The sequence below is a fragment of the Agrobacterium pusense genome (genome assembly GCF_013285525.1).
In the GTDB taxonomy this organism is placed as follows: Bacteria; Pseudomonadota; Alphaproteobacteria; order Rhizobiales; family Rhizobiaceae; genus Agrobacterium; species Agrobacterium pusense.
In genome coordinates this window covers 173,015-400,110 of sequence record NZ_CP053858.1, presented here as the reverse complement: position 1 = coordinate 400,110, position 227,096 = coordinate 173,015, and the positions used below count along the sequence as shown (strand labels likewise).

Genomic DNA, 227,096 nt, shown 5'->3' with positions numbered 1-227,096 from the left:
GATCACCAAGAAGCTGGGCTTTGCCGGTTATCGCGATTTCCGAACGGCCGTCAGCCAGTATAACCGCCAGCCGACTGCGGAAATGCACCAGGAACTCTCGGTAGATGATACGTCGCTGGAGATCGTGCAAAAGGTTTTTCGCACATCGATCCATGCCCTGGAAGAAACCCTCTCGATCCTCGACATGGTCGCGTTCGACAAGGCCGCAGACCTCATCCATGGGGCAAAAAATCGGGATTTCTATGGCGTCGGCGGTTCGGCGCAGATCGCACGCGACGTCGCCCATAAATTCCTGAGAATCGGCGTGCGCGCCGGCGTGTTTGACGATGTGCACATGATGCTGATGTCGGCAGCCCTGTTGTCCGAAGGCGATATCGCCATCGGCTTTTCCCATTCAGGCAATACCACGGCCATCATCGAAGCGCTTCAAGTCGCCAAGCGCAATGGCGCGCAGACAATCGCGGTAACCAATTACAACTCCTCTGCCCTGGCACAAGCCGCAGATGTTGTCCTCTGTTCCACTGCGCAGGGCTCGCCTCTCATGGGCGAAAACGCCGCGGCTCGCATCGCGCAGCTGAATATCCTCGACGCCGTCTTCATGGCAGTCGCGCAACGCGACTATCAATCGGCCGAACGAAACCTTGACCGGACCATGTCTGCCGTCAAATCCAAACGGAAAGATAAACCTTCATGAGATCCTCGCCTCTCGTCACCGTTTTCGGCAGTCTGCATTATGATATTGCCGTCATGGGCCCATCACGGCCACGCAAGGGCGAGACGGTGACTGGCACGTCATGGCACCCCAAAAGCGGCGGCAAGGGCGGAAATCAGGCGGTTTCGGCAGCTCGTACCGGCGTGGCGACATCGATGGTCGGCGCCGTCGCAGATGATGATTTTGGGCGGTTCCTGCTCGCCAATTTGGAACGCAAAAGCGTCGATCATACCTTCGTTCGGCGCGACGCATCCCAATCCACCGGCATGAGCGTTGCCATATTTGATGACGAGGGCGATTACGGCGCCGTTATTGTGTCGGGGAGCAACCTGACACTCGGCGATCAAGATGTCGTGGCGGCGCGCGAACTGCTCGATAGGACAACAATTCTGGTTTTGCAAAACGAGATTCCGGATGCGGCCAATATCGCTGCAGCAAAAGTTGTAAAACTAGCTGGCGGTCATGTGTTGATTAATGCCGCACCCGCGCGTGCCCTGTCGAACGAGCTACAGCAACTTATCGATATCATCGTCGTGAATGCCGTCGAGGCCGAAACACTCGCAGGAGTCCCCGTGGTTGAGACGCTCAATGGCGCACTTGAGGCTGCGCGCGCACTTGCACAGACCTTCCCAGAGGTCGTGGTCACCGCTGGTGGTGCGGGTGTGGCCTATGCCAACGGCGCGGGAGGCGAGATTGTGATTGAGGGTCTGAAGATCAAGGTAGAAAGCACACACGGTGCGGGTGACGAATTTATCGGTGCTTTTGCATCCGAACTGGCCGTGGGAACAGCCATGAGGGACGCCTTGGTTAGAGCTAATGAGGCAGCTGCGAAACTGGTTGCAACAAAGGAAATTGATCGCGATTGACCAAATAGAGTCTCTCTAACCCCAGAGATCTAGACGCCTTTTTCCCTAGTTTGAGGAAGGAAGAGCATTATGAGCAAATCGAATGCGCAAGCACGTCAGAAGCGGAATGCTGTCGCTCGTCGAGTTCATGAATCAGCAGAAAATCTAACCCGAGGGTGTCTATGAACCTCGGGGCCATTCACTGCGTGGAAATGCTTTGCTGATCAAAGGCTGGCAGAAGCATTGCTTTTTTTGTAGGTTGGATCGCGTTGTCATGTAAGCCCCGATTTGCGTTCGAGCGTTCCCCTCCCAGAAAAGACTGGAAGGGGAAGGACGAACCGATACGATATTCTGTCGCATCGAGGGCCAGGAATTACTGCTCAGCGGGCTTTATGCCGCATTGAATCGAGAAACTAATTCCTTTTGGACGCTGTCTAGTGCGTAATAGACATTCTGTTATCGGGGCGTCTGTCCTAATTCGTTGATAAGCAAAATTTGTGCTGCCTCTCGATTTGCCTCGACAATTCGAGGATCTGGTAGCGATTGCGCCATTACAAACGAGCCCTGGATAAGTGATAAGATCTGGATCACAGCGCGTTCATGGTCCGACAACCGCAATGGCTCAATGAGTGACGAAACAAAGTCATGCAATTGCTTGAAATACTCGGCAATAGTCGCTTGCACTTCCGGGGTATTAGCTTCGGGTCCAAACTCAGCCAGTCCTCTTGTAAAAGAACATCCGCGGAACGAAAGCGCGCGAAGGGGCTTGTCCAGCGCATCAAAAATAGCGAGCACCCTTTCTACCGGCGAGAGACCAGGCTCTTCCGTCGCACTCGCAAGCATCTGAAACCAAATGATGCTCTTGTAGCGCAGATACGCGGATATCAGCGCCGCCTTGGAAGGGAAGTGCTTGTAGAAGGTCATCTTGGCCACGCCGCTTTCGGCGATGATCCGATCGATCCCGACCGAATTGATACTGAGTCGGTAGAAGAGGTCCGACGCCGTCTTTAAAATTCGTTCCCGCGGGGCGAGCGCATCGAGCGATTGATCGTCCACGTTCACAAACGCGACCACACCTTTCCTTTGCATCTTCTGAGCCTCAAGTCTTTTTCTGGATCTAGACAGACTAGTCTGTAAAATTTTTGATTGCAAGTACATACAGGTCTGTCTATATCGGTAGTGCAGCTTCAAATTTTACAAAGGAAAATGAGATGAGCGGAAAAGTCATTGTAGTCACCGGCGCGAGCAGCGGTTTTGGAAACCTAACCGTATTGGAACTCGCACGCCGGGGTCATACGGTCGTTGCGACCATGCGGGACGTCGAAGGACGAAACGCAAAGGTGCGAACCGATCTCATCGAGGCGGCTATGAGCGAAGGACATGGGCTGGAAGTCCTTGAAATGGACGTCGCAGACGAAGCTTCTGTGGATGCTGCGATCGAAAAGGTCGTGAAGCGGAACGACAAGATTGACGTCTTGATCAATAACGCCGGACTGATGCCGGTCGGGATCACGGAAGCCTACACTATCGCAGATGTTGAACGGCTTTTTTCTGTCAATTTCTTCGGCGCCGTACGCACGGATCGTGCCGTTCTACCGCATATGCGCGCCTCTGGCAGCGGTCTTCTTGTTCATGTAACATCGCTGATGGGACGCGTGGTATTTCCATTCTTCGGGACGTACTCCGCAAGCAAGTTCGCGCTAGAAGCGCTTGCCGAAGCCTATCGCTACGAACTGAAGGGTTTTGGTGTCGACTCTGTTATCGTTGAGCCTGGCCCATTCCCGAGCAACCTCATCTCTTCGAGCCCCGAGCCATCGGACCAGGCCGTGCTTACAGCGTACGGCGACGTCGCCGCTGTTCCAGGTCAGATCAAGGCTCACGCCAACGATGGGCAGGACGAAGCCAATCCCCCTCGACCCCAGCTTGTGGCAGACGCCATCGCGAAACTGGTCGAAACTACAGAGCGCCGTCCGTTGCGGACGGTCGTCATGCCTGAAGGTTTGGACTTCGGTGTTCATTCGCTGAACGAAGCGGTACGCCCAATTCAGAACCAAATGCTGACTTCGTTCGGCATGTCGGAAATGCTCTGATGGGTGCTAATCGATGAGCCCACTTTACAGCACAAGGGTCACTGCTATCGGTGGTCGCGGTGGCAACGTCAGGAGCGAAGACGGCTTGCTTGACCTCCCGCTGGCCCTGCCAGTGACGATGGGTGGCAAGGGCGGAGCGACCAATCCGGAGCAGTTGTTCGCGGCCGGCTATGCGGCCTGCTTCGAAACCGCAGTGATCTACGTCACTCGCAACATTGCGAACAGGGTTTCGGACGATGACATCGTGGTGGCGGCAGAGGTCGGGCTTTCGCCCAATGGAAGCGGTGGTTTCGTACTTTCTGTAGCGCTCAACGTTGCGATCACAGGTCTCGATCAGGTTTCGGCTGAAGAGATTGTACGAGAGGCGCATGCGACGTGTCCGTATTCGAACGCGGTGAGGGGCAACATCGACGTAGTCATCAACGTGACGACGAACTGACATCGGTGGGGGAGGCGGATTGGATATGGCACCAACCAAGTTGCACTTGATCCGAGATCCGGCTCCCATTTTCCGGTTTAATGGATGGAGTATGTCGGACGGCCATAAATCGGGAGTGTCTTCGATTTCAGCAGGGTACACCGTATCTCGACCAGTCCATCTATCAACTCTAATTCATCAGGCGAGGTCGTCATCCGCGATCGGCCAAGCCTCAGTTCCAAGGAGATTTCAGCGTGACAGCTTATGCAATTTTCATCCAGGACCGAACCCGTAACGCTGCGGAAATGCAGACATACGCTGAAATGTTAAGACCACTGCTGGCTGTATCAGGAGGAACTGTTCTTGCCGCGCACGGTCCTCAAGATATCCTTGAAGGTGCCGCTCCCGAAGGCGTGGTAATGGTCAGCTTTCCCACTATGGAGGCCGCGCGCACCTTCTACGACAGTTCCGACTACCAGGCTGCGGTACGCCATCGCTTTCTCGGTGGGGACTATAGGTCATTTATAATTGAAGGGATCAATTAAGTCGCATCATACCGTTGTGATGCTCGTCGACGATAGGTGCCGCCGTCTCGGGCGTATCCTTATCCATCAAGTAAAACGCTTCACCGAAGAACGGCAACCACCAAAAGTTCCATAATATATGTTATGCGATCGCCGACTCACACGCCCATTTAGTAATGCGACACTTGGGCCAGATAGAAATGCGACACTCTCCTCGCACGACACTGGTCAATGTCAACGTTGGGAGCAAGGATGCGACGATGTTCAGCCTGACTGCGGTCAGGAGCGTTCGGAGTTGCCATGTCCTTTTTGATCACCATGTCGCAGAAAGAATTGCATCGCCTCGAAGTTATCCAGAAGATTCATGACCAACGCCTGAGCGTTGTCCAAGCAGCCAGTGTTTTGAGCATCAGCCGAAGCCAGATGCACCAGTTATTGAAGGCATACGAGAATGACGGCATGCCCGGCCTCGTCTCGAAGAAGCGCCAGCAACCAAGCAACCGGCGTCACAGCGAGAATATTCGCAACGCTGTACTCGACCTGGTCAGAGAACGATATGTCGATTTCGGTCCGACATTAGCTCGCGAGAAGCTGATTGAGCAGCACCAACTGGCGATAGGCAAGGAAACGCTACGCCAATGGATGACCGAGGCAGGTATTTGGATCTCACGGAAAGAACGCAAGAAGCGCGTCTTCCAACCACGCGGACGTCGCGACTGCTTTGGCGAGCTGGTGCAGATCGACGGATCGCATCATTGGTGGTTCGAGAACCGCGGACCAAAATGTGCCCTGCTCGTCTACATCGATGACGCCACCGGAAAGCTGCTACATCTGCGTTTTGCTGGATCTGAGAACACATTCGATTATCTGCATGCGACAAAAGCCTATCTGCAGCAATGGGGTAAACCGCTGGCTTTCTACAGCGACAAGCATGGCGTATTTCGTTCTACGCACGCCTCACAGAAAGATCGCACAAGTGGCCTGACGCAATTCGGACGCGCACTCTATGAGCTAAACATCGACATCATCTGCGCCAACACCCCACAGGCCAAGGGTCGAGTTGAACGGGCCAACCAGATCCTGCAGGATCGACTGGTCAAAGAATTAAGGCTCCGCGGTATCGACACGATAGACGCTGCCAACCATTACGCTCCGGAGTTCATTGACGACTTCAACGCCCGTTTCGGCAAACCACCCCGCAATCCGAAGGATATGCATCGCCCCCTCGCCGCCCACGAGAATCTTGACAGCGCCATGTGCCGTAAGGAAGTTCGCACCCTGTCGCAGTCACTGACGTTGCGCTACGACAAGGTGATATTCATTCTCGATCCGACGGAACGGGCAACATCACTGGCGGGTCAAAAAGTCATCGTATGCGATTATCCAGACGGCCGCCTGGAGATCATGCACGAGAGTTTCATCCTGTCCTACAGAACCTTCGACACGCTTCGCTCGGTTCACCGGTCGCCTGTGGTTGAGAACAAACGACTGGACGATATGCTGTCGCTGGTTGCTCAGATGCAGGAAGGCCGCGATTTAAAGCGCAGCAAACATGGCCCGCGACGAACCGGACAGACCAACAGCATGTTTGAGATCCCGGACGGGAGCCAGAGCAATGGGTATCAAAAACGCGGACGAAAGCCCGGACGACGGACAGATTTCATGAATGATCCGGAGGTGATTGCGAGAAGGCAGAAAGCGCTTGCGCGAATGGAGGCGGCTGAATAAGGCCGCTATCGGCCCGAAGCGGACGAATTTTGTTCCGGTGTCCTGCCACTCTGGCTACAGTCGAAAACGGCAAAATAGAGGGAGCATTATGGATACTGCTGATAAAGCCCGGTTTGAAGCTTCCGTGCTGGAGAACCCCTCCATCCGCACTGTCTGGAATGCATGGGAGCGCCTGAATCTACCTGACTGTTGGTTGGTTGCGGGCTGCCTTGCGCAGACGATCTGGAACGCGCGTTTTGGGTTCAGTCCGGAACATGGGGTATCGGATATGGATCTAATCTACTTCGATCCAGATGATCTGACGGAGGAAAGTGAGCAGGAGCAGGCAAAGCGTATTCGAGAACTATTTCCGGATCTTCCGATCTGGATTGACGTGAAAAATGAAGCGCGGGTCCACCTCTGGTATGAGACAAAGTTCGGCCATCCGATAGCGCCTTACTCCTCTGTAATAGATGCCATAGACACTTTTCCAACGACCTCAACGGCAATAGGTATGCGACCGGCAGGACGTGAGACCGAGATATACGCGGCTTTTGGGTTCGTTGATCTTCTGGCTGGTGTCGTCAGAGCCAACAAGAGGCAAATCACGCGTGAGATCTATGTTGCAAAGGTATCGAAGTGGCTTTCTCGCTGGCCTGATCTAAGGGTTGTTTCTTGGGATCAATCACGAGGCTGGTCCACGGACACACGTCCGCTTGTAGCGCAAAGCAGTCACCACAACTGAGGAAGCTAAAGCCGAAGAGGGGGTTCCATCATCCGCCCCCTCCCTACCCTTGCAACCCCGGCCAGCCGGTCCGGTCGGGGGCTGATTGTCGGAGCCAGTGTCGCGTTTCTAACGGGCCAGCGGCGTCGCATCTCTAATCAGCTTTGACACCGACTCACACGGTTACTTCATGTCAATTTTGTCCCGGAAGTTGACTTGTGATGCCAGATCGCGTCGCCGTCGATATCGGATGCGCCGGAGTCCAGCTCCTCAATTGACGAAAATCCTGCTTGCTTGCCTCTATGTCTGCTGCTGATCCGACTACATTGCGGGCATCACTTATAATCCAGGAAGATATTGGCTTTGCAACGCAACGTCGTTTTGGCACCAGTTTGAGGGGTGGTAGCGACCGGCAGCATGGACGGCTTGGGATCTTTTCAGGATCGCTGCTGAGGCTTGTCGGGCAGAGCTTCCGATAAGACATGAAGGGCTGGTCAAAGGTGTACCGTTTCTTTGAAGACGCTGGCGATCGTCGGGACAGCAGCAATGTTGTGGGTAGGCGGAAGCATTATCGTACACAGCCTCGCGGGGACGGGATGGCATCAGCCTGAACAATTGATCGAGACAGTCACATCAAGGATAGAACAAACCCTGACTTTTGTCCCCTCCGTGACGAATTGGCTGGCCACCGCGTTTATTCAGGCACTAATCGGTATAGCGACCGGCGGCGTCACGATCTTATTGCTGTCGATCTGGACGAAATTCACGCGGCGTGCCGCACGAAACGGCCGAGTTTAGTCGCGACGGCGTCTCCCGAACTTCTCGATCTATCCATGACGCTCGCCGCGCCACCTCCTCTCGGTGATCGTCGCACGCGTTCTCGCCCTTTGCCTGTCGATAATCGTGCAAAGCGAGCGCTTCACAAAAACTCGCGGGCAAGTTTTGACCTGAGACACGTTTAGCGCTCGGTGGTTTGATAGGTCGAAGTCAATATGCGCCGGTTCTCATTTAACCGCGCGCTAACTCTGGGATCGGGTTTTCTCAAGCAGGGTGAACCAATCCCCGGCCGTACGTTTTGTTAGGTAGATGTCGAGGAGGAAACATGAAGCTCATAAAGATCGGATTCGGTCTGTTGCTGATCTGCGGTGCTCTTTATGTGGTGCTTGGGGAGCAGCTTAGCGGCGCGAGTGCAAATGCGTTCATAAATGCCCGTTTGACGACGATACGCGCTCCCATCGCTGGCAAAATTGAATTGATTTCCAGGCCGCTGGGCGCCCAGGTTGCGCAAGGCGATCCACTGGGCTCTCTTGAGGATCCTCTTGTTGACGGCATCCGTCTCCTTGATCTCGAACTTCAACAGGCCGATGCTCAGACCGAAATAAAAAGGCTCGAGACCGTCGTCGCGTCTTTCGATGAATCGATTGATGAGTTGCAGACCCGCGCGGCCATCTATCGTGAGGAAAGAAAACGCCAGCTCGCGGCTCAGGCTCAGTCCGCCGACGCCTCGCGTGCTGCGTCGGAGGCACGTCTGAAATACGCGGAACTCAGCCGCGAGCGATCATCACGGCTAAGCGGTCAGGGCATTTCTACCGCACAGTCCCTTGAACAGGCCCAGTCACTTTCCGAGGTTTCCGCGCTGGAGGTCGCAAATGCAAAGGCTCAGGCCGCCGAAATCGTTGTGGCACAGAAGGCGGCCGAGCGGGGAGTCTTCCTCGGGGACGGATTTAACGACGCCCCCTACTCCGAACAGAGGATTTCCGAGATCGACGTGCAGCGTCTGGAATTAAAAGCGCAACTTGAGGCGAAGAAACTGGCATTGACTGCAATTTCAGATCGGCTGGCAAACGAGCGTCTTCGTGTAAACAGACTTTCTTCCTCAGATCTGGTGGCGAATGTGAATGGTGCGCTGTGGGAGTACCTCTCCGCTTCGGGCGAAACGGTCCAGCGCGGTCAGGACCTCATGCGCCTGATAGACTGCGACTCCGCAATTGTGACCTTATCCGTGTCGGAAAGCGTCTACAATTCCCTCAGGGTCGGCGCACCCGCGACCTTTCGCCTTAACCGAAGCCGTCAGGTTCTTCAGGGATCGGTAATCCGCCTTGCAGGTTCCGGCGCGGCTACGATCTATGAAAATATGGCAATAGCACCGAGTCAGCGCCACCTCCAAAGGTACGACGTGGCACTTGATGTGCCGGCTCTGCGGGACGACCCCGACCTTCGGTGCCTTGCAGGACGCACGGGCAGGGTGTTTTTCGAAACGCGCGCTTTTGACTGGCTGCGAGGACTATGGAGATAGGACTTGGACAGTTTTCTCTATCTTAGCGAACTCCAGTCGAGCTTCGCTCATCTGGCTCTGGCCTTCGGGTGCGCACTCGTCCTGCCGTACCTCCTGAACAATCGTAACTGGACCCACAGGACGTTCCTTTTCGCAATCGGAATGGCTTTAGCGGTGCGATATATCTGGTGGCGAGGAACCCAGACCCTGGCCCCGCCCGGCTTCACGCTGGACTGTCTGTTCAGTTGGTCATTCTTTGCTCTGGAAGCATTATCTGTTCTCTCGTCGCTGAGCGCGTTCACAATCCTGACCAGAACCACCGATCGGTCCGCTGAAGTCGAGGAGAACAAATCCTGGTGGAAACCGGATCCGCCTCCAAAAGTCGCGATTCTGATCGCCACATACAACGAGGAGCAAGCCGTTCTGGAACGGACGATCGTCGGGGCAAAGGCCAGCGATCATCCGGACGTCCAGGTTCTTGTGCTGGATGACGGGCGCCGTGACTGGCTGCTTGACTTCTGCGAGGAGCACGACGTTCGATACCTTCGCAGGCCAGATAACAAGGGCTCGAAAGCCGGCAACATCAATCATGCCCTGGGCGTTCTTGCGCAAGACGATCAACCGCCAGACTTCATAGCCGTGCTGGACGCGGACTTCGTTCCTCACACGGATTTTGTCTCGCGCGCACTTGCGCTTTTCCACGACCAGGAGGTCGGACTGGTTCAAACACCCCAGCACTTCTTCAATCCGGATCCTATCCAGCATAATCTCGGGCTCAGCCGATCGTATCCCGACGAGCAGCGCTTTTTCTTTGACCATTTACAACCAAGCCGCGACGGGTGGGGCATCGCATTCTGCTGCGGCACGTCGTCGGTGATCAGATGGAGGGCAGTGCAGGCCTCCGGTGGGTTCCCGACAGACAGCATCACGGAAGATTTCATGCTGACGCTTCAGTTGCAGGAGCACGGCTATCGGACGGTCTATCTGAACGAAGCGTTGACCGAGGGCCTTGCTCCGGAGGGGTTGAAGGAATACGTCACTCAGCGAGCTCGATGGTGCCTGGGGCTCATGCAGATTGCCCGGGGAAGGCTGGGTCCCTTCTCGCGGAACAATTTGCGGCTGCGCGATCGCTGGAGCGTCGTTGACTCGGTGTTTTTCTGGCTCACCACCTTCACATTCCGCATCGCCTCCATGACCTTTCCTCTCTTTTACTGGTTTTTCAACATCACGGTGGTCAACGCATCTGTTCCCGATGTCATCAGCTATTTCGGGACGTATATGGTCTGGATCCTGTTCGTGTTGAATTTTATCTCGTCGGGAATGGTGATCCCCATCGTCAATGACGTCAGCCAGTTGCTTGGTGCGCTCCCCATATCGAGAGCCGCGATTGTGGGGCTTGTGAAGCCGAAAGGTCACCCTTTCAGTGTTACGGCAAAGGGAGGAGACCGAACCAAAGTCGTTGTGCAATGGCGTCTGATGCGCCCCTTCCTCCTTTTGACCTTTCTGACGGTTGCGGGGGTCCTGATAGGTCTTGTCTCTGACCGTTTCGCATTCAATGACGCAGGAGACGGGAAGGTCGTTATCCTGTTCTGGACTGTTTACAATCTGGTGATCCTCGCCGTGACGCTGCTGGTCTGCGTCGAACTGCCAAGACTGGAAAAACACTATGCTGATCGTCCCGAGCGGGTTGTAATATCCATCGGCGGTGCGCTGAAGCGTGTCTGGATGACCGACCTGACGCAGGAAACTGCCCGTCTCAGAGGGGTAGACGCGCCTATAGCTACCCACATCACCATGAAACTCAAAGAAATTGGAGATTTCACCGCCACGGTGCTGGATCGGACCGACGACGGTCTGGTCGTTGCGCTGGGTCTGGATGAAACACAGTACCAACTCTTGCTGAAAAGACTTTACGCTGGAGGGAGCGTCCCAAGTGTCACGTCAACACGGCTATCGGCGATCATCAAGGATGCCACCACCCGTTTTGCCCGCCAGTAGACGGTCCGGCTTGCCTACCTGTCGTCATGTCGGTCTGCATTTGCCTGCAAGCGGGAAATTGCCGAGCCGATTGTAGCCAGTTCAGAGGTTCTTTTGCTCTCGTAGGGATATACGTTCTGTCCATCAGCAACGGCTTTGGCATTCACGGCGAGGTGATGGAAGGGCCGAATAAACGAGACAATGAACAATGACATGAGGAGCAGCAGCGCCACGGTCAGGAGAGACAAACTGAGAAGTAGCCCACTGGAGAAGCTATTGGCCGGATTCCTGAATGCATTCGCATCGATCCTCGCGACAATAGACCATCCAAATCTTGGAAGGCTTTGGTAGCTGGCCTCGGGAAGCGTGGCTACGAAGTAATTCTTCCCATCCGGCCATAACTCGAGGCTCACGCCGGTGGCACCTGTCCTTGCTCTTCGAAAGCTTGGCAGGTCCAGGTTGGAAGGGCTCTCATTCGAGGACGATATAACAGCCCTGCCCTCGGGATTGACTATAAGCACGTCGACGTCCAGGGCACCACTCAACTCACGAATGTAGGCTTTTGCCCACTCCAGATTAAGATGAAGCCCAAGAACTCCTGTTACTGACTGACCAACACCGGTTACAGGGGCTGCCAAATCGAGAAACCGTAACGGCTCTCCACTTTCGGGAGCAGGAAGTTTAGCCGCAAGAAGAACCGCTTCGTGCGCATCCCCGGCGAAGTTGCCCTGAAGCCCCCTCTGGAACCATGGACGCGATGACACGTCCGCCCCGACCAATAGACCATTTGACGCGACACGAACTTTGCCGTCATTTCCGGCATAACCTGCCCATGACACAACTCGTCCGCTTCCCACGAGCGTTGAGAGATCGTCCTGGATCTCTTCAGGCTGGCTCACCGCAAGCGAGCTTCCCAGCGTTTCAAGGTTTATCCATTCCCGATAAAGGGAAGCGGCGAAAGCTGTTTGGACGCCCCGCGCCCTGGTTTCCACGGCAGTTCGCAGGCTTGCCTCCTGAAAACCGACCATTCGATCGTCTACCACCTTGAACACAATCGCGGCACCGACGAGGGTACAGGCAAACATGAAACCCGCTGTGACAGCAGTCAGCGAAGGCAGCCGGCTCTTTGGTTCTTTGGTCATGGACACCTTCGCGTTTTGTCGTGTCAACGTCGACGGAAACTAGATAACGACGGACGGGCCAGCAATCTGCCTATTATCAGGGGTTGTTTTTTCGGGCGTGAGGTCGCGAATTCGGATCTGCCAAAAAACGCGATCCACCCCGTTCCCAGGGACGGAGCCCACGCGACGGGATGGGAGGCTAGTACCCATTGGCGACGAGGTGAGCAGAACCTTTCGCCGCAAGCAGACCGTGTCTTGCGATATCGTGTGAGAAGCACGTGGGGAGAAGACTCGTCTGGTTCCGCCGGTGCGAAGTGAGCGGCGAGGAATTGTACGGCACGCCACGCCCCCCCGGCAATGTTATATTTTTCACGATCAGCGCCTTACCGTATACCGCTGGCGGTCAGGCCAAACCCCGCGTGACCGGGCAGCGTTGAGGCGGTATCGGGCGCCGAAAGCAGCGCGCGAGCAGCATCCGGCGCCAAAGGCCGTGAGAGCAGAAAGCCCTGCAGATGATGGCAACCGAGGCTCTCCAAAGCGTCGCGTTGCTCCGTTGTCTCAACACCCTCAGCTGTAATCTTCAACCCTTTGGCCCGCGCGACATCGATCATGGCACTGACGAGGGCCCTGTTGTCGCTTCTGTGGATTTCCTCGATGAATGATCTGTCTATTTTGATGCGATCCACCTCGATCTTCTGAACCCGGGAGAATGAAGAGTATCCTGTCCCGAAATCGTCGATCGCAAATCTCACGCCGGCTGCGCGCAGGGCCGCAATACTTTGTTCCGATCGGCCGTCATCGCCGGTCGCTGCACTTTCCGTTATCTCGATCTCCAGGCGGTTAGCCGCAACCTGCCATTTTTCGAGCGCGGCAATTACGTTCAGCGGGTAGGCCGGCGAGCACAGTTCCAGCGAGGAGGCGTTGAGCGCAATATCGATGTCGGGGAACTGCGCCAGCATCGAACAGGCGTCTTCCAGCACAATGGCACCAATTTCGTGGATCAGACCGCATTCCTCGGCGAGCGGAATAAACTCTTCGGGACTTACGTATCCGAGTCCGGGGTGGTTCCAGCGGGACAGAGCCTCGAGCGAACAGAGCTTCCCCTCCCGTGCTGAGAAGACTGGCTGATAGTATATCTCTATCTCGGCGTGGCCGTTGACCGCCTTCCGCAGGTCGGATTCCATAGCCCTTCTCTTGCGAAGCAAGTCGTCCATGTGGTCGCCGAATATTGCGTAAGTATTCCTGCCAGCTGCTTTGGCGTGATACAGTGCGATGTCGGCCTGACGTATAGCCTCGTTTGCATCAAACGCACCATTCTTTACCGACACTCCGACGCTGGCACCAATTGTGACTTGCGTCTCCACGATCTCGAAAGGCAATCGAAGGTCGTCCACAATGATTTTTGCAACATGTTCCGGCTGCAGCAACTCGTTCAATGTGACAAGAACGGTGAACTCATCCCCACCGATCCGCGCAACAACACTGTCAGGCAAAAGGCTCGTGAGCCGCGCCCCAACAAGCGATATCAATTTGTCGCCTGCAGGATGGCCGAGGGAGTCGTTCACCTCCTTGAACCTGTCGAGATCGATGAACAGAACGGCATGCGCCTCGTCTTCCCTTGCATCCTGCGCGACCGCCGCAACTCTCGCGTTGAATTCGGAGCGATTGGCAAGGCCGGTGAGGGTGTCGTGTGCCGCCTGGTATTGCAACTGCTCCTGGTTCGCCTTCAATCGGCTCGACCGCCTCCAGAGTGCGTTTCCACCGACGCTCGCTGCACCGAATATGGCGAAAAATGCTAATGCGATCGCGGGAATGGTAGCCTCGAGAACTTTTTGGCCGGGCCTGAACGGCTGCCATTCAAAGTAGCCAACGACCTGGCCGGATTTCGAACGCAAGGCAAGATAAGAAAAACGCGGGTCCGTTGGCTGATGAAGGGCAAATCGAAGATTTTCGAACTGGTATTCCTGACCCACTGTTGCTGCGAGATCTCCATCCAGAAAACGGACCGCAACATGCAGATTTTCCTGCCCCGGTTGCTGCTCGATATCTCCTGTATCGGAAACGATTGGTTTGATGCTGACGATCGCCGGACGTGATCCAACGTAGACGATGTCCGCTTCGCCTATGGAGAGCACCTTGCTACTCGTTCCCTCCTGATCGCCTGCGATAAGGCGTTCCTTCAGTTTCGTCGCTAACGGTAGATAGGCGGTCCGCAAACCATCGGCGGTGGACGCGTCATTGTGATCGACAAGAAATTGATAGATCGGATCAAGGTCCGCTGTCAGCACGATTGCAGCATCGTGTCCGAAATAGGTATTCATCCATACGCCGAGATTGGTTTCCATCCAGTACGGATTACGGGCAAGGGAGTTCGTGACGGCGTCATCCCAGACAGTGGCGCTTTCCTGATCATGAGCAATCGACGACTTGAGTTTCGATACCGTCAGGGCGACCACGTCACGCTGTCTTGCAACCGCGACAGAATCGCTTGTGATCGATGCCCAGTAGAGTGACAAGAGAAGCAGCCCGCATATAGCGATAGACGCGATAAAGGGCGGGCCAAATCGCCAAAACCATTTCGACTGCAGAAGTGTTCGCATAGTTATGTCCGCCTGTGTTTCGTCCACACTACGTGAATGAAGCTTAAAGCGGCTGGAACCAACATGGTTAAGCCGGGTAAAAAACCGCCTTCGTACGGTGCCGCACAAAGGTCCGGAAGATTATGCTGTGGGCGCATTCAAGTATTGGGCTTCTTGTGTACTCGTGATGACTTGCCGGACACGAGATTGATCATCAGCAACTCGCCGACGCCTTCAGGGTCGCCGCCCAAACATGCAGACGGTCGACTAGTTCGGCGGAATACCGTCGCTTTGTGGGTTGTCGAGCTGCTCCACAGGCTTGATCCTGGTGCATCCCCAAGCCTTTGAGGACTATGCAGATCAACACTACAACACCGAGTCCCATGGACAGGTTGTACACGCTCATGAAGCCCTTCCCGGTTCTGCTTCAGCACATTTTGGGCGTTTCCAGCCATTCTGGCAAGCCGATCTTATTATCGGCAAGTTCAAAAGGTTACAAACTCAGTCTCTGTAGACGTCGTGCTCGTGTCGCGAAGGCCACCAACCCCTCGGTCACGAGCTACAATCGGTGTCGCCGGCCGTTTCTCACCCTCAGCTCTCAGGTGGCAATTTTCCCTGGTGAATTCGTCTCGTCGTGCACGACCAGGACCTCAACCGTGCGGAACGGGACAGGCGTGCAAGCGAGGCACTGAAAGAAGTGGGCCTCGATCCCGCCGACCGCAACCGCTACCCCCACGAATTTTCCGGGGGACAACGCCAACGCATTGCCATTGCCCGCGCCATCATTCTCAAACCCGAGGTCATCATTCTTGATGAACCCTCGTCGGCGCTGGACCGGTCCGTTCAGGGCCAGGTGATCGATCTGCTACGTGGTCTTCAGAAAACCCACGGCCTTTCCTACATCTTCATCAGCCACGACCTGTCCGTCATCAAGGCCATTTCAGATTACGTCATCGTCATGAGAAACGGAAAGATCGTCGAGGAGGGAGAGACAAACGCCATCTTCAACCGGCCGTCGGCTGAATATACGAAAACACTGATCAAATCCGCGTTTTCAGCGGCGGTGGTGGGATGACTAAAAATTCGGCCACTAGTAACTCGCAGTGCGGTTAACTCGACTATGCAAAGCCAGGAGACATTAAACAGGCCCCTCCTCAGTCGATGTCGCATCCGTTCCGAACTTCGGGCAGTCGAACTGCGACGAGGTCGCCATGTCAACCGCGCAGCATTCCACCCTGACTGACAGCAGAATGGAAAAACCTCGGCGGAACCGATTGATTTCTTGGTGAAAGTTTCGTGTGGTCGATTCCGCTTTCGCAGAAACCTATGCCGCGAAGATTCGGGGCTGGACGACTGATGCGCATATTGGAGGAGTGGACGCCGCCCCTGACGCCTTGGCAATTTATTATTCCGGGAGAAACAGCCCACCGGCCGCCTTCACTGCGTTCATCCAGACGCCCGCGAATTTGCGGAAGAATACTCGCGCTGGCATTTGGCCGGTCAGGCTCCACATCGTTTCCCAGGGAGCACCAAACAGGGGGCGCCCTCTGGGCGCCCCCCTTCTATCAAAAGTCCATTCCCGCTCCGACGGGTGCAGGCGCGGCATCCTTCTTCGGCTTTTCGGCTATCATCGCTTCGGTCGTCACCAGAAGGCCTGCCACAGAGGCGGCATCCTCAAGCGCAGTACGAACGACCTTGGCCGGGTCGATGACGCCCTGCGCGTAGAGATCACCGTATTCGCCTGTCTGTGCGTTCCAGCCGAAGGAGAAGTCCGTCTTCTCGCGCAGCTTGCCGACGATAACAGACCCTTCAGCGCCGGCGTTTTCGGCAATCTGACGGACGGGCGCCTCGATTGCACGGCGGACGATCTCGACGCCGACCTTCTGATCCTGGTTGGCCGTACCGAGATTGTCGAGTGCCTTGACAGCGCGCAGCAGCGCGACGCCACCGCCAGGCAGGATGCCTTCCTCTACCGCCGCACGAGTGGCGTGCAGCGCGTCATCGACGCGGTCCTTCTTCTCCTTCACCTCGACTTCTGTCGAACCGCCGACCCGAATGACGGCAACACCGCCGGCGAGCTTCGCCAAGCGTTCCTGCAGTTTTTCACGGTCGTAGTCGGAGGTGGTTTCTTCGATCTGTGCCCGGATCTGTGCGACGCGCCCGTCGATCTCCGCCTTGGAGCCAACGCCGTCGATGATGGTGGTGTTCTCCTTCTCGATCGCCACCTTCCTGGCGCGGCCGAGCATGTTGAGCGTGACGTTTTCAAGCTTGATGCCGAGGTCTTCGGAGATAACAGTGCCGCCGGTCAGGATGGCGATATCTTCCAGCATGGCCTTGCGGCGGTCGCCGAAGCCCGGAGCCTTGACCGCAGCGATCTTGAGGCCGCCACGCAGCTTGTTGACGACGAGCGTTGCAAGAGCTTCGCCTTCGACGTCTTCAGCGATGATCAGGAGAGGTTTGCCCGACTGGACCACAGCTTCGAGAACCGGAAGCATCGCCTGAAGGTTCGAAAGTTTTTTTTCGTGGACAAGGATATAGGGATCCTCCAGTTCGACCCTCATCTTGTCCTGATTGGTGACGAAGTAGGGGGACAGGTAGCCGCGGTCGAACTGCATGCCTTCGACGACTTCGAGTTCGGTTTCAGCGGTTTTGGCTTCTTCAACGGTGATGACGCCTTCGTTGCCGACCTTCTCCATCGCCTCGGCAAGATGGCGGCCGATCTCCGTATCCCCGTTCGCAGAGATTGTGCCAACCTGGGCGATTTCGGAATTGCTGGTTATCTTACGGGCGTTGGTCTTCAGCTCCTTGACGACAGCTTCGACCGCAAGATCGATGCCGCGCTTCAGGTCCATCGGGTTCATTCCGGAGGCTACCGCCTTAGCACCTTCCTTGACGATTGCCTGGGCGAGGACAGTTGCGGTCGTGGTGCCGTCGCCGGCCAGATCGTTGGTCTTCGAAGCGACTTCGCGCAGCATCTGCGCGCCCATATTCTCGAACTTGTCTTCAAGCTCGACTTCCTTCGCGACCGACACGCCGTCCTTCGTAATACGCGGTGCGCCGAAGGACTTGTCGATAACGACGTTACGACCTTTGGGGCCAAGGGTGACTTTCACGGCATTAGCGAGCACATCGACCCCTCGCAGCATGCGTTCACGGGCATCGGTGTGGAACTTGACTTCTTTGGCAGCCATTTTTCTAACTCCTCAATAGGCAGCTATCTGACTGATGGGTGTAGGGTGGGATGCTCAGGCGGCTTTCTTCTGCTCAGCCTGGGCCCCGATGATGCCCATGACATCGCTTTCCTTCATGATCAGCAGGTCTTCGCCATTGATCTTGATCTCGGTGCCTGACCATTTGCCGAACAGGATGCGGTCGCCCACCTTGACGTCGAGCACCTGGATCTGTCCGGCATCGTTGCGCGCACCGGGCCCAACGGCGATGACCTCGCCCTCCTGGGGTTTTTCCTTGGCAGTGTCGGGAATGATAATACCGCCTTTGGTCTTTTCTTCGGATTCGACCCGGCGGACGAGAATGCGGTCATGAAGCGGTCGGAACGACATATTTTCCTCCGTAAGACAAAAAAGATGACGTCTATTCTTTCCGGGCCGGGGGTGGCCGGTCCGGAAGTGCGAACCTCGTCCGAGCGTTCGCGCGCAAAAATCTGGTTTGGCGATTTTTGAATTTCAAGAGGTCGGCACAAAAAAATCAGCACTCAGGATGGTCTGCTGCTAATGCGCTGTAAAGGAACGAGATTCTGACGGTTCGCGTTGAGAAGACCGTTGATGCCTGGAAAATTTTGCGCCACACTTTGCCGTGTCACGAAAGGAGATGAAGCATGCAGTTTTCATCCGATCTCGAACGCCAGCTCAATGGCTATGGCCTCACAACTGCCCACATCCTATATCGGATTCCGGATTTCGAGGCCGTGCTCCAGACCTTTGTCTGGCAGGATTATGACCTGGCCCCCGACTTCCCCGAAATGCACAAGTTCCTCGACTTTTGGCAAACGAGGCTCGACGGCCCCCTTCACTCCGTGCGCTTTACACACCAGCGTTTGATTGGGCCGAATGAATGGCGGCGCATTGACGGCGAGTTCCGTCTGCAGTGACAGGTAACCGACACAACACTCGGGCGGCGGGGGATTATAGACGCAAAAGCAACAGGCATGCGCCGGGGAGCATCCACCCGTCGAGGGACTGCTTTTCATCCGGTCGCACCGGCGGGGCTTAACCTCTTCCGTTTTGGGACTGGATCACGGCCTCCGGCGTGTGTGGTCGTCGCCAGTATTCTCCAGTGCAGCCATGATCGCGTTCTTGATCTCGTCCTCGATCGCCTTCCGCTCGTCGGGCGACATTGCGGCAAGATCGCTTTCCGTTAATCCGCGCGCCTCCAGATACTGCGCCCTGATTTTTTCGCCGAGGCTCATACGCGCCCATTTGCTCAGTTCTTCCTCTGGGCTTGGCCCGCCGTCCTGCAGAGGCGCCTCATCAATGTGTCCGGCCGGTTCTCCCTGGAGCGACCAGAGTACATTTGCTAGATTGGAGGAAAGGGGCGCGGGGGCGCCTCCAAAAGAAGCCGCAACTGGCCGCTCGGCAGCCTGGCCGGGGACTGTGTGAGTGACCTGCTGCGGCCGCAAACGTGTGTAAATCGCGGCGGTTGAGCCAATCCGGTCGATTGCAGACATTCGATTCTCCTTTACTTGCAACTTGGAGCAGCTCGCTTGCGTCTGGCTTGTCATTAGACGCGGCCGAAGTCATTGATCCGGGATGACCCTGTGCCGACCGTCAGTTACCTGAGGCCTGTTCACTTGAAAGCTAACGTCCCAAAGCACTCTCACCCGATCTGTCGCTTACCGCGCGTGGTCCTTGGAACGGCTTGACCTTTCGTTGTGGAAGCCCCCGATCATTCGCGCCGTTACGAATACGTGTTGTACAAAGCACTTCCGCGACCCAAGTCAGCCGCTAGCCGCTCCGAGTTTTGATCCTCGCGATTGCCTCTTGATACATAAGCAGCCGCAGTTCCAAAGCCCCGTGCGACCGGCTCATGCAACTACGGACACTCCGGAACATTGGCCCGTTCCTGAGGTTGGAATGGCAATGGAGTGGAGGGAAATCAATGACAGACGCAGGAGCTGAAACAAGCCTCCGGCCCTTTTCCGGAGAGTTTCGATGGGCCGGTTATATGCTGGGCTTTGGACTCGGCGGGTTCTTCGACGGCATTTTGTTGCACCAGTTGTTGCAATGGCATCATCTTTTAAGTGGTCTTGAGCAGGCACGCCTGGATATTCGCCTTCTCATTCTCTGGGATGGTATTTTTCATGCGCTGATGTACCTCGTTGCTATCGTTGGGCTTTGCTTGCTCTGGCGAGCCCGTAATGAATTCCCTGCTCAAGGAGCGGATCGGTTTCTGTTTGCCAATGCCGTCGTCGGCTTCGGTGGATGGCATGTCCTTGACAGTATTGTGTCACACTGGCTGCTGGGAATTCACCGGGTCCGTATGGACGTGGATAACCCGCTTTTTTGGGATTTGCTCTGGTTTGCCATGTTTGGACTTTTCCCTTTGACCATTGGCTGGATACTGCGCCGGAGCAGGTCAAGAAGGGGAGGTGGTGTACCCAGATCGCCGTTTTTGCTCGTCGTGGCGGCACTGACTGCGGGCCCGCTTGCTTTGCTGCCGCCGTCCGGTCAATCACAGGTGACGGTACTTTTCTCACCCGGCACAAGCGAGCTGGATGCCTTTGCTGCCATTGCCGCGGTAAACGGCAGGATAATTGCCTCTGACGCGTCGGGCCAATTGTGGGCAGTGGATATGCCGGCGGATGGAAATCCCTTGGAACTCTATCGCCACGGTGCACTGTTGGTAAGCAACGCCGCTCTGCCCCTCGGCTGTTTCAACTGGACCAGAGCCTAGCAAAGAGAGTGATCCGGCCGGAACAAAACCAACGACGGTGCCCCCGGATTTTGCTGTGCGACAGTCTCACTCGTAACCCCGTATAGACCTCGCAAAGGCAATGATTGCGCCCAACATCGCGGGCTTTTTCCGCGGCGCCAATGTCCACAGTGTGGTATTACGTAGCTCCTCGTCAGGTCGGGAACGAGTTTCGTCATTTTGTCGATGATTTGCCGCGGGCCGGGCATACTCAGGCGAGGGTCCGCTCTCCCACGATATAAACAGCCGCAAGGCCAGCGTATAAACCGTGGAGCGAGCGTCACAGGTACCGGGTCACATCGAGGTTGCCATAGTAGTTCAAGCCGCCACTGAAGCTGGTTCGTTCGAAGACATCAACGTGACGTGCGAACTCCATACTCACTGAACCATTGGATGGCGACACAACAAGCCGGTCTCGCATCGAACGCTTTTCAATGCTATTGCTATCGCCACAGAGGGGAGTGAGACAATCATGGATTCGATAATTCCCGGCGCGGCCAATCTCAGCCTGTTCGTCAGCGCCACTCTTGTTCTGCTTCTCGTGCCTGGGCCGGCGGTTCTTTACATCTTCGCCCGATCGGTCGAGCAGGGCCGTTCTGCTGGCCTCGTCTCGATTCTGGGCATTCACGCGGCCACACTCGTGCATGTCGCCGCGGCTGCTGCGGGGCTGTCGGCGCTCCTGGCGTCTTCCGCGATCGCCTTCAGCGTGGTGAAATATGCCGGCGCGGCCTACCTGATTTGGTTGGGCTTCAAGAAGCTTTTCGGTCCCGCGAGCATTCCCGACGTTAACGGCGCAGACCAGCCGCGCAGTCGCGGACGCATTTTCCGCGAGGGTTTCCTGGTCAACCTCCTCAATCCGAAAACCGCGTTGTTCTTCCTCGCCTTTCTGCCGCAGTTTGTTGAGCCCCAGCGTGGCCATGTGGCAATGCAGGTTGCGTTCCTCGGGGTTCTTTACACAGTGATCGGAGTGCTCACGGACGGCGCCTATGCACTCGCTGCCGGGACGGCGGGTAACTGGCTGAAGCGCAGCCCGGTCTACCTTAAAGCTGAACGCTGGGTCAGCGGGTCCATTTACATCGGCCTCGGATTGACGGCCGCATTTTCGGGAAACCACAGAAAGTAGGTTATAATAATACATGCAGGCGACGAGGGCCGGAAGCTAACGTCGCGCCGGAGTGATGGTAGAGGCTTGCGGTCGCAAACGCGGCCGGTCAGTGGGGTCCCTCACTTCGCAAACACAAAGAGACCCAAGGGAATTGCATGGCTTCATATACGCTCTGTGTCGGTTCGATGCCTGATGGATCCTCAAAACAGCCGAGGGCAATCGCGACGAGGTTTGGCCGGAATTCCGGGAGCCAATATACCGTAGATCCGCAGCAAGGACAAAAGCGGAACTCCAACTTCTTTCCGCTTTCGCCCCGGCGTAGAAATGCCTTATGGTTGCCGGTTGCGGTCACCTGGCCGGCCCCGTAAAACACGGCTACGCCGAACGCGGAGCCGGTACGGCGCTGGCATTCCCGGCAGTGGCAAATTGATACCTTCACCGGTTCGCCATTCGCCGTTAGTGTCAGCTGTCGACATGAGCAATAAGCCAGACGCATTATGTGGTTGTCCCGGGTTGCGCTTCTTTCCGCCCTGAATCACGTTCCAAAAAGTAAGCGTCACGCGTAAAAGTGACCAGCCATTTGTTTTCTGAACAGCGCTGCAATCGTTGACCGCTGCGAGGTGTACGCGTGATCTGTTGCGACCTCGCTAGAGTCAGTTTTCATCTCGATCATCTTGCCGCAATGTCACTTTTAACCTTCTTGCCCGACCGTGCTACCGCCATTCCTCGAGCGGCAGCAAGACCAGTCTCCCTTCCTTCAATCTCGGGCCGCCAGGGCGGTTTGATCGGTGCAGGTCGACGCGCCAGCCATCAGGCCCGGGTGCAACCGTAACAGCAAAAGCAGCGCAACGACGCCCATCGACACCTTCACGTCCGCCGTAATTCGGTTCGATCCATCACGCTCGCCCACAACATCAAAGGTGCACGGATGAAGGCGGTCAGTGTAGTGCGGCGCTTGCCGCTCGCCGCTCATCCTTGTCGTGCAGCGCGAAGCGGTCAACCATATCAGCACTCGCTTCGTTGAATCCGAGAACCTCGACCTCCTCGCCCGCCTGACGGAGCTTCAGTACGACCTTGTCCAACGCGCCAATTGCGGTGATGTCCCAGAGATGGGCCTTTGTGAGATCGATGATGATCCGTTTGCCCTTATGGGTGAAGTCGAAAGCGTGGATAAAGGCTTCTGCCGACGCAAAAAAGACCTGCCCAACTACCGCATAGGTGACACTGTTCTGTTCGGGGTCCTCCAGGCGCTTAACACTGAACAGGCGGGCTACCTTGCCAGCGAAAAAGATGCCGGACAGCAGGACGCCAACGATCACGCCTTTCGCCAGATCATGTGTTGCAACGACCGTTACGACGGTCGCCAGCATGACGAAGGACGACGGAAGCGGGTGACGTCTCAGATCGACGATCGACCTCCAGGAGAAAGTGCCGATTGAAACCATAATCATAACCGCAACAAGCGCTGCCATGGGGATAATCCGGACGAGATCGTTGAGGACGACGATCAGAAACAGCAGGAAAGAACCAGCCACGAAGGTTGAAAGACGTCCTCGACCACCAGATGTTACGTTGATGACCGATTGTCCGATCATGGCGCATCCGCCCATGCCGCCGATCAGTGCCGAGGAGATATTTCCCGCGCCCTGTCCAACGCATTCCTGGCTCTTGTTGCTGGGCGTGTCCGTCATATCATCGACGATCTGCGCGGTAAGCAGCGATTCCAGCAGGCCGACAGCAGCAAGTGTTACCGAGTATGGCAAGATGATCTGCAGCGTCTCCCAGGTCAACGGAACCTGAGGAAGCATCATGAATGGGATCGAAGAGGGAAGTTCGCCAAGGTCGCCGACGGTGCGCAGGTCCATGCCGAACCACCATGCCATGGCCGTGAGAACCACGATGGCCACAAGCGGCGATGGGATCGCCTTGGTCACGTATGGAAAGAGGTAGATGATGGCAAGACCGCCTGCAATCATCATGTAGGTGAGCGTCGGGACCCCAAGGAGTTCGGGTAACTGGGCCATGAAGATCAGGATCGCAAGCGCATTGACGAAGCCTGTGATGACAGAACGGGAAACGAAGCGCATCACGCGGCCCAGCCTCAGCCATCCCGCAGCGATCTGGATGATGCCCATCAGGATGGTGGCGGCGAAGAGATACTGAAGACCATGGTCCTTGACCAGCGAGATCATGACGACAGCGGTCGCCGCCGTGGCAGCAGAGATCATGCCCGGCCGGCCGCCCACAAAGGCCGTCACGCAGGCGATTGCGAAGGAAGCGTAGAGGCCGACCTTGGGATCGACACCCGCAATCACCGAGAAGCCTATCGCTTCCGGGATAAGCGCGAGAGCGACGACGATACCCGAAAGTACGTCGCCACGGATGTTGGAGAACCACTCCTGACGGTAGTTTGAAAGAGTTTTCATCGGAATATTTTTCACAGTTGAGGCAACGGGCCGAGCGAAACTCGGTCCTCGAATATGGCATAGGTTGCGTTGCTGTGTTGTCTGGCGGATCGGCGGCCAGAAGAGCCACCCGGAGTTTCACCGGGTCCTTGTGGATGACGTTAACTAGCTCACGCAGGATCGGTTTGCAATGATCGACCCGGTCCGGGCCTGCCAAAAAGTGAGACGTCGTGGTCAAGGTTGCGGATGCGAGGCCGCACCTCCGAAGAAGATAATCTGTCCGCTGATGCGCCCCTCTTGTGATCCCAAAGAGGGGCCATGGGTCGCCATCTTTTCTCGGACGTGGGTCTGCTTCGAAAGGAGTTCCAACGCAGGACTGACAGGGATTGGAAAGTGTTAGTCGAAACACGCGTGACGCTCGCCGGGCGCCGTTGAAGGGAACGTTCCTGCCGTTCGCGCGCACCGCCTGGAGCAGTTGCTCTAGCGACCGGCGGAATCGATGAAGATAACGCGTATTGTTTCAGATAGCCGAGAAAATGGGATATGCGATGCGACGACTTGGAGTGTCCGAGAGCGTAACGCTTCTGAAAGACAGCCCGGTCACATTTGACCGCTTCGGCCAGGGGCTGATCTCCGGCTATCGGCCCTAAGTGGCCGAAACCACGAACGAGATTTCCATTGTCGCCGATCGTTATCGAGAGCTTACGCATGTTAGCAGCAGCCAACCGATTATCAGGTATTCACGGCAAACGGGTCGCCTATATGACATCGCCGGATCAAGCTCGCGGCGGGCAACTTGATCCGGCGATAGTGCCGGTCATTACTCCGGCAATTAAATGAGGTCGACCGACACCAAACTCCCAAGGCGCAGGACAGAAAACTTGCAGCCGCGTAGGTGAGTTCCTGATCGCAGACGAAGGCAGGTCCACGCGTGCCACTCCTTTACGGCTGTCTCTCAGTTTCCATCTTTTTGTTCGAGAGCGTCGCGAACCTCTGCGATTTTCCCTGTATCTGTTCCAGCGCCCAAAATGCTCTTCGCTTCGGCAAGCTCCACGTCGGTGACCGGCCTGTTTGCCAACTGTTCCAGCGCCGAGACAAGGGCAGCTTCGCTAAGCGCGGGATCTGTGGGCACGGCCCCCACCCCGTACTGAATTTCGAATTCCGCATATGCCTTCACGTAGGCTGCAAGCGCCGCCATCTTGGGGTCCTGGGAATTCAGATAGGCATGGTAGTTTCTCTTCATCGAGCTGAGGCTGCCAGTGCCGGGCTTTGCGCTTTGCGTTTTGGATTTCTCGGCGTGAGATTTTGAAGTTTTGTCGGGGTGATGCGATTTCAATGATACCGAAGAGCCCTTGTGCGCGGATGAATTCAAGGACGCCCGGCTTTCGCCGGCGCCAGATTTCCCTCCGCCATGGCCTCCTCCGTTGCCACCGCCGTTTCCTCCTCCATTACCACCGCCATTGCCGCCGCCGTTCCCGTCCTTCGCAAATGCTGCGTGCGTGAAGCCGGGAGTATCTCCCGCCATGGGGGCAAGGGCCAGGACGAGCCCAAGGCTTGCGGTACCGATCAGCGAGGAGATTTTCATGAGCAGGTCCTTTTCATAGTCGGTCACCGCTTGCGCAGAGCCGCGGTGCCAGCAAATCGTTACCCACTACAATATTGCCGAAATCTCGGGTTTCTACTCCACTCCGACCTATGCCCTGGGCATTCGGACCATAGTCCGATTGATCGCGACCGATGGTCGCTGATTGTATGGACCGGACGACGAGCTCACATCGGGGAAACCGGTGCCTCCCGCGGGCATGGTGGACACCTTGCGTTGACGGGTAGCTATGAAGGATTGGGAGATGAGTGCTGATAATGCGCATTCTGCGGACAGGCCCTGACCAGGAGGCGCCGATAACGAGCCCGGTGGCACGCTGGAATTCCCAGTCACTCGCACGCCAGTTCCTGCTTGCGGGCGGTTTTGTCGCGATCTGCGCAATGGTGGTCGTGGGTTATTTCGTTGCCAGCCTGATCGAAAACGCCGTGACACGTAACTCCGCGGCAACGACCGCGCTTTACGTCGACAGCGTGATTGCTCCTCTATTGCCTGACATGCAAACCACCCAGAGCCTGGACGATTCGATAACACGGGCCCTGGATGAGACCCTTGGGCAGGGCGCACTTGGAAAACGACTGTTTTCGTTTCGGCTCTGGCGCAGCGACGGTACTATTCTCTATTCCAGCGAAAAAAGCCTTTCCGGCAAGCAGTTCCCACTGTCCGGCGACCTCAAAACGGCCTTTACCGGCCAGATGACAGCGAGGTTCAATCGGATCGACGGCGTCGAGAGCGATGCCGAACGCAATAGCGAAAAGCCACTTCTGCAAATCTACAATCCGGTCTTGCAGCCGTGGTCGGGCAAGGTCGTCGCCGTCTCTGAATTTTTTGAGGTCGCTGATGAATTCGAATGGAGTCTTAATCAGGCCCGCCTCCTGAGCTGGCTCGCGGTCGCGGCGTTCACGACCATATTTTTTGGCCTCTTGTCGATTATGGTCCTGCGTGGAAGCCGAACCATCGACAGCCAGCGCAGGGCCCTCAATGACCGCATCGATGAACTCTCCACCCTGCTGCGGCAGAACGAGGCCCTACGCGCGCGTGTTCAGCGTGCGACACAAAGGGCCACGTCCCTCAACGAGAGTTACTTGCGCCGCATCGGTGCCGACCTGCACGACGGTCCCGCACAATTGGTCGCCTATGCATCCTTGCGCCTTGACAGTCCGAAGCTCGCCGATCCTCGTACTCCTGCCGAGGAGCGGGAAGCATCCTTGACGAACATCAAGACAAGCCTCGATGACGCCATGGCAGAAATCAGGGGCATTTGCAGCGGGCTGATGTTACCGCACATAGAAACGGACAGTCTTGCCGCGCTTCTGAAGCGCGCGATTGTTGCCCACGAGCAGCGCACGGGCGTCACTGTCGACCTCTTACTCAACGAAACACCTGCGTATCTTTCCAGAGCTGCAAAGATCTGTATCTATCGTTTTGTTCAGGAGGCCCTGAACAATGGCTATCGCCATGCGGGCGGCATTGGACAAAAAGTTACGCAATCATCCGAAGGCAGCCAGGTGACCGTCGAAGTAGCGGACGAAGGGCACGGATTCAGAATGAGCGACGTTTCACCCGAGAAACTCGGCCTCGCGGGTCTTAGGGACCGCGTTGAAAGCCTGGGCGGAGTCTTCCATCTCTTTTCATCCGATCGTGGGACCATCGTGCGGATGTCGCTTAACATCGAGGAAATGGAACAGGCATGACCGCGGAGCAGATCAGTCTGGCAGTTGTGGACGATCACCCTCTGTTCAGAGAAGGTGTTATCCGAAGCCTGACCGAAATGGACGAATTCAAGATCGTTGGCGAGGGTAGCAACAGGGACGATGCGCTGCGCATAGCCGCGGAGCACCGACCGGACATCCTGCTGCTCGATATCTCCATGCCTGGAGGCGGGCTGGAAGCTGTGCCGCTCATACTTGAACAGGTCCCGGCCCAAAAGATCGTGATGCTGACGGTTTCCGAGGCAGGCGATGACGTCATGACAGCTCTAAAGACTGGGGCAAAGGGTTACGTCCTGAAAGGAGTCGGGTCCCGTGCACTGGCTGATATCATTCGAACCGTCGCGGCAGGTGACAGCTACGTCGCTCCGACGCTGTCGGCACGTCTGATTTCCCAAACCGGGTCAGGCGCCCGGGCCAATCCCTTTGTCGCACTCACGGAGCGCGAACGGGAGGTGCTGGAGCTGGCATCTGCAGGGTTAAGCAACAAGCATATTGGGCTGAAACTGGATTTGCACGAAAAGACGATAAAACATCACATGACACAGATCTTTACCAAGCTCGGCGTGAGCAACCGGACGGAAGCCGCGATGGCATTTCGTGACGAGATTGACCGGCGCCGTTAGCGGAGGAAGGCCCTGAGCCGCTGCTCGTCAGAGACTGTTGCATCGCGATTGACGATTGTTCTGCCCTTTGCATCCTTCATCACGTATCGGCCGCGCTGAACGCTTTCGCTGATGCCATCCTTGTGGCGGACAGTCAAAGTACCGCGACCTGCATTCGCCGCGTCGTCGACATCGGCCTCGGTTTTCGCAGCGTTTCCGGTGCCTGACGACTGGCTGTTATTGTTTCCCTTGCCGCCCGAATTACCATTACCATTACCATTACCATTGCCGCCACTGTTACCGTTGCTGCCTCCGTTTCCGCTACCCCCTCCATTGCCGCCGCCACCTCCCCCGCTGCCTCCACCGCCGCCATTTCCGTTGCCAGCACCATTACCGTTTCCGGCCTCAGCCATCTGCTCGTGAAATGCAGCGGAGAAACCGTGAATTTTAATCGTATAGGGAAGAGCCGTGTTAAAGAGGGTCAACAGCAGACACGGGAAAACGGCGATCAGTTTGCGGCGTGGTAACACCTCCAGCCTCCTTCGGGTTCGATCTGTATGCCAAGGATGCGGAAATCTGACCGCACCGATGGGCAAAACTCTGAGCCCGTACAAGTCGTCACTACACCTTGGAGGGTCAAGTCCAAATATGTGACAAAAGGTTTGACGGGACTTCAGCAGACACGAGAAAAAACTTTTGTCGCCCTTCGATCAGACCAAGGTCTGACGTGAAGCTGTCCAAGGTCGGGTAGCATACGAGGCGCGCAGAACTGGTTATGGCGTTGACACCATATCAATGCCGAACCACTTGATACTGACAGACTTTAAAGTCCCATCTTGCTTCATCGCCAGGATTGCTCGGTTAAAGAGGCTTATTAGATTGCTGTCGTTTTTGCGAAGGCCGATACCGACACCTGGGCCAAAGACGCCACCCGAAATCCGGGGACCATAGAGCGATGCGACCTTCCCTCCGTCAGCGTCCAGAAATGCTTTCCACACTGAATAATCCGCCAGTCCGCCATCAATCCGCCCGGCAAGCAGATCCAGGTTCAGATTATCCTGTTTGTCATAGGTCCTGATCTCCACGTCCTCCCCCAGCACCTCCCTCACAAATGCCTCAGCATTCGTTGCCCCCTGCACACCCAGTATTCGGCCCTTCAAGTTCGACCTCAGAGTCTCGAGAAGCAGTCTGGTTGCGGAATTATCCGAGGAGAGATCGACTGCGGCGGCCGGGTCCATCGCGGGGAGGCCAGTTGAGTTCGCGACGACGAAATAGTTGGAGGTCAGAGCGTATGGTTCGGAGAAAGCTATGACTTTCTTTCTTTTTTCAGTGATCGACATTCCGGCCATGACCGCATCATATTTGCCGACCGTCAATCCCGGAATGATCCCGTCCCAGGCCTGAGCGACAAACCGGCAAGAGATCTTCGCCCGCTCGCACAACGCCTTTCCCACGTCCACGTCAAAGCCTTCAACCTCTCCAGAGGAGTTGATGGAATTCCAGGGAGGGAAAGCCCCCTCTGTAGCAATAGTAATCGTCTTCGATTCCTGGGCATTTGCGTGACCAACGAGTGCTATAACAATCGGCAAGAGGCACAGCAGTTGCGAGACTTTCATATTTATTCCCCTTCTTTGCTTTTCGGATTAGATGTAGAGGCGTGGGATGTGGTCACGAAGGTCCCCATAAATCCCGATCGCGTCGGTGCCTCTGGTGCTCGCGAACTCCTCAATGCTGATCTGTTCGGCGCCCTGGCGTCCTAGCAGGACGACCTGATCCCCAAAGCGGGCCTCCGGGATATGGCTAAGGTCGATGCGGATATGCTCAAGATGGGACGGCGGAAGAAGTCTTGCGCGTTTGCCGCGTACCAGCCCCACTGCCCTCTCCGGCAGAGCTCTGGGAAGGCCATCACCCCATCCCATTCCAATCACTCCGAGAACCATGTCGGGGCGTATCCACGAAATGCTGTCGGGTGGATCGAGAGATTGATCGAGACGTTTAACGGAAATGAGTGTTGTCGAGATCGCCGTCAACGCCGGTCGCAGGCGCACGTCACGCACGGGTTTCTCGACGTCAGAAATACCGACAAACAGTGCTCCGGGATCGACTGCATCGAAGTCCATGTCCGGGTAGTTCAAAACACCTTCGGTGCTTGACATCATGACGACCGGAACGCTGATGCCCAACGAACGGATTTGTCTTAGAATGCCGTTCATCTTCGCTCGTTGACTGTGAGCGAGTTCCGGACCGGAGCCGGGCAGTTCACTCAAGTGAGCGTAGATGCCTTCAACCCGAACGGTTCGGTCCTGAGCGGCCTCAGCGAGCAAATCGACCAACTGCGCCGGCGTTGCCCCAGCGCGAAAGAAACCCAGATCAACTTTGAGGAATATCCGCAGATTTGACACGCTCGTGCGCCATTGCCTTAACTCGGCGATGCTTGATACGGTAACGATCAGGTCAAGCGCTTCTATCGTGGCAGCTGCGACAGGCAGAGCGCCCGGGTAAAGGAGTACCGGATTCGAGATCCCTTCGCGACGGATGGCAATCGCGTCAAGCAAAGACGCGACGGCGAATCCGTATACATTTTCGGCAGCCAAGGCCTTTGCAACAGGACCTGCTCCGCAGCCATAGGCATTGCGTTTCAGGCATGCGTAGACCGCCACATGTTCGTGAAGATGCGCCCGAATTTGCCGGTAATTGTGACGAATGGCCTGTAGATCGATCTCATACCAATTCCCGCGTAGTTCTGCCGACGAGACGCTGACAGGCCGAGGTGGGAAAGCAGTGATACTCATTATGCCAACTCCCTTGACAGCCGCGCCGGCTCGGCGGCCTTCCTCTCATTGTCGATACGGCGATGATGTTTCGACAAGCGAAGCTCGATGAGGCTAAATGCACTTGTGAAGAGAAAGGTCACGGTGAGATAGAGAAGAGCGGCGGCTACGAAGACTTCGTAGGGCGCGAATGTCTGAGCAACGATCTTTCTGGCGGTCCCTGTCAACTCCATAATGGTGATGGTGCTTGCCAGCGAGCTGGCTTTCAGCATGAGAATGACCTCGTTCCCATAGGCCGGCAGCGAAAGCCGGAGAGCGATCGGCAGTATGATTCGTCGGATACGAAGGAGAAGCGGCATTCCCAACGCCTTGGCTGCTTCAATTTCGCCTGGTGGTACGGCGCGAAGGCCGCCGCGCACAATCTCTGTCGTGTAGGCGGAATTGTTCAGCGAGAATGCAACGAGCGCGCACCAGAACGGATCCCGGAGTAAGGGCCAAGCCACACTTGCCCGCACCCATTCCAACTGGCCGAGGCCGTAGTAGACCAGAAATAGTTGCACCAGTAGTGGCGTGCCGCGAAACACGAATGTGTACGCCCGAACGGGCAGGGAAATTACTCTGCTACCTGATGCACCGGCGAGAGCCAAGGGGATCGCAATGCATGACCCTGCGACAACGGACGCTATGGTCAGGAGAACAGTGAGAGCTAGGCCATTCAAAAGCTGCGGTAGTGTCTGCACAATCAACGCCACTTCCATCAGAAACCTCCTTTGGGGGAGATGCGCAGCCCGCGGTCAGTTCGACGCTCCAAGGCAGCAAGTGCCGCGAGCGAAATCGAGGTGAACAGGAGATAAAGGCACGCAGCCACAGAATAGAACTTCAGCGGATCGTGTGTGGCGCCAGCGGCGATGTTCGCCTTCCGCATCAGGTCTTCGAGCCCGACAACCGAAATCAGCGCCGAATCTTTCAATAACGTCAGCCATAGATTTCCAAGACCGGGCAGAGCATGCCGCCACATCTGCGGCATGATCACAAGACGCCACACGGACAGATTTGAGAACCCCAGTGCGCGAGCTGCCTCAATTTGACCCGCGGGCACTGCCTGAATAGCCGCCCGGAATACCTCGGTTGCATAAGCACCGAACACGACCGTCAGAGCGAGAACACCGGCCGAGAACGCATCAATTTCAACGTATCGACCAAACAACGTCGTAAGCGCGACAGTGCCTCCATAATACAACATGAGAATGAGAAGCAGCTCCGGAACACCCCTGATAACAGTGGTGTAACCATTCGCCACCCACCGGACGCCCCTGCTTTGGCTGCGCTTCGCCAAGGCGCCGCACCATCCAACGACGATGCCGAAAGCCAGACTTGCGAATGCAACTTGAAGGGTTGTGATGGCCCCGGCCAGCATCTGTTCACCGAATCCGTGGACGGACAGCATCTCATCGCCCTCCAATGTGGGAGGATAAAAACCGTCTCAGCGAAGATGAAGAAGGGCTGCCAAAGACAACGTCCGGTGGGCCTTCTTCCTCGATCAAACCCTGTTGCAAGAAAATTGTACGGGTCGACACTTGCCGTGCGAAGGCAAGCTCGTGCGTCACGATCAACATCGTTCGACCCTCACCAGCAAGAGACTGAATGACCTTCAGCACCTCGCCCACAAGCTCCGGATCCAATGCGGATGTCGGCTCGTCAAAGAGAAGGATCTCGGGCTCCATAGCCAAGGCGCGGGCAATCGCCACGCGTTGCTGCTGCCCGCCGGACAGATGGGCGGGATAGGAATTCCGCTTGTCTGCAAGCCCAACCTTTGCAAGTAGTTCCTCCGCCCTTTGACGAGCATCTGCCTTGGTCAAGCCCCTGACGTGGATCGGAGCCTCCGTGATGTTTTCCAAAACCGTTTTGTGGGACCAGAGATTGAAGTTCTGAAATACCATTCCAAGCCTTGCCCGCAGCGCGTTGATCGCTTTTCGACCAGCCATGCCTGGGCGCATCTCGACACGATGCCCCGACAGCCAAACCTGGCCGTCTGTCGGCTCTTCCAAAAAGTTCAGGCATCTCAGGAAGGTGCTTTTTCCCGAGCCGCTTGCCCCAAGAATTGAAATAACGTCGCCGGCGTTGGCGGTCAGGGAAATCCCTTTGAGAATTTCGAAATGCCCGTAGCTCTTCTTGAGGTCCACAACCTTCAGAGCGGCTGATTTCTGAATACAGATAGGCGAGTGTTGCGCTGGGAGCTGGTATGAATGCAATGGCTTGTCCTCGGCTGCTTACAAAACCGAGAATGTCGAGGTGTACCGAGCAAAACTTGCAGAATGTTGATAATCGTGCGCGATTTTATCGCAAATTCAACCAAAAGCCTTGTTCGACCAGGCCGCCCTGTACATTTGCGGAGTCGTACCGACCTGCCGGCGAAAACTGTTTGCGAAATGGCTCGATGTCGAAAAGCCGCATGCCAGGGCAATTTCCGTGATGGTCATTTCGGAATCACGAAGATGTTCCTTGGCACGCTCGATCCGCCGTCTGATGATAAATTCATAGGGCGGGCAGCCGAAGCTTCGTTTGAACGCACGACAAAAGTGCGGAACACTTATGCCTGCGACTGCCGCAAGCTGGCTCAGGGTCACATTTTCAGCCAGCCCCTCCTCGATTTTTTGAACCACGCGGCTCAGATCCGCCGCAGCCAGTCCGCCTTTGAAGAAATTTTGAAAGCGCTCCTGCCGACGCATCATTTGTACGAAAATCGTTGCCACGTAAGCTTCGACCAACATCCCGCTCAAGGAGTTCCGTTCGCAGATTTCAGCGCCTATCCCGCGGGCAGCATTCATGATGACCTGGTCTTCGAAGCCAAGATCCGGCGACATCGTCGGCAAAGTGATCGGCGAGGTCGTCAGACTGGTCAGTTGGGCCGGATGAACCATGATAGACAGGTAAGCCGCCGTGGACGCTCCAATTTCCCAGCCATGCCAACGGCAACCTGCTGGAATGAACAGGATCGCGCCAGGTTTTCGCGCAACGAAACCGGCCCTCCTGTTATCGAGAAAATAGTCGCCCCGCTCTGAATTGCCACGTAGGTTAAGAAGCAACAGATGGTGGTCAGAGACGATCGCCGTCTCTTCCTTGTCAAGCCCTGTTCGTCGGACCAAGTCGACCCGGGCAGTGCGCCAGGTTCTCTGCTGATGAGACGTTACCCGGCATTGCCCCTGTTTAAAAACATGGGATTGAAGTTTCAACGGCCAGTCTCCGGAATGAGTTACCGCGGTACGTCCCCGCGAATGACTCACTAAACCTCCGAATGATCGGGGAGTTGGAAACTGTACGAGACAGCCCTGCGGCCTTTAGTTCCGGGGAACCTGGACATACGCCACAGGCTCCCCGACCCGAAAAGGTCAGAGAGTGCGATGTTGAATCGACCAACACCAGTCGCTCGTAGGGGTTTCCACGCCCCAAGGCAGTACGTGCTGCCTCACCGCTCAGGATAAAGGATATGACGCGCGCTCGCTAGTTTTTTGTACCGCGTCGAAGATAAAAACTCTTGTCCAGATGCTCGATAATTGGCGTGGTTGGGTCACGCCGGAACACCCAATGAACCGATAGCCAAAGTATCGTCACTGCCAAGATGTTCTTTTCTTCGGGGAACGGACTACCTGCTTGAGGCACCCAACGTAAAATGTCGGGCGTGCACGCCCGGGGTCATCCAGACTTTGACAGAACGAACACGTTAGATAGCTTGCCGTACATCGTCGCCGGAGATTAAGATCTTCTCTGAGCCTGTAAGATTGATTACTGGCACGTGCGATTTCTCAGAGGGGGGGAACCGCTACCAGCTCCGTCACTACGCTCTTCAGCTCGCGCGAGCGCGTGAATGAGCGCCGCTACCCGTTCGCGCAGGCGCGGCGACAACCGCATCAGGTGGCCCAGCAGGAATCGCACTTCGCCCGGCGGATCTGTTATTTCTTCTTTAGCGAAAAGCGATCCGAGATCTTTTGTCGGAGGAAGACCATCGAACAGTTGGCCAACCGTTACGTTCAAGGCGCCGGCAATCGCGTAAAGTGTCGAGGCTCGCACACAGTTTCGACCCGTTTCATAGTTTTGAATTTGCTGGCGACTGACACCGACGGCCGCCGCCAGTTCGGTTCGCGACTTTCTGGCCAATATTCTCCAAACGCGGATTTGCCTGCCCACATGCGCGTCAACGTGAGAATAAGCTGGTGGAACATTCAGTTCTGTCGCCTTTAGCGGGATAGACGCCGCCATATGAACTCCCCAGATAAGAGTTCAAGCGGTGCGCCCCCGCTTGAAGAACTCACTTAACCCGTGGCGGGGAGTTGATAACCGTACGTGACGGCCCTATGGCCTTTAGTTCGGGCGAACCTGGACATACGCCACAGGCTCCCCGACCAAAGGTCAAGGAGTGTGATGCTGTCTCGGCCAGCATCAACCGCACGTAGGGGTTATCAAGCCCCGAGGCAGCGCGTACTGCCTCAAAATCTAACTAGTACCGCTGCCACAATTTATCAAGATCGAGAACGCACAAGATGTACCACCTGTCCGCTGGCGAGCGGCTCTCACAAGATAGACTTGTGTGGGTAAGGCTCACATGTTTACGACCTACGGCGTCGTTACCTAACAAGCAGCAGATCGCGCCGAAAGCACGCCCAGAATACAACTCCGGTAAACAGCACCACTAATCCAAACCAACCGAAAATGACGGATGGCGCCAAAGCATTTCCGATAAGCGCTACGACGCCGTACACAGAGAGAGACAGTGCCATGCACACCGTATGAACCTGACTCCTGGCCCGACCAAGCTGACTTATGGGAAACGACCGCTGAATTTCAACATCGATAAGAATCCGGGCAATGTTGTAGGTTAGCCCAAGTCCCATCATCTGAAGCAGCACTGCAAAAAGATTCTGGAACACCAGGAAATTCGTGAGGATCACGCCTGTCGCAAGAAGGTGCCATAAAAGGGCATCTGATTTCTCTGACCGAAACAGCAGCCACAGACATCCGAGGACGGACCCAGCAGCCCACCCGGCCTCCACAAAGCCAAACGCCAAGGCGCTTCTCCTAAGTTCTCCCATCACAAGAGCCGAACCAAGAACGCTTACCATCATTCCGGCCGCATAAATGAAGGCGTAAACGACGGAGGGAAGCACAAGACTTCGCTGCGGCAACCCGGGAAACAATTCGCGCCGCAGGAACGTGACCGGCTCGGCATTCCCACGCCGATCACAATATCCCTCTCTTCTGGCAATGGATGAGCCGAACGACAACAAAAAGCATGACAGCGGCGCCACGAGGCTCAGGTAATCCGGTGTGAAGGCCAGCAGCAAGCCTCCGGCGACGGCGGCGCAGAAATTACCGATCTGCATCCACACATATGCCGTAGAATTGAACGATAGGAGGCGCGCCGCATCCACCATTCCGGGTATCATGGCCTGGAGCGCAGTGAGATACGTTCGGTCCAATACAGCATATAACACCCAGGACGCGACGAGCGACTGGACCGGGTAACCCGACATCATTCCGGCAGTCGCCGCTGCCATGGTTAGGATACGGAGACCGTCACAGACTAGACAGGTCAGTTGCGGCCGATAGCGGTCAGTGACTACCCCGCCAAGGTTCGTTGTCAAGAACTCGGCGCAACTCCCGGCCGCGAGCAACATCGCGATGGCAGACGGATCCGCAGTGTATTTCATCATCAGCCAGGCGACAACGATGAAGTATATGTTGCGTCCGACCGCCGAAGCCGTCACGCATAAAAGATAATGACAATGTGACGCACGCGGTGTCGTCATGCTCATGGACTTACCTCGAGTCTGCCTTAACCGCAGTATCGAGATTCTAAGGCTCCAAAGGCATCCAGGCTTTCATGTTTTTGATATTTTTATTCGGCCCAAAGAGCGCGGTACGCGATCGGAGTGATACCAAAAGCCTTGTGAAAGCTCGATGAGAGATGACTGCCGCTCGAGTAACCGCACGAATGTGCGATCTCGGTCACCGATTTACTTGTTGTACGAAGCAACTCGCTCGCCCGGTCGAGGCGCACCTTGTTGAAATGAGCTTGTGGAGAAAGACCGGTCGACTGCTTGAACGCTCGGGACAGGTGCGCCGCACTATACCCGAACTCTTGTGCGATCGCGCCCAAGCTGACTTTCTCCTCCAGCGCCGCGTCAATACGCTGAGTGATGCGTTTAAGCACGGCAGGCGCGAGGCCGCCTTTGCGGTGCTTGTCGAAGAGCCTTGAACGTCGCAACAAGTGCCCGAAGATTGTGGTGAGCTGCCCTTCCACTATGAGTCCACTTGCGGAATCCAGCTGCGCAAGCTCCAAGTAAATTTTTCGGGCCGCATGCTCAATCCCTACGTCCTGAAACGACATATTCGGGACGAACCGTGCGGGCACGAAGTCATCGCCAAAAACTTTGTCAGCAAATCGTTCTTCGGCGGAAATCAGGAGATAGGCCGCGTTTTGGTCGCCTTCATCCCATCCATGCCACATGACGCCTGGCGGAATGTAGACCAATGATCCTTGCGGCCGAGCTGCGAATGCATGCCGACGACCGTCGAGAAATGTCTCTCCGGATCTCGCCGCCCCTTCCAGGTTAAGAAAAAGCGAATGCGTATGGCTTTTGAAATCGATCTGCTGACGTCTGACACCTTTTCTTCGCACGAGCCCGACACAGAATTCATCCCATTGCGCTTGCTTTTGTGAGACGACCGCACTTTCGGAATTTTCCGGCAAAATGCGTCGGTGGCTAAGTAATGGCAACCCATTATCTCCCGCACAAACTTTTTACTCAGCTAAAAGATTAAGGCACCCAAAGAGGTCAGGCAAACACATGTAATCGCAACCAGAAAAATGCATCATATTCTTGAAAACATATCAAATTTCTGAATGAACGTTTGCGCCTAGCCCCGCACGATAGCTGAGCCCAGCAGTCAGGTTTGCGGCTCACGGTTCCGTGGAATCGTCAACCGACCGGATCCTGCAGAACTGGAAATTGGCAATGCTATCGAGAGGCATTAGATGCAAGACTTCACGCAGTTTCACGAAGAGTGCGAGCGGGGAGCCCGCTTAAACGAATTGGCCGATTTCTTTTCGTCCACTGCAGCAGGGCGGGCGGGAGTGCCTATTCGCCGCCCCTCTCTTGATTACCGGCTTTTGGAACGCAACCCCGAGACTGAGCGGTTTGCGGCGCTACACGCAGTCAGACAAGGGCCGTTCGATCAGCATTATCTGAGTAGCATTCCTTACCGATATGAAGAGGAAATAAGACTAGGGACGGCCATACTCCGATATTCGTCCGCAGGTCAGCCTCCACTAACCCTCTATAGCTTGGGAACGGCGGAAGGAACGATGGCGCGAACCATCAGCGAGCTTGCCGACGGCCGAGTCCTGTCGCTGTCCTGCAGCCCAACCATCGAAAACAAGGAAAGCTTCTACGCTTGGGGCGTCCCAAAGCATGCCCAATTCTTCCTCGGCCCCTTTAATCACCTGTCACCGGAATCGCTCAGCCAAACACCTGGACTTCAGGACTTTGCGTCAGGTTTTGATATTATCTTCGAAGATACAACATTTCAAATGTACTCGCCGAACCGCCAGCAGCAGATCGCTTTTGTCCGACGTAATCTGAAGGCAAAAGGACTGATAATTTTTCTTGAGAAGTTCCGCAGCCAAGATGTCGAAGAGTATCGAAGGAGAGAACTTCAAAAGGATCACGGGTTTAAGATCCGGTATTTCAGCGAGGCCGAAATAAACCGAAAAAAGACAAATGTTTTGGAAACCATGAACCTCAATGAAGTCACTCTCGACGAAATGCGCTCCGTTTTGAGAGAAGTATTCTCATACGCATATATCATCTGGAACAGCGGAAACTTCTACTCGATTGCGGCAAGCAACAGCCTAAGAAATCTGGATCTGTTTGTCTCCTGCCTCGGACCTGCGGCTATTCCGTCTGAATATACGTATGACGAAGTGCCCGCGCCCTTTTTTCCCGTTCCCTAAAATTAACTTCCTCACCGAACACTCGCGCATGGTCTGAACAGCCACATCTGTTCCGCTCGTGTATATTGGAGGGTCGCAATCAACTGGTCAGAAATGTGACTCTTCGGACACTCATATTTTTGAGTAGCGAACGTGTCCCAGCTTGGATCGTCTTCCGATGGCTACCATTGAGTGCACATTCCGAAAAATCGGTTCGAGAGGCCTCGTCATTTTCGAGAGAGATGGCATCCTTTTGCGACGATCTGTCCCTCCCAGAGATTTCACGCTGGGAGACGTCAACGCCATCTTTGTCCAGATGCTCCAGCAACTTCGTCAAAATGACGTCCGCTTCGGCTTCATCTCCGACACCAGAGGCATGACGGTCGGCACCCAGGGCACGCCAGAATTTCTCGCTCTAACCTGTATCCTCGACGATCTATTGAAGGTTCGGGAGGTCGTCCCGGACTTCTGGATGGCATGGGGCACCTTCCGTCAAGCTCAGGACGATCGGTCGGGAGTGGCAGATGCGGATACGGTATTTCGAGCGATCGAGTGGTATGGCGTTGAAAAGAAGGAAGCCATGTTGGTCTGCAGCACCGCTGAAGGACGGCGTGCAGCAGTCGGGGCGGGCATCACCTACATCCACTATCCCCCCATGGAAGGCGGTCACCGCGACCATATAATTCCAGATGAATTCTCCACTTCTCTTCCTTCCGAAAATCGTGGCGCCAGATTGTTTGACACCGAGATCGAAAGAATACTGAGACTGAGCCTGCCAGCACGGATCGTGGACAAAAAAGAGTTCAACGACTGCGATCTCTACCATTCTCCCGGAACGGACGAAGCTTGATCGATTTCGTCATTTCGCGATCGCGCTGCTGGCCTTTGTCACGCTGGCGGTTGGGCCGGTCATTGTCCGTCTGATCACGCTCAACATTGGAACGGGCGATGCGCGCGGCATCGACTGAGCGGTCGTTCGACGTCTTCTTGATGATCCCCTGCTCTGCCACATGATCGCGCCCTGCGACCGACTTCGTTTCGAGGCTGTCGTAGCTGCCCTTGTCTTTGCCCTCCTCGGCGCGACTGCGGTTTTTCGCGACACGCGCGTCGAGCTGCAATCCGACGACTTTTCCGATTACCTTGGACGCTTGCTCGAAGATCAGGCGGTCGGAAGGGTTGGCGATCCTCGCTGCAATGGCCGAGGCGGTGTTCGCAAGAGTTTGTTTCGCCGTCTTGGCCTGGGCGGCGCTAATGGGGGTCGATCGCAACATATGCTCTTCTCCTTTTTCCCTGGAGGGATCGCGGCCATCGTGGACAGCCGTTTCGAGCCGCCGGTACTCACGTTGCAGCCCGGTTAAGAGGTCCTGGCTCAATTCGCGCGCCGTGCTCGGCGCATTTCGGTCCTTCGCAACCCCGTCCAGCATCGTGACGACACGTCCGACCGAGCGCCGACTCTGGTCCAGCCGCCTTCTGGCTTCCGCAAGCTTCGGCGCCGCTGGAGTGTCGCGAACCTTGGCTATCACCTTCTCGATCACGTTTGGCGGCGCCGTCGCTCCCATGCGCTGGAACATTTCCCACTCCCAACGCTTGACGGGTGGCGGAGCGGCGCGTTCGATCCGTTTGTGTCGTTCAACTGGGATTCCACGCTCCCTCGCTTTTTCGGCGAAGCGCATCCGCCACTCCGTGAAGTTGCGAATGTTGGGATTGAGCATCTTTCCGCTGCCATCGCGCAACGCGACAATCACATGCAGATGTGGATGCTTGGCAAGATCGTTGCGATTGTGGATCGCATAGGAATAGCGATGCCCAGCGAATTGCGCTCTGAGGAAGTCGCGGCCAGCAAGGAGGAGCTTGTCTCGATCGACGTTCGCCGGTCCCGATAGCAACAAATGCATAAAATCTCGTGGCTGTCGGGTCTGCATAAGCGCGCCCACGATTTTTCCCTCCGCCGTCAGCTGCTTTTGATCGGCCGTGGTGATCTCGCGGCGCTCGCCGCCGCGGAAATACCGCCCGCTTCTGCCTGGCCGTTCCTCGATGCGCGCTCTTGTCGAAAGCGTCACCTCCACCGCGCCGCGCTGCATGGCGTGCAAGGCCGCGATCAGACCCTTCGGACCAGACGAAAACTCGACCGGATAGCGCGAGATCGGCGTGATGCCCTCTCTCCGCAAGGTTTTGTCCAGGCGCTGCTCGATAGCATGCGCGATGTCTGCCTCGCCCGGTATACGGTTGCTGCTGCTGCGATCCGCCCGATCCTTCTTTTCATGCGCAATGACGAGAACGAAGTGCAGCCGTGTCTGTCCCTTCCCGCCATCACTCACACTGAAGGCGTATGTTCGATCTATGTCGCCAGCCCGGCGGAAACCATCCTCTGCGAGCGAGGAAAGTGCACGAGCGATGTCTCCCCGGTCCGCGTTCTCGAGCTCGTAGGTCAGACGAAGAACGTCCCTGCTACCCTTCCGATTGCCGAACTCTCTCTCCCATGAGCGCACGGCTTCATTGATATCCGATACCTCTCGGTCGTCCTGATCGTGTGCCTTTTCTTCCTTAGCCTGGTAGTGCAAGACGTGGCGCGCAGAGCCGGCGCCTGCACCATAAGACAGAACCTTGACGACGACCGCGTTGTTACCCGCCGCGCGGCTAAGCGCCGAGGAGACAGCAGGGTGCTTTGCGGGTGTTCCTTTACCTTTCACGGCCGACGCGCGCTTCCCACCTCCGCCACCCGCGCCACGACGGCGCAGCTCGTCGTCGATCAAATCGAAATAGCTTGGCAGCCGGCGACCTTCGGATCTAGCGTTCAAGCGACGTCTGGACGGCTCCCTCATCATGCCTCCTGATCAAGTCGACGATATAAGACGATGGCCGGACAAAGGCGGCATCGCGAATGGCGTCGAGAGCGTCCAGCACGTCATCCAGCCTCTGCGCAATCACACGGACGCTCTCGGCGCGGGTACCCTCGTCTGTGAGGAATTCTTCGTTACGGAAGGCCAGCTCACGTAGGAACCGATGTATGTCGGCCAACTGACGATCATGTTCATCGAGCATGGCTGGAACATTCATGATCTCCCTGACGACGATCAGCTTGGCAACGATGTTGACGGAAATATCAAGCCGTCCGGCAAGAGCCTCCACGTTTCCCAGGACATGATCGGGAAGGCGGAACATAATGGGCGGACTTCTCATTTCGATCTAAAGCCCCCTTGCTTTAAGGGCTTCCAGAATCAAGCGATGGGTCGCTGAGGACAGTTGCTCGTGCTGCTCCAAGGACACGCAAAAAATCTTCGTCAACACATCGTCATCGAGATAAAGCGATACCCGTTTCCGTTTTACTGGCGCACGAGCCGTTGTCCTGGGCGCCTTGGACTCCGGTCCTCGCTTGTTTTCAAGGCTGGCCGGTATTCGGGTCTTCGATGAATCCGGCTCCAAAAGAACTGTTGACGCCTGGGCCGGAGCAGAACCATCGGGCATCAGCGTTTCGAGGTCTATATTTGTTGGCATGTAGGAAGTTGCTGCCTCCTCGATGTCCTTCGCTTTTTCCTCCGTTGATTGGGCAAGGGCGAGAATGTTGCCGGCCGACGTTCTTTCCCTCGACATCGTTACGCCTCCGCCTGCAGCAGACCGATGAACTCGTTGTTGATCCTCTTTACGAGATCGATTGCGTCGAGCACGCTTTCCGATGCCCGCCGTTTGGCTGACAGCGTCAAGGCCGGGTTGTTCACGATGCCTGCGAGTTTCGAGTAAAGGGAGCCGTAACCGACCCCGACATCGCTGAAATGATTGCTCTTACGGACGACCGTTTCGACCACGGGTATCCGGCCGCTCGCCAAGATCGCGTGAACCTCGGGAAGCGATCGATTGTGCGTGAGGGCAATCATGTCCACGTAGTTCCAGATCGCCGCGTAAGGGATCGGCCCGCGATCCCGCTTCCGACCTATTTCCGTCAATATGGTAGCCACCTTGATGGCTGACGTAGCTGCCGTTGGCTCTGGAATCACTGGAATAAGGATAGCATCACACTCGTGGTAGACTTCGATCGCGCGCTGATGCACGTACCCGCCGACATCGTAGATCCGGATTGCCGCCTCGGGCGCGTTGTCCAGCCGCTCACGAAACCTGTCTTTAGGAGCCACGCGCAGATGCAACAATGACCCGTCTGCCGGCAATAGGCCCCGCTTCATGGAGACATTGTACCAGCGCGTCGACGATTCCTGTTCGTCGCAATCGATCAGCAGCGTCTTGTGGCCTTGCTGTGCAAACTCGGCAGCGAGATTGACGTTCAGGGTCGACTTCCCGGCCCCGCCCTTGAAGGTCGATATGGCGAGAGAGAGGGGTTTTACTGTCATGACATTTCTCACCCATTTTGCCGACGCCTGGATCGCGATCGCTAGCGTGTTCGTAAGCGGAAGATCGGAACCCAACTTGGCAGTTGTCTTTGCTCCCATCTCATACGAGGGAACCCAATCCTTTACCGGCCATGAAGCTTTGCCCGTGCCTCCTCCTGTTGCCGGGCTGCGATAAGGCCCTCATTAAGCCGCATCGTTTCGAGCGTTCGTGCCGCCTCGCAAACCCGATCCCTTGCCGGCCAAAATCGAAGAATTGGCAAAACGAGCAGCAGGAACGATGTGATTGTCCAGGCCCTAAACCAAGCAGATTCAGCATAGAGGTCACCCATTGCCAGACGCTGCCGGTCGTTTCCGGCGGCAAAAAGGCATACGAAAACGTCAACACGATCCAGTAGCCAGCAAACGCCGCAACCAAAATGCATGCCATCGACACGAGGAAGAAGCACGCGATCTGGAGCAGCAACCAGCCGGCGCGGATTGGAAGAGTGAAGGGCATGAGAGCTTTTTGATAGATAGCCATCTTCCCGTCTCCACACGCAAATTGGGCCTGTGACCAAGATTGCCTCAAACTTCACGGCCGTTCAATACTTGCACTGCAGTACAATTTCGTGCATATTCGAAAAAGTCAACAGGCCACGGATGCAAACATGAAGAATGACCCATGGCGGGCTTCTCGCCACCTCATTTTCAGCCATGTCGGTTCCCTGGTCGCCCCACCCGAGAAAAGCTGGGTCGACGCGACCGCAAAATTTGTCCGCCACTACCAGCATGATTGTGCGGAGGGTCATGACTGCGTCCCCACATCGCCGATTCCGCTCGATACGTCATCAATCGCAACGCAACTTGGTTTCCAGAGTGTCACCCCAGAAGCCGCGCTCAGCGGAAGCGCATTTCTCGCAGCAGGTGGAAAGATCGTAAGGCTAGTCGAAGTCCAGGGCGGCCTTTCAATCGAGCCGCTCGAATATGCAGACTTTGTGGCAACCCGCTCCATCGTCTCGCTTGCGGCGATGACTGTGACCATCTCAGACGTGCAGCAATTCGCCGGAAACGCATTCCCCTGTCACGAGCTCGGACGGAGCCCCAGCCATCCGATGGTACGATATGCGGAATGCTCTTTCATGGTTGGAGATACCGCACGGTCTCTCTCGAAAGTGCCGATCAGCAAGGGCGTGGTCTTCGCCTTCGGTGACAGTGCCGGCCAGCCCGCCCCGGTTTATTCGCAGGTGGAAGACGCCGCACGGGCGACCAAAGCCGGTATCGGGGCCAGTCTCAGTTTTCTCCAGCCCCACGGTGAGCGTTACCGCGCCAATCCGACAAGGCATTGATGCGGATCGGAGCCTTGATGTTTATGTCCACAATCGCAGCTTCCGGCCTCTACACAGGTATTGTCATCCTCCCCACGCTTGCCGGTAACGAATCGCGGCAAGTGCACCCTCCTTCTCCACCAGTTGTTCGCGTTCAGGCGGCGCAGGATAGCTCTCCTGGGACCAGGGACGCGGCGCAGCCACCATCTTCCGCGTTCGTGCCGTTTCCGAGCCACGCGCAGTTCGAGACCGGTGATAGCTGGATCTCCGGCAGCAAGCGGTATCGCCTTTATGGTTTGCAGGCATGCCTGCGCGGAACCACCGTCACCCTGTCCGCGGGGGCTTCGCGCGACTGCGGGGAACTGAACGTGATCATGATGCAGGCTCTGATCAGAGACACAAAACCTGTCTGCACCAACATTCAAATGATTGACCAGAGCAATGTGGTGGTCGCATGCCAGACGACGGCGGGCGCGCATCGCTATGATCTCGCGACCTATATTATAGCGCAAGGATGGGGATTTGCCGCTGTCGATAGCACCGGCCGACTCATTGTTCCTGGCTACAGGATCGCTGAGGAAAGCGCCCGTGCTGCCCGCGCAGGGCTCTGGGCCTATCCCGACATGCCGCACCCTGTTTCGGTGCTGATGCAACAAGCCGGGGTGTCACGATGAAGGTTATCACGATCTCGATGATTTTACTCGCTCTCGCTCCAACGGGGTCGCTGCGGCAGGCTCGTTCCTCCGACATTCCGCGTCAGATATTTGGCAAGGTACAGGTTATCGACGGCACTACGTTCGAATTCATCAAGAGCCGTCAACTCGTGCGGCTGGCCGGCTTTGAAGCCCCTCGTCTCAAGCAGGTGGCGACGAGCGACGGCATAACATGGCCGGCTGGGGAGGTCACGCGCGCGTGGATGATCCTGCGAACCCTTGGCCAGGACGTCAATTGCGTGCCAATCGGTCGCGATACCAACAACAATCTGATCGCCCATTGCTTTGTAGGCGAGACGAACCTCGCGGAGACGGCCATTGCGGAAGGGATCGGCTACGCTTTCAACTATCCCAACGAGCCTCAGATCCCCGCTTATTTCGACATTGAGAGAAGAGCGAGAGGGCTTGGCTTCGGCATCTGGTCCTCGCCAGATTTATCTCCTCCCTGGCTCAACAATGTATCGCAGGTGCCCGTAAAACAGTCCGACGGCCAGGCGCAGCCCGCCGAAGAACGCCGTCCCCTGCCCTTGTCACTCACGCACGTGCATGGAGGTTAAATGAGAAGCCCTTTCCAGACTTCGGCTACTATTCTGATCTTGCTTTCAGTTTTTCCGTCTGCAGCCCGCGCGCAGGACGGCGCCACCAAAGCACAAATCGAACGACGGGATCCGGACTTTTGCGGGGCAGGCGGCGCTGGCTGCGATCCGGCGGACGTGCAGCAATGGAAAGCGGTCGGCAACAAGCTGGCAGACCTGTCTTCGGCCGACCTTAGCCAATATGCCTATGCCTGCGCCAAGCATCGTCAATGGAAATCGGAGTGCGAAACAAATCCAATCGCGATCCTGAAACGCCTCGGCATCGAAGGCTATTGAGGTTGCCGATGATGAAACTCGACCATGGATGGTTTGCGACCGTCGGTATCGCATTCGTTGTTGGATCGGCAGGTGGTTACACGGTCGGCCACCTGCAACGGACTGACAGGACGGCAGAGCTTGAGCAGGAGATCGTGCGGCTCGAAAAGGAGTTCGGACAGAAACAATGGGCGTTTGAATTTCCAAGCGACACGGAGGCAAGCGCCGCGATCGCGAGATCCGGTCGTTCGATCCGGATTTCGGAATGCCTGCCCCGGCAGGCGGTGCCCGGTGTCACCTGTACCGGCGTCATCACCACCACAGGCGGCTCATTTGCGGGGGCGACCCAGCCCGGCACCCTGTCGTTTGCAAAAATCGACGGCGCCTGGGTGCAAATGCAGTAGACCAATCAAAGGAGACCGGCTGTGAAAATGATCATGTTCTTGGCCGCAGGTTTGGTAGGCTCACTTTCTCCGATGTCTGCAAAAGCACAGGACGCGAGCTGGGGTTGCCAGGTTCTGCTATGTGCCGCATCGAAAAACCCGTCCTGGCACGGTGCCCCCTATTGCGTTCCACCGATGCGAAAGCTCATCGACGCGATGTCCAGACCCGGCTTTTCCTGGCCCGTCTGCCATGAGGCAAAAGCGGGAAAGCCTGGCCGTGAGGATTACGAGGATTGCCCTGCTGGAACCACAGTGGGTTACTCGTCACGAGGCGGCGACAACAGTTCGCGGAGCGAGCCTGACCAGTGTATCGAGACCGTCAATATTTGCCGACTGTCGGGCCAGCGTATTGGGAGTGTCAGGTCAGGAGGTTTGACGATCAGTCGGAGTTTGGGTGGGGATGGCGACAGCTGCACCAAGCAGATTGTAACTCCCCGCCCACGCCGCGCGGATCCCTTCTATTTCGATGTTCCAAACAGCGAAGGCGTGAAAGAGCGGTTCTGGTTCAACTTGAACCACTAGCAGCTGCCGGACAGCACCTGGCGACCACGTGATCACGAGTCGGTCCCGGCGGTTTTCTGTTTCTTGCGGCGGGCTTTCCAGACCGCTATCCGAGGGAGGTCATCTTCAGTGATCTTAAGCAAATCCTCGATGAGGATATTCCACTCTCGCTGCATCTTGTCGAGCGTCGAGAGCTTGACGTCTCGCATCGCCCGAGTCACCTGCGAAATGTATGCCTCGTGCACCCCGAGTTGCACAGCCAACTCACGGTTCGTCACCTTGCGTTCCGCCTTCAGCCGTTCGAGGCCAATGGCAAGCCTCTCCTGGAATGACAGAGAATCGAGTGTCGAAACATCGACGGCCTCGACCTGAGGCTGGCGTTTTACACGAGGCATCGACTGCCATTCCCAGTCGGGACCGGGCGCAGTCTACGACCGACCCACACGCCGACCAAGTGACGACAAGGTGGGCCATGACGGCGCATCAAAAATGTCCCTGGAACCGGTTTGCTCATCCATCACCCGATGTCGACTGCAATTATCTCTGCCCAAGTGTAATCCGCTTGTCGTTCATATTTCAAACAAGGCAGTTCACAAACTCATTACGCTTCCTACACCTCTCCGATCTGCCCACGCAAGTGATACTGGCCGGCCGTTTGGACCGCAGGAAGCTCTGCATCAATTTGGTGCACAAAATTCATGCGAATAGTTGTGAGAAACGGTCCCGCCCATAGTCTGGCAGAGTTAACGCAAGAAGAGGCGGCACTGCGCGCGTGGTATGGCGGCTCTGCTTGGAAGGCGGCGAAGGGAAGATGATGAACGGCTGGATCGAGTGCGACTGCCTCACCGATCAGTCTCAGCCATTACTCGCCCCGATCCGACAGGAGCATACCTATACGCTGCGACCATGCTTGAAATATGGCGTACGCACGGAAATGATGGTCTGCCAACGCAGTTCAAACAGACTAAGCCCGGATAGAAGACATGAGCGAACAGACATTGATTGAGACAACGCAGGGACGCATCGCGGTAAGCGACGTCAACGGGGGCCAAACTCCCCTTTTGATGCTGCACTGCAATTCGGGCTGCAAGGAGATGTTCCTGTTTCAGACACAGGCCCTGACCGGAACAAGGCGGCTGGTCTTGCTGGACCTGCCGGGCCACGGTGCATCGTCCGATGCAAACGATCCCCGACGCACTTATTGCTTTGGCGGTTATGCAGAAGCGATCATTGAAGTGCTTACAAAGCTTGGCATCGCTAAGGTCGCTATTCTCGGGCATTCGCTGGGAGGGCATATTGCATTGGATTTGTCTGCTAGACTAGGTAACGTTTCAGGTGTCATGATCTTCGGAACACCACCCATTCCACCCGGCCCTGAAGGCGCCGAACTGGGTTTCCTTCCCAATCCTGAAATGGCGTATACAGGCAACCCAACACTTACGGACGAACAGATCGAAGGCGTGGTAACGATGGCACTTGGACCCGGAGCCGAGCGCGATTTGTTCTACACCTCCGCCGTTCGACGAACTGATGGCCGCGCGCGGCAGTTCATGGTCGAAGCGGTCCTTGCGGGAACGCAACTCGATCAGCGGGAACTGGTCGCGACTTCAGGAGTCCCGCTGGCGATCGTGAACGGCGCGGACGATCCCGTCGTAAATCTCGATTATATCGACTCGCTCAAATACCGTAATTTGTGGACAAACCGTCCTTTGCGTCTCGCTAATGCCAGTCACGGGCCTCACTGGCAACAGCACCATATCTTCAACGAGATGCTGCAAAGCTTCCTCAATTCGCTCGATTGACCACTCGACGACGACGACAAGGGCCTCCTGCGCTTACATAATACGCCGCCGTCGACGGCGGACGGCCAGGATTACCGAGCGATATGCCGCGTCAATGGCGCGGCACTTGCAATGCCAAGATGCTGATGTGGCGAACTTCCTTGTCAGGATTGCCGAAAAACGATCCAGTCTCTGCGCTCCCCGCCCGAACGCGCCAGCGCCGAGAGGCCGTGGCGTAGGTGTTGCGGTTCAGGTCTTACTAAGAACATCAATAGTAACATGAAGACCTGCGCCAGTCTTTGAACCGCCAGGTGCGGTCTTCTGCAGCCTTGAGTGATATTTGATTTTGGTCACGCAAGTCGTTCTCCTGACGCCTGGGCCAAGACGACGCCAGGTCGGCCCCTGCGAGCTGCGGTTCCGCTTGAACTCAGCAACTAATTGCGATCCGTCCTGTTTTCGGGCTCCGCCTCATCTTCGCCCAACGGATCGCGTGCCGCGTCCGCAAACTCCCGTAGCCACGCTCTCGAACTTGCCTCGGTCAGCCTGCCTGAAAGGGTGTTGATCAGGAGATCGACATCCGCATTCAACTCTTCTGGCTCAACCCAATTTTCGCCCACCTGCTGGAAGACAACGTCATTCAAGGCCTGGAGATCGTCGCCAAATGCTTCTCTTACTTCCTGGCGCCGGAGAATGGGGGAACCAGATAAGCGATCGGGCGCCCCGCCTGCCGATGCGGATAAGCCGTCCTGATGCTTGCGCGCGCTCGTCGGAGGTCCGAAATAGCCGCTCTGGCCAAGCTTTTCTTCATCGATATCGAGATCAATGTTATCTGTAGATTTGGCGCGGGCGTCCTTGGTCTCGACACTCACATCTTCGCCCCCAGCCGCATAATGCGCGGGTTTATGCCGCGGCTGCTGATCGCCTGCATCTTCTTCTGCCACTCCAGATTCGCGCTTCTCATCGAGGTCCAACCTGCGCCGCAGCTCATCGAGGGAAGAAATATAAACGTGCCGAACGCCTTCTTTGACGATGAAGCTCAAATCTTGTGGCTTTCGGGCGCGCTTGATCGCAGCAAGATTGAGATCAAGTTCGGCGGCACTCGTCCTATCACGCGGCGGGGCAGCACTCACCGGCGGCGCGTGAAAACCCATGCGGTCACTGTCAGCGATCGTCCACTCAACGGGCTTCAGGCAAGGCCTCGGCACCGGCTTGAACCGTCGCACTTCGGCAAACATCCGCTCGCCGCCATCCAGTTTCATGGTGCGCATCACCGGCATGCCGGTCACCTGGAGGATCGCCTCTTCCGGCTTCATCATCATCAGCGTGTTCACAGGAAGAAGATCGACTGACACCGGTACCTTGGAGATCGACCGCTGCCTGCGGCCATGGCGATAAGAATAGGACGACTGTTCGATCCATTTGGTGGTTTTCCCGGCTGCGAGCGAGACGGCCAGCGCATCGTCCTGATTTTGAAAATTCATGAAGACTTTGATCGTCGATGCCCCCATCAGGATCTTCTGTCCGGACCGCTGATACAATCGCTCGAGTTGGGCGCCATCCTGAAGAATGAAGACGAAACGAACGCCATTCTTGCGGATCAGAGGGGCGAGCGTCAGCACTGTGTCGATGCGGCCGCCGTTGCCAAACTCGTCAAGCATCATCATGACCTCATGCTCGCCATTGGGCAACGGTCCCATCTGGACCAGCTTGTCGGCCATTTGCTGGATGAACATTGAGATCAGCCGCTCATAGATCTGCATCGCGTTCCAGTCAGCCTGGATGTAGATGACCAATTTGCGGCGGCGAATACGGTCGATCGGGATGGTGGTGATCGATGTCAGCGCCTCGACCAGGGGGTTTTGCAGGAAGTTCAACTTTGCGACGATTTCTGCGGCAATCCCTTCTCCCAGCTTCTCATGACGACCGGCAAATTTGGTGAGCTGCATGCGGGTCTGGTCAGACAGGACCGCCTCATAATTTTCGAGCAACTGGACGATCGCCTTGCGCTCGTCGGACATCGAGTTGAGAATCCGGTAAAGTTCGCTGAGCGACTTGCGGGTATCCGGGCATTCGAGCACAAAACCGAGCATGGCCGTCAGCAGGATCCTCGCGCTCTCTTCCCAGAAGTCGGATGAATCCGAGCGCAGCCGCTCCGGCAGCAGCATCTGAGTCAACTTCTGGAGGTCGGTTATACGCTGGTGTGGGTCCTGACTGATCAGGTCGAGCGGGTTATAACCATCGGTAAATGTTGATCCCGGCGCCAGTAGAAAAGTCTCAAAACCCTTGTGCTTCAGGTAACCCGAAGTTTCCTCGTACAATTCACCGCTCATGTCGAGCACGACCTGAGACCCTTCGAAGCTCATCATCGAGGGGATAACGAAGCCGCGCGACTTTCCCTGGCCGGGCGAGCCGATCAGCATCACGTGCTGGTCTCCGTCATTGCGCAGAAGAAGACCCTGTTTCAGCCCAAGTACGATCCCGCGCTTGTCGCGCAGGCGAAAGTCCGCCGCATCCTTGAGGGTCGCAAGTCGGGCCGTGCCCATGATCATCCGTTGACGCTTCTGTATCGTCGCGCCGATCGGAAAACCGACAAGCCCGGCGGCGGCGGCCAGACCGGCAAGCGTCGCGAGCACGGTCTGTCGCGAGGGCTTCTGATAGGCACCAGCGGTATCCGTCGCCCCGAACGGTGCCTGGTACATTGCGGCGAGATGATTGCCATAGTAGCTGGCGATCTCCGCATGCTCGCCGGCGCGGGTGACGACGAGGTAAAAGGCAAGTCCATAAACAGCGACGGCGGCATAAGCTGCGGCGAAGATAAGAGCCGTTGAGGCGATCAGACTGAACATTGATCGGATATGCAGGAGGTATAGGATCTTGCGCGACAGCGCCCTTCCGCCCTTCAGCATCCAGAGGCACAGCAGGAAGAACAGGAATGGTGAGGCAAGCGCGAATGCCAGAAGCGACAATCCGGCAGTGTTGCGGGTGTGGATAATCGACCAAGTATAACGAGCGGCGTCGGCAAAGCGCGCCTGCCCCACATAGTTGAAATACGACGGGGCCCCGAATGAAACGGTATAGGCGTCGTAGATCAAGGTGAAGAAGACAAGCCAAATCACGACAACGCCCGAAAGCGCGACGGGCAGTGTCAGGAAGGACAGTTTCTGCAAGCTCGTCCATTTCGGGCGGTCAATCTCTCCGTCCGTGTACACGCTGGCCATGTTCGTCAACCTCGTCGGCAAAATAGATCTCGCTGACGCCGCGCCCGCCTGCGGCATCGCTCTTTTTCAACTGGACCACGATCGGGATGATCGAGCGGATGTAGCGGATGATATCGTCGCGCTCCATGCGGACATTGCTGTTGAGCACCAGCGTCGACAGCCGGTTGAAAGCGTGGTGAGGCGAGTTGGCGTGGATCGTTGACATAGAGCCCGGGTGACCGGTGTTGATGGCATTGAGAAAATCGAAAGCCTCGTCGCCGCGCAGCTCGCCCATGAAGATGCGATCGGGTCGCAGACGGAGCGCCGTGGCCAGAAGGTCCCCCATCGTCACCCTCGCTTCTCCTTGCCCCCCCTTCGAGACCAGCAACGAAACAACGTTTTCCTGGCACGGCTCGAGCTCGGCCGTATCCTGCATGAAGACGAAGCGCTCGTGGTTCGGGATCGCCGTCAGCATCGTGTTAAGGAAAGTCGTCTTTCCAGTGGACGTGCCACCGGAGATCAGCATGCTTCGATGGTTGGCGGCTGCCTGTTCCAGGAAATCTCGTATATTCCCTTTCCGCAACAGTCGCGAGAGTTCGACATCGACATCATCGAGATAATCGTCTCCGGTTACCTTCGTGAACCGGAAGGCCCCCGCCTTCTCATAGTCGTCGAGGTCGAACCGTCGGATGAATTGCTTGCGGATCGAGAATGCGTGGCCGGTCGCAGAGGTCGGACTCAGGACAAACTGGACGCGCTCGCCACCCGTCAACGTGGCCGACAGAAGTGGATTCTCGGCATTGACGGTCTGCTTGGTGAAGGAGGCGGCGCGAGACGCCATGTGGCGGATCACGTCCTGCTCGAGGCCCTCGATCTCGTGGCGCACCATTCGAAGCTGACCGATCTTCTCCAGCCAGATTTCATTGCTGCGCTGGCACGAGATTTCCACGACAGCAGGGTCGTCGAGGAAGACCCGTATGGGTTCGAGCGCCTCGGCAAGAAAGTGCTGTTCGGCAGAGATCTGGGGGCGCGCGTTCATTTCCCGTATCTCACCTTGCGAAGGCGCTCGAACTCTTCGCGCACCGGGTCGGGATAAAGACCGGCGAAATCGAGATCCCGCGTCACGAAAACGTTTATATCCGAACCTTGAGGAATGTGGATGGTCGGACGAATGTTGCGGGAATCCTCAAACGCCGTTGCTGCCATTTGTTGGATACCCGAGGCGATGGTCTCCGCGGCAATCGAGCGGGCGCGGTCCTGGGGTGACTCTCCGTTGTCCTGAGGTATGCGGGTGACACTGCCATTGTCGTTGATTATGGTAATGTCGCGATCCTGCCTCTGACCAAGCTGCGCGATGTACTGAGTCGCGCCGCCGATCAGCGTCATCAGCGCCGGGGGTCCGAACCGCTCACAGTTCTTCCGATCAACGACACCGGCCATACCAGAGCGGCCAAGACGGTCCGTGCCATACGAGCCCAGCTGCACCGAGACCCCGTCGCCGCGGATCATTCTTGTCCAGACTATCAGGATGCGCTCCTGGCCCCTTTGGACACCGGATTTGTAATCGCCGATCAGTGACGAGCCAGCCGGAATCAGAATTCGGCGGCCATCGAAGGAATAGACATCCTCCCGCACAATCCCCTTCACCATGCCGGCGAGATCGGAATTGATAGCTGTCTCGAGCGTCCCTCGGATCATCGTGCCCTGCGGTATCCAGGCATCCGTGCGGCGGTTCTCGGTGGCGGCCGACACCTCCACACCCTGTCCACTCATCGACTTCAGGAAGGCACGATCGCTATCGACGGCATCTCCGCTCGTGGCGCTTGATTGACCCGCGTTGCTGTTCGCACCGAACATATTCGCTGATGCATCGGACGACGTCGTGGACGCCCTTCTGGTCTGGTCCGACTGATCGAATACCATTGCAGACGAGCGGACGCGTTCAAGCAACTTGGCCTTTCGCTCTAGCTCGATGCATTTGGGGTCGTCCGGATTCTTGCCTCGGGAGCAATCGACCTCGGCAGGCGGCGCGACAGGTGCGGCGGCGGGCACCCGCGGAGCCGGGGGCGGTGGCGGCGATGGTGGCGCTTCCGGAACCTGAACCGTAGGCAGCGGCGGTGGTGACGGGGTCCTGAAGCCTTCGTTTCTCGGCGTCTGGACCGGCCGAAATTCTTCACGGGGCGTTGGGTCGATCGCCGGTTCTTCTTCCCCACCCGCCAGAAGGAAGTAGAGAACAACACCAACGCCAGCAATTGCGGCAACGACTGCGAACGGCCGCATCAAGCCTATGCCACCGTGCCTCACCTGCCCGCCAATGGACGTATCGGTGTCGATCGAATGGTAGTTGGGGTCCGACATGGCGCCTCCTATCTTGTTTGCGATCGCTGGTGGGATGTTCCGGTGCCAATTCGCTTCGGCGATACCGCTCCTTCAATCGGTGCCGGGATATCGGCAGGAGCTGTGCGGAGATTGAAAAGGCAAGTCTCGCTCTCGGTGCCGAAACGCAGCGTCCATTGCCGCGAGACCTTGTCGATGACGATGTAATCGGCCTCGCGACGGTAGTTCACTAGGCTCTCGCGGCGCATGCCGTCGACAATGAAGATCGCCGGGATGTCGCCGGTGAATTTCATGAAGGTCTTCAATCCATCGTCAAAAACCCAGAGCGGTTTGGCTCCATCGCTTCCCTTGAAGCCGTAGTCGTAATTGACCTTGTCACGGCGGATGTTCTTGATGTTAGGATTGCGTTGGGCTGCCTCAGCCTGCTTCCAGAGTTCTGCCGTGCCCTTGAGGCCGGCGTCCTCCGGATAGGTGAACCGCAGCTTGAACGTCTGGTTCTGCATGGCTTTGGTGTCGTTGACACGCAGGTCGAAGGAGTAGGTTCGCTTCGTCGTGACCACGGACAGATTGGTGACCGCATCCTTCTCCATCGGCTTCAGGGTCAGGGAGCGCCGATCAGCCGAAGTGAGGATCTGCCAGGAGATTGTGTCCCCGGCTACGACCTGGGTTATTTCCTCATCCGCCCCGAAGAGGATTGTCGTCACCAGTCCATAGGTACCTGTCACGAGGAACACCTGCTCGGCCGAATAAGGAAGCGACCGTATCCTCGGATCGAGGCGTCCTGGCCTCGCGACCAGTTCGGCATGTAGGGCCAACGGCCACAGCAGCGTAAAAAGAGAAACAAAAACCGTCTGCCTCATCATGGCGTAATCCCTGAGGGCATGGTCTCGGGGACTTTCGCATATTCGGTCACGACAAAACCGAGTGGATTGTAGAGGCGGATGCGGTTGCTGGCGGGCAGGTTGATCTGCCGGTAGCGTATGGTCGCCGACCAACGCGTAACGACGTCACCACCGCGACGCCGTTCACGTGTCTCGAAACGAACAGACATGGTCGATGGATTGAGCGGATTGACCGAGAGGATCTCGGGGCGGATTTCGCCGGTCGCACCAAGCAACTTGACGGGGCCTCGGGGATTGGAGGGGTTCATCCAATCCTCGTAGTCCTTGAAGGCCTGCGAGCCCGGTTCCGACCACAGCGCAATCATGTCGAAATTGTCGGAAAGATAACGGGGATCGTAGGTTTCGCGTCGGATGACGTAATTGCCGGCGAAGGCGGCGCGGACGGCCTGGTTTTCCGAGACCGTCGCACGGTCTTTATCGAGCGTGGTGACTGTTTCCATGTAACCGGTGTTCCGGTCGACGATCAGAGGTACAACCTCGGTGCGCACCAGCGGAAAGAGCTGCGCCACTGAGAACGACAGAACGCCAGCAACAGTCCAGCCGGCCAAGGCAGACAGCAGGAGGATGAAACCGATCAAGGTGCGGAGAGAGCGGTTCTTCTCACCCCATGAGAGGTGCTGATCGTAGAGCTCCTCCGGACCGGCCACCTGTTCGACCGGCGCTGATCGCAATTGTCTTCTGAACAATGTCAAGTTCTGTCCCCAAAATCATGATCGTTGTTAATGTTGCGGCCCGCTTGAAGAACGGATGCGCTGTCGGCATGAAAAACCTGAATGACCAGAGGGTGTCTCACCTCACTCGCCGTTTCGCCGGCGCATTGTCAGCATCCGGCCGAGCGCGCCAGCGCCCGTCATTGCCCCGCGGCCCGAAAGCGAAACCGCCGTCAACGCGCCTTTTGGACCCGCCAGCATGGCAAGGGCCACCGCTCCGGCCTGCCCGCCTCGCGAGGTGCTGGAACCTAATCTTTCGCGGGCAGCGCCGTATAGCGCACTGGCGCCGCCTCCGCCGGGAGTGACTGCAGTCATTGTGCCGTAGGCGAATGTTCGCGCGAATTCCGGAACCTGAAAAATGAAATAGGAGATCAGCGCCAGGTAGAGCACCATGGCGAGCACGATCGCGAGCGCGTTTTCCCTCGTCGCCATGTCGCCGTTTATCGTGTCCATCATGCCAATCAGAAACCCGAAGGACAGTCCGGCCATGACATAGGTGAAAAGCAGCATGAACATGCCATAGGCGATGCCCCTCACCCAGGCGTCGAAGACGAACCTCGTGATCCGGAAGAAATAGGAGAGGATGGCGATCGGGCCGATCGCCAGCATGACAGCGGTGATCATTTTGGCAAACAGCGTCACGCCAGTCAGGATCAGCAGCATCGGCAAGAGACCGAAGACCAGTACGATGAAGACGACGACCGCACCGGTGACGTTCGGTAGCCATCCGGATTCGTAGGAAATGAAGAGCCGCATGGCGAAGTCGTAGACCTTGCGCGACATGCTGGCGACCTGCGCGGCAAGATCGGAGCCGGCGGACTGCCCGCCCATCGCGGAGGAAATGGCAGCACCCAGATCCTGAGGCGACGTCAAAATGAACTGACCGATATTGTCGTAGAAGGTGGCCCAGGACATGACTAGCGCATAGGCAAGCGCGAGCTTTGAGGCAGTGATCGCCATGTCCTGAACTGAGACGCTCGACAAGCCAAGCGCGGCCCAGAGAAAATAGAGGATGAGGAACAAGGCCAGGATGGATGAGACGAGATCGCCGTTCTCGGCGAACAGACCCCAGGCTCTCTCAAGCGACGCCTCGTTAATCCGGTCGAAATACCGAAGTGCGTCGCCGTAGAAGTTGATCGCGTAACTGACCGGATCCATCATCCCCCCTCTTAGGAATTAACGGGCCGCATCGGACCGCAATCGTTGCTGACGATCCGCGCAAGCGCCTGTTGCGGCGGCGCCGCTTTCTGCTGTTCCGCGTAGCCGAGGGCTGGGACGGGGTTCTCGTCAGCCGAACATTTCGCCAGCTGTTCAAACTTGCCGCCGCATCCGGACAAGGTCGCAGTGGCCAACATCAGCAACGGGACGAACCTCACTGGGTCTGCTCCTCGAATGCCTTGAGCTGGTCGCGGACCGATGCCCCGTCAGCGCCACCGCCGCCATCGCGCATCACGCTGTCCGGAAGCGTCGCGAAGGTCTTAAGGTTTTGGGAAGAGGTCGCGAGTGCCGCCTTGTACTGCTGGTTCAGCAACATCACCTGGTTGTTGAGGGAGCCGACGGCTTCGTTTGCGGTCTGGTTGCCCTGGAGCACCATCTGGGTATTCTGTTCGAGCGCGCCCTTCAAATCCTGTGCCGTGCCGATCTGCTCCGTCGCCTGCATGAAGGCGTTCTGACGCTCCTTCGTGGCGCTGTTCATCGCGTCGGTAAGGGCAGTCAGCGTCGTCAGCGCGTTGATGCCTTGCGAATAGGCCTGATTGGCGCCTGAAAGCTCGCCTCCCTTGACGGTATCGACAACCATTTTCACCAGATTGAGTCCATTGATCAGCTTGGCGGCGGTGTTCTGGAATTCACCGCTGATGCCGCCGAACAACGCTTCGTTTCCTGACAGGATGCTGTTGAAATCAGGCGCCTGTCCCATGCTGAAGCCGTTGCCTGTTGCTAGTTTCGCGAATTGGCTGGCATCCTGCGATCGGTCGCCGCTTATCGCCTGAAGCGTCTTCGTCGTGTTATCCTTTACGATCGAGGTGTCATCCTGGATCTGCTTCGAGAGTTTTTCGATTTCCCTGCTGACCGCAATATTATCTGCGTCTTTGACCGGCACCTGCGCAAAGGTGTTTGACGTTGCGGTGATGGCAAGCGGTGCGGCGATAACGAATTTTTTCATCTGCCTGTCCTCTCTCTTCCTGTTCAATTTGCCACTGGCCGGGCATCGACGACCGTCACCAGTCCAAGCGCCGGATCCTCCAACACCGAAAAGGTCGCGACATCGCCACTGGCGCGTGCCTGCTCCTGGAGGTCTTCAAGCCAGCGCCTGATCTGGTCGGTGGTCGCGGTGGATGGCACGGCAAAGCATTTGACATTGCCGGTATCGATGGTCGCCGAGGGGCACTGGACCTCGGCCATCACAAGGGAACCATCGTGTTCCCTGGCGTTGCCGCCACCTGAGCCACGCAGACCCGCCGACGAAGACTGAAGCCCGGCCTGTAGGCGCTGAAGATATTGCTGGTTTGCCGTGAGCGATTTCCCCAGAAGCTCGTTCCAGACCGAACTACGTTCGACCTGTGCCTCAGTATTACGGTCGACCGCCTTCTTCATCTGCTCGCCGCATCCACTGACGTCACTGGCGGTTTCCGTCTCGACGCCCTCGCCCGGTGGACGTCTGTCGCCGTTCTCTGCCTTGTTCCGGCTATAGTAGGATGAGACCTTTTTGACGTAATCCTGCGTTTCGGGAATATCGGGAACCCGGCCGTTTTGAAGCGACTGGCGATAGGGTCCGGCATTGTAGCCGGCGGCGATCAGGTCGTAGCGATTACCGAACATGCCCTGCAGCTGCTTGATGTATTTCACACCGCCACGAATATTGTCGCGGAGGTCGTAAGGATTGACACCGAGCCCGGCCGCGGTGCCCGGCATCAGCTGCATGACGCCAGTCGCACCGACCGGTGAGCGCGCGGATTGGCGAAAACGTGACTCCTGTTCGGCAATCGCCAGCGCAAAGTTCGGATCGACGCCCTGGCGGATCGCCTCGTCGGCGACCAATCGGGCGACTTCCTGCTGGCTATAGGTGCGCTTCGACGGGCCGGCCGGCGCGACTTCACCGCCGATACCCTCGGCCGAGCAATAGATTGGCGCACCAGAGCCCTGCCCGGGCGCAACGCTGTCCGTCGTTCCGCCCGACGCACCCTTCACGCTTCGCGTATCTGACTGATAGGTCTTGTACCAGTTCTCGGTCTCCTGCTGGATATCGCGGCGGGCGCCGTCTTTCACCGGTACCTGCGCTAGCACCGCGAGTGGTCCGAACACGCTGGCCAGTACCACGGCACTGACGGTTGCCAATTCAGGAAGCCTTGCGTTGGTCATCGGACGCATCCCCCTCCCAGTCGCAGAATTTCGAAAGCCAGTTCTTGGGATCGTCGCCGTATTCCTCGCGAAGCATCTCAACTTCGCGGACGGTTTCTTCTCGGCCGGAGAGGACCTTGATGAACTCTGGCATGTGGGACATGTCGACACGCGCGATCACGCTGCTCTTCGCGTGCTTGATCAGCATGAAGCGTGAGGCCGGATCACTATTCTTGACCCAGTCGAACTCGGCCGTGGAAAGGCCGAAGTGCTTCATGTAGGAATTTTCGTCCGCCTTGGGATTGGCAAAGAAAATGTTGGTCGAGGTCTGTTCGATGATCGTTCGGCTGACGCTCGACTGCACCACGTCATCAGCGGACTGCGTCCCGAAGATCACAAGACCATTCCGCTTTCGGATGGTCTTGAAGTAGTCCTTCATCGTGCGCTTGAACTCGTCGTCGTCGAGCAGCTTCCAAGCTTCGTCCATCAGGTTGATGATCGGCGCCTTGCCGTCGTAGACTTCGTCCAGCCGATGGAACATGTAGAGAAGTGCTGCCGTGCGAACCGGTGGATCGTCGAGGATCGACGTCATGTCGAAGCCGATCATGGGCCGCGAGATATCAAGGCTGTCGTCGGGGTTATCGAAGAGCCACGCATAAGGGCCGTGATCGACCCATTTGTCGAGCCGTGCGATCAGGCTTCCCTCGGTCCTTTCGCTTCCGGCGAGCAGGGCACGAAGTGACGACAGGCGGCGATAGGACCGATCCCTGGTTTTGAGGACCGACTTGATCGCCGTGCGGATGATGGTCTCCTCCTGCGGCGTCAGGCTCTCGCCTTCCTTCGACGGCTTCAGCATGAAGCTTAAGAGCTGATAGAGGAAGACGCGGTTTTCCTCGGTATCATCAAGAAGCAAAGGGTTCCAACCTGACGGCTCGCCGGGTTCGAGCGTCATGTAGGTCCCGCCCGCTGCACGAACCATAATGTCGAGACCGCGGTCCTTGTCGAACACGATGGTCTTCAGACGCGGGCTGACCCGGTAGGCCTGGAGGATCAGAAAAGCCATGATGACGGTTTTGCCGGAACCAGTCGGCCCGAATACCGTCGTATGTCCCACATCCCCCTGATGGAAATTGAAGAAGAACGGTGTGCCCGACGTCGTCTCAAATATGGTGATCGCCGGACCCCAGTGATTGCCGTCCGGCTTGCCGTAGGGATAGGCGTGGAAACTGCTCAGGCCCGCGCAATTGAGCGTAGAGATCACCGCGCGCCGGGCGATGTAGGCCTGATTTCCGGGGAGCTGCGCCCAATAGGCGGGCTCCGCGTTTAGATCCTCACGGACATAGGAAGCGCCCAACGCACCTAGCTCGTTGCCGATGAGAGCAACGGAATCGTCAAGCTGGGCCGGCGATGTCGCAATCGGCATCACAGTCAGATGATGCTCGGCGAAGGCCACGCGCTTCCTCGCCAGTTCGTCCCGCGCAATATCGAGACTGGCCTGAACGCTGGAACCGCCCTCGTCTGCCTTTGACAGCTGCCGATCGAGGCGCTCGATCCGGCTTCTTGCTGTGACGTCGTCAATAAAGGACATCGATTGCGTGAGCACCATCTCGAATGGGAGTTTGAGAATGTAGTCGAGCATGCCGGCGCCGGTCTCGGGCGGATATTCCTTCAAAGAGACCATTGCGGCGTAGCGGTCGTCGCCGGCGGTCTCCCCCTGAAGATGGATCGTTCGGTTGCCGATCGACGTGCGACGCGCTGGCAGCATCGCATCGACGGGCAGGTTGCCGAGCCGGACAGGCCGCACACGGCCGCCATTCAGCAGCGTGTAGAAGAATTCGCATTGCTCTGAAAACCAGGCTTTGGGTGTACCCTCATCCACCTCCATATTTTCGAAAAAGTCGCGATAGATCGTCTTGCCGTTTCCGAGGTCAACCTGGACACGCTGCACGTCGCGGAGGACTTTGGGACCGTAGGCCGCGAGTGACTTCTCCAGTGCTTTTGTCGCCTCGACCAGTTTGTCTCGAATAGATCGAAGCTGCTCTTTCCGCACGACATCGCCTCCGATGCCCATGATGCGGGACAGTGCTGAGCCTCGTTTGAATAGCGGCCGCACAACGAGTGAAATGTAGGTGTCGTTGACGAACATCTCGTTCCTCGAGATGCTTGCTTGATAGACATCATCCAGACGCTGAATGAAGGGTTCGGTGAACGTCGCCGGCAAGGACGGTGCGACCTTACGCCTGACAACATGGGTATAGAGCGCAAAGCTGCCGATCGAGGATATGGCGCGGAATGCGGCGTTGCGCTGCCGCTGCAGCATATTGATCGTTTCAATATCGGCCGTTTCGAACGAGAAGCCGGTGAGACGCAAGGTCGATACCAGGCAATCGTTCTTCAGCCGGATAATGCCGTTTTCAATCGGGACGTAGAAAGGAACGTGAGCCGAGATGCCGCGATCGGCAAAGATCTCCCAGCCCTTCGACAAGCTTCCCTTGAGCGATCGTGCCGTGGTGCCCATCGGTCATGCTCCGTAGGTCCGGATGCCCCCGCCCAGCCTGCGGCCGAGGGGATTGACGCCGCACATGCTGAGGCGCCCGAGGATGTCAAAAAACCAGAGGTCGAGCTTGACCGTCAGCACGTAGAGAATGCCGTGCAGGGTGACGAAGGAGACGGGAAACCACAGAATGGAACCAAGCACCATGAACACCATGAGCGAGATGAAGCATTCAGCGAGGAAATAGGTGTAAGGGATGCCCATCACCGTCGGCGGGCGCGTTAGGGCAAGGATGACCGGATAGGATTCGATGTAGTCGTCCCCGCCTGCGGCTTTATTGGCAGAGTTCGTCATGATCACGACCCAGCGAGGAAGTCGACAAGCTCAGCGGCAGCAAACATGCCCGCGAGGCTTCCACCGACCCGCAGGAGCGCTCCCCAGGACCAGAAACCAAAAGCGGCAGCCAGGAACATGCCGATGAACGCGATCGCGCCCACCGAACGGCCGAAGGGGCCGGTAAAAAACTGCACCAGTCTGTCCGCAGCATTCTCCAGGGCATCAAGGCTTTGCGCGGCGGCCGGCTCATATTGACTGACGAACAGGATCGAGGCCGCAAGCAATACCATAGCGACATGGCCGGCCCACTTACGGTTAAACAGGGAGCGGCAGGTGACGCTGCCAACAAGAATTGCCGTGATCATTATGCTCATTGAACTACCTCTTCCTTGACGATTTTGACCGGACCGCCGCGTTGGATCGCTTTCATTGGCTGTTGCGGGCTGTCGTCCGAGACGAGCGGCTTTGTGGCCGAGAAGACAAGCATCGGGGACCTTGCCCGGTCGACCAGGCCTGCGCGGCGGTGCTGACTGGATTCAGTGCTAGCTGTCGGCCTGGGCGTGTAAGGCAGGCTGGTTGCCGGCTTGCCGGTGTAGTAGCCGATGACGCGCGTCACATAGTCCGCGGTTTCGCGGATGAGCGGCAAGGATTGATGCTCATCGACACGTGGTTCTCCGGCATTATACGCGGAGGCGATCAGCACCGGGTTACGGTACTTGTCGATCAGCACACGCAGGAAACGCGTTCCTGCACGAATATTCTGTTCGGGGTCAGTAAGGTCATCGGCGCCGAAAGCCTCGCCGATCTTTGGCATCACCTGCATCAGGCCGACGGCACCAGCCGAACTGACCAGGTCCGGATCGAAACGCGCGTTTTCAGCGCGCATGATCGACAGCACCCAGTTCGGATCGACCTTCTCCTCCGCCGCAACCTGCACCGCGATTGTTGCGTATTCTTCAGGAACGCCGGAAAGCAGGTTGGGACGAGCTTGCGTCGATGTCTGATCCGCGGCGTTGCCGGCCTCAACAGCTGGATCGCCGGCCCGTTCCCCTCGACCCGGCTCAAACGAGAAGACGCTGATCGGTAAGAACACGGAGCGGTCCCGCAATGTTCTCGTGTCGCGCGCCAATTGTCCCGATAGTTCAGGACCGGCAAGCCGGGATGGGGTCCTTGCTTTTGCGACGAAGGAAAGATTTTCGGTGGCGGCGTTGATTTCGGCCCGCCCCCAATAACGTTCGTTGAAATTGGCGAGTTCAATGGCTGGCGGCAATAGATGTTCGGGCGTCACACCAAGAAGCGATACCGCCACAGGTGTTGCCGGCGCGGCGCGCTCTTCCGAACGGTTGAGGACAAAACGAATGGGCCAATCGGTAAGCTCGCGGCTTTCGCTTCTTTGTTGTGGATCATTCTCGGCGGAAGTCGAGGCAAAACTGGCCGCCAGAAGCAGTGACGTCACAGCGGGCCAGACTATCCGTCGCGACGCTCTGGTTGTCGGGTTGCTTACAGAAGAAGGCGGGCTGTCATCCATTTCGAACGAGTCCATAACTTATACTGCCGTACAAGTTTTGAACTGCAATCCGAGCGGGAAATCAATCAAAAAAATAGCACTGTAGTGCAAGTTTTGTTATGGAACGAGGCGAGAGTTACTAAAATGCCCAATGAATTCAGTCGCGTACCCTTGACCATTGATCGGGCTTCCAGCGATAAGAAACCTGCTCGCGATCGCCAAAAATACGAGCCAGTCTGACCGCAGTGCCTCCTTTGACGAGCACGGAGCCAGCATCGGCCCCTGAATGCGCACGATAGATTCGGCACGCGAAATTCGGGAGTTCCCGCTGGATCCTGGAAGCAGGCCAGCACGATGAAACCTGATAGGGAGAACGATCGAGATCCGTCTTCAGATCGCGTGAGACCTGCTGTACCGGGCCGAGCCGGTGGCGCCCAAACTGGGTACCGTACTCCAGCTGACACTCAATGATATTCGCTGCATAGTGTTTGCAGGCAGCAAGACTGAGATAGGCATAGGGCGCTGGCGGCAGCGGCCGGGGCGGCTGCTCAAGTTGTCCGCACGCTGCCAAGGGGATCGCAATGGCCAACGGCCAAAACAGAGCTTTCAGGATTTCCACGGCTCACCTCCTAAGTTTCCTGCTGGGATCCGGCGTGTTCGAGAGCCTTGAGAAAGAGATCTCGCGCGAGCCCACAAAAGGATGACGATGGTTGCGCCATATGCAGCTGGGTTAAGACCAGTCCCAGGCTTCCAATCGTCGCTATAATCTCTGCCAGGTCGTCGTTGAGGTTGTCGCGCCACATCTCGCGCCAAAGATGGCCTTTGACCAGGATCGCATAGTCGTTTCGCGCAACGCTGAACCACCGCCGGTGAGAACAGAAGGATGCGCTCGTTGACCAACAACCTCCGCTGTCCAAGGCGTACGAACCCGTTCATGATCGGCGACCGAATGACGTCTGGCGCGCGACTTTCCTCGCAGTGCTCGCAGACCTGGACCAATCGGTCGTCCCTCAGAGAGAACGTGTTGTGAAAACGGCCCAACAGAAAACGTTCAATAATTTCGGTGCGACCGACAATCGATCCCACGACTGCGAACGCACCGAATCGTGTCCCGGCTTGATTGGCATCATTCTCATCAGGTGCCCCTGCGATGCTTACTAAGCTGGAGGGGCCGGCCACAACGCCTGCGGTGCGCGTCTCCACGCCGCTTTGTCGGCAATCAATGACCGGCGCCCTGTACCATTCCTTCGTCAGTAGTGATCGGTGGCTCGTCAGTGGGAAACCGTCCTGCTGTTTCGCTTCGGAAGACCTTGCAGTTATCTGCGCAGAACCGCTGCCCGGCACCGTGCAACACGTGAGAGATGTCACCGGCAACGGATGGACACCGCCGCAAAACTTGTACTTCAGTATAATTTTGAGCAGTCATATACCAGGTTCTCAAGAATGGAAAGTGCGATGAACTGCGGCAACCTCGAAGCAATTCAGTGGCATCCTCTCTTCCGGACGCCGACCTCTTCAGGCTGACAATCAGCCATGCATCGCACGGAGATCAGCGAAATCATCGCCTCATCGTGAATACGAGGCTTCAAGCTGGTGCAGGGAGCCCACAGGCCGGGCTGTACCGAACGACGGCCGCCCATCACATATTCGCACTCGATGTGACGCTGCTTCCCGGCACCTCGCAACTCCGACAATTGATCAGCACAGTTCGCGCGGACGCGGGTTCACCTGATTACTCACCCGCTGCTTCTTCGAAACATTCAATCGCAGCTACGCGCGTCCACCTGTTTACGCAAACACTCGTCCACCCAGACGCTCAGCCATTGGTTCGCTCACAGGCCGATTTACCTAGAAGCCAAACCGTCGTTTGGTGGATCGGCGCTCCACCTATTCACTCATTTGCACAGACGCCTGCTACCTGATTCAGGGATACGCTGATTCACCGAGCAGCCTGGTCCCTCAAAGGCCGACGCGCTGAGACCCCTGTTCGCTGTATTGGCCATCCACCCAACCAACCGGTTGCTCAACCGGCGGATCGGCATTTTGTCTATTCGCGGTTTCGCCCGTTCACCTATTCGCTGAAGAGCTGCTTTCCCGATCGCGTCTGGGGTCAATAATCCAAGAGGTCGCCTGCTCGCCTTTGAGACAATCGCCCCTCGGGCGAACGGCTATTGGTATACCAATAGCCTATCCTGCCATCTCCCACCAAAGCGGTCCGGGCGCCGTGCCCGGCGCGCCCATGCTGTTGCGGGTCGGCAGACGAAGCAACGGCGAACACAGGCTTGGCATGTGATCCGCGCCGGAGCAGCAGCGAGGTGCGGGACCGGTTTGGTGGGAGATATGGAACGGGGCGTCGTCGTGAGTTGCCGGGATGTCGGTAGCCCGGCATCGATTGCAAGGGAACGAGGAGACGGCGAGCGCGCCGCAGGTGGGGAGGATTGCGTGAAGCCGGGGCCGGGGCATGAGGGCGCAGCAAAGGACAGTCCTTCTCTCGGTCTTGTGTGGAGAAGTCGCGGCAGCGTCCGCTTGACCGGCCCAACCTTCTCCGTTTGTGCCGCAACCGCGGGAAGGACGCGACGCGAATGGGCGGAGACCGTTCTCGGGCTCAGTGAGCGTTGCCCGCTTGCACCTATCGCCGCGGGCGGCCCGCTCAGATTATCAGCCGGAAACCCATCATCAGCATGAATCAATCAAGGCCGACCGATTCAAATATGTCGTTGGACGCCGAGTTCGCCTTGTCCGATTCTCCGTTTCATGATTGCACAATCCTACCAGATCTATGTCGAACGCATCGACGACAGGAAAAACATGGCCCGCTTTTATGCCATGTCGATCGAGCCCAACCTGTTCGGCGATGCCTGTCTCATTCGTCGATGGGGTCGTATCGGCGCGAAGGGTCAAAGGCGGGAGCATCATTTCGCGCGTGAGGAAGACGCCGTCAGGCTCTTTCTTCGGATTTTGCGAAAGAGACGATCGCGCGGATACAGGCCGAAACCGCATGCCCGGCAAGCTGAATCGGCTGACAGATAGCGAAGGGTGCGCCGCGGGGCCGATACCCTCGTTATGCGGATGGCATGGAGCTGACGAGGAATCGGACTCCGACCACTACCTCCCCGCAGTTATGGCGACAGGTTCCGGCAACTGCCGATACGGAGCGAAGCTTCGGGTTTGAAGCGCCGGTCGATCCGGCGCGTCAGACCAGACGATTTGGCAAAACCGGCCTCAGAAGGGCGGCTCCACTCGATGACACCCTCCTGCTCGGCCATGATCACCGCCAACTCGGCGCATGCGAGTTCCAGCTCGACCTCGATTTCGCGGCGTTCGTCGCGGTACACGGCGTTTCGCAATTCGGCCCGCAGTTCTTCAATGTGTTGTTCCAGAAGCATCGTCGTCGTCTCCTTGACGTTTGTGAAAGACGACGCGCGCGGTCATGGGGGCGTGGCGGGGTCAAGGATCGCGCCAGCGACCGGCGGAGCCGGCGAGTGGGGGTGCCGATTTTGTTGGAGCGCAGGGTACCGGAGCGGAGGCAAAATTTGGGGGACCACTCGTCCTTGAGGCCGGCATGGCACCATGGCATCCTCGGACGGACTGAGCAGACATTTCCTCTCCGTATCGCACCCGGACCCGAGGACGGGCTCGATGCCCATCTTCGGGTAACTGACGTGTGATTAAGTGAATAACTGTGGAGATCCCGGGCTTTGCGAACGATTTGCCGCGGCGTGTCGATGACAGACCCGGCCGACAATGGCAGGGATTCTGCATCTGACACGATGCGGAGAAGAAAATGACCACGACCAATGAAATCGCCGACAAGATTGCCAGCGAGCATGGCCTCACCAAGGTTCAGGGAAAAGCTATCGTAGAGGCGGTGATCGCTTCGATCACCGAGGCGGCCGTGGCCGGCAACGAGACATCGCTGCCGGGCTTCGGCAAATTCAAGGTGAAGGACACTCCGGAGCGCGAGGCGCGTAACCCTGCGACTGGCGCGACGATCAAGGTTGCCGCCGCGAAAAAGCTGGCTTTTACGCCGGCCAAAGCTCTCAAGGATGCGCTGAACAAGTAATCTTACCAGGCAAGCAAAAAAACAGCCCGGCAAGCGTGCCGGGCTGTTTCGTTCTAGGCTTGCATCAGCAGGCAGATGTCACGTTTATAAGATCCTGGATAATCGTATCGCTGACAACGTGATGCGCTTCACGGGCGTGATCGTCCAGCAGCTTGTGAAGAATGCCGGATGCCAAAGGTATGAAGTCGAAACCGCGCGCGATTGCCGCGGTGCGCAGTTGCGACAGTGTTTCGAACTCCCGAAACTCCGTACCCAGCCAGAGCTCCAGATCCTCGCCATCGGTATCCGGAAATGCCCGGAGGAAGAACGTCTGAAGCGGACGGTCGTAGCCGATGATGGCATCCGGGTCTGAGTGGCGGAATGCGGTCCGGGTGACAGTGATTGTGTAGCGGCTCATGGCGGTCTCCTTTGGAATGGGGAGGCCGGCCCCGATGTCGGAGCCGGCGGTCCGGTTCAGGCCGGGCTGTTCCAGAGGATGACCTTCTTGCCGGGCTCGCCGCCGGGAGCTGGTGCTATGTTGCCGAAGATCACGCCGATCTCGGGTGCTTCGAGCGTGACCGAGAGATATTCTTCGCCGGTCTGGCGGGAGATGCGGTTCCAGCAGGCGCCGATTTCGAAACCGGTCTTGCGGTGGATGACACGGAAGTCTGGGGCTTCCTTGCTGGCCTTGTTGGCGTTGGGTACAATAGCGATCGGGGCGTTGACCCGGATGGTGGCGAAGACGCCTTCGAGAGTGCCGTCGGTCTTTTCGGTGAGGGTTGCGATCGTGGTAGCCATGGGATTGTCTCCTTCGTTGCATCGGGACCATTCCCGATGGCGCCCGAAGAAGGGGCTGTGCCGCAGGCGTCACCGAAGCTTAAGCGGAGCCCCCCCCTGCGGGGTTGACGCTGATCGCGGCCGGTCCCTTAGAAAGGCGACATAAAGAACGGGAATGGTCCTTGATTGCGACATCGGCAGGAGACCTCGCCCTGGCTGCCCTTGCGGATCCCGCCAAGTACCGCGCTCGTGGCATGCGTGAGTGGCATTCGGACGGCAGCTGGGCCTCCATTCCTGACAAGCGCCCGGTCATTGCCATGCTGTCGCTCGGCCTCTTGCTGATGCTGGCCAATATGTCGATCGAGCCGATCATCACAGTCTATGTCGCTCAGTTTGTAACCGACACCGATGTGACGATGGTTTCGGGCGTCGTGATGGCGGCTGCGGCGCTTGGCAGCATCATATCGTCCTCATGGCTCGGTAAGCTTGCCGACCGCATCGGCTGCTGGAGGGTCATCATGGTGGGGCTTGCCGTCGCGGCGCTCTTGTTGGCACCGCAGGCTTTCGTGAACTCGGCCTGGCAATTGATCGGCTTACGCTTCCTGATGGATGTAGCGCTCGGCGGCCTTCTGCCCTGCATCACCGCGGTGATCAGGCATAACGTTCCAGACGCAGCGACGGGCAGGATTCTCGGACTCTCAATCTCTTCGCAATATGTCGGCCAGGTGGCTGGCCCGGTCCTTGGCGGGTTTATCGGGGGCTATATCGGCGTGCGCGCCGTGTTTCTCGGAACCTGTATCCTGTTGGCCACCGGAGGATCTTTTGCTGGTGGATCGGTCCGAAGGAGGACGCCGGGTGACGCCCCTCTGTTCGGTTTTGGAAGCCTCAGGGAACCCTGCGTTTTTTAGTGCCGGCACGTTCAAGGGACTTAACGTCATGACTTTGCTCACGGCGTGCCGGTTCCGGTATGACCTCAAGTCGCGCCGGGTCCGACAGAATGCCAGCGACCCGCATCGCTGAAAATATACCCCGTTGTCGAATCAGACCGTTTTACATTGGGCTGACCTTGCGGATTTCCCTCCACCCGGGACATTGCGCGTCCCCTATAAAACGATACCTTTTGACTGACGCCGTTGGGACCAGCGCTGCACTGCATCACCAGAGTTCTCAGCTTAGCAACGCGCCCTTGATATGACGCTGTTCCTGGGCGCAGTGCTCATCACAGGATTCCGGAATTCCGGGTCGCCACGAGCCCCGCAGGCGTGAAAAAATAGAGAGCCTGTTGCGTTCCAGAGCAAAGACAGCAGGCATGAAATCATCAGCGTGCTGGAGTCGAAGCTAGCTCTCTCTCGCTTGCGGCCACCTTCAGCTGCGACATTCCGCCCTTCATGATAGCCGATCTTGTCGATGTCGCAGTGCTACCGCTGACCGAGAACCGCGGACACCTGCTGCGCGAATAACGTTGGAAGCCTAGGGCCGCAGTCAATGGATTGGAAGACTGAATATTCACAAATTTTCATCAAATTTTAGGTTTCACTAAATAACGATCGGCGCGGGGAAGCAATCATGCCTGGGGAAGATTTCAAGTGTCCGTCATCACCGTAAAAAAACCGATCTGGATCAGAATAACAGCTTATGGCTTTGCGTCCGTGCTTTTTGCGAGCGCGGCAATCGGCGGATTGGCATGGTATCGTCAAAACGAGATGAATTCGCGAGCTCTTCACAGCAAGGCAGAAAGCGACCTCCATGTCATTCAGACAGATATGGCAGCCATACAGCGCTCCGCATCGGCTCTCGCACTGATGCTTGCCGGTGAACCGGATATTGCCGGCTACATCCAGAATAACGATCGCCAGAAAATTCTCGATAAATTCTCGTCAAACGTCAAGGCCGTGGCACAACACGGCGGATTGCAGAATTTTACCGTCGCGGATGCGAACGGAAATGTAATCGCACGCGTGCACGCGCCTGAGAAATTCGGGGATAACTATCTGGCTCGCCGCAAGACAGTCGGCGCGGCGGTCACAACGGGAAAAGTGGCGGCGGGAATCGAACCGGGCCGAACCGGAATTGGCGTTTATGCCGTCGCGCCTGTTTTGGCCGATGGAAAGGTCGTCGGGGTGGTAGACATCGGCACGGAACTGTCCAACGCCTATTTTACACCTATCGCAGAGCGCATTGGCGCTGAGATCTCCGTGAATGTCATCCAGGACGGAAAACTATTTAATCAGTCCTCGACGGATGGAGGCAAGCCCTTCCTGTCGGACGATATACTTCAGTCAGCATTTGATGGCGCGTCTGTTTTTGAACAAACTGTGCTTGATAACCGCGATATGCTGATCAAAGCGGTTCCGTTCACGTCCTTCGCTGGCGATAAAATAGGTGTCTTCGAGATCGGTACTGATGCGACTACGCTCTTGGCGGAAGCCCGTTCATCGCTCTGGACCATGATCGCTGTCACTCTCCTGACCTCACTATTAGCTCTTACTGCCTTTTTTCTGTTCGCTAAATCTCTTGGCAATGCAATCGGCCGGCTGACGGGCACGATGACCAGGCTCGCATCCGGTGATCTTTCGACGGATATAGACGGTGAGGATCGCTCTGACGAGACCGGTGCGATGGCCCGCGCCGTTCGGGTCTTCAAGGACAACGCCTTGAAGACAAGGGAACTCGAAAATCAGGCGGATGAACAGCGGCAAATGACCGAGGAGCAACGGCGCCAAATTGCCGAGCAGGAACGTGTCCGTGCAGAGGCGATGGCAGAGGCCACAAATGGGCTTGCTGCAGGGCTTACGCGTCTCGCCTCAGGCGATTTGACGGTCACTCTTGAGCACAGCTTCGCACCGGATTTCGAAAGCTTGCGAACAGACTTCAATGCAGCTGCCGAACAGTTGCAAGGGACACTCAGATCGGTTTCGCAAGCCGTAGCGTCTATTGACAGCGGCTCGCGTGAGATCAGCCAGAGTGCAGACGACTTGTCGAGGCGCACCGAGCAACAAGCGGCGTCTCTCGAAGAGACTGCGGCCGCCCTTGACCAGATTACGGTGAATGTCACCAATTCCTATAAGCGCGCAGAAGAAGCACGAAATATCGCAATTCAGGCAAACGACAGTGCCCGCCAGTCGGGGACCGTGGTGGCCAATGCTGTTGAGGCAATGGAGCGGATAGAACAATCCTCGGGCCAGATTTCCAACATCATTGGCGTCATTGATGATATCGCGTTTCAGACCAATCTGCTCGCGCTCAACGCAGGCGTTGAAGCCGCGCGCGCAGGTGAAGCGGGAAAAGGCTTTGCAGTGGTCGCCCAGGAAGTTCGTGAACTTGCCCAGCGTTCCGCCAATGCAGCGAAAGAAATCAAAAGCCTGATTAGCAAGTCCACTCATGAGGTCGATAACGGGGTCAGGCTTGTCAGCGAAACTGGCGAGGTTCTCAAAACGATCGAGGATTATATTGTCACGATCAATCAGCACATGGACTCCATTGCCACGTCCTCCCGCGAACAATCGGTCGGCCTTTCCGAAGTCAATACTGCTGTCAATCAGATGGACCAGGTAACCCAGCAAAACGCAGCCATGGTGGAGGAGGCCAACGCTGCTGGCGCAACCCTTGCCGCAGAAGCTGCCCGTTTGCGTGAGTTGATCAGTCAATTCCAGTTGCGTCGAGGTAGCATTGCTGCGTCGCAGGAGACGGCGGGACTTCATCACATGGCCTCTGCCATGGCAGCAGCATCTGGCTCCGGACCGTTGACGAGGCGGTCGCGGAACACCGCAGTGGTCTCTGCTGGTTACGGCAGTGCTGCACTTGCGAATAACACCTGGGACGAATTCTAGGGAACCCTCAGCGTCACATGATCTTCTCTGCCGTCGGAGGCCGGGACGTTACTTTCCCGGTAGATGACCGGCACGTCATGTCATAGCAAATCATTGCACACAAGATCCCGAACGAAGCGGGATGACCTGGCGTGCTTGCGGAATAAGATTGGTCTGGACTCTCTGGCTTCGATTTGACTTATCATTGACACGCCTTCCGGCCGGACCATTTCCATAACGCCCGTCTTGAGAGCAGGCTTGCTGGTGTGCTGATTTGTTCATATTCGAAAAACTCTTCTATCGGGTCAGGGTCGCCTTGTGGCGGGTGTCTTTCTTCCGGCTCAATGCGTCCCCATGGCCATTCAAGGTGGAGGTCTCCCGTCACATCGACGCTTCCGAGCCCGACGAAGGTGGGTTCTATGCCTACCATTACGAATACGACGTATATGTATTTTCAGATGGGGTGATGATGTTGACGGCGCGCGCCTACATCGATGAGCCGACCAAGGCAGAGTTGATCGGTTGGGCAAGGAGTAATCGTAGCTGCCGGCTGAAGAAAAGTGATTTGAATCACCCACTTGTTTTGAGGGCCGTCGAGCATCTCCGTCAGGCCGGTAGATCCGACCTTTCTTGGCTGAGTGCCAAGGATCGGGGATATGTCCGGGTCAATGTCGCTGCGGCTTAGAGATTCCCAGGAAGGCAGCGACCGGAATTGTCTTTAGGCCCTGGCCTGAAAGTTTAACGGCTGGCGTAGGTGGATGAAGGACGCCTTTCACCGCCGCGCAGCTGGCCGCAGTGGCAATTTAAGTGCTTGTCATCGCAACAGGAGAGTTCCTGCGCCTTCGATAACAAACGAAAGATAAGGATCAACAGGCTCCGCCCGGAGAGTCTTGGAGCCCGTACTGAGGCCGCCATCGCTTTGCGCCTGGATCGGTTACAGGTGTCCATGGGCGACGTTGGCATCGCAGGCGTCGAGCTTGCAAGCAGGTTTTCTCAGGCACAAACGCCGCAGCCGATAGCCGGGTTTGTTCGCAGGAAATTTTCGCGAGGTAATAATTCATTGAAAATTCCGGCTCTTCACTTTCAGCGTTTCGATATGGAGATCAGGCACGAACATATCCCTTGGGACGACCGGCTTTGGTCGATCGCGTGAATCCGGCCCGCCGCCTCCGTGGGCAAACTCATCGCCGCGACCAGCCGGCAGCCTGAACTCCGTATCGCGATCAGCAAGCCCTATCATATCCCCTGAAAGATCGAAGAGTTGCTGGGCGACGAGATGGACGACCTCCCCTTCCCGCTGAATCCGTCCGTTGATCGCCATCATCGAAGATCCCAGCACGATGCGCCTGCGTTTCTCGAACAGGGTGGGCCAGACAACGATGTTGGCCGGTCCGGTCTCGTCCTCGATGGTGATGAACATCACACCCTTGGCCGATCCCGGCTTCTGCCGCACCAGCACGAGGCCAGCGGTGTAAACCCATCGGCCATCCCGGGCATTCATCGCCTCGGCACAGGAAATGATATTGCGTGCCGACAGGTCCTCGCGGAGAAAGGCGACAGGATGCTGGCGCAAAGTCAGCCCGATGTGGCTGTAGTCCTCGATGACGTTATGGCCGTCCGTCATTTGCCGAAGCGCCACCTCTGGCTCCTGCTGCTCGGCAATCGCCGTCGCCTCGCGTTCGGCTGCGGCTGCAAACAACGGTAAGGGCTCGTCGCGCAGCGCCTTGATCGCCCAAAGCGCATCGCGTCGTTCGAGTTTCAGCGATGGCAGAAAGGCGTCGGCCTCTGCCAGCTGGACAAGCGCTTCGGTCGGCACGCTGGACCGGCGCCACATGTCATCGACTGAGGCGAACGGGTTGTTCATGCGCGCTGCAACGATCCGTGCGGCGTCCGCGACAGCCAGCCCTTTCACCTGCCGAAACCCGAGGCGCACAGCATGACGATCGCTGCCTCCAATCCTTTCCAGCGTGCAGTCCCATCGCGAGCGGTTGACGCAAACCGGCCTCACCTCGACGTCATGCTTGATCGCGTCCCCGACGATCTGGGCCGGAGCATAAAAGCCCATTGGCTGGCTGTTTAGAAGGGCTGCACAAAAGACGTCGGGGTAATGGCACTTGATGTAGTTCGAAGCGTAGGCAATCAACGCAAAGGAGGCCGCATGACTTTCCGGAAAGCCGTATGAGCCAAAGCCTTCCAGCTGCGAAAAGGTCTTTTCGGCGAACTCGGCCGAATATCCGTTCTTGACCATGCCTGACACCAGCTTGTCCTTGAAGCGCGAGACGCCGCCGGTGAACTTGAAGGTCGCCATGGATTTGCGCAGCTGGTCGGCCTCACCACCGGTAAAGCCGGCACAGACCATGGCGACGCGCATCGCTGACTCTTGAAACAGCGGCACGCCCAGCGTCTTGCCGAGCACCGCCTCCAACTCGGGTGTCGGATATTCGACGGGCTCCTTGCCTTCGCGACGACGGAGATAGGGATGCACCATGTCACCCTGGATTGGGCCGGGGCGCACGATCGCAACCTGCACGACGAGATCGTAGAACGTGCGCGGTTTTAACCGCGGCAGCATCGCCATCTGCGCACGGCTTTCGATCTGGAAGGTGCCGAGCGTGTCAGCCTTGCGGATCATTGCATAGGTCGCCGCATCCTCTTGGCTGATTTTCGAGAGATCAAGATCCTGCCCTTTGTGCTCGCGGATGAGATCAAAAGCCTTGGCCATGCAGGTCAGCATCCCGAGCGCCAAGACGTCCACCTTCATGAATTTCAGTGCCTCAACGTCATCCTTGTCCCATTCGATGATCTGCCTGTCTTTCATCGTCGCCGGTTCGATCGGCACGAGATCGTCCAGCCGGTCATGGGTGAGGACAAAGCCGCCGGGATGCTGGCCGAGATGACGCGGCGCGCCCATCAACTGCTGCGCGAGTTTCAGGGTGAGCGCCAGACGCCGGTCATTGGGGTTGAGGTTGAGTTCCCTGATGTTTCGGTCGGGAACTTCTTCCGACCAGGACCACATGCCCGATGACAGCGCCTTGATGACATCTTCAGGCAGGCCAAGCGCCTTGCCGACATCGCGGATTGCGCCCTTGGCCCGGTAGCGGGTGACGGTTGCGCAGAGTGCCGCCTTATCCTTGGTATAGGTCTTGTAGATCCACTGGATGACCTCCTCACGCCGTTCATGCTCGAAGTCGACATCGATATCCGGCGGCTCGTCGCGTTCCTGGCTGACGAAGCGCTCGAAGAGAAGGTCATTGGTGGAGGGGTCGATCGAGGTGATGCCAAGGATATAGCAGACAGCGCTGTTGGCCGCAGATCCCCTGCCCTGGCAGAGAATGCCCTGACTTCGGGCAAAACGGACGATCGAAAATACCGTCAGGAAGTAAGGCGCGTATTTCATGGTGCGGATGAGATCGAGCTCGTGCCGAACGGTCTTTAAAACATCCGGTGGCAGGCCTTCCGGATAACGATCCGGCGCACATTCCCAGACATAATGCTCGAGCGATCCTTGAGCATCCTTGCCCGGCACGATGGCTTCCTCCGGGTACTGGTAGGTCAGTTCCTCAAGCGAGAATTTGCAGCGACGCACGATTTCCAGGGTTCGCGCGAGTGCTTGCGCGTAGCGCGGAAACAGGCGTGCCATTTCCTCCGGTGGCTTGAGGTAGCGGTCGGCGTGGCGTTCGCGCTCAAAGCCGACATCGTCGATCGTGGTGTTGTGCCTGATACAGGTGACGATGTCCTGCAATTGCCGCCGGCCCGGCTCATGAAACAGCACGTCATTGGTGACGACGGTTTTGACTTTGAACCGGCTCGCCATATTGGATATCTCATGCAGGCGCAGCTGGTCGTTCGGTCGCCGACGCAGGCAGAGCGAAACGTAGGCGCGATCGCCAAAAAGCTCAGCCATCTTACGCAGCTGCGCGGCACAGGTAGCATCCGGCAGATCCGGCACCAGAATGCCGATCATGCCCTCGGAGTAAGCGACAATATCGTCCCAGTGCAGGATGCAGTTGTTCTTGCCGCCGCGCGACTTGCCGAGCGTGATCAGCCGCGTCAGACGCGAATAGGCGGCTCGATCCATCGGATAGACCAGCACCGACATGCCATCAGCCAGATCGAGCCGACAGCCGACGACCAGGCGCAGACCGGTGGCGCGGGATGCTTCCAGCGCCCGGACGATCCCGGCCAGCGAATTACGATCGACAACGCCGAGTGCATCGATACCGAGCTGTTTCGCCGTCTCGAACAATTCCTGTGCAGAGGAGGCGCCGCGCAGAAAGGAAAAGTGGGTCGTGACCTGGAGCTCGGCGTAGCTCATGCGAAGATCCCGTGGCAGAACCAGCGATGGGACCCGGTCTCGGGATCCACTCCGTCGCCGGAGCGGAACACCCACAGGCGCTCGCCTGCCTCGTCCTCGATGACAAAGTAGTCGCGTACCGCCTCCATCTCGGCGTCGCGCTGCCACCACTCCCCGAAGATGCGTTCCGGGCCATCGGCGCGTTTGACCTTACGGCGCTTGCCGCGCCACACGATCGAGACGGGCGGCCGGTCAGGCATCAGAGCGATTGCCTCGATCAGTTCGGGCCGTGATAAAAGCCGGACTGGACGGCGCCAGTGGCTCACCCAGCCAATTGCAATCGGTTCAGCGACCGGACTGATCCGCTGGACGGAGCGTTCCGGCACATCGGATGCAACCGGCGCGACGCGATAGACCCTCTGTCCACGGTTTCCATAAATGTCGATCAGAGGCGTCACATCGGTGATGTCATCCTCGACCAGAGCAGAGACTTTCTGCGCCTCCTCCAATGGCTCTACCATGACGGCGACAAGGGTGAGCCTCTCGATCCCGAAACCCGGCTCGATCTTTTCCGTCCGGTCCCGAAACAGTTTCGTCAGCCAGGCGATGTCGCGGGCAGGCTTGGCGGTGCCTGCGCGAATGGCCTGCTTCGTGCCATCGACCTTTTCGACGATGAGGTCGGCACGGCGGACGCCGAGACCGCGGCGCTGGAGTTCCTCGACCAGTTGGACGACAAGGCAGCCGACATATTTGTTGATCGTTTCGGCAGCGCCAATCGGTTCAGCGAAGGCTTTCGAGACTTCGATCAGCTCAGGCGTCCGGATCGGCTCGATAGGCTCGGCAATACGACAGAGCGTCTGGTCGAGACGGCGCCCAACCTCTGGTCCAAAGCGCAACGTCAGCGGCGCGCGCGGGGTATTGGCAAGTTCACCGATCGTCTGGAAACCAAGGATGCGGAGATCGCCGACAATCTTTGCCGGCAGACGCAGGAGCGATATCGGCAGATTTTCAACCGCCCGCACTGTCTCACCCGGCGGAATGACGATCGTCTCGCGGTTGATTGCACGGACGCAGGCATGGGCCGCACCCCAGCTGTCGGCGACCGCCACACGGGCGCTCAACTTCCTGCCCAGAAACTGGTTGGCGATCTTTGTCACCATTGGCAGCTCGCCGCCCTGCAGATGGTCGGCGCCTTCGGTATCCATGACAATGCCATCGATCCCGTCGACGGCAACGATTGGCGAATAGATCGTCAGCGCCCAGAGCGTGATGCGTTCGAGGGCTACCCGATCGGCTTCAAGATCCGCGTCGACCATCATCAGACCGCGAAACAGCGACTGCGCCTTCGCCGCCGGCATGCCGACATGCACGCCTGCCGCTCTGGCAGCCGGGTCGGCAGCCGAAACCCATCGCTTCGATCCGCTTCTTGCGATCACGGCAATTGGCTGTTCAGGCGAAATGGAGGGATCCGCCCGCCGAATACGATCCGTCGGCAGATCCGGAAGATAGATCGAGACGACCCTTGTCATCACACGCCCTCACGAGAAACTCAGCACACTCACCCGCTTTCACGCGCATCAATTCCAGAAACCATTGAGGCCTGCCCACCCCCGGTACCGGCAGCTCCTCGGACGGCATCACACTCACCCGCCACCTGGTTGTTGACGCCGTCGGCTGGCCAAAATCATTCGCCTCGGTCTGCCGTCGCCATCGCCGGACGGCAAGAGCCATCGTCCCGGTTCGCTCGGCGGCTAGCTGCAATCGGCGGGAACTGACCATTGGCAAGCGGACAAGTTCGCCGACGACAGCGCCGAGACCGCCGAACGACAGTCCCTCCTCCATATTGGCCAGAACATCCTCTTCCCTGTCGGACTCGACAAAAATAACGCGGTCAGGATGGAGACCGACCTGGGCAAGCGCCGGAAAAAACAGATCCGGTCGCGTCAGACACCAGATGACCGGGCCTCTGGTTCGCGCGGCAATGCCCGCGACAAAAAGCGCTGCTGCCGCGCCATCGACAGTACCGGCTCCTCCGCCCGCAAACTCATGCAGGGCTCCATAGGCCAGCCCGCCGCCAGGCAAGGCCGCATCGATCTTGGGGACACCGAAGGCGAGCGTTCCGGCCCGCTTCGCGGCTGCGCCCTCCATCGAGGCGATGCGGTCACGCAAGTCACAGATCAGATCTGTTACCCCCTTGGGGCGGGCAGCAGTCATCGTTCACGGCTCCCTTCAAGGTCGTGTTCAAAGGATCGACATCATGTCGTACGGGCTATCTGTTCATTGTTTGTTCCTATAGTGCAAAAGAGTCAAGCACTACAAAGTTGAGGAATATTATCCCAATATTAGCAAGGTCGAAGATTCGAAAAAGATTCAAGGACGTAGGAAGCAAAAGATTTTTTTGCATGTGCCTGTTGTCGAACCCATGCGGTATTGTCGCGGCGACGGACGCACATGGGTGTCGTCAGTGCGAAAAGTGCACGTTGCGGCGATTGCATTGGCGTTTGGTACAGCGCGATGTCCCTGGATTTCTCTTTTTCAACGGGTTCTCCGGGCAACGAAACGCGATCCTGCGGATCTCGAACCGGAAGACCGTTGCGGGCGCGACCCTCTCACGTCGTTTAGGGGACTGAACGAAGCTGATATTGGCCGTACTCCATCGCTGTCGAAACGTCTCGTTAAAGTGCCTGTTCCGCATTGAGATCAGTTTGAAGCCCGCTTCCCCTCAACGAACTTCAGATTTGCAGCATCGTTCCCTGCTTCGATGCAGTAGCAAAGTGGCTGATTACGCCCTATGACACAGTCCTGGCATTTAGACTTTGCGTCGCCCTCTTGCCACGGCTGTAGCTGGGTGCCACATCGCAAGCCATTGGCATTAGAGAGCGACCTTCATGACAGTTATAGCCTCTTACATCTATCGGCTCGGCGAGCGCACCGAAAAACTCCCCTTGACGGGCGACCCGTTCCAAGAGACCGATGGCGAATTTGCCTGGATCGGCATTAGCGACCCGACACCCGATGAAATGGCATGCCTCAAGTCGATGTTCGATCTGCATCCATTGGCGGTAGAAGATGCCCTCAATGGCAAACAGGTGCCCAAAGTCGAAGTCTATGGCGACCAGCTGTTCGTCATCATCAAGACCGCCCATCTCGAAGGAGACAAGATTGCCTATGGCGAGACCTGTATTTTTGTCGGCCGGCACCATGTGATCTCCGTTCGCCATGGTTCGGCACGCTCACACAGGGAGTTACGGGAGCAGCTCGAACAGTCTCCACAACTCCTGGATCACGGGCCCGACTATGTCCTGCACGGTATCATCGACTTCGTCGTAGACGGCTATCTTCCGATGGTCGAGGCTCTGGAGGACAAGGTGCTCGAGATGGAAAAGCATATGCTGATCTCCTTTCTCGAACGCGAGCAGATCAGACGGCTTTTTCGCATGCGCCGACAGGTCATCCGCTTTCAGCGCATCCTCGGCCCGATGGCCGAGGTCGTGGGCAAGCTGACAAACCTCGAACTGCCCTGTATCGACGACAATGCCAAGGCCTATTTCCGGGATGTGCTCGACCACGTTCGGCGCGTCGAGTTCATGATGTCAGGTCTGCGAGAAATCATTACCTCCGTGTTCGAAGCCTCAAACCTTCTGGAACAGCAGCGTCAGGGAACAATCACCCGGCAGCTTGCTGCCTGGGCCGCGATTCTCGCCGTGCCTACGGCGATAGCTGGCATTTATGGAATGAATTTTGAGCATATGCCGGAGCTGAAATCAGAATACGGCTATTATATCGTAATCGGTGTCATTCTTACACTTTGCGCTATTCTGTATTCCAGTTTCAAAAAAACAGGGTGGCTGTAGTGTGATCTCGTCTTTCAATGACTGTCGAGCGTACAGCCTAAATCGCATCGCGCTGAAGCCGTAAAGGAGTTGGATTTGGCCACTGGACTGATCGCATTGCTTGATGATGTTGCAGCCATTGCGAAGGCGGCGGCGGCCTCTTTGGACGACATCGCAACGCAGACAGCGAAAGCCAGCGTGAAGGCGGCGGGCGTCGTGATCGACGATACTGCCGTTACTCCGACCTATGTTATCGGCCTGGCTCCTGCGCGCGAGCTTCCGATCATCGGAAAGATTGCGCTCGGATCGCTGAAAAACAAGCTGATCTTTCTCCTGCCGATCTGTCTTGTGCTTGGATATTTTGCTCCATGGCTCATTACCCCCCTGCTCATGATCGGCGGAATTTATCTGTCCTTTGAAGGCGCGGAGAAGCTTCACGAGGCCTTCTTTCCTCACGTCACCAAGCACGATCAGGCTCAGAACGCGGCGCTCGACGCGGCGGATCTCGAAAACCGCAAAGTTTCCGGCGCGATCCGGACCGACTTTATCCTCTCAGCCGAGATCATGGCGCTTACGCTTGCCGGGGTTTCGACATTGAGCATCTATTCGCAAGCTGCGGTGCTGGCAACCGTCGGCATCCTGATCACCGCTGCAGTATATGGTGTCGTGCCCATCATCGTCAAAGCAGACGATGTGGGACTGCACCTGGCAAAGGCAGGAAGCCCTTTAGCAAGCAAAGTCGGAGCGGGCCTCGTGAAGGGCGTGCCCGTGCTTTTGAAGACATTGGCTATCGTCGGGACGGCGGCAATGCTGTGGGTAGGTGGAAGCATCATCGTGCACAGTCTGGCAGGGCTTGGATTGCATCAACCAGAGCATCTGATTGAAACGTTTGCATCTAATATCGAACACACAGTGGCGGTTCTTCCGCAAATCACCAAGTGGCTGGCCACCTCTTTGGCCCAGGCAATCATCGGCATTGCGACAGGCGCAATTGCAATCCTGCTCCTGTCCATCTGGAAGCAACTCATTCCTGGCGACACCAGGACCAGCTAGCGTTCCGTCGCTGGTTTCATAGAACCAGGTGCGGTGGATTACGCACGTGTAGCTGCTATGGTCGTTCTGGATGGACCTTGCCAGACTTGACGGAGGCGCAAGGGCCTTCCGCATTGGGTTATGTCCGGCGCCACAGTGGCCGCGCTTGTGGACGGCTTACGACAAAGTGCGACGGGCTCCTACCAGGTATGGGGGAACGGCAGGACAATACCCGCGTTTATATGCTCCACTAGTGAAGCGCACGTGATGCGGTGAACACATTGCATCCGGACCAAGGGGAACTGCCAGCATGTGCAACCTTTATCGGATGGAGGACAAGGACTGGGTCTCGAAGTGGGCCCAGGACGCCGAAAGCCTGATCAACCTGATGCCGGCCTATCAGATGAACCCCGACCAGATGGGGCCGATCGTCCGAAACACCACGGACGGCAAGAAGCAGCTGGTTCATGCACGATGGGGCCTGCCCTCGCCGATTTTCGTGCAGAAGAAAGCTGCGGATGCGAGGGCGGGAAAACTGAAGGCCAAAGGTCAGGCCGTCGATATGGATGAGCTTATCCGCATGGAGCCGGACCGTGGTGTCACGAATGTGCGCAAGCTAAACCTGCCTCACTGGACGCGATGGTTCGGCGTCGAGCACAGGTGCCTTGTCCCGGTCACAAGCTTTGCTGAACCGGATCCGATGAGCAACCAGGAGGGTGGCAATGTGCCTAACGCCTGGTTCGCTCGAGACGAGGCGAAATCACTCATGTTCTTTGCTGGCATCCACGTGCCGCAATGGAAAAGCGTCCGCAAGGTCAGGGACGGGCTCACAACCGACGACCTATACGGTTTCCTGACGACCGATCCGAATGACCTCGTCAAGCCAATCCATGAAAAGGCCATGCCCGTCCTGCTGCTGACGAAGGAAGAAACCGAAGTCTGGATGCGGGCTCCGTGGAATGAGGCAAAGGAGCTCGCCCGCCCGCTCCCGAACGGCGCGCTGATCGTTTCGTCACGCGAACCATACGGATCAACGATCATTTCGCAAAGTGGAGAACCGGTGGAGGAGCAAGGACGCCTATTATAATCGGCGGCCATTACCTCACCACAGTCTGGGCCACAGCCCTGTCGATGAGGAGACTAAACCCGCCGAACCGTTCGGAGAGAGGAGAAGGAAGATGCATATCCACCCTTACATTCTCGAAAATCATGGTGTCTATCCCAAGAGATTTCTGGAGGATGGTCAATTCTTCGGTGTGCGGAAAACCACTCACGATAATCTCGACCAACGGCTGGTCGCCGAAGTCGACCGGGAATCCGACCTGACTGCCTATTCGGGATACGTCGCCATGGAACTCTGGGCAGATGATGACGACATTCCGACGGGAGCGAGGATTGAGATATTGTTCAGCGACCGGAAAGGCATCGCCGCCCTCCTCTATGACCATCCCAACATATCCGATGCTTTCATTGAGTGGGTATTCTGCACCTCACCCGTCGATGCCTTGACTGAATGGAAGAGGAAGGTCCGCTGGCCGCTGATGGAAACATCGAGAGGGCCAGTCGATATAATCGGAGATGCCCATCAATGAACGTTGAGAGCAGTAAGGCCGGCGAGGGCATTCATGAGAACCAGTGGTGCAAGCATGCCGGCTGCAAGCGCCGCAGTAACCTCAATTGAGGATCGAATTTTTCGGAACAAATCATCACAGCGACGATTGGGTAGGCGGATGGTCTTTCCCCCGTCCATGCGCTTGCAGCCTGTCATGGTTGCACACCTTCGAACCCTCCGCTCTGGAGGGTTTCTTTTTGCTCACATCGCAAGCAAGTTATGCCTTCAAAAGCCATCAGTCGGCCGGCGATGGCCTGCTACCGGGATGCAACTCCGTACCCTTGAAAGCTAATCGCTCGACTCTTCCACGAGACGTGTTACACTTTTTGTATTGTCACCAACCGAATACATAGGCGGTGGCAGCTGAGGGTTACTACGCGCTCCCGCCTATATCGTGTGGAGGACGGCTGTGCCCAAACCATCCAATTTCCAGGAATGTCCGCTTCGACGCCTCCTTTTTCGCTGGGCCGCGCGGTTTACCGCTGACGGGCGGATGCAGAGCCGGCTTGTTGAAAAAACGATAGGCGAGATCATTCGGGATTTTCCGGGCGCCGATCACGACTCCAGGATCGATGTAGAGTTACTCGCGACTTTGCGAGGTGTCGCTTTGCGGGAATTCACTGCTCGTCCTTGCCCCGGCAGTGAGCGTCGTTCCGACAACGGTCGATTGTCGAGCGACTGTCAGTGATAGCGGACGACGTTCCGGGTGGACCGAAAAGCGCATCGGCTATTTGCGAAGTTCCGCGCTATCGCCGGTCGAAGAGTTTACCGCAGTCGTTCGATTTGGCCCGGTTCGCGAAAACGAACGGCATTTTGACGTTCTCCAGTACAATCGGCACATTCAGCAGTGCCTGATCGTGGATCTTCGCGTCAACGATTGCGGTGTCAACGTGCCGCTCCAGTAACGGACTGAACACGCATCGTGTTGATCGAACCGAGCTCAAGACGATGGCCCCTGCTGCCTGCAACCGCTGACGGCACGCAAATGTGTGTATAATGCGCTGCTCTACGATGAACAGCTTCCCGCGAAACGCTTGCAACACGGGCATATCCTCAGATGGCTCGAGGCGGAGCGTGGCTCGGGTATGGGTTATGCGCGCGTTCTGCCGAGCCTCCAGGGCAGACGCTGCCAGCCTCGGCCCATCGCCGCATCGCACCGGCATGGTTGCCGATTTGGAAACTGCAAGCCGCCCAGGGCCAGCCGCAGAGCTTGGCAGGGATGAGCAGTGCGAGCTTCGGGCCACGTCTCCAAAGCCGGGACGACGAACGCCTAAAAAATCGATGGAAGTAGATCCAAAGTTAGCCCGCAATTCCGACCTTGGAACCTATTCAGCCGCGATACTGCTTTTATCCAGCAACGCGATGAAGGCTTCTCGGAGGTTTTGGCAACGATAAAGCAAATCGGCCTTTTCATGTTTCAGCCGCCGCAAGAGAGCCAACTCCCTGTCGCTGGCGTCGTTCGACATAGCACGAAGTCGAAGGTCGGTTTCGATTTCTCGAACCGCCACTTCACACGCTCCAATCTCCTTAAGGAGCCGATCCCAGTGTTTCTCCAGCACAAAGCTCACGTCGTTGGTCCAACCCAATCGCGATTTTCACCGACTGTTAACATAACCGAAGAGACCTTGGAGCGGCGATTTTATGTATGGTTAACACCACGGCAAAATTCCGAAGTGCGGCTGACCCGGGCTCCGTCAGACAAGTCTTGGCGGAGACCCGTTGGAAATTCTGGATTGCCGTATCCCTCGAAAATTCGCGAACCGCATGTGCTTGTCCGGCAAATACCCACGCTGACCTTACGCAAAGCGGCGTTACCAGGATTTCATGTGAAGAACCATGGTCATCAGCGATGCCCTGATAAACGGTTGTTACTGCCCTCGATTTTGCTTGTGAGAAATCCGGTAAAACGAACTGGTCTCGCCTGCGCATGAGCTGGATATGACTTTTATGGATATATCGCTTGATGGTGAGCCGAATGCCGCTACCGTCCTCCTGAAAGACGTTATTTTTTCAAGACGATTGCACCCGACCTCGAGCAGATCAGCATGGGTCCCGGGCCATAGTTCGCGCAGCTTCCTCCTGGCGGAGGATTTCCGGTTTAACGATCGTCGCCGTTGTCCTGTTCGAACGGATCGCCTCATAGGCTTCGACGCCCGCACAGACGGCGCGGCGATCGAAGGCTCTCTTTGGAACCAGGGGGGTTCCTAGAATACGTTGCGGTGCACATCGCTCATCGCCCGCCGCAGATCATCGATCGCAGATGCCGTCTGTCCCGGTTCATCGTTGAGGGCCGGCGGCATTTTCCAACCCGGGTCGATGCCTTCCATGTTCGGCAGTTCATGGGCGATGCCCTTGTGGCAGTCGATGCAGGTGGCCTTGCCAGTCAGCAGATATTTGGAATGGATATCGGCGGCGCGCTGTGTCTGTTTAGTAAAGTCCATGGCGACGGAGGAGTGGCAGTTGCGGCATTCCAGACTGTCATTGGCCTTGAGGCGCGACCATTCGTGCTGGGCAAGTTCCAGCCGCTTGTCTAGAAACTTCTTGCGGGTGTCGATTGTACCAAAAATCTTGCCCCAGACTTCCTTGGAGGCCTGCATTTTGCGGGCGATCTTGTCGGTCCATTCATGCGGCACGTGGCAATCGGGACAGGAGGCGCGCACGCCGGAACGGTTGGAGAAATGCACCGTTCGAGTCAGCTCCTCATAAACATTGGCACGCATCTCGTGGCAGGAAATGCAGAAGGCTTCCTTGTTGGTCATCTCGAGCGCGGTGTTAAAGGCGCCCCAGAACATCACGCCACCGACGAAGCCGCCTAGCGTCAGGAAGGCGAGGCTGAGCGTGCCAGCCGGCGTCGTCAGAACCGCCCATAACCAGGCGAGAAGTTTCTTCACACGGGTAATCATCATTCGCTACCCGCCGGTTTGACGCCCATCGTGCTCATGTCCTCAAACGTGCTGGGCACAAGCGGTCGGGTATCAGCCTGCGGGACATGGCAGGCGGTGCAGAAATAACGGCGCGGCGAAACGTCCGCCAGCATCTGGCCTTCGCGCGTCATATAGTGGGTGACGCTGATCATCGGCGCGCCGGAATCCTGCGTGAACTCGCGTTTGTGACAGGAGAGACAGCGGTTGGCATTGACCGAAAGCTGGTAACCGTCGATCGAATGCGGGATGACTGGCGGCTGCTCCGGGTAAGCGCGCATGCGTCTAAAATCGTCGACCACCCATTTCGGCAGGGGTTTGGCGGGTTCGGTCTGCATGGCATCACCGCGCGGGCCGGACAATTCCGTCACCATCTGCGCAACGGCCCCCGTCGCCAACGCCACGACCAGAAGCGTGGCGGCGATCCATCCGTGTTTCCTGATCATGCGACTGGCTCTATCTTGACTGCGCATTTCTTGAAATCCGTCTGCTTGGAGATTGGATCGGTTGCGTCGAGCGTGACCTTGTTGATGAGCTGGCTGGCATCGAACCACGGAACGAAGATGACGCCTGGCGGCATGCGGTTGCGGCCGCGCGTTTCCACCCGGGAACGTATCTCGCCGCGGCGCGACACGATGCGGATTTCCGCGCCCTGATTGAGGCCGCGCTTTCGCGCATCGTCGGCATTCATGAAACAGCGGGCGCCCGGGAAAGCCTTGTAGAGTTCCGGCACACGCATGGTCATCGAACCGGAATGCCAATGCTCCAGCACGCGGCCCGTCACCAGCCAGGTATCGAATTCCGCATCCGGGGATTCCGCCGGCGGTTCGTAAGGCACGGCAATGATGACCGCCTTGCCGTCCTTGTTGCCGTAGAATTTCACGCCCTCGCCCGGCTTTACATAAGGGTCGTAACCCTCTCGGTAACGCCACAGCGTTTCCTTGCCGTCCACCACCGGCCAGCGCATGCCGCGCACCTCGTGATAGGCATCATAGGGCGCCAGATCATGGCCGTGGCCCCGCCCGAAGGCGGCATATTCCTCAAAGAGACCCTTCTGGAGATAGAAGCCGAAGTGTTTTGCTTCCTGGTTTTCGTATTCGGCGTTGATCTCGCTCAGCGGGAACTTGCCGACATCGCTGTCCTTGAAGAGCACCTCGTACAGCGTCTTTCCGCGATAGGCGGGATTGGCGTCCAGTATCTCCGCCGGCCACACCTCATCCGTGGTGAAGCGCTTGGAGAATTCCACCAGCTGCCAGAGGTCGGAACGCGCCTCACCCGAGGCCTCGACAAGCTGATGCCAGACATGGGTGCGCCGTTCGGCATTGCCATAGGCTCCCTCCTTTTCCACCCACATGGCGGCGGGCAGGATGAGGTCGGCGCTCATAGCCGTTATGGTCGGATAGGCATCGGAAACAACGATGAAGTTTTCCGGGTTGCGATAGCCCTGATAGGTCTCGTTCTTGGTGTTGGGACCTGCCTGTACGTTGTTATTGACCTGCACCCAGTAGAAATTCAGCTTGCCGTCATGCAGCATGCGGTCCTGCTGCACGGCGTGGTAACCCGGCTTTTCCGGGATGATGCCGTGCGGGATGCGCCAGATTTCTTCGGCATGTTTGCGGTGCTCGGGGTTCGTCACCGTCATGTCGGCAGGCAGGCGGTGGGCGAAGGTTCCTACCTCACGCGCCGTGCCGCAGGCCGAGGGCTGGCCGGTGAGCGAGAACGGGCTGTTGCCCGGCTCGGAAATCTTACCCGTCAGCAGATGGATGTTATAGACCATCTGGTTGGCCCAGACGCCGCGAACATGCTGGTTGAAACCCATGGTCCAGAGCGACATGACCTTGCGTTTCGGGTCGGCATAAAGCTCGGCCAGCTCCTCCAGAAAACCGGCTTCAACGCCGGTCATGGCTGCGGTCTTTTCCAGCGTGTACTCGGAGACGAATTCCTTGAAGGTTTCGAAATCGATCGCTTCGGTCTTGGTCGGATCCGCGGAATTGGCGGCATTCATCTCCACCGGATTGTCGGGCCGCAGGCCATAACCGATATCGGTGACGCCGCGCACGAATTTCGTGTGGTTTCTCACGAAGTCTTCGTTAACGCGCCCGGTCTTGATGATGTGGTTGGCGATGTAATTGAGGATGACGAGATCGGTGCCCGGCCTGAAGACCATCGGGATGTCGGCAAGGTCCATGCTGCGATGGGTGAAGGTCGAAAGCACCGCCACCTTCACATGGTCGAAGCCCAGACGCCGGTCGGCGATACGCGTCCATAAAATGGGATGCATTTCGGCCATGTTCGAGCCCCAGAGAACGAAGGCGTCGGCATGTTCGAAATCGTCGTAACAGCCCATCGGCTCATCCATGCCAAAGGTGCGCATGAAGGCATAGGCAGCAGACGCCATGCAGTGACGGGCATTGGGATCGAGATTGTTGGAGCGGAAGCCGGCGCGCATCAGCTTTGTTGCGGCGTAGCCTTCGAAGATCGTCCATTGGCCGGAGCCGAACATGCCGACGGCCGTCGGTCCCTTCTCCTTCAACACCCGCTTACACTGCGCGGCCATGACGTCGAAGGCCTCGTCCCAGCCCACAGGCTCGAACTCGCCATCCTTGGCGTAGACGCCGTTTCTCTTGCGCAGAAGCGGGGTCTGCAGCCGGTCCTTGCCATACATGATCTTGGACAAGAAATAGCCCTTGATGCAGTTGAGGCCGCGATTGACCTCCGCCTGCATGTCGCCGTGGGTGGCGACGACCTTGCCTTCCTTGACGCCGACCATGACGCCGCAGCCCGTGCCGCAGAAACGACAGGGCGCCTTGGACCATTTGATCTGCAACGCGGAAACGCCGCCCGGCACCGGCTGGGCGGCGGCCGGCAGCGCAATGCCCGCCGTTGCCGCCGCAATACCGGCGGCATGCGCCTTCAATAGATCACGCCGCGTCAGTTCGCTGCTCATCGCCGCTTGTCTCCTCTGTATCGACGTGTTCGAAAACCATGTTGGCGGCAATCACACCGTCGAGTGTCGAAATATAAGTGAGCGTATCGCCCAGCATGCCTGTGCTCGTGCCATCGATGACGATGACGATCTTGCCGTTGCCCTCGCCATGAACCTCGACATTGTCGAGCGTTAAAAGCGTTGCGAGCACGGCGTCGCGCATGTGCGGCACCACGGCCACCACGGCGCTTGAAACATGATACCGGCCTGTATTTTCAAGCATATTGCATCTCCGTGGCTGCTTCCTTGATCTCGATCACGCCGGCCGGGCAGACGGACACGCAGGCCCCGCAGCCGGTGCAGGCTTGTTCGATAAGTTCAGGCACGAAGGGCCCGCCGCGGCGGGGACGAAACCGGATGGCCTCGGTCGGGCAGGCATCGCGGCAGGCCTGGCAATCAATATTGCCGAAAGCGAGACAGCCCTCGCCGATCGCCATGACATGATCGAAGCGTTGCGCGGCGGGTGCGGCAAACACCGGCTCCGGACAGGCCTCGGCGCATTTGCCGCAAAAGGTGCATTCTCCGCTGGAAAAATCCACCGAAGGCAAGCCGCCCACCATGGCAATGATGCCGGTGGGACAGGCTTCGACACATTTTGCACAACCGCTACAAGCGGTGAGGTCGCTCAACGCGACCCCGGGGGGACAGATGCGTGGTCTATGTTTTCGCCCGCCACGCAGCAAATCGCGCCGGCTGAAAGAGGCTTCCATCATCATGGCGCCCTCAATGACCGGGCGGCCCCGGAGGGCCGTAAATGATCTGGAACATCCAGACGATAAAGCCATAAGCCCCGACAAATCCGACCGCCAGAACGGGCCAGATCCCAAAGGCCAGAACGGCGAAGGTCACAAGCTCCCTCGTCCGGCCAGTCTTTTCATCTGCGTGTTGAGGCGCGACTATTTTAGGCATATTCGCGTTTCCTATTCGTTTCGAGTTATCATCCGCCAAAAGACAGAAATATTCAACCACTTGATTTTATTGATTATTTATCAAAATTAACATTCATCAAGACGGCTCGCCTAAATCACTGATTTCGCATTGTGCTTCTGCTCAAAAAATAAACATTAGACGGGCAAGCAGTGTCTCGCTCTCAACCGCAGGCTCCTGCATCGTCCATGCCAGGCGCGCGCATGAAGGGCAGGAAACTCTGCAACCAGACCCCGAAGCTCACCGCCCACAAAACGGCGCTGAGGCCATGGTGATAGGGAGACAATGTTGCGGCAAAGTCGAATTCCGGGAGGATGCGGACTAGCCCGGCCATCGCCATCAGAAGGGCGGCCACATGCGCCTGCCATGGCAGATGCGTCAGATTGCGGCCCGTATGCCGCAGCCCGGCAATGATGAAGACGGCCATGATGGCGCATCCGAGCGCCCCGACCGAGAGCAGATGCAGCCCTGCGGCGGGCGTGACGGAAAAACCGAGCCGTGTCGCGCCGAGCGCCAGAAAACCCACGCCCGCAAAGGCGTTGCCGAGGCCAAGCAACAGCACCTCGGTCCTGAAGACCGCGCGCCCGATGAACCATTCGGCGAGCCGGTCGAGAAACGCTGCACCGGCCGCAAACGAAAGCCAGGCGCAGACATCGCTTTGCGGAAAGGCGAGCCTCGCTGCCATATAAACCGTCACCATGGCGCCCGCCATGTGCTGGCGGCCGGGATGCGGCCGGTAAGGCGTGGTCTCTCCGCTTGGATCGAGCGCCAGATTGATGACGACCACATTGATGCGGGCTGCCGAGAGCGAAAACAGCACGGTGAAAATGCACAGCGCCGCCTCCAGCATGCGGGATGCAAGTTCGAGATCGCCGCTCCACCAGCCATAACGCACACCCGCTTCCGCCGCCGCGAAAAGAAGAAGCCAGATAAGGAATGCCAGGTGTTTCATCGTGCGCCGCGCATGCATCGCCCTGCCGATGAGGGCAGAGAGCGCAAGCAGAAAAGCCATATCGAAAAAGCCGGCCAGCAGGCTCCACGCATCAGCCCCCAAGACACCGATGATGCGGCCCGGCAGCCAGAGGCAGGCAAGATGGACCAGCACTCTCCCCTGCGCCGGTTTCGTATCCGTCCATTCCGGCACCGCCGAGCCAAGGAAACCGGCAAGCGCCATGCCATAGGTGCCGTAGATCATTTCATGGGCGTGCCATTGCGATGCAGGCACCGCATCGGCGAAAGGCAGGGCATAACCACCGATGACGATCCACAGGAGGGGCCAGCCCGCACCGTGCAGTGCGGCCAGAGGGAAAAACAGCCGCAGGGCTTCGGAAAGGATGGGGGGCTGCCTCATCGCACCCGCTCCCTTGCTGAAAACAGTTCGGCGAAGGCCGGGCTCTCGGACAGGCGTTCCGCTTCGTCGAAAACCGCACGCGCCATGCGCCGGCCCGGCGAACCCGCGGGCTTATGCGCGGCAACGACTCGGCCGTCGACGCCGGAGAGCACGATCAGCCTGTCGGCAACCAGCAACGCCTCGTGAAGATCATGGGTGACCAGAAGGGTGGAAAAACCGCGCCGGCGGGCAGCACTTACCAGAAGTTCCTGCAAATGACGGCGCAGGCCGACATCAACGGCGCTGAATGGCTCATCCAGAAACAGCATGTCCGGTTCCACGGCGAGCGCCCGCGCAACGCCGGCGCGCTGGCGCATGCCGCCGGAGAGTTCCACCGGATATTTGCCGAAATCAGCCACCTCCAGACCGACCTCCAGCGCCACATCGCCCGCCCTTTCGCGCCGCTCCCGTCTCGGCAAGCCGGCCGCCGCAAGGCCGTAGGCAATATTGTCGATAAGCGTCATCCACGGCAGCAGCCTCGGCTCCTGAAACACCAGACCCTGCCGGCGATAATGGCGGTGCACGCGGCCGCGAACAGGATCGATGATTCCAGCCGCGATCTGTAGAATCGTCGTCTTGCCGCTGCCGGAGGGGCCGAGCAGCGCCACGGTTTCCTCCGGCGCTATGCCGAGATCGAAATTGTCGAACAGGCTGCGGCCGAGAAAGGCGTGGCCGACATGTTCGAAACGCAGGATGGAACGGTCGCTCATCGTTTGACACCCCATGGCAGCCCGGCGGCGCGCCAGCGTTCCAGCGCCTCCCGCAGCAGATGCAGCAGGCCGTAATCGGTCAACAGTGCAAGGCCGACCGTGATGGTGAGCCAGGCGCTGACCTGCGCAATGTCGAACAGCGCGCGTGCGGTGGCCAGTTCGCCGCCAATGCCGCCGGAATTCGAAAGGAGCTCGGCCATGACGGTTACTTTCCACGCGCTTCCGGCCGTCGTCGCCCAGGCCGGGAAGAGGTAGGAGAGCACATGCGGCATGGTGACGGTGCGCAGCCGGTAAAACCACGGAGCGCCGAAAGCCTGCGCCATCACTTCCAGCTGACGGTCCCGCTTGGCGACACCTTCCAGCGCGCCGGCAAAGGACACGGGGGCCGAGGCGATGATAACGGTCATGACAGCCGTGCCGCCGGACGAGCCGAACCAAATGAGCGCCAGCACGATCCAGCCGATGGGCGGCACGCCGAGCAGAACGGTGACGACAGGCTTCATCAACCGCATGGCCGCGAAGGAATAACCCGCCAGCACGCCCGCTACCGTGCCGATGCCGGCGGCGATGGCAAAGCCGGTCAGGGCCCTGACGGCGCTCTGCGACAGGATCGCGAAGAAATCCGGCCTCGCCGCAAGCAATCCGATAGCCGCGAAGGTCTCACCCGGCGAAGGCAGGATGAAGGAGCCATAAATTTCATGCCCGGTCTGCCAGGCGGCGAGAAAGCAGAAAATACCTGAAAGCCCCGCCCAGCCCGCCCACAGATAGCGGCCCATCCAGCCAAGACTTTCGAGAATGCGGTTCATGCCTGCTACACCAGATAAAACCCGTCATCCGGCCGCCGGCCGCCGATGATTGCCGGGTCGGCCTTGGCAAGCTCATCGTAGAACGCCTCGAGATCGGCGCGCGCAGCGCTCGCCCTAAGGGCGCATAGATGACTTGTCGGGAAGGAGGCCGCGATGATGTCAGGCGGGAAACCCAAGGCATCAGCGGCCGCAGCGGCCGCCGCCTTCGGATCGGCCATGGCGCTGGCAAGCGCCGTCTCCACGGCGTCCTGCAAAGCCTCGATGCTGGCACTGCCGAGTTTTTGCTGGACCGGTGATGTCAAGGCGAGGCCGGCCTGCGGGATTTCGGCCTTGCCGGCCACCTTCGCCCATTCCCGCTGGATATCGATGGTGCGATGGACGGACATGAAAAAAGACTTCGCCTTGATGAGCACGGCGGTCGCGGCCGGCTCGCTCAGCAGGGCGGCCTCCACCCGGCCCGTCAACAGCAATTGCACGGCTTCCGGCGGCGAGGCGGCATATTCCAGCCTGATGTCGCCGGGCTTCAGGCCGTTTTCGGCAACAAGGCGGCGCAGCACGAAATCGGGCATGTCGTTTTTGAACGGCAGAGCGAGTGTCTTGCCGGAAAGGCTTTGCAGGGAGTTCAGCGTCCCGTCTTTCGAAACGATATAGAGCAGGCCCGTGGTCAGCACGTTCAACAGCCCGAGGCCGAGACCGCGATTGTGGAGATTGGCGACGCCATAGCTCGGCATCACCACCGCCCCCATGGAGCCGGAGGCAACGGCCGCGCGCATTTCATCCGGTGTTTTCCAGGCTTTGAAGACTGCTCCGGGTGCGACATCCTTCAAGAACCCGCCCTTTACCGCATGGGCCAGCACGGCGGAGGGCGCGGCCGGAGGGCCATAAAAGGTGAGCGGCGCTTCCGCCTTCGCAACATGCGGTGCGGCAAGTGTCGCGACCGCGAGCCCGGAAAAGGCCGAAAGAGCCTGACGACGGGTGAGATGGGCCATGGTCCTGATCCTTTCGCGCCGGAAGCGCCCTGATGCGCGTGACGCCCGCTCAGACCGTTTTCCGGTCCCGGCGCGTCACCACCCCGGAAATGACATTTTGCAAGCGCCCGCTCTTTGCGCAGGATCAAACAGGGCCGAAAACAGGGATTATTCACCCTTCTTGAGTGAGAGCGCGTCCCGCAGGAGCCGCGAGCCCTCCTGAGCCGCGGCAGCGATATCGAGAAACATCAGGCTTGCGGTTTCAACCACGCCTTGATCCACCGTGTCGTCTTCGGCGAAATCGCAGAGCATCTCGGTCAGGAGCGCGATCTTGCGCCGCTCCTCGCGGGCGACGGCCAGAAGCTTGACGACATTGCGCTGGCGCTCGAAATCCTCAAGTTCGCGCAGCGCCTCGTGCACCCTGTCGCGGCAGTTGCAATCAAGCGCGCTCTGCAGGACAATATCGCGCACCAGATGGATTGCCGCCGCGATATCCGCTCCGCCCGGTGCCGCTGCGGGCAGCGTTTGCTCGCTTTGCCCGTTCGTCGTCATGCATTCACCCCATGCGCCGTGTTGCGGGCACGGGCGATCCAGACCGCCCCTTCCTGCCCATGGTGAAAACCGTTGGAAAAGGGCACGTCCGGATAGATTTGCCCGAGACGTGCAAGACCGTCCTCCGCCTCCCGCCTGCCGGCCAGAACGTCGTCATGGATTTGCGCCACCGCGACCATGTCGCAGTCCTGCGGCGACAGCCGGAAGCGGGAAATGCCGGCGGCGACCAAATCCTGCAATTCGCCAAGCACCGACTGGCAGGTATGCGATACCGTCTGCACGCCGTTCAGCGCCAGAAACGACTGCCGGTCGAGCGTGCGTACCGGCAATCCATCCGGATCGTCGCCGCAGACGAACTGGCAATTATCCTTGATATTGCCCTTGGCGCGGGCGTGGGCGCAGCGCGCCGAAATGGCGAGCGGCAGGCGGCCGAAGGCGAAGATTTCGAAGTCCACATCGGGCGTCTGCGCCACGATGCGCTCCACCGAGGTCATCGGAAGTTCCGGCGGCAGGCAGATAACACTCGCCCCACGAGAAGAAAGCAGCCGAGCGGTCGCGGCATTATAAACATTCACCATTGGCCCGACGACATGCGGCGTGCCGTGCAGTAAACCGAGCGCAGAAAGATCGTTCGCCTCGACCGGATAGGGGCTATCGGCGATCAGACCGCGCAGCTGGCGACTTTCCCGCTCCAGCGTCACCAGCGAAAGCGTCGAGAGGATCACCTTCTTTCCGGCACTCTCCAGTCGCTCGATCACGTCGGCGAGATGCGGCTCGGTGAAATGAAACCGTTTGGAGCAGACGGTTTCACCGAGATAAACATGGCTGACGGGCGCTTCATCGGCGATGCGGAAATAGAAATCTCGCCATTTCTCGCCCTGCCAGAGATAAAGGACCGGGCCGAGTGTTAGAGTGGCCTTTGCGGGTTTTGCCATCGCCTTCATCTCCAGCGTTTTTCATAAGCGCCAACGGTGGTGCGCTGGCCTTCGCTCATGAGCCGCAGGCGGGAAAGCAGCCTGCCGCGCTCCTCAGCACCGGCGGCAAGCGCCCGGTGAAGGGTGGAAACCACTTCCGCCACATAGGCCTTGCCGCGCTGGCGGCCCTCGATCTTCAGCGCGCTGACGCCCGCCTCGCGCAGCGCATCGATCTGGTCCATCACGTCAAGCGATACCGGATCTTCGAAGGCATAGGACCTGTCATCGGCAATCTCGAAGCGGCCCTTGCACAGCGTGGGGTAACCCGCCGCCTCGCCGGCCGGAAAGCGGTTGATGGTGTAATCTCCAAGTTCCGACACCAGCGCCTGCCCGTCCTGCCGGTAGCGGACATGGCTTGCCGGCGAACAGACGCCGTTCATGTTGGGTGATTTGCCTGTGGCGTAGGAGGATAGCGAGCAACGCCCCTCCGCCATGACGCAGAGACCACCAAACACGAAGATTTCGATTTCGCAACGGATTTGCCGCGCCAGCCGGGCAATGTCAGGAATTGTCAGGGTGCGAGGCAGCACCACGCGTTTCGCGCCGAAGGCATCGACGAGGAAATTCACCGCGTCCGCATTGGAGGCGGAGGCCTGCACGGAGACGTGGATACGCTGCTGCGGATGATGTTCCGCCACATGCGCCATCAGACCGAAATCGGCAAGGATAAGCGCATCCGCCCCCGCCTTCACCGCATCGGCCGCACCGCGATACCAGATATCCTCATTGCCTGCTCGCATGAAGGTGTTGAGCGCCACGAAGGTCTGCACGCGGCGTTTCTTCGCGTAAACGATGGCCTCGGCAAGTTCTTCGCGGGAAAAATTAAGGCCCGGGAAATTGCGGGCATTGGTTTCATCGCGAAAGCCGCAATAGACGGCGTCCGCCCCGGCATCCACGGCCTCGCGAAAGGCGGCGGGCGTTCCCGCAGGACAGATCAGTTCCATGACTCATCTCCCCGCGTTTCGGACAGAACATGGCCGCGCAGGCGGTCCGCAAGGCCAGTTACCATCGGCGCGAAAGGTCCGGCAAATGCACCGAGATCGCGCGGCAGATCGATGCCGCTATCATCAAGCGCATTGCGCAGCGCCACCATCGCCTCCATATCGCCGGTGACGCTGAGATCGCGCGAGAAGAACAGCGCATCGGCATCCTGCCGCCCCTCCATCAGCGCAAGCAGCATGAAAAGCGGTCCCTCGACCGCCGCGTCCGTCTTGGGCAGGCGGCCCTTTCTGCTGACGGTGATGGCGGAATGCGCCGGTTCGACCATGAAGGTGAAGGGGAGATCGACAGGCAGAAAAGCGTAGCACTTGCTGCGATGTTCGCCGAGCCGGACGAACATATCCGGATGCCGCTTCATGATCTGCGCCAGCATCGCCGCCGTCGCTCGCTGCACCACGGCAATCGGCAGAAAATTCAAGGGAGTGGCGATGGCGGCGGGGAAAGGTCTCATGAAGGGTCCTGTCGGCTCTGTTGCGGGCGGCAACCTAACCGTGGCGTACGGATGGCGGTTTGAGCGAACGCAAAGACAGAGAAATTTTCGGGTGCGCCTTCACAAAAGCCGCTATAATTCATTCACTTGCCAAGCGACGGAGGCCGCCCGTGTCCGATTTAAGGGTCAAACGGATTTACGAACCCGCCAGCGACGATGACGGCGCGCGCATTCTGGTGGACCGGCTCTGGCCGCGCGGCATGAGCAAGGAAAACGCAAAGCTCTCCCTGTGGATGAAGGAAATCGCTCCCAGCAACGAATTGCGCAAGAACTTCTCCCATATGCCGTCCCGCTTTGAGGAATTCACCCGGCATTATCATAAGGAGCTTTCGGCCAATCCCGATGCCGTGGCCCACATGAAGGAGCTGATGGCAAAGGGCCGGGTCACACTGCTTTATGCCGCCCACGATACCCAACACAACCACGCCCCGGCTCTCGCCGACTATCTTCGTTCGCACTGAGCCGCATTTGCGGCAGCGCAAGGACATGCCGCACCGGCGCCTCCAAACAGGCGGCATGAGAGACGAAGAAACAGAAACGAGACCAATCCGCACTGCCGATCTGCGCAGTTTCATCCGGCTGCTGGAAGAACGTGGGCAGCTGCGGCGAATCCGCCAGCCGGTCTCGCTGGTGCACGAAATCACCGAAATCCACCGCCGCGTGCTTGCCGATGGCGGGCCGGCGCTGCTTTTCGAGCAACCAGTCGACCATGAGGGCAAGGTGCGGGACATGCCGCTGCTTGCCAATCTGTTCGGCACGCGGCAACGTATCGAATGGGGGCTGGGGCTGGAAACGGGCGGTCTGCCCGCACTTGGACAAAAGCTCGCCGAATTACGCGAGCCGCGACCGCCCAAATCCATGGCCGAAGCGTGGGGTAAGCTGCCTCTTCTGAGAGCAGCACTTTCGATGCGGCCACGAAACGTCTCGCGCGCGCCGGTGCAGGAAAGGGTGTTGACGGGTGATGCGATCGATCTTGCCCGCCTGCCGGTGCAATGGTGCTGGCCGGGCGAGCCGGCCCCGCTCATCACCTGGCCGCTGGTCATCACCCGTTCGCCTGATGATTGCGACGATATCAATGTCGGCATCTACCGCATGCAGGTGTTGGGGCCGGACAAGGTGATCATGCGCTGGCTGGCTCATCGTGGCGGGGCACATCACCACCGGCTGTGGCAGGCGCGCGGGCTGGATATGCCCATCACCATCGCCATCGGCACTGATCCCGCCACCATTCTCGCCGCCGTGATGCCGCTTCCCGACCAAATCAGCGAGCTTGGCTTCTCCGGCCTGCTGCGCGGCTCGAAAAGCCGCATTGCCAGAGCCTTGACCGTGCCGATGCCGGTGCCCGCCAATGCCGAAATCGTACTGGAAGGGACCGTCTCAGTAACGGAAACGGCACTCGAAGGCCCCTATGGCGACCATACCGGCTATTATAATTCGGTCGAATCCTTCCCGGTCATGACGCTCTCGGCAATCGCCATGCGCCGCGATCCGATCTATCTTTCCACCTATACCGGCCGGCCGCCGGATGAGCCTTCGGTTCTCGGCGAAGCCATGCTCGAGATTTTCCTGCCGCTCGTGAAAAAGCAGTTTGCGGAGATTGTCGATCTGTGGATGCCGCCGGACGCCTGTTCCTACCGCGTCATCGTCGCTTCGATCGACAAACGATATCCGGGGCAGGCAAAACGGGTGATGATGGGCCTCTGGTCGATGCTGCCGCAGTTCAGCTATGTGAAGCTCATCATTCTGGTCGATCCCGACATTGATGTGCGCAACTGGGCGGACGTCGTCTGGGCGCTCTCAACCCGTTTCGACGCCTCGCGCGATACGACGATCATCGACGACACGCCGATTGATTATCTCGACTTCGCCTCGCCGAAAGCCGGGCTCGGCGGCAAGATGGGGCTTGACGCCACCCGCAAGCTGCCGCCGGAGACGGAGCGCGAATGGGGCCGTGTGCTGTCGATGACACCCGACGTGATCGCGAAAGTGGATCTGATGTGGCGCGATCTCAGCCTTGGAGAACGGCCATGACCCCGTGCCGCGTCGTGGTTGGCGTCACCGGCGCCTCGGGTGCCGCCATTTCGTTGCGGATCGTCGAGCGCCTCGCCGCGATGAAAAGCGTCGAAATCCATCTTGTCCTGTCGCAATCGGCCAGGCGCACCGTGCTGCATGAGGAAGGTGCGCAAGCCATGGGGCGGATGCTCTCGCTCGCCAGCGTCAATCACGCCGTCGATGATATCGGCGCGGCAATTGCCAGCGGCTCCTTCCCGACCAAAGGCATGATCGTTGCGCCCTGCTCCATGCGCACACTTGCGGCCATTGCAACCGGGTTTTCGGATAATCTTCTCACCCGCGCCGCCGATGTGCATCTGAAGGAACGCCGCAAACTTGTGCTGATGACGCGCGAGACGCCGCTGCATCTCATCCATCTGCGCAACATGTGCACAGTGACGGAGGCCGGCGCCATCGTCATGCCGCCGGTGCCGGCCTTTTACAACAGACCGCAAAGCGTCGCCGATATTGTCGACCAGATGGCCGCTCGCGCCATCGATCAGCTCGGTATCGCGCCCGCGCCGCAGGCGTCGATATGGCAGCCGCATATGGCGAAGGCGCGCTAAACGATCAGAGATAGGCCATAGGGTCCGCGCCGAAAAGCATGGCATGGCCGCCGGCCAACAGCCACCAGACCGTCAACCCTGTCAGCAAGGCGGCTAGTAGCATCGGCCCGTCCACGGCGAGGCGCGTTTTGCCGGAAAGCATTGCTGCGAAAGGGATCGTTGCATTTTTAGCAGCCGCCGCGCTCCATGCATCACCCAGTCTTTTTCGCGCGCGTTGTTCGGTCATCGCCATCCCGCCAAGCGAAAACAGCGCAAAGGCGCCGAACAGGATGACGGAACGCAGGTCGCCATTTGGCACGACATGACCGAGCGACCAGAACAGGAAACCGACGAGCACTGGATGCCGCGTGATGCGCACGATTGCCCCCGGTTTATCTCCTTGCCGCACGGAAATGGAAAGCGGATTGACGCTGAAAAGGCCGGCCAGCACGAAAAACAGGCCAATTGGGGCAACGAGGAACGTGACATGCGCCTGCCAGGGCGCGACCTCCCAGAGCGGAATATAATCGACCGACAGCGCGGCATAAAATACCCAGCCCAGCGTCAGAAGCGAAACGGCGGAATAAGTCCCGAAATAGGCGGGCCTGCCGATAGCCGCAATCAGCCGGCCGCGCACGGCAGGGACGGCGGGAATGGAATGCAGCGCCACGAAAAGCGAAAGAGCGGCGACAAATTCAAGCATGCGATCGCCTTTTCACTGGTTCAGGAACAGCACCGAAGCAATGGCCACGGAGGCAAGTACGGCGGAAACCGCGCCCATGCGCTGCAACACTCCCATACGGTAAAACAGCACCGCAAAGCCAATGATAATAGGGGTTGCGACAATCAGCCCGACCTGTGCGTCGTTCATGGGAAGCTCCGTTTTCCAGAGTTGCGCTTTGTCATGACAATAGAACTTTGCGCGCTCCCTTCTTTGACCGACCGCAAAGAAGCGGGTTTTGAGGACGCCTAAGCGTGGTTTGCTGTTTTACAAATACGGGCGAGGCCATGCCGACAAGTACGGAAGAGGAAAGCGGAAACCTGCTTTTGTGGATTCTGGTCTGGAGCGAACTTGCCGCTTTCGGCGCGCTGACCGGCGCCTTCATTATCGCCTTCGCCCTCAATCCAGAGGCCTTCACCGCCGCGCGCCAGCATCTGCAGCCACAACTTGCCGGTCTCAATACGCTGATTTTGCTGGCGAGCGGCTGGCAGGCGGCCGTTGCGGCCAGTCGCCACACCGCGCCGCCGGGCAGAAGGCGGGCGCTCGCGCTTGCCGGCCTGCTGGGCTTCGTTTTCGTCGGGGTAAAACTCTATGAATATTGCACCGAAATCGCCCTCGCCTCCGATGCCGCCTATGGCGCTTTCTTCGAGCTTTATTTCCTGCTCACCGGCTTCCACCTGCTGCATGTCGTCTTCGTGGCCGTGCTGCTGTTTCTCGTCGCAGTCTTCCCGAAAAACGAGAACGTCACGCTGGTGACAACGCTGTGGCATGTCATCGATCTGGTCTGGATCGTCATTTTTCCCATCGTCTATCTGGTTTGACAGTCATGATCCACCGCACCTCCCGCCAGCTTGCAAGAAGTTTTGCAGTGCTCGCCATACTCGTTCTCGCCGGTACGGCCGTCATCACCTCGTGGAAGGCGGCGCTTCTGCCGCCGGTTGCCGTCGCCTGCCTGATGCTACTTTTCGCGCTCATGAAATCCAGACGCGTCATCGACGATTTTCTGGGTTTTGGCGAAGAGCGGGGCCTGCTGCGCACGGCACTTCTGGCATGGCCCGCAATCTTCGCCGCCGCAGCCCTTTTGCGGGCGTTCCTGCAGGGCATTTTGCCGCTGTGAAAAGGCGGACCACATCACCTCTCCACTTGTTTGCCAAATGGCAAAGAACGCCTGCAGCCAGCGGCTAGAAAGGCGTCAGACCCCACCGCATTCCGCCAGCCTGCTGGCAAATCCCGGCAAGAGGGTTCGATCAAGCCAGTCCGCATAAGCGGTCTTCCGGATGGAAAGGACCATTGGCATGGCAGAACGCCTGACCAAAACAGGAGCGCGAAACGTCTTTTACGGCGGCTCCATCTTCTTCTTCGCCATATTTGTCGGGCTGACCGCCCATAGCCATTATTACATGCGCACCACCTCGACGGACGAAAGCACGCTGACGGAAAGCGTCGCACGCGGCAAACATGTGTGGGAGAAAAATTCCTGCATCAACTGTCACACGCTGCTCGGCGAAGGCGCCTATTTCGCGCCCGAACTCGGCAATGTCTGGAAGCGCTATGGCGGCGTGGACGACAAGGATGCGGCGCGCGATTCCATCAAGGCCTGGATGGCCGCCCAGCCCACCGGCATCGAGGGCCGGCGCCAGATGCCGCAGTTCAATCTCACCGAACAGGAACTCGATGATCTCGTCGACTTTCTCGAATGGACGAGCCGGATCAAGACGCAGAACTGGCCGCCGAACGATGCGGGTTGAGGTTGACAGCAAGGAGACGACGAGATGAAATACCAGACGCAAAAAGTCGCCATGCTGTATTTTTACGGCGCAATCGGGTTGTTCGTGGCGCAGATCCTGTTCGGCGTCGTCGCCGCGACGATCTACGTGCTCCCCAATACGCTTTCAGAGCTTCTGCCCTTCAACATCGTGCGCATGATCCACACCAATGCGCTGGTCGTGTGGCTGTTGATGGGCTTCATGGGCTCGACCTTCTACCTGCTGCCGGAAGAGACGGAAACGGAGCTTTACAGCCCCAAGCTCGCCATCGCGCAGTTCTGGATCTTTCTGGTGGCCGCAGCCGTTGCCGTGGTCGGATATATGTTCCGTATCCATGAAGGCCGCGAGTTCCTCGAACAGCCCTTCGCCATCAAGGTCGGCATCGTGCTTGTCGTCCTGATGTTCCTGTTCAACATCACCATGACAGCGCTGAAGGGCCGCAAAACCACCGTCATCAACATCCTGCTCTTCGGGCTCTGGGGTCTGGCGATCTTCTTCCTCTTCGCCTTCTACAACCCCATGAACCTGGCGCTCGACAAGATGTACTGGTGGTACGTCATCCATCTGTGGGTGGAAGGCGTTTGGGAACTGATCATGGCGTCAATCCTCGCCTTCCTGATGATCAAGCTCAACGGCATCGACCGCGAAGTGGTGGAAAAATGGCTCTATGTCATCGTCGGCCTTGCCCTCTTTTCGGGCATCCTCGGCACCGGCCACCACTATTATTGGATCGGCGCGCCCGGTTATTGGCAATGGATCGGCTCGCTCTTCTCGACGCTGGAAGTGGCACCCTTCTTCACCATGGTCATCTTCACCTTCGTCATGACCTGGAAGGCCGGCCGCAAGCATGAGAACCGCGCAGCGCTTCTGTGGTCGATCGGCTGTTCGGTCATGGCCTTCTTCGGCGCCGGCGTCTGGGGTTTCCTGCACACGTTGTCTTCGGTGAACTATTACAGCCACGGCACGCAGCTTACCGCCGCGCACGGCCACCTCGCCTTCTTCGGCGCCTATGTCATGCTGAACCTTGCGATGATGGCCTACGCCATCCCCGAAATGAAGAAACGCGCGCCCTACAACCAGTGGCTTTCGATGACGAGCTTCTGGGTGATGTGCACGGCCATGTCGGTCATGACCTTCGCGCTGACCTTTGCCGGCGTGGTGCAGATCCAGCTTCAGCGCGTCATGGGCGAAAGCTTCATGGATGTGCAGGACCAGCTGGCGATCTTCTACTGGATCCGTCTCGGCTCCGGTTTCGCAGTTCTCATTTCGGCGGTCATGTTCATCTGGGCAGTCCTGGTGCCGGGCAAGCAGAAACAGGGCGACGTCGCCCGCCTGGTGCAGCCCGCCGAATGAGAAACGGACCGGCTCTCCTTTTCCCCCGGAGAGCCGGTCCTTACCACCAACCATGGAGATGACCATGAATACGATTTTCCGCGCCCCGCCGCAGCCTTTGCCGGACATGCCGTTCTATACACCGCTTGGCAATGAATGCACGCTGTTCGAAAGCGCCTGGGTGCGGCAATTGCCGCTGCTGCTGAAAGGCCCGACAGGTTGCGGCAAGACCCGTTTCGTCAGTCATATGGCGGCAAAACTCGGCCTGCCGCTTTCGACCGTTTCATGTCACGACGATCTTGCCGCCGCCGATCTGACCGGTCGTTACCTGCTGAAAGGCGGTGAAACCGTGTGGATGGACGGCCCGCTGACACGATCCGTGCGTCAGGGCGGCATATGTTACCTCGACGAGATTGTGGAAGCGCGCAAGGATGTGGCCGTTGTGCTGCATCCGCTCACCGACGACCGTCGTATCCTGCCGCTGGAGCGCACCGGCGAGGTGCTGGAAGCGCCCTCGGGTTTCATGCTCGTCGTATCCTACAATCCGGGCTACCAGAACCTGCTGAAAAGCCTGAAACCCAGCACCCGCCAGCGCTTCGTCGCCATTGAATTCGATTTTTTGCCGAAGGAGCAGGAGATTGCCGTCGTTTCGCATGAAAGCGGGCTCGATGCGCGCGATGTCGAGCCGCTCGTCGATCTTGCCCACCGGCTGCGCGGCCTGAAAGGCCACGATCTGGAAGAAGGCGTCTCCACCCGCCTGCTCGTCTATTGCGCCAGCCTCATCGACACCGGCCTTTCCGCCCGTCAGGCCGTGCGCGCGGCGATGATCGAGCCGCTGACCGACGAGCCTGACGTGAAGGCCGCGCTGCACGAAGTTGCGGATGCGATCATTCGATAGGGCGGATTTTTATCCGTATCGGAATGCGCGGCGAGGCCCTCGCATTCCGGCCTGATGCCATGAGGATAAACCATGCTGGACTTTCTGGAACTGGAAGAAACCGTCGGCCGCGCCTGGCACAGGCTGATCGGCGATACCGGCACATGGTTGCGCTTTCCGGATCACGCCGTGAAGCTGGAAGATATGCAGGCCGTGCTGGCCATTTGTTTCCGCGGTTTTGGCGGTGAACACGCGGTGCAGATCGCTCCGGCCCGCGCGCGCACTTCCAGCCACCGGCTGAGGCTGCGCCAGCGCATGGGCCTTGGCGAAGAGAAGCTCGCCCAACCCGGACGCGATCATGCCACGCTGATGCTGCCGCCGATGCTCGATCTGTTTCCTGACCGGTGCCTCAACCGCGATCTCTATCTCTGGCTCGCCGCCGCCATGGCGATGATGCCGCTTGAACCGGTCGTGGCTGCCGATCCGCTGCGCAACGATCTTGCCCGGCTCGACCGCGCCGCGGAGCTGGCCGAGACCGTAACCCGTACTTTTTCCGGCATGAAGACCCGCTATCGCCGGCTATGCGCCGCCATGCTCGCGGTGCGGCAAAAGCGGCCGCTGCCGCAGGCGGAACAGCAGGTGGAACAACGGGTGCTTTCCATGCTGGCCGATGCGGCAGGGATCGAGGGACATGCGCCACCCGCCGGCTTTCCGGCCAAAGCGCCGCCACGCTACCTGCCGATGCTGCCGGTGCCGCTGTGGCCGGATACACTGCTGCGCGAGACATCCGAGTCCCGGCAGGGCGAGGACCAGCCGGCCTCTAATGCAGCGCCGCAGAGTGCGGAGGCCGCCCGTCATATCGCGGTGCGCGAAAAAACTGAGAACCGCCAGACCAAACGCAGCCCCTTCATTCTCAACCGTTTCGAAAAAATCCTCGCCATGGCGGAGATGGTCAATGTCGATCGTCCCGGTGACGACAGCGACGATGCCGACGGCAGCGCAGCCGACGAGCTGGATGACATAACGCTGGGCGAGAGAAAGGGACGCCCTTCCGCCCGCTTCCGCTTCGATCTGGACCTGCCGCCCGAAGCACTGAACCATACCCCGCTGACAGCGGAGCTGACCTATCCCGAATGGGATTATCGCAGCGGTACCTATCTCGCCGATCATTGCCGGGTCATCGCCGGTCCGGCGAAAGACGCCGAAACGGCACCGGAACCCGACCCGGACACCAAGAGCCTCATCCGTCGGATCAGGCGGCAATTCGAGGTGCTGCGGCCACGCCACGAGATGCTGCGCGCCCAGCTTGACGGCAATGATCTCGATCTTGACGCCGTGGTGCGCGCGAGAAGCGACATCGCCGCCGGAGGACAGGGCAGCGACCGCATTCATATGGCAAGCCGCCCACAGGCGCATGATCTTGCCGTAACGATCCTCGTCGATGTGTCCCTGTCCACCGATGCGTGGTTCGACAATCGCCGGGTGCTGGACGTGGAAAAGCAAGCCCTGGTGGTGCTTGCCCACGGGCTTTCCGCCTGCGGCGACAGTCACTCCATCATGACCTTCACCTCCCGCCGCCGTTCGTGGGTGCGGGTGGAAACGGTGAAAGATTTCGATGAGCCGATGGGCCACACCGTCGAGCGTCGCATCGCGGCGCTGAAGCCGGGCTTTTACACCCGTATCGGCCCCGCCATCCGCCATGCGAGCGCCAAGCTGCATGAAAGGCCGGAGCGCCGCAAGCTGCTTCTGCTGCTAACGGACGGGAAGCCGAACGATGTCGACCACTATGAGGGTCGCTTCGCCATCGAGGACAGCCGCCGTGCGGTTTCCGAGGCGCGACATTCTGGCGTCAGCGTCTTCGGCGTGACCGTCGACAGCAAGGCGCAATCCTATATACCAGCAATGTTCGGCCAGAACGGTTATGCCATCGTCAGCAGGATAGCGAAGCTGCCATCGGCGCTGCCAGCAATCTATCGCAGCCTTGCCGGCTGACGCATGTCACGCAGACGGACCTGACGAGTCTCAGGTCTGTTTGCGCGGCGACAATGTCTCCCAACGCCAAGACGGATAGGTTTTTCCAGTCCGCCGGCCGGCCGCACCGCCGGGCATCATTCCATCCGCGGCCACGGAGCCAGCCTATGTCCCAAGCCCAAAGTGCGACCAATATCGATGTGCGCATCATTCCGCATCGCGAACGCCATCCGCGCATTTTCGGTGCACTTGGCGCGTTGACCGAGGGTCAATCGCTACAGATCACCAGCGATCACGATCCCCGTCCACTGCTTTACCAGCTCGCCACCAATTTCCCCGGCCAGTTCGGCTGGGAATATCTCGAACAGGGTCCGGACGTCTGGCGTCTCGATATCTGCCGGCTGGAAGAACAGGCCGAAGGTTCGGAAGACGATATCTCCGGCTGCGAATGCTGCTGCGGATCCGAACATTGACCCCAGCGCCTGCGGCATGGTGAAAATTCCTCTGGCGGACGGCCCCTGCCGCCGCCAGCCGACAGATGAGGTGATGCAATGACGGAAATGATCAGGGAACTCGATGTCCGGCCGCTTTTGCTGAGCGGCGGCGAGCCTTTTCCGGCCATCATGGAAGCCGTGGCAGGGCTTGCGCCCGGCGAGGCGCTGCGATTATACGCCACCTTCCGGCCCAGTCCACTGTTCAAGGTGATGGCGGAACGCGGTTTCAACCATCAGGTCCGGGAAATCGGCGGCGGCGACTGGGAGGTGCTGTTCACGCCGCGATCCAGTGAAGCCGAGCAGATTTCCGTGTCGCCCGCGCTTGCTGGCAACGCGGAGGAGCCGCAGATATGGCCCGACCCGGTCGTCTATCTCGATCTGAGCGATGAGGCGACCGGGGGTCAAACGACCCGTACGCTTGCCACACTTGACCGTCTTCCCCTGGGTTCCGTGATCTTCTTGTTGATGCCGCAGGAACCGACCTTCCTCTACCCGGAGCTTCTGGCCCGGGGTCATCAATGGGCCGGCAATTTCGACGAGGCGCGCACGGTGTTTCGCATCTTCATCCGCGCCGGTGCCGGTGCGCATTAAACCAGAAGTCAAATCCCGGAAAACGAAACGCCCCTGAAATTGCTTCCGGGGCGTTTCGTTTTGGCGGTATGGCAAGCAGGCCTTCTAGGCTTTGAGCGGTTTGCGCTCGCGCATCAGGATCGGCCCGTACTCGAAGCAGAAGAGAGCGAAACCAACGATCCAGAGAAGCGCCGAGCAGGCGTAGAGACGCATCATCGCGCCGGGGAAGAACTCGGCTGCCGGTCTCAGCAGTGCGCAGGCGATCAGCGCCACATAAGCGGCAATAGTAACTTTGCTGGCCGCAAGCTTTCGTCCGGTATGGCCGAGGCTCGCTCTGGTCATCACCGCAAGCATCATGCAACCGATGACGCCGACGGTGAAGACATGCAGGACCGAGCGTGTATCCATGACATCGAGAGCCGCCAGCGCAATGGCGATGAAACCGGCGGGGATGAAGGCATAGGCCGCATGCAGCACCACCAGCACCTGGTCCGGCCATGTCGTCCAGCCGCGCCAGCGGATGAGCCGCACCGCATGCATGAAAGCCGCCAGAAGCGCCGTTGTCACGGCCAGCATGCTCTCGGGTTCCATTGTCCAGGTGGCCAGCGCCGCAATGCCGGTGAGGATGGCGGCGGTGTCGAAGCCGTTATAGGGCACAGGAAAATCCGTGCGGCCGAAACGGTTCAGCCAGTTGCGAGTGAAACTCGGTACGATCCGGCCGCCGACGATAATGACGAGCACGGTGTAGGCTGAGACGGCAAGACGGGTCGCCATCTGGCTCGGGTCGCCTTCAATCGCCGCCAAATGGAAAACGATATTGGCGACGGAAAGCGCCAATAGCCCACCCAGCACTTTGAGGTCCTTCCACTTGCGCCCTGCAATGACCTCGCGCGCGCAGATCGTGAGAAGTGCCGGCAGGAAAAGTCCGTCAACGGTTGCGGCGGTGACCACACCCACCGTGTCTGGCACGAGCAGGAAGATCCGGCCCGCGCACCAGAGCGCAAACAGCCAGACCAGCGGTTTGCCCGATACGGGCAGCCGCCCCGTCCAGTTGGGCACAGCCGTCAAAAGAAAGCCGGCCAGCACCGCTGAAGCGAAACCGAACAGCATCTCATGGGCATGCCAGTTCGGCGGGCCGTAATCTCCCCCAAGGTCAATGAAGCCGGAAAGGGCTGCGATCCACAACACCATCGCCACGATGGCCCAAAGGGCGCCACCGAGAAAAAACGGCCGGAAGCCATAAGAAAAGACAACCGGGCCGGTGCGTGCCAGCCCCCTTGGAATGCCGCCTTTTGGCCGGCTGCGCCCTTGGGTGGGAACGGTTTGGCTGCCAGTCATTGTAATGCTCCTCATCTGGTCTTGACATATGTCTAGACGCAATCCCGTCTCGCTTCTTTGCGAACAGGCAAAGAGGAGGTGCTACCCGTGCGCATGAAGCCGTAACCGCCTGCCAAAATGTCGCAGGTGGCCCGACGCGCAGTTTGCTCCATCTCAAATTGTATTTCCGTACCTCCACTACAAATGCTGTGACAGAGCGAAGCATGCTCTGCCCCAAGAGGGACAGGAGAAATATGATGACGGAAACCTTCCACATCACACGGCGTAATATTCTCGCGGGCGCGGCATTTGCAGGGGCTTTGGCTCCGGTCATCATGCCATCGGCAGCGAGCGCGGCAGAGGAAAAAAAGGCTGCGGCCAAGCCATTGACGAAGGCTGAGATTGGAGTACTACCTCGCGTAAAAGTTGATCTCGTCAAGCCGCCCTTCGTGCATGCTCACACGCAGAAAGCCGAAGGCGGACCGAAGATCGTCGAGTTCACCCTCACGATCAAAGAGCAGAAGATGATCCTCGACGACAAGGGCACTGAGGTTCACGCCATGACCTTCAACGGTTCGGTTCCCGGGCCTCTGATGGTGGTGCACCAGGACGACTATGTCGAACTGACCCTTATCAACCCCGATACCAATGAGCTGCAGCACAATATCGATTTCCACTCGGCCACCGGCGCGCTCGGCGGCGGCGGGCTCACCATCGTCAACCCCGGTGAAAAGGCGATCCTGCGCTTCAAGGCCACCAAGGCCGGCGTCTTCGTCTATCACTGCGCACCTCCCGGCATGGTGCCGTGGCACGTCACCTCGGGCATGAATGGTGCGATCATGGTACTGCCGCGTGAGGGCCTGACGGACGGCCACGGCAAGGAACTCGTTTATGACAAGATCTATTATGTCGGCGAGCAGGACTTCTACATCCCGCGCGACGAGAACGGCAATTTCAAAAAATATGAAAGCGCCGGCGACGCCATGGCCGACACGCTGGAGGTGATGCGCAAGCTGACACCGAGTCACATCGTCTTCAACGGTGCGGTCGGCGCGCTAACGGGAGAACACGCCCTTCAGGCCGCCGTGGGTGAAAAAGTGCTGATCGTGCATTCGCAGGCCAATCGCGATACCCGCCCGCACCTTATCGGCGGCCATGGCGATTATGTCTGGGCAACGGGTAAATTCCGCAACCCGCCGGATATCGACCAGGAAACATGGTTCATCCCCGGCGGCACGGCGGGCGCGGCCTTCTATACCTTCGAGCAGCCCGGCATCTACGCCTATGTCAATCACAACCTTATCGAAGCCTTCGAACTGGGCGCGGCCGCCCATTTCAAGGTGACGGGCGAGTGGAACAACACCTTGATGCAGGCGGTGCTCGCCCCGTCGAGCATCTGACACAAACGGAAGCGCGCTCGTCGACAGCCGCGGGCGCGCTCAAGGTTCTGCTCTCCGCGCCTGAACGCAGGCCCGAATTTGGCGTCTTCTCGACGCAGGCAGGTTTCCATGGGCATTCCCCGCAACAGCCACTTCCCAAATGCCGTCTCGCTTCTTTTGCCGCTCTCGCTTACCACGCTTTTGGCAACGGCCATCGGTTTCCAGTCCGGGATCATCCGCAGCGGCATTGATGACCGCGCGGCTATGATGGCTCCACAGATCGTTATGGTGCCCGCAGGACATCTCACATACCGGGCAGAGGGCGAATATTTCCGCAATGGCTATGCCGTCGATGGCCCGGTGGTCGACGTGGTGATGCGGCAAAATCTGACGATCATGAAATATCAGGTATCGAGCGGCGATTATGCGCGCTGCGTAGCGGAAGGCGGCTGTCAGCAGCCAGAACCCGGCTTTGCCGCTCCGGTCGGCGGCGAGATACCGGCCACCGGTATCAGCCAGGATGACGCCCGCGCTTATGCGACGTGGCTGAGTGAGCGGACAGGCGAGGTCTGGCGCCTGCCGAGCGACGCTGAACTGGCTTTCGCCGCCGGCTCGCGTTTTCCGGATGAGACGCTGGGGGTCGGAGCGGACAGTGAAAACCCGGCCTTGCGTTGGCTGGCCGATTACGAGCGGCAGACCAGCCGTAAAGCCTCGGGCAACCCAGTTCCGCAATCCTATGGCAGCTTTGGCGAAAACGAATATGGCCTTGCCGATTTCGGGGGCAACGTCTGGGAATGGACATCGAGCTGCAGCCACCGCGTGACGCTCGGCAAGGATGGTGAGGCGATCGATAGCGTTGCCTCCTGCGGTATCCCGGTCGCGTCGGGAAAACACCGGGCGGCCATGAGCGCCTTCGTCAAAAACCCGAAGAGCGGAGGCTGCGCTGTCGGAGTACCGCCTGACAATCTCGGCTTCCGGCTGGTGAAGGATACGCGCTGGTATGCTCCGCTTGTCGAAAAGCTCCGGGCAGCCGGTCTGGCTACGTGATAGCCGTCACTTAAAACATCCAGTTGATTTATATCATTTGTACTTCTTCGCCCGATGGGTAGAGCTGTGTCGTGAGAATACACAACGCTCGCATCATGTTTCTCCTGGCGGGGAGCGCGCGGTGCCAGTTAACCGGAGAGGGTGCAAGTGAAGATTGACCGAAGCGTCATCCGGTCGCTGGCCTTGTTCGCCAGGATGGCCGACGATGAGCTGGACGGACTGCTGACGCACGCCACATCTCGGCTGGTGCCGCCGGGCGAAGCCATCTTCGAGCAGGGCCAGCCAGCCAAGCATTTCTTCCTGCTCATTCACGGCCGCCTGAAGGTGACGCAGGTCACGCACGATGGCCAGCAGATCATCGTGCGCGTGGTGCATCCCGGTGATCTCTTCGGTTTCGCCCGGGCGCTGCAACGGTCCGATTATCCCGGTACCGCAACCACGGCCGCCGAAAGCGTGATCCTTTCCTGGCAGACGGACCTCTGGCCGCACTTCGTCGAGCAGAACCCGCACCTTGCCGTCTCCGCCATGCAGACCATTGGCCAACGTCTTGAGGAAGCCCATACGCGCATCCGCGAAATGTCGACGCAGGAAGTTGAGCGTCGGGTGGCGCACGCCGTACTGCGCCTTTCGCAACAGGCTGGGCGCAAGGAGGTGGACGGTATTCGAATCGACTTCCCGATCTCGCGGCAGGATATAGCGGAAATGACCGGCACCACGCTCCACACCGTTTCTCGCATCCTGTCCAGCTGGGAGAGCAAGGGCCTTGTACAGGGCGGCCGGCAGAAACTTCTCGTATGCGATCTGCCGGGCCTTGCTCAACTGGCGGACGGCGATACCAGTCAAGTCTAGGGCGAGCCTTGGCCTCGCTCATTGCGGCAGCCTGCTCTTGCGCGTTTCTTACGCTCTGTCGGTTACAGGCAGGTTGCTAGTTTAAGTCACGGGACATATGATTTTTATAAAAGCGGTAAAATTGAAGGGAGCGAACCATGCCCCATGTCACCCGCGTATTTCAGTCCGGTAACTCCCAGCGGATTCGCCTGCCGAAAGAATTGCGTGTCGACGTCGATCGTGTGGACATTACGCAAGAGGGCGATGCACTGATCTTGCGTCCCCATGTTGAGCGTGCCGAGGCCTGGAACTCTTTGGCAGCAGCGATGGCGCGCGGCGTGAGCGACGATTTTATGAAAGACGTGCGCGACCAGCCAGATCGACAGGACCGGTTGGAGATTTATACGATGTTTCCGTAATCGCGCATCTTCTCGACACGACTGCGGTTATAACATTGATGGCCGCCGATCGGACAAATTCCGGCTCTCTATACGCCGACCGAAGAAACTTGAAACAATTTTGAAGCTTCAGCTTGCCGGGACTTGAGCAGCGCGTGACTGGCCGACACCCTTGTCACCCTGATGTGCGCAACCATGTGGATCGGCCTGGCCTGATCGAAGGCCTTGGGCTGGGTGGCAATAACATCCCAGTCGAAGTCGAGACGTCAGTCTGCATGTTCAAGATTCGCGCCGCCGACATGTTGATCGGGACGGGTCCGTCACGCATGAATGCGTGATCCTCATCGCAACCTCGTGCGCAAAGCCAGCGTAGACTTTCCCGGGCGTGGCCAGCTCTGGTAGTTCGTCCCGTCGCCGCTGAATTGTATATCACTTTCTACGGCCGTCTGTGGTCCGTAGGTTTGGCATGATCTCCCGCCGACGCATGAAACAATTGCCGGTCGCCGGCCAGCGCGCTATGCCAATGTAACATATGGTTAGCGATAGGATGGGCACCTCGATGGCGGACGCGAAAAGTATGATGCCGATCAGGGACCGGAAAAGATCCAATGGCGGGTTGCGCTCGCTTTGCGACAGACGTAGGGGAATTCCATCGCAGCTTCATCGATCTTCGTTCTGTTTATTTTGAGTGTTTCTCATGGACCTACTCGATGCCCCTGCTATCTACATACTGTTTGTTCCTCCAATTCTCCTGGCCGCAATAACCGGAGGTTTGCGGCTTGGACTGCTGGCATTTTTCCTGGCGTTTGGCTCGGCAAGCTATCTGAGATCGCTTACCCCCGGCGGCGCCCATGACGTGCCCCCAATGAATTAGGCCATTTAGAACTGGAATTTTCCACTTATGATTCCTTGTGGGAAGAAGAGGAGAATTCGATGAAGGCCTCGAAGTTTTCGGAAGCGCAGATCGCGTTTGTTTTGAAGCAGGCAGAGGATGGAACGCCCATCGGCGAGGTCTGCCGCAAGGCGGGAATTTCGGACGCGACGTTTTACAATTGGCGCAAAAAATACGCGGGCTTGATGCCCTCGGAGATGAAGCGGCTACGACAGCTTGAGGAGGAGAATGCCAAGCTGAAGCGGATTGTTGCCGACCTGTCGCTGGACAAGGCCATGCTGCAGGATGTGCTTTCAAAAAAGCTTTGAGGCCTGCCCGCAAGCGCAAGCTTGTCGACACGATCAAGGCGGACTGGAAGGTTTCGATCCGGCGTGCATGCTCGGTGTTGAAAGTCGACCGGTCGCTCTATGTCTACAAGTCCAGGCGTGGCGAGCAGGCCGAGTTAAAGCTGAAGATCAAGGACATCTGCCAGACGCGGATACGCTACGGCTACAGGCGTGTGCATATCCTTATCAAGCGTGAAGGCTGGTCTGTGAACCCGAAGCGAATCTATCGTCTTTACAAGGAGATGGACCTCCAGCTCCGCAACAAGGTTCCCAAGCGCCGGGTCAAGGCGAAGCTGCGGGCTGACCGCACGGAGCCTAGCCATTCCAACCATGTCTGGGCGATGGATTTCGTTCATGACCAACTGGCCACTGGTCGCAAGATCAGGGTTCTGACGGTTGTTGATACCTTCTCTCGCTTCTCGCCAGTGGTGGATGCTCGCTTTAGCTACAAAGGCGAGGATGTCGTTCAGACATTGGAGCGGGTCTGCCGACAGATCGGATATCCGGCGACCATACGTGTGGATAATGGCAGCGAATTCATCTCCCGAGACCTTGACCTCTGGGCCTATCACAAAGGTGTCGTGCTTGACTTCTCGCGGCCAGGCAAACCGACCGACAACAGCTACATCGAGAGTTTTAATGGCAAGTTCCGCGCCGAGTGCCTGAACGCTCACTGGTTCATGAGCCTTGACGACGCGCGGGCAAAGATGGAGGATTGGCGTAGAGACTATAATGAGTTCCGGCCACACAGCGCGATCGGCAACAAAGTGCCGATTTCGCTCATGAGCGGCTCATCGGCATCACCGCCGACATGAGCCATAACCCCGGAAAATTCCAGCTCCCGTTGGCCCAAAATCGGGGAGCACTTCACCCAAGTCCCCGAGTTGATCGTTTTCGGAGCGGTCGGCATTGCAATTGCGTACCTCGGCGGGTCGCTCAAACGCCTAAGGCATCAATACAAGGCGGCAGAAGAAGCGCTGAACACGCGCGAGGCACACCTAAGGTCTATACTCGATACTGTGCTCGATGCCACGATCGTCAGCCAGCAGGATGGCACGATTGTCTCTTTCAATGCAGCTGCCGTCAGGCAGTTCGGGTACTCCGAGGACGAAGCAATTGGGCAAAATCTTCGAATGCTGATGCCACAACCTTATCGGCACGAGCACGACGGCTACCTGCAGCGCTATCTCGCGACCGGCGAAAAACGCATTATCGGAACCGATAGGGTCGTGGTCGGCCAGCGCAAGGACGGATCGACATTTCCCATGAAGCTCGCGGTTGGAGAAACCCATCGGGGGGGCAAACGGTTTTTCACCGGTTTCGTGAGAGATCTTACCGAAAGGGAGGAATCAGCAGCCCGCCTCCAGGAAATTCAGACTGAACTGGCAAGATTGGCACGGCTGAACGAAATGGGAGAGATGGCATCTACCCTCGCCCACGAGCTGAACCAGCCGCTTTCGGCGATTGCCAACTATGTTCATGGTTGCGCACGCTTGCTACAGGGCTCCGAAAGCGAAAGGGACAGGCAATTACACGAAGCCCTGAGGGAAGCAGGTGAACAAAGTGTCAGGGCAGGTCAAATCATTCGCCATCTCCGAGAATTCGTAACTAAGGGTGAGACTGAGAAGCTGCCTCACAAACTCCGTCATCTGGTTGAGGAGGCGGGCGCACTGGCGCTGATGGGTTCAAGAGAAAAAGGTGTGCGATCCGTCTTTGACTTTGCTGCTAGCGACGATATGGTCATGGTCGACCGAATTCAAATACAGCAGGTACTCACGAACCTGATGCGCAATGCAGTCGAGGCGATGGGCGTGTCCCAAAAGAAAGACCTTCGGGTGAGCATCAAGGCTGCTGAAAGCGGCAAAGCCGCAGTGATAGTCGAAGATTCCGGCGCCGGCATTCCCAATGAGATTTCCGATCAGTTGTTCAGGCCTTTTGTCACGACTAAGGCTGGCGGAATGGGAATCGGGCTGTCCATATCGAAGCGTATCGTCGAGGCTCACGGCGGAGAGATAACCGTGTCACGTAGCGAGCTCGGAGGAGCAAGATTCACATTCACACTGCCAGCCTATGATGGGGAAGAAAATGGCGAACGATGATTTCACTGTGCACGTCGTTGATGACGAGGAAGCTGTCAGGAAATCGCTCGCCTTTATGCTCAGCATGAGCGGTCTTGGTGTGAGAGTGCATGATACGGCTACCGCCTTCGCATCACTTGCACCCAGACTTCACCGCGCTGTGCTGGTGACTGATTTGCGCATGCCGGACATAAGTGGTGTTGAGCTGATCCGACGGATCCGCTCAGAGGGCGTGCGTATACCATCGATAGTGATTACCGGCCATGGCGATGTGCCTATGGCGGTGGAGGCAATGAAGGCCGGCGCCGTTGACTTCATCGAAAAGCCATTTGCCGATACGGTCATCATCGACGCGATCCACCGTGCGGCTGCCCGTCTGGATCCCCGTGCTCCCGAAACGGAATCGGCAGAAGAAGTACGCAAAAGACTTGAGACGCTGAGCGAACGCGAGCGACAGGTTCTTGCGGCGGTGGTGGCGGGGCACCCGAATAAGTCCATAGCCTTCAATCTCGACATAAGCCCGCGAACCGTGGAGGTCCACAGAGCTAACGTCATGGGAAAAATGAAAGCTCGAAGCCTTCCCGAGCTGGTCCGCATGTCACTTTCGATTGAAATCGCGGATTTTGGAAACTCCGACGGAAATTGATCCAGAACAAGGCGCGCAAGGTCAAGAGGCTGTTCAACTGGCTCTGCTTGTCGCGTTATTGCAATGTTCCCGGTGTCAATTTGCCGACTACACGACATATAACTTCGATTGTGAAGGACCCCGCACTGTCGCGCGGCTTGGCGTTCGCCCTGCGCGCGTACGGATATGACGTCGCGTCATTCCGGTCCTGGAAGCATGCCGGAGAATCGGTCGGTGGAGCGATTTGTGTTATTCTCGACGGCTCCCTTCCAGAATGCGAGCGGGAAGCATGTCTCGCAACCCTCCCCGTAAAGACGCCTGTCCTTTTTCTTGCAGAAGACGAGACGTTCAGCAACGAGAGGCCAAGCATACAAATCCTTCACAAGCCGCTAACGGGCACGGATATCGTGAGTGCGCTGATGCGGCTAGGTAAAAACCCTTAGTGGAACGAACGAATTTTGGCAGGCGTCGCTCTGCGGCATAGTCGGGCATTCCAATGAGGGTCAGCTCACATGCTCGCTAAGGCTTCCGCCAGTTATTCCTCCCGTGGTTCGTCTCCGTCACCCGGTCTCCCAATGGGGGTTGTCCGCCCGCGCCCTGTCACTTTCCATGCTTCCGGTAGTGAGATTTACGCGCAGGGCGAAAAGTCTGGATCTCTGTACAGGATCGAATCCGGGGCTGTGCGCATCTACCGTCTGCTTACGGACGGGCGTAGGCAGGTTGTTGCGTTCCATGTGCAAGGGGAAATATTCGGTTTTGAGGCGTGGGGATGTCGGAGCTTCTACGCCGAGGCGATCGTGCCAACCGGGTTGACGCCGATCGAGGCAGAAGGAACCGAAATTCATCGCGGCGAATTGATGGCGCTCGCCTTGCGAAGCATGATTCGGGCCCAGGAGCATCTGCTCGTGGTTGGCCGCCAAAGCGCCCTCGAGAAACTTGCGGTATTCCTTGTTGACCTTGATCGTCGACAAGGCGATGTTGGAATCATCGATCTGCCGATGACGCGAACGGATATCGGCGATTATCTCGGGATGACGGTTGAGACGGTATCGCGGAGCATGTCCAGGCTTCGCGAGAAGGGTATTGTTCGCCTGAAGAACGCCCGCTGTATCGAAATAGTCAGACGCGACAAACTCCAGGCGATCAGCGAGTAATCCGCTCCCCGGCCCGAGTGAGGGGGAGTGCGTGCAGAACCTGCCATCACCCGATCTCGGTCTGGCACCCTCCGCATTCTTCTCCTTGGTTTTGTCAGGTGCTGCAGGAGCTGTGTGGAGGCCTGGCCGGACCACGCGGACGCGGTATTCGAGGCGGGGGCCATTGGACCCTGTAAGGTCGGTCGCTGTCATCGGCGCGTGAAACGGCACTGCATGTCCCGCTCGGCGGGGGAGATTTTGCGCGGCTCAGCACGCAACCAACCGGTCAAACTGTTGGGCGCACCGTGGCGACCAACAGTGAATGGCAACGACGGTCGTCAGATCGTGAGAACGTAGACGATCTCGTAGGTCGCAGGATCGATGATGATGATCCGTTCGTCAGCAAGAACGATATATTCGTAATCACGGTACTGCGGAACGATCTGGATCACGCGCGCTGGGAGCTTATGAAGCCTAACGGTTCTTAGGACCGCGGTTCCAACGGAAATGCTGAATGTCGGACGGACGGGTTCGACCTTGTTTTCGATAATGACATTTCGAATTTCGGTGCGCTGCTCGGTCGTGACATTGACGTTCACTTGCGAACCGGCCTTCTGCTCTTTTGTCGCCGCAGATGGCGACACTTAGACATCGCCGTTGGTCGCACCAGCAGTGCCTCTCTTACCGTCGTGGTTTTGGAAGAACCAGGTATCCGTGCTTTTCGTGGTCCGGTTATCAGCTCTGCCGAACGGGATCCGACGGACAAACAGGAACGCGGCTCTGTGCCTAACGCCTGGTTTGCCCGCGATGAGACGAAACCGCCGATATTCTGCGCTATCCACGTGCCAAAATGAAAAAGGTCCGGAAGGTTCGCAACGGGATCACGATCGACGATCTCTATGGTTTCCTGACTACCGATGCCAATCGCCTCGTGTAGCTTTCCGGGCGCTCCACCGCTTCAGTTGCTACCTCCCTCTTATTCGGCCGTTCGCCTGCGCAACTGTCCAGACCCTTGCATGGTCGCTCGTATGCCCGACGCGCCGCCATGCTTGTTGAGCACTTTGCCTCCGATGCTGGAACCAAAACAACATCAGAGGGTTAATCAGGTGGATCAATCTTCGCAGATCCGACCTAGGGAGAAAACCATGAAAAACACTATCCTCACTGCCGCCTTCATTTGTGTCTCGGCCCTTACAGCACATGCTCAAGGTGCGCCCGCCGCCAACAGCGACGGAAACACGCCGGCAATTGCGACCCCCGACACGAAAAACCCGACGGCCCCGGTCGAGGGCGCCAACAGTTTTACTGAGGACCAGGCAAAGGATCGGATCGAAAAAGCGGGTTATACGGGGTTGAAGGATCTCAAGAAAGACGACAGGGGCGTTTGGAATGCCACCGGCATGAAGGACGGCAAAACTGTTTCGATCGCTCTCGATTATCAGGGCAATGTTGTTGCCAAGTAACTCCTAGGAGGATGTTATGAGAACTGTTACCGGACTTTTTGACGATTACGCAGACGCAAGTTCCGCCGTCAGTGAACTCGAAGCTCTGGGCGTACCATCCAGCGATATCAGTATCGTTTCCAATAACGCCGATCGGCGGCACGAAGAGTCGAATGCCGCAGAAGGGGCCGGAACTGGCGCGGGGATCGGTGCGGTCGTCGGCGGCGCGGGTGGCCTGCTCACCGGCCTTGGCTTGATGGCCATTCCGGGCGTCGGCCCGGTCGTCGCAGCCGGCTGGCTTGCCGCGACTGCAGCCGGCGCGGCAGCCGGTGCGGTTGCAGGTGGGGCCGCTGGTGGGATTATTGGCGCACTGACGAGCTCCGGCGTCCCGGAACGAGATGCCCACTTCTACGCCGAAGGCGTCCGCCGGGGTGGCACCCTCGTCACCGCAAAAGTGGATGACGCCTTGGCGCCGGAGGCTGAAGCCATTCTCAAACGCTCGAATTGGGTCGATCCGACAGAACGTCGCGCCGCCTACGAAAAGCAAGGATGGACGCATTTCGACGAAACGCTCTCGCCCTACGAGGCCAACCAGATCGAGCAGGAACGGCTTCGCTATCGCCGCAATGGTATGTGAGAGTTTCAGGAGGGGCGCCACGGTGGCGCCCCTTCAGTGACGCCCGATACCGCCTTTGATAAAGATCTCGTTTGTAAGACAATTGCCGCGATTAATTTAACGGTCTGCGACATAGATTTCATTCCACCCGCTCAAATTAGTATGCAGAATTCGTAAGCGGGACAGCCAGCCGGCCGTAAGAGCCCCTCGCCCCTTCGTCAGCCGTTTGAAGCCTGAAATCTATCGGCATGCAAAACCTTGCAACTCCGCGCGGGCCCCGTTTCGGCACCGTCCGTCCACGCAGGGAATATCGCAAACCAAGTTTTAACCATTGCCGTCAATTATAATATGGCGCGGCTTGTATAGCGTCCGCGCGTTCCCGTCGGAGACACTCGCATTTTCCGAAAGATTTTACTTTTCCTGATCGTCACCTTGTCTACAATATTTGCGGCCATGCTGATCGCAGTGATTGCAGCGCAGACAAATTGGATCGCGAGTTGGGACAGCGAAATAACGCTCGCCCCTGGCACAGCTAATAAGCTCTAACTGCGATCGCGACATTGCCGTCTCGCGAAGGTCGAATGCAGATGCTCGACTCAATCCTCACCCTGATTGTCATTTTTATCCCGTCTACGCGTTCTTCAAATGGGTTCATCATGACGCGCAAAATGCGGGCACATCCTCAAAATCGGACCAGGCTAGCCGCGGCCTAAAACGCCACTAATTTTCGCGCTGCCGCTCTCCTGTCGATGATGAAAGATTTCCCCGCGCCTGCATTTAAGATCCCGAAAGCCTCCGCTCGACCAGGCATGGTGCAGGACTGCCGTCATTGCCGGACGATCCAAGTTGGGCGCAAATCCTATGGCGTCTCGACCTCGCCGAACGAAGTGAACGACATGAGCGGAAGGTAGCTTGCTCTCAGGGGCGCACCCGCATGGCGCCGCTATCGGACATCCGTTTCTCTCCCTCCCAGCCCGTTCATTAGCGCGTTTATCAGAAGAAGCGGCTGCCAGTCTCCATCCATTGACCTCATGGAACCTCATTGCCGACGAATCGTTTTGTTTTTTGCGAGAGGGCCACGTCGCCATGTTTTCTCGGGGCCCAGGAAAACAAGGAGAAAAATCATGGTGAGCGGCCAACTGAAAGCATTGCTGGGTGTACTTGCGGTAGCAGGCTATCAGAACAGGGAAAAAATCGCGGAATTTCTGAGGGGGTTGAACACGCAGCAGACTTCCGGAGCTAACCGGGATGAAGAAGCGTCCTCCACCCAGACAAGCGCGGCCGACCCACTCGGCAAGCTCGGTGGCGGCAGGGAGTCGGGCGGCATCGGATCTATTTTTGACAGCCTCACCTCAGGAGGAACTTTAAGCGGTGGTCTGAGCGACCTTCTCAAGACGTTCCAACAAAACGGCTTCGGGCAGAAGGCGGAGTCCTGGATCAAGCCGGGGGCAAACGACGACATCAATGCCGACGAACTCTCAGAGGCGATCGGGCCGGAGGTTCTCGATGAATTGGCGGCGAAGACACGTCTGTCGCGGGAAGAGATATTGGCGCGTCTTAGCAAGGATCTACCACAAGCTGTCGATGAACTGACGCCAGATGGGACCATTCCATCCGACCAGCAGGTTTCGAAGCCCTGATATTAATCCTTGCCGGATAGCGCTGACACGCTGTGGGCTGCTTGATCTGTTGAGAAAATGCTCGCCGCGAGAGGTCGGCATACAAAATGTCGCGGACGCTTTCTACTCTCTGGAGCAACAGGAAATTGGAGGCGGCAGGCCCATTTCCGCTGATCACGAAACATCGGTCAAAAGCCGAGGTTCTCATCGCGACCGTAAACCCTACGCAGTTTACTTGCCTGCAACCAGGTGGCTGGGCGTCAGACATGTAGCTCAATGGCATTGGCGGGTTTGGAGATTGCTGCCCGCTACCATTGCCCGGCAAATAAATGTGTAGCAAGGTGCCACCGATGGATGGGGGTACAAGTCCATGAAGCAACCGCACATGCAAGTTGCCCAGGTTCTGATGAAGGGCGCGGGCTTTTATTCATGGTGTCTCCGGGAGAACAGCCTGACTGCTGACAAGGCTTTTGCAGAGATATATGAAATCGATGAAGGAGAACTCGCGCGCGGTGTTCCAGTCGAGTTTATTCTTGAACGTATCGTGGAGGAAGATCGGCCACGGCTGGCCGCTAGAATTCATGAAGTCATCCTGGGGGGAGAACCACTCGTCTCGCCGTATTCAATCGAGTGTCCCAGCGGACGTCGAAAATCCCTTCTGAGTATGGGCTCCTGCTCTCGAGACCTGGACAATCTTCCTTCAATCTATTCCGGGGTCGTACTCATTGAGCAGACCGCTGAGACGAAACTCGAGACGGGTCATCTGGAATCGCAAATAACATCCGCTATAAAAATCGCCAGGAATGCGGGGCTTGAGCTCACCGAACGATACCTTTTTTCGGCGCTGAGATCGATGTCGTCTTCGGAGCTTCAAACGTGAACGAAGGGCGCGTAGTGAGCAGCTTGTGACACCAGCGAGGAGAACGTGAGCCGTACGGCAACCGGCCTTCGGACCTTTCCAATGAGCTTCTGGCACTCGCCCACCGCGTTCGTCGGTGGGGCGCCCGTGGCGATGCTTTCGTGGCAGAAACACAGATTTCATTTCTTTCTAAGCTTCACCGTAATGCCACCGTTTAACCACTGGCGCGTGTAGGCGTCTAGATGAAAGCCGACCCGTTGGTCTGTTGAAATACCAAGAAATTGAGGCAAGCGTGCAATGCCTTGGCCTGCAGTCGAAAGAGATCGTCGACAGCAGAACACGCTGATACGTCTTGCGGCCGATACTCTTTATAGGCAGGCGGCATCAACGATTATGCGGGATGAGCCTGTCGCGGGAGAGCTTCAAGCCTTTCCGCGACAAGTTTTTCCAACTGCCAGAGATTTCGGTCGAAAATGTTGCGCTCCGCCAGATCAAGAACCGTGCGATGCAGATATTCCGCGCAGGACCCTGCCGGTCCGCACGCTTGGGCGATCAGCGCGGCGGCCTCATTGAGAGGCACCTTGTATGTCAGCGGCGACTGCTTCGGGCTTGCCCAGAACGTTAGTACCCGACGGGCGCCCGCCGGCGTCTTGACCGTGACCCAACGTACCATGTCAGACACCTCGGCATACCGGATTTCGCGCGCTAGAAGGTTCCGGAGATCTCGTTTCTTTGTAGCACATGGAAGCTTGAGAACCACGCCGGAACACCTTCCCCCTGGCTGAAGGGCGAGCATCAGGCCAGGCGCGTCCGAGGTGGCACGAAGCCGTTCGATCCTTAGCGAGAACGCACGATGCCAACCGTGGACGACGGCGTTTTCCATGCCCGCCACTTCAAATCCGGGGTTCCACATCAGTGAGCCATAGGCGAATATCCAGATTTCCTCTTCACCAGCTTGCTTCTCTACCCGCTGGACAAGTTCGTCGAGTTGTTCGGGCGAGATTGGCGTCCAGTCCGGCTCCGGGCCTTCCTCTTCGACGACTCTGAACGACCTGGCAACGAGTTCCGAGGTCAGATACAAGGTCGCTGGCGATCGTGTGTTGACGGAAGATGGTCTCGGCATTCGGAAAACCTGTCCTGAGATGTTCGCCGCCGAGTTCACCGGTGGCGTTTGGAGCGGCTTCTGCCTTTATGAGGCGGGCGGGACGTCGACCACCGCGCGGAACGTGATCTCCACGATCTGTTCAGGGAAGGCCAGCGCGCCCACTCCGATCAGGTTGCTCGCTACCGGCGGCGTATCTGTACCGTACATCTCCTTGCGGACCTTGGCTCCGGCTGCGAACGCGCTCGGGATGTCGAGAACAAAAAGTGTCTCTTCCACAACGTCATTGAGAGAGGCGCCGAATTCGGCGAGCAGTTTCCCGGCATTGATGTAAGTCTGACGGATCTGCGCTTCCATCTGCGTGAAGTCGACTGGCCGGCCTCCGGCGTCAAGGGTTGCGGGCGCCACGAGCTTTCCATCGCCATCGTGGCTGAGCTGTCCCGAGATATAGATCGTGTCCTTGATCTGGACAGCCTGCGCGTATCCGAAAGCCTGCTCCCAGGCCACGCCGTGGTTTACGATTTTCCTGAGAGATTTGGTGGTCGACATGATTAGTTCCAATCGTGAAGTGGCGCTTTCCGCGCGTATGGATATCTGAATTTGGGAGACCGGGGTATGGGGGAACGGCAAGTTCCCGCGATGTCGTTCAGGACCGGATGAAGGCCAGCAGATCGGCGTTCAGCACATCGGCATTGACGGTGAGCATGCCATGCGAGAAGCCGGGATAGGTCTTCAGTGTGCCGTTTTTCAGCAGCTTGACCGACTTGTGAGCGGAGTCGGCGATCGGAACGATCTGGTCGTCTTCACCGTGCAGAACAAGCGTCGGAACGCTGATATTCTTCAGGTCCTCGGTCTGGTCGGTTTCAGAGAAGGCCTTGATGCCGTCGTAATGGGCCTTTGCGCTGCCCATCATGCCCTGACGCCACCAGTTCTGGATCACGCCTTCATGCACGGTCGCGCCATCGCGGTTGAAGCCATAGAACGGGCCCGCCGGTACGTCGCGGAAGAACTGCGCACGGTTTGCGGCAAGCGCGGAGCGGAAGCCGTCAAAAACTTCCATCGGCAGACCTTCCGGATTGGCTTCAGTCTTCAGCATCAGCGGCGGCACGGCGGAAACGAGAACCGCCTTGGCGACACGGCCGGCGGGTTCGCCATGCTTTGCGACATAACGGGCAACTTCGCCGCCGCCGGTGGAATGGCCGATATGCACGGCATTCTTCAGATCGAGCGCTTCAACGACCGCAAAGGCGTCGGCGGCGTAGTGGTCCATGTCGTGACCATCGGCAACCTGGGCGGAACGGCCATGACCACGGCGGTCATAGGCGACAACACGAAAACCCTTGGAAACGAAGAACAGCATCTGCGCATCCCAGTCATCGGACGAGAGCGGCCAGCCATGGTGGAAAACGATCGGCTGGGCATCCTTTGGGCCCCAGTCCTTATAGAAGATTTCGGTGCCGTCCCTGGTTGTTACAGTGCTCATGCTCTTGGTTCCTTCGGTGGCGGTAGTGGCGGAATCACTCTTGGCCGCGAAGCCGAAAACGGGAGACATCGCTGTAACGGCAACGGCCGTACCTGCGGTTAGCACCAAGTTCCGGCGTGTGATAGATGTGATATTCGTGGTCATCTCGCGTCCTGCGATTTCGTTTTGAAAACTTCAGGCGACGCTGTGTTCGTCTGATAGGAGCGATATTGCCGTGGCCAGCGTCCATCTACAATTGATTGAATAGTGTCGAGTTTATTTCATATTTTGCAATAATCCGGACACGGAGTGTGGGGTAATGCTCCTAGCTCCGCCGATGGTCCCGGGGAACAGGCAGATGCCAAGTCTCTTCGTCTCCGTTTGCGGGAGCACGATATCCTTTATGAAGCTTGGAGACTCCGTAGAAGTGGCCGATTGCACCACCACGATCGGAAATGACCAAAGTTTGCCTTGGTCCACGGACATACCGGGCGAAGCGAAAGACAGGTTTTGTCCGCACGCAGAATTGAGAACCTCCCGTAGAGGACACCGCGCGATGCAAGCGTGTTGTCACGGCGGGCGACTGATCAACGACATGGGAGGAAACGAAAAGCGACCGTCTGACGTCATCAGTCTTCAGCGCCCGACGGATTCACCGGGATAATTCAACCGGGCTGCCGGCCAAGACACTCATGAATCTGAGAGACTACAGCGGCACCCTCGCCCACGGCGGCGGCGACACGCTTGGTGGATCCTGCCCTGACATCACCGATCGCGAACACATTTTGAACACTCGTCTCGAGTGGAAGAACGGATGTGCGTACAGAAGAAGCCCTGCCCGTCATGACGAATCCCTTGTCGTCGACGTCGACATCGGAGCGTAACCATGACGTGTTCGGATCAGCGCCAATAAATAGGAAAAGGTGCCGGACCTTGAAGGTTCGTTCACCACCTGATTGACGGTGTCGCATCACGGCCCCGCTCAGACCAGTCGAGCGGTCTCCCTCGAGGGCAACAATCTCGCTGTCGACATGGATTTCGACATTGGACAGCGCCCCGATACGGTCAATAAGATAGCTGGACATCGTATCTTTGAGAGGTCTTCGGACAACAACATGGAGCTGCCGGACCCTGGGAGCAAGGAAGACAATCGCCTGCCCTGCCGAATTCCCTCCTCCGACGAGGACGACCTCTTCACCTTCGCATAGTTTTGCCTCGATAGGAGACGCCCAATAGGAGACACCCGACCCTTCGAATTCGGCGAGATTTGCCAACTGCGGGCGGCGATAACGCGCCCCGCACGCGATCACCACGGTCCGCGCATCGACGCTCCGTTCGCCATCGAGACCCAACCGCAATATTGAACCAGTTCCCAATGGTGATTGGGCAGCCCGCAGGTCAATAACGGGAATAGGCAAAGCAACCTCGACCCCGAATTTTATCGCCTGGTTGAGGGCACGCGCCGCAAGATCTTGCCCGGAAATTCCCGCAGGGAAGCCAAGGTAGTTTTCGATCCGTGCGGACGCTTCCGCCTGGCCGCCTGCGGATCGTTCGTCAATTGCCAGGACGCTCAAACCTTCGGAGGCCGCGTAGACGGCGGCCGCCAGGCCGGCCGGGCCGGCGCCGATGATTGCAACGTCGTAGACGGTACCGGAAACGATCTCCTGTGCGACGCCCAGACAAACTGCCGCCTCGTTGTCTGTCGGATTCTTCAAAATGGCGCCGCCGGGGCACACCATCAGTGGCAGTTCTTCTCTCAAGATACCCAGTCGATGGACAAGATCGCGGCCTTGTCCGTCGGCGTCAGCGTCAAGCGCGACATACGGATATCCGCTTCGCGCCAGAAAGCCTTGAAGGCGGATAAGGTCGGCACTGCCCGGTTGACCTATCAGTACAGAACCGGCACCGCCCTGATCTATCAGGGCGACGCGCCGAAGTATAAACGCGCGCATCACGATCTCTCCGATATCGGCCGTGCCGATGATCAGAGCTCTAAGACGCGGGGCGTCGAATGAAACGGCCATGCACCCCTCCGTACCGGCACGCCCACTCGCCAGGGATGGCCTGCCCGATAGCTGGCTGACCTCTCCGGAAAATTGACCCGTCGTATGTCGGGTCACGGGAACGCTGGATGACAGGCCGTCCTGGCGCAAAACCTCAATCGATCCTTCGAGCACCAGCCAGGCGGGTGCGTGCCTCTCGCCGACATTGAAAATCATCTCACCGGGCAGAAAGTACCGCGGTTCGTCATCAGCGAAACGTCTTGCCGTCGCAATCTGTTGCGGATCGAGTGCCGGAAACATCTGGTGTTCACGTGAGCCTGCGACGGTCATTTCTGTTCCATCTCAGTAGTAGCGGGGAATCGGGCCGCGTTGGGGCGTCTGGTCCGGCAGATCCACGAATGCCTCGTCGATATAGCACCAGCCCCAACCCTCAGGAGGATCGTAACCTTCTATGATGGGATGGCCGGTCTCGTGAAAGTGCAAGGTCGCATGCTTGCCGACCGATTGATCACAGCAGCCGACGTGGCCGCATTGACGGCAGATCCGCAAGTGGAACCACTCCATGTTCTCCTTGAGGCACTGCTCGCAACCGATCGTCCTCGGAGTGACCGACCGGACTGTGGATTTGTGGTTGCATCCGCTCATGACCATGCTCCATCACCATACCAATGAGAGTATCCCAGTTGTTGAGAACTCATTTCTCGTTCCTCAGCGCCCTGCGACGCCCGTCCACGCCGTGCGATGGGGATCCGGGTTCATGTGCAAGGCTCTTTGATGCAATCGATCGCTCATTGGGCCAGCCGTTACTCTTCGATGAAGAGGTTATGCCCCGCTGAGCGGGAGTGCGATACCAGACTATGGTGTAGGTGGCTGATGGTCTGATCAGCGTACCGTAGCGAAAGGCTGGCTCCATCAGCATCCACGGGGCCAGTCCCGTTGTCGCAATCTTTCTCATCGACAGCCGATGTTCGCGACTTTGCAAATACGCCCGCGACAAAGCCGCCACCCCGGCGGCAAGGAGTTCGCGCTTCTAAGCCGGACTGGCATTGTCTCCTCTCTGATCAAACCGCGCAATGTTGCTGGAAAAGTGTACGACTGTTCGCCTTGAGGGTAGCGCTGGCGTTATAAGTTTCTGGCAAACACTTATAACCTTGACACGCGTCCGTGTCGTTATAAGTTTTTGGCAAATCCTTATAACTGCATTTCGGGCACGAGAGGAAACAATGCTGAGAGAGATTGATATCAGCTACCGCACAATGTTTGCGGAGTTGACACAACGAACGCTCGACGCCCAATTTGTGGCGGACTTTCCCTTAGAGGGATGGTTCGTGACTGTAACCGTCAAAGATCGCGACTACTGGTATTTCGACCTCCCGACTCCTGAAGGCAAGGACAAACGAAGATATGTCGGCCCGCACTCCGACGAGGCGATTACAGCACGCGTGAAGGCCCACAAGGAGATCAAGGACAACATTCGGGAGCGCAGACGCATGGTCAGCACCCTGCGTCGCTCCGGCCTGCCCGGACCAGACCCGTTTGCGGGCGCTGTCACGCGGGCCTTGGCCGATGCTGGATTGTTCCGGTTGCGCGCTGTTCTTATCGGGTCGGTGGCATTCAGCACCTATGCCGGGATGCTCGGCGTTCGCCTGCCATCGGCAGTTATGCAGACAGGCGACGCCGATTTCGCGCAGGACTTCGCCATTTCGGCCGAGGTAAAAGACAGCCTGCCGCCAATCCTGGAGGTTCTTCAGTCAGTCGATCCCGATTTTCGAGCAGTGCCGCACCAGGCGGACCGGGCCAAAATCGTAGCCTTCCAGAATGCCAGGGGCTACCGCGTTGAGTTCCTGACTGGAAATCGGGGATCGGAGGAATACACAGGCAAGACGTCGCCTATGCCTGCACTCGTTGGCGCTTCGGCGGAAAACCTGCGATTCCTTGATTACCTGATCTACGAGCCCGTCCGCACGGTGCTTCTCTTCCGCGAAGGCGTGAACGTACTTGTCCCAGCCCCGGAGAGGTACGCTGTCCACAAGCTGATCATATCGTCTCGAAGGCGGTCGGACGCTCTTGGACGGCTGAAGGCAGACAAAGACCTCTCACAGGCCGCCTTGCTCTTCCAAGCTTTGGTGGAGACGCGCCATAATGACGAACTGGCCGATGCATGGGAGGAAGCATGGGATCGGGGAGACGCCTGGAAAGAGGGCATAGTCAGCGGCCTTCGGAGACTACCCAAGAGCGGAGTGAAAGCCCTCGAAAATACGCTCGGGCCCGAGATGCTACAAAGCGTGCTGCAAAGGTAAAGATCGGCAAGCCGTAGGACTGCGCGTCGATATTTTCTTCTGGACGTAATGGCGTCACCTTACCGCCCAGTTTGTTGACTCGGTCTTCGGGTTGTCGTGCCTAAAGCGTCGCGTGCTTCGGACGCCATCGGTTCTTGTCACCGCCGAATAACAGTGGCCGTAATGCCGTTCGGATTTTTCCTAACCGCGCCCATTTCGGAGGGGAGAAGGGTATCTGGAATGACGCCCTTCCCTGTAGACGGGTTGGAAATGGCCGCTACGCTTCGGCCGGTCTGGCGCAATCCACTGTCCACCCATCGGGCCGTCGCTGTCGCTGCCTTGCTCACGGTCGCCAGGCTGGCCGATCGGCACGGGGGGCGCACCTTCGTCATTGTTGGTGATGATATCCTCGTCCTTGGCTCTCGGCCGCCATGTTGAGCCGCGTGTGGCTTTCCGGTCGTCCGGCCGGCCTACGGTATTCGGGTTCAAATCTCTCATGATGGTCTCCTTTCCCAAGGCGAACCCTCAAGGCGCGCGGATGTTCCGGTGCTCGGAACTCGAATCGAGGCGGTTGCATTTGGGCACCAGAAGGAGGGGTGCTATGCCAGACTATGACGTAAAGCCGTACACCGTCGAGGAACTTCGACAGGAATACTCGGTCAGCCTGCCTCAGGCGGTGGAGGTGCAGGATCGTTTCGGCGGAGACCGGCGGACCATCAAAAAACTTATGAAACGGTGTCCCGTTCGCGGTGATGAGCACTAGGAATATGGCAAGGATGTTCCCAAGGAAGAGTTACTCCTGCCCGGCACACGCCCGTAATCTCATGCGCGGGCGGTGCCTGCGGAAGCACTCGTTGCACGGCTGGCATCTCTCAATGAATACCAGGCTTGTGCTGGATAGGGACTGCAAATCGTCTGTCATCCGTTGGCGCTGTCGTTGAGTTTAAGTGACATTCCGTAGATAGTGACATGAACGTCAACGAGACGTTTCATGTGATCGATGTCCGTCGCCGCATAGCGAAGGCCGCGAAGGCCATAGGTGAGCGCCGCCGCAAACTCAGCCCGAGAAACGGGTAGCGTCCAGTTCGAGACGTGCTCTTCCAGAATCCGAACCAGAAACTGTTGAAACCGCTCGTAGACCTCCCGAACCGCCGGAAACCGGAAATCAAAAAGGTCTGCGGCGTCAGGATGGGCTGAAGCCAGTTCCACCCCGTGTAGGCCCCAAACGGTACAGGCATGCAACAATTTCCCATCAACGGACTCAATCTGGTCGACGGCATGCTGGATCTTTGCGAGGGATCTTGCGTCCATCATCTCAATGACGCGGCTGAAAATCGCCTCTTTGTCCGGGAACAGGAGATAAAGCGCGGGCCGGGAGATACCTGCGGCTCTTGCTATGTCGCCCATCGTTGTGCGTGCGAAGCCGTAGCGCACAAAAACATCCTCCGCCGCGACAGCAACCTTCTCTTCCCGGTCTGAAAATCTTTCCATTCCCGATTCTTGACATAATAACAAAAACTGTCAATCTTTGACATTTGAGCGAATTTTGTCAGAAAGTCATATCATGGAACTTTATACCCTCTCGCCCCAAATCCTGGCAGACGCGGCTGAACGGCTCGGCGGCAATCCCGTCGTGATGATAAATCTTCTCCGCTTCCGCGAAAGTCCTCACTATCCGAGCGGGTTCGTGGATATGAAAGAGACGTCACGGGCAGCATACTACGAAGGCTATGCTGGCGTTTTCCAGGAGGTCGCATCAAAACTCGGGATTATCTCCGAACGTCTTTACGTCGGATCCAGGGTCATGACGTTAGTCTCGACCGAGGACGAACAGTGGGACGACATCGTGATGATACGCTACGACAGCTTTTCGGACCTGCTTTCAATCATCAGGCATCCGGACTACCTTTTGCGTGCCGAGCCCCACCGCCAGGCCGCAATCGCGAACTGGCGGTTCATTGCAAGCCAATGAACACCGCAACTCGGTGGCCGCGAGCATTCTGCCGACGTTCCCATAGCCAATTTGCCATGATCGGCCAGTCAAAGCGCCCCGCCCTGATTATTGTAGTGCACCGCGATGGTCGCTCGGGCGGGCGCCCGTAGCGCATCGTCGTTCGAATGATGTCCTGGATCAAGGTATGTGCAGCAAACGACAGCGCACGGACTACTTCGTTCGGATGCGGGGTTCGACGTGGACGCGACGCAAGCTGCGACATGCCTAAGCGGTTTCGGGAACAGCAGGCCAGCCCCGACGTTGTCAGGATTAACCCGCGAGATCGCGCTGTGGAGCGCTTAAGACCGGTTTTGCTGGACCTTGCAATCGGAGAAAGCTGACGATGAAATTCAATCTCGAGCGCTTTGTGACGGCGCAGCAAAACATTTACGAGGTGGCGCTCAGCGAATTGCAGGCGGGACTGAAGCGCTCACACTGGATGTGGTTTATCTTTCCGCAACTGCGTGGCCTTGGCCGTTCGGAAACTGCGCGCTTTTACGCGATCTCGGGTCGTGCGGAAGCGGAGGCGTATTTGACGCATCCTATGCTTGGATCACGCCTCGTCGAGTGTACGACCGCCATGCTGCGGCACACCGATCTGAGCGCGCATGACATTCTCGGATCCCCGGATGATCTCAAATTTCGATCCAGCATGACGTTGTTCGGAGCTGTTGCTGAACGGGATTTACCTTTCCAAGCCGCACTGGACATGTTTTACGCAGGAGACCGTGATGAGAGCACGCTTCGGCTGCTGTAGTAGAAATAACGCTCGCCGACGCTGCCAGCATATTGGATGTAGCACGAGCCGGCGAAGGTCGTCATGACCAGTCGGGCAGACTTTGGCCGCCGTTAAGGTTCATTGTTTCGGACCCGTGCTACCGATGTCAGATCGCTTATTCCTCGTTGGGCATGCAGTCACGCGCAAATTTCGGCAGCGGGCTCCCCTCGTGGCATCGTTCGAGAATGCGTTTGGCTTTATAAAGAGCAAACGGTGCCGGTAGCGCACTCGTTCTTTGCGCATCGATCATCTTCTCTAGCTGCAGGATGGCCCGTTCCAACGGGTTAGCTGTAGTTCGTATGGGTCGCGGGAAATATCGAGCATGACCCGAGTTGATTGACATCATGTCACCTCATCGGTTGTTGTTATGGCCGGATACATTATGACAAAGACGACATATGCGCGGCGTGGAATTCAACAATGCGCCTTGTGGTAAATGAAAGTTTGCAGTCGTTCCGATTTGAAGCTCCGTCTGATTTCGCTGTCAGTTCCGGAGGGTAAATGCCACAAGAGATAGAGGGCACTTGTTCTTCGCTCGGCAGGAATTGGCCGTGATGGTTTTCTCCGACCTCAGGAATGAGTCCAACTAAATTCTCCATCCACTTCGAAGTCCGCCTGCGGCGCCTAGTTAAAGCGGTATTCCGACGCGCAAGTGATCATTGGTTTTCATCCTGCTTTGATCACGGGTCCGGAATACCGCTGTCTGCTCGTTGCCGCCGTTTGAGTCAACGCCGGGCTCTGTGAGCCATTTTTTTGGCGCGATTGCCGCAGGTGGACATGTCGCACCAGCGCCTTGAAGCGTTCTTTGTCCGGTCGATAAACAGCCAGTGACAATCGTCGGGTGGGCATTGCTTCAGCCGGGAGAGTTCGTCGCCTCGAAGCAGGTCGAGCGCGGACCACGCGATGGTGCCGGTCACGCGATAGGTACCCTCAAAATGCCATGTGCACGGCGTCCCGGAAAGCGAAGCGTGGCGCAGAGACAGCGCAGCAACGTCGCGTATGACGTCCAGATCCAGCCGAGACGGATCGAGATCGTTAGCTATCGCCGATCCCGCGGCACCAATCGCCTTGCGAAGCGCGAGCACCTGCTCGAGCAGTATATCTTGCTCCTGCGGCGATACGACGAAGTCGCCGTCGACCAGGCCGACTTGCTTCGACCATGCCACAACGTCATCGAAGCTTGCCAAATGGTCGAATTCCCGGCTCGTGTTACGCCAACTGATGGTGTTGGAGAGATCAAGGGCGAGATTGCCGGAGACGCGGTGGGGCAGTGACATCATCGTCGCTTTCTTTTCTTGGTCAGCGCGATTGCGCTGGAATGCGCGCCGTTCCCGATGCACAGAGGTGGGACCATCTGGAGACCGGCCGGCCCTTGCTGCGGCCGGGAGATCCCGATTTTCTTGCGGAGTTCCATCACCCTAGGCAGGGCTTGCTCGCGGCTCAACGAAGGCTCGGATCATTCACCAGAATGCGATGCAGCTCGATGCGCTCGGGCAGTTCGATCAGGAACTCGGCGTCGCGATCGAGATGATGAACCTTGACAGGATCGCCCTTTGTAAAGGCGGTCATCGTCTCGATGTCCGGCCAGTAGGAGATAGTCGTGAACCACGTTTCCTCGTCCCGATCCTCCCGAAAAAGCTGGACGCCGAGGGCAATCTCCTCAAGCGGAGGAATGCCCTCGGCTCGCAAATAGGGCTCGTAGCTGTCCGCCACCTCGCGGCGCGTACGGCCGCGCCAGATGCGTGCAATTGTGGGCTTCGTAACCATGCATGTCTCCTCTCGTTGCGGGCTACGTTCAAAGGCGCGATCATCGGAAGGTCCGGGCAAGGAAATCGCGGACGAGCGGCAACGCCTGTTCGAGATGGGTTTCCAGCAGCCAATGCCCGGCCTCGCTGAGAATGTGCAACTCCGCGTCCGGGAGATCGCGCCGGTAAGCTTGCGCCGACGCCTCGGGCATATAGCCGTCCTGCGGGCCCCACACCACCAGGGTCGGAGGGCGGTGCTCACGCAGATAGGCTTGATAGCGAGGGAACCAGTCGAGGTTTTCCTCCAGCTTTTCCATCAGGCGGACTGCCACCATTTTGCGTGTCGGCGTATCCATGAGCGGCCAATGGAGCTTCCAAAGGTCGGGAGGGAAGAGGCTTGCCACTTCTTCAGAGACTTCACCGACGAACTCCTCGCGAAATCCGTCTTCGCTTACGGCCTCCTCGAGAGGGCGGTGCTTCTCGGGCGACTTGTCGGCCCACCACGCTTTGATCGTCTCGTATTTAGGGCCGAGCACGTCTTCATAGATGTCACCGTTCTGGATGATCAGCGCGGCGATCCGCTCCGGGTGGGCTATGGCATGCCGCAGACCAATCTGCGAGCCATAGTCGTGGAGCCAGAGCGCGTAGCGCTCCAGTCGGAGCGCCTCAGCGACGTTTTTGAGCACCTCGGCGTAAGCGTCGAAGTCATATCCGAACTCGGCGGGATCAGGCGTGTCGCTGTAGCCAAAACCCGGCCAATCGAAAGCTACCGTGCGCCACTGATCGGCGAGCGCCGGCATCAGCCTGCGGTACTGATAGGACGAACACGGGTATCCGTGGGGCAGGAGCAGAACGGGCGCGTCCATCGGCCCCGCTTCCCGGAGGAACAGGGAGTGCGTTCCAATGGTCATCTGCCGGTGGGTTATATTGCATCTGTTCACGCGTTCGCTCCTGACAGCTCCCCATCTCCCGGAACCATCATAACTCGTTTAGCCGGTTCCGGTTCCGTCGTCGTGACGCACCGGGTTCGGCCCAGCGCGACCGGGCGGACCTATCAAGACCACGGCTCCCCACGCACGCTTCTCCAGACCAGACGACCATTCAGTCTCGATTTCAAAATGGGAGCATGAAAGACGCAGGGTGGTTCGAGATCACATGTCCAGACGCTGTGGCAGGAACCGAATATTGCTTTGTCCTGACTGACGGACAACGGGTGAAAGACAAGGCTTCGTGGGCGCAGAAGGACGATGTCAATGGACCATCGCTCGTCACCGATCCGGATTGTTACATTTGGCGAAACGTCGGCTGGACGGGACGACCGTGGGAGGAAACAGTAATTTACGAATTGCATGTCGGAACCTTCACGCCGGAAGGGACGTTCGAAGCGGCGGTTGGGAAGCTCCCTCATCTTGCGCAGCTGGGAATTACCATGATTGAGGTGATGCCGGTTTCCCACTTCGGCGGCAACCACGGATGGGGCTACGATGGCACTCTGGTTTACGCTTTTCATGCCGCATACAGCTCTCTGTCAGCGAAGCATGACCGCCGGGCTATTGTTAAAATGAAAGTGCCGCACGAGAGACATGGCCACGCCGCAATATGCCCTTGCCACTAGCCATAGCGTGAACCACAATCCGCGTTTCGGTCGACCCCGCGCGCCGTTGGCCGCACGCGTCGCAAACTGCGATCGTGCCTACAGCTCGCCTGCGGTCAACCGCAAGCGACTAGCCTGGGTGATTATAATTAGACCTATCGGTTGTCCTCGAGCCTTCTTTCGGGGAGAAATTTGTTCTACCTCCCCGTGAGGATGACCCGAAAGATAATGTTTCGTCCTTTTGACGCTGCACAATCTGCGCTTCCTGAGCCGCCTGCAAGAACATGTCGCGAGCCCAGTCTGGGCCTTGACGTCCAGCGAGTGCGGCACGGCAAGCGCTCCTTGCACGTACATAAGCGGGGCCTCTTTTGTCCGGCCATTCATCCAATAGGAAAATGAGAGCATCAAATGGGCCGTCGACGGTGTGTCGACCACCTTCTGTGCTTAAAATCGTTACGGGACTACTCCATCGGGAATTAGACATCAACGTGTTCCTCCAATTCACGTCTAACGGTCGGCTGCACTCCCTGTTCCTCAGACAGACTCAATTATTCTACTCTGACCCGATGCCCTGTCGAGGAGTCCTTGCTGCCGGTTGATCCAGATCATCTTTAGACTCGCGGCGCAGAAGATGGTGAAAGCTCCTTACAACATTCTTGATCTCGACGTTTATTCGCCAAACGGAAGTTCAATATCTTCGCGGTTTCTATTTGCGCCCTCGATTAGGACCGCTTTGAGCCGGTCCGCATCTGTTTCCGGCAGCATCCCCGCCCCAACGCGGATAGCTTCTTGCCACGCCGGCCCACGCTCCCATGCTTCGTTGTAGACGAGGGCCAAATCGGCAGATCGCCTTGTCTGCTGCAGTGCCTCAAAAAGCAGCGCGGCTTGACGAATGTCCTTCTCTCGCTTCGCTGGCCCTTGCCCGTCAGTGTGACGGCGGCTAGCGACTATGAGCTTGTGGACCGCATATCGAGTTGGATCGGGGACAACGACTGGGATGCCGCTTCGGTGGAGCAGTGTTGTCCTTACGGGTTCCCTTATGAGAAAATCGAGAAAGCGTAGTGGATCCGCGCTGGCACCGCCGAGCGCGGGCATCTTCGCCGGCTGATCGGTGTAGTCGTCCGAGCCGCGGTTCGATGTCAAGAATTCCACCCTGTAGCCGCCGGCATTCTGAAATGCCGACGAAGCCGCTGACCCCGATCTATGGGGAACGGGCCGGAAACTGGCGTCGACCTCCCGCAGCAACTCCAGGATCGGAGGCAGACTATCTTCAACCTCTCGACTGATGGCATAATCTTGAGCGATATCCGCATCGCCGGTCAGTATGGCAGCCATGGGAAGGCGCACGCCCAGCAGCCCCGAATAGCATTGAAAGGCCACCGTGCCGATGAGAACGCCACGAAGTCGAAAGAGACCACCATTGGCCAGAGCTTCGACGATATCGCCCGACATCACGTCGGGGGAAATCATGCCGCCTTCGCGGGTCAGGGTATTTACCAACCGCCTGCGAGCGCGGAGATCGTCCTTGTCGCGCTTATGATCAGATACGCGCTGCGCTATATCCGGATCGTCAGCAGGGCCGACATAACGACGTTTCGTACCACCGTGTCCATCCGGGATGTCAAAATACCAATACTTTCGTCCCTTGATGTTCGCCGGGGTGAATCGACCCTCCGGAGGGAAATCGGCCGTCCAGGCGGCGTCGAGCGAGCGCTGACCTAGCTCGGCGAGCATAGTTTGGTACATGAGATCAACGGATTTCATAAGCTCGATTCCGACGTTATACTGTTTTTCAAAAACAGTATAACGCTCAAGAGGAGAGCGCAAGGGACCTCGTTAAATAAGCAAGCCCCATCTCAGTTGAACAAGCGCGAGCTGTAGAGCCAAGGCACCAAGTGGCCGAGAAATCAGCGCAGAGACTGACAGGGAGGTGCTGCAGATAACGCTGGCTTGCGATCGAACACTTCTCTCGAAAGTGCGATTGTCGTTGCTTGAGCAGTTTTCGAATATCTGTAGAAGAGTTCGCTTAATTGATAATCGACGCGACCTGAACTAAGGGCGTTTCCGATTGGCTCATGAGGACAGCCCTCAGGCGGCCAGGGCAAGGGGATATCCGGCCAGCTGTGAGAATTTCTGGGCAATTTCGAATGCGGTACCGTGGTCGATTTCCATCTCATCCAGAAACTGGTGCCAATCGCTGGGCCGCAGCTCATGTGGACGACGTGGCAAAGCTCTACATGCTGGCGGTCGCGCGCGCCGAGCCTGGCGCGCGCTATCATGCTGTCGCCGAAGAAGGCGTTGTCGCGCGCGAGATCGCCGAGGTTGTCGCCAGCGGACTTGGACTTCCTACCGCCTCCCTCACGAAAGAAGAAGCAGAGACCCATTTCGGCTGGTTCGCCATGTTCGCAGCGGCGGACATTACGGCTTCGAGCGCGCTGACGCGGCAGAAGCTAGGGTGGCAGCCGAGTGGTCCCAGCTTGCTCACTGACCTCAAAAACAATGACTATTCGGGACGCAGGCCTGAGTTCGGAAATACTGACTACGATCGGAGCACAAGACCGACCGCGCACGCGCAGTGAACCTGGAGCGCAGCAAGATCTACCAGATTGTTGGACCGCCAGCTCGCTTTGTCACCAGGCATGTGCGGGTCGGCCTCATAGCGAGGTCGTCGTTTCCCAATTAAGACGACATTGCCTCATCAGGTTTATGTCGATGGGCGGGAGGATTTTATATCTCGGTGACGATCTTGCCAACGTGGGATCCCAACTCCTCGTACCGGAACGCCTCCGCCAGTTCCTCAAGCCTGAAACTACGGTCGATGACCGGCCTGATGACATGCGTGGCCAGAAACTCGACGAGGTCAGCCTAGACTTGCCAACTTAGCGCAGGGCCACCTCGGTCTTCTCATCCTTGAGCGCTTTTATAAAATGCGATTTTCCAGTCCCCTCGAGCCATTCCTCGAGCGAAGTCAGATGACCAAATTCCCGCTCGAGGTGGGGGATATCTGCTGCCCCCGCGAGCAAACCGGAATCCAGAAGTTCGGCAAGGCGGTTGAGGAAAGGATTTTGGGCGAGCAAGTCTTCAGGAAAACGGTTATAGACGATCGCTTTCCCCGCTGCTTTTGTGAAGGCCTGTTCAATTTCCTTGCCGGTCACAGATGCACCTGCCAGTTCGATCGCCTTCCCGGCAAAACGATCCGGAGCAATCAGGATGTCGGCGTTGATCCGGCCGAGGTCGTCCACCGCGATCATCTGCATGGACTGCTCCGGCCGCATGAAGAACGTGAATTCGCCCTGTGGGAGCCCCATGCCGGGCAGAAGCATCATCTCCATAAAGCTTGCCGGACGCGTTATCGTACTCCTTATCGGAAGGCTTCGCACATAAGCTTCAATTCGGGACTTGCTGTCGAAATGTCCCATTCCTGTCGGACCCTTTCCCGCCGCCCCGCCGGAAGAATAGACGAGATGCCCGACGGCCTGCCGAAGTGCGCTGTCTGCAATCGCCTTGCCTTGCCAGACTTCCTGCTCATCCGTGATCTCACCTGCCGGTGAACTGGTCTGGACACTGAACACGCCGACAATTCCGGCCATTGCCCGGTCGATCGAGGCAGAATTAAACAGATCGCCAATTACCAGGGAAATACCTTCGGCCACCAGAGCCCTCGCTTTGACGTTTTCGGGATTGCGAACAAAAGCCCGCACCTGTCTCCCCTTCGCTTTCAGTGCGCGCGCAACCGCCCCCCCTTGTTGCCCTGTCGCGCCAAAAACGAGAAATTCTCCAGTGTGATCCACTTTAGTTACCATCCGTAATTAATGACGGTTATCAAATGATACTGATTGCAAACCGGCGCAAGACGGCACATTTTTGATCGTTGGTTACATCGTCATAACCATTGAAGGAGTTCGTTCTTGCCGCGTGAAATCAATGGCCGTCCTGTTATCGAAACCGCGCGGGGGCCTGTCCTGACGCCATGCGCTCCCGGTAGCGTCCTGGCCCGTCTCGGCGACAAATGGACTATTCTGGTCGTATCCATGCTCGCTCTGTCGCCTGATGCACCGATGCGGTTCGGCGCACTCCGACGCGGCATCCCGGACATTTCGCAGCGGATGCTGACGCTAACACTTCGTAGTCTTGAGCGGGACGGTCTTGTTGCGCGTCATTACTATCCTGAAGTGCCGCCGCGGGTTGAGTATGAATTAACGGCTCGCGGCAGATCAATGCTAGAACCGTTGGCTGCCTTCACAGGCTGGATTAGGGATACCTGGCAAGACATTGAGGCCTCGCGGAAGGAATTCGATGAAGTTGAACGAAGCGGAACAAGCGCCAGGACGCCTTCGCAGTGAAGATGCAGCGGGGGCCAAACTGCTACCGCTGCCCGAGCGGCTGCGAACTGCCCCGAAGAGGCACCGCGAGACTACCGCGCGGGGTGCCGGCCGCCTCATGGCTTTCGTTCAGGAAGGCGGGTACATCATCGCAAGCATCATGCCGTTTACGGTCGGCTGGCTGCGCGGGCATTCGGACGATTTGTCAAAAGCCTGCTTCATGATAGCTGTCGGGATCGGCCTGCTTATCGGGTTTGCAATGCGATTTTCTCCCGAAGGACGCATTGATTGAGAGCGTTTGCGAACGGGCGATCTCAGCGCTCGACGTTGCAAAAACCATTTCGTCTGATTTAAGAGAATGGAAGTTTCGCGAATGCGGTTTTGCCGCTTCGACGACAGGAGTGTTGAGGGTGCGATGAAGCAGGAAAAACAACGGCTGAACTACGTCCTGTTTCTGGTTGCGGGATCAGGACTGGTGACCATCGCACGCGCAATGACGCTCTCATTCCTGGCCATCAAGCTGCAACAGTCGTTCGGGCTCGGTCCAGCCGTTATCGGTGCGCTGCTTGGTATTGGTCCGCTCTTGGGGGCTGTCGCGGCTCCTTTCGCGGGTTCCATGTCGGACAGGGTCGGTCGCAGGACTATGCTGACGCTTGCCCTTCTTTCCATGGCGCTTGCGTTGATCGGCATGGGATTGGCCGAAACCGTCATCGCCTTTTGCTTTGCCCAGATCGTTGCCGCAGTCGCGCTTGCGATCTACGAGCCGATATCGCGCGCGCTGATGAGCGACGTGTGCCCGCAGCCTCTGCGCCTCAAATATTTCTCATGGCGCTACACCGCAACGAATGCCGGCTGGGCCGTCGGCCCGCTGATCGGCATTGCCGCGGGCGCGGCCTCCACCACTCTTTTCATCATTGCAGGCGCTGTCTATGTGGCGTTCGCCACCGCCTTGCACCTGTTGCATGTGCCCATTTATCAACGTGATGAGGTTCCTCAGGCAACCGCGCCCGTCCCATTGCTGGAGAGCCTGAGGGCGGCGATCTGCGATCCCCGGCTGGCCTTCTTTGTTGGTGGCGGCACCCTGCTGATGGCGGTTTATGGCCAGTGGTCAGCGACGCTCGCTCCGTACCTCACCAGTCATGTCGCGGGAGGTATCGAAATTTATGCCTATCTCGTTTCGATCAATGGCGCAGTTGTGCTGATTGGAAATCCATTTGCCCGCAGGTTTCTCGAACGCGCGGGCGCTCTCAACGGTCTCGTGATCGGCTGCATTTTGTTTGCCTTGGGTGAAATCGGCTTCATGGGCGCCGCCGGGTTTTGGGGGCTTGCGATTGCAATGGTTGTCTTCACGATCGGAGAGATTCTGGTTGTGCCCTGCGAATACATGCTGGTCGACGGAATTGCGAACGACCGCAACAGGGGCAGCTATTTTGGTGCTCATTCATTCTCGACCGTCGGCAACTTCATCGGACCGACACTTGGCGGTGCCATGCTTGGTGCTTTTGGCGGGGCTGGCATGTTCCTGCTGTTTGCCGGTTTCGCGGGGCTCAGCGCCATCTTGTTCGCCGTTGGAACGCGAATGCCGCCTCCGAAAGTGGCAGCACAGCAATCCCCGGCGGGTTCGTCGGATTCTACCGTCGAGCCACATACCCGAGGTATGTCTCTTGTCGCATGAATCAGCCAGTCGCGGGGTCGGTGTTCACCTCAATCAGACCGGAGAAATTTGATTGGTGCGTTTGAGGCGCGTCTGGTTATTTACCGGGCGTTGGGCAAAACGATTACGGTAAATCACGGGACTAACACCGTAATATCGACCAAACTGAAGTCTCAGGTTTTCGGCGCTTCCGAGGCCGGTCACACTGGCAATCTCATCAGGTGCGGTCGTGCTGGTTTCGAGCAGGATGCGGGCTTGTTCCAGCCGCTCCCTCAGGATCCACTTGAGCGGGGATAAACCGGTCAGGGACTGAAAGCGTCGCTGGAAAGTACGCTCGCTCATGCCGGCGTGACGGGCGAGAGAACTGATTGCGTGCGGATCCTGGAGGTTGGCCAGAATGTGATCGAGGGTCGACAACAGCCGATCGGCCTCTCGCCTCATTGGCACGGGCCGCTCGATGAATTGAGACTGGCCGCCCTGTCGATGGCTGTACATCACCAGGCGACGCGCCACGCTGTTGGCGAGCTCTGCCCCGAAATCCGCCCGGACGATATGCAGGCACAGATCGATGCCTGCCGAACTGCCCGCCGATGTCAGGATGTCACCCTCATCGACATAGAGACAGGTCGCGTCGACCTCGATAGCGGGATATCGGCGGGCCAGATGCTCGGCGAAACGCCAATGCGTCGTGGCACGGCGGCCATCGAGCAAGCCAGCAGCTGCCAGCACGAAGGCGCCGCCGCAGATGGAGACGATCCGGGCGCCGCCCCGATGAGCGCGGACCAGGGCGTCACATATCTGGTCGGGCACAGGCGCATCGGGCCCGCGCCAACCGGGAACGATGATGGTTCCGGCCTGATACAGATCGGCTTCAGTGCCTGTCGCAGTAATCGCCAGACCACCGCAGGCTTGAAGAACCTGATCCTCCAGCGAGACAGATTTGAACTGGTACCAGTCGGGTCCTGCCTCCGGGCGATGCAGTCCGAAAACCTCGGCCGTGATGCCGAACTCAAAAGTACAGAGCCCATCATAGACGAGGCTGACCACACGCTTGTTTGCAGGAATGGATTGGATCTCATTTTTTGGCATGAATGCCGTCTTATCTGGCAATTCTGCCACTGGCAACTCGCCTTGCCGGCGTGCGACACGGGTCACTCGCAAACAATCCACGGAGAAAGCGCGATGAACCGCGATACCGAGCTGCTAAACGCAATACAAACTTACTTCGATGCCCTTTACGCCTGCGATCTCGTGCTTTTCGACAAGGTCTTTCACCCCGCCTGCAGCCTGTTCGACACGGACGAAGGCGCAATTTCGGTGGACCCGATCGCCGACTATCGGCAAGCAATTGAAAAGCGTGAAGCCCCCGCAAGCCGCTCGCAGGATCGCGAAGACGAGATCATCCTGATCGACTGGCTTTCGCCGGCTGCTGCCACTGTAAAGGTAAGGTTGCGGATTCACGCCAATGTCTTTGTTGATCATCTCTGCTTCGTAAGGGGCGTTGAGGGATGGCGGATCGTCGCCAAGGTCTGGCATCTCGAAAGTATACGGGCACTGTCGTAGCGCCAAAACCAAGACAGGAGATCAAGAACCATGATTTCATCGTACGAAGGTCGATCACCATCAGTCGATCCGGAGGCTTGGGTTGCCGAGGACGCGACGGTCTGTGGCGATGTTGTTGTTGGTGCAGGTAGCAGGATCATGCATGGCGCTCGCCTGGTGGCGGAAGCTGGCGGCTCCATCCGCATTGGACGCAACTGCATCGTGTTCGAGAACGCGGTCATCCGCGCCACCAGCCGCCATGACTGCTCCGTTGGCGACCATTCTATCGTTGGTCCGAACAGCCATGTGGTCGGCGCCCAGATCGATGCCGAAGTTTTTGTCGCCACCGGAGCTGCCGTGTTTCACGGGGCGCAAATCGGACATGGATCGGAAGTCCGTATCAACGCAACCGTGCACCTGAGAACGCGGTTGGAACCGGGCTCGACCGTGCCAATCGGATGGGTCGCTGTCGGTGACCCCGCGCAGACCCTGTCGCCGGATCAGCACGAAGCCATCTGGGAAATTCAGAAGACATTGGATTTTCCTGGCTTCGTCTATGGCGTGGATAGAAGCGCGCCCGATGTGATGAAAACAATCACCTCGGGCTTGTCAGACGCTCTTGGAGTTCATCGGAGCGAAAGCGGTTGTTGATGTCGCGGCCGTATCGCGCGGCGCGCGTCGGCCCCGCCTGTTGTATCAGGCAGTTTGCGCATGCCAAGAACGGGATTGCGGCTTCCCGTTCCAGCGCCTGTCGTGGCGCGTGAACGAAGCTTCACCAAGGCTGCCGCTGAGCTGGGGATGTCCCAGTCAGGCCTCAGCCATTCAATCCGGGCTCTGGAGACCCGGCTTGGGGTTCGCCTGCTGACCCGGATAACCCGCAACGTTTCGCCAACAGCAGAGGGCGATTGCTGAATTCGATCGCTCCCCGATCCGAGGAAATTGCGGGCGATCTGTTTTCGATCACGGAACTTGGGGACAAGCCCGCCGGCCTCATCCGCATCACTGGCGAGGACTATGCAATCGATGCAGTCCATTTGGCCTAACTCGAGAGGGTTCTGCACCAGTATCCAGACATTAAGGTCGAGTTCATCGTCGACTACGGTCTAACTGACATTGTCGCGGAACGCTTCGACGCCGACGTCCGGCTGGAGGGGATTGTATCCCAAGGCATGATCTCGGTTTCCATAAGTCCAGACCAAGGGATGATTGTCATTGGCAGCCCAACGTACATAGAGAGGCACGGCATCCCAGCGACGCCCCAGGAACTTATTCCAAGTCAATGCATAGACCTGAGCCTCCCAACGCGTGGCGGGACTTACGCATGGAAGTTTAAAAAGGATGGTTAGGAAATTAGGGTCCGGGTGGATGGACAAGTCATCTGCAACGGCATCAGGCAGATTATGAATACGGCTTTCAGCAGGTATGGTTTCGGGTTCGTCCCGGACGGCCTAGCGATGCCAGACATAGAATCTGCTCGGCTAAAGCAGGTTTTTCGAACTGGTGCCCGTCATACCCTGGCTACCACCTATTCTACCCGAGCCACAGACAGTCGTCCGAAGTATTCAAGGTTTTCCTTGAGGCGCTCAGGTAGAGATGACGGATTTCCTCTTCAGCATGTGGGCCGCAACAAAGCTGGCGCGAGTGCTAAGGTCTTGAAGGAAGCTGAACTCCCCGCCTGCTCTTTGTTCACGTCCATGCCCGAAATCCTTTCCCTTTTTGGTTTTCGAGCTTAGTTGTCAACGGTCTTTGGTTATGGCTCCGGACGTCTTTACCCGACCTTCCCCTTGTAATCCGGTATTTCAACACGATGTAGATGGTAGTGACGGCTCGTCATCAGGGCGCTGTCATCAAGGGTGCTAAACCTTGCCCCAACAAAGGAGGACGTGATGTCTTCCAATCCAGCAGCACCGCATATCGAATCCGCCCGGTTCAAGTTGGTCAGGAAAGTCTCGATTTCAACCGGCCTCCCGGGATCCGAGTCGGAGGCGAGTTCCAACATGAAACGTGACGCCTCGCCCTTATCCGAGTTCCGCAGCGGTGTAACGACCAAATCGCCTCTCCTGAATTCTCTCGCCAAGCGGCAACAGTCATCGACGCGAGCAAGCCTCGATTCCCATCCCAAGTGCGGCCCTGTTGATCTATGGCAAGATGAGGGTGGGCGCTAATGGGCATCTCGTTCCCGAACGAAGCTCGTAGTTTTGACGATAGAAATCGCTGTGTCCGTTTTACCGGATACGACGGGATATTAGAGATCAAATTCTACCTAGCGACCGAAGTCTTGGCCTGTGAGAAGTCTCATCGAACTACCAGCGAGGCAGACTACCTGGCGTCCTTCGACGCGTTACGACCAAGAATTCTGAAAGCTGCGATCTCTGCTTATTCAAAAGCCCGATCCGGCGCCATTATGCTTGATCTTACGCATTTTCGTTGAGCAACCTTGATTCTGAAAGGATATGATTGTGCATCATCCAGCCAAATCCGTTCCACCGCTCCAACCAGAAGCAGCGAAAAATGTGCTTGTGAGCGAATTCGCGAAAAGGTTTCGCCTCGGTCAGGTGGAGGAGAACCGATTGCGGAAGCTTCTGGGCCCCATCGCCAGGGAAATAGACCTCCTCCGGAATGCCGGCAGATAGAGGATTGGCCCGCCACAGAGCATTCCAGTAGTCTCCCGACAGGAATGGTGCCGTCATGAAGACAACAGTGAAAAGCATCACGATCGTTCGACCGTTCCAGCTTCCCGGAATGGCGCAACCTCATCCACCGGGCGTGTTCGAGCTTCAGATTGATGAGGAGCCCATCGACGTCACATGGGAGGCTTATTATACGACAATGACCTTGCTCCTTAGCTCCAACGGGCGTACCGAGGCGTGGCCGATATCGAGGGAAGAACTTGAAAAAACGCTGGCGCCGTTTATCGCCCCTTGAGCGGCCTCGAGTCTCGTCAGACCCAACGAACTGATAAAGGTGGAAAATTTTCTCCTGCAAGCTAGGCTTCTCTTAACAGACGGCAGGATACGAACGCCAAGGTCCGAAAACCGTGAAGCCGGTGCGTTCCGGCCGCGTCACGGATGCTGCGTAATTGTCGCAGCCGAGCCAGGATAAGATGACTGCGCCGCAGATACGTTCCCAGCCCTTGCGGCTCCTCAGGACCGTACCGACAGCACAGCAGCAACACTGATACACTCCGATCTTAGCGGCGAGATTAAGGAGGCCACCATGACCTCGACCACGCCAGCGTGAGAACAATTCTCAAGCCACAGGGTCGTCTTGATCTCGGGCATGGACATCAAAAAACCATCAGGATAACCCGGTCGGCGAAATCGCATTTAATTATGCCGAAGCGGAGCAGCTGGATCGTCTGCTCCTCCTGAACCTTCACTTTACTGGGGAAACACTGTCGATACAGGTTCATCCCGATGATGCTACCGCCAAGCCGATGGGGATGGAGCGGCAAGAGCGGTGCCGACACGGGAGTCCAGACACCATCAAACGGCCGCAATGCCGCGGTAGACGGCAGCGGAACCGCGATGCGCTCCAAAGGGCGATACCATTGGCGAGTTTGCCAATATTAGTCGCTGGCAATTAATCCCGAAATCACGACTTTTATGGAGCAAGCCTCATGACGGCTTGAATTGTTCTTTTGAAATTACCACACCGAAATTCTACTCCGTCTGCCAGCAGCCGTGCTCGGGCGACCGCGAATACGACAGTGATATCGAGCCCGCAGAACCTAATGAGACGGCATGAACAGTATATGGTTTCAGCGCGAGAAGCCGCCCAAGCCGGTGACCGGGTCGAGGCGGAAAACCTCTATCAGCACGCTGAACACTTTTATCGCACGGCAGCCCTGCAGAAAGCCGGCGCGCAAAGATGATGGTGGAAACAAAGTCATCCACGGACCAAGGCTCGGACGAAAAGGCCTGGCTTAAAATCCTCGCTAAATATCGCACGCCGCATGCGGGCCGTAGCGTGTTCGAGTTGGCCGTCACAGCAATCCCTTTTGCCGCTTTCTGGACGCTGACCTGCTTGGCGGTTCATTACGGCTTCTGGTGGGGCCTGATCCTGATCGTCCCGGCGGCAGGATTCCTGCTGCGGCTGTTCATGATCCAGCATGATTGCGGCCACGGCGCCTTCTTTGCACGCAGGCGCTTCGATGACTGGACAGGACGCGTTCTTGGCGTCCTCACGCTGACTCCCTATGACTATTGGCGCAGGGCGCATGCCACGCATCACGCGTCGGCCGGCAATCTCGATGAGCGCGGTGTCGGAGATATTACCACTCTTACCGTGACGGAATATTATGGTCGGTCGCGCTGGGGACGGATTGGATATCGCCTTTATCGGCATCCAATAGTGATGTTTGGCATCGGCCCGGCCTGGCTTTTCCTCTTCCAGCAACGCCTACCGATGGGGATGATGCATGATGGCGTGCTTCCCTGGATATCGACGATGGCTACCAACGCTGCGGTGATGGTGATCGCCGCGCTCCTGATCTGGGCGATCGGCCCCGTCTCCTTTCTAGTCGTCCACCTACCGATTGTCCTTCTCGCGGGTTCGATTGGCGTGTGGCTATTCTACGTGCAGCATCAATTCGAGGAAACGCACTGGTCGAAGGAGCCGGATTGGCAGTTTCCAAAGGCCGCCCTGCACGGTGCTTCGCACTATGACCTGCCGCGTCCTCTGCGCTGGTTGACCGGCAACATCGGCATTCACCACGTGCACCACCTCTCAAGCAAAGTCCCCTACTATCGCCTCCCCGAGGTCCTACAAAATCACCCGGAACTCGGCGAAATCGGCAGGATCACGCTGTGGCAGAGTCTGCAATGCGTGAAGCTAGTCCTGTGGGACGAAGGAAGCCGGCGCTTGGTCTCGTTTCGTGAAGCGGCTGCCATCGCGACGGTCAATCGGGGTGCTCACCGACACAGCCCGGCATAGATCTAAAGATTTTTGCAACGGAAATTGCGCGGCGCAGCATTCGCACCAAAGGCGAACACGTGCCCATGAGGTGTAAAGGAGAACGATGAGCCACAGCACATAGATACGCGCCTGTTGATTAAGCGAAGAAACTTCGGTTCGAACTACTGTTTGCGGAAAACGCGACCATCCTCGCTCCCAAAACGCTGTTCGTCGTCCTGCACGGCCGCGCGCCTTCCTTTTTCCGCAACCGCGGCGGGCGCACAACGCCAACCTGTGTTTCAACTGGCTTGAACCAAGCGATCATCCGCGATGCCAGTGAAGTTCTGTCAGTCCGCGAGATGATAGACCAAGTCGACGAGTCACACGGTTGGATCGTGACAAGATCTTCATTACCGGACTGTGTCGCCGGCGCGATCATTGTCGGGCGTCCTTATGGAACCGCCTCAGGCGTAGAGCGGGCTTTCGAGCAGATGCGAGACAGAACGTGCGAGCGTCCCAGATACAGTCGCGCTCGTGACCGCAGCGTCCTGCTAAGGGCCAAGATAGCATCTCCATCTGGCACGGAGCACATGACCAGGCGGTATAGCCAGTCAACGCCGAGCAGATTGCCCTTCAATGGGCCGACGTGCAGCACTCGTCTTCGACGTACAGGATGCGATCGATCCATCAATAGCGATAGTCGTAAGATCTGGCTCGATGAGAGCGACAAGCCCGGTATCGAGACCAATCTCATCAAGGGCATGGCGCACGATGTACCCTTGCCATTAACAGCTAAAGCTCCTTTGGAAAATCCAGCCGCCGCTGGAGGCCCGAATTTTTTCGACCGCACGAGAGGCTGGTTGCGCGACACAGGTTCGATACGACCAAGGCAGCAGGATCTTGGAACAAAAACGAGATAGGTATTGCAAAACCAAAAATTGAGCTTATATATTGTTAATCGACCAATGCTTGTGACGTCGTTCCAGAGCTTTATGCTCCCGTCGGATTTCCTCTCCAATAATCGATCTTATCCCGCACGGCATCGCGGGAACCACAACGATTGCTTTTAAAGGAAATCGTTATGAACACTGGTACTGTAAAGTGGTTTAACTCCACCAAAGGCTTCGGCTTCATTCAGCCTGACAATGGCAGCACGGATGTCTTCGTGCACATGTCTGCCGTCGAGCGCTCCGGTATGCGTTCGCTCTCGGACGGTCAGAAGATCACTTACGACATCGTCGAGGACCGCAAGTCCGGCAAGAGCTCTGCCGACAACCTTCAGGCGGCATAGTAACGTCATTCGCACCGCTGACCACGGATGTACTGGCAGCAAAGCTGAATGACTGTGAGAGGTCGGGCTCATATCCGTCCTTTTGTTTTTTCCGCCACAGAGATTGGCAATTTTGATCTCCGGAGCGTCCGCACGGATGAGTCCAGTTTCGACCGCTCCGTGGCTTAAGCGGCGTGGCAGTCAGGAATGACAGTAGCCTGCCCAAACGGCGAGGCAGGCATGTGGCAGACATAATAGCCGCATCACTAGGCATCGCTGTCTCTCCGACGGCCTTACCCAAACGAGAGGAGGACGCGATGTCTTCCAACGAGTATTCCGCCTACGTTTCACAAAATCTGGCTCGTTCCAGTCCATTCGGATATCACGAACAAGCGACCCTTCGCGCGCTTCTCGAGACCGTGGTCACCCGAGCCGCTCAGCGAATCCTGCCCGTGGCGGCGCTGAGTGCCCTTCCAAATTTCGGCATCGACGGAAAAACCCGCATGCGGGCGATAGTACAAGGTAAGACGCTCCTCCCCGTTTAGCATAGTTCCTTCGAGAAAAACGCCGACCCAAATCGCTCCAGCTTAAACAGCGGCGACATTTATCCGGCGCCCAAGGATAGGCCCATGGCCAACGGCCAAGCGTAGCAACCGCGAAATCCGTAAACCGGAGAAAGTCAAGACCGCGACAGTGACACCCGCGCCCTCTGGCTCGCAGGTCAAGCTCACACGCGGCCATACGGCGAGTGCCAGTAAGAAATAGCTCGTCGTTGTCACGCCAATACAATCGCAAAGGGCGCGATAACGCGCTCACTCGAGGACAAAATGACAAACTATACCACCCCAAAATCGCCAGAGTCGCTATTTCGCGTACTTGGCGCCGAAGCCGGTTCCAGTGCCGAAAAGCTCTTGAACCTTCGAAAACGGATGCAACTGCGGAAGCGCGAACTGCGCGACAGCGAACGAGCCGTCCGAGATGCCACCCGTCGCCTCCGTCATTCTCTCGCAACCGCGAGGGTGCAAATGTGACCCAGTTCGATTATACGGGCGGAGCTGGACTTTACGCCGGCAAGTCGAAAGCTGGAATAAGCGGCCCTCGCTATCGGCGGTTCGAGACAGCTGCCGAAGCCCTCCGTTTCGCCGTAGAGGACATGCCAAACAGTCAGCAACGTGGCTCTATGTTGGAGATTGACGAGGCACGTTTTGATCAGAACCAGATTCGCGCGCTCTATGACGCGCCGGGCTACCCACTTTCACGCCGGCTCGCCTGATCGGCGACAGCTCTGGGACGCCGGCATAGGCTTTGATCTGCGACGCTCAGAGAACCGCGATCGCCGTCGCAGCTATGCCTTTGCCCTGTCTCAGGGCAAAGGCATAGCCATCAGCTTTTAGGGTCTGTTGCTATGCCGATGCTCAACATTCATCATCGTACAACTTATATTTTTCGAGAGAAGGTGTCGCTGTCGCCGCACCGCCTTATGCTCAGGCTACGTGAAGGACGCGAGCTCAGGTTGCTGAGCCATGAGATTTCCATTTTCCCCGAGGCTGAGCTGAGCTGGTCTAATGACGTGTTCGGCAATGCGATCGCCTCAGCGACATTCCAGACACCAAGCGTGAGTTTGGTAGTGGACAGCATGGCGGCCGTGAATTTGACGGCGGCTGAATGGCCCGTCTTCGACATTGCGGTGTCGGCAATCAACTATCCCTTTCTGTACACCGACAGTGATTGGACTGATCTCGGTGCGCTTACGGTTCAGCAGTACGAAGATAGCGACTGCCGGCTTGCGACATGGGCACGCGGTTTCGTCGCTGGCACGCCGACCGATACACTGTCCCTTCTCAAGGATATCAGCTTTGGTATTACCTCATCTATCTCTTACCAGAGCCGGGAAGAGGAAGGCACGCAGGCGCCGTTGACCACGGTCGATCGGGGTTGGGGTTCTTGCAGAGACTTTGCCGTGTTGTTCGTGGAGGCAGTGCGCAGCCTCGGCTTTGGCGCCCGGATCGTCTCGGGCTATCTGTTCAATCCAGACAGTTCACTCATTGGGTCGACGAACCACGGATCGACGCACGCCTGGGCAGAGGTCTTCGTTCCCGGCGCTGGCTGGATTACATTTGATCCGACGAACCGTAGTATAGGTGGTGCCAACCTGATTCCGGTCGCTGTGACGCGCGACATCGCGCATGCAGCGCCGGTTTCAGGTAGTTTCACCGGCGCTACAGACGCATTCCTGTCGATGGACGTGGTCGTAGAAGTCAAAACGCTCGACCCAGCTTTAGTCGCGCGACTATAGAACGATCGGATCGAGGTGGCTCAATCGTCACCTTGTGGCGCTTCTCGATCTCGACGGGACGAGAACCATCGGCCCCCTTGTACGTGAGCATCGCCTCCGTTATCCCGCGCATGCCAAAAAACAGATGCCTGAAGAATGCGTGGGCAGGGACACTGCCTAATGTCATGGCCAATATCCAAAGGCTCGGTGCGATTGGGGATGGACTTATCACATCAAAGGTCTATGTATTTGTCATCGTCAGCAAACGAATTCGTAGGCGCTGGCGGCTGAGGGCCAAGAGCTCCCGCCTGCCAATGCAGGACGTTCTCATGGTCGACGATTCCGCCGAGACTTCTCAGAACATCATCAGCACAGACGGGAGCAAGCTGCTTGTTCTCCTTGCAGAAGATGAAACCCTTATTCAAGTAACTCTCGAAGATGTCGTGACGGAAGCAGGCCTCGAGCACTTCTCAGTATCGAGCGCGGACGAGGCTATCCGTGCTTTAGAAGAGGACTCTGCCCGGCGGTCAACTCACCGCTGTCCGCAATCGATCGTCGGTAGGCCACTCGACCGCGTCGACCGTTCTGCTATCGCTGTCGTCGCTTCCGCTTTTGCAAGCGAGTGTTCATTGAAAGCGGGCGGCCTCCCTCCTCGCGTTTTTAGTGTCGGGAAATCCATCCGGTTTAGCCGTACCGGGCGCTTAACTCCTTTGGCCGGCCGTCCCTTACGAATTCTCTAGCACTCTTATAATTAGCCTGCTAACGTATGCTATGGGGAGCGGCCATTGGGTTCTCTTCCGTCGAAGGATCCCAAACATGTTAACTACTGTTTTCCGGCCGTTGCACGACCGGGTTGTCGTGCGTCGTATCGAGGCCGAAGAAAAAACCAAGGGCGGGATTGTCATTCCAGACACCGCCAAGGAAAAGCCAGCTGAAGGCGAAATTGTTGCCGTTGGCTGGTACCCACCACGAAAGTGGCAACCTCAACCCGCCTGACGTGAAAGTCGGCGACCGCATCTTGTTTGGCAAGTGGTCCGGCACCGAGATCAAGTTCAACGGCGAGGACCTGTTGATCAGGAAGGAAGGCGACGTCATGTGCGTGATGGCCTCAGCTTCGGCCGAATCTTTTTCCTTTTCATAACGTCCACAGGGCGAGGAGCCCGGGAGTTTCTCAATGCCTGCCAAACAAATCATATTCGGCCGTGATGCGCGCGAAAAGCTGCTGCGCGGCGTCGACGTTCTTGCTGATGCAGTGAAGGTAACCCTCGGCCCGAAGGGTCGTAACGTCGTTATCGACAAGTCCTTCGGCGCTCCGCGCATCACCAAGGACGGCGTTTCGGTCGCCAAGGAAATCGAACTGGAAGACAAGTTCGAGAACATGGGCGCCCAGATGGTGCGCGAAGTTGCCTCCAAGACCAACGACATCGCCGGTGACGGCACCACCACCGCGACCGTTCTGGCCCAGGCCATCGTTCGCGAAGGTTCCAAGGCAGTCGCTGCCGGCATGAACCCGATGGATCTGAAGCGCGGCATCGACCTTGCCGTCGCAGCGGTCGTCAAGGACCTGCTGGCCAAGGCCAAAAAAATCAATACGCCTGAGGAAATCGCACAGGTTGGTACAATTTCGGCGAATGGCGAAAGGGAAATCGGTCAATATATCGCCGATGCGATGCAGAAAGTCGGCAATGAGGGAGTGATCACCGTTGAAGAAGCCAAGACCGCTGAAACCGAACTCGAAGTCGTCGAAGGCATGCAGTTCGACCGCGGCTACCTGTCGCCCTACTTCGTGACCAACCCGGAAAAGATGGTGGCTGACCTCGAAGACGCCTACATCCTCCTGCACGAAAAGAAGCTCTCGAACCTCCAGGCCATGCTGCCGGTTCTCGAAGCTGTCGTCCAGACCGGCAAGCCGCTCGTCATCATCGCTGAAGACGTCGAAGGCGAAGCTCTTGCAACGCTCGTCGTCAACAAGCTGCGTGGCGGCCTCAAGATCGCTGCCGTCAAGGCTCCTGGCTTCGGCGACCGCCGCAACGCCATGCTGGAAGACATCGCCATCCTGACCGGTGGTACCGTCATTTCCGAAGACCTCGGCATCAAGCTCGAAAACGTTACGCTCGACATGCTCGGCAAGTCGAAGAAGGTTTCGATCTCCAAGGAAAACACCACGATCGTTGACGGCGCCGGCCAGAAGTCCGACATCGAAGGTCGTGTTGCCCAGATCAAGGCCCAGATCGAAGAAACCACCTCCGACTACGACCGCGAAAAGCTGCAGGAACGCCTTGCCAAGCTCGCTGGCGGCGTTGCCGTTATCCGCGTTGGCGGTTCGACGGAAGTCGAAGTGAAGGAAAAGAAGGACCGCATCGACGACGCTCTCAACGCGACGCGCGCTGCCGTTCAGGAAGGCATCGTGCCTGGTGGTGGCGTGGCTCTGCTGCGTTCGTCCACGAAGATCGCCGTCAAGGGCGAAAACGACGACCAGGAAGCTGGTATCAACATCATCCGCCGCGCCCTGCAGGCTCTGGTGCGCCAGATTGCAGACAACGCTGGTGACGAAGCTTCCATCGTTGTTGGCAAGATCCTCGAGAAGAACGAAGACAACTACGGCTACAACGCCCAGACCGGCGAATATGGCGACCTGATCCAGCTCGGCATCGTCGACCCGGTCAAGGTGGTTCGGACAGCCCTGCAGAATGCGGCTTCCGTTGCCGGCCTTCTCGTGACGACAGAAGCCATGATTGCAGATCTTCCCAGAAAGTATGGTGCAGGCGTCGGCATGCCTGACATGGGCGGAATGATGTAACGCTTATTCTGAAATTTGGATCAGTGACCCCAACGAGGAGAATCCCATGACCGTGCAGGACAGCAAGACACCAATATTCGAGCGTTTCAATTCGTATCAGCCCTCCAAGACCATTCTTGTGTGGGCATGTGCGGCGACGGCAATCGCGACCATCGTCGTTGGCTTTAACTGGGGCGGTTGGGTGACCGGCGGATCGTCACTCCAGGCAGCGACCGCCGCGGGCAAGACGGCCCGTGGTGAGCTCGCATCAGCCATATGCGTCGAACGCTTCAAGGCTGCACCGGACGCAACCGAAAAAATGATCGAGTTTAAGGCTCTCTCAGATAGCTTTGCAAAGCGTCAGTTCATCGAAGCTGGCGGGTGGGCATCCATGCCGGGGCAGACACCGGTCGACAGCGACATCGTCGAAAGCTGCAGCACGGCGCGCTCCTCTAGTGTCGCGCTTGATGCTTATAGTAGCTTGGGCGCTCCTGCTGGAGCGCCTCGTTTGGCCCACCCCTCGCTTTGTCACGCCAGACTGATGAAAACTCACCATTGCGAGCGAGTCCGCCACGCGTGGCAGCGTCAAAATATTAGCTGAACCGGTCAGGAGGAAACGTCCCGGGCGCTGGTCGATATCCCCACTTTCTTTGATTGCAAGCAACAGCTCGGGGGCGCGTTGAATTTCATCGATGACGGCGCGATCTATACGCCTTACGAAGCCAACTGGATCCTGTCGCGCTGCATCCAGGGTTGTCGCATTGTCTAGAGTGTAATACTACATGGCCTCTTTGGCTATCTTCTTTGCCAGCGTCGTTTTTCCTGATTGTCGGGGACCGACGATCATAATCATCCTTGTGTCTAACATGGCATCGGCAACACGTTGCTCGACGAGTCTTGGATAGAGCATCATGGCCTTATTCCTCTCAATGTGGAGTGCACCCCATTTCACCGGGCAAGTCGGCTAGATTGATTTAGCCCTGATGAACTGCCGAGGGGAAGCCATCTTGAGCGCGGAATGGGGATGGATTTCGTTGTAGTCCTCGATCCATCCGTCAATGAGCCGGAGCGCTGTTTGGGCGTCCGGTAGAGCTGATATCCGAATATAGTCCCGCTTCAACGTTTTGACGAAGGCTTCCGACATGCCGTTCGACTGCGGGCTGGCTACCGGCGTGAAGCAGGGTGTCAGATTGAGTGCTTGCGCAAACAGCCTCGTGTCCCTCGCGGTGTAAGCAGAGCCGTTGTCCGAGAGATGCTCGATTGCGTGCGGGGCTCGGGTTGCGCGGAAGCGTTTCTCGACCGCCTCCAGCATCATGTCGCGCACGTCAGAGCCGGAGATGCCCGCGTTGGCGACCGCCGTCCAGGCGATGATCTCCCGGTCGAAAGCGTCGATGATGAAGGCGAGACGGATGACCTCGCCGTTCCAGCAAGTGAACTCCAGCCCATCCGAGCACCAGCGCAAGTTCGAGCGCATGACCATGACCTTGCCGTCATGGATGCGGCCCTTGCGAACGGCCGTATGCTTCTCCAGCAACATGGCGTGGTTGCCCATGATGCGGTGAACCCGTTTTGCGTTGACGACAGGCTTATCGGCGGCTCGCCTTTCGCGATTGAGGAGCGCGGCGATCCGCCGATAGCCATAGGTTGGCCTTTGATCTACCAGCCTGCGAATGATGGGCAAAAGCTCTGCATCCTCGGCCTTGTGATAGGAGCCGCGCGGCTTCGATCTGCCTTTCAGCCGCTCGATGAGGTTGGAACGGGATACGCCCAGCGTGTCTGCGACGGCCTTCATCGCGAACCGTCCTTCGGCAACAAGATCGGCCGCGATATCCGTTTTTTTGAGTCTGCTTTGGACAAGGCTTCCCGAAGGATTTCGACCTCCATCGTCTTGCGGCCGAGCATGCGCTCCAGCTCGCGGACGCGATCTTCCAGCTTCTTCACTTCCGAATTGCCGACCACCGGCTCGTCAGAATCCACAGCTGCAGCACCTCCCTCGCTCAAGAGCCTGCGCCACCGATAAAGCAGATTGGGCGCGACGCCATGACGGCGAGCGGTGGACGATACCGTCTCGCCTGGTTCGAAACTCTGCTCAATGATCGTCAGCTTTTGCTCGGTTGTCCACCGCCTGCGGCGAACATCACCCGTCAGCAATTCAACGTGTCGATACTCGTTAGACATAAGCCTATACCCAAGCCTGTGCTTGAGCCTTTCTGCTTATGCCGACTGTCCGGTCGAAATGGGGGGCAGTTCACAATGACCGTTTGAAAATACATTCTTGACTAATTGAAAGTCAAAGTTTGACCATTTGAAATTTCTTTGGCGGCTGATTGAAAATATAGGGCCAAGTTCAGCGGCACTGAGGTAGGCGAGAGGTACGGAGGCACCGCCTCTCGCTAATCAATTACCCGAACCGATTTAGCTGAAACGCGCCGAGAGGATGGTCAAGAATGATAAGTAAGACAATTTGTGTTTACGCTGAACACGATGCTGAGCTTTACAATGGAGGATTCCAACGCTCTTGAGCGGAATCGAACAATCGTTCACCTAGATAATGACGTTGGTGGAGTTCATTAGACTAGCAGCACTTTATTTCTGCAATGACAGCGAGTACCGGGTATGCCGACGTTCACCCGTACGCGTCAGTGCACCGATCTCCACGAGTTGCTGAAGGTCGCGTGTTGCTGTAGCGCGGGACGTGTCTGTGATCGAGATGTAGTTTTCGGCGCTTAGCCCCCCCTTGAAGCCTGCCGTGCCTTCCTTGAAGATGCGCGCGACTACCTTTTCCTGCCGCTCGTTCAGCCGACCCCGAAACCGATCATAAAACTTTGCTTTTTGAATGAAGAAATCTATGCGCTCAAGCGTCGCCCGTTGAGCATCCAGGATCGTTTCTGAAAAGAAAATGATCCAGCCGGTGATATCGAGCGTGCGCTGGTGCCGCTCAAGCTCGGAATAGTAGGCCTTCCGGCTCTTCTCGATTGTGAAGGCGAGTGAAATGAGACTTGGCTGCCCTATGTTTTGCGACAGGGATTTCTCAGCCAGCGCGCGCCCAATTCGGCCGTTGCCATCCTCAAATGGATGTATGCTTTCAAAATAAAGATGGCCTACGGCTGCGCGCGTTAAAGCTTGAAGCGGCGCTTGACCATTTGGCCCAGATTGATTGAACCATGCGATGAAAGTCTCCATCTCACCGGTAACCTGGCGAGACGGGGGAGCCTCAAAGTGGATTGTCGGCTTATCCAGTCGACCTGACACGATCTGCATGGCGTCTTCATGCGTGCGATAAGCACCAACAGTTTCAATATATCTGTTTCCGGCCATTAGCATTGAATGCCAGTGGAACAGACCCTCATGACGCAGTGGCCTATGCCAACTTCGATAGACATCCGCCATCATCTCTGCGATCCCCCGCTCCTGGGGGCGGATCTGTCTGTCATCAGTGTTTAGCCCGAACTGTCGGCGGAGTGACGACTGGACGCTCACGCGGTCGAGATATTCCCCCTCAATCTCTGAGGTCTTGACCGCTTCGTCGCTCAGCAACTCAATACGAAATTGGTTGCTGTCGTCCTCCTTGAAATGCCGGACAGCACCGATAACCTCGCCGGCGGACTGCAAGAATCTCTGCTCCAAAGGGACCAGGCTTGCGGTGTCGTACCTGAAGTTTGGCCAATCCGTGTTTTGCCAGTTCCATTTCATGAGTTATAGAATGCCTCTCTATAACTCATAATTATCGCCATATTTGAGCTATTGCAAGTTCGTCTATCGCTCAGCACCACAAACTGCGGTTCTCCGTTCAAGACGCAGCGATCGACAGATAACCTCTTGCCCTAAACATATTTTGTTAACGGGCGCCCCCTATTTCCGCTCGCCCTCGGCACTGGTGCCGAGAGAAACGGAATGAGCATGACCAAACACGACCTTTGATCACGTTATTTTCAGCGAAAAATTTCGGAATTCTGCGATCTTCGTATCGCTCCAATCGCATCCAGGCGAGTGTTGGAAAATTTACGGCCATATCTGGCCAATTTGATTGTCTACCGAAAATCGCCACCGCTTCTGAACGGCCATATCGACTGGACGGCTATCGGTCAGGCGTGTGGTATTGAAGCCGAGCTGACGGCAGAACTGAAAAAGCAGCTCCGGCCTGCTCTGGATGCGATCATCCGATGGCTCGGCGCACCACCGGCAGCCGAAGAGCGACGGCCACCAAAGTCAAAGGCTCGCCCGACCAAAATCGTTGCTGCCAAGAAAGCTGCTTCCGCATCCTCGACCGGAAAGCCGCAACGCGCGGCGACCAACGGCACCTTTGCCCGGTCCGCGTCGACACAGCGCGGCCCTACGCCAAAACTGATCAGCCCGTTCCCAGACGCACTATTTGAAGCGACAGAAGATCCGGCGAGCTTTCAGGACGCATTGATCTATCATATGCGGCGGTTCGGCGACACTTATTGGCAGCTCTATCGCGCCGTTGTTCATCTGAATGAGACCTTTGACAACAAGACGCTGCTATCCTGGATCCAGGGCGAGCGTGTGCCACGATCTGTAACGAGTTTCGACATCCTGCGCCGCATCGAGCGACGCTACCGACTTCCCGAGGGATATTTCAAAGAGAAACTGCCCTATCAGGCGCGCTCGCTTTATGGTCACGAGCTCGGAGATATGAGCCCGGCTGAGCGGCGCAGGATCTTGTTGCATCTGCCGGATGATTTCAGGAGCCTTCCCCTCACCAAACGTGAAGAAATCCTGGATTGGGTGCGCCGTGTGATAATTTCCGGATCGACCGAATATCGTCGATACCAGGCGGCTGCCAGCAAGCAACGCTATGCCATTCGCTTTCCTGGCGTCACCTATGGTGGCAGTGCCTTGCCCTCTCGACTATTGGCCTCAATGGCCGGGGCTAATTCAAACCTCGCGGCAGATTTAGACGATCCAGATCTACTTTCCGGCGTTGTCGACGCGCCGCCAAGGCTTGCAATGGAAATGGCTGACCTCATCCGTTTCAAAACCTCAACACTGACCGCGATTGGTTTCCAACGAAACGGCGTCTGGGGCGAGGAAACGGCCTCTCAGAAGATCGAGCACCTCGGATTGATGTTCGGCGCACTAGCGGCTTCACCAGGTAGTGCCGTGAAGGGCTGCGCTGTACCACTCAGCCACCTGAGCTTTGGCCTCCTCATCTTCCCAGGAGTCTGGGACTGGTATCTGCAGTGGCGGGAACAACGACGTGGCTTTTACACCAAATGGGAAGAAGACATGCTCATGGTCGCCCAAGCCCTATCTCGCGCGGATGTCGGCTGGATCCGGCAACACCCGGAACTGCTTAAGAACGTCAGGCCGATCGTGGGCTTGATTGAGCAGGAAGAAATCGATTTCGCGGCTCGCGACTGGCATGGTGCCTGTGATGCGTTTCACCGACATGCCGCGAACCGTTCCAAGGAGATCCAGCGAGTGATGCGTGTGCATCGCGATCCATTTGAATCGATCATGTGTGTACTTGAAGCGGACAGTCCATTAGCGGAATATCGCAAGATCACGGACGAGATCGTGAAACGTATGCCGGACGAGAACAGATATCCACGACCGGCCGCCGAGGCCGTCAGATCATTCCTGTTGCTTCGGCTTGGCCTGCACCTTGGGCTCAGACAAAAGAACCTTCGCCAGTTACGCGTCTGCCCGCGTGGACACTATCCGACATCGGAACGCCGGCTTGAGTACATGAAATGTGGTGAGCTACGTTGGAGTGATCGCGACCATGGCTGGGAGGTGCTTATCCCATCGGTCGCCTTCAAAAACTCTGGCTCTTCCTTCTTCGGACAGAAACCGTTTCGGCTGATACTGCCGGACCTTCTTGATCTCTACAAATACCTCGACGCGTATATCGACAGGCATCGTGGAGTTCTGCTCGGCGGTGCGAAAGATCCCCAAACGCTATTCGTCAAGACGGTGAAAACGACCAGCATTGATGCTTCTTACAATTCGACCACATTCTACGAGGCTTGGCGGACTGTCATCCAACGTTACGGCATCTATAATCCCTATACCGGGCGGGGTGCGATCAAGGGCCTCCTGCCGCATGGACCGCATAACCTGCGGGACATTCTCGCGACGCATATTTTGAAGCAGACCGGATCCTACGAGCAGGCCAGCTATGCAATTCAGGATACGCCCGATGTCGTCCAGCAGCACTACGGTCGCTTCTTGCCGCAAGACAAAGCCGCACTGGCTGCGAAGATTCTCAATCAGGTTTGGGAAGCTGCGTAAGATCGAATGAGATGCTCGGCTCAGATCCCCATACCAGGTTGCATCTGGACCGAGCCTCCTCGTCTCGCTCTTGAAGAGATTCGAAGCGCGACTGCAATGGCATAAAACAATCCGGGCTTGATGGGCGTAGATTTCTGCACCAATTGGTGCTATTTGCATATCAACGTTTTGGAGCGAGTTATGCGATCAACCATCAATCTCGACGACAGCCTTATGGAAAGAGCAAAGTCCCTAACGGGCACGAAGGAAACGGCGGCTCTTGTGCGTCAGGCACTAGAGACTTTGGTGCGAGTCGAGTCTGGCAAGCGGCTGATCGCTCTTGGAGGCACTATGCCTGAGGCTGAGGCAGCGCCTCGCCGCCGGAGCGAAGTGGGGAAGTGATCCTTGTCGACAGTTCAATCTGGATTGATCATTTCCGACACGTAAACCCGGAGCTCGTCAAAATCATCGGAGATGATCAGCTGCTTTGCCACCCTTTCGTTGTCGGTGAACTGGCCTTGGGTAGTCTGCGAGAACGGGATGCGGTATTAGCGTTTCTCACAGCTCAGCGTGAAGCAGTAGTTGCAACCCATGCAGAGGTGATGACAGTCATTGATCGCCATTCGATATTCAGCATGGGGATCGGTTATACTGATGCACATTTGTTGACTTCAACTCTCCTGGACAGACGATCCAGCTTGTGGACGAGGGATAAGCGCCTAGCGGCGGCCGCTCGGAAGGTTGGCGCGGCGCTTTATCCCTCTCCGCATATTCCTCAATAGAAATGAAGTTATGTGGCTGCGGAGGGTGGAGAGCCGGAGTTTTTCGATATCACTCTCGCCTTTGACGTGCGGCAGCCGGCTGCAATCTCTAGCGGCAGCGACCGTAATAATCCCGGTATCTGCAGCTGTGGTCGCGGTGATCCCGTCGTTCCCAACGGTCCCGGCGGTTCCTTTCGTTACGTTCGCTGATGTTTCCTATCACAGCGCCACCCGCGCCGCCTGCGGCAGCTCCCACTGCGGCGCCTTCCCAGGTACCGCTTGCCAGCCCCCCGATGATTGCACCGCTCGCCGCGCCAATGCCGGCGCCCTTTTCCGTCTGGCTGCACGCGGTCAGTGCCACGCAAACGAGTACGCCCGAGATAATCTTTTTTGATGCCTATTCATCCGTTCACCGCCACGGCGGTCGTCGATTGACCGTTGAGGCAGAGACGTATGGCCGCCGAAAATTACGGGGAAGTTACGCAGAACTGTTGCCATCGACACCTGTCGAAAGGGCAAATTCATTTAGGACGCGCGTCTTAGCGATCACCCATTCCCAGGTGACCGCCGCCCACCCATGGGATCCGGAATCTCGCTGTTCCTCGCTTAGCTCCAGAACGGGAAGCCGAAATGACTACATGCGGTTCCTCGCCAACGGTCTTGCGGCCCGACCGAGAGACCAATCTACTGATTTTGCGCGCTTTACGCTGGATTGCGCGACTATCAATCACAAGGTCTCGTTTGAACTACAAGGCTTTGATCAACGCCGAGTGGTCTTTATCGCCCAGCCCTCTTTCCAGCGCGCCATTCATCAGCTGATGAACCATTGCAGTGTTGGGCAGCATAAGCTCCAGCAGACGCGCCGACTCAAGCGCGAGCGATATGTCCTTGTGATGCAAACGTATGCGAAAGCCGGGCTCGAATGTTTCGTTGATCATCCTTTCGCCGTGAACCTCCAGCACGCGGGACGCGGCAAAGCCACCCATCAAGGCCCTGCGCACGACCGAGGGGTCCGCTCCGGCTTTTTTCGAAAAGCGAAGGGCTTCCGAAACGGCCTGAATATTCAGGGCGACAACAATCTGATTGGCGACCTTTGCAACCTGACCGTTTCCAACGTCACCGATCAGGGTGATGTTCTTGCCCATCTTTTCAAACAGTGGTCTTGCGCGCTCGAAAATATCCGGTTTTCCGCCGACCATGATGGTCAGCGACGCCGCTTTGGCGCCAACTTCACCGCCCGACACCGGCGCGTCGAGATAATCGCATCCCAGCGCCTCAATACGGGCGGCAAAATCCTTCGTCGCAATCGGTGAAATCGAGCTCATGTCGATGACGAGCTTTCCCGCATCGAGGCCTCGCGCGACGCCATCATCGCCGAACAATACTGCTTCCACATCGGGCGTGTCCGGCAGCATCAAAATCACGATCTCGGCGCTGCGCGCCACTTCTGTAGCTGAACCGCAGGCCCTCGCACCGCTTCCCAAGAGATGGTTCGACACCGGTTTGACCCTGTGAAGATAAAGCTCATGACCGGCATCGATCAGATGCTGCGCCATCGGGCGGCCCATGACGCCCAGGCCGATAAATCCTATTTTCATGGCTCATTCCTTCTGTTGATATGCTTTCAACCAGTCAAGACCTGCGCTGGTGGTAGCCGCCGGTCGATATTCGCAGCCGACCCATCCGTCGTAACCAAGTTCATCCAGACGTTTGAAGATGAAATCGTGGTTGATCTCGCCCGTTCCCGGCTCATGGCGTCCGGGATTATCTGCGATCTGAACGTGGCCGATTTTGTTCTGCAGGCGCTCGAAGGTCGCGACGAGATCGCCCTGCATGATCTGCATGTGGTAGAAATCATACTGGATCAGCAGGTTGGAATGCCCGACACGGTCCATGATCCGCTCGGCCTGATCGGTATTGGTGAGGAAATATCCGGGTATGTCGCGAGTGTTGATGGGCTCGAAGACAAGGGCAATTCCGGAATCCGCCAGACGTTGCGCAGCGTGACCGAGATTGCCGACAAGCGTGTCTTCCAGAACCTGCGGATCGACACCGCGCGGTTGAATACCGGCCAGACAATTGATCTTTCGGCATCCCAGAACTTTTGCATAGCCGATCGCCGTTTCAACGGACGTCTCAAATTCGGAGACCCTGTCCGGCAGGCTGGCGATGCCGCGCTCGCCTGCGGCCCAGTTGCCGGGTGGCAGGTTGAACAGAGCCTGGACGAGATTGCACTTCCTGAGCTCCCCTGCGATCGTCTCTGCCGCCTCCTCGTAGGGGCTGACATATTCGACTGCCGCAAAACCATCGGCAGCGGCGGCGGCGAACCGCTCCATGAACGGATGTTCGGTATAAAGCATGGACAGATTGGCGGCGAATTTCGGCATCGGCAGTGACCTCAAACTTGGTCTGCGCGCAGGCGGTGCAGCATGCGCTTGTTGCGGGGGTCGGGGTTCGGAACAGAAGAGATCAGTCGCTTGGTATAGGGCTGCGAGGGCGTGGTGCAGATGGTTTCCGCATCTCCGATCTCGACGATCTTGCCTTTGTGCATAACGGCGACGCGGTCGCAGAAATAGCGTACCACCGAGATATCGTGCGAAATGAAGATGAAGCTGAGATTGAGCTGCTTTTGAATGTCGAGCAGCAGGTCGAGGATCTGGCTTCGGATCGACACGTCGAGAGCCGAAGTCGCCTCATCGGCGACGATGACCTTCGGGTTGACGGCGAGCGCTCTTGCAATCCCGATACGCTGGCGTTGGCCACCGGAAAAGGCATGCGGGTATCTTTCCATCGCCAAGGGATCGAGCCCGACCTTCTGCAAAAGCTCGGCAACGCGGGTCTCCACCGCTTTGCCGGGCATGCCACCGGCGATGACAAGAGGATCTCCGATGATCTGCTTCACCGTCATACGGGGGTTGAGCGACGCAAATGGGTCCTGAAAGATAAGACGCACATCCTGGTGGTAGCGGCGCAAATCCACTTTGCTTAGTTTGGTGACGTCCATCGGGGCAGCATCCGGGCGTCCGCGATACGCAATTTTGCCGGATGTCGGCTCAACGATCCGAAGTATCATTCGCCCTAGTGTGGTTTTGCCCGATCCGCTTTCGCCGACAATGCCGAGATTTTCGCCGGCAAACAGGTCGAGACTTGCATCGTCCACCGCCACCAGCCCACGACCGCCGCTGCGTGAAAACAATCCGGACGGCGCACCGTAGACTTTGGACAGATTGCGCACTGACAAGATCGGATCAACGTTGGCCGTGAGCGACGCCAGCAGCATGCGCGTCGCTGCACCGCTCTCGAGTTTGACCGTCGCTTCCAGAAGTTGCCGCGTGTAGGGATGCTTGCTGGCGTGGAAAATCTCGTCCACCGGTCCTTTTTCGACAATCTTGCCAAAGCGCATGACGGCGACCTCGTCGGCCACTTCGGCAACGATGCCCATGTCGTGGGTGATGAGCAGCATCGCCATGCCGCGCTCCACCTGCAGCCGTTTGATAAGATCGAGGATTTCGGCCTGCGTCGTCACATCCAGCGCGGTCGTCGGTTCATCGGCGATCAGAACTTCCGGGTCGCAGGCGAGCGCCATGGCAATCATCGCCCGCTGGCGCATTCCGCCGGAAAACTCGAAGGTGTATCTGTCGGCCATCACTTCCGGCTGCGGTATCTCCACCTGGCGCAGCAATTCGATACAACGCTCCCGAGCCTGTCTCTTCGACACGCGGCGGTGCAGACGCACGGCTTCGATGATCTGTGAGCCGATGGTATGGACCGGCGACAGCGAACTCATCGGTTCCTGAAAAATCAGGCCGATCCGACCACCGCGAATGGCCAGGACCTCGCGACTGCTCGCGGCAAATTTCGCGATATCGACTGGTCCCTTGGGCCCATCGAGGACGATCTGGCCGCCTGTCATCTGTCCGGGCTTGTCGATGATCCGCATCAGGGCGCGGGCGGTCACTGATTTTCCTGAACCGCTTTCTCCTACCAGCGCAAGCGTCTTTCCGCGTTCAAGGTTGAAACTGACATTACGAACGGCATGCAGCACATGAGTTCTGAGCTGGAAATCGATGGACAGGTCTTTGACCGTCAGCAAGGTCTCGTGCTTCGTCATCTTACTTCCTTTCAGCTATCGTAAGGGTCGGCTGCATCGCGCAGGCCATCGCCGAAGAAATTGAAGGACAGCACCGCCAGGACCACTGCAAGGCTCGGCCAGATCAGCAGCCATGGCGCCGTGGCAACCGTGCGCACGTTCTGGGCATCCTGCAACAGCACACCCCAGCTGACGACCGGCGGTTTCAGACCGACCCCGAGAAACGACAGTGAAGTTTCAGCGACGATCATGGTCGGAATGGCAAGTGTCACCACTGCCAGAATGTGGCTGGTTAGTGATGGAAGGATGTGGCGGAATATGATCCGCCTTTCCCCTGCACCGTCCAGCCGGGCAGCCGTCACGAAATCGTCACCGCGCAGCGCGAAGAACCGTCCCCGCACCTCACGTGCCAAACCCGTCCAGCTCAGCAGCGAAACAATCAGGGTTACGACGAAATAGACCGATAGCGGTGACCAATTGAGCGGAATGGCAGCGGCCAGCCCCAGCCAAAGCGGGATCGTCGGCATAGCGCTCACAATCTCGATGATACGCTGGATGAGGGTATCGACCCAACCTCCGTAATAACCGGAGACCGCACCCATCACGACGCCAAGCGTCAGCGAAATGGCGACGCCGACAAGGCCGATGGACATGGAAACGCGGGTTCCATAAATCAGGCGGCTCATGAGGTCTCGTCCGAGCCGGTCCGAACCCAACAGGTACATTGGATCGCGGGCGTCAAGCGGCCCAACCAGATGCCTTTCCATCGGGATGATGCCCCAAAGCTTATACGGCGCCCCTTTGACGAAGAACCCGATAGGAATGATTTTCGTTTCATCGACAACGAAGCTGCGCCGGAGGGCTTTCGGCTCGATCTCGATTTTATAGCCCTTGACGTGCGGCAGAAAGCGGGAACCGCCATCGGCGGCCGGCGCAAATAAAGCGATGCTTTGCGGCGGCGCAAAGGTGTATTGCGGGCGCGACGTGTTCGGCAGGCCGGGTGCCAGGAACTCGGCAAAGGCGCCTATGAAATAGAGCAACAGAATAATGCCCGCAGCAAATGCTGCGACCTTGTGGCGAAAGAAGCGCTGGCGAATGAGCGTCCATTGCCCTGCCGCCTCGAGGCTTACCACCTTGCGCCCGGACTTCAGGGGGCTGATGGCGGGGCCGGTTTCCAGCGCGATGGTGGGGTTCTGGTTGATCGACATGGCCACCCCTTCAATTGAACCGGATGCGGGGGTCGAGCACCGCCAGCAATATGTCTGAAATCAGCATGCCCACCAGTGTCAGCACGCCCATTAAGAGAATGAAACTTCCGGCCAGATACATGTCCTGACCGACCAGCGCCCGCAGCAGAAGCGGTCCCGCCGTTGGAAGGTTCAGCACGATGGCGGTGATGGTGACGCCGGAAACGAGATCCGGCAGCACCCAGCCGATCGAGCTGACGAAAGGGTTGAGCGCGATGCGGACGGGGTATTTCACAATGACCTTGCGCTCAGGCAAACCCTTGGCCCGCGCCGTGACGACATAGGGCTTGCTCAATTCATCCGACAGATTTGCCCGCAGAATTCTGATCATGGCGGCAGTGCCTGACATGGCGATGACGATCACAGGTATCCACATATGGCTGAGCATGTCGTTGAATTTTGCGATGCTCCACGGCGCATCGACGAAAGCGGGAGAAAATATGCCGCCAACGCTTTGTCCCAGAAACCGGTAGCTCGCATACATCAAGGTCAGCGCCATGATGAAATTCGGAACGGCCAGCCCGATGAAGCCGAGAAGGGTAAAGGCGTGATCGCCGAAGGAATGGCGCCTGACGGCAGAATAGATCCCAATCGGAAGCGAAATCGCCCAAACGAGCAAGAGACTTGCCAGCGAGATCAACAGCGTCGATCCCATTCGGTCCCAGATCAGGGTCGAGACCGGCTGGTTCCACTCGAACGAATATCCGAAATCGCCTCGGGTCAATATTCCGCTGATCCACACGAAATACTGGACATAGACAGGTTGATCGAGACCGTATTGCGCGCGAAGGCGCGTAATCGTCGCCTCGTCCAGATTTTGCCCACCATCGGCCATGGTGGAGAGAAGCGAGGTCAGATAATCGCCGGGTGGCAACTGAATGATCATGAATGCGATCAAGGACATGCCGAACAAGGTCGGAATCATGTAAAGAACGCGCTTCGCCACATATGTCAGCATGGGTTCCTCCCGCTACACGCTATCCGGCTTATGATTGCCAGGTCAGATGAACCGCTTCGAGGTCCCGAATGGAAGGCACGGTGATTTCTGCACGGTTGCCAACGATCTTGCAGGACACGGTCTCGTTTTTCACAAGCAGTTTCACCGTGGCAGACGAGCTACCTTTTGGCAGCTCGATCGATAGTGTCTGCTCACCAATAGGATAGACCTCCCGCAAAGGACCTTTCATCATCATCGGGTTGGTAAGGTTGACGAGGAAGATTGCCATCGAGTCCTCGTTTTCATAAACGGCAATGTCTATGATACCCTTCCCTCCGACCGTCACACGATGGTCTTGGCCAAGAGCCCAGTTCACGGCGTTGGCGATCAGCTTGCCATGATCGGGTGCAAGCACTTTCCAGAAAACCTCGCCAATGTTCCATGGAATGTAGACCACACGACCTCCATGGCCGGTCTCACGCGCAATCACCGCAGCGCCGCTCGGGGCTTCGCGTGGGTAGACCTCCTCCATGGGCAAATCCGGAAAATCAGGGACGTAAAGGAACGGCGTTTCAACGTCCGGATTGGCATCGACGGCAATCAGGTGTGTGCCGCCGATAATGCGTGCGGCACCCTCGTAGCCCTCGTTCACGGGGTGCGGATCAGACAGTGCGACATAGGTGTTCTTGACCGGGCCACGTGGCGCCGATGCCAGCGAAGCACCGAAGACATTAGATAGCCCGAAATTTTCGCGCCGCTCGCCGACTTCATTACAGAGCGAGGTTTCATGCGCGGCAAAGACCGACCCGCCTCGCTGTACATACTGTTCGATGGCCGCGCATTGTTCGTCGGAAAGATAGGTGGCATTGGCCAGAACAACGAGCTTGAAGCGATCAAGCGCATCCGGGGTCATCACCTGATCGGATAGAAATTCAAACGGAATGCGTGCTTCCACCAGCGCATGATAAAAGCCGAGATCATTATGTTCGGCGATATGACGTTGCTCCGGTGCCCAGTGCCGCAACGTCGTGGATGGATCAATGATCGCGATTTCGGCAGTTGGCTGCATGGCCTCCAGATACGGCTCAATGTCCGCATGAAGATTAAAGGCTTCTGCAACGGGCTGCACCCAGCGGCTGTCAGGAACGCAGGCATTGAATTTCGTGAACCATGGGAAAAGGCCCTGCGCAATGCCGTCGTGAATCCAGAGCTTGATTTCCTCACCGCTCTGGACGGAATCCTTCCATCGGTACTCTTCCTCTGGTCCGATGGAGGTGATGAGGCCAACGGGTCGGTCACGGAACGTTCCACGAATACGTTTGCCGTTTCGTCCAGCAGACCAGCCAACCTCCACACCCTGTCGCGCCTGGTGGTCCACGAACAGGATCGGGCAATGTTTCTGTATGAGCGAAAGGTCGAATTCCATCAGTGACGAACCGCTCATATTTGGAATGAAGCTGGCATGGGGACGGATGGATTTGACCGTCTCGTCCCAATAGACTACGAGCTCGGTAAGTATGCGTCTGCGCCAGGCAGCCCACGCCTGCCATGCCGGATCCGTCGCATCCGGTCTCATCGGCAAATCAAAACCAGTTTCCTGCCTGAATCGTATGCGATTGTCGTCGCTGTAGGACACGCCATGGCCCTGCCAGCGGTTGGCGAACACGGCATCGATGTCATATTTGGTTACGACTTCGCGAATGACGTCGGTTGTGAAGTCGCGGTTATAACTTCCCAGCGCATCGGTGACATAGATTCCGGGAAATGCCCAGTGCTCACGCGGACTTCCGTCCTGATTGATGGCCACCCATTCGGGATGGGCCCGTGCTGCATCCTCGTGGACCGCATGTGGGTCAACGCGCGCCATGACGTGCATTCCCAATTTGCGCGCGCCTTCCACGATCGTGCCAAACGGATCGGTATCGCCAATGAAGCTGGACACGTAATGCAGGGGGATTTCGCTTGGGTAATAGGCGATATAGCCGCCAGCAGAAAGGCAGACTGCATTCGACTTGGTGCGCTTGAAGACGTCGATCCAGAACTCGGGGTCATATTTCGCCGGGTCGTCCTCCGCAAAGGTCAATTGGGTCCAACGAGTGGCGGATTTAAACCAGTCTGGAGAACGAACTGCAGCTCCGGAAATGGCGTTTGGTCGATGCAACATGTGTTCTCCAATGACAATATTATGCCGTCACGCCTTTTGCGGGCGACTGAAAAGGTTCGATGTTTCCAAAAGGGCTCAGTTGATGCCGGAATGGAACGGTGGAATCAGGCCTTGAAAAAGGTTTCCGGGTTGGCTGGCCCGGGTGTGGGATATCCCCACGAATTCGGCATGGATTTGGGAACGTTCTGCATGTTGTTCTTCACCACGCCGTAACTGTCGCTGGGAAGGCAAACGCCGAAGACGTAAAACTGGTCGGCCGCGATCTCCAGTATTTCGGACATCAGCTTGCGCTGCACGTCTGGGTCCGGCGAGCCCAGCACGCGGTCATACCGCGCCAACGCGTCCTTGACCGGTTGAGGCGGCTCGACCGCACCCTTGGACGCAGGATCGCGGTACCACAATTGCCACCCCTTGGCGTAGAGCGCCTCAGTCGTGTTGGGAATGAAATAGCGCGGATCGAGAATAGCCGCGATGCCGCCATTGCCGCCGAAGCGGTGTGCAGTGGCGTCATAGTCGATGCCCTGACGCACCCGCACCTCCCAAAGCGACCGGTCCATGCTTCGCATCTGCACGTCCACACCCACCGCGTGAAACATCGGCAGCGCCAGCTGGAAAATGTCAAGGAATGTGGTTCGAGCCTGGTCGATCTCGAATATCACCGTCACGCGCTTGCCGTTTTCATCCTGCCGGAAACCCTCACCATCCTTGGTGGGAAGTATCTTGTCGAGCAGGGCGTTGGCTGCGTCGGGGTCGTATTGGGTGAATTGCGTAGCCAGACGTTCGTTATAAAGAGGGTCCTCCGCCCGCACGGCCGGTTGGGAGATCGTTCCCTGTCCGATGAAAACAGTGTCGATAATCGCCTGCCGGTCCAGCGCCATTGACAGCGCTGCCCTAAAATCCCTGTTGCCGTAAAGCTTGCGTTTGGCTTCGTCCGGATGATTGAGATTAAGCTGAAAAACCATCTCGTTGGTTTCGGTCGACGTCAGCGTATATAAGCCAAACTGGCCCTGGTCCTGGGAGTCGTAAAGCACTGCCCGGTTTGCGGGCGTTGCGATATACTGATCCATAAGATCGATTTCGCCCTGCATCGCCTTCAACAACAATACCTGTGCATCGGCGACCATCTGGTAGACGATGCGATCAATGTAGGGCAATTGATTTCCCTCGGTGTCGACTTTCCAGTAGAACGGGTTGCGCTCAGCGATGGCACGGTCGGTGCTCTGTCCCGGCGCAACCGCCATCTTCCAGGCGTGGATAACGGGACGTTGGGAGTTCTGAAAAAACTCGTTGTCCACGACGAGGCCCGCTTCGCGCTGAAACAACTGAATCCAGCCAGACGCGCCCTTGGTCTTAGCTTCCTGTTCAGCATTTGGGTTGTACTTGATGTGGAACTGCTTGAGGTAATGTTTCGGCGCACGGGTGGTCTGATCATCATTCGCCCAAGCCAGCCGCAGCGGGAAAAGACCGTTGGGCGCGGCAAAAATCACCTTGAACGTCACATCGTCCAACGCCTCGAAACGGGCCTTTTTTCCGCCCGCACGCAGATGGTTCTGGCCGATATCGTTAAGGCCCTCGTAATTGAAGATGTCCTCGTACCAGAACATGATGTCCTCGGTAGTGAACGGCTGACCGTCAGACCACTTCATGCCCTTGCGCAATCTGAAAGTGAACTCCGTGGCATCGGCATTGCTCTCGTAGTCCTCCGCGACATTCGGTACCACACCCGACCAGTCGGGCTTATATCGCAGCAGTGGCTCGTAAGCCTGATATCGAAACAACATCGACAGGGACCCACCACCGACGATCGCGCTGTTCCAGTCACCACCGTGCGTTCCGACGCGGTCAAGCGGCGTGATGACAAGCGGATTGAGCGGCAGGCGGTCAACGACGGCGGGCAGCTTACCCTCCTTGACCAACGCCTCCAGCATGGCAGGGTCTTTGACGGTGCTCTTCTGCGCGAACGCTGGCAAAGCGGGTAGTATGACGGCAGCGGTGCTCGCAGCGAGAAACGCGCGGCGATTAAATCCTTGCATTTGTTTCCTCCTCCAGTCACGCATCGCGGAATTATCTCTCCTCCTCAGGATCGATCCCGCGATTCCTCGGACGGCTGCGACGCTAAAAAATAGCTTGCATGCCCGAATTTGTTTAGCTTGTATTATGTGGCTTGTTAGGTAAAGCGTTATGTTGAATTTATTTCGAGACGCAGGTTCACGGTGGGAGGATGCGTTATGCGCAAAGTGACATTGCAGGACATCGCCAATCACACCGGCCTGTCAAAATTTGCCGTCTCATGCTCACTTTCAGGAAAAGCCGGGGTCAGTGAGGCGACGCGCAAACGCGTCGAGGACGCTGCCGCAATGTTGGGCTACCAGCGCCCGAAACCAGCCGACGAGCAACGCGAGATCACCCTGATCTTTCACGATCAGGTCGATAGCGTGAGCTACGAGTTGCGGACGATGCTGCAGGACGGCATGCAGAAGGAGGCGCATCGACTGGGTCAAGCCGTACGATTGCAGTGGACGCATGACGCCGGCAGGGTCGAGGCGATGGTGGAGGATAGCGCAGGCATCATTCTTGTTGGTCCGCATGAACAAAAGACGCTGGACATTGTAAAAGCGTCCGGCGTGCCTTCGGTTCGACTGGGGTGGGTGTTTCCACTTGAACAAGCCGATCATGTCGGCGGAACGGACCACGAAGCAGGCATAGCGGTCGGCGAGTATTTGTTTGGGCTGGGGCATCGCGACATCGCCTTCGTGCAGGGGAAGGAAGGCTATCGCGGTCGTATGGAACGATATCACGGTCTACGCGAAAGTTTGGAGCAACATGCCGATGCGAGACTGCATGTCCTGCGCTTTGACGAAGATGGAGGCTTTATCCCTGCGCTGCAAGCTCTTCACACTGCCGGGATAGCACCCACAGCCTTGTTCTGCGCTCACGATGGGCTGGCGCTCACCGCTGTTTCCGAACTTCTAGCACGCGGCTACCGCATACCAGACGATATGTCCGTTGTCGGCTTCGGTGATTTTTCCGCCGCGACCCAAATATCTCCGCCCCTGACGACCATCAGGGTACAAGGTGTGGAAATGGGCGCTACAGCGATGCGCCTACTGCTGGAACGTATCGAAACAAGGGGGCAGCCGGTCGTCGCAAAACGCATTCTTATCGCATCGACCTTTATCGAGCGACGCTCATCAGGCGTTGCCCCCAAAAATTCGAAATGGTTAACCTCTGTCGAGCAATGAAAATAATCAGCTGTTAAATAGCCCTAGGTTTGTAGACACCTTCTTTCCTAATTTTGAGGCAGGAAAAGTATCGTGAGCAAACCGAATATCAGCGAAGATTTTAAGCGAGACACAGTGCATCAGATGACGGAACGCGGCTATCCGGTCGCGGAGGTTTTTCAGCGCCTCGGCCTGAGCCAGCATTCCCTGTATGAATGAAAGAAGAAGTTTGCGGCGTCTAACGCCAAGGGCAACGACGAGGCCGAGGAGACCAGGCGGCTGAAGAAGGAACTCGCTCGCGTCACCAAGGAGCGAGACATCCTAAAAAAATCGGCCGCGAATTTCGCCAGGGATGCAAGGTGATAGTCGAGCATTCATTGCTTTGCATCGCTTGCAGTTTTCGGTTCGGATGATGTGATGACTGCTGCGGGTTCACCCAGTGGATTTTACACCTAGCTAAAAACCCGCTGAGCAGGCGAGCCAACGAGCGCAAGCGACAGACCGATCTGCTCCCGAAGGCATGGGAAGAGAGCGGCAATGTCTACGGTTATCGCACGCTGCACGACGACCTTCTCGACCAGGGATAGGTGTGCTGGCTCTGCTCTATGCTTCGAAGGAGCCAAGGTTGGCGAACAACTGCGCCGGATGTTCACACTTTCCCGGACGCACCGCTTTCGGACGGCATATTCCGAGCCATTCACAGGCGGACTGAAAAAGGCTTTCAATCAAGGTGTTAGCGCCTGCGGGTGAAGATGCTTTCCGTAGAAAATCCGGATGAATTGTGGGCAGGTCGACATCTCCATCCTCATCACAAGCTTGACTTTCAAGAAATCAACAGATATGTCAAATCATATTCTGATATCTCAGTTTGGTTATTGATATGTCTAATACCATTGAATTCCCCTCTTTGCCTCTGTCCGATCTTGTGACGCCGCAGGATTTGCCAGTTGAAGGAAACATGTCCAATCGGATCCACGCATTGCTTCGGCAATTGATTGTGGAAGTGAAGCTGCTGCCGGGTCGGGCTCTGTCCGAAAAGGAAATTGCGGCGTTGTTGCATGTGAGCAAGACGCCGGTGCGCGAGGCGATCATTCGCCTTGCGGAGGAAGGTTTCGTGACGGTTGTACCGCAGGGTGGCACCTATATCTCGCCGATCGACGTGCAGCGTTACATGGAAGCGTGTTTCATCCGCTTCAAGCTTGAAGAAGGCGCGGTGATAGAGGCTGCCAAGCGGCACTCACTTGAAGATATCGCCCGCCTGAAGACCTGTCTTTCGCAGCAGCGTACCGCCGCGGCCGATGAAGAGTTTACTGACTTTTTCCTGCTCGACGAGGAATTCCACCGCACGATTTTCGCAGCGGCTCGCCTGCCCGGCGCCTGGAGCGTTGTCAATCAGGCCAAAGGTGAAATGGACCGCATGCGCCACCTGAAAAGGGTATTTGCGGTACGTCGCACGGAAAAGGTTATCGAAGAGCACGATGCGATCGTGAATGCGATCGAGTCTGGCAACGTCGAGGCAGCGCGTGACGCCGTACAGTGTCATCTGGGATCGCTGGAATCCAAAATCGCAGAGCTCTCCAAGAACCCCAAAATCTGGACCTTCATCGAACAGGTCAATACGCGCGTCACCAGGAAGCGTGTGTCAAGAGGAGCCAAGGCCCCTGCCTGACTGAACATTCAAGGCTTTTGAGGAGGGGCCTTTCATGTCCGCAGTTCAAATCAACGACGTCGTCAAGCGCTACGGTGCTCTCGAAGTCGTACATGGCATCAACCTTTCCATTCAACCGCAAGAATTCGTCGTGCTCGTCGGCCCCTCGGGCTGCGGAAAATCCACCACACTGCGCATGCTCGCAGGTCTTGAGGACATCTCCGGCGGCACCGTCGCGATTGATGGGCGGGTGGTCAACAAGGTCGCCCCGAAAGATCGCGATGTCGCCATGGTGTTCCAGAACTACGCGCTTTATCCGCATCTCAACGTCGCCGAGAACATTGCTTTCGGGCTGCGCGTGCGCGGCGAAAAGCGCGATGTGGTCGACAAGGCCGTTGCCGAAGCCGCCCAAATCCTTGGTCTGACGGAATATCTGGCACGTAAGCCAGCCGACCTGTCGGGCGGGCAGCGTCAGCGTGTTGCCATGGGGCGCGCGATCGTACGTCGCCCCAAGATTTTCCTCTTCGATGAGCCACTTTCCAATCTTGATGCCAAGCTGCGCACCCATATGCGGGCTGAAATCAAGCAGCTGCACAAGCGTATGCAGGCGACGAGTGTCTATGTGACCCACGATCAGGTCGAGGCGATGACACTGGCCGACCGGATAGTCATTATGAACCGCGGCAATATCGAGCAAGTCGGCTCGCCGATGGAAGTCTTTCTTGAGCCGGCCAATGTTTTTGTTGCCAGCTTCATCGGCTCTCCGCCCATGAACCTTTTTGACGCGACAATCGACAAGCAGGATGGCCGCACCAAAGCCGTGCTCACGGGTGATGCCGGACAAAGCCTGACGATCCCCGATGCCTTTGCCCGGAACGCGGTGCAGGGCCAGCCGGTGAAACTCGGCATCAGACCCGAAATCATGTCCGTAGAAGTGGCCGATGGACAGGACGTGCTCAATTGCAGCATCGACCTCGTTGAACCGCTTGGTGCCGAGGCCCTGTTGCACGGTAAGGCCGATGGCCAGTCCTTCATCGCCAAAGCCGAAACGCTTTATGCGGATCACTCGCTAAACGGCGTTACCCGGCTCGGTATCGATACGGCGCGCATCCATGTTTTTGACGCCGCAAGCGGCGGATCTCTCAAGGCCGCTGGCAGGGCGCGGCCATGAGACAGTATCTTCAGGAGTCGCTCCACGATCTCTGGCAAGATGTGCGCCGTGACTGGCAGCTTTATTTGCTTCTTGCCCCCATGGCCATCTGGTTTGCACTCTTTCTCTACAAGCCGATGTACGGCCTGGTCATCGCTTTTCAGGATTTTTCGATTTTCCGTGGCATCGAGAAAAGTCCGTGGGTCGGCTTTGCGAATTTCATCGAGCTTTTCCAGAATGACATGTTCGTTCGTGCATTCTGGAACACCATCACCATCAGTGGCCTCGGTCTCATCTTCGCGTTTCCGGTCCCCATCATTCTGGCCTTGATGTTCAACGAGGTTCAGAGCGAAATCGGCAAGCGCTGGGCCCAGACGATCGTTTACCTGCCCCACTTCATCTCCGTGGTGATCGTTGCGGGTATCGTCATCAATTTCCTCTCCCCATCCATCGGCATCGTCAATCTTCTGCTGAAGGGCATCGGGCTTGAACCGATATATTTCCTTACGCAGCCCGAATGGTTTCGGCCTGTCTTCATCGGCTCGTCGGTCTGGAAGGAGTCGGGGTTTGAATCGATCGTCTATCTGGCAGCAATCGCCGGTGTGAGCCCAACCCTTTACGAATCCGCGAGAGTCGATGGAGCCTCGCGCTGGCAGATGATGTGGCGGATCACGCTGCCGTGCATTCTCCCCACGATTGTCATCATGCTTATTATTCGCATTGGCAATCTGGTCGAGGTCGGTTTCGAATACATCATTCTTCTCTACCGCCCTTCCACCTACGAGACTGCCGACGTCGTTTCGACCTTCATCTACCGCACCGGTCTGCAAGGAACCCAGTACGACCTGGCAACGGCCGCCGGCCTGTTCAATGCGGTTATCGCTTTCGTGCTGGTCTATTCGGCAAACCGCATCAGCCGAAGAGTCTCGTCGACATCGCTGTGGTGAGGAACTGAAAATGACAAATTTCAATCTCTATTCGCGTGGCGACAGGATTTTTGGCTGGGCTAACGCCGTTCTTCTAGGGCTATTCGTTCTGTCGACGCTTTACCCGTTCATTTACGTCGCAGCAGTTTCGATATCCTCAGGGGCCGCGGTGACTGCCGGTCGCGTCACCCTTTGGCCGGTCGATGTTACTCTGGCGGCCTATAAACATGTCCTCTCGGACAGGATGTTCTGGATCGCTTACGGCAACACGTTCATCTACACGTTCGGCGGTACATTCATGAGCCTGCTGATCATGATCCCGGGCGCTTATGCATTGTCACGCAAGCGCCTGCGCGGTCGCACCTTCTTCAATATCGCGATTGCCTTCACGCTCTGGTTTCATGCCGGCATGATCCCCTTCTTCCTGAACATGCGGGATCTCGGCCTGCTCGACAGCCGCTTTGGTATCATCATCGGGTTCGCGGCCAGCGCCTTCAATGTCATCCTGTTGCGAAACTTCTTCGAAGCCGTGCCGAAATCTTTCGAGGAAGCCGCCAAGATGGACGGCGCAAGCGAGTTGCAACTGCTGTGGAAAGTATTCATTCCGCTTTCCAAACCGGCCATCGTCACGGTGGCGCTGTTCTGCGTCGTCTCGCGCTGGAACGGGTATTTCTGGGCAATGGTGCTCCTGCGTGGCGAGGAGAAAATCCCGCTGCAAGTCTACCTCAAGCGCGTCATCGTCGACCTCAATTCGAACGACGAGTTCGCTTCGAGCCTGCTCACAGCCCATTATTCATTCGAGACGGTGACCTCCGCGATCATGATCGCGTCGATCATCCCCGTCCTCATCATTTACCCCTACGCCCAGAAGTATTTCACAAAGGGAATTTTGCTGGGCGGGGTCAAAGAGTAGCTGCACAAGGGAGGAGAACCTGTGAGAAAACTGCGAAAAAGCACGCCCCTTCTGGCGTTGATGACTGCAGCAACAATGGCCTTGCCGGCCTTCGCGCAAGATACCGGCAAAATATCAGAAGACCCGTTGGAGCTGACAATCCACTTCCACTTCCGCGACAAATACGTCTATTCGGAAAAGTGGCCGGTGGAGCAGAAGGCTGCGGAGATGACCAATATCCGTGTGCGCAACGTAGCATCGCTGGCGACCACCAGCAGCCGCGATGCCTTCAACCTGTTGATCGCTTCGGGTGACCTTCCCGACATCGTCGGCGGTGATGCGTCAGGCGGACTAAAGGAAGACTTCATTCGTTATGGGCTGGAAGGTGCATTTGTTCCGCTTGATGATTTGATCGAGGAACACGCCCCCAACCTCAAGGCATTCTTTGACAGCCACAAGGATATCCGCAACGCGATTTCCGGACCGGATGGCAAGCTCTATTTCATTCCTTACGTTCCGGACGGAAAATACTCCCGCGGCTGGTTCATCCGCCAGGACTGGCTGGACAAACTGGGACTGAAACAGCCGGAAACGCCTGAAGAAGTCTATGAGGTCCTGAAAGCCTTCCGCGACAAGGACCCGAATGGCAACGGAAAGAAGGACGAAGTACCGTATTTTGCCCGTGAAGAGATCGACGCGGTTCGCCTTATCAATCTCTGGGATGCCCGCGTTTCAGGTTCTGAACGCTATGGTGACTTTGCCGTCTATGACGGCGAGTTGCGCCATCCATGGGCTGAAGAAAACTACAGGACCGGCATCTCTAACGTCGCCAAGTGGTACAAGGAAGGCCTGATCGACAAGGAAATCTTCACGCGCGGCGCCCGGTCGCGTGAATATCTTCTAGGCAACAATCTCGGCGGCATGACGCATGACTGGTTCGCCAGCACCTCGACCTATAACGACGCGCTGTCGCCAAAGATCGAAGGTTTCGCGCTGAAGCCAATGTTGCCGCCGAAGACCGTCTCCGGTCAACGTTTCGAAGACGCCCGCAGATTGCGTGTTCAGCCGGTTGGCTGGGCGATCTCGGCCGCCAATGAACATCCGGTCGAAACGATCAAGTACTTCGATTTCTGGTTCTCCCAGCAAGGCCGTATCCTGTCGAACTTCGGTGTCGAAGGCCTAACCTATGAGATGGTCGACGGCAAACCGCAGTTCAAAAAGGAAGTTCTTGAAAACAAGGACCCGGTTAATGCCCAGCTATGGGCCGTGGGTGCGCAGGTACCGCGCGGCTACTGGATGGACTACGAATATGAACGCCAGTGGACCAACAAAATCGCGCTTGAAGGTATCGATATGTACGACAAGTGCAATTGCCTTAAGGACGAGTTCATGGGCGTGTCGCTGAACGCCGAAGAAAAAGCAACCTTCGACCGCTATTGGCCGAGCATTCTCACATACATGACCGAGATGCAGCAAACCTGGATCCTTGGTGCGCAGGATGTCGATGCCGGTTGGGATGCCTACAAGAAAAGGCTGACGGCACTCGGTTACGATGAGGTCATCAAGACGATGCAGTCAGCCTACGACCGTCAGTACAAATCGGCCCAATAAATCAGGCTTGTGATGGCGGCCCTGTCGCCGCCATCTCCTCTCTTTGTTCTTATAGGAGTTAGAGCGCAATGCGTCCCTCTGCCTCGGCGATTGCCAGACAAGCTCATCTCGATGAACCGCGTCCAGGTTCCCTGACCATTGGCTACATGCCGAGTGAGCAATTACCGCCAACCGAAAATCCCCCGCGTTTTTCCTGGCTTCCCGATATTGATGATGGTGCGCGCTATGTGCTGCGCATCTCGACTGACCCCAATTTCCCTGACGCACAGACAACTGTGTTTGAAGATCTGGCTTGGAATTTCTTCACCCCAGACGTGGTGTTGGAGGATGGCCACTATCACTGGAGCTACGCGCTCTGGGACCAGAATGCACGGCAACCTCTTTCCGACTGGAGCACGGCGCGGGGCTTCGAAATCACTGCCGCATTGCCGAAAACCCCGTTACCCGGCCGGGCGGCGCGACATGCCGCCGCCCATACGAGCCGTCCAAGGCTCTGGCTGAATGGCGACCAGTTGAAAGCTTTCTCGGCTGCTGTGGCTAAGGATGCCGATCATTGCGGGTGGTCTAACTTTTTCGAAAAATCTGTCCAGCCCTGGCTAGACCGGCCGATCATGCTGGAACCGAAACCCTACCCCAACAATGTCCGCGTCGCGACCTTGTGGCGGCAAATGTATATTGATTGCCAGGAAGTGATTTATGCCATTCGCCATCTGGCGATTGCGGGACGTGTTCTGGGGCGGGAAGACCTGCTCGACAGGTCGCGTGACTGGCTCCTGGCCGTGGCGGGCTGGAATCCGACTGGCCCGACCTCCCGCGCCTATAATGATGAAGCCGCCTTTCGTGTCGTTGTTGCACTCGCCTGGGGATATGACTGGCTTTACGACCATCTGAGTGCGAAAGAGCGCGAAACGGTCAAAGCCGTTCTGCTGCGCCGTACGCGTGAGGTCGCTGACCATGTGATCTCGCATGCGCGTATCCACGTCTTCCCCTATGACAGCCACGCCGTACGCTCCCTGTCTGCCGTGCTGACACCTGCATGCATTTCATTGCTGGGTGAAAGTGACGAAGGCGGCGAATGGCTCGACTATACGGTTGAGTTCCTGTCGACACTTTATTCTCCATGGGCTGGCACCGATGGTGGTTGGGCCGAAGGTCCGCACTACTGGATGACTGGCATGGCCTATCTGATTGAAGCGGCCAACCTGATCCGGTCCTATATCGGTTACGATCTCTATCAGCGCCCCTTCTTCCAGAACACCGGCCGGTTCCCTCTCTACACCAAGGCGCCCGGAACACGTCGCGCCAATTTTGGTGACGATTCCACCATGGGCGATCTGCCCGGTCTGAAGGTTGGTTACAATGTGCGCCAGTTTGCTGGTGTGACCGGCAATGGCCATTACCAATGGTATTTCGATCGCATTAAGCAAGATGCCACCGGCACAGAAATGGCCTTCTACAATTACGGCTGGTGGGACCTGAATTTCGACGATCTCGTTTATCGTCACGATTACCAGCAGGTGGCGGCCGTTGCGCCGACCGATCTTCCAGCCCTTTCCGTGTTCAACGATATTGGCTGGGTGACAATCCAGAAACACATGGAAGATCCGGACCGGCATCTGCAATTCGTATTCAAGTCCAGTCCCTACGGTTCGCTGAGCCACAGCCACGGCGATCAGAACGCCTTTGTGCTTTACGCCTACGGCGAAGACCTCGCGATCCAATCCGGTCATTACGTTGCCTTCAATTCACAGATGCATGTGAACTGGCGCCGTCAGACCCGGTCAAAAAATGCGGTGCTGATCGGTGGCAAAGGCCAATATGCCGAAAAGGACAAGGCGCTGGCGCGACGTGCGGCCGGGCGTATCGTTTCGGTAGACGAGCAAGCCGGCCATGTCAAAATCGTCGGAGATGCAACGGCGGCCTATCAGGTTGCAAACCCGTTGGTGCGCAAGGCAGAGCGAGAAGTCCATTTCGTCAACGACAGCTATTTTGTGTTCGTCGATGAGGTTGAGTGCAGTGAGCCACAGGAACTGCAATGGCTTTGTCACACGATCGGCGCCCCCCAGACCGGCCGTTCCAGTTTTCGTTACACCGGCAGCAAAGCCGGCTTTTACGGCCAGTTTGTCTATTCATCCTCTGGCGCACCGCAGATTTCCGCCGTTGAAGGTTTCCAGGGTATCGACCCGAAGGAATTTGAAGGGCTCGAAATTCATCACCACGTTTGCGCGACCGTGCCGGCAGCAACACGGCACCGTCTGGTCACTCTTCTGGTGCCCTACATCCTGAGTGAACCGAAGCGTATTTTCAGTTTCATCGATGATCAGGGTTTCTCGACGGACATCTACTTCAGCGATGTCGATGACGAGCGCTTCAAACTCTCTCTTGCCAAGCAATTCTAATCATTACGAGGTTTCCAAATGCTACGTTTCAAAAACAAAACGGTCGTCGTCGCGGGCGCAGGTCGTGATATTGGTCGCGCATGCGCTATCCGGTTTGCTCGGGAAGGCGCCAATGTTGTGCTGACCTATAACGGCGCGGCGGAAGGTGCATTATCGGCCGTTTCCGAGATCAAGAAGCTCGGGGGCGAGGCACTGGCCATCAAGGCCGATCTCACCAAGGCTGCCGATGTAGAGGTTGCGATTTCCGGTGCGACCGACAAGTTCGGAAACATTCACGGTCTGGTGCATGTGGCAGGCGGTCTGATTGCCCGGAAATCTCTGTCCGATATGAACGAAGCTTTCTGGCATCAGGTTCTTGATGTCAATCTAACGTCGCTTTTCCTCATCGCCAAGGCAGCCGTGCCGAAGATGGCAAAAGGCGGCTCCATCGTGACCTTCTCGTCGCAAGCCGGTCGTGATGGCGGCGGTCCTGGCGCCCTGGCTTACGCGACATCCAAGGGTGCGGTAATGACCTTCACACGTGGTCTCGCCAAGGAAGTTGGTCCCAATATTCGCGTCAACGCAGTTTGCCCGGGCATGATCTCAACGACGTTCCACGACACCTTCACCAAACCCGAAGTACGTGAAAAAGTGGCCGGTGCGACTTCGTTGAAGCGCGAAGGATCGAGTGAGGACGTTGCCGGTCTGGTGGCCTTCCTTGCATCTGATGATGCCGCTTACATCACTGGTGCCTGCTACGACATCAATGGCGGCGTCCTGTTCTCCTGATATCCTGGTAAAACCATGTCCGTATCGTTACCGAGAGCGAGCCGCGTTGCCATTCTTGGCACGTCGCTCGTCCAGCAAAACCACATTGGCGATGCCCGGATGCTTGCAACATCGGCACGCGGCTGGATGAGCTGGGCCGAGGTTCTGTCTTACGGCAGGCTGCATTGCCCGGTCCATCACGATCCATCGGTGCCACCGGGCTGGGAACCGAGCAATCGGCCGGGCGTCAGCCGGTTTTTTGCCGGCCTCAACTTCGGCGTCTCCGGCCAGAAGGCGATCGAAATCGAACGACGACTGCCGCGATTGCTGCAATCAGATTTCGATCTGATCCTGCTGGATGCCGGCACCAACGATATGATGGTGGAAACCCGCCAGACAATTGCAGATACCAGAGCACGGATTGCGTCCGCTTTACTGGCCGCTGGAAAGACGGTCATTCTTCTGCCCATTCTGGCGCGTGGCGTGGGTAAATGGCCGGCGCATGGCTCCGAACGGGCAAAGGCGCACTGGATCAATCGCCAGAGTGCTGAATTTGCCGCCAGTCACGCCAATTGTCATGTATTCGACTGGAACGCAGCATGGGTCGATCCGAACAGCGAGTTTGGAGAGCCCTATCCAGGTTACTCCGACGATGGAACGCATTTTTCGGTGCGCGGTGCCTTTGCCGTCGGCAAGCTGCTGGCAGCCTATTTCGCAAACATTGTGCCGCGTGCGGCAGACCGCGTTTTGCCAAGAGATGATCGTTTCGACCCCGTCAACAACCCGACCGGAAATCTGGCAACCGAACTGTCCGCGAAAACTCTGACAGAGAGCTTGGAGCAAAGCCACCGTCTTGGTGGGGAGATTGTGCATCCTGGAACCGGTAACTGGGTTGAGGCAATCTGCGATATCGACGTGCCAGCGCATTCAGGCATTCTCGGCGTAACACTACGTTTGAAAGATATTGCCGAGGAAGGGCAACAGGCATGTGCGCTAAGTCCCTTTCGTGCCGAAGACGGCTCAGTATTCCCCTTCCCTGATACACATTGGAAAGGTGCTTTGCGGACGCCGCCGTTAAAACTCCGGCCGGGTGCTGCACCCCCGGAGCTATATCTTGATGTCCTGCTGCAGGCAGGTTCAAAGCCGATCAGCATCGATATTACGCGCATTGATGTGCGGCCCGTTTCAAATCCGGTGTGTGCATGAGCAAGGGTGGTGGAAAGCCGAAGCTGCTGATCGCCATGCGCAGCGAGCTTCCGCAAGGGTTTTTCGGCGCGCGCGAATGGGCGCGACTGAACGCTGTGACCGATATCGTTGACGGATTTCCCTATACAGACTTCGACACGGAGAAAGGTCGCCGGGCTTTGGCCGAGGCCGACATTCTGCTGGCGGCCTGGGGGACACCTTCGCTGACAAAAGAACGCCTTGCCCGAGCACCTAACCTCAAGATGTTGGCCTATGCGGCATCATCCGTTCGCGTCGTCGCGCCTGCTGAATTCTGGGACAACTCCAATATTCTGGTGACAACCGCAGCGCCTGCCATGGCCGCGCCGGTGGCGGAATTTACCTATGCGGCCATCATCATGTGCAGCAAGGACGTGTTTCGCCTGCGAGATGAACACCGGGCTGAGCGCGGCACCGGTGGGTTTGGCAGCCGCCGTGGCATGAACCTGCCCTGGCTTGGAAGCTATTCCCGCAAGGTCGGCATTGTCGGCGCCTCGCGCATTGGGCGACTGGTTATCGATATGCTGACACGGGGCCGTTTCGAAATCGGCGTTTATGATCCATTCCTGTCCGCGGTTGAGGCAACGGAACTTGGCACAACAAAAATGGAACTGCATACGCTTCTCGCATGGGCCGACATCGTCTCGCTGCACGCACCGGTCCTGCCGCAAACCCGTCACATGATTGGTGCGCAAGAGCTTGCGTTGATGGCCGACCACACGGTGTTCATCAATACGGCGCGTGGCTGGCTGGTCGATCACGAAGCACTGTTATCAGAGGCGCAATCCGGTCGCCTGCGGATCCTGATCGATACGCCGGAACCCGAACCGCTACCGGTCGACAGCCCGTTTTACGACTTGCCGAATGTCGTGCTGACCCCACACATCGCCGGTGCGCTGGGCAATGAATTGCGCGCGCTTTCTGATGTCGCAATCACTGAAATCGAGCGCTTTGTCGCGGGTCTTCCACCGCTCTACCCCGTTCGCAAACATGACATGGAGCGCATGGCATGAGGGCTTTCAACTATTGTTTTTCCACGCTTGGCTGCTCTGAACTTGACCTGCATGAAACCGCCGACCTGGCGAAACGGCACGGTATTTCGTGCGTGGAATTGCGCACGCTTTCCGGTTCCGTCGACCTGATTTCGGCACTGGAGGGTGAGTTTGGCAGCCCTTCAATCTTTGCTGCGTTTCTGGCGCAACGTGACCTCAAGGTCACCGCCCTCAATACATCGATCCGGTTGTTTGATAGCGGCGATATGTCTGCCGTTGAGCCCTTCATTGCGTGGGCGGAAGCGGCGGACATTGCACATCTCAGGATATTTGACGGCGGAAATCGGTTAACGACCTGCGAGATGACACGCGCAGGTGTAGCGCTCGATCAGTGGCAAGCCGACCGGCAATCACGTGGGCTGAATGTCGATCTGATGATCGAAACCCATGATGCTCTAGCCGATGCAACGCAACTCTCTACCTTCATCAGGGTTGTGCCACATGCCCTGATATTATGGGACACCCATCACACCTGGGCCAAGGGTTCCGATATCAAGCGCCTTTGGCCTGATATCGTCGACAATGTTGTTCATTTGCATGTCAAGGACAGCAAGATGGGAGACGACGGCCGACGCCTTTACGTGCTTCCAGGCCAGGGTGACTTCCCGATTGCGGATCTTTTGTCGCTTGTCGGATCGAATGACCGACACCTCCCTCTTAGTCTCGAATGGGAGCGCCACTGGCATCCCGAACTGCCACGTCTGGATGACGCGTTGATCGCAGCGCGCGCCTGGTGGCGATAGGAGTACTTATGCGTATTGCAGACATTCAACTAACGCCGGTTGCCGTTCCCGACAAACCATTGCTGAACTGCAAGGGTGTTCACCAGCCTCACGCCCTGAGAACCATCATTGAAGTCACCTGTGATGACGGCACCGTTGGTTTGGGAGAGAGTTACGGGAGTATCAAAGCACTGGACGGTCTAAGACGTGCGGCTCCATCATTGATTGGTCTCGATCCGTTTCACCTTCACGAATTGAAGGCACGGGTCCTTGCCGCTTTGCCAGGTGGTGGTGGCATCAATGCAAAAAGCGCCGTTGCCGACCACAAACTGACGGACGTTGTCTCCTCGGCGTTTGAAGTTCCATGCCTTGATATTCAGGGCAAGCTGCTCGGGCGACCGGTGTGTGACCTGCTTGGTGGTGCGGTTCGCGACAGGGTTCCCTTCAGCGCTTATCTGTTTTTCAAATTCGCCGCTCATATTGGAGAAGAACCGGACGAATGGGGGGAAGTGCTGACGCCAGACCAGATGGTCGGGGAAGCCCGCCGGATGGTGGATAAATACGGTTTCCAGTCACTGAAGCTCAAAGGGGGTGTTTTGCATCCCGATCTCGAAATCGAGACGATGCTGAAGCTGCGCGAAGCCTTTCCGAACCACCCTTTGCGGATCGACCCCAATGGGGGGTGGACCATCGACACCGCTATCTACATAGCGCGCAAATTGGAAGGCGTTCTGGAGTATCTCGAAGATCCTGTCATCGGTATGGACCAGATGGCACAGGTCGCAGCGGCGACGTCAGTTCCGCTCGCCACCAACATGATCGTCCTTGAGTTTGATCAGATTGCTCGAGCCTTCCGAAAGAACGCCGTTCAAATCGTCTTGTCCGATCATCACTATTGGGGCGGTCTTCGTGCTTCAACGCATCTCGGCAAAATCTGCGAAACATTGGGGCTCGGAGTGTCGATGCACTCCAACTCGCATCTCGGGATCACGCTCGCTGCTATGACCCATGTCGCTGCGGCGACACCCAATCTAAGCTATGACTGCGATACACATTTTCCTTGGACTGGTGTTGATGTGACTGAAGGAGCCCCTTTTGTCTTCGAAGGCGGCAGCCTGGAGGTGCCAAAGGATCCAGGACTGGGGATCTCGTTAGATCGACACAAACTGTCAATATTTGCTGGTTTGTACGAACAGACGGCCATGAAAGAGCGAGACGACACGGCCTACATGAAGCTCTTTCAACCAGATTACGAACGTCGCGTGCCCCGGTGGTGACTGCCCAGACGTCGAGGGACAGGCACGCAAGCGCGGCCTTTCGCCGATGGTTGTATCCGGGCGGCGCGATCCCAAGGAAGAACGCCGTACAGTGGAGACACTGATCGCCTATTCGATCGATGCACTCTTCATTGCGGGCGCGACCGATCCCGACGGCGTGCACCAGGTCTGCGCCCGCGCAGCACTGCCGCATGTCAATATTGACCTTCCCGGCAAATTTGTACCCTCCGTTATTTCCGACAACAGACATGGTGCGGAAATATTGACATCGGCAATCCTTGCCCATGCGGAAAAAGACGGGCCTCTCGGTCCTGACGACGTCATCCTGTTCGGCGGTCATGACGACCACGCCAGCCGCGCCCGTATAGATGGGTTCCACGCCACCAAGGCCGCCTTTTTCGGGGTCGATAACGGGGACGATATCGAAATCACTGGCTATTCACCACGCATGACGGAACTCGCATTCGAACGTTTCTTTGAACGCAAAGGCCGCCTGCCCCGCTGCTTCTTCGTCAATTCATCGATCAATCTCGAAGGACTGCTGCGTTTCATGGGGCGCCATGACGGCGAGGCGTTTGGCGATATCGTTGTCGGCTGTTTTGACTACGACCCCTTCGCATCGTTCCTTCCTTTCCCGGTCTACATGATCAAGCCCGATATAGCGCAAATGCTCAAAAAGGGGTTCGGCCTTCTGGCAGAGAACCGGACCGAGCCCGAAGTCACCATGATCGAACCGACGCTCATTTCGCCGCGAACCGCTCTCGAAGGTCCGCTCGACGACATATGGCCCCCCGGCATCTGCGATAAACATGCGAAATGCCGCTTGACCTCAACAGTGCTCGAGGTCGTACCGATTGCATGGCGCTTCAGCATTGTAACGGGATAATGATGAAAAACTCATGGGAGTTCGGTCTACGACCGTTCGGAAGAAACGGGATGAGGTTGTTGCGCCAGCGGGTGCTTAGCGGCTCCTAGTATCGCATTCGGCGAGAAGCACACGCAGTAAAGGATATGGCGGTTCTCATAGGTCCGCTTGATCATTATAGCCGTAAAACTCTCGATATTCGGCTGATCAGAGCACCTCGGGGCTATTCGTGGAGTGCACCCCATTTCACCGGGCAAGTCGGCTAGATTGATTTAGCCCTGATGAACTGCCGAGGGGAAGCCATCTTGAGCGCGGAATGGGGATGGATTTCGTTGTAGTCCTCGATCCATCCGTCGATGAGCCGGAGCGCTGTTTGGGCGTCCGGTAGAGCTGATATCCGAATATAGTCCCGCTTCAACGTTTTGACGAAGGCTTCCGACATGCCGTTCGACTGCGGGCTGGCTACCGGCGTGAAGCAGGGTGTCAGATTGAGTGCTTGCGCAAACAGCCTCGTGTCCCTCGCGGTGTAAGCAGAGCCGTTGTCCGAGAGATGCTCGATTGCGTGCGGGGCTCGGGTTGCTGCGAAGCGTTTCTCGACCGCCTCCAGCATCATGTCGCGCACGTCAGAGCCGGAGATGCCCGCGTTGGCGACCGCCGTCCAGGCGATGATCTCCCGGTCGAAAGCGTCGATGATGAAGGCGAGACGGATGACCTCGCCGTTCCAGCAAGTGAACTCCAGCCCATCCGAGCACCAGCGCAAGTTCGAGCGCATGACCATGACCTTGCCGTCATGGATGCGGCCCTTGCGAACGGCCGTATGCTTCTCCAGCAACATGGCGTGGTTGCCCATGATGCGGTGAACCCGTTTTGCGTTGACGACAGGCTTATCGGCGGCTCGCCTTTCGCGATTGAGGAGCGCGGCGATCCGCCGATAGCCATAGGTTGGCCTTTGATCTACCAGCCTGCGAATGATGGGCAAAAGCTCTGCATCCTCGGCCTTGTGATAGGAGCCGCGCGGCTTCGATCTGCCTTTCAGCCGCTCGATGAGGTTGGAACGGGATACGCCCAGCGTGTCTGCGACGGCCTTCATCGCGAACCGTCCTTCGGCAACAAGATCGGCCGCGATATCCGTTTTTTTGAGTCTGCTTTGGACAAGGCTTCCCGAAGGATTTCGACCTCCATCGTCTTGCGGCCGAGCATGCGCTCCAGCTCGCGGACGCGATCTTCCAGCTTCTTCACTTCCGAATTGCCGACCACCGGCTCGTCAGAATCCACAGCTGCAGCACCTCCCTCGCTCAAGAGCCTGCGCCACCGATAAAGCAGATTGGGCGCGACGCCATGACGGCGAGCGGTGGACGATACCGTCTCGCCTGGTTCGAAACTCTGCTCAATGATCGTCAGCTTTTGCTCGGTTGTCCACCGCCTGCGGCGAACATCACCCGTCAGCAATTCAACGTGTCGATACTCGTTAGACATAAGCCTATACCCAAGCCTGTGCTTGAGCCTTTCTGCTTATGCCGACTGTCCGGTCGAAATGGGGGGCAGTTCAATTCGGCGATCGTTTGTTAGTCCTTCGCTCCTGAACAGATGAGAACCTGCAGCCTGCTTGTCTACCCCCCTAAATAGCTGGAACTTAAATATTTGCAGTCGTGGAGCGTCGTAAGATTGAATTATGGCAGCCGCGGCTTTAGCGATACAAACCTTGGCTGGTTGTCCACCAGCTGCGTCGTCTTGTTATGTCTTCTACACTATTTGTCCGGTCCGATTTGAGACTCTAGGACTTCGGCGGGCATCAACCGCTCAATTGTAACGGGTGCGAAGGTATAGCTGCCACAACTTTGATTTCCACAAGAAGGCCGGGATGGGCAAGTTCGGAAACGCCAATGCAAGTCCACGCGCATGTTCCGCGGGGGAAAACCCGGTCCTTTACCTCGCGAAAGGTATGCATGTGCTGCTGCAATCCGACATGGTACGTAGTCATTTCGACAACATCTTCGAAGCTGCAACCTGCCGCTGACAAAACTGTAGCTAAGTTGTCCCAACACGCCTCGAATTGCTTCTCTGTGTCGTTGATGACATTCATGTTGGCATCCCGTCCAACCTGCCCCGCGCAGAAAACCAGGTTTTCAACGCGTACTGCAGGGGCATAGCCTGCCCGCTCCACAATCGGCTTCATTGCCGACGGCACGATAATTTTGCGATTCACAGATAATCCTTTCTTCGTCCGCACAGGCCGAGCCAAATTAGCTAAGTGAATGAATTGACGCGAGGCGGTCGTTGTGTTGAAGGCGCGTTAGCCCCGGATCAGGTTGAGACGATCAGGCAGGGCTCTTTGCCAATAACAAGCGACCGCCTAACAAGATCAAGGCCGCCCCGGAGATCGTTTTTATCCTTCTGGCGATGTGCGGGCGATTGAGAAAACCAGTCACGCTGCCGACCAGGAGGACAACTAAGCCGTAAAAAGCTACAGCGATCAGAGCATGTGTGAGTGCGAGCGCGGCGCCATTTGCAAGCACGTCCTGTTGGCGCCCCTCCAAGAATTGGGGAAAGACTGCAACGTAAAAGATCGCCGGTTTTGGGTTGAGGAAGTTGCTGAGATATCCGCGAACGAAGGCCCTCTTAGCTGTGAGGTTCACTGACACCCGGCTCGGATTTATGACAGGTGCGTTCAGACGTCGCAGCGACAAGAGAGATTTAGTACCCAGCCAGATGAGATAGGCTGCACCAAACAGCTTCATCACTGTGAACAAGATTGCCGACGCTGCGATCACCGCCCCCACTCCAACAAGTGCCAACGCGGCATGAGAAACGATGGCTGCGGCGAACCCGAATACCATCCCGAAGCCGGTCAGCTTCGTGTTGCTTGGCGAATTGGCCAGGAGCAAAGCAAGGTTCGGTCCCGGTGTCACCACGATCATGGTAACGATAGAGATAAATACGAAGTACTGATGAAGAGGGATAAACATGGCAACGACCTCGCGGTTTAGGCACAATTAGAGCGTATTGCATCCGGCCGTTTCCGGCCCGGATCATACGAAGGAGTTCGAGTCGAGACAAAGTTATCGGGCACAGTTTTCCCGGGCAACAGATGTGCACGGCCCCGTTTCGACGAGGCTGAAAAGTTCAGACATTCTACAAGCACCGGAGTGCGCTCCTGCTGTACCTTCCGCGGCGATCTGCATTGAAGGCCCGCGACGACACTTGGCTTTAAAGCGCGATGTTGGATCGCGGGGCCCCTCTGATGTCAACGTTTATCCTTGGCGCAGCGATCACGTCACTGCCAAGGCACGAGTCCAAACTCCCAAAGCGCTGCAGCTAGTGACTTTGCGGAGTTACCGCGGTCCTTTTCTGTCAGTCGACGGCTTGCGCGGCCTCCTCGATCATCTTCGCAACTGCAGCTGCCTGCGAGATATAAATAGCGTGACTACCATCGATCTCCGTGACAGTCGAGCCAGCGCGCTTGTACATCCAGCGCTCAAGGTCCGGATTGATCGTCATGTCATTCTTCGCAACAATCCCGTAGCTTGGCTTGTCGTGCCAAGCGGCAATAGACACCGGCGCACTGGTGGCCGCGACGGCGACAGGCATCTGAGACCGGGCCATAAACTCGCCCTGCTCTTTGGATAGATCCGCCCCGAAATCAGCCGCGAACCGTGCCGGGTCGATAAGCAGGAAGCCATCCTTTGTCGGCTTGATATCATTGGTGGGTGACGGCATCGACTGGAGCAGTTGTGCGGTGCTTTCGCCCTTCTCAGGCTGCAGTGCCGCAACATAGACAAGTGCCTTGACCTTAGGATCATCACCTGCTGCCGTGATGATCGTCCCCCCATAGCTGTGGCCGACGAGAACGACGTCCCCGTCCTGCTGATGAAGCACGCTCTTCGTAGCTGCAACGTCCTGATCCAGGCTTGTTAGTGGCTGCTGGACGATGCTGACATGATAGCCGTCGCGGGTGAGGATGTCATAAACGTCGCGCCAGCCCGAACCATCCACGAGCGCGCCATGGACAAGCACGATGTTGCGCGCATCCGCTAAGGCTGGGGCAGTTAGGACAGCAGAAGACAAAAGCGCTGCAATGAGGCCAACGGCCGCTTTACTGAAGTTCGACATGGGCGGTAGTTCCTTGAGTTTTTTGCTTGGAATTACGGAGGCTTTGAAAGCTTTGGGGGACATGTCTCTCCTCTATCCAGGGAGGGACGGACGTGATTGCTTGTACTTACTGCTTAACGACAATTGGAGCCTTGATCGGCACGCGTTCATAGAGGTCGATAATGTCCTGGTTGAGCAGGCGCACACAGCCGGAAGAAACTGCCTTGCCAATCGAGCGCCATTGCGGATTGCCGTGCAGACGATAGAGTGTGTCGTGGCCACCGGAGAAGATGTAGAGCGCTCGCGCACCGAGCGGATTTTTCAGGCCCGGCTCCATGCCGCCATTCTCGATCGAGTATTTGGCCAATTCCGGCTGGCGGGCGACCATCTCGTTCGGCGGCTTCCAACGCGGCCATTTCTGACGCCACTGAATGATGCCGTTGCCCTGCCAGGCAAAGCCATCGCGCCCGATCCCGACACCATACCGCATCGCGGTCCCGCCCGGCTGGACGAGGTAGAGGAAGCGGGAGGGAGTGTCGACGACGATCGTGCCGGGCGCCTCGCCAGTCGGGTCGAGGACCTGCTGGCGATAGTAGCGCGGATTGATCTGCTTGTAGGGAACCGCCGGGATTAGAAAGCCGCCATCCTCGGTAGGACCGTACATGGTCGCCAGTTCGGCATCTGTCGGCGCAGGAGCGATGTGGACAGAGCCGATCGGATCCTGGAGAGGCGTCGACTGTCGCCCCACCATGCGGCCCGAGCTGGGGGTGGAGACGCACCCCGCCAGGGCCGAGGTTGCAGCCATCGCCGAAAGCGAAAGCAGGCCGCGGCGGGATAACGAGGTATCAAAGCTCATGCTCAATCCTCGTCCTGCCATCTGCGCAGATCCGTCTGGTCATGATAGGCCATGCGATCAGGCGTAGTGATAAACTCAATCATCGTGCCCCACGGCGTGCGGCAATAGCAGACCTTGTTTCCAGGACCTTTTTCGGTTGCGTAGGGAATTGCGCGTGGCGCCGTGAGGGCTGCTCCGCCAGCCTTTTCAAACCGCGCTACCGATGCGTCGATGTCGTCGGTATAGACGCCAAAATGCGTAATGCCGAAGTCGCTCGGTGTAACCGGTTGCGCTTGTTTGGGGCCGCGCATTTCGAAGAGCTCGATGTCGGGCCCGGTTCCGATCTTGACCATCGCCTGCGCACGCACAACCGTTCCCGGGTAAGCACCAGTGGCCCGCTCGAACTCGGGTCCCTGTCTTGCCGGATCCTGCGGCCCGAACGATTGGTAGATCACCTGGCCGCCAAAGGCTTCCACCAGGAATGATTTTGCTGCCTCGATATCGGGCACTGTGATGCCGATGTGATTGACGCCACGAATTTGAGGTGCAGTCATGACAGTTTCCTTTCTTGTTGAATCGATGAACGCGTTCGGGCTCAATTTGCCCGGATCGCAGAGTTCACTTGGCCTTGAGGAAATCGATGAGAGCAGCGGCCACTTCATCCGGGCGCTCGTCCGCCACATAATGACTGCAGCGGGCAATCGAGCCGCCCGTTACATCTGTGGCGAACTCCTTGAGCATTGGGACCATATGAGCACCAAAACGCTGCTCCCCGCCGAGACCTAAAACCGGAATTCGGAGCGGTTGTTTTTTGTATTCGAGCGCGGCCGCATGGTCTGCGGTCAGTGTGCGGTACCATTCCATGCCACCGCGCGTGCGACCAGGAAGCGCCATTGCTTTCGCATAGATGTCGATGTCTTCAGGATTAAAGGTGCTGTGATCGTAAAACCGCTCCGCCATGAAGGCCGAAACATAGTCATGTTCGCGGCCATAAATCAGGCGTTCCGGCAGATCCCGATTAGCATGGAACGCGAAGTGCCAGATCTTTGCCGTCGTAGCCTCCCACTCACTCCAGCCAGGAAGCGGAACATCGAGGACGGCAAGGTGAGTAACGGCGTCTCGATAGATAGCGGCCTGCGGAAGCGCCACCATTCCGCCGATGTCATGGCCGCATACGGCGTAGCGTTCATGCCCAAGGGCGATCATGACCTCGTGCGCGTCGCGCGCCATCGTCGCCTTATCGTAGCCGTCAAGCGGGCAGTCGGAAAAGCCTGCGCCGCGTAGATCAATCGCCACCACGCTGAACTGTTCGGCCAGCAGCGGCATGACGTCGTGCCACTCCCACCAAGTTTCCGGCCAACCGTGAAGCAGAAGGAGCGGGGGGCCAGAGCCGCCCGTGACGGCATTGATCTTGATGCCGTTCACCGGCACCAGCTGCTGGGTAAAATCTTCCAGTGTTGGGATCATAACTCTTTCCCGTCGATGTTGATGTTAAACAGAGCTAGCGCCAGCTCAGGCCTGATCGAAATCGGTGGCGACCGAGATGTCTCGCCAAGCGTCGATATCGCTGCGGAAAGAAGCCAGCTTTCGTTCGGCGATTGAATGCGCGACGGGCCCAAGCGGCAGATGAAGCGGGGCGTTATTGGCGTCGACCGCCTGCAAGATCACTGTAACCGCTTTGTCGGGATCGCCTGCTTGATTGCCGTTGTTGGTTTCACGATAATGTCTGCGCGAACTTGCGGCGTATTCCGGCATTTCCTTGGCCGCCATCGTTATCGAGCGTCCAAGGAAGTCAGTGCGAAACGGCCCCGGCTCGACGATCAGCACGCGGACGCCGAACGGCTTCAACTCACCTGCGAGCGCCTCGGAAACCCCTTCAACCGCAAACTTGGCTGCATTGTAGTATGCTGCCCCGCCGCTGCCCGCGATCCCTGCGCCGGACGACATGTTGACGATCGTTCCGCCCGAGCGCCGCAGGACAGGCAAGGCTGCTCTGGTGGTTTCGATAAGACCGAAAACGTTCACCTCGAACATCGGTCGATATTCTTCGGGCGTGCCTTCCTCGAGCGCACCAAACAGTCCGTAGCCGGCATTGTTCACCAGCACATCAAAACCGCCAAACATCTCCACGGCCTTTGCGACCGCGGCATTGGCCGCCGCCGCATCCGTCACGTCGAGCGGCAAGGCGATCATGCGGCCGTCGAATGGCCGAGCCATTTCTTTGATCAAGTTGAGGTTGCGTGCAGTCGCGACAACCTGATCGCCCCGCTGTGCCGCAGCGAGTGCGAGACGTTGTCCGAAGCCGCTCGAGCAGCCTGTGATGAACCATGTTTTCATGACGTTTCTCCGCTTGCTTTCAGAAGATGACTTGAATCTAGATGTTTATATTTGTACTTGAAGTGACAGTTTTGTATTCTCATTGTTCACTTTTGTAAGGGCATGGCCATGGAGTGGAGTGACGTAAGAATCTTCCTTGCGATTGCGCGGTCCGGCACGCTCGGCGGCGCTGCGCGTGCTCTTCATACAAGCCATCCGACCGTCGGCAGGCGGTTGCGTGCCCTTGAGGATGCCATCGGCCATACGCTCTTCCAGCGGACCGCGGACGGTCTCGTGCTGACCGAGGAGGGCCACGGGATCATCGCCCTGGCAGAGCAGATGGAAGAAGGCGCGCTTGCAATGGAGCGCCGACTCGCCGGGCAGGAGCAAAATCTCAAAGGCAATCTGCGCATCTCATCGGCAGACTGGTTCGGGGCTTATGTCCTGCCTCCCATCGTGGCGGATTTCTCGAAAGCCTACCCCAATGTGGACGTCGAGATCCTGACCGGCACTCGCCTGTTCAACCTCGCCCAGAGGGAGGCAGACGTTGCCTTTCGCATCGTTCCGTTCGACACTGCCGATGTTATTCAACGGCGGCTCTTTAGGCTCGAATACGGCGTCTACATCGCCGAGGAGTCGCCTGACCCTAAATTCGGCGACGGGACTGGTTTCCGTCTGATCACCCACGACACTTCGACAGGGCAATTCCCCGACATAGCCTGGCTCTCCGAGAGTTTTCCGAACGCGAGACCCGTGCTGCGATCAAACAACCGAAACGTCCAGGGGCGAATGTGCAGGCAGGGTGTTGGGATCGCCGTCCTGCCCCGCGCAGTGGGTAACCAAATCCCGGGTATCCGCAGACTTGAACTACCCAAGCCCCCGCCCGCGCGAGACATCTGGATGGGATATCATCGGGACCTGCGACGTCTTCAGCGTCTTCGGGCGTTTATCTCGACCGTCTCGGACCACATCACAAATGCCCCTGCATGGTAAGCCGCGCGAAGAAGATCGATTTTCCCCGCCGATCCACGGCCGCGGTAGGACAGCCGCGACAGACAACTTACTTGCTGGCCGCAATCTCCCTGTGCCGCTCCACCACAGCGCCCACGATCATTGTCATCAGCCCTTCGACGAAGTGCCGACTGAGGCCAACCTCATTGGCGATACTCATCACTCGATCCAATTGGCGTCGCTCTCGCTCATTATCGATCGCCGGCAACGCCTGTTCGGCTTTCAAGTGGCCGACATGCTCGGTACAGCGAAAGCGTTCGGCCAGAATATAGAGGAGAGCTGAATCCAAATTGTCGATGGTCCTCCGGTAGGAAGCGAGTTGCTGTGCCACATCATCTGTCATCATTTGAATATCTTCCAAGTCGTTTCACAGGCGCGAGGTAGAGCTTATGAGATGGGATGCATAATGCGACGTGACAGGGCGATCGTCAGCCAAATTGCCGAAACCAGGAAGTAGAATGCTCCGACGCCAGCGTAGCCCGCAACCGTGGCGATAGAAGGCTCCTGAGGCATTTGCGCCTGAAAGATGAAGAGAGCACCGGCCACAGAGGATTGGCCTCCGCTCAAAATCATCGCCCACTGACCCCCATTCGTTTTTCGGCGCCGCACAGCAGTTCCAAGCTGCAACAGCCCTGAGAAGATAGCCCATAGACCGAAGGCGCCGAGAACCCAGTTCATGTTCATTGTCAACGCCAGGATTACGGCTATCGTCATAACCGAGCTCGCTGCGACGTTGATCGCTTGGCTCCGATTGGCGGCAAGACCACCACTCCTGGTGGCATCGATAACGTTGGCGATTGCATCCCAAGCGGGATAAATGATCAGCAGTGCGGCAGCCACCGCAAAGGAATGTCGTCCGGCAGTCAACGCAGCCGCGACCCAAAGCACTGAGAAGGCCGCTCTGGTAAAGTAATACTGCTTGAGCCACTGGTCGTTGCCGCGCGCGGCACGGGAGATCTGGTTGTTCGACATTGTTTTCTGTCACTTTCTAAACTGGTTGATTAGTGGTTCGCGCGAGCGTCATCAGATGAAGACGAAATGCTCGCTCAAGTGGGTGTTCTCTCCCATTCAGCACGGCGGGTCTGATCGCTTTTGTCAGAGAGTTTCCCGGCTGACATTTCGGGACTATCGAGGTCCTGGCCGTCGCGAGAAGAAACCGTCGTCCCGCCGCCGTGGGCACCCTTGATGCCCATGCCTTTCCGAAGGCATCGCTGATCGCCTCCTCCCGCCCGGCAGCCCATCGGCCGTCAGGATCGGAGAGGATGGAACTCGCTTGGTTGATTTCGATTTGTCGTGAAGGCGCAATTTCTGAAATCGGCATCACTTTCCGGACTTCCGTCGGCTCATGGATTGTTTTCCTGTGGTTCATCATCTCGATTGCCTCAGATGCCGGCGTACCACTCGTAGCCACGGTCTTCCCAATAGCCGCCGTTCCCACCCCACAGCCCGGCGAAGCTGTCGACCAGTTCGATGCGCATGATGTATTTTGCCTGTTTGTAGCCGAGCTGTCGCTCGACCCTGAGGCGCAAGGGCGCGCCGTGGCCGACGCTGAGATCCTGGCCGTTCATCTGGTAGGCGAGGATGGTTTGAGGATGGACCGCATCGATGAGATCAATGCTCTCATAGTAACGGCCGCTTCCGTCGAGCGTCTTTTCGAGTTCGTCCGCACAATGCAATACGACGTAGCGCGCCGTCGGCCTGACCCCGGTGAGACGCAACAAGTGGGAGAGCGGGACGCCTTTCCATTTACCGATAGCACTCCAGCCTTCGACGCAATCATGGCGGGTAATCTGGGTGCGGGAAGGAAGCGCCTTCAGATCTTTGAGCGAAATCTCTTGAGGCCGATCAACAAGACCGTCGATCTTCAGTCGCCAGTTTGCGAACTTGCCTTCCAACAGTTCTGCATATTCCTCGCTATCGGGAGCACTCGTTCCGTTCACACGGAAGGAGGGAGAAATGTCCTTTTCGTCAAACTCACGCGCCAGCGCATCCCGGCCCTGAAGCAGTCTCTGTGCCTTCATGGTCAGGTGCTCGGCTGAGCGCAGGACATCGGCGACGTCGGCGTTCTGGTCAAGCAGGTCACACCCGGAAAGGGTCAGGGCGCTGGCGCCGAGTGTGCCGCCGATGAGGAAGCGGCGACGGGTGAGAAGCTTTCTCATGATTGTGGCCCCTTGTGATGAATCACATAGCGTCCGGTGATCATCGAGCGAATGTTGTTCCAGGTCCCGGACAGGACCACCATTGCCACATGCACGACAACGAAGATGACCAGCGCCGACGCTGTGATGAAATGGACGGTACGCGCGGACTGGCGTCCACCGAAAATCTCAATGAGTACGGGCAAAGCGGCGTCAATCCCGGGTGACATTGTCAAACCTGTGGCCACCATCAGCGGCAGCAGAACGACAATGACCGCCAGATAGGTAAGCTTTTGAAGCGAATTATAGTGTTTGGCCTCCTCCCCTTTCGGAAAGCGCAGCCGAGCATGATCGAGGACTTCGCGGCCGAGGTGGCTTGGCGAGAGCTCATGGGGCTTTGGCGCAAGGTCTTTGCGGAAATGTCCGCTCAGCACGCTGAAGCCGAGATAGACAATGCCATTGATCGCAAACAGCCAGGCAAAGAAGAAATGCCAGCGACGTCCGGCTGCAAGATCCTGGAATGAAGGGATGGTTGCCCAGGAGGGAAAAGCGCGTGAGACTTGTCCGCCATCAACATTCGAAACGCCGAGGACACCCGTGGTAGGTAGTTCCAGGCCTGCAATGCGAACAAAACCGCGTGGTTCCCCGCCCTTGTCATCGGCGCCAATCGTCAATACGGCAGGATCGCCGTCGGCGCCATAATGTCCCCAGTATAGCTCGGGGTGGGCGTTGAAGATCTGCAGTCCGCTCAAAAGAAGGAAACTCAGGCAGAGCACGTTCAGCCAGTGCGTGAGCCGGGTCACGACAGAGTGGCGGCGGATAGAGATCGTCCGGGGATATCGAACATTGTCATTGGAAGGGTCTACGCTCATCTCAACGTCCTTCATCGGTGCATTTAGCGGCGGCAGACCAAGCAGCGTCGATCTGTAGTCGCCGGCCGAAGCAGTATGGCGGCTGCTCCGGCCAGTGATGGCGGGGTCTTCACATGGGGGGAACCACGCCATTCTTGCCGACGACCACCTGATGGGCGATGGGGCCGGTTGCAGCCTTTTCAGCGGTGATGAAGACTACGGCGCCGGGGACGAGATCATCCTTGGTGGCTCCAGCGATGGTGACGACAGGTGTCCCGTCCGGAATGGCGATCTTCTTTTCCTTGCCATGATAGGTGACGGTGACGGTCCGGCCATCTACACCCGTTACGGCATCGGCGACCGTCGCATTGGTCATGCTGCTGTCGGGCTTCAAATCCCAACCATAGCTACCCTCGCCTGTGCCTTTCATTTCCGGCGGGAAAATTAGGACCTCAAGCGCTCCATCACCGCCATCGCCCTTTGGCAAGGATGCGATGCCCACGAAATCGCCCGGCTTGATATCGGTGACCTTTGCGTTGGCAACGCCAGCGACCTTCCAGTCTTTGGCAAGGACGACGTCGACGGTCTCGCCTTCGCGGGTCTTCACTTTCAGCGTTGACCCCTCGTAGTCGACGATGCTGCCTCGTACATGGATCGGCGCGGCTTTCTTATCTTCGGCAGATGCAGGTGCGGAAACAACAGTTGCGGAAAGGATGCTGGCTAGCCCGAAGGCCAGAGCTGGAAAAACATTTCTCATTTTTATCTTCCTACTAGTTGGTAGTTTCGATGGGCGCGATTGACCCGGGTAGCCATGCCACGAAAGATTAGTGTGAGACTGTGGGCATGAGACGATTGAGGGCGGGTTCGAGTATCGTTGAGAAGACCTCCGGTTTCCCGTAGGCTCTCGCCGAAAGCATTGCCCCGTATACGGTGGCCAGAAATGTTTCGGCTTCAACATGCGGCGCACTGGTAAGACTCAGTTCGCCTTGCTTGGCACCGCGTTCCATGACCGAAGTCAGCCATGAGGAGATGAAACGAAAAAAGTTCGTCACCTCCGTTGCGACTTCCGCCGGGAGGGAAGGCAGCTCACTGGCAAGCATAGCACAGACACAATAGGGTCTGCTGGCATCCTCGATGCATGTAGCCCAGTGGTTTGCATAAGTCTTAAGGATGTCCAGAGCGTTCGGAACCTTCTGCTCAAGGACTGCCACGCTTGCCTGGCCATCCTCTCGATACCGCTTAACCAACTCACGCACCAGATCGACCTTGCTCGGAAAATGATGATGGATGCTTGCCTTGCGGATGCCAACAATCTCCGAGATATCAGCATAGCTGAAGCTATTGTAACCGCCGCTTATCAGAAGGTTTCGGGTGGACGCCAGAATGTCGTCCGAGGTTGTCGAAAGATTGCTCATGCTGCTTATCTACCTTCTAGTAGGCAGATGGTCAATAGCAAATGTTGGTTTTGTGTCAGCCGTCCGTGGAGACGGTCACATCCTTCCAAGCTTCGATTTCCTGTCGCAGACGCTCGATACGTGCCGTCACATGCTTTAAGGCATCGCTACCGAGGAGAAGTTGTGGTGGAGGATTGTCGGATTCGACGAGGGTCAGCACCGCGGCGGCGAGCTTTTGTGGATCTCCGAGCTGCTTGCCGCTCACTGCCTGACGCGCCTCGCGGATCGGATCAAACAGGCTATCGTAGTCAGCAATGGAACGCTCTGTGCGGACCATGGAACGACCTGCCCAGTCCGTCCGAAATGAGCCCGGGCAAAGGGTTGTCACACGAACGCCGAACGGCGCCATTTCCGAACGCATGACCTCTGAAATACCCTGCAAGGCGAACTTGCTGCCGCAGTAATAGGCGATGCCGGGCATGGTGATCATGCCGCCCATCGACGTGACGTTGACGATAAAGCCGCTTCGGCGCTCACGGAACCTCGGGAGAAACGCCTTGGCGACTGCAACGGCGCCAAACACGTTCACGTCGAACTGGCGGCGCATCTCCTCAAACGGCGATTCCTCAAGCACACCCTCGTGCCCATATCCGGCATTGTTGATCAGCACATCCACGGGACCGTGGTCGTCCTCCGCCTTCTGAACCACCTTCGGAATGCGACCGAAATCTGTGACATCGCAAAGGACCGGGTGGAGTGTCGGCAGTGTCTTTGACAACCTGTCACGCGACGGTTCGGAGCGGACGGTCCCGATGACCTTGTGACCGGCATGGATTGCGGCAGTGGCAATGGCCAGTCCAAAGCCTGAGTTTGCGCCTGTGATGAAGAAGGTCTTGGGTGACATGTCGGAAACTCCTTGATTAACCGTCCACATGACAGATAATCTAGAGCGCGCTTCAATTCGATTGCATATCCTCTCAGTATGTTGCCAAATCCTATGACATGTGAAAAGCCTCCCCCCGCACATGACCGGCTTGTCGTCCTGGCTGAACGGCTTGCACCTCATCTGGGGTACAATCAAACAGCGTTCGGTTGTGTCCGTATCCTACGTACGGAAGCGGTGCTGAATGACGTTCCGGTTCTCTACAAGCCGGGGGCCGTGTTCGTTTTGCAGGGAAATAAATACGGCATGCTGGATGGAGAAATGTACCTCTACGACGAGGACCACTATCTTGCCGTTTCGGTACCAGTTCCCTTCCGGATGACGTCTACCGCCAATCCACAGCGGCCGCTGCTCGCAGTCTATCTGGAGTTCGATATGCAAGTGGCGGCAGAGATCGCCATACAGGTCGAGAGACTCACCGGTCCTGTAAGCGCCAAGCCGAGAGGTCTATTCTCAAGCAGAATGGATAGCAGGCTCAAAGACGTTCTGCTGCGCTTGCTGATGACACTTGACAACCCGGTCGAGGTTGCAGTGCTGGGAGCTTCCATCCTGCGTGAACTGCATTATCGCGTCATGTCGGGTCCGCAAGGCGGCACAGTGATCGCGGCCCTGCAGCAGAAAGGAACGGCGGGAAGACTGGTCGAGAGCGTGATGTGGCTACGGGAGAATTACGCAGCCGACATGGCCATCGCGGATCTTGCTAAAGCTGCGGGAATGAGTGTCCCTTCCTACCACGTCCATTTCAAGGAGCTGACAGGCTCAAGTCCTATGCAATATGTGAAAGCGCTGCGGCTCCATGAAGCGAGACTGATGATCGCCCGCCAAAGCGGAACCATTGCAGATGTGGCTGTTTCAGTAGGCTATGTCAGCCCAGCGCAATTCAGCCGCGATTTCAGACGGCATTTCGGGCGCACTGCATCGGAAGAGGCGAAGTGGGTCCAGTATCATCTGGGAGAACAGGTATGATCATTGAGCCTCATCGTTCTCACAATCGCTCGACCGTCAGACACACCATATCATTCTAAAGCCGCGTCAAGTGCGGCTTTACAATGAACGAGGGTCGTGTCGAAGACAGGAACGCCTACATTATCCTGGTTCAACAGCATACCCACCTCTGTACAGCCGAGGATAAGACAGTCGCAGCCTTTGTCGACGAGACGCTGTGCAATCCGTTCATAGGTCAAGCGGCTCTCCTTGCGGACGATGTCACGGCACAGCTCGTCATAGATAATACGATGAGTTTCTGCTCGATCATCGGCTTCAGGGATCTCTGGCCACAGCCCCTGAGCTATGAGGCGGTCGGTATAGAAGGTCTGCTCCATGGTGAAGGCGGTTGCCATCAAACCCGGTCTGCGGAAACCGCGGTCGAGGATAGCGGTTGCAGTTGCGTCCGCGATGTGCACGAACGGCATCGAGACCCCGCCCACGATCTTTTCGGCCACCTTGTGCATGGTATTCGTCGCGAGGATGAGGAGGTCGGCACCTCCGCGCTGCAGCGCGATAGCATGATCATTGAGGATGCGGCCCGCCGCGTCCCAATCGGAGGATGCCTGCAACTTTTCGATTTCATCAAAGTCGACAGACCGTATAAGAAGCTCTGGAGAGTGAAGTCCCCCCAGCCTCTCGCGGGTCAGCCTGCAAAGCTCTCGGTAATAAATCTGGGTTGATGTCGCGGACATCCCGCCAAGTATGCCGATGGTCTTCAAGTGTTGCTCCATGTTCATAGGTTAGGTCCCGCTAAACGGACGCTTAGGCAGAAACCAGGCCTGCCATATTCGCTACCCCCGAGGCGGTTGCAACGTCAGGGAAACCACGAACTGAGTGAGATTCCCGAATTATGGCCCCACCCGCTCCTTCAAATTTACGCGTGTAGTGCAGCGGAGGAAACGCCGCGGCCCATGCGCGCCCAAAAATTCCGCGTTACTACCTGCAGGTGGAGCGGCCAGCACCGCCTCGTGCCAATGCTCAGGCACTGATGCCGCCATCGACGAGAATGCCTGAGCCTGTAATGTAGGCTGCACCGGGCCCCGCGAGAAAGGCGACGGCCTCTGCGACTTCTCTAGTTTTACCGTATCGAGCAATCGAGAGGTTTGGCAGGATAGTGGCTGCGAGTGCGCCATCGGCAGGGTTCATGTCAGTATCAATCGGACCTGGTCGAACCAGATTGACCGTAATTTCCCGAGAGCCCAGCTCACGTGCGAGACCGCGCGTGAAGCTCTCCAGGGCAGACTTGGTCGCGGCATAGACCGTGATCCCCGCGAACGGCACAGCCAGACCCGCGTTGCTGCCGGTACTGATGATGCGACCTCCGTTGGGAATATATTTCAGCGCTGCCTGGGTGATCAGAAAGACGCCGCGAATATTTACGTTCAGCTGCAGATCAATCTCCTCAAGTGGCTGCGTGGCGAAATCACTTGCGAGAAGGACACCGGCGTTATTGACCAGGATATCAAGGCCGCCGAGCTCAGAGACCGTTTGTTCGACGGTCGCCGTCGCGGCTGCTATGCTCGCGGCATCGGCATGGATTGCGATCGCATTTCGACCGAGGGCGCGGATCTCGGCACAGAGAGCTTCCGCTTTCTCGACTGACTTCTCATAGGTGATCGCAACGTCGGCACCGTCCTCGGCCAGTTTTAGCGCAATTGCCGCACCGATACCGCGTGCTGCACCGGTAACCAGCGCGCGCTTGCCGGCAAGAGGTAGTGTGGAGATGTTGTTCATGGAGATTACCTCTGAATGTTTCTGTTTTGCTGGGGAGTTTCACGCCGTTTTAGCGCGATCGGCTGATGATGCGCTGAAATGGTGCCGCTCATCGGCGCAACGGTTGGGTCGATGTCAGGCCGACGGAAAGCCATCCCGCGATAAGAAGACAAAAGGCAATTGCAACCGCTGCAACGCTGTATGCTTGGCCAATGGATTGAACGTCTGTGGCCGGCCCCAAGATCGAGAAGAACAATCCGCCAACGATTGCGGCTGCCAATGCACCGCCAATCTGAAACATCGAATTGACCAGACCAGAAGCCAAACCTGACTGCGTCCGGTCTACCCTTTGCACGATGCTCTTCACCAGGTTTGGAAGGGCGATCCCCTGCCCTGCACCGATAAGAAAGAGCGCAGCAAAAAGGAATTGCGGAAGGCCATTCGAAATTAAGGCCGCCGTTCCAAACAACCCTGCGGCTTGCAGCACCATGCCGGCGCCAGCGGAAAATCTTCCGAAGATGCTGAGGATGCGCTCGCTTGCAAAAGGACCAAGGACGAAGCCGACAGCCGCAGGAAGGATCGCCAGCCCGGCCTCGAAAGGCGTCCGACCAAGGCCGCCCTGCTCATAGACCGAGAATATCAGCCAGAAAGCCGCAAGGGCGTAGAAGAACAAGGCAGCCAGCAGCCCGCGCAGTAGTCCACGGTTTTGCAGCAGGCTCGGTGCAAGAATCGGATCTTTCCCCGTCGATTCCAGATGTTTCTCATGCCGCCAAAACAGGACGAAAAACGGAAGACACGTGGCAAGCATCACGATGAGCCAGATCGGCCACCCCTGCTCCCGGCCCTCGATCAGCGGCGCGATCAGTGCAAATAGCGCAATCGCGATCAACAATGCTCCGCCAAGATCCAGTTTGCTTGGGTGCGCAGATCGGGTTTCCCGCAACGTGATGAAGGCGGACGGCGCGGCGACCGCGATAACCGGCAGGTTGATGAGGAAGATGGCTCTCCATCCAAGACCAAGAATATCAAGCGCAATCAACGCGCCACCAAGGAACAGACCAACCATCGATGCCACCCCGAATGTCAGGGCATAAAGGCTGAGGGCCTTTGATTTTTCGTGGTCTGGGAAAATTGCATTGATGGAAGCTAAGGCTTGCGGTGCCATAATTGCCGCTGCAAACCCCTGAAGGATACGGCCGACGATCAGCGCGGCTGGAGACCAGGCAAACCCGCATAAGGCAGACGCGGCTGCAAAACCGACCATTCCAGCCAGAAAGACATTTCGTCGACCATAGATATCTCCAAGCCTTCCCCCAGTGATCAGCATCACAGCGTAGGTGGTAGCGTAAGCGGAGATAATCAGCTGCATCGTTGATGCAGAAGCCCTGAAATCCTCCCGGATCGAGGGCAGCGCCACATTGACGATGAAGAAGTCGAGCGGCGGCAAAAAGGCACCGGTCAAAAGGATGACCAGCGCCATCCATCGACGTGGATCGAGTTTATCATCGGGATTGCTGGCGTCTCTCATAAGTCTCTCCAAGCGACCAAAAAATCGATCGACTGTTTGCAATATCATCAATTGGAACTAATTGGTTCCAAAATAGGGTCAGCCAAGCGCCTTCAGTGCCAGATCGACCATGGCCCTTGTCTCCGCGCGATCTGCTCCTGCCTTCGCCAGGACCCGCATACCCTGGATCTGGCACACGAGGAACCTCGCGAGCGTTCGTTCATCCAGCCCAGGATCGATCTCGCCCAAGGCCTGGCCTCTTATGATCGCCGCCGCATAAAGATCTTGCAGACGTCTGAACAACCGGGAAATACGTGGTGCGACCTCTTTATCCTCCGGAAGCATTTCGACAGCTGCAAAGACGACAAAGCATCCACGCAAACCTTCCGTTCCCGATGTTTGATCCACTTGTTGAGAAAAAGCTTCTAAAATTGCGGCTTTAGGAGACGGATTGGAATGCAGTGTTTCACCGACCGAGCGAACGGCGTCCTCGATGTAAGCGTCGAGGGCGCGCAGATAGACGCCTCTCTTGTCGACGAAAGCCTTATAAAAGCTGCCTCTGGAAAGTCCCATACCCTCAAGCAAGTCGGGAAGGGATGCATCGTGATATCCACGATCCCAGAATACGTGCATTGCTTTTCGAACTGCTTCATTGAGTTCAAATTCGCGAGGACGACCGACGGACGCGGATATTTGAGTGCGCTTGACCATGGGGACTATATGGAACCATTCGGTACACAATGCAAGAGACAATGTGGCTTCATCAAGCTAAAGGCATCCAGGTCAACGACCAACAGTCGGATCGACGGGATAGTCCCGAGAGAATTCCCTGACCGCCATCAAAATCGGCATAAGCCCGTGGCTTGCTGAACTCAGCGAGTATTCGACTCGAGGAGGCTGCTCTTGAAAGTCGTGTCGGCGTATGAGGCCGTCAATTTCCAGTTCCCTGAGATGTTGCGTTAGCATCTTCTGGGATATCCCAGGTATGTCTCTCATGAACTGCGATGCCCGCAATGATGGTTCGGCGAACAATCGGAAAAGGATCGGCAGTTTCCAACGTCCTGTGATCATCCGAAGCACCCTGCTGACATGAGAGACAGATCCGTCGGCTCCGAGGCATGTCGCCCTATCCTCGACAGGCACTTTAAAGTGCGTAATTGCCTGTTTCATCGACGAACCTCATATCTGCCGGAGACGATAACAAGGATCAAATAACATGGAGTTACAGCTCCAAAACAAGGTCGCGCTGGTCACGGGAAGCAGCAAGGGGATTGGCGAGGGTGTGGCCCGAGGCCTCGCAAAGGAAGGGGCGACCATTCTTGTCCACGGTCGCGACAGAATGAAAACAGAGGAAGTCGCGCATGACATCATATCCTCTGGAGGTCGGGCATTCGCAGTATTCGGCGACCTGACAGTCTCGGATCAGGTCGATCGTCTCATTAGGGATTCCATGGCTGCAGCAGGGTCGATCGACATCCTGGTCAATAATGCCGGCGGATCTGCCCCGGCAGAGGACTGGACCTCGACGAACTCTGAGACGTGGGCGGCTGTCTATGACAGGAACGTGCTCGGATCTGTGAGGATAATCTCGCTCGTTCTGCCCGCAATGAAAGCATCGCGGTGGGGTCGGATCATAAGCATCGCAAGCCTGGCGGCCCTGATGCCGCCCGCAAGTCGACCGGACTACTCCGCCGCCAAGGCAGCCATGATCGCGATGACGGCGTCGCTCGCAAAAGACGTTGCTGCATACGGCATCACCGCAAACACCGTCTCGCCTGGAACGGTGCATAGCACCAGCTTGGATGCCGTATTCCGTAGGAAAGCCATTGAGAGGGGGTTGGCCATCGACGCCTCCTGGAACGACATAGAGAGAGAAATCCTGCCGATGTTTGCTCAGGTGCCCCTTGGGAGGGTCGGAACCCTTGAGGAGATTGCGGATGCCATTGCATTTCTCTCGAGCCCCCGTGCCGGCTATATCACAGGAGCAAACCTCCGACTTGACGGAGGAATGTGGCCAGGGACGTAGCAGGGCAACAGACGATCTGCGCCAGGTTCTCTGGGTGCCCCGCATCAGTTCCAGCTTGCCATGACGAACCGGTGGATGTCCATTTCGAGTTCCTGGTCTTCCGGCGTCCCACCCGTGAAGCCACCATGGGGCATGGCTTCGAAGACGTGCAATTCGGTTTCCACGCCAGCTTTTCGCAAGGCTCGATGCATTCTCACCGTGTTCGATAGGAACAGATCACGCGTGCCGGTCTGCAGAAACGTCGGCGGGAAGCCCCGCAGATCACCAAAGAGTGGCGACAGATAGGGATTGGAAAGATCTGCACCACCAGCGTAGAGCAGGTTGCTTGATCTAAGCGGGCGAGGGAGAACAAGATCAAGCATCTGGTTTGTTTGGAAACTGTCGCCCGATTCGGTGAGGTCAACCTGTGGCGAGAGCAAGACCAATCTGCCGGGCATTGGCATGCCTTCATCTCTTGCCCGTAGCAGCATAGCAGTCGCGAGATTGCCGCCGGCCGATCTCCCCAGGATGACCACCTTGTCGGGGGGATGACCGTTCAACACATGACGGTACGTGGCCAAGCAGTCATCAAGAGCGGCCGGATATGGATGCTCGGGCGGCATTCGGTAATCGACGCCGTAGCATCGAACGGCATGCTTGTGAGCTTGGCGGCGCGCACTGACGCGACAGGCCTCTCCGCCTCCGAACACCAATGCGCCGCCATGCAGATCGATGAGTGCGCTACGCTCATGAAATGATCCGTGCGGCGTTGCGACATGGATCGTTGCTTGTTCGACTACGATTGTCTCGACTGTGGACCGCAAACTCTTGGCAAGGTCTTTAGCCGCGGCGGCGTAGTGCGCATCTACTGCGGCTTTCATCATCATCCAGCCTGAAAAATCCTCTGGGGACGGCATTTCGAACCGCGCATTGGTAGGGCTGCCGTCCTCATCGACCAGGCGCGACAGTGCCGCTCGTGCTTCGGCGCTGATGGACTGTGGGGCCTGAATTTTCCGTGAAGGGACGGCTACACTGCGCGAGGAATTGCTCATTTCTTGCTCTGTCATGGAACGAAGGGCGATGACTTTTTCTCGGGCGCCGGTCTGGCCTGTCGACGTTAGGTGATCTGCCCGAGACATGAAATCACTTCAGACTGGAGCTTGGGTCCGCAGCCCGATGACTGACTGTATCCCATTGCTTCGAAGGGTAAATAGCATCTATCACTAAATTGACCTTGCTACCACCTCAACAATTTGGGCCCGATTGAAGCTCCCAGTGCCGTTACGCCTGCAATGGCGATCGAATACCATACCGCCACAAAGGCGGCGCCATCGTTGAGGCAGGCGATGGTATAGGCGAGACCACCAACGGAACCTGCAAGGAAACCTGCAATAGCGCCTGCCCGGCCGAGCCGCGTGGGCGTTCCGGCTCGCATCGCAGAAAGAATAGCGGCGAGCGCCGGGATCGAAGCCATGATGATAGTAGCCGTACAATTTAGCACGGAGTAGGTGTGAACCCCAAATAGGGGCAAGCCGCTCCGATCAAACAGAGCTCCAGCAAGCAGGAAGACCAGAGCCGGAGCAAGAAAGAGAACCGTACGAGGCGCCTGGCCCGGCTGGACCACTGCCCAAACAAGCCGAAACCCGCCGGCAGCTACAAGAACCATGCCGATGACTTTGAATAGGAATGTCCATGTCGGCAGTATCTGCATGAGATCGGAGCGAGGACCGGCGATCATCACAACGACGCCAGTCGCTGCCAGGATCGAAAAGACCAGCGCGACAGGAAGGACGATCGAGAGGCGGAGCAAAAATGACGAACCTTTACCAGCTTGCGCTGCAAGACCTCGAATAAGATCGTCCGTTGGCTGCCGATTGTCATTCATGCCCCGGGGCCTCTTCTCTGTGTTGCCGCCATTAGTTTCTTCAACGATCGATGGAAGGCGACGCGCACCGCTCCCTCGGTGGAACCGATACGCGCCGCCGCCTCTTTGGTAGAAGCACCCTCGAGCCCGATGGCTCGCACAGCAGCCTGTTCGCCAGGTGGCAAGGCGGAGATTAGTTTTTCGACATCGGCCGGATTGCGTTCAGCATCGACCGCTTCAGATAAGAACAAGCCGGCCCACTGCTCTTCGGTCAAATCGACGCGCATGCGTGCGTCTCGGCCCAAGCGCCGGCTGGCGTCAATGATCTTGTAGCGCGTGATTGCGTTCAACCAGGGAAGCAGAGACCGCTTCGTGTCCCATTGGTGGCGACGGGAATGCACTGCTATGAGCACTTCCTGTACGACATCCTCTGCCTCATAGCGACTAAAGCCCATATACCGCAAATGCGTTTCGACGATCCGCCGCACCGAAGCGGCGAAAGCCCTGAGAAATGCCTCGTAGGCAGCGCTATCGCCAGTGCGTTCCGCGCGCATCGCTTTCGCCCATTTGTCTTCCCGTGTGTCCATCACTCGTGCTTTCGGTTGGACGGGACCCGTTGTTACGTCGCATCGCGAAATTATTCGATATTGCGCGCCGATCACATCGGCGTGACGATGTAAGATTGGGGTATTCCCAACGAAAGACTCCTCGAAGCATGTGCTTTAAGATGAAAGGAAGTCGGAATGATCATGAACAGGCGCACATTTTCAACTGCTATGCTTGCCGGCGCGGCAGCATCAGTGCTTTCAGCCAAAGGAATGGCTGCATCGGCTGCCGCCCGCCCAGAAAAGGCCCGTAACGTTGTCTTCGTCCATGGGCTATTTGCAGATGGTTCCTGCTGGAGCGAAGTGATATCGAGGCTCCAGCCCGAGGGCTTGAACATCACATCTGTGCAGAACCCTCTGACCACTCTCCCGGAATCGGTTGCTGCTGCTGAGCGAGTACTGGCGCGGCAGGACGGGCCAACAGTATTGGTAGGGCACTCATTTGGGGGAATGATTGTAACTCAGGCCGGCATGCATCCTAATGTCTCGGCTCTCGTGTACGTCGCCGCCCGTGCACCCGACGCAAACGAGGATTTCGGCGCTTTAGCGAAAACCTTCCCTACTCCCCCCGCTTCTGCCGGAATTGTTTTCGACGGTGAGGAAGGAAGACTTAGCGAGAAGGCGTTCCTCGAGGACTTCGCCGGTGACATTCCCACGGCCCGCGCGAAGGTGCTGTATGCAACGCAGTCTCCTTTCCAGAAGACGCTGCTCTCGGGCAAGGTCACCGAAGCGGCATGGCGCCATAAGCCCAGCTTCTACGTGGTGTCGAGCGAGGACCGGACGATTAATCCAGATCTGGAGCGGTTTCTCGCGAAACGTATGGGCGCTAACACTATTGAATTAAGAGCTAGCCATTTATCGTTGATCTCGCATCCTGATGACATCGCCGATCTTATCATGAAGGCAGCAGGTTACGCCGCCTGAACGGGACGGGCGACGACGTGGATCTCGCGAGCATCGATCACCTCGAAGCGGGCACGCCATACTAATGCTGGGCGGCGAAAGCCAGCCGCGAGATTGTGAAAGACCACAGCAGAGCAATTATATTCGCTCTCCCGGCCTAGTTTGCGTTTCGGTACCAACTGCGAGTTATCTGCGTCCCTTTATCGGAGGTGACGCAGATGACGTGAAACTTCATTCGAGAACTGCAGCGGTCGCGCCGAATCAAACGCATTACCGAGTGACTGTCTGTCCTTAGACTTGCATACTGCAACGGCCATCACATATCTCACCTCCTGACATTTTTCTTCATTTCGTCAACGTCGACGACCCCCGCATTCGAAGGCCCGTATTACTTCGTCTTCCGCTTCTTCGCTCGTTCGTCTTGAAGCTCTATCCAGACGGGCGCATGGTCGCTCGTGTGGTCCCACGTGCGCACATGCCTGTCCACCTCTGCCTTGGAGAGCATTGCCGCAGCTTCGGAACTCAGCAGGAAGTGGTCGATCCGCAACCCCGCATCCCGCACGTAGGCGTTACGGAAATAGTCCCAAAACGTGTAGATGCGTTCGTTCGGATGAAGACGCCGCAGCGCATCGGTCCAGCCTTGATTGACCAGCTTCCTGTACCTGCCTGGCAGTCTGAGGGTGCCATTCCAAGCGCTTTGTTCGAGACTGCATAGAACCTCCCGCTCGAACCATAGCCCGCTTCGTAGAATGTTGATGTCACCGATTTTCCCGGTCGTAGTCCTTCCCGTAGGAGAGCCGCCCGCTTTTCCTGCATGTATGCTCGCGGGGTCATTCCCGTGTGTGCACGGAACGTCCGGTGGAAGTGCCCTTCGCTGATTCCCAGGGCGTGCGCGAGCGCCGCCACGGTCGGCGAGCTGTTTCCGGCATCAATCAGCCTGCACGCCTCGGCGACCAGATCGGCATTCCTCCTTGCGAATTCCTCATCATTGGGACGGCATCGCAGGCACGGGCGAAAACCTGCTCTTTGGGCGTCGGAGACGCACCCGAACCAGCGGATGTTCTCTGGCCGGGGGCGGACGGGAGACGCAGGTTGCCCTGCAATAGACGCCGGTTGTGAGGACGCCGCGGAATGCGAGCGCTGTCACTTCGGTCAGAACTTTGGCGGCATCCGTCATCAGCCCGCGCTCCTCTGCATCGAGCCAAAAGGGTTGTCGATCAGGTAGCGCCAAAGACCGTCCGGGCCGCGGCGGGCGATGTCGGTTGCGGTCGCCACCATGATGATCTTCCTGCCGTCCCGCGCCGCGCCGAAATAGGACCAGTCGAGGATAAGGGACGCGACTTCACCGGCCACGAACAGGTGACGTTGCGTGATCGACATCTGAAGGCCGAGACTAAAGTATTTTGCGAGCTCCTTGCCGATAGCGTCCCTGCCGACGTGAGCGACCCCTGCGGCGTCTACGATCAATCCTTCCGGGTCGTAGAAACCGAGCATGGTATCAACGTCGAGAGAGTTTAGGTGTGCAAGGAGCGCCGGGACGAGACCTTCCGGCGTCGAGGAGAGTGCGAGCTTGGTGGTCATTTGATGTCCTTCGATCTGTTTCCGCTCTGCAAGCATCCTGACCATGGCGGATCGTCCGACCGCCGAAACTCCGCTTTCTGATCTCAAATTCGGAATTTTGAGCGGTCGACGTGATCACGGGTTGACTCCGATCGAAATCGTAGACATTTTATATCCACGATTATGAGGTGCAACATGAAATTAAGCGAAGGCGTCGAGCAGGCCATCCACTGTACGGCATTTCTAGCGGGTCTGTCGGAAAACGGCGTGCTGTCGGCTGCCGCACTTGCCGAGCTCCACGGCGCGTCGACGAGTTATCTTTTGAAGCATCTGCAGGCGCTGTCCGGCGCGGGCATCGTTGCGACGACGCCCGGACCGAGGGGGGCTACCGCTTGGCCAAGGCGCCAAATGACATCAGCCTTCTCGACATCGTCCTAGCTGTTGAAGGACCGGCGCCCGCTTTCCGCTGCGCCGAGATCCGCCAGCGGGGACCGAACCCATTGCCGCAGCCCTACTTCACAAAGCCCTGCCAGATCAACGCTGTAATGCTGAAGGCCGAGAAGGCCTATCGCGCAGAACTCGCCGAGGTGTCCGTCGCGGACCTTCTGGCGGACCTTGGTGCAGCCGACGACGGTGGTATCGCCGCCCGGGGATGCGCCTTCCTTGAACTCCACGAACGCAAGACGGGCAATCGCGCCTCGTCATAGGAGAAAGTACCATGACCAAGATGCAGAAGGTCGTCGTCATCGGCGGCACGGGCCTGATCGGCTCGAAGGCAGTGAAGTTGCTACAGGACGCCGGCCACGAAGCCGTCGTCGCAAGCTCCCGCAACGGGATCAATGCCTATACGGGCGAAGGACTGGCCGAGGCGCTTGCGGGCGCCGACGCTGTCATAGACGTGTCGAACATGATGTCGTTCGACAAGCAGGCACTAGTCGACTTCTTCGGCGCGTCCAGCCGAAACCTCACGTCCGCCGAGCAGGCCGCAGGCACCCGCCATCACGTGGCCCTCTCGATCGTCAACGCCGATCAGCTCAAAGCCAATCCTTACATGGAAGGCAAGCTTGCGCAGGAGGAGACCGTAGCCGCGTCTGGCCAAGCCTACACTATCGTTCGTGCCACTCAGTTCCACGAGTTCATCGAAACGCTGGCTGGTGCCTATGCGGCCGACGGCGTGGTGAAGGTTCCGGATATCGACTTCCAGCCGATCGCGGCCGCCGATGTGGCCGCCGCTTTGGTCGAAGTCGCGCTGGGCGAACCAAAAAACGGAACCGTGGATCTTGCCGGACCGGAGCGAGCCTCATTCGAATCCTTCATCCGGACGTATCTCACCTCCAAGGCCGATTCCCGCCTAGTGGCCGCCGACGACGCCGTCGACTATTTTGGCGCGCCGGTTGTCACAGGCTCGCTCGTTCCTGGCGGAGACTACGTCAAGGGCCGGATCACGATAGCCGAATGGCTCAGGGCATAGGCAGGGGGAAACATCATGAAGATCATCCTCTACGTCACTGCCGCACTAGCGGTCTCTGTGGCCACGACCTTCGCTCATGGCGTCGGGAAGACAGGACTCGCCTACGACACGAAGGATGCCAAGGTGACGCTCGTCTACGAGCATCCCCTGCCCGACGCCCCCGGCAAGAGCGTGAAGGGCATCCTTGTCGAGTACGGACCCGGCGGCTACAGCTCCGCCCACACACATGCAAAGTCTGCGCTAATCTACGCCACGGTTCTCCAAGGCGCGATTCAGAGCGCCGTTAACGGCGGCGAGACGAAGACCTTCACAGCCGGTCAGAACTTCACAGAGCTGCCGGGCGACCGCCACGATGTCAGCGCCAATGCAAGCAAGACTGAGCCTGCGAAGCTGCTGGCCGTCTTCGTTGTCGACACCGACGACACCGTCCTCACGACGCCGCGCAAGCCGTAGGCTCGCGGCGCCTACCTGATCCTCCTCACTTTGAAGTTTTACAACGACGGCTCCTCCGGCGACCGGGGAACCGTGTCCTGAAGAAAGGAAAGAAGAACAATGTCCCGCATGAACTGGTCCGAAGTGGCGCCCGAGGGCGCAAAGGCGCTCTACGGTGTCCACCACTATGTGACGACGAAGACAAACCTTCCGGACGAGCTGATCCACCTTGTTTTCCTGCGCGTGTCGCAAATTAACGGCTGCGCACACTGCATTGACCTACACAGCCGCGATCTGCGCAAGACGATGTCCGTCGACAAGATCACGCTGGTTCCCGTGTGGGACGAGGTGCCTCATCTCTTCAGCGAACAGGAACGGGCCGCTCTCGCCTGGGCCGAGGAAGTGACTAATGTCAGCCAGACCCACGCCTCCGACGAGGCTTATGCCGCAGCCGCAGCTGCTTTCGAGCCGAAGGACCTCGTCGATCTGACGATCGCGATCGCCGCAATGAACGCCTTCAACCGCTTGGGCGCGCCGTTCCGTCTTCCAGTGGCGGCCAGGGCCTGATCGGCGTCCGGTCACCGTGGTTGGAACAACCCTGCCGGTCCATCCAGGCCGACAGGGTGTTCCGCTTACAGAGGCAATCCCAGCATCTGCTTCGCCGTCTCCCAGAGACGGGCAGCGTTTTCCGCATCGACCGCGTATCTCGCCACCCCCTTGAACGGTCCCTCTCCGCGCTCGTCGACGACTGGGCCCTCCTGGCAATCGTCGAAATATTTTCCGGAGATGCCTTGTACGAGAGGCGAAGCCGCAAGCAAGACCGATGTGGCCGCCCCCTGCTCTATCGTCTTGCGCAGATGCTCTGGTGTTCGAAGGCCGCCGGTGTGCTTTTGCAGTCCCGTTGCAATCGCTCCAGGATTGAGCGCGTTGGACGTGATACCGTCGCTGCCCCAGTTCTTGGTAATTCCGACGGACATCAGGATGCAGGCTGTCTTCGACTGCCCATAAGCAAGCAGCGGATCGTATGGAATGAAGCGGAAGTCCGGATCGTCCCAGAACACCGGCGCAAAGAGGGTGCCGGTCGAGGCAACAGAAACGACACGGGCACCATTTGCCCGGGCCAGATGCGGCCGAAGGCCGAGGGTCAGCGTGAAATGCCCCAGATAGTTCGTGGCGAACTGCATCTCCCGACCTTCGGCAGTCCGCTGCAATTCCGGAATGGCCATAACGCCTGCATTGTTGACGAGGACGTGAAGAGGGTCGCTCCAACTCTCCACAAAATCTTGGACGGAAGAAAGATCGGAGAGGTCGAGCCGGCGAACGCGCAGGCTGGATTCGGGCATTGCCCGCTTCAGCTCCTCGACAGCCCTTTCGGCTTCGTCCGGTCGGCGGGCCGCGATCGTCACGGCCGCCCCTGCTGCGGCCAGGGCGCGGCTCGTCTCTAATCCAATCCCCGCTGCTCCGCCGGTCACGATGACGTTGCGACCTGCGAGATCGACGTTCGTCAAGACATCGGCGGCGGTGGAAGAGAATCCAAACGGGATGGACAAAGTCACGGTCATTCTCCTTAGGACATTCTGGCTTGCCCCAAAGATAAGCACATGGCATTCGTGAACTAGATGGTTAAGCTTGCACACAATAATGAGATAATTCGAACAGCCGGTTCGCTGCCACCCGGTGAGCTAGCAGCCTTCCTTGCAGTTGCCGAGCATGGAGGATTCCGTGCTGCCTCGCGAATACTCGGCCAGACGCCATCTGCCTTAAGCCACGCGGTCGCCGGACTGGAGAGACGTCTCAAGATAAAGCTCTTCCACCGTTCGACTCGCAACGTATCGCTAACGGAGCCTGGGCGCAGATTGGTCGATCGGCTCATGCCAGCTTTCAGCGAAATTGGGCTGGCAGTCGAGGAGTTGCACGAACAGGCCGCCACTCCCTCCGAACTCGTGCGGATCAACTGCGACGCCAATGCAGCCGAGCAAGTGCTCATGCCGCTTCTGACCCGCTTCATGAAGCTGCAGCCGGCAATGCGCTTCGAAATTCGGTCCGAGGGAAGACTGGTCGACATTGCCGAAGGGGGGTTCGACTGCGGCGTGCGTGCAGCGGAACTCGTCCCGAGCGAGATGGTCGCGATCCCGATAGGACCGGATCAGCAGCATATCGTCGTGGCGTCGCCTGCCTATCTTGATGATGCGCCTCCCCTGACAAGCCTATCGGATCTCTTGCTTCACCAATGCATCCAGCTCCGCATGGCCGGCGGGTCGATCTACCGCTGGGAGTTTCAGCGCCGCGGCGAGGATGTCGTCGTGGCAACAACCGGCAACCTCGTCGTCGACCAGTCCCGACTTCTTCTGGCTGCCGCTCTGGACGGCTGCGGTCTCGCCTACGTGACGCGATGGATGGCAGCGGACCCACTTGCCGACGGGAGACTCCGGCAGGTGCTAGCCGAGTGGACGCCGCCCTATCCTGGGCTCTGCCTTTACTACCCGCGGCATCGTCATCTCGGAGCAGGGATGCGTGCGTTTATCGAATTTCTGAGATCACAGCCCTCAAGTCCAAGTTCTTGAAGGGGATCGAACAATCGACCCGTCTAATTTGAAACTCAGGCTCTGAATTTCCTCTCCTCGGAGTCATTGGCTCAGCTGATACCGGGCGGCAAGATCTGAGCGCAATCTCCCGCAATACGGTGCCTTGCCGAACGGTGCTTAGCGTAGCTTCACCCGATTAGGTGAAATATCAACCCGGCAACAGACCGGCGTCCTTATAGCTCTCGATCATTGCGTCGAAGAGAGAAATGTTGGACCTGCTGCGGGCCAGAAGTTGCGCTCCCGCGACAGCGGCGAAGATTGATCTCGCCCGCGCTTCGCTTCCCATCTTATCCGTTAGGCCAGCATCGACCAGCCGCTCGGCAAGCCAGGCGATATTGACGTCGGCGAAAGTCTGCACCTGTTGGCGGACCTGATCGGGCAGGTCGTCGTATTCCGCGCCGAGAAAGCTTCCCAAGCACAGGCGATTGCCATTTTCCAGCGACATCCGGAACGTCTCCGGATACTTTCGGAGACTGGCTTTAGGATCGCCATCCTCCTTCGCAACTTCATCCAGCCATGCTTTCGTGTCCTGCCAATAGCGCTCGGCGATCGCCGCAGCGAGATCCGCCTTGCTCGGAAAGTGATGGTAGATGCTGGCGGCCTTGATGCCGACCTCGGCTGCAAGCTCGCGCATGTTGAGGCCGCCATAGCCGTGCGCCTGCGCGCTCAGACGTCCCGCTGCGAGAATGGCTTCCCTTGCACTTCCGCTCATACAAACTCTCCTTCGCCTTCATCCTCACCTAACAAATGTTAGATAGGGGTTGACGGCGGAGTTGTAAAGGCCTAGCTCTCTGCTGCCTACCAACTGTTAGTTAGAGAGAGCGCTATGAGCAACGAACTGATCTATTCCGACGCCACAAGGCTTGCCGAACTCATCCGCCGCAAGGAGATATCACCCGTCGAGGTGGTACAGGCGCATCTCGATCGCATCGAAGCGATCGATCCCAAGATCAATGCGATCGTCACCGTGGCGGAGGGAGCGCTGAAGGCGGCCCGAAGAGCCGAAGCCGCAGTCTTGGCCGGCGAAGCACTCGGTCCGTTGCATGGCGTGCCGTTCACCGCCAAGGATTCCATCGATACCGAAGGCGTGATGACGCAGCGCGGCTCGCCAATCTTTGAAGGACGTAGACCCGACCGCGACGCGACCAGCGTCGCACGCCTGAAGAAGGCGGGCGGCATTCTGCTGGCTAAGACCAACCTGCCGGAGTTCTCCTACTGGATCGAGAGCGACAATCTGCTGTCCGGGCGTTCGAACAATCCGTGGGATATGGAGCGGACGCCTGGCGGATCGAGCGGCGGCGAGTCTGCCGCCATCGCCGCCGGCATGTCGCCACTCGGTCTGGGCACAGACCTCGCGATCTCCGTGCGGGGACCAGCCGCGCAGACAGGGATCACCTCGATGAAGGCGACCCACGGTCGCGTCCCGATGACAGGTATCTGGCCACGCGCGCCGCGCCGGTTCTGGCATGTCGGGCCGATGGCCCGGTCGGTGCGCGACGTCGCCCTCGCCTTCTCGCAACTGGCGGGACCAGATGGTGAGGACGCGTTCGCGTCGAGCACGGTTCCGTTCGACGCCGGCATAGGTAGACAGCCCCTCCGGCAGCTCCGGGTCGGCTGGATGGTCGGACCCGGCTTTGGCCCGGTCGACCCGGAAGTGGTCGCCACCGTCAGGGCGGCGGCTGAAGCGTTGAAGGATGTCGGCTTGTCAGTCGAGCATGTCGGCATCCCGGCTCTGGAGAGGGACTTCGCCCTCGACGTCTTCAACCGTCTGCATGTGATGGAGATGAAGCCCGCTTTCCGCAAGGCGACCGCAGGTCGTCGGGACGACGAACTCTACAAGATGGCGAAGACAATGCTGTCGCTGCCTGACACTTCCATGGACGACTACATCGAAGCCGAACAGGCGGCCGAGCGGCTGCGCGATGGCTATGCCGAATACTTCTCCCGTTACGACGCGCTGATCACTCACGTCCTGCCGATCCCCGCTCACAAGCACGGCGTCGAAGAGTTCGTGATCGACGGGCAGAAGGTCGACGCAACATACCTGCAGGGCGCAACCGTGCCTCTGAACGTCACTGGCCTTCCCGGTGTCTCAATGCGATTCGGTACCAGCAGGGAAGGCTTGCCGATCAACATCCAGATCGTCGGCGCGTGGCAGGGGGAGTCGACCATCCTTCATGTCGCCTCGCTGCTGGAGAGCGTCAGTCCGACACGAGGCATGTGGCCGACCCTCTGAAAATCTGCCCATCTGCACGGCCTGCTCGACTGGGAAGGCCGTGCTCCTGTGCGACATCAGTGATCAGTCACCCCAGCCACTGGTCTACGCGACCGCTATGCCGCCGCGCGCCCTCAGGTAGTCCTTAAGGCGGTAGCGTTTATGTGTGAAGTCATGCCTGGCCGACAGATTTTGGCCGATGTCGATCGGATCGAGCGACATCGGCCTTTGTTTCAGGCACCAACGGGGATCGGGTTATCGACGATGCTGCGATTGAAGGCTTCGAAAAAGCCATGTTCCGTCGCGCCCGGGTTGTCCCGTAGGGGCTTGATAGCATCGACGATCACTTCCGGTTCGTCTGTAGCGAGCGCGACGAGCGTCTGCTCGATAAAATCCGGTAGCGGCATGGCGCGCGGGTCACCGCTTTTGTAGATCAGATCGGTGTCCACCCATGGTGGGGCGATTTCCTGCACACGAACGCTGGTATCGCGAAGCTGAAAACGCTGCGACAGGGCGAACGAATGGAGCGCCGCCTTCGTCGCCGAATAGATCGCGTTACCGGCGATCGGAACGAAGGCAAGCACGCTGCTGGTGTACAACACGGTTGCCTCTTGTCTCGTCTTCAGATGCTCGATCAGCGCCGAGGTCACACGGATGGGTCCAAGCAGGTTGGTGGCGATCAGGTCCTGCGCGACGGCGTCGTCAAATGGGCCGGAAACATCGTCAAAGGGCATGAAGCCGGCATTGTTGAAAACCACATTGAGATCGGGATGGTTTTCGATCAGCTCTCTCGCGGCAGACTGGATGCTGTCGAGGCTCGATACATCGAGCGCGATGGCCGCCATGCCGGGGTTAGCCGCTGTCACTTCGTCGAGCAGTGCAGTGCGCCGTCCGGAGATAATCACCTTGTTACCAAGGCGATGCAATGCTTCCGCAAGGCCCCGCCCGATACCGCTCGTGCCGCCGGTGATGAAGATGGTGTTGCCAGTCATTCTCATGGGATCAGTCTTTCATTCTTGAGAAGGTTGGAACGTTTTCAGGCTGCGGTCGTAAAGCGCGGAGCCGGCCGGGTGGCGGAAAGCTGCGGGCCGAGGGCGAGACGCGCCGCCTCATAGGCATTCCACAGCTCGATATCCCGGAGCGCGGGGATGGTGCTGGTCTCGCCCTGATCGAACCCAGCAAGGGCGGCATCGACCATGTCCTCGACCTGCATCACGATCTCATTGGGAAGATGCTCGACCGGCAGACCACCGAGAGCCCAGAAATCGGTCCGTGTCGCGCCGGGCAGTACGGCCTGGGCACGGATGCCGCGATCCGCAAGTTCGTGGTTGAGCGAAGTGGTGAACGCCTGAACGAAGGCCTTTGTGCCGCCATAGACGCCGTTGAGCAGTTCCGGCGCGACCGCCACGATCGAGGCGATATTGATCACCGTGCCGCCGCCGCGCGCCACGAAGCCGGGCACAGCCGCGTAGGTCAGGCGCATCAAGGCGGTCACGTTGAGGCGCACCATGGCTTCCATGCGATCGACATCGCTTTCCAGCAGCGTCGTGTGGGTACCGATCCCGGCATTATTGACCAGCGCCGTGATGCTGGCGTCTTCGCGCAGTACCATCTCGACGCCCGCCAGATCGGCGGCGTCGCCCAGATCGGCGGCAAGCACTTCGACGGCACGGTTCGTCTTGTCCGAGATCGCCGAGGCAAGCGTCTGAAGCTTGTCCTTGTTGCGGGCAACGAGGATCAGGTCGTAACCGCGCGCGGCAAGACGGTCGGCGTAGATCGCGCCGATGCCGGTGGAGGCGCCGGTGATGAGTGCAGTTCCCTTGGTGGTCATGGGTCTTTTCCTTGTTTGTGGAGAAAGCTCAATCGCTTTCGACAAGGACGTTATGGACCAAATGACATTTGTCCGATATGACGTATAAATTACGTTTTTCGGACATACAACTTGGAGAGCCGAATGCCTCACGTTTCCATGGTACTGACTCCGGGCTTCCAGTTTCTGGCGCTCGGCGTGCAAGCCGCTTTCGAGCTGGCCAATGTGTTGAGGGATGAAACTTATTACACCCTTTCGATCACCTCGGTCGGTGGCGGACCTGTCATGTCATCGAGTGGTTTTGCCGTGCCGACGACCAAGCTCGACGATGTGGGGCAGGTGGATACGCTGCTTCTTATGGCGGGCCTCGTCCCCCCTCCGCAGCAGGATGAAGCGACGCTTGCGACGTTACGTGCGATGGCCAGGGGATCACGACGGGTCGCAGGGCTCTGCACCGGATCGTTTCTGCTGGGGCAGATGGGCTTTCTCGACGGTCGGCGCGCGACCACGCACTGGTCCTATGCCAGAGAGATGCGCAAGGCCTTCCCAAATGTGCGGGTTGAGGACGACCGCATCTTCATCAACGAGGGATCGGTCTGGACATCGGCGGGCCTGACCGCGGGCCTGGACCTCGCCGTGGCATTGATCGAGAAAGATCTGGGACGTGACGTGGCAAGCGCCATCGCCCGGCGGCTGGTGATGCATCATCGCCGCGCCGGCGGCCAGTCGCAACATTCCGAACTGCTTCAGCTCGCGCCCAGCAGCGACCGCATTCAAAAGACGTTGATCCACGCGAAAACACACCTCGCCAACCCGTTGACCGTCGAGGAACTGGCCGAGGTTGCGGCCCTCTCGCCTCGCCAGTTCAGCCGGGCGTTCCATGCGGAAACCGGCCAGACGCCCGCCAAGGCCGTCGAGCAAATCCGCCTTGAGGCCGCTCGCCTGATGATCGAGGAGACCCGTCATCCCATGGAGAAGATTGCACAAGAAAGCGGTTTCGTCGATCTTAGGCGCATGCGCGATGCGTTCATGCGCCAATACGGACAACCGCCCCAGACGATCAGGCGGCTGGCAAAAGCCGCCTGAGAATGGCAGCGGAGGTAAAGCTCTTGAAAGGATCAGAACCGGTGACCTGCTGATTGCTCGCAGCCTTTCACCTCAAAATCTTTCGACGACATGCGATCTGTAAGGCAATTAGGGTGGTCCTCGCCTTTTCGACAGGCACTAAGACTAAAGCCGCAGCGGCGTAATTCGTTTTGCTGGAATTCGATCAGAATCGGTCAACGCTACGCCGAAGTGAGCGGCTGCGTCCGCCAAAATTACCTGCAGTATCTTCGCGGAACTTCGGTTTCGTCCTTCTCGCCTCTCTGAGGCAAACGACCAGCATCCTTTGGGTAACGGTAGGTCGTTGCATAGACGGTAAGGAACGTGATTGGTGAAAATTTCACCTTGAAAGTATTGTCTTCCGGCAAGAGGTCTCGCAGGACGTCAAGGCGATGCGAATCTCTACGCACTGCCTTGATGTTTTCCGAATTGGGGAGCGCGAGAAGAATTTTCTCAGCGGCCTGCTGTAGATGGTAGACGTCGTTTCGGTTGTCGATTGCCGATAGGGCCTGCGCAGCCACCAAATCTTCATGCGCTAGCCGAAGAGAATTTGCGATGTGGAGATCAGCGGACATCAATCACGATGCCGTCTGCCACAATATGGTTAGATGCCGAGTTTGCCACGCTTAGATCAGCCTGGAAATCCGAAAGCCTGATACAGGAGACATCGGCATAGACGCCAGAACCTTCCTGAAGTCGCCAACCAGACATTGGCGAAGAAAAGCGCTCTAGAGCTTCGTCGGAAACGATCACTTTCAAATCCCAGTCGCTCTGGCTTGTCGCCTCTCCGCGGGCGCGGCTGCCATATAGGATCACATCGATCGGGTTATATGCCGCTCTGATACGGGCAGCAGCGTCTCCAACTCCGGATACCCGCCGGGAGATGCAATACGACCACCAAAACTTGCAGCAACGACAATCATTTCCGCCTCATACCTGGCTCTCCCTGTAGATATAGCCGGTCTCGGCGAGCATTTCCACTGGCTTAGCGTCAACCCCGACCCACTCCCATCCAAATTGCCACTTTCCAAGGAATACAGGCTGGTCTGCGTGAACGGTCTCATGGTGACGCATATTCCTTAGAAACGCTCTTGATAGGACATGAACCGCGAACACGTAGATCCGAGATTCTTAGGAGCAGGTCGAGTGATTGGAACATCTAGAGGTCATTCCTGAAGTGAGAGTAGAACAAGTGCGAGTTTCCGCCATCAACGCAGAAACACATTGAGGAAGGGGATCGGTCTCTCCCCGTTTGGTCGGAAGCCTTACTCGGCACTTGCATCGGGGTCACATGTCATCGAATGCCACAGACGCGCTGTCGGTGTGTGCGGCCGCGATCTGTAAGGCATCGGTGACCGCCACCTGCCGAAACCTGAGCTGACCACCTGCCGATCAAAGAAACGACCCTTTTGGGAACTTCAGCACGCTTCTCAGGTTCGGCAAAGAAAGAGGGTAGAAATATGCATCCGCGTGAACTTGAAAATCGCCGGCTATTGGTGGTGGAGGACGAATATCTGGTCGCTTTTCATCTGATGGCCAGTTCTAGAGCGGGCTGGGGCCAGGGTGTATGGACCAGTTTCGGACGTAGAACGGGCCGTCGAAGTCGTGGAGGGATCGGAATTTGCAATCGACGTGGCAATACTCGACATCAACTTGCACGGCGAAATGCTCTATCACGTCGCAGAGTTGCCTTCGTCGAGACACATTCCTTAAGTTTTCGTGACAGGTTACGAGTGCAGCTCAATGCCTAAGGTTTTTGCGCAGGCTCCATGCCTGACAAAGCCTATCGATGAACAGAGGCTCATAGGGCTTTTCTCCGCTCTGCCGAAACGTGACGAATTGCAGTGATGAAAATTTACTTATCCTCCTCCGACGCGGCCATCTGAGGCAGAGGAAACGATCTTCGGCAACGCAAGCCGTCGGGCTCTAAAACATACGAAGTGTCGGCTTTCAACTGATCAGGAAGAGCCTTCTCGATGAGTTCGCGATTTGGGTTAAACTTGCGCGCAAACCGCAGTGGCGCTGCTACCTCCAAGGGGGCTACAACGTAGCCCCCAATACAAATTTTAACTGGGTTGTCCGAAGGGAAATCTGTCGTGGACGGACTGCCCGCTCGCTTAATGTTCTTTCATAGCTTCTTCCAGCCACCAAGAGCTCTTCTTGGTGACCTTCGCATCAATCACGAGCGGCCTCTCGAGCCCTTTCGAGAGCAACTCCGCAACGCTTTCAAGATCTGATCTGGAGCGGACAGTGACGCCGTCAGCGCCGTAGCCACGCGCGATAGACGCGATGTCGGTGTCTGGAAACGTCACGGTTTCTACCGGGTGCCCCTGGGGCCCAAAGTGGTATACCTCAGCGCCATAGGCATGATCGTTATAAACTATGATCAACATGCCCAATTTCAGGCGCACGGCGGTTTCGAGCTCGGAGATGCCCATGAAAAAACCCCCATCGCCGCAGGCCGCTACGGGGAAACGGTCAGATTTTGCCAAGGCGGCGCCAATTGCTGTCGCCAGACCCAAGCCGACGCACTGGAAGGCTTGAGTAAAGGAGAAACTATTCTCGTCGGGAACCTTGAGATACATACTTGGATAACCGAGAAAATTGCCTGAATCCACGCCAAGAACACGGTTCTTAGGAATTATGTCATCCAGTACAATGGAAAGGGTCCTTGGGTCGATTTCAGATCCCGTACTGTCGTCCTCATATTCAACGTCTCGCCAAAGAACCGATTTCTTGATGCGCACGGCGATATCGTCAGAACGATAACCACTTGAGCTGTACCCTTGCTCTCGCAGCAAGTCGCTTACGGCTGTCGCGGTGACCGAGACATCCCCGACAATGCCCAGGTCCACAGGCCGGTTTTTGGCCAACTCCCGCGCTTCAAGATCTACTTGAACGAGGGCCGCGCCCTTCGCGATGAGACTACCGTGGCGTGTGGTCCACTTGTTGAGCGTCGTTCCCCACCCGACAACGACGTCGGCGTTACGGATAAGTTCAACGGTTAAAGGCGACGAGAAACCGCCCGAAACGCCGATTGACCAGGGATAACCCTCGAAAAGCCCCTTTGCCACGGCTCCTTCCGCCACAAGTGCGCCGACGTCGTCCGCAAGAGATTCCAGTGCCTGGCGGGCATGTTTGCCACGAGCGCCGCGCCCTGCAATGAAAACCGGACGGCGCGCTCCCTTGAGTATTTCAACAAGCTCGGCCACCCCGTTGGGTGCGGCACCAGGCTTGGAAAGACAAGCTAGTGGTACGACGGCTTCCAAGCTGCCTGGCGCACAGATTTCGTCCTGAACATTCAGCGGCAGGTTAAATAGGACGGTGCGACGGTCGCGGACCGAAAGTGAGAATGCGCTTGTCAAGTCCGACAATGCAGTCGCAGCCGATCGGGCTCGCAGTGAGACCGCTCCCACGGACCGGGCGAGCGCATCTTGGTCAATGTAAAAATTCGATGCGGGATCTAGAACTTCTCCGCTGAGGATCAGTAACGGAGTGCGGCTTTTTGCCGCTTCCGCGATCCCAGTGATAGCGTTTGACAGACCGCATCCCTGATGGACAGACACTACACCCACCTCGCCGCTCATCCTTGCATAGGAATCTGCCATTGTGGCAGCTCCGCCCTCATGCCTTGCAGCAACAAACTCGGCCCCTCCCTTAACGAGACCGCAGGTCACATGAAAATTCCCGCTTCCCACAACACCGAAAACTCGTTTTACCCCTAGTTGTGTAAGCGCAATACCGATTGCTTCGCCAATTTTCACCAGATTCCCCTTTCGTTGGGTGGTTATTGTTTCTTGCTTCGTTAGTCAGCACTACAGCAGAGGCCACCTTACGGCTGGCGCCACTCTGGCCGTCACCGAAAGACCAACGATATGGACGATCTTCTTCCGGCTGCGTCGATCACCGCAGTAAAAATGGTCGTTGGAAAGGTCGCGAGAAAGGATATTTTGTCTATCAATCTAGAAGTGCGGCCTATTAAACGCGATCAATTACCTCGCCATCACGGCCGCAACACGACTTTACCACGGGCCACCCCCTGCTGAAGTCGCTCGAAAGCGGCGCTTGATCGTTTCAGCGGATGGCTTTCCAAGTTCAATCGGAGCGTTCCATGGTGGACAAGCTCAGTAAGTCCTCCAATCAGTTCCCGAGCGCGGGGCTCATGAAACAGCATCGACACAGGCAACAGGGCGACGCTTGCCAACAACCAGTTCGGTATGTCTATGATCAGTTCTTTGCCGGCCGTGTATCCCAAAAGGACGGCCCTGCCGCCCGGACGTACCCAGCCTATACGTTCGCGAAGTTGAGGACCACCAATCGTGTCCACCAAGAGAGTTGCCGCGCGTGCTGCAGCTATGCCGCCGACTTTGTCTTTGTCGGAAAGTGCGATGGTTTCGGCGGCGTCAGGGACAGACGATCTTCGCGCGTTGCTCGAGACAATTGCGATGACATGGGCGCCAGCTTGGCTTGCCATCTGCACGACGACAGACCCCACCGCACCTGATGCCCCAGTTACGATGACGACCTCTTCGGAGGTTTTTTGCGGTCCCGTGGACCAGCTTCCCATCTGGCCAATGTCATGTAGCGCGACATACGACGTGGTCAGAGGACTATAAACCGTTGCAGCGAGTTCTGGTGAAAGAGATTGGGGCACTTCCCTTATGGCGCTGTCTGGCACCGCTGCGTATTCGGCCCAAGTTCCGTCTCGTGACAGGCCGATGCCGGCGCCCCGCAATGCGACTAGAGTGCCCGGCGTAAAACGCCCGGATTTGACAACAATCCCTGCCCCATCAGTACCGCCCACATAGGGAAGCTTGGGTTGTATATCAAATTTACCTGTCATTACCGTCAGATCCAAATGGCTGACAGTGGCGGCTTCGATCTTCACCAAGGTTTCGCCGTCAGCGGCCGTTGGCCGCGCAATTCGCTCAAGGCGTGGTGCCTCATTCCAATTGGCGACCCGTAGCGCAAGCATGCTGGTACAATCATTGTTCATTCCGGCCGTATCGATTTTCATCCGTCGTTCCCACGCAAAATTGCCATCAGTTAACCAGCATTTGCCGATCGAATTAATACACGGGAGAAAATGGATTCATAATAAAAATATGAATTGTCATATATTTTGGTTTACTGTGTCATCAGGCCTGTTCTAACAAAGGCAGGAGAGAGGTCATTATGAAACCTGAAAAAATCTTGTATCAAGCTGAAGTTAAGGCTTTTGGCGGGCGTGACGGACGGGCCGAAAGTAAGGATGGAAGTTTTCAGCTGCGCTTGGACATACCAAAGGAGCTCGGAGGCCCGGGTGGGGAAGGCAGCAATCCAGAACAACTTTTCGCCGCAGGTTATGCTGCCTGTTTTCTCGGCGCCGTAAAGCTAGTTGCTCGTACTCGTAAGATTGCGCTACCCGACGATGTATCTGTATCCGCTTTAGTTGGTATCGGGCCTGTGCCTGTCGGTTATGCGCTGGCTGTGGAGTTGGTCGTGGACATGCCCGGGATTGAAAACTCAGTTGCACATGAGATCGTTTCGGGTGCACACGAGCGCTGCCCATATTCTAATGCGACTCGCGGCAACATCGATGTAAAGCTGACCATCGCTTGATGAGCTGGGGATCGCGCTAATGGCGGGCGGATTGAGACGTGCTTACGATGATGTTGTTCTCGCGGCGCCTGTCACTGTGCCGTATAGACGATACTCAATCGAAAGCACCGCCTGGTGGATCGGCCGTGCCTTGGCCGAACTGGTCAAGGCTTCAGGCATATCCCACCGCGACTTCGACGGCTTCTCTTTATCGAGCTTTTCGACCGCACCTGACACTGCGATAGGTCTCACACAGCATTTTGGTTTGAGTCCGCGGTTTATAGAGTTTGTACCGATGGGTGGCGCCTCGGGCATCGTATCGCTTAAAAAGGCGGCACGAGCAGTACAATGCGGAGATGCCAACATCGTGGCGTGCATTGGTGCTGATACAAACCACGTTGAGTCTTTCAGGAAATCTCTGGAAAGCTTCTCGCGGTTTTCGCAAGATGCGGTTTATCCGTATGG

General features: G+C 57.5%; 221 protein-coding genes, 18 pseudogenes and 1 other annotated feature (2 of these 240 running past the window's edge). Of the genes and pseudogenes, 113 read left to right on the top strand and 126 right to left on the bottom strand.

Annotation, left to right across the window (positions count from 1 at the left end):
• A protein-coding gene (locus HQN82_RS25080; protein WP_173616326.1) for a MurR/RpiR family transcriptional regulator crosses the window boundary here: on the top strand, positions 1–694 show its 3' portion. It extends 182 nt beyond the left edge of the window; only the last 694 of its 876 coding nucleotides appear in the window; its start codon lies beyond the left edge, outside the window; the stop codon is at positions 692–694.
• Positions 691–1,578, top strand: coding sequence for a ribokinase (locus HQN82_RS25075; RefSeq protein ID WP_173616325.1), 888 nt, complete (start codon positions 691–693; stop codon positions 1,576–1,578). Before HQN82_RS25080 ends, HQN82_RS25075 begins: the two co-directional genes overlap by 4 nt.
• 435 nt (positions 1,579–2,013) lie before the next feature.
• Here HQN82_RS25075 and HQN82_RS25070 read toward each other — a convergent pair whose 3' ends face one another.
• On the bottom strand, positions 2,014–2,646 hold the full coding sequence (locus tag HQN82_RS25070) for a TetR/AcrR family transcriptional regulator (protein ID WP_173616324.1): 633 nt from the start codon (positions 2,644–2,646) through the stop codon (positions 2,014–2,016).
• A gap of 122 nt (positions 2,647–2,768) precedes the next feature.
• On the opposite strand from HQN82_RS25070, the gene HQN82_RS25065 reads away from it, so the two are divergent.
• The 8 genes from HQN82_RS25065 (at position 2,769) to HQN82_RS25030 (ending at position 11,293) form a co-directional block, all read left to right on the top strand.
• Positions 2,769–3,647: an SDR family oxidoreductase gene (locus HQN82_RS25065; protein WP_173616323.1), complete on the top strand. Its 879-nt coding sequence runs from the start codon at positions 2,769–2,771 to the stop codon at positions 3,645–3,647.
• Between the two features lie 13 nt (positions 3,648–3,660).
• Positions 3,661–4,086 carry an organic hydroperoxide resistance protein gene (locus HQN82_RS25060; RefSeq protein ID WP_173616322.1) on the top strand — a complete coding sequence of 142 codons (426 nt, stop codon included), beginning with the start codon at positions 3,661–3,663 and terminating at the stop codon, positions 4,084–4,086.
• A gap of 233 nt (positions 4,087–4,319) precedes the next feature.
• Entirely contained in the window at positions 4,320–4,610 is a 291-nt protein-coding gene (locus tag HQN82_RS25055) for a DUF1330 domain-containing protein (RefSeq protein ID WP_173616321.1), read from the top strand.
• Positions 4,611–4,889: 279 nt separating this feature from the next.
• A complete protein-coding gene (locus HQN82_RS25050; RefSeq protein WP_173616320.1) occupies positions 4,890–6,317 on the top strand; it encodes an ISNCY family transposase in 1,428 nt (475 codons plus the stop codon).
• An 88-nt stretch (positions 6,318–6,405) separates the two neighbouring features.
• Complete coding sequence (locus HQN82_RS25045) at positions 6,406–7,041, top strand: nucleotidyltransferase family protein (protein WP_173616319.1); 636 nt, start codon at positions 6,406–6,408, stop codon at positions 7,039–7,041.
• Between the two features lie 525 nt (positions 7,042–7,566).
• Positions 7,567–7,818 (top strand): DUF808 family protein, encoded by a 252-nt coding sequence (locus HQN82_RS25800; protein ID WP_427832762.1) that lies wholly within the window; start codon positions 7,567–7,569, stop codon positions 7,816–7,818.
• Positions 7,819–8,122: 304 nt separating this feature from the next.
• Positions 8,123–9,316, top strand: coding sequence for an HlyD family secretion protein (locus HQN82_RS25035; RefSeq protein WP_173616317.1), 1,194 nt, complete (start codon positions 8,123–8,125; stop codon positions 9,314–9,316).
• Positions 9,317–9,319: 3 nt separating this feature from the next.
• The gene (locus tag HQN82_RS25030) at positions 9,320–11,293 is read left to right on the top strand and encodes a glycosyltransferase family 2 protein (RefSeq protein WP_173616316.1); all 1,974 of its coding nucleotides are present in this window, start codon (positions 9,320–9,322) and stop codon (positions 11,291–11,293) included.
• A gap of 14 nt (positions 11,294–11,307) precedes the next feature.
• Here HQN82_RS25030 and HQN82_RS25025 read toward each other — a convergent pair whose 3' ends face one another.
• The gene (locus HQN82_RS25025; protein WP_173616315.1) at positions 11,308–12,414 is read right to left on the bottom strand and encodes a cache domain-containing protein; all 1,107 of its coding nucleotides are present in this window, start codon (positions 12,412–12,414) and stop codon (positions 11,308–11,310) included.
• A 362-nt stretch (positions 12,415–12,776) separates the two neighbouring features.
• Positions 12,777–14,993, bottom strand: coding sequence for a bifunctional diguanylate cyclase/phosphodiesterase (locus HQN82_RS25020; protein ID WP_173616314.1), 2,217 nt, complete (start codon positions 14,991–14,993; stop codon positions 12,777–12,779).
• Between the two features lie 607 nt (positions 14,994–15,600).
• Between HQN82_RS25020 and HQN82_RS25015 the strand changes: the two are divergent.
• Positions 15,601–16,047 (top strand): annotated as a pseudogene (locus HQN82_RS25015) (ATP-binding cassette domain-containing protein); the annotation flags it as partial.
• A gap of 490 nt (positions 16,048–16,537) precedes the next feature.
• On the opposite strand, the gene groL (HQN82_RS25010) reads toward HQN82_RS25015, so the two are convergent.
• Both groL (HQN82_RS25010) and groES read right to left on the bottom strand, forming a co-directional pair.
• Positions 16,538–18,163, bottom strand: a complete 1,626-nt coding sequence (gene groL / locus HQN82_RS25010; protein ID WP_173616313.1) for a chaperonin GroEL — start codon at positions 18,161–18,163, stop codon at positions 16,538–16,540.
• A 54-nt stretch (positions 18,164–18,217) separates the two neighbouring features.
• A complete protein-coding gene (groES, locus tag HQN82_RS25005; protein WP_006699024.1) occupies positions 18,218–18,532 on the bottom strand; it encodes a co-chaperone GroES in 315 nt (104 codons plus the stop codon).
• 275 nt (positions 18,533–18,807) lie between these two features.
• Here groES and HQN82_RS25000 point away from each other — a divergent pair, with 275 nt between their 5' ends.
• The gene (locus HQN82_RS25000) at positions 18,808–19,080 is read left to right on the top strand and encodes an usg protein (RefSeq protein ID WP_006699025.1); all 273 of its coding nucleotides are present in this window, start codon (positions 18,808–18,810) and stop codon (positions 19,078–19,080) included.
• 144 nt (positions 19,081–19,224) lie between these two features.
• Here HQN82_RS25000 and HQN82_RS24995 read toward each other — a convergent pair whose 3' ends face one another.
• The gene (locus HQN82_RS24995) at positions 19,225–19,656 is read right to left on the bottom strand and encodes a hypothetical protein (protein WP_173616312.1); all 432 of its coding nucleotides are present in this window, start codon (positions 19,654–19,656) and stop codon (positions 19,225–19,227) included.
• A gap of 431 nt (positions 19,657–20,087) precedes the next feature.
• Here HQN82_RS24995 and HQN82_RS24990 point away from each other — a divergent pair, with 431 nt between their 5' ends.
• On the top strand, positions 20,088–20,882 hold the full coding sequence (locus HQN82_RS24990) for a DUF2243 domain-containing protein (RefSeq protein WP_173616311.1): 795 nt from the start codon (positions 20,088–20,090) through the stop codon (positions 20,880–20,882).
• 490 nt (positions 20,883–21,372) lie between these two features.
• A complete protein-coding gene (locus HQN82_RS24985; protein WP_173616310.1) occupies positions 21,373–22,023 on the top strand; it encodes a LysE family translocator in 651 nt (216 codons plus the stop codon).
• An 88-nt stretch (positions 22,024–22,111) separates the two neighbouring features.
• On the opposite strand, the gene HQN82_RS24980 is transcribed toward HQN82_RS24985, so the two are convergent.
• On the bottom strand, positions 22,112–22,501 hold the full coding sequence (locus HQN82_RS24980; protein WP_427832754.1) for a GFA family protein: 390 nt from the start codon (positions 22,499–22,501) through the stop codon (positions 22,112–22,114).
• Positions 22,502–22,943: 442 nt separating this feature from the next.
• Positions 22,944–24,431 carry a SulP family inorganic anion transporter gene (locus tag HQN82_RS24975; RefSeq protein ID WP_173616309.1) on the bottom strand — a complete coding sequence of 496 codons (1,488 nt, stop codon included), beginning with the start codon at positions 24,429–24,431 and terminating at the stop codon, positions 22,944–22,946.
• Between the two features lie 75 nt (positions 24,432–24,506).
• Positions 24,507–24,562, bottom strand: a sequence feature (sul1 is cis-regulatory element that is thought to sense ions involved in sulfur or methionine metabolism; They are found in Alphaproteobacteria).
• 526 nt (positions 24,563–25,088) lie between these two features.
• On the opposite strand from HQN82_RS24975, the gene HQN82_RS24970 reads away from it, so the two are divergent.
• Positions 25,089–25,250 carry a hypothetical protein gene (locus HQN82_RS24970; RefSeq protein WP_173616308.1) on the top strand — a complete coding sequence of 54 codons (162 nt, stop codon included), beginning with the start codon at positions 25,089–25,091 and terminating at the stop codon, positions 25,248–25,250.
• Between the two features lie 115 nt (positions 25,251–25,365).
• Here HQN82_RS24970 and HQN82_RS24965 read toward each other — a convergent pair whose 3' ends face one another.
• Complete coding sequence (locus HQN82_RS24965) at positions 25,366–25,995, bottom strand: hypothetical protein (RefSeq protein ID WP_210259571.1); 630 nt, start codon at positions 25,993–25,995, stop codon at positions 25,366–25,368.
• A 275-nt stretch (positions 25,996–26,270) separates the two neighbouring features.
• Here HQN82_RS24965 and HQN82_RS24960 point away from each other — a divergent pair, with 275 nt between their 5' ends.
• Positions 26,271–27,704, top strand: coding sequence for a sensor histidine kinase (locus tag HQN82_RS24960; protein WP_173616305.1), 1,434 nt, complete (start codon positions 26,271–26,273; stop codon positions 27,702–27,704).
• On the top strand, positions 27,701–28,345 hold the full coding sequence (locus HQN82_RS24955) for a response regulator (protein WP_173616304.1): 645 nt from the start codon (positions 27,701–27,703) through the stop codon (positions 28,343–28,345). The genes HQN82_RS24960 and HQN82_RS24955 overlap by 4 nt, the downstream gene beginning before the upstream one ends.
• Here the strand turns inward: HQN82_RS24955 and HQN82_RS24950 are convergent.
• From HQN82_RS24950 to HQN82_RS24905, 10 genes are all read right to left on the bottom strand, one after another.
• Positions 28,342–28,854 (bottom strand): hypothetical protein, encoded by a 513-nt coding sequence (locus HQN82_RS24950; RefSeq protein ID WP_173616053.1) that lies wholly within the window; start codon positions 28,852–28,854, stop codon positions 28,342–28,344. The two genes, HQN82_RS24955 and HQN82_RS24950, sit on opposite strands and share 4 nt — an antisense overlap.
• Before the next feature lie 243 nt (positions 28,855–29,097).
• Positions 29,098–29,940 (bottom strand): transporter substrate-binding domain-containing protein, encoded by an 843-nt coding sequence (locus tag HQN82_RS24945; protein ID WP_173616303.1) that lies wholly within the window; start codon positions 29,938–29,940, stop codon positions 29,098–29,100.
• Positions 29,941–29,967: 27 nt separating this feature from the next.
• Complete coding sequence (alr, locus tag HQN82_RS24940) at positions 29,968–31,116, bottom strand: alanine racemase (RefSeq protein ID WP_173616302.1); 1,149 nt, start codon at positions 31,114–31,116, stop codon at positions 29,968–29,970.
• On the bottom strand, positions 31,116–31,853 hold the full coding sequence (locus tag HQN82_RS24935) for an ABC transporter permease (protein WP_173616301.1): 738 nt from the start codon (positions 31,851–31,853) through the stop codon (positions 31,116–31,118). The genes alr and HQN82_RS24935 overlap by 1 nt, the downstream gene beginning before the upstream one ends.
• Entirely contained in the window at positions 31,853–32,542 is a 690-nt protein-coding gene (locus HQN82_RS24930; RefSeq protein ID WP_173616300.1) for an ABC transporter permease, read from the bottom strand. The genes HQN82_RS24935 and HQN82_RS24930 overlap by 1 nt, the downstream gene beginning before the upstream one ends.
• Before the next feature lies 1 nt (position 32,543).
• A complete protein-coding gene (locus HQN82_RS24925; protein WP_173616414.1) occupies positions 32,544–33,305 on the bottom strand; it encodes an ABC transporter ATP-binding protein in 762 nt (253 codons plus the stop codon).
• Positions 33,306–33,443: 138 nt separating this feature from the next.
• Positions 33,444–34,328, bottom strand: coding sequence for a helix-turn-helix domain-containing protein (locus tag HQN82_RS24920; protein WP_173616299.1), 885 nt, complete (start codon positions 34,326–34,328; stop codon positions 33,444–33,446).
• A 550-nt stretch (positions 34,329–34,878) separates the two neighbouring features.
• On the bottom strand, positions 34,879–35,352 hold the full coding sequence (locus HQN82_RS24915) for a helix-turn-helix domain-containing protein (RefSeq protein ID WP_173616298.1): 474 nt from the start codon (positions 35,350–35,352) through the stop codon (positions 34,879–34,881).
• 365 nt (positions 35,353–35,717) lie between these two features.
• The gene (locus tag HQN82_RS24910; protein ID WP_173616297.1) at positions 35,718–36,905 is read right to left on the bottom strand and encodes an MFS transporter; all 1,188 of its coding nucleotides are present in this window, start codon (positions 36,903–36,905) and stop codon (positions 35,718–35,720) included.
• 83 nt (positions 36,906–36,988) lie between these two features.
• Positions 36,989–37,870 carry a helix-turn-helix transcriptional regulator gene (locus HQN82_RS24905; RefSeq protein ID WP_173616296.1) on the bottom strand — a complete coding sequence of 294 codons (882 nt, stop codon included), beginning with the start codon at positions 37,868–37,870 and terminating at the stop codon, positions 36,989–36,991.
• 258 nt (positions 37,871–38,128) lie between these two features.
• Here HQN82_RS24905 and HQN82_RS24900 point away from each other — a divergent pair, with 258 nt between their 5' ends.
• Together HQN82_RS24900 and HQN82_RS24895 are read left to right on the top strand one after the other, a co-directional pair.
• Entirely contained in the window at positions 38,129–39,106 is a 978-nt protein-coding gene (locus HQN82_RS24900) for a class I SAM-dependent methyltransferase (protein WP_173616295.1), read from the top strand.
• A 157-nt stretch (positions 39,107–39,263) separates the two neighbouring features.
• Positions 39,264–39,935 (top strand): hypothetical protein, encoded by a 672-nt coding sequence (locus HQN82_RS24895; RefSeq protein WP_173616294.1) that lies wholly within the window; start codon positions 39,264–39,266, stop codon positions 39,933–39,935.
• Here HQN82_RS24895 and HQN82_RS24890 read toward each other — a convergent pair.
• The 5 genes from HQN82_RS24890 to HQN82_RS24870 all read right to left on the bottom strand — a co-directional run bounded on the left by HQN82_RS24890 (position 39,889) and on the right by HQN82_RS24870 (position 43,945).
• Complete coding sequence (locus HQN82_RS24890; protein WP_234904934.1) at positions 39,889–41,838, bottom strand: relaxase/mobilization nuclease domain-containing protein; 1,950 nt, start codon at positions 41,836–41,838, stop codon at positions 39,889–39,891. The two genes, HQN82_RS24895 and HQN82_RS24890, sit on opposite strands and share 47 nt — an antisense overlap.
• 34 nt (positions 41,839–41,872) lie before the next feature.
• Positions 41,873–42,247: a hypothetical protein gene (locus tag HQN82_RS24885; RefSeq protein WP_234904933.1), complete on the bottom strand. Its 375-nt coding sequence runs from the start codon at positions 42,245–42,247 to the stop codon at positions 41,873–41,875.
• A gap of 24 nt (positions 42,248–42,271) precedes the next feature.
• Positions 42,272–42,676 carry a hypothetical protein gene (locus tag HQN82_RS24880; protein ID WP_173616291.1) on the bottom strand — a complete coding sequence of 135 codons (405 nt, stop codon included), beginning with the start codon at positions 42,674–42,676 and terminating at the stop codon, positions 42,272–42,274.
• A gap of 2 nt (positions 42,677–42,678) precedes the next feature.
• Positions 42,679–43,425, bottom strand: coding sequence for a ParA family protein (locus tag HQN82_RS24875; RefSeq protein WP_173616290.1), 747 nt, complete (start codon positions 43,423–43,425; stop codon positions 42,679–42,681).
• A gap of 100 nt (positions 43,426–43,525) precedes the next feature.
• A complete protein-coding gene (locus HQN82_RS24870) occupies positions 43,526–43,945 on the bottom strand; it encodes a hypothetical protein (protein WP_234904932.1) in 420 nt (139 codons plus the stop codon).
• Between the two features lie 127 nt (positions 43,946–44,072).
• Here HQN82_RS24870 and HQN82_RS24865 point away from each other — a divergent pair, with 127 nt between their 5' ends.
• From HQN82_RS24865 to HQN82_RS24845, 5 genes are read left to right on the top strand one after another with little or no spacing between them, the layout of a single operon-like run.
• The gene (locus tag HQN82_RS24865; protein ID WP_173616289.1) at positions 44,073–44,750 is read left to right on the top strand and encodes a nuclease; all 678 of its coding nucleotides are present in this window, start codon (positions 44,073–44,075) and stop codon (positions 44,748–44,750) included.
• A gap of 17 nt (positions 44,751–44,767) precedes the next feature.
• Entirely contained in the window at positions 44,768–45,403 is a 636-nt protein-coding gene (locus tag HQN82_RS24860; protein WP_173616288.1) for a thermonuclease family protein, read from the top strand.
• On the top strand, positions 45,400–45,999 hold the full coding sequence (locus HQN82_RS24855) for a thermonuclease family protein (RefSeq protein ID WP_173616287.1): 600 nt from the start codon (positions 45,400–45,402) through the stop codon (positions 45,997–45,999). Before HQN82_RS24860 ends, HQN82_RS24855 begins: the two co-directional genes overlap by 4 nt.
• Positions 46,000–46,314: a hypothetical protein gene (locus HQN82_RS24850; protein WP_173616286.1), complete on the top strand. Its 315-nt coding sequence runs from the start codon at positions 46,000–46,002 to the stop codon at positions 46,312–46,314.
• A gap of 8 nt (positions 46,315–46,322) precedes the next feature.
• Entirely contained in the window at positions 46,323–46,697 is a 375-nt protein-coding gene (locus HQN82_RS24845) for a hypothetical protein (RefSeq protein WP_173616285.1), read from the top strand.
• A 593-nt stretch (positions 46,698–47,290) separates the two neighbouring features.
• Here HQN82_RS24845 and HQN82_RS24840 read toward each other — a convergent pair.
• Positions 47,291–47,632, bottom strand: coding sequence for a helix-turn-helix domain-containing protein (locus HQN82_RS24840; protein ID WP_173616284.1), 342 nt, complete (start codon positions 47,630–47,632; stop codon positions 47,291–47,293).
• Between the two features lie 303 nt (positions 47,633–47,935).
• On the opposite strand from HQN82_RS24840, the pseudogene HQN82_RS25615 reads away from it, so the two are divergent.
• Positions 47,936–48,150 (top strand): annotated as a pseudogene (locus HQN82_RS25615) (hypothetical protein); the annotation flags it as partial.
• Between the two features lie 70 nt (positions 48,151–48,220).
• Positions 48,221–49,039 carry an alpha/beta fold hydrolase gene (locus tag HQN82_RS24835; RefSeq protein ID WP_173616283.1) on the top strand — a complete coding sequence of 273 codons (819 nt, stop codon included), beginning with the start codon at positions 48,221–48,223 and terminating at the stop codon, positions 49,037–49,039.
• 413 nt (positions 49,040–49,452) lie between these two features.
• On the opposite strand, the gene HQN82_RS24830 is transcribed toward HQN82_RS24835, so the two are convergent.
• The 13 genes from HQN82_RS24830 to HQN82_RS24770 all read right to left on the bottom strand — a co-directional run bounded on the left by HQN82_RS24830 (position 49,453) and on the right by HQN82_RS24770 (position 64,459).
• Positions 49,453–52,236: a type IV secretory system conjugative DNA transfer family protein gene (locus HQN82_RS24830; RefSeq protein WP_173616282.1), complete on the bottom strand. Its 2,784-nt coding sequence runs from the start codon at positions 52,234–52,236 to the stop codon at positions 49,453–49,455.
• Entirely contained in the window at positions 52,205–53,254 is a 1,050-nt protein-coding gene (gene virB11 / locus HQN82_RS24825; protein WP_173616281.1) for a P-type DNA transfer ATPase VirB11, read from the bottom strand. The genes HQN82_RS24830 and virB11 overlap by 32 nt, the downstream gene beginning before the upstream one ends.
• The gene (gene virB10, locus HQN82_RS24820) at positions 53,251–54,573 is read right to left on the bottom strand and encodes a type IV secretion system protein VirB10 (RefSeq protein ID WP_173616280.1); all 1,323 of its coding nucleotides are present in this window, start codon (positions 54,571–54,573) and stop codon (positions 53,251–53,253) included. The genes virB11 and virB10 overlap by 4 nt, the downstream gene beginning before the upstream one ends.
• A gap of 8 nt (positions 54,574–54,581) precedes the next feature.
• The gene (locus HQN82_RS24815; RefSeq protein WP_173616279.1) at positions 54,582–55,415 is read right to left on the bottom strand and encodes a TrbG/VirB9 family P-type conjugative transfer protein; all 834 of its coding nucleotides are present in this window, start codon (positions 55,413–55,415) and stop codon (positions 54,582–54,584) included.
• Positions 55,412–56,146 carry a VirB8 family type IV secretion system protein gene (locus HQN82_RS24810; RefSeq protein ID WP_173616278.1) on the bottom strand — a complete coding sequence of 245 codons (735 nt, stop codon included), beginning with the start codon at positions 56,144–56,146 and terminating at the stop codon, positions 55,412–55,414. Before HQN82_RS24810 ends, HQN82_RS24815 begins: the two co-directional genes overlap by 4 nt.
• A 102-nt stretch (positions 56,147–56,248) precedes the next feature.
• The gene (locus HQN82_RS24805; RefSeq protein ID WP_234904931.1) at positions 56,249–57,325 is read right to left on the bottom strand and encodes a TrbL/VirB6 family protein; all 1,077 of its coding nucleotides are present in this window, start codon (positions 57,323–57,325) and stop codon (positions 56,249–56,251) included.
• A gap of 211 nt (positions 57,326–57,536) precedes the next feature.
• Positions 57,537–58,328 carry a conjugal transfer protein gene (locus HQN82_RS24800; RefSeq protein WP_173616277.1) on the bottom strand — a complete coding sequence of 264 codons (792 nt, stop codon included), beginning with the start codon at positions 58,326–58,328 and terminating at the stop codon, positions 57,537–57,539.
• A gap of 23 nt (positions 58,329–58,351) precedes the next feature.
• Positions 58,352–59,524 carry a lytic transglycosylase domain-containing protein gene (locus HQN82_RS24795; protein WP_173616276.1) on the bottom strand — a complete coding sequence of 391 codons (1,173 nt, stop codon included), beginning with the start codon at positions 59,522–59,524 and terminating at the stop codon, positions 58,352–58,354.
• The gene (locus tag HQN82_RS24790) at positions 59,502–62,021 is read right to left on the bottom strand and encodes a VirB4 family type IV secretion/conjugal transfer ATPase (protein WP_173616275.1); all 2,520 of its coding nucleotides are present in this window, start codon (positions 62,019–62,021) and stop codon (positions 59,502–59,504) included. Before HQN82_RS24790 ends, HQN82_RS24795 begins: the two co-directional genes overlap by 23 nt.
• Before the next feature lie 3 nt (positions 62,022–62,024).
• Complete coding sequence (locus HQN82_RS24785) at positions 62,025–62,351, bottom strand: VirB3 family type IV secretion system protein (RefSeq protein WP_173616274.1); 327 nt, start codon at positions 62,349–62,351, stop codon at positions 62,025–62,027.
• 2 nt (positions 62,352–62,353) lie between these two features.
• On the bottom strand, positions 62,354–62,707 hold the full coding sequence (locus HQN82_RS24780) for a TrbC/VirB2 family protein (RefSeq protein ID WP_173616273.1): 354 nt from the start codon (positions 62,705–62,707) through the stop codon (positions 62,354–62,356).
• Positions 62,704–63,789, bottom strand: a complete 1,086-nt coding sequence (locus HQN82_RS24775) for a lytic transglycosylase domain-containing protein (protein WP_234904930.1) — start codon at positions 63,787–63,789, stop codon at positions 62,704–62,706. Before HQN82_RS24775 ends, HQN82_RS24780 begins: the two co-directional genes overlap by 4 nt.
• A gap of 208 nt (positions 63,790–63,997) precedes the next feature.
• On the bottom strand, positions 63,998–64,459 hold the full coding sequence (locus HQN82_RS24770; protein WP_173616272.1) for a hypothetical protein: 462 nt from the start codon (positions 64,457–64,459) through the stop codon (positions 63,998–64,000).
• A gap of 2,135 nt (positions 64,460–66,594) precedes the next feature.
• Here HQN82_RS24770 and HQN82_RS24765 point away from each other — a divergent pair.
• Positions 66,595–66,870, top strand: coding sequence for a WGR domain-containing protein (locus tag HQN82_RS24765; RefSeq protein WP_173616271.1), 276 nt, complete (start codon positions 66,595–66,597; stop codon positions 66,868–66,870).
• A gap of 89 nt (positions 66,871–66,959) precedes the next feature.
• On the opposite strand, the gene HQN82_RS24760 is transcribed toward HQN82_RS24765, so the two are convergent.
• A complete protein-coding gene (locus HQN82_RS24760; RefSeq protein WP_173616052.1) occupies positions 66,960–67,226 on the bottom strand; it encodes a hypothetical protein in 267 nt (88 codons plus the stop codon).
• Between the two features lie 398 nt (positions 67,227–67,624).
• On the opposite strand from HQN82_RS24760, the gene HQN82_RS24755 reads away from it, so the two are divergent.
• A complete protein-coding gene (locus HQN82_RS24755) occupies positions 67,625–67,903 on the top strand; it encodes an HU family DNA-binding protein (RefSeq protein WP_006699033.1) in 279 nt (92 codons plus the stop codon).
• Between the two features lie 64 nt (positions 67,904–67,967).
• On the opposite strand, the gene HQN82_RS24750 is transcribed toward HQN82_RS24755, so the two are convergent.
• Positions 67,968–68,300, bottom strand: a complete 333-nt coding sequence (locus HQN82_RS24750) for a hypothetical protein (RefSeq protein ID WP_173616270.1) — start codon at positions 68,298–68,300, stop codon at positions 67,968–67,970.
• A gap of 56 nt (positions 68,301–68,356) precedes the next feature.
• Positions 68,357–68,680 carry a DUF736 domain-containing protein gene (locus tag HQN82_RS24745; RefSeq protein ID WP_173616269.1) on the bottom strand — a complete coding sequence of 108 codons (324 nt, stop codon included), beginning with the start codon at positions 68,678–68,680 and terminating at the stop codon, positions 68,357–68,359.
• 83 nt (positions 68,681–68,763) lie between these two features.
• Here HQN82_RS24745 and HQN82_RS24740 point away from each other — a divergent pair.
• The 3 genes and pseudogenes from HQN82_RS24740 to HQN82_RS24730 all read left to right on the top strand — a co-directional run.
• Positions 68,764–69,567 (top strand): annotated as a pseudogene (locus HQN82_RS24740) (MFS transporter); the annotation flags it as partial.
• Between the two features lie 678 nt (positions 69,568–70,245).
• Complete coding sequence (locus HQN82_RS24735) at positions 70,246–72,489, top strand: methyl-accepting chemotaxis protein (RefSeq protein WP_234904929.1); 2,244 nt, start codon at positions 70,246–70,248, stop codon at positions 72,487–72,489.
• Between the two features lie 253 nt (positions 72,490–72,742).
• Positions 72,743–73,153 (top strand): hypothetical protein, encoded by a 411-nt coding sequence (locus tag HQN82_RS24730; protein WP_173616267.1) that lies wholly within the window; start codon positions 72,743–72,745, stop codon positions 73,151–73,153.
• Positions 73,154–73,525: 372 nt separating this feature from the next.
• Here the strand turns inward: HQN82_RS24730 and HQN82_RS24725 are convergent, their stop codons facing one another.
• Genes HQN82_RS24725 through HQN82_RS24715 form a run of 3 tightly spaced genes read right to left on the bottom strand, consistent with a single transcriptional unit; the run spans position 73,526 to position 78,976 of the window.
• Entirely contained in the window at positions 73,526–76,783 is a 3,258-nt protein-coding gene (locus tag HQN82_RS24725; protein WP_173616266.1) for an error-prone DNA polymerase, read from the bottom strand.
• The gene (locus tag HQN82_RS24720) at positions 76,780–78,291 is read right to left on the bottom strand and encodes a Y-family DNA polymerase (protein ID WP_173616265.1); all 1,512 of its coding nucleotides are present in this window, start codon (positions 78,289–78,291) and stop codon (positions 76,780–76,782) included. Before HQN82_RS24720 ends, HQN82_RS24725 begins: the two co-directional genes overlap by 4 nt.
• Complete coding sequence (locus tag HQN82_RS24715; protein WP_173616264.1) at positions 78,212–78,976, bottom strand: ImuA family protein; 765 nt, start codon at positions 78,974–78,976, stop codon at positions 78,212–78,214. The genes HQN82_RS24720 and HQN82_RS24715 overlap by 80 nt, the downstream gene beginning before the upstream one ends.
• Before the next feature lie 674 nt (positions 78,977–79,650).
• Here HQN82_RS24715 and HQN82_RS24710 point away from each other — a divergent pair.
• The 4 genes from HQN82_RS24710 (at position 79,651) to HQN82_RS24695 (ending at position 83,219) form a co-directional block, all read left to right on the top strand.
• Positions 79,651–80,616, top strand: coding sequence for a magnesium and cobalt transport protein CorA (locus HQN82_RS24710; RefSeq protein ID WP_173616263.1), 966 nt, complete (start codon positions 79,651–79,653; stop codon positions 80,614–80,616).
• 75 nt (positions 80,617–80,691) lie between these two features.
• Entirely contained in the window at positions 80,692–81,648 is a 957-nt protein-coding gene (locus HQN82_RS24705; RefSeq protein ID WP_173616262.1) for a DUF808 domain-containing protein, read from the top strand.
• Between the two features lie 289 nt (positions 81,649–81,937).
• Complete coding sequence (locus HQN82_RS24700; RefSeq protein ID WP_173616261.1) at positions 81,938–82,714, top strand: SOS response-associated peptidase family protein; 777 nt, start codon at positions 81,938–81,940, stop codon at positions 82,712–82,714.
• Between the two features lie 91 nt (positions 82,715–82,805).
• Positions 82,806–83,219, top strand: coding sequence for a hypothetical protein (locus tag HQN82_RS24695; RefSeq protein ID WP_022557575.1), 414 nt, complete (start codon positions 82,806–82,808; stop codon positions 83,217–83,219).
• A 1,345-nt stretch (positions 83,220–84,564) separates the two neighbouring features.
• On the opposite strand, the gene HQN82_RS24690 is transcribed toward HQN82_RS24695, so the two are convergent.
• From HQN82_RS24690 to ubiT, 15 genes are all read right to left on the bottom strand, one after another.
• Positions 84,565–84,807 (bottom strand): hypothetical protein, encoded by a 243-nt coding sequence (locus tag HQN82_RS24690; protein WP_173616260.1) that lies wholly within the window; start codon positions 84,805–84,807, stop codon positions 84,565–84,567.
• 636 nt (positions 84,808–85,443) lie between these two features.
• Positions 85,444–86,145 (bottom strand): cytochrome c3 family protein, encoded by a 702-nt coding sequence (locus HQN82_RS24685; RefSeq protein ID WP_081859578.1) that lies wholly within the window; start codon positions 86,143–86,145, stop codon positions 85,444–85,446.
• Positions 86,142–86,633: a nitrate reductase cytochrome c-type subunit gene (locus HQN82_RS24680; RefSeq protein WP_173616259.1), complete on the bottom strand. Its 492-nt coding sequence runs from the start codon at positions 86,631–86,633 to the stop codon at positions 86,142–86,144. Before HQN82_RS24680 ends, HQN82_RS24685 begins: the two co-directional genes overlap by 4 nt.
• The gene (napA, locus tag HQN82_RS24675) at positions 86,603–89,107 is read right to left on the bottom strand and encodes a periplasmic nitrate reductase subunit alpha (RefSeq protein WP_173616258.1); all 2,505 of its coding nucleotides are present in this window, start codon (positions 89,105–89,107) and stop codon (positions 86,603–86,605) included. The genes HQN82_RS24680 and napA overlap by 31 nt, the downstream gene beginning before the upstream one ends.
• Complete coding sequence (locus HQN82_RS24670) at positions 89,082–89,369, bottom strand: chaperone NapD (RefSeq protein ID WP_173616257.1); 288 nt, start codon at positions 89,367–89,369, stop codon at positions 89,082–89,084. The genes napA and HQN82_RS24670 overlap by 26 nt, the downstream gene beginning before the upstream one ends.
• Complete coding sequence (locus HQN82_RS24665; RefSeq protein ID WP_173616256.1) at positions 89,362–89,862, bottom strand: ferredoxin-type protein NapF; 501 nt, start codon at positions 89,860–89,862, stop codon at positions 89,362–89,364. Before HQN82_RS24665 ends, HQN82_RS24670 begins: the two co-directional genes overlap by 8 nt.
• Before the next feature lie 7 nt (positions 89,863–89,869).
• Positions 89,870–90,055 (bottom strand): periplasmic nitrate reductase, NapE protein, encoded by a 186-nt coding sequence (napE, locus tag HQN82_RS24660; protein WP_173616255.1) that lies wholly within the window; start codon positions 90,053–90,055, stop codon positions 89,870–89,872.
• Positions 90,056–90,236: 181 nt separating this feature from the next.
• Entirely contained in the window at positions 90,237–91,424 is a 1,188-nt protein-coding gene (locus HQN82_RS24655) for an NnrS family protein (RefSeq protein WP_173616254.1), read from the bottom strand.
• The gene (locus HQN82_RS24650; RefSeq protein ID WP_173616253.1) at positions 91,421–92,173 is read right to left on the bottom strand and encodes an ATP-binding cassette domain-containing protein; all 753 of its coding nucleotides are present in this window, start codon (positions 92,171–92,173) and stop codon (positions 91,421–91,423) included. Before HQN82_RS24650 ends, HQN82_RS24655 begins: the two co-directional genes overlap by 4 nt.
• A complete protein-coding gene (locus HQN82_RS24645) occupies positions 92,170–92,979 on the bottom strand; it encodes an ABC transporter permease (RefSeq protein ID WP_173616252.1) in 810 nt (269 codons plus the stop codon). The genes HQN82_RS24650 and HQN82_RS24645 overlap by 4 nt, the downstream gene beginning before the upstream one ends.
• Positions 92,980–92,984: 5 nt before the next feature.
• Positions 92,985–93,968 (bottom strand): ABC transporter substrate-binding protein, encoded by a 984-nt coding sequence (locus HQN82_RS24640; RefSeq protein ID WP_173616251.1) that lies wholly within the window; start codon positions 93,966–93,968, stop codon positions 92,985–92,987.
• Between the two features lie 147 nt (positions 93,969–94,115).
• Positions 94,116–94,499 (bottom strand): hypothetical protein, encoded by a 384-nt coding sequence (locus tag HQN82_RS24635; protein ID WP_173616250.1) that lies wholly within the window; start codon positions 94,497–94,499, stop codon positions 94,116–94,118.
• A complete protein-coding gene (gene ubiV / locus HQN82_RS24630; protein WP_173616249.1) occupies positions 94,496–95,434 on the bottom strand; it encodes a ubiquinone anaerobic biosynthesis protein UbiV in 939 nt (312 codons plus the stop codon). The genes HQN82_RS24635 and ubiV overlap by 4 nt, the downstream gene beginning before the upstream one ends.
• 5 nt (positions 95,435–95,439) lie before the next feature.
• Entirely contained in the window at positions 95,440–96,417 is a 978-nt protein-coding gene (gene ubiU / locus HQN82_RS24625; RefSeq protein WP_173616248.1) for a ubiquinone anaerobic biosynthesis protein UbiU, read from the bottom strand.
• The gene (gene ubiT, locus HQN82_RS24620) at positions 96,408–96,923 is read right to left on the bottom strand and encodes a ubiquinone anaerobic biosynthesis accessory factor UbiT (RefSeq protein WP_173616247.1); all 516 of its coding nucleotides are present in this window, start codon (positions 96,921–96,923) and stop codon (positions 96,408–96,410) included. Before ubiT ends, ubiU begins: the two co-directional genes overlap by 10 nt.
• A gap of 149 nt (positions 96,924–97,072) precedes the next feature.
• Here ubiT and HQN82_RS24615 point away from each other — a divergent pair, with 149 nt between their 5' ends.
• The 3 genes from HQN82_RS24615 to HQN82_RS24605 are packed head-to-tail and all read left to right on the top strand — an operon-like array spanning position 97,073 to position 99,580.
• The gene (locus tag HQN82_RS24615; RefSeq protein WP_173616246.1) at positions 97,073–97,423 is read left to right on the top strand and encodes a DUF488 domain-containing protein; all 351 of its coding nucleotides are present in this window, start codon (positions 97,073–97,075) and stop codon (positions 97,421–97,423) included.
• A 55-nt stretch (positions 97,424–97,478) separates the two neighbouring features.
• Positions 97,479–98,993: a UbiD family decarboxylase gene (locus tag HQN82_RS24610; protein WP_173616245.1), complete on the top strand. Its 1,515-nt coding sequence runs from the start codon at positions 97,479–97,481 to the stop codon at positions 98,991–98,993.
• A complete protein-coding gene (locus tag HQN82_RS24605) occupies positions 98,990–99,580 on the top strand; it encodes a UbiX family flavin prenyltransferase (protein WP_173616244.1) in 591 nt (196 codons plus the stop codon). Before HQN82_RS24610 ends, HQN82_RS24605 begins: the two co-directional genes overlap by 4 nt.
• A 4-nt stretch (positions 99,581–99,584) precedes the next feature.
• Here HQN82_RS24605 and HQN82_RS24600 read toward each other — a convergent pair whose 3' ends face one another.
• On the bottom strand, positions 99,585–100,262 hold the full coding sequence (locus tag HQN82_RS24600; protein ID WP_173616243.1) for an NnrU family protein: 678 nt from the start codon (positions 100,260–100,262) through the stop codon (positions 99,585–99,587).
• A 12-nt stretch (positions 100,263–100,274) separates the two neighbouring features.
• Entirely contained in the window at positions 100,275–100,430 is a 156-nt protein-coding gene (locus HQN82_RS24595) for a hypothetical protein (protein ID WP_173616242.1), read from the bottom strand.
• Between the two features lie 137 nt (positions 100,431–100,567).
• Here HQN82_RS24595 and HQN82_RS24590 point away from each other — a divergent pair, with 137 nt between their 5' ends.
• From HQN82_RS24590 to HQN82_RS24555, 8 genes are all read left to right on the top strand, one after another.
• On the top strand, positions 100,568–101,101 hold the full coding sequence (locus HQN82_RS24590) for a cytochrome c oxidase subunit 3 (RefSeq protein WP_173616241.1): 534 nt from the start codon (positions 100,568–100,570) through the stop codon (positions 101,099–101,101).
• 5 nt (positions 101,102–101,106) lie between these two features.
• A complete protein-coding gene (locus HQN82_RS24585; protein WP_173616240.1) occupies positions 101,107–101,397 on the top strand; it encodes a hypothetical protein in 291 nt (96 codons plus the stop codon).
• Between the two features lie 178 nt (positions 101,398–101,575).
• Positions 101,576–102,028, top strand: a complete 453-nt coding sequence (locus tag HQN82_RS24580) for a c-type cytochrome (protein ID WP_022557547.1) — start codon at positions 101,576–101,578, stop codon at positions 102,026–102,028.
• A 24-nt stretch (positions 102,029–102,052) separates the two neighbouring features.
• The gene (locus HQN82_RS24575) at positions 102,053–103,399 is read left to right on the top strand and encodes a nitric-oxide reductase large subunit (protein ID WP_003585385.1); all 1,347 of its coding nucleotides are present in this window, start codon (positions 102,053–102,055) and stop codon (positions 103,397–103,399) included.
• Positions 103,400–103,463: 64 nt separating this feature from the next.
• Positions 103,464–104,276 (top strand): CbbQ/NirQ/NorQ/GpvN family protein, encoded by an 813-nt coding sequence (locus HQN82_RS24570; RefSeq protein ID WP_173616239.1) that lies wholly within the window; start codon positions 103,464–103,466, stop codon positions 104,274–104,276.
• Between the two features lie 72 nt (positions 104,277–104,348).
• Entirely contained in the window at positions 104,349–106,247 is a 1,899-nt protein-coding gene (locus tag HQN82_RS24565) for a nitric oxide reductase activation protein NorD (RefSeq protein WP_173616238.1), read from the top strand.
• A 146-nt stretch (positions 106,248–106,393) separates the two neighbouring features.
• Complete coding sequence (locus HQN82_RS24560; protein ID WP_173616237.1) at positions 106,394–106,699, top strand: DUF2249 domain-containing protein; 306 nt, start codon at positions 106,394–106,396, stop codon at positions 106,697–106,699.
• A 78-nt stretch (positions 106,700–106,777) separates the two neighbouring features.
• Positions 106,778–107,311 (top strand): DUF2249 domain-containing protein, encoded by a 534-nt coding sequence (locus HQN82_RS24555; RefSeq protein WP_173616236.1) that lies wholly within the window; start codon positions 106,778–106,780, stop codon positions 107,309–107,311.
• Positions 107,312–107,395: 84 nt separating this feature from the next.
• Here HQN82_RS24555 and HQN82_RS24550 read toward each other — a convergent pair whose 3' ends face one another.
• Positions 107,396–108,628, bottom strand: coding sequence for an NnrS family protein (locus HQN82_RS24550; protein WP_173616235.1), 1,233 nt, complete (start codon positions 108,626–108,628; stop codon positions 107,396–107,398).
• A 236-nt stretch (positions 108,629–108,864) separates the two neighbouring features.
• Between HQN82_RS24550 and nirK the strand changes: the two genes are divergently transcribed.
• The 8 genes and pseudogenes from nirK to HQN82_RS24510 all read left to right on the top strand — a co-directional run bounded on the left by nirK (position 108,865) and on the right by HQN82_RS24510 (position 117,334).
• A complete protein-coding gene (gene nirK, locus HQN82_RS24545; protein WP_173616234.1) occupies positions 108,865–110,007 on the top strand; it encodes a copper-containing nitrite reductase in 1,143 nt (380 codons plus the stop codon).
• 108 nt (positions 110,008–110,115) lie between these two features.
• Positions 110,116–111,033: an SUMF1/EgtB/PvdO family nonheme iron enzyme gene (locus HQN82_RS24540; RefSeq protein WP_173616233.1), complete on the top strand. Its 918-nt coding sequence runs from the start codon at positions 110,116–110,118 to the stop codon at positions 111,031–111,033.
• 147 nt (positions 111,034–111,180) lie between these two features.
• Positions 111,181–111,882 carry a Crp/Fnr family transcriptional regulator gene (locus HQN82_RS24535; protein WP_003585377.1) on the top strand — a complete coding sequence of 234 codons (702 nt, stop codon included), beginning with the start codon at positions 111,181–111,183 and terminating at the stop codon, positions 111,880–111,882.
• A 137-nt stretch (positions 111,883–112,019) separates the two neighbouring features.
• Entirely contained in the window at positions 112,020–112,280 is a 261-nt protein-coding gene (locus HQN82_RS24530) for an antitoxin (protein ID WP_173616232.1), read from the top strand.
• A 912-nt stretch (positions 112,281–113,192) separates the two neighbouring features.
• A protein-coding gene (locus HQN82_RS24525; protein ID WP_144115371.1) for an IS3 family transposase occupies positions 113,193–114,292 on the top strand; the annotation gives its coding sequence in 2 pieces (ribosomal slippage) (positions 113,193–113,445 and positions 113,445–114,292; 1,101 coding nt in all).
• A gap of 60 nt (positions 114,293–114,352) precedes the next feature.
• Positions 114,353–115,576, top strand: a pseudogene (locus tag HQN82_RS24520) (two-component system sensor histidine kinase NtrB); the annotation flags it as partial.
• Complete coding sequence (gene fixJ, locus HQN82_RS24515; protein WP_173616231.1) at positions 115,563–116,201, top strand: response regulator FixJ; 639 nt, start codon at positions 115,563–115,565, stop codon at positions 116,199–116,201. The pseudogene HQN82_RS24520 and the gene fixJ, both read left to right, overlap by 14 nt.
• 491 nt (positions 116,202–116,692) lie before the next feature.
• Positions 116,693–117,334 (top strand): helix-turn-helix domain-containing protein, encoded by a 642-nt coding sequence (locus HQN82_RS24510; RefSeq protein WP_173616230.1) that lies wholly within the window; start codon positions 116,693–116,695, stop codon positions 117,332–117,334.
• A gap of 317 nt (positions 117,335–117,651) precedes the next feature.
• Here HQN82_RS24510 and HQN82_RS24505 read toward each other — a convergent pair whose 3' ends face one another.
• On the bottom strand, positions 117,652–117,957 hold the full coding sequence (locus HQN82_RS24505; protein ID WP_173616229.1) for a DUF1236 domain-containing protein: 306 nt from the start codon (positions 117,955–117,957) through the stop codon (positions 117,652–117,654).
• Positions 117,958–118,041: 84 nt separating this feature from the next.
• Here HQN82_RS24505 and HQN82_RS25605 point away from each other — a divergent pair.
• The 5 genes and pseudogenes from HQN82_RS25605 to HQN82_RS24485 form a co-directional block, all read left to right on the top strand.
• Positions 118,042–118,247 (top strand): annotated as a pseudogene (locus tag HQN82_RS25605) (SOS response-associated peptidase); the annotation flags it as partial.
• Positions 118,248–118,458: 211 nt separating this feature from the next.
• Positions 118,459–118,776, top strand: coding sequence for a PepSY domain-containing protein (locus tag HQN82_RS24500; protein ID WP_072495350.1), 318 nt, complete (start codon positions 118,459–118,461; stop codon positions 118,774–118,776).
• A gap of 16 nt (positions 118,777–118,792) precedes the next feature.
• The gene (locus HQN82_RS24495; RefSeq protein ID WP_173616228.1) at positions 118,793–119,392 is read left to right on the top strand and encodes a general stress protein; all 600 of its coding nucleotides are present in this window, start codon (positions 118,793–118,795) and stop codon (positions 119,390–119,392) included.
• 1,103 nt (positions 119,393–120,495) lie between these two features.
• Positions 120,496–121,011: a YidB family protein gene (locus HQN82_RS24490; protein ID WP_173616227.1), complete on the top strand. Its 516-nt coding sequence runs from the start codon at positions 120,496–120,498 to the stop codon at positions 121,009–121,011.
• Between the two features lie 349 nt (positions 121,012–121,360).
• Positions 121,361–121,870, top strand: a complete 510-nt coding sequence (locus tag HQN82_RS24485; RefSeq protein WP_173616226.1) for a PAS domain-containing protein — start codon at positions 121,361–121,363, stop codon at positions 121,868–121,870.
• Between the two features lie 370 nt (positions 121,871–122,240).
• Here the strand turns inward: HQN82_RS24485 and HQN82_RS24480 are convergent, their stop codons facing one another.
• The 5 genes from HQN82_RS24480 to HQN82_RS24460 form a co-directional block, all read right to left on the bottom strand.
• Positions 122,241–122,972 carry a gamma-glutamylcyclotransferase gene (locus tag HQN82_RS24480; protein WP_173616225.1) on the bottom strand — a complete coding sequence of 244 codons (732 nt, stop codon included), beginning with the start codon at positions 122,970–122,972 and terminating at the stop codon, positions 122,241–122,243.
• Positions 122,973–123,038: 66 nt separating this feature from the next.
• On the bottom strand, positions 123,039–123,500 hold the full coding sequence (locus tag HQN82_RS24475) for a Rid family hydrolase (protein WP_173616224.1): 462 nt from the start codon (positions 123,498–123,500) through the stop codon (positions 123,039–123,041).
• 97 nt (positions 123,501–123,597) lie between these two features.
• A complete protein-coding gene (locus HQN82_RS24470; RefSeq protein ID WP_345791263.1) occupies positions 123,598–124,434 on the bottom strand; it encodes an alpha/beta fold hydrolase in 837 nt (278 codons plus the stop codon).
• A gap of 644 nt (positions 124,435–125,078) precedes the next feature.
• The gene (locus HQN82_RS24465; RefSeq protein ID WP_173616222.1) at positions 125,079–126,746 is read right to left on the bottom strand and encodes an FAD-dependent oxidoreductase; all 1,668 of its coding nucleotides are present in this window, start codon (positions 126,744–126,746) and stop codon (positions 125,079–125,081) included.
• 12 nt (positions 126,747–126,758) lie between these two features.
• Complete coding sequence (locus HQN82_RS24460; RefSeq protein WP_173616221.1) at positions 126,759–127,061, bottom strand: UBP-type zinc finger domain-containing protein; 303 nt, start codon at positions 127,059–127,061, stop codon at positions 126,759–126,761.
• A gap of 578 nt (positions 127,062–127,639) precedes the next feature.
• On the opposite strand from HQN82_RS24460, the gene HQN82_RS24455 reads away from it, so the two are divergent.
• On the top strand, positions 127,640–128,716 hold the full coding sequence (locus HQN82_RS24455) for a nucleotidyltransferase family protein (RefSeq protein WP_173616220.1): 1,077 nt from the start codon (positions 127,640–127,642) through the stop codon (positions 128,714–128,716).
• Between the two features lie 180 nt (positions 128,717–128,896).
• Here HQN82_RS24455 and HQN82_RS24450 read toward each other — a convergent pair whose 3' ends face one another.
• Entirely contained in the window at positions 128,897–129,193 is a 297-nt protein-coding gene (locus HQN82_RS24450) for a hypothetical protein (protein WP_173616219.1), read from the bottom strand.
• A gap of 103 nt (positions 129,194–129,296) precedes the next feature.
• Here HQN82_RS24450 and HQN82_RS24445 point away from each other — a divergent pair, with 103 nt between their 5' ends.
• Positions 129,297–129,458, top strand: coding sequence for a hypothetical protein (locus HQN82_RS24445; protein WP_173616218.1), 162 nt, complete (start codon positions 129,297–129,299; stop codon positions 129,456–129,458).
• A gap of 155 nt (positions 129,459–129,613) precedes the next feature.
• Here HQN82_RS24445 and HQN82_RS24440 read toward each other — a convergent pair whose 3' ends face one another.
• Positions 129,614–130,186 (bottom strand): TetR/AcrR family transcriptional regulator, encoded by a 573-nt coding sequence (locus HQN82_RS24440; protein ID WP_173616217.1) that lies wholly within the window; start codon positions 130,184–130,186, stop codon positions 129,614–129,616.
• A 73-nt stretch (positions 130,187–130,259) separates the two neighbouring features.
• On the opposite strand from HQN82_RS24440, the gene HQN82_RS24435 reads away from it, so the two are divergent.
• Positions 130,260–130,667 (top strand): hypothetical protein, encoded by a 408-nt coding sequence (locus HQN82_RS24435; protein WP_173616216.1) that lies wholly within the window; start codon positions 130,260–130,262, stop codon positions 130,665–130,667.
• 364 nt (positions 130,668–131,031) lie between these two features.
• Entirely contained in the window at positions 131,032–131,445 is a 414-nt protein-coding gene (locus HQN82_RS24430; protein WP_173616215.1) for a DUF1810 domain-containing protein, read from the top strand.
• 746 nt (positions 131,446–132,191) lie between these two features.
• Here HQN82_RS24430 and HQN82_RS24425 read toward each other — a convergent pair.
• From HQN82_RS24425 to HQN82_RS24415, 3 genes are all read right to left on the bottom strand, one after another.
• A complete protein-coding gene (locus HQN82_RS24425) occupies positions 132,192–132,746 on the bottom strand; it encodes a CGNR zinc finger domain-containing protein (RefSeq protein WP_173616214.1) in 555 nt (184 codons plus the stop codon).
• 160 nt (positions 132,747–132,906) lie between these two features.
• Positions 132,907–133,233: a hypothetical protein gene (locus HQN82_RS24420; RefSeq protein WP_044460145.1), complete on the bottom strand. Its 327-nt coding sequence runs from the start codon at positions 133,231–133,233 to the stop codon at positions 132,907–132,909.
• Positions 133,234–133,273: 40 nt separating this feature from the next.
• Entirely contained in the window at positions 133,274–134,077 is an 804-nt protein-coding gene (locus HQN82_RS24415; RefSeq protein ID WP_427832753.1) for an alpha/beta fold hydrolase, read from the bottom strand.
• A 260-nt stretch (positions 134,078–134,337) separates the two neighbouring features.
• Between HQN82_RS24415 and HQN82_RS24410 the strand changes: the two are divergent.
• Positions 134,338–134,736: pseudogene (locus HQN82_RS24410) on the top strand (malto-oligosyltrehalose trehalohydrolase); the annotation flags it as partial.
• 199 nt (positions 134,737–134,935) lie between these two features.
• On the opposite strand, the gene HQN82_RS24405 reads toward HQN82_RS24410, so the two are convergent.
• Positions 134,936–135,289, bottom strand: a complete 354-nt coding sequence (locus HQN82_RS24405) for a DUF982 domain-containing protein (RefSeq protein ID WP_173616213.1) — start codon at positions 135,287–135,289, stop codon at positions 134,936–134,938.
• A gap of 185 nt (positions 135,290–135,474) precedes the next feature.
• On the bottom strand, positions 135,475–136,569 hold the full coding sequence (locus HQN82_RS24400) for a nucleotidyltransferase family protein (RefSeq protein ID WP_173616408.1): 1,095 nt from the start codon (positions 136,567–136,569) through the stop codon (positions 135,475–135,477).
• Positions 136,570–137,018: 449 nt separating this feature from the next.
• Here HQN82_RS24400 and HQN82_RS24395 point away from each other — a divergent pair, with 449 nt between their 5' ends.
• Positions 137,019–137,384, top strand: coding sequence for a Rossmann-fold NAD(P)-binding domain-containing protein (locus tag HQN82_RS24395; RefSeq protein WP_173616212.1), 366 nt, complete (start codon positions 137,019–137,021; stop codon positions 137,382–137,384).
• A 148-nt stretch (positions 137,385–137,532) separates the two neighbouring features.
• On the opposite strand, the pseudogene HQN82_RS24390 reads toward HQN82_RS24395, so the two are convergent.
• Both HQN82_RS24390 and HQN82_RS24385 read right to left on the bottom strand, forming a co-directional pair.
• Positions 137,533–137,655 (bottom strand): annotated as a pseudogene (locus HQN82_RS24390) (zinc-binding dehydrogenase); the annotation flags it as partial.
• A 29-nt stretch (positions 137,656–137,684) separates the two neighbouring features.
• A complete protein-coding gene (locus tag HQN82_RS24385) occupies positions 137,685–138,596 on the bottom strand; it encodes an NmrA/HSCARG family protein (RefSeq protein WP_427832761.1) in 912 nt (303 codons plus the stop codon).
• 117 nt (positions 138,597–138,713) lie between these two features.
• Here HQN82_RS24385 and HQN82_RS24380 point away from each other — a divergent pair, with 117 nt between their 5' ends.
• The 3 genes from HQN82_RS24380 to HQN82_RS24370 all read left to right on the top strand — a co-directional run bounded on the left by HQN82_RS24380 (position 138,714) and on the right by HQN82_RS24370 (position 140,802).
• Positions 138,714–139,148 (top strand): winged helix-turn-helix transcriptional regulator, encoded by a 435-nt coding sequence (locus HQN82_RS24380; protein ID WP_173616210.1) that lies wholly within the window; start codon positions 138,714–138,716, stop codon positions 139,146–139,148.
• Positions 139,102–139,419 (top strand): hypothetical protein, encoded by a 318-nt coding sequence (locus HQN82_RS24375; protein WP_173616209.1) that lies wholly within the window; start codon positions 139,102–139,104, stop codon positions 139,417–139,419. The genes HQN82_RS24380 and HQN82_RS24375 overlap by 47 nt, the downstream gene beginning before the upstream one ends.
• 81 nt (positions 139,420–139,500) lie before the next feature.
• Positions 139,501–140,802: an MFS transporter gene (locus tag HQN82_RS24370; protein WP_234904927.1), complete on the top strand. Its 1,302-nt coding sequence runs from the start codon at positions 139,501–139,503 to the stop codon at positions 140,800–140,802.
• A gap of 33 nt (positions 140,803–140,835) precedes the next feature.
• Here the strand turns inward: HQN82_RS24370 and ftrA are convergent, their stop codons facing one another.
• Entirely contained in the window at positions 140,836–141,936 is a 1,101-nt protein-coding gene (ftrA, locus tag HQN82_RS24365) for a transcriptional regulator FtrA (RefSeq protein WP_345791262.1), read from the bottom strand.
• Positions 141,937–141,963: 27 nt separating this feature from the next.
• Between ftrA and HQN82_RS24360 the strand changes: the two genes are divergently transcribed.
• From HQN82_RS24360 to HQN82_RS24345, 4 genes and pseudogenes are all read left to right on the top strand, one after another.
• Complete coding sequence (locus HQN82_RS24360) at positions 141,964–142,344, top strand: nuclear transport factor 2 family protein (protein WP_173616208.1); 381 nt, start codon at positions 141,964–141,966, stop codon at positions 142,342–142,344.
• Between the two features lie 30 nt (positions 142,345–142,374).
• The gene (locus HQN82_RS24355) at positions 142,375–142,974 is read left to right on the top strand and encodes a gamma carbonic anhydrase family protein (RefSeq protein ID WP_173616207.1); all 600 of its coding nucleotides are present in this window, start codon (positions 142,375–142,377) and stop codon (positions 142,972–142,974) included.
• A 60-nt stretch (positions 142,975–143,034) separates the two neighbouring features.
• Positions 143,035–143,914 (top strand): annotated as a pseudogene (locus HQN82_RS24350) (LysR family transcriptional regulator).
• A gap of 573 nt (positions 143,915–144,487) precedes the next feature.
• Positions 144,488–144,754 (top strand): DUF1488 family protein, encoded by a 267-nt coding sequence (locus HQN82_RS24345; protein ID WP_173616206.1) that lies wholly within the window; start codon positions 144,488–144,490, stop codon positions 144,752–144,754.
• Here the strand turns inward: HQN82_RS24345 and HQN82_RS24340 are convergent.
• A complete protein-coding gene (locus HQN82_RS24340) occupies positions 144,738–145,013 on the bottom strand; it encodes a hypothetical protein (RefSeq protein ID WP_173616205.1) in 276 nt (91 codons plus the stop codon). The genes HQN82_RS24345 and HQN82_RS24340 overlap by 17 nt on opposite strands.
• Between HQN82_RS24340 and HQN82_RS24335 the strand changes: the two genes are divergently transcribed.
• Entirely contained in the window at positions 145,012–145,248 is a 237-nt protein-coding gene (locus tag HQN82_RS24335) for a hypothetical protein (protein WP_173616204.1), read from the top strand. The genes HQN82_RS24340 and HQN82_RS24335 overlap by 2 nt on opposite strands.
• A 361-nt stretch (positions 145,249–145,609) precedes the next feature.
• On the opposite strand, the gene HQN82_RS24330 is transcribed toward HQN82_RS24335, so the two are convergent.
• Positions 145,610–145,861 (bottom strand): hypothetical protein, encoded by a 252-nt coding sequence (locus tag HQN82_RS24330; protein ID WP_173616203.1) that lies wholly within the window; start codon positions 145,859–145,861, stop codon positions 145,610–145,612.
• A gap of 195 nt (positions 145,862–146,056) precedes the next feature.
• On the opposite strand from HQN82_RS24330, the gene HQN82_RS24325 reads away from it, so the two are divergent.
• The 10 genes and pseudogenes from HQN82_RS24325 to HQN82_RS24280 all read left to right on the top strand — a co-directional run.
• Positions 146,057–146,197 (top strand): DUF4167 domain-containing protein, encoded by a 141-nt coding sequence (locus HQN82_RS24325; protein ID WP_173616202.1) that lies wholly within the window; start codon positions 146,057–146,059, stop codon positions 146,195–146,197.
• Positions 146,194–147,258, top strand: a complete 1,065-nt coding sequence (locus HQN82_RS24320) for a fatty acid desaturase (protein WP_427832752.1) — start codon at positions 146,194–146,196, stop codon at positions 147,256–147,258. Before HQN82_RS24325 ends, HQN82_RS24320 begins: the two co-directional genes overlap by 4 nt.
• A gap of 1,042 nt (positions 147,259–148,300) precedes the next feature.
• Positions 148,301–148,510: a cold-shock protein gene (locus HQN82_RS24315; RefSeq protein ID WP_173616201.1), complete on the top strand. Its 210-nt coding sequence runs from the start codon at positions 148,301–148,303 to the stop codon at positions 148,508–148,510.
• A 296-nt stretch (positions 148,511–148,806) separates the two neighbouring features.
• Positions 148,807–149,034 carry a hypothetical protein gene (locus HQN82_RS24310; RefSeq protein WP_173616200.1) on the top strand — a complete coding sequence of 76 codons (228 nt, stop codon included), beginning with the start codon at positions 148,807–148,809 and terminating at the stop codon, positions 149,032–149,034.
• Positions 149,035–149,516: 482 nt separating this feature from the next.
• Positions 149,517–149,762: a hypothetical protein gene (locus HQN82_RS24305; protein ID WP_173616199.1), complete on the top strand. Its 246-nt coding sequence runs from the start codon at positions 149,517–149,519 to the stop codon at positions 149,760–149,762.
• Positions 149,763–149,894: 132 nt separating this feature from the next.
• Complete coding sequence (locus HQN82_RS24300) at positions 149,895–150,785, top strand: transglutaminase family protein (protein WP_173616198.1); 891 nt, start codon at positions 149,895–149,897, stop codon at positions 150,783–150,785.
• Positions 150,786–150,949: 164 nt separating this feature from the next.
• Positions 150,950–151,504, top strand: a complete 555-nt coding sequence (locus HQN82_RS25600) for a hypothetical protein (RefSeq protein ID WP_234904925.1) — start codon at positions 150,950–150,952, stop codon at positions 151,502–151,504.
• A gap of 76 nt (positions 151,505–151,580) precedes the next feature.
• A pseudogene (locus HQN82_RS24290) lies at positions 151,581–151,905 on the top strand (co-chaperone GroES).
• Between the two features lie 33 nt (positions 151,906–151,938).
• Positions 151,939–153,564, top strand: a complete 1,626-nt coding sequence (gene groL / locus HQN82_RS24285; protein ID WP_173616197.1) for a chaperonin GroEL — start codon at positions 151,939–151,941, stop codon at positions 153,562–153,564.
• 46 nt (positions 153,565–153,610) lie between these two features.
• A pseudogene (locus tag HQN82_RS24280) lies at positions 153,611–153,988 on the top strand (hypothetical protein); the annotation flags it as partial.
• 111 nt (positions 153,989–154,099) lie between these two features.
• On the opposite strand, the pseudogene HQN82_RS24275 reads toward HQN82_RS24280, so the two are convergent.
• From HQN82_RS24275 to HQN82_RS24265, 3 genes and pseudogenes are all read right to left on the bottom strand, one after another.
• Positions 154,100–154,456: pseudogene (locus HQN82_RS24275) on the bottom strand (AAA family ATPase); the annotation flags it as partial.
• A gap of 51 nt (positions 154,457–154,507) precedes the next feature.
• A protein-coding gene (locus tag HQN82_RS24270) for an IS3 family transposase (protein ID WP_111818031.1) occupies positions 154,508–155,721 on the bottom strand; the annotation gives its coding sequence in 2 pieces (ribosomal slippage) (positions 154,508–155,385 and positions 155,385–155,721; 1,215 coding nt in all).
• A gap of 408 nt (positions 155,722–156,129) precedes the next feature.
• Positions 156,130–157,236 carry a Fic family protein gene (locus HQN82_RS24265; RefSeq protein WP_173616196.1) on the bottom strand — a complete coding sequence of 369 codons (1,107 nt, stop codon included), beginning with the start codon at positions 157,234–157,236 and terminating at the stop codon, positions 156,130–156,132.
• Positions 157,237–157,485: 249 nt separating this feature from the next.
• On the opposite strand from HQN82_RS24265, the gene HQN82_RS24260 reads away from it, so the two are divergent.
• From HQN82_RS24260 to HQN82_RS24250, 3 genes are all read left to right on the top strand, one after another.
• Complete coding sequence (locus tag HQN82_RS24260; RefSeq protein WP_234904969.1) at positions 157,486–159,801, top strand: hypothetical protein; 2,316 nt, start codon at positions 157,486–157,488, stop codon at positions 159,799–159,801.
• Between the two features lie 180 nt (positions 159,802–159,981).
• The gene (locus HQN82_RS24255; protein ID WP_006699143.1) at positions 159,982–160,182 is read left to right on the top strand and encodes a type II toxin-antitoxin system VapB family antitoxin; all 201 of its coding nucleotides are present in this window, start codon (positions 159,982–159,984) and stop codon (positions 160,180–160,182) included.
• Positions 160,179–160,562: a type II toxin-antitoxin system VapC family toxin gene (locus tag HQN82_RS24250; RefSeq protein ID WP_173616195.1), complete on the top strand. Its 384-nt coding sequence runs from the start codon at positions 160,179–160,181 to the stop codon at positions 160,560–160,562. The genes HQN82_RS24255 and HQN82_RS24250 overlap by 4 nt, the downstream gene beginning before the upstream one ends.
• Positions 160,563–160,650: 88 nt before the next feature.
• On the opposite strand, the gene HQN82_RS24245 is transcribed toward HQN82_RS24250, so the two are convergent.
• From HQN82_RS24245 to HQN82_RS24210, 8 genes are all read right to left on the bottom strand, one after another.
• Positions 160,651–160,902 carry a YMGG-like glycine zipper-containing protein gene (locus HQN82_RS24245; RefSeq protein ID WP_427832758.1) on the bottom strand — a complete coding sequence of 84 codons (252 nt, stop codon included), beginning with the start codon at positions 160,900–160,902 and terminating at the stop codon, positions 160,651–160,653.
• A 385-nt stretch (positions 160,903–161,287) separates the two neighbouring features.
• Entirely contained in the window at positions 161,288–162,139 is an 852-nt protein-coding gene (locus HQN82_RS24240) for a 2-hydroxy-3-oxopropionate reductase (protein ID WP_173616194.1), read from the bottom strand.
• A 3-nt stretch (positions 162,140–162,142) separates the two neighbouring features.
• On the bottom strand, positions 162,143–162,928 hold the full coding sequence (otnI, locus tag HQN82_RS24235) for a 2-oxo-tetronate isomerase (protein WP_173616193.1): 786 nt from the start codon (positions 162,926–162,928) through the stop codon (positions 162,143–162,145).
• Between the two features lie 11 nt (positions 162,929–162,939).
• Positions 162,940–164,652, bottom strand: coding sequence for an ABC transporter ATP-binding protein (locus HQN82_RS24230; protein ID WP_173616192.1), 1,713 nt, complete (start codon positions 164,650–164,652; stop codon positions 162,940–162,942).
• Positions 164,653–164,663: 11 nt separating this feature from the next.
• Positions 164,664–165,839, bottom strand: a complete 1,176-nt coding sequence (locus tag HQN82_RS24225; RefSeq protein WP_173616191.1) for an ABC transporter permease — start codon at positions 165,837–165,839, stop codon at positions 164,664–164,666.
• Positions 165,840–165,849: 10 nt separating this feature from the next.
• The gene (locus tag HQN82_RS24220) at positions 165,850–166,836 is read right to left on the bottom strand and encodes an ABC transporter permease (RefSeq protein ID WP_173616190.1); all 987 of its coding nucleotides are present in this window, start codon (positions 166,834–166,836) and stop codon (positions 165,850–165,852) included.
• A 28-nt stretch (positions 166,837–166,864) separates the two neighbouring features.
• Positions 166,865–168,979, bottom strand: a complete 2,115-nt coding sequence (locus HQN82_RS24215; protein ID WP_173616189.1) for a family 10 glycosylhydrolase — start codon at positions 168,977–168,979, stop codon at positions 166,865–166,867.
• A gap of 104 nt (positions 168,980–169,083) precedes the next feature.
• Positions 169,084–171,012 carry an ABC transporter substrate-binding protein gene (locus HQN82_RS24210; RefSeq protein WP_173616402.1) on the bottom strand — a complete coding sequence of 643 codons (1,929 nt, stop codon included), beginning with the start codon at positions 171,010–171,012 and terminating at the stop codon, positions 169,084–169,086.
• A gap of 195 nt (positions 171,013–171,207) precedes the next feature.
• Between HQN82_RS24210 and HQN82_RS24205 the strand changes: the two genes are divergently transcribed.
• From HQN82_RS24205 to HQN82_RS24140, 14 genes and pseudogenes are all read left to right on the top strand, one after another.
• On the top strand, positions 171,208–172,221 hold the full coding sequence (locus HQN82_RS24205) for a LacI family DNA-binding transcriptional regulator (protein ID WP_173616188.1): 1,014 nt from the start codon (positions 171,208–171,210) through the stop codon (positions 172,219–172,221).
• Positions 172,222–172,293: 72 nt separating this feature from the next.
• A pseudogene (locus HQN82_RS25595) lies at positions 172,294–172,784 on the top strand (transposase); the annotation flags it as partial.
• A gap of 374 nt (positions 172,785–173,158) precedes the next feature.
• On the top strand, positions 173,159–173,869 hold the full coding sequence (locus HQN82_RS24195; protein ID WP_173616186.1) for a GntR family transcriptional regulator: 711 nt from the start codon (positions 173,159–173,161) through the stop codon (positions 173,867–173,869).
• 34 nt (positions 173,870–173,903) lie between these two features.
• Positions 173,904–175,019: an ABC transporter ATP-binding protein gene (locus tag HQN82_RS24190; RefSeq protein WP_173616185.1), complete on the top strand. Its 1,116-nt coding sequence runs from the start codon at positions 173,904–173,906 to the stop codon at positions 175,017–175,019.
• Positions 175,016–175,945 carry an ABC transporter permease gene (locus HQN82_RS24185; RefSeq protein ID WP_004446118.1) on the top strand — a complete coding sequence of 310 codons (930 nt, stop codon included), beginning with the start codon at positions 175,016–175,018 and terminating at the stop codon, positions 175,943–175,945. Before HQN82_RS24190 ends, HQN82_RS24185 begins: the two co-directional genes overlap by 4 nt.
• 10 nt (positions 175,946–175,955) lie before the next feature.
• The gene (locus HQN82_RS24180) at positions 175,956–176,837 is read left to right on the top strand and encodes a carbohydrate ABC transporter permease (protein WP_173616184.1); all 882 of its coding nucleotides are present in this window, start codon (positions 175,956–175,958) and stop codon (positions 176,835–176,837) included.
• A 60-nt stretch (positions 176,838–176,897) separates the two neighbouring features.
• Positions 176,898–178,427 (top strand): extracellular solute-binding protein, encoded by a 1,530-nt coding sequence (locus HQN82_RS24175; RefSeq protein ID WP_173616401.1) that lies wholly within the window; start codon positions 176,898–176,900, stop codon positions 178,425–178,427.
• Between the two features lie 68 nt (positions 178,428–178,495).
• Entirely contained in the window at positions 178,496–180,826 is a 2,331-nt protein-coding gene (locus HQN82_RS24170) for an alginate lyase (RefSeq protein ID WP_173616183.1), read from the top strand.
• Between the two features lie 18 nt (positions 180,827–180,844).
• Entirely contained in the window at positions 180,845–181,594 is a 750-nt protein-coding gene (locus tag HQN82_RS24165; protein WP_173616182.1) for an SDR family NAD(P)-dependent oxidoreductase, read from the top strand.
• 15 nt (positions 181,595–181,609) lie between these two features.
• Positions 181,610–182,779, top strand: a complete 1,170-nt coding sequence (locus tag HQN82_RS24160; protein ID WP_173616181.1) for an SGNH/GDSL hydrolase family protein — start codon at positions 181,610–181,612, stop codon at positions 182,777–182,779.
• Positions 182,776–183,810, top strand: a complete 1,035-nt coding sequence (locus tag HQN82_RS24155) for a hydroxyacid dehydrogenase (RefSeq protein ID WP_173616180.1) — start codon at positions 182,776–182,778, stop codon at positions 183,808–183,810. Before HQN82_RS24160 ends, HQN82_RS24155 begins: the two co-directional genes overlap by 4 nt.
• Positions 183,807–184,592 (top strand): sugar phosphate isomerase/epimerase family protein, encoded by a 786-nt coding sequence (locus HQN82_RS24150; protein ID WP_173616179.1) that lies wholly within the window; start codon positions 183,807–183,809, stop codon positions 184,590–184,592. Before HQN82_RS24155 ends, HQN82_RS24150 begins: the two co-directional genes overlap by 4 nt.
• Positions 184,593–184,600: 8 nt before the next feature.
• Positions 184,601–185,848, top strand: a complete 1,248-nt coding sequence (locus tag HQN82_RS24145; protein WP_173616178.1) for a glucarate dehydratase family protein — start codon at positions 184,601–184,603, stop codon at positions 185,846–185,848.
• 13 nt (positions 185,849–185,861) lie between these two features.
• Positions 185,862–186,734: pseudogene (locus HQN82_RS24140) on the top strand (type 1 periplasmic-binding domain-containing protein); the annotation flags it as partial.
• Between the two features lie 241 nt (positions 186,735–186,975).
• On the opposite strand, the gene HQN82_RS24135 reads toward HQN82_RS24140, so the two are convergent.
• The 8 genes from HQN82_RS24135 to HQN82_RS24100 form a co-directional block, all read right to left on the bottom strand.
• Positions 186,976–188,189 (bottom strand): IS3 family transposase gene (locus HQN82_RS24135; protein ID WP_113344534.1). Its coding sequence is split into 2 segments (ribosomal slippage): positions 186,976–187,853 and positions 187,853–188,189, totalling 1,215 coding nucleotides; the frame shifts between segments, so codons are not numbered across the junction.
• 316 nt (positions 188,190–188,505) lie between these two features.
• Entirely contained in the window at positions 188,506–188,889 is a 384-nt protein-coding gene (locus HQN82_RS24130; RefSeq protein WP_173616400.1) for a RidA family protein, read from the bottom strand.
• A 142-nt stretch (positions 188,890–189,031) separates the two neighbouring features.
• On the bottom strand, positions 189,032–189,679 hold the full coding sequence (locus HQN82_RS24125; RefSeq protein WP_173616177.1) for a LysE family translocator: 648 nt from the start codon (positions 189,677–189,679) through the stop codon (positions 189,032–189,034).
• 385 nt (positions 189,680–190,064) lie between these two features.
• Positions 190,065–190,823: an alpha/beta fold hydrolase gene (locus HQN82_RS24120; protein ID WP_173616399.1), complete on the bottom strand. Its 759-nt coding sequence runs from the start codon at positions 190,821–190,823 to the stop codon at positions 190,065–190,067.
• Positions 190,824–190,929: 106 nt separating this feature from the next.
• Positions 190,930–191,664: a L,D-transpeptidase gene (locus HQN82_RS24115; RefSeq protein ID WP_427832757.1), complete on the bottom strand. Its 735-nt coding sequence runs from the start codon at positions 191,662–191,664 to the stop codon at positions 190,930–190,932.
• Complete coding sequence (locus tag HQN82_RS24110; RefSeq protein WP_173616398.1) at positions 191,661–192,191, bottom strand: VOC family protein; 531 nt, start codon at positions 192,189–192,191, stop codon at positions 191,661–191,663. Before HQN82_RS24110 ends, HQN82_RS24115 begins: the two co-directional genes overlap by 4 nt.
• Positions 192,192–192,255: 64 nt before the next feature.
• Positions 192,256–193,104 carry an alpha/beta fold hydrolase gene (locus HQN82_RS24105; protein ID WP_173616175.1) on the bottom strand — a complete coding sequence of 283 codons (849 nt, stop codon included), beginning with the start codon at positions 193,102–193,104 and terminating at the stop codon, positions 192,256–192,258.
• A 45-nt stretch (positions 193,105–193,149) separates the two neighbouring features.
• Entirely contained in the window at positions 193,150–193,974 is an 825-nt protein-coding gene (locus HQN82_RS24100; protein ID WP_173616174.1) for an oxidoreductase, read from the bottom strand.
• 108 nt (positions 193,975–194,082) lie between these two features.
• Here HQN82_RS24100 and HQN82_RS24095 point away from each other — a divergent pair, with 108 nt between their 5' ends.
• On the top strand, positions 194,083–194,946 hold the full coding sequence (locus HQN82_RS24095) for a LysR family transcriptional regulator (protein ID WP_173616173.1): 864 nt from the start codon (positions 194,083–194,085) through the stop codon (positions 194,944–194,946).
• A 67-nt stretch (positions 194,947–195,013) separates the two neighbouring features.
• Here the strand turns inward: HQN82_RS24095 and HQN82_RS24090 are convergent, their stop codons facing one another.
• The 7 genes from HQN82_RS24090 to HQN82_RS24060 all read right to left on the bottom strand — a co-directional run bounded on the left by HQN82_RS24090 (position 195,014) and on the right by HQN82_RS24060 (position 200,251).
• Positions 195,014–195,310, bottom strand: coding sequence for a chorismate mutase (locus tag HQN82_RS24090; protein WP_110730692.1), 297 nt, complete (start codon positions 195,308–195,310; stop codon positions 195,014–195,016).
• Between the two features lie 41 nt (positions 195,311–195,351).
• The gene (locus HQN82_RS24085; RefSeq protein ID WP_173616172.1) at positions 195,352–195,936 is read right to left on the bottom strand and encodes a DUF308 domain-containing protein; all 585 of its coding nucleotides are present in this window, start codon (positions 195,934–195,936) and stop codon (positions 195,352–195,354) included.
• A 410-nt stretch (positions 195,937–196,346) separates the two neighbouring features.
• Positions 196,347–197,123 (bottom strand): molybdopterin-binding protein, encoded by a 777-nt coding sequence (locus HQN82_RS24080; RefSeq protein ID WP_173616171.1) that lies wholly within the window; start codon positions 197,121–197,123, stop codon positions 196,347–196,349.
• Entirely contained in the window at positions 197,120–197,974 is an 855-nt protein-coding gene (locus HQN82_RS24075; protein ID WP_173616397.1) for a cytochrome b/b6 domain-containing protein, read from the bottom strand. The genes HQN82_RS24080 and HQN82_RS24075 overlap by 4 nt, the downstream gene beginning before the upstream one ends.
• A gap of 109 nt (positions 197,975–198,083) precedes the next feature.
• Entirely contained in the window at positions 198,084–198,710 is a 627-nt protein-coding gene (locus tag HQN82_RS24070; RefSeq protein ID WP_173616170.1) for a hypothetical protein, read from the bottom strand.
• A gap of 67 nt (positions 198,711–198,777) precedes the next feature.
• Entirely contained in the window at positions 198,778–199,368 is a 591-nt protein-coding gene (locus HQN82_RS24065; RefSeq protein WP_173616169.1) for a TetR/AcrR family transcriptional regulator, read from the bottom strand.
• A gap of 55 nt (positions 199,369–199,423) precedes the next feature.
• On the bottom strand, positions 199,424–200,251 hold the full coding sequence (locus HQN82_RS24060) for an oxidoreductase (RefSeq protein ID WP_173616168.1): 828 nt from the start codon (positions 200,249–200,251) through the stop codon (positions 199,424–199,426).
• Positions 200,252–200,329: 78 nt separating this feature from the next.
• Between HQN82_RS24060 and HQN82_RS24055 the strand changes: the two genes are divergently transcribed.
• On the top strand, positions 200,330–201,256 hold the full coding sequence (locus HQN82_RS24055) for an AraC family transcriptional regulator (RefSeq protein WP_173616167.1): 927 nt from the start codon (positions 200,330–200,332) through the stop codon (positions 201,254–201,256).
• A 50-nt stretch (positions 201,257–201,306) separates the two neighbouring features.
• On the opposite strand, the gene HQN82_RS24050 is transcribed toward HQN82_RS24055, so the two are convergent.
• The 5 genes from HQN82_RS24050 to HQN82_RS24030 form a co-directional block, all read right to left on the bottom strand.
• The gene (locus tag HQN82_RS24050; protein WP_173616166.1) at positions 201,307–201,996 is read right to left on the bottom strand and encodes an aspartate/glutamate racemase family protein; all 690 of its coding nucleotides are present in this window, start codon (positions 201,994–201,996) and stop codon (positions 201,307–201,309) included.
• A 259-nt stretch (positions 201,997–202,255) separates the two neighbouring features.
• The gene (locus HQN82_RS24045; protein ID WP_173616165.1) at positions 202,256–203,011 is read right to left on the bottom strand and encodes an SDR family oxidoreductase; all 756 of its coding nucleotides are present in this window, start codon (positions 203,009–203,011) and stop codon (positions 202,256–202,258) included.
• 88 nt (positions 203,012–203,099) lie between these two features.
• Complete coding sequence (locus HQN82_RS24040; RefSeq protein ID WP_173616164.1) at positions 203,100–204,518, bottom strand: MFS transporter; 1,419 nt, start codon at positions 204,516–204,518, stop codon at positions 203,100–203,102.
• A 78-nt stretch (positions 204,519–204,596) separates the two neighbouring features.
• On the bottom strand, positions 204,597–205,208 hold the full coding sequence (locus HQN82_RS24035) for a TetR/AcrR family transcriptional regulator (protein WP_486598876.1): 612 nt from the start codon (positions 205,206–205,208) through the stop codon (positions 204,597–204,599).
• 72 nt (positions 205,209–205,280) lie between these two features.
• Positions 205,281–205,667, bottom strand: a complete 387-nt coding sequence (locus tag HQN82_RS24030; protein WP_173616163.1) for a winged helix-turn-helix transcriptional regulator — start codon at positions 205,665–205,667, stop codon at positions 205,281–205,283.
• A 46-nt stretch (positions 205,668–205,713) separates the two neighbouring features.
• On the opposite strand from HQN82_RS24030, the gene HQN82_RS24025 reads away from it, so the two are divergent.
• Complete coding sequence (locus HQN82_RS24025; protein WP_173616162.1) at positions 205,714–206,523, top strand: SDR family NAD(P)-dependent oxidoreductase; 810 nt, start codon at positions 205,714–205,716, stop codon at positions 206,521–206,523.
• Between the two features lie 44 nt (positions 206,524–206,567).
• Here HQN82_RS24025 and HQN82_RS24020 read toward each other — a convergent pair whose 3' ends face one another.
• From HQN82_RS24020 to HQN82_RS24010, 3 genes are all read right to left on the bottom strand, one after another.
• Complete coding sequence (locus tag HQN82_RS24020) at positions 206,568–207,554, bottom strand: alpha/beta hydrolase (protein WP_173616161.1); 987 nt, start codon at positions 207,552–207,554, stop codon at positions 206,568–206,570.
• A gap of 185 nt (positions 207,555–207,739) precedes the next feature.
• Positions 207,740–208,387, bottom strand: coding sequence for an NrsF family protein (locus tag HQN82_RS24015; RefSeq protein ID WP_173616160.1), 648 nt, complete (start codon positions 208,385–208,387; stop codon positions 207,740–207,742).
• Positions 208,384–208,953 carry a sigma-70 family RNA polymerase sigma factor gene (locus HQN82_RS24010; RefSeq protein ID WP_173616159.1) on the bottom strand — a complete coding sequence of 190 codons (570 nt, stop codon included), beginning with the start codon at positions 208,951–208,953 and terminating at the stop codon, positions 208,384–208,386. The genes HQN82_RS24015 and HQN82_RS24010 overlap by 4 nt, the downstream gene beginning before the upstream one ends.
• A 156-nt stretch (positions 208,954–209,109) precedes the next feature.
• Here HQN82_RS24010 and HQN82_RS24005 point away from each other — a divergent pair, with 156 nt between their 5' ends.
• On the top strand, positions 209,110–209,895 hold the full coding sequence (locus HQN82_RS24005) for an alpha/beta hydrolase (RefSeq protein WP_173616158.1): 786 nt from the start codon (positions 209,110–209,112) through the stop codon (positions 209,893–209,895).
• 367 nt (positions 209,896–210,262) lie between these two features.
• Here the strand turns inward: HQN82_RS24005 and HQN82_RS24000 are convergent.
• From HQN82_RS24000 to HQN82_RS23990, 4 genes and pseudogenes are all read right to left on the bottom strand, one after another.
• Positions 210,263–210,535 (bottom strand): annotated as a pseudogene (locus tag HQN82_RS24000) (exodeoxyribonuclease III); the annotation flags it as partial.
• A gap of 20 nt (positions 210,536–210,555) precedes the next feature.
• Positions 210,556–210,978, bottom strand: a pseudogene (locus HQN82_RS25795) (helix-turn-helix domain-containing protein); the annotation flags it as partial.
• A 13-nt stretch (positions 210,979–210,991) separates the two neighbouring features.
• Positions 210,992–211,051, bottom strand: a pseudogene (locus tag HQN82_RS25790) (hypothetical protein); the annotation flags it as partial.
• A complete protein-coding gene (locus tag HQN82_RS23990) occupies positions 211,051–211,455 on the bottom strand; it encodes a YybH family protein (protein ID WP_173616156.1) in 405 nt (134 codons plus the stop codon). The pseudogene HQN82_RS25790 and the gene HQN82_RS23990, both read right to left, overlap by 1 nt.
• Before the next feature lie 174 nt (positions 211,456–211,629).
• Here HQN82_RS23990 and HQN82_RS23985 point away from each other — a divergent pair.
• From HQN82_RS23985 to HQN82_RS23970, 4 genes and pseudogenes are all read left to right on the top strand, one after another.
• Positions 211,630–212,141: pseudogene (locus HQN82_RS23985) on the top strand (RrF2 family transcriptional regulator).
• A gap of 11 nt (positions 212,142–212,152) precedes the next feature.
• On the top strand, positions 212,153–212,905 hold the full coding sequence (locus HQN82_RS23980) for an SDR family oxidoreductase (protein ID WP_173616155.1): 753 nt from the start codon (positions 212,153–212,155) through the stop codon (positions 212,903–212,905).
• Between the two features lie 15 nt (positions 212,906–212,920).
• Positions 212,921–213,358 (top strand): cupin domain-containing protein, encoded by a 438-nt coding sequence (locus HQN82_RS23975; protein ID WP_173616154.1) that lies wholly within the window; start codon positions 212,921–212,923, stop codon positions 213,356–213,358.
• Between the two features lie 99 nt (positions 213,359–213,457).
• On the top strand, positions 213,458–213,904 hold the full coding sequence (locus HQN82_RS23970; RefSeq protein WP_173616153.1) for a carboxymuconolactone decarboxylase family protein: 447 nt from the start codon (positions 213,458–213,460) through the stop codon (positions 213,902–213,904).
• 65 nt (positions 213,905–213,969) lie between these two features.
• Here the strand turns inward: HQN82_RS23970 and HQN82_RS23965 are convergent, their stop codons facing one another.
• Positions 213,970–214,893 (bottom strand): SDR family NAD(P)-dependent oxidoreductase, encoded by a 924-nt coding sequence (locus tag HQN82_RS23965; RefSeq protein WP_234904967.1) that lies wholly within the window; start codon positions 214,891–214,893, stop codon positions 213,970–213,972.
• Positions 214,894–214,956: 63 nt separating this feature from the next.
• On the opposite strand from HQN82_RS23965, the gene HQN82_RS23960 reads away from it, so the two are divergent.
• Positions 214,957–215,901: a LysR family transcriptional regulator gene (locus tag HQN82_RS23960; protein WP_173616151.1), complete on the top strand. Its 945-nt coding sequence runs from the start codon at positions 214,957–214,959 to the stop codon at positions 215,899–215,901.
• A 169-nt stretch (positions 215,902–216,070) separates the two neighbouring features.
• Here HQN82_RS23960 and HQN82_RS23955 read toward each other — a convergent pair whose 3' ends face one another.
• Positions 216,071–216,634: a TetR/AcrR family transcriptional regulator gene (locus HQN82_RS23955; RefSeq protein WP_173616150.1), complete on the bottom strand. Its 564-nt coding sequence runs from the start codon at positions 216,632–216,634 to the stop codon at positions 216,071–216,073.
• 114 nt (positions 216,635–216,748) lie between these two features.
• On the opposite strand from HQN82_RS23955, the gene HQN82_RS23950 reads away from it, so the two are divergent.
• Positions 216,749–218,158: an amidase gene (locus HQN82_RS23950; RefSeq protein ID WP_173616149.1), complete on the top strand. Its 1,410-nt coding sequence runs from the start codon at positions 216,749–216,751 to the stop codon at positions 218,156–218,158.
• A 212-nt stretch (positions 218,159–218,370) separates the two neighbouring features.
• On the opposite strand, the gene HQN82_RS23945 is transcribed toward HQN82_RS23950, so the two are convergent.
• Complete coding sequence (locus HQN82_RS23945; protein ID WP_173616148.1) at positions 218,371–219,135, bottom strand: SDR family oxidoreductase; 765 nt, start codon at positions 219,133–219,135, stop codon at positions 218,371–218,373.
• A 38-nt stretch (positions 219,136–219,173) separates the two neighbouring features.
• Complete coding sequence (locus tag HQN82_RS23940; RefSeq protein WP_173616147.1) at positions 219,174–219,968, bottom strand: SDR family NAD(P)-dependent oxidoreductase; 795 nt, start codon at positions 219,966–219,968, stop codon at positions 219,174–219,176.
• Positions 219,969–220,091: 123 nt separating this feature from the next.
• Between HQN82_RS23940 and HQN82_RS23935 the strand changes: the two genes are divergently transcribed.
• The gene (locus HQN82_RS23935) at positions 220,092–221,033 is read left to right on the top strand and encodes a GlxA family transcriptional regulator (RefSeq protein WP_234904966.1); all 942 of its coding nucleotides are present in this window, start codon (positions 220,092–220,094) and stop codon (positions 221,031–221,033) included.
• Between the two features lie 582 nt (positions 221,034–221,615).
• On the opposite strand, the gene HQN82_RS23930 is transcribed toward HQN82_RS23935, so the two are convergent.
• From HQN82_RS23930 to HQN82_RS23920, 4 genes and pseudogenes are all read right to left on the bottom strand, one after another.
• Positions 221,616–221,804, bottom strand: coding sequence for a hypothetical protein (locus HQN82_RS23930; RefSeq protein ID WP_234904965.1), 189 nt, complete (start codon positions 221,802–221,804; stop codon positions 221,616–221,618).
• Positions 221,805–221,819: 15 nt separating this feature from the next.
• Positions 221,820–221,867 (bottom strand): annotated as a pseudogene (locus HQN82_RS25785) (hypothetical protein); the annotation flags it as partial.
• Between the two features lie 1,301 nt (positions 221,868–223,168).
• A complete protein-coding gene (locus HQN82_RS23925) occupies positions 223,169–224,815 on the bottom strand; it encodes a thiamine pyrophosphate-binding protein (protein ID WP_173616145.1) in 1,647 nt (548 codons plus the stop codon).
• 239 nt (positions 224,816–225,054) lie between these two features.
• On the bottom strand, positions 225,055–226,068 hold the full coding sequence (locus HQN82_RS23920; protein ID WP_173616144.1) for a quinone oxidoreductase family protein: 1,014 nt from the start codon (positions 226,066–226,068) through the stop codon (positions 225,055–225,057).
• 158 nt (positions 226,069–226,226) lie between these two features.
• Between HQN82_RS23920 and HQN82_RS23915 the strand changes: the two genes are divergently transcribed.
• Both HQN82_RS23915 and HQN82_RS23910 read left to right on the top strand, forming a co-directional pair.
• Positions 226,227–226,652: an organic hydroperoxide resistance protein gene (locus HQN82_RS23915; RefSeq protein ID WP_173616143.1), complete on the top strand. Its 426-nt coding sequence runs from the start codon at positions 226,227–226,229 to the stop codon at positions 226,650–226,652.
• A gap of 19 nt (positions 226,653–226,671) precedes the next feature.
• A protein-coding gene (locus HQN82_RS23910) for a thiolase family protein (protein ID WP_173616142.1) crosses the window boundary here: on the top strand, positions 226,672–227,096 show its beginning. 754 nt of this gene lie beyond the right edge of the window; only the first 425 of its 1,179 coding nucleotides appear in the window; its start codon is at positions 226,672–226,674; its stop codon lies beyond the right edge, outside the window.

Excerpts from the sequence above, each read along its gene's own strand:
- HQN82_RS25075 (WP_173616325.1), top strand. The coding sequence starts at position 691 with ATGAGATCCTCGCCTCTCGTCACCGTTTTCGGCAGTCTGCATTATGAT.
- HQN82_RS25070 (WP_173616324.1), bottom strand. The coding sequence starts at position 2,646 with ATGCAAAGGAAAGGTGTGGTCGCGTTTGTGAACGTGGACGATCAATCG.
- HQN82_RS25065 (WP_173616323.1), top strand. The coding sequence starts at position 2,769 with ATGAGCGGAAAAGTCATTGTAGTCACCGGCGCGAGCAGCGGTTTTGGA.
- HQN82_RS25060 (WP_173616322.1), top strand. The coding sequence starts at position 3,661 with ATGAGCCCACTTTACAGCACAAGGGTCACTGCTATCGGTGGTCGCGGT.
- HQN82_RS25050 (WP_173616320.1), top strand. The coding sequence starts at position 4,890 with ATGTCCTTTTTGATCACCATGTCGCAGAAAGAATTGCATCGCCTCGAA.
- HQN82_RS25045 (WP_173616319.1), top strand. The coding sequence starts at position 6,406 with ATGGATACTGCTGATAAAGCCCGGTTTGAAGCTTCCGTGCTGGAGAAC.
- HQN82_RS25800 (WP_427832762.1), top strand. The coding sequence starts at position 7,567 with ATGTTGTGGGTAGGCGGAAGCATTATCGTACACAGCCTCGCGGGGACG.
- HQN82_RS25035 (WP_173616317.1), top strand. The coding sequence starts at position 8,123 with ATGAAGCTCATAAAGATCGGATTCGGTCTGTTGCTGATCTGCGGTGCT.
- HQN82_RS25025 (WP_173616315.1), bottom strand. The coding sequence starts at position 12,414 with ATGACCAAAGAACCAAAGAGCCGGCTGCCTTCGCTGACTGCTGTCACA.
- HQN82_RS25020 (WP_173616314.1), bottom strand. The coding sequence starts at position 14,993 with ATGCGAACACTTCTGCAGTCGAAATGGTTTTGGCGATTTGGCCCGCCC.
- groL (WP_173616313.1), bottom strand. The coding sequence starts at position 18,163 with ATGGCTGCCAAAGAAGTCAAGTTCCACACCGATGCCCGTGAACGCATG.
- groES (WP_006699024.1), bottom strand. The coding sequence starts at position 18,532 with ATGTCGTTCCGACCGCTTCATGACCGCATTCTCGTCCGCCGGGTCGAA.
- HQN82_RS25000 (WP_006699025.1), top strand. The coding sequence starts at position 18,808 with ATGCAGTTTTCATCCGATCTCGAACGCCAGCTCAATGGCTATGGCCTC.
- HQN82_RS24995 (WP_173616312.1), bottom strand. The coding sequence starts at position 19,656 with ATGTCTGCAATCGACCGGATTGGCTCAACCGCCGCGATTTACACACGT.
- HQN82_RS24990 (WP_173616311.1), top strand. The coding sequence starts at position 20,088 with ATGACAGACGCAGGAGCTGAAACAAGCCTCCGGCCCTTTTCCGGAGAG.
- HQN82_RS24985 (WP_173616310.1), top strand. The coding sequence starts at position 21,373 with ATGGATTCGATAATTCCCGGCGCGGCCAATCTCAGCCTGTTCGTCAGC.
- HQN82_RS24980 (WP_427832754.1), bottom strand. The coding sequence starts at position 22,501 with ATGCGTCTGGCTTATTGCTCATGTCGACAGCTGACACTAACGGCGAAT.
- HQN82_RS24975 (WP_173616309.1), bottom strand. The coding sequence starts at position 24,431 with ATGAAAACTCTTTCAAACTACCGTCAGGAGTGGTTCTCCAACATCCGT.
- HQN82_RS24965 (WP_210259571.1), bottom strand. The coding sequence starts at position 25,995 with ATGAAAATCTCCTCGCTGATCGGTACCGCAAGCCTTGGGCTCGTCCTG.
- HQN82_RS24960 (WP_173616305.1), top strand. The coding sequence starts at position 26,271 with ATGCGCATTCTGCGGACAGGCCCTGACCAGGAGGCGCCGATAACGAGC.
- HQN82_RS24955 (WP_173616304.1), top strand. The coding sequence starts at position 27,701 with ATGACCGCGGAGCAGATCAGTCTGGCAGTTGTGGACGATCACCCTCTG.
- HQN82_RS24945 (WP_173616303.1), bottom strand. The coding sequence starts at position 29,940 with ATGAAAGTCTCGCAACTGCTGTGCCTCTTGCCGATTGTTATAGCACTC.
- alr (WP_173616302.1), bottom strand. The coding sequence starts at position 31,116 with ATGAGTATCACTGCTTTCCCACCTCGGCCTGTCAGCGTCTCGTCGGCA.
- HQN82_RS24935 (WP_173616301.1), bottom strand. The coding sequence starts at position 31,853 with ATGGAAGTGGCGTTGATTGTGCAGACACTACCGCAGCTTTTGAATGGC.
- HQN82_RS24930 (WP_173616300.1), bottom strand. The coding sequence starts at position 32,542 with ATGCTGTCCGTCCACGGATTCGGTGAACAGATGCTGGCCGGGGCCATC.
- HQN82_RS24915 (WP_173616298.1), bottom strand. The coding sequence starts at position 35,352 with ATGGCGGCGTCTATCCCGCTAAAGGCGACAGAACTGAATGTTCCACCA.
- HQN82_RS24910 (WP_173616297.1), bottom strand. The coding sequence starts at position 36,905 with ATGAGCATGACGACACCGCGTGCGTCACATTGTCATTATCTTTTATGC.
- HQN82_RS24900 (WP_173616295.1), top strand. The coding sequence starts at position 38,129 with ATGCAAGACTTCACGCAGTTTCACGAAGAGTGCGAGCGGGGAGCCCGC.
- HQN82_RS24895 (WP_173616294.1), top strand. The coding sequence starts at position 39,264 with ATGGCTACCATTGAGTGCACATTCCGAAAAATCGGTTCGAGAGGCCTC.
- HQN82_RS24885 (WP_234904933.1), bottom strand. The coding sequence starts at position 42,247 with ATGTTCCGCCTTCCCGATCATGTCCTGGGAAACGTGGAGGCTCTTGCC.
- HQN82_RS24880 (WP_173616291.1), bottom strand. The coding sequence starts at position 42,676 with ATGTCGAGGGAAAGAACGTCGGCCGGCAACATTCTCGCCCTTGCCCAA.
- HQN82_RS24875 (WP_173616290.1), bottom strand. The coding sequence starts at position 43,425 with ATGACAGTAAAACCCCTCTCTCTCGCCATATCGACCTTCAAGGGCGGG.
- HQN82_RS24870 (WP_234904932.1), bottom strand. The coding sequence starts at position 43,945 with ATGGCTATCTATCAAAAAGCTCTCATGCCCTTCACTCTTCCAATCCGC.
- HQN82_RS24865 (WP_173616289.1), top strand. The coding sequence starts at position 44,073 with ATGAAGAATGACCCATGGCGGGCTTCTCGCCACCTCATTTTCAGCCAT.
- HQN82_RS24860 (WP_173616288.1), top strand. The coding sequence starts at position 44,768 with ATGTTTATGTCCACAATCGCAGCTTCCGGCCTCTACACAGGTATTGTC.
- HQN82_RS24855 (WP_173616287.1), top strand. The coding sequence starts at position 45,400 with ATGAAGGTTATCACGATCTCGATGATTTTACTCGCTCTCGCTCCAACG.
- HQN82_RS24850 (WP_173616286.1), top strand. The coding sequence starts at position 46,000 with ATGAGAAGCCCTTTCCAGACTTCGGCTACTATTCTGATCTTGCTTTCA.
- HQN82_RS24845 (WP_173616285.1), top strand. The coding sequence starts at position 46,323 with ATGATGAAACTCGACCATGGATGGTTTGCGACCGTCGGTATCGCATTC.
- HQN82_RS24840 (WP_173616284.1), bottom strand. The coding sequence starts at position 47,632 with ATGCCTCGTGTAAAACGCCAGCCTCAGGTCGAGGCCGTCGATGTTTCG.
- HQN82_RS24835 (WP_173616283.1), top strand. The coding sequence starts at position 48,221 with ATGAGCGAACAGACATTGATTGAGACAACGCAGGGACGCATCGCGGTA.
- HQN82_RS24830 (WP_173616282.1), bottom strand. The coding sequence starts at position 52,236 with ATGGCCAGCGTGTACACGGACGGAGAGATTGACCGCCCGAAATGGACG.
- virB11 (WP_173616281.1), bottom strand. The coding sequence starts at position 53,254 with ATGAACGCGCGCCCCCAGATCTCTGCCGAACAGCACTTTCTTGCCGAG.
- virB10 (WP_173616280.1), bottom strand. The coding sequence starts at position 54,573 with ATGTCGGACCCCAACTACCATTCGATCGACACCGATACGTCCATTGGC.
- HQN82_RS24815 (WP_173616279.1), bottom strand. The coding sequence starts at position 55,415 with ATGATGAGGCAGACGGTTTTTGTTTCTCTTTTTACGCTGCTGTGGCCG.
- HQN82_RS24805 (WP_234904931.1), bottom strand. The coding sequence starts at position 57,325 with ATGATGGATCCGGTCAGTTACGCGATCAACTTCTACGGCGACGCACTT.
- HQN82_RS24800 (WP_173616277.1), bottom strand. The coding sequence starts at position 58,328 with ATGAAAAAATTCGTTATCGCCGCACCGCTTGCCATCACCGCAACGTCA.
- HQN82_RS24795 (WP_173616276.1), bottom strand. The coding sequence starts at position 59,524 with ATGACCAACGCAAGGCTTCCTGAATTGGCAACCGTCAGTGCCGTGGTA.
- HQN82_RS24790 (WP_173616275.1), bottom strand. The coding sequence starts at position 62,021 with ATGGGCACCACGGCACGATCGCTCAAGGGAAGCTTGTCGAAGGGCTGG.
- HQN82_RS24785 (WP_173616274.1), bottom strand. The coding sequence starts at position 62,351 with ATGACGAACTCTGCCAATAAAGCCGCAGGCGGGGACGACTACATCGAA.
- HQN82_RS24780 (WP_173616273.1), bottom strand. The coding sequence starts at position 62,707 with ATGAGCATAATGATCACGGCAATTCTTGTTGGCAGCGTCACCTGCCGC.
- HQN82_RS24765 (WP_173616271.1), top strand. The coding sequence starts at position 66,595 with ATGATTGCACAATCCTACCAGATCTATGTCGAACGCATCGACGACAGG.
- HQN82_RS24760 (WP_173616052.1), bottom strand. The coding sequence starts at position 67,226 with ATGCTTCTGGAACAACACATTGAAGAACTGCGGGCCGAATTGCGAAAC.
- HQN82_RS24755 (WP_006699033.1), top strand. The coding sequence starts at position 67,625 with ATGACCACGACCAATGAAATCGCCGACAAGATTGCCAGCGAGCATGGC.
- HQN82_RS24750 (WP_173616270.1), bottom strand. The coding sequence starts at position 68,300 with ATGAGCCGCTACACAATCACTGTCACCCGGACCGCATTCCGCCACTCA.
- HQN82_RS24745 (WP_173616269.1), bottom strand. The coding sequence starts at position 68,680 with ATGGCTACCACGATCGCAACCCTCACCGAAAAGACCGACGGCACTCTC.
- HQN82_RS24725 (WP_173616266.1), bottom strand. The coding sequence starts at position 76,783 with ATGAGCTACGCCGAGCTCCAGGTCACGACCCACTTTTCCTTTCTGCGC.
- HQN82_RS24720 (WP_173616265.1), bottom strand. The coding sequence starts at position 78,291 with ATGACAAGGGTCGTCTCGATCTATCTTCCGGATCTGCCGACGGATCGT.
- HQN82_RS24715 (WP_173616264.1), bottom strand. The coding sequence starts at position 78,976 with ATGACTGCTGCCCGCCCCAAGGGGGTAACAGATCTGATCTGTGACTTG.
- HQN82_RS24710 (WP_173616263.1), top strand. The coding sequence starts at position 79,651 with ATGACAGTTATAGCCTCTTACATCTATCGGCTCGGCGAGCGCACCGAA.
- HQN82_RS24700 (WP_173616261.1), top strand. The coding sequence starts at position 81,938 with ATGTGCAACCTTTATCGGATGGAGGACAAGGACTGGGTCTCGAAGTGG.
- HQN82_RS24695 (WP_022557575.1), top strand. The coding sequence starts at position 82,806 with ATGCATATCCACCCTTACATTCTCGAAAATCATGGTGTCTATCCCAAG.
- HQN82_RS24685 (WP_081859578.1), bottom strand. The coding sequence starts at position 86,145 with ATGATGATTACCCGTGTGAAGAAACTTCTCGCCTGGTTATGGGCGGTT.
- HQN82_RS24680 (WP_173616259.1), bottom strand. The coding sequence starts at position 86,633 with ATGCGCAGTCAAGATAGAGCCAGTCGCATGATCAGGAAACACGGATGG.
- napA (WP_173616258.1), bottom strand. The coding sequence starts at position 89,107 with ATGAGCAGCGAACTGACGCGGCGTGATCTATTGAAGGCGCATGCCGCC.
- HQN82_RS24670 (WP_173616257.1), bottom strand. The coding sequence starts at position 89,369 with ATGCTTGAAAATACAGGCCGGTATCATGTTTCAAGCGCCGTGGTGGCC.
- HQN82_RS24665 (WP_173616256.1), bottom strand. The coding sequence starts at position 89,862 with ATGATGATGGAAGCCTCTTTCAGCCGGCGCGATTTGCTGCGTGGCGGG.
- napE (WP_173616255.1), bottom strand. The coding sequence starts at position 90,055 with ATGCCTAAAATAGTCGCGCCTCAACACGCAGATGAAAAGACTGGCCGG.
- HQN82_RS24655 (WP_173616254.1), bottom strand. The coding sequence starts at position 91,424 with ATGAGGCAGCCCCCCATCCTTTCCGAAGCCCTGCGGCTGTTTTTCCCT.
- HQN82_RS24650 (WP_173616253.1), bottom strand. The coding sequence starts at position 92,173 with ATGAGCGACCGTTCCATCCTGCGTTTCGAACATGTCGGCCACGCCTTT.
- HQN82_RS24645 (WP_173616252.1), bottom strand. The coding sequence starts at position 92,979 with ATGAACCGCATTCTCGAAAGTCTTGGCTGGATGGGCCGCTATCTGTGG.
- HQN82_RS24640 (WP_173616251.1), bottom strand. The coding sequence starts at position 93,968 with ATGGCCCATCTCACCCGTCGTCAGGCTCTTTCGGCCTTTTCCGGGCTC.
- HQN82_RS24635 (WP_173616250.1), bottom strand. The coding sequence starts at position 94,499 with ATGACGACGAACGGGCAAAGCGAGCAAACGCTGCCCGCAGCGGCACCG.
- ubiV (WP_173616249.1), bottom strand. The coding sequence starts at position 95,434 with ATGGCAAAACCCGCAAAGGCCACTCTAACACTCGGCCCGGTCCTTTAT.
- ubiU (WP_173616248.1), bottom strand. The coding sequence starts at position 96,417 with ATGGAACTGATCTGTCCTGCGGGAACGCCCGCCGCCTTTCGCGAGGCC.
- ubiT (WP_173616247.1), bottom strand. The coding sequence starts at position 96,923 with ATGAGACCTTTCCCCGCCGCCATCGCCACTCCCTTGAATTTTCTGCCG.
- HQN82_RS24610 (WP_173616245.1), top strand. The coding sequence starts at position 97,479 with ATGAGAGACGAAGAAACAGAAACGAGACCAATCCGCACTGCCGATCTG.
- HQN82_RS24605 (WP_173616244.1), top strand. The coding sequence starts at position 98,990 with ATGACCCCGTGCCGCGTCGTGGTTGGCGTCACCGGCGCCTCGGGTGCC.
- HQN82_RS24600 (WP_173616243.1), bottom strand. The coding sequence starts at position 100,262 with ATGCTTGAATTTGTCGCCGCTCTTTCGCTTTTCGTGGCGCTGCATTCC.
- HQN82_RS24595 (WP_173616242.1), bottom strand. The coding sequence starts at position 100,430 with ATGAACGACGCACAGGTCGGGCTGATTGTCGCAACCCCTATTATCATT.
- HQN82_RS24590 (WP_173616241.1), top strand. The coding sequence starts at position 100,568 with ATGCCGACAAGTACGGAAGAGGAAAGCGGAAACCTGCTTTTGTGGATT.
- HQN82_RS24585 (WP_173616240.1), top strand. The coding sequence starts at position 101,107 with ATGATCCACCGCACCTCCCGCCAGCTTGCAAGAAGTTTTGCAGTGCTC.
- HQN82_RS24580 (WP_022557547.1), top strand. The coding sequence starts at position 101,576 with ATGGCAGAACGCCTGACCAAAACAGGAGCGCGAAACGTCTTTTACGGC.
- HQN82_RS24575 (WP_003585385.1), top strand. The coding sequence starts at position 102,053 with ATGAAATACCAGACGCAAAAAGTCGCCATGCTGTATTTTTACGGCGCA.
- HQN82_RS24570 (WP_173616239.1), top strand. The coding sequence starts at position 103,464 with ATGAATACGATTTTCCGCGCCCCGCCGCAGCCTTTGCCGGACATGCCG.
- HQN82_RS24565 (WP_173616238.1), top strand. The coding sequence starts at position 104,349 with ATGCTGGACTTTCTGGAACTGGAAGAAACCGTCGGCCGCGCCTGGCAC.
- HQN82_RS24560 (WP_173616237.1), top strand. The coding sequence starts at position 106,394 with ATGTCCCAAGCCCAAAGTGCGACCAATATCGATGTGCGCATCATTCCG.
- HQN82_RS24555 (WP_173616236.1), top strand. The coding sequence starts at position 106,778 with ATGACGGAAATGATCAGGGAACTCGATGTCCGGCCGCTTTTGCTGAGC.
- HQN82_RS24550 (WP_173616235.1), bottom strand. The coding sequence starts at position 108,628 with ATGACTGGCAGCCAAACCGTTCCCACCCAAGGGCGCAGCCGGCCAAAA.
- nirK (WP_173616234.1), top strand. The coding sequence starts at position 108,865 with ATGACGGAAACCTTCCACATCACACGGCGTAATATTCTCGCGGGCGCG.
- HQN82_RS24540 (WP_173616233.1), top strand. The coding sequence starts at position 110,116 with ATGGGCATTCCCCGCAACAGCCACTTCCCAAATGCCGTCTCGCTTCTT.
- HQN82_RS24530 (WP_173616232.1), top strand. The coding sequence starts at position 112,020 with ATGCCCCATGTCACCCGCGTATTTCAGTCCGGTAACTCCCAGCGGATT.
- fixJ (WP_173616231.1), top strand. The coding sequence starts at position 115,563 with ATGGCGAACGATGATTTCACTGTGCACGTCGTTGATGACGAGGAAGCT.
- HQN82_RS24510 (WP_173616230.1), top strand. The coding sequence starts at position 116,693 with ATGCTCGCTAAGGCTTCCGCCAGTTATTCCTCCCGTGGTTCGTCTCCG.
- HQN82_RS24500 (WP_072495350.1), top strand. The coding sequence starts at position 118,459 with ATGAAAAACACTATCCTCACTGCCGCCTTCATTTGTGTCTCGGCCCTT.
- HQN82_RS24495 (WP_173616228.1), top strand. The coding sequence starts at position 118,793 with ATGAGAACTGTTACCGGACTTTTTGACGATTACGCAGACGCAAGTTCC.
- HQN82_RS24490 (WP_173616227.1), top strand. The coding sequence starts at position 120,496 with ATGGTGAGCGGCCAACTGAAAGCATTGCTGGGTGTACTTGCGGTAGCA.
- HQN82_RS24485 (WP_173616226.1), top strand. The coding sequence starts at position 121,361 with ATGAAGCAACCGCACATGCAAGTTGCCCAGGTTCTGATGAAGGGCGCG.
- HQN82_RS24480 (WP_173616225.1), bottom strand. The coding sequence starts at position 122,972 with ATGCCGAGACCATCTTCCGTCAACACACGATCGCCAGCGACCTTGTAT.
- HQN82_RS24475 (WP_173616224.1), bottom strand. The coding sequence starts at position 123,500 with ATGTCGACCACCAAATCTCTCAGGAAAATCGTAAACCACGGCGTGGCC.
- HQN82_RS24470 (WP_345791263.1), bottom strand. The coding sequence starts at position 124,434 with ATGAGCACTGTAACAACCAGGGACGGCACCGAAATCTTCTATAAGGAC.
- HQN82_RS24465 (WP_173616222.1), bottom strand. The coding sequence starts at position 126,746 with ATGACCGTCGCAGGCTCACGTGAACACCAGATGTTTCCGGCACTCGAT.
- HQN82_RS24460 (WP_173616221.1), bottom strand. The coding sequence starts at position 127,061 with ATGAGCGGATGCAACCACAAATCCACAGTCCGGTCGGTCACTCCGAGG.
- HQN82_RS24455 (WP_173616220.1), top strand. The coding sequence starts at position 127,640 with ATGCTGAGAGAGATTGATATCAGCTACCGCACAATGTTTGCGGAGTTG.
- HQN82_RS24450 (WP_173616219.1), bottom strand. The coding sequence starts at position 129,193 with ATGAGAGATTTGAACCCGAATACCGTAGGCCGGCCGGACGACCGGAAA.
- HQN82_RS24445 (WP_173616218.1), top strand. The coding sequence starts at position 129,297 with ATGCCAGACTATGACGTAAAGCCGTACACCGTCGAGGAACTTCGACAG.
- HQN82_RS24440 (WP_173616217.1), bottom strand. The coding sequence starts at position 130,186 with ATGGAAAGATTTTCAGACCGGGAAGAGAAGGTTGCTGTCGCGGCGGAG.
- HQN82_RS24435 (WP_173616216.1), top strand. The coding sequence starts at position 130,260 with ATGGAACTTTATACCCTCTCGCCCCAAATCCTGGCAGACGCGGCTGAA.
- HQN82_RS24430 (WP_173616215.1), top strand. The coding sequence starts at position 131,032 with ATGAAATTCAATCTCGAGCGCTTTGTGACGGCGCAGCAAAACATTTAC.
- HQN82_RS24425 (WP_173616214.1), bottom strand. The coding sequence starts at position 132,746 with ATGATGTCACTGCCCCACCGCGTCTCCGGCAATCTCGCCCTTGATCTC.
- HQN82_RS24420 (WP_044460145.1), bottom strand. The coding sequence starts at position 133,233 with ATGGTTACGAAGCCCACAATTGCACGCATCTGGCGCGGCCGTACGCGC.
- HQN82_RS24415 (WP_427832753.1), bottom strand. The coding sequence starts at position 134,077 with ATGGACGCGCCCGTTCTGCTCCTGCCCCACGGATACCCGTGTTCGTCC.
- HQN82_RS24405 (WP_173616213.1), bottom strand. The coding sequence starts at position 135,289 with ATGTCTAATTCCCGATGGAGTAGTCCCGTAACGATTTTAAGCACAGAA.
- HQN82_RS24400 (WP_173616408.1), bottom strand. The coding sequence starts at position 136,569 with ATGAAATCCGTTGATCTCATGTACCAAACTATGCTCGCCGAGCTAGGT.
- HQN82_RS24375 (WP_173616209.1), top strand. The coding sequence starts at position 139,102 with ATGAAGTTGAACGAAGCGGAACAAGCGCCAGGACGCCTTCGCAGTGAA.
- HQN82_RS24370 (WP_234904927.1), top strand. The coding sequence starts at position 139,501 with ATGCGGTTTTGCCGCTTCGACGACAGGAGTGTTGAGGGTGCGATGAAG.
- HQN82_RS24360 (WP_173616208.1), top strand. The coding sequence starts at position 141,964 with ATGAACCGCGATACCGAGCTGCTAAACGCAATACAAACTTACTTCGAT.
- HQN82_RS24355 (WP_173616207.1), top strand. The coding sequence starts at position 142,375 with ATGATTTCATCGTACGAAGGTCGATCACCATCAGTCGATCCGGAGGCT.
- HQN82_RS24345 (WP_173616206.1), top strand. The coding sequence starts at position 144,488 with ATGGGCATCTCGTTCCCGAACGAAGCTCGTAGTTTTGACGATAGAAAT.
- HQN82_RS24335 (WP_173616204.1), top strand. The coding sequence starts at position 145,012 with ATGAAGACAACAGTGAAAAGCATCACGATCGTTCGACCGTTCCAGCTT.
- HQN82_RS24340 (WP_173616205.1), bottom strand. The coding sequence starts at position 145,013 with ATGACGGCACCATTCCTGTCGGGAGACTACTGGAATGCTCTGTGGCGG.
- HQN82_RS24325 (WP_173616202.1), top strand. The coding sequence starts at position 146,057 with ATGAGACGGCATGAACAGTATATGGTTTCAGCGCGAGAAGCCGCCCAA.
- HQN82_RS24320 (WP_427832752.1), top strand. The coding sequence starts at position 146,194 with ATGATGGTGGAAACAAAGTCATCCACGGACCAAGGCTCGGACGAAAAG.
- HQN82_RS24315 (WP_173616201.1), top strand. The coding sequence starts at position 148,301 with ATGAACACTGGTACTGTAAAGTGGTTTAACTCCACCAAAGGCTTCGGC.
- HQN82_RS24310 (WP_173616200.1), top strand. The coding sequence starts at position 148,807 with ATGTCTTCCAACGAGTATTCCGCCTACGTTTCACAAAATCTGGCTCGT.
- HQN82_RS24300 (WP_173616198.1), top strand. The coding sequence starts at position 149,895 with ATGCCGATGCTCAACATTCATCATCGTACAACTTATATTTTTCGAGAG.
- HQN82_RS25600 (WP_234904925.1), top strand. The coding sequence starts at position 150,950 with ATGGCCAATATCCAAAGGCTCGGTGCGATTGGGGATGGACTTATCACA.
- groL (WP_173616197.1), top strand. The coding sequence starts at position 151,939 with ATGCCTGCCAAACAAATCATATTCGGCCGTGATGCGCGCGAAAAGCTG.
- HQN82_RS24265 (WP_173616196.1), bottom strand. The coding sequence starts at position 157,236 with ATGAAATGGAACTGGCAAAACACGGATTGGCCAAACTTCAGGTACGAC.
- HQN82_RS24255 (WP_006699143.1), top strand. The coding sequence starts at position 159,982 with ATGCGATCAACCATCAATCTCGACGACAGCCTTATGGAAAGAGCAAAG.
- HQN82_RS24240 (WP_173616194.1), bottom strand. The coding sequence starts at position 162,139 with ATGAAAATAGGATTTATCGGCCTGGGCGTCATGGGCCGCCCGATGGCG.
- otnI (WP_173616193.1), bottom strand. The coding sequence starts at position 162,928 with ATGCCGAAATTCGCCGCCAATCTGTCCATGCTTTATACCGAACATCCG.
- HQN82_RS24230 (WP_173616192.1), bottom strand. The coding sequence starts at position 164,652 with ATGACGAAGCACGAGACCTTGCTGACGGTCAAAGACCTGTCCATCGAT.
- HQN82_RS24225 (WP_173616191.1), bottom strand. The coding sequence starts at position 165,839 with ATGTCGATCAACCAGAACCCCACCATCGCGCTGGAAACCGGCCCCGCC.
- HQN82_RS24220 (WP_173616190.1), bottom strand. The coding sequence starts at position 166,836 with ATGCTGACATATGTGGCGAAGCGCGTTCTTTACATGATTCCGACCTTG.
- HQN82_RS24215 (WP_173616189.1), bottom strand. The coding sequence starts at position 168,979 with ATGTTGCATCGACCAAACGCCATTTCCGGAGCTGCAGTTCGTTCTCCA.
- HQN82_RS24210 (WP_173616402.1), bottom strand. The coding sequence starts at position 171,012 with ATGCAAGGATTTAATCGCCGCGCGTTTCTCGCTGCGAGCACCGCTGCC.
- HQN82_RS24205 (WP_173616188.1), top strand. The coding sequence starts at position 171,208 with ATGCGCAAAGTGACATTGCAGGACATCGCCAATCACACCGGCCTGTCA.
- HQN82_RS24195 (WP_173616186.1), top strand. The coding sequence starts at position 173,159 with ATGTCCAATCGGATCCACGCATTGCTTCGGCAATTGATTGTGGAAGTG.
- HQN82_RS24190 (WP_173616185.1), top strand. The coding sequence starts at position 173,904 with ATGTCCGCAGTTCAAATCAACGACGTCGTCAAGCGCTACGGTGCTCTC.
- HQN82_RS24185 (WP_004446118.1), top strand. The coding sequence starts at position 175,016 with ATGAGACAGTATCTTCAGGAGTCGCTCCACGATCTCTGGCAAGATGTG.
- HQN82_RS24180 (WP_173616184.1), top strand. The coding sequence starts at position 175,956 with ATGACAAATTTCAATCTCTATTCGCGTGGCGACAGGATTTTTGGCTGG.
- HQN82_RS24175 (WP_173616401.1), top strand. The coding sequence starts at position 176,898 with ATGACTGCAGCAACAATGGCCTTGCCGGCCTTCGCGCAAGATACCGGC.
- HQN82_RS24170 (WP_173616183.1), top strand. The coding sequence starts at position 178,496 with ATGCGTCCCTCTGCCTCGGCGATTGCCAGACAAGCTCATCTCGATGAA.
- HQN82_RS24165 (WP_173616182.1), top strand. The coding sequence starts at position 180,845 with ATGCTACGTTTCAAAAACAAAACGGTCGTCGTCGCGGGCGCAGGTCGT.
- HQN82_RS24160 (WP_173616181.1), top strand. The coding sequence starts at position 181,610 with ATGTCCGTATCGTTACCGAGAGCGAGCCGCGTTGCCATTCTTGGCACG.
- HQN82_RS24155 (WP_173616180.1), top strand. The coding sequence starts at position 182,776 with ATGAGCAAGGGTGGTGGAAAGCCGAAGCTGCTGATCGCCATGCGCAGC.
- HQN82_RS24150 (WP_173616179.1), top strand. The coding sequence starts at position 183,807 with ATGAGGGCTTTCAACTATTGTTTTTCCACGCTTGGCTGCTCTGAACTT.
- HQN82_RS24145 (WP_173616178.1), top strand. The coding sequence starts at position 184,601 with ATGCGTATTGCAGACATTCAACTAACGCCGGTTGCCGTTCCCGACAAA.
- HQN82_RS24130 (WP_173616400.1), bottom strand. The coding sequence starts at position 188,889 with ATGAAGCCGATTGTGGAGCGGGCAGGCTATGCCCCTGCAGTACGCGTT.
- HQN82_RS24125 (WP_173616177.1), bottom strand. The coding sequence starts at position 189,679 with ATGTTTATCCCTCTTCATCAGTACTTCGTATTTATCTCTATCGTTACC.
- HQN82_RS24120 (WP_173616399.1), bottom strand. The coding sequence starts at position 190,823 with ATGTCGAACTTCAGTAAAGCGGCCGTTGGCCTCATTGCAGCGCTTTTG.
- HQN82_RS24110 (WP_173616398.1), bottom strand. The coding sequence starts at position 192,191 with ATGACTGCACCTCAAATTCGTGGCGTCAATCACATCGGCATCACAGTG.
- HQN82_RS24105 (WP_173616175.1), bottom strand. The coding sequence starts at position 193,104 with ATGATCCCAACACTGGAAGATTTTACCCAGCAGCTGGTGCCGGTGAAC.
- HQN82_RS24100 (WP_173616174.1), bottom strand. The coding sequence starts at position 193,974 with ATGAAAACATGGTTCATCACAGGCTGCTCGAGCGGCTTCGGACAACGT.
- HQN82_RS24095 (WP_173616173.1), top strand. The coding sequence starts at position 194,083 with ATGGAGTGGAGTGACGTAAGAATCTTCCTTGCGATTGCGCGGTCCGGC.
- HQN82_RS24090 (WP_110730692.1), bottom strand. The coding sequence starts at position 195,310 with ATGATGACAGATGATGTGGCACAGCAACTCGCTTCCTACCGGAGGACC.
- HQN82_RS24085 (WP_173616172.1), bottom strand. The coding sequence starts at position 195,936 with ATGTCGAACAACCAGATCTCCCGTGCCGCGCGCGGCAACGACCAGTGG.
- HQN82_RS24080 (WP_173616171.1), bottom strand. The coding sequence starts at position 197,123 with ATGAGAAAGCTTCTCACCCGTCGCCGCTTCCTCATCGGCGGCACACTC.
- HQN82_RS24075 (WP_173616397.1), bottom strand. The coding sequence starts at position 197,974 with ATGAGCGTAGACCCTTCCAATGACAATGTTCGATATCCCCGGACGATC.
- HQN82_RS24070 (WP_173616170.1), bottom strand. The coding sequence starts at position 198,710 with ATGAGAAATGTTTTTCCAGCTCTGGCCTTCGGGCTAGCCAGCATCCTT.
- HQN82_RS24065 (WP_173616169.1), bottom strand. The coding sequence starts at position 199,368 with ATGAGCAATCTTTCGACAACCTCGGACGACATTCTGGCGTCCACCCGA.
- HQN82_RS24060 (WP_173616168.1), bottom strand. The coding sequence starts at position 200,251 with ATGTCACCCAAGACCTTCTTCATCACAGGCGCAAACTCAGGCTTTGGA.
- HQN82_RS24055 (WP_173616167.1), top strand. The coding sequence starts at position 200,330 with ATGTTGCCAAATCCTATGACATGTGAAAAGCCTCCCCCCGCACATGAC.
- HQN82_RS24045 (WP_173616165.1), bottom strand. The coding sequence starts at position 203,011 with ATGAACAACATCTCCACACTACCTCTTGCCGGCAAGCGCGCGCTGGTT.
- HQN82_RS24040 (WP_173616164.1), bottom strand. The coding sequence starts at position 204,518 with ATGAGAGACGCCAGCAATCCCGATGATAAACTCGATCCACGTCGATGG.
- HQN82_RS24035 (WP_486598876.1), bottom strand. The coding sequence starts at position 205,208 with ATGGTCAAGCGCACTCAAATATCCGCGTCCGTCGGTCGTCCTCGCGAA.
- HQN82_RS24030 (WP_173616163.1), bottom strand. The coding sequence starts at position 205,667 with ATGAAACAGGCAATTACGCACTTTAAAGTGCCTGTCGAGGATAGGGCG.
- HQN82_RS24025 (WP_173616162.1), top strand. The coding sequence starts at position 205,714 with ATGGAGTTACAGCTCCAAAACAAGGTCGCGCTGGTCACGGGAAGCAGC.
- HQN82_RS24020 (WP_173616161.1), bottom strand. The coding sequence starts at position 207,554 with ATGAGCAATTCCTCGCGCAGTGTAGCCGTCCCTTCACGGAAAATTCAG.
- HQN82_RS24015 (WP_173616160.1), bottom strand. The coding sequence starts at position 208,387 with ATGAATGACAATCGGCAGCCAACGGACGATCTTATTCGAGGTCTTGCA.
- HQN82_RS24010 (WP_173616159.1), bottom strand. The coding sequence starts at position 208,953 with ATGGACACACGGGAAGACAAATGGGCGAAAGCGATGCGCGCGGAACGC.
- HQN82_RS24005 (WP_173616158.1), top strand. The coding sequence starts at position 209,110 with ATGATCATGAACAGGCGCACATTTTCAACTGCTATGCTTGCCGGCGCG.
- HQN82_RS23990 (WP_173616156.1), bottom strand. The coding sequence starts at position 211,455 with ATGACCACCAAGCTCGCACTCTCCTCGACGCCGGAAGGTCTCGTCCCG.
- HQN82_RS23980 (WP_173616155.1), top strand. The coding sequence starts at position 212,153 with ATGACCAAGATGCAGAAGGTCGTCGTCATCGGCGGCACGGGCCTGATC.
- HQN82_RS23975 (WP_173616154.1), top strand. The coding sequence starts at position 212,921 with ATGAAGATCATCCTCTACGTCACTGCCGCACTAGCGGTCTCTGTGGCC.
- HQN82_RS23970 (WP_173616153.1), top strand. The coding sequence starts at position 213,458 with ATGTCCCGCATGAACTGGTCCGAAGTGGCGCCCGAGGGCGCAAAGGCG.
- HQN82_RS23960 (WP_173616151.1), top strand. The coding sequence starts at position 214,957 with ATGGTTAAGCTTGCACACAATAATGAGATAATTCGAACAGCCGGTTCG.
- HQN82_RS23955 (WP_173616150.1), bottom strand. The coding sequence starts at position 216,634 with ATGAGCGGAAGTGCAAGGGAAGCCATTCTCGCAGCGGGACGTCTGAGC.
- HQN82_RS23950 (WP_173616149.1), top strand. The coding sequence starts at position 216,749 with ATGAGCAACGAACTGATCTATTCCGACGCCACAAGGCTTGCCGAACTC.
- HQN82_RS23945 (WP_173616148.1), bottom strand. The coding sequence starts at position 219,135 with ATGAGAATGACTGGCAACACCATCTTCATCACCGGCGGCACGAGCGGT.
- HQN82_RS23940 (WP_173616147.1), bottom strand. The coding sequence starts at position 219,968 with ATGACCACCAAGGGAACTGCACTCATCACCGGCGCCTCCACCGGCATC.
- HQN82_RS23935 (WP_234904966.1), top strand. The coding sequence starts at position 220,092 with ATGCCTCACGTTTCCATGGTACTGACTCCGGGCTTCCAGTTTCTGGCG.
- HQN82_RS23920 (WP_173616144.1), bottom strand. The coding sequence starts at position 226,068 with ATGAAAATCGATACGGCCGGAATGAACAATGATTGTACCAGCATGCTT.
- HQN82_RS23915 (WP_173616143.1), top strand. The coding sequence starts at position 226,227 with ATGAAACCTGAAAAAATCTTGTATCAAGCTGAAGTTAAGGCTTTTGGC.